174 protein-coding genes, 4 pseudogenes and 1 riboswitch (1 of these 179 running past the window's edge) are annotated in these 230,686 nt (G+C 72.8%); of the genes and pseudogenes, 103 read left to right on the top strand and 75 right to left on the bottom strand.

All coding sequences use genetic code 11. The annotated features are described in order from the left end of the window. Positions 1-65: 65 nt before the first annotated feature. Both OG552_RS15185 and OG552_RS15180 read right to left on the bottom strand, forming a co-directional pair. Complete coding sequence (locus OG552_RS15185) at positions 66-758, bottom strand: TetR/AcrR family transcriptional regulator (RefSeq protein ID WP_329133177.1); 693 nt, start codon at positions 756-758, stop codon at positions 66-68. 639 nt (positions 759-1,397) lie between these two features. Next, positions 1,398-4,448: a glycosyl hydrolase gene (locus tag OG552_RS15180; RefSeq protein WP_329133175.1), complete on the bottom strand. Its 3,051-nt coding sequence runs from the start codon at positions 4,446-4,448 to the stop codon at positions 1,398-1,400. 470 nt (positions 4,449-4,918) lie between these two features. On the opposite strand from OG552_RS15180, the gene OG552_RS15175 reads away from it, so the two are divergent. The 5 genes from OG552_RS15175 (at position 4,919) to OG552_RS15155 (ending at position 18,203) form a co-directional block, all read left to right on the top strand. After that, a complete protein-coding gene (locus tag OG552_RS15175; protein ID WP_329133172.1) occupies positions 4,919-6,964 on the top strand; it encodes a hypothetical protein in 2,046 nt (681 codons plus the stop codon). Positions 6,965-7,215: 251 nt separating this feature from the next. Then, positions 7,216-10,695, top strand: a complete 3,480-nt coding sequence (locus OG552_RS15170) for a phosphodiester glycosidase family protein (RefSeq protein ID WP_329133170.1) — start codon at positions 7,216-7,218, stop codon at positions 10,693-10,695. A 180-nt stretch (positions 10,696-10,875) separates the two neighbouring features. Next, positions 10,876-11,688, top strand: coding sequence for a spermidine synthase (locus tag OG552_RS15165; RefSeq protein WP_329133169.1), 813 nt, complete (start codon positions 10,876-10,878; stop codon positions 11,686-11,688). A 495-nt stretch (positions 11,689-12,183) separates the two neighbouring features. After that, on the top strand, positions 12,184-13,518 hold the full coding sequence (locus OG552_RS15160; RefSeq protein WP_329133167.1) for a hypothetical protein: 1,335 nt from the start codon (positions 12,184-12,186) through the stop codon (positions 13,516-13,518). Beyond that, positions 13,515-18,203 carry an FtsK/SpoIIIE domain-containing protein gene (locus OG552_RS15155; protein ID WP_329133165.1) on the top strand — a complete coding sequence of 1,563 codons (4,689 nt, stop codon included), beginning with the start codon at positions 13,515-13,517 and terminating at the stop codon, positions 18,201-18,203. Before OG552_RS15160 ends, OG552_RS15155 begins: the two co-directional genes overlap by 4 nt. Before the next feature lie 170 nt (positions 18,204-18,373). Here the strand turns inward: OG552_RS15155 and OG552_RS15150 are convergent, their stop codons facing one another. Both OG552_RS15150 and OG552_RS15145 read right to left on the bottom strand, forming a co-directional pair. Continuing rightward, complete coding sequence (locus OG552_RS15150) at positions 18,374-18,682, bottom strand: hypothetical protein (protein WP_329133163.1); 309 nt, start codon at positions 18,680-18,682, stop codon at positions 18,374-18,376. Between the two features lie 34 nt (positions 18,683-18,716). Beyond that, complete coding sequence (locus tag OG552_RS15145; RefSeq protein ID WP_329133160.1) at positions 18,717-19,589, bottom strand: hypothetical protein; 873 nt, start codon at positions 19,587-19,589, stop codon at positions 18,717-18,719. 190 nt (positions 19,590-19,779) lie between these two features. Between OG552_RS15145 and OG552_RS15140 the strand changes: the two genes are divergently transcribed. The 4 genes from OG552_RS15140 to OG552_RS15125 all read left to right on the top strand — a co-directional run bounded on the left by OG552_RS15140 (position 19,780) and on the right by OG552_RS15125 (position 42,440). After that, a complete protein-coding gene (locus OG552_RS15140) occupies positions 19,780-36,504 on the top strand; it encodes a scabin-related ADP-ribosyltransferase (RefSeq protein WP_329133159.1) in 16,725 nt (5,574 codons plus the stop codon). Next, positions 36,501-39,206, top strand: a complete 2,706-nt coding sequence (locus tag OG552_RS15135; protein WP_329133157.1) for a right-handed parallel beta-helix repeat-containing protein — start codon at positions 36,501-36,503, stop codon at positions 39,204-39,206. The genes OG552_RS15140 and OG552_RS15135 overlap by 4 nt, the downstream gene beginning before the upstream one ends. A 73-nt stretch (positions 39,207-39,279) precedes the next feature. Next, the gene (locus tag OG552_RS15130) at positions 39,280-40,323 is read left to right on the top strand and encodes an RICIN domain-containing protein (RefSeq protein WP_329133155.1); all 1,044 of its coding nucleotides are present in this window, start codon (positions 39,280-39,282) and stop codon (positions 40,321-40,323) included. A 287-nt stretch (positions 40,324-40,610) separates the two neighbouring features. Next, positions 40,611-42,440, top strand: a complete 1,830-nt coding sequence (locus OG552_RS15125) for a TIGR03767 family metallophosphoesterase (protein WP_329133153.1) — start codon at positions 40,611-40,613, stop codon at positions 42,438-42,440. A 172-nt stretch (positions 42,441-42,612) separates the two neighbouring features. Here the strand turns inward: OG552_RS15125 and ligD are convergent, their stop codons facing one another. Next, on the bottom strand, positions 42,613-43,626 hold the full coding sequence (gene ligD / locus OG552_RS15120; RefSeq protein WP_443071164.1) for a non-homologous end-joining DNA ligase: 1,014 nt from the start codon (positions 43,624-43,626) through the stop codon (positions 42,613-42,615). 233 nt (positions 43,627-43,859) lie between these two features. Next, a pseudogene (locus OG552_RS15115) lies at positions 43,860-44,483 on the bottom strand (DNA polymerase ligase N-terminal domain-containing protein); the annotation flags it as partial. Positions 44,484-44,792: 309 nt separating this feature from the next. Here OG552_RS15115 and OG552_RS15110 point away from each other — a divergent pair. From OG552_RS15110 to OG552_RS15100, 3 genes are all read left to right on the top strand, one after another. Further along, the gene (locus OG552_RS15110) at positions 44,793-46,169 is read left to right on the top strand and encodes an MFS transporter (protein WP_329133151.1); all 1,377 of its coding nucleotides are present in this window, start codon (positions 44,793-44,795) and stop codon (positions 46,167-46,169) included. Positions 46,170-46,220: 51 nt separating this feature from the next. Further along, the gene (locus OG552_RS15105; protein ID WP_329133149.1) at positions 46,221-46,865 is read left to right on the top strand and encodes a TetR/AcrR family transcriptional regulator; all 645 of its coding nucleotides are present in this window, start codon (positions 46,221-46,223) and stop codon (positions 46,863-46,865) included. Positions 46,866-47,044: 179 nt separating this feature from the next. After that, positions 47,045-47,503 carry an SPW repeat protein gene (locus OG552_RS15100; RefSeq protein WP_329133147.1) on the top strand — a complete coding sequence of 153 codons (459 nt, stop codon included), beginning with the start codon at positions 47,045-47,047 and terminating at the stop codon, positions 47,501-47,503. 226 nt (positions 47,504-47,729) lie between these two features. On the opposite strand, the gene OG552_RS15095 is transcribed toward OG552_RS15100, so the two are convergent. Both OG552_RS15095 and OG552_RS15090 read right to left on the bottom strand, forming a co-directional pair. Continuing rightward, positions 47,730-49,724, bottom strand: coding sequence for an MFS transporter (locus tag OG552_RS15095; RefSeq protein WP_443070939.1), 1,995 nt, complete (start codon positions 49,722-49,724; stop codon positions 47,730-47,732). Beyond that, a complete protein-coding gene (locus OG552_RS15090) occupies positions 49,717-50,403 on the bottom strand; it encodes a MarR family winged helix-turn-helix transcriptional regulator (RefSeq protein ID WP_329133145.1) in 687 nt (228 codons plus the stop codon). The genes OG552_RS15095 and OG552_RS15090 overlap by 8 nt, the downstream gene beginning before the upstream one ends. Before the next feature lie 49 nt (positions 50,404-50,452). Between OG552_RS15090 and OG552_RS15085 the strand changes: the two genes are divergently transcribed. From OG552_RS15085 to OG552_RS15065, 5 genes are all read left to right on the top strand, one after another. Then, positions 50,453-51,217, top strand: a complete 765-nt coding sequence (locus tag OG552_RS15085; RefSeq protein WP_329133143.1) for a dienelactone hydrolase family protein — start codon at positions 50,453-50,455, stop codon at positions 51,215-51,217. Positions 51,218-51,220: 3 nt separating this feature from the next. After that, positions 51,221-51,493: a DUF6295 family protein gene (locus tag OG552_RS15080; RefSeq protein WP_329133141.1), complete on the top strand. Its 273-nt coding sequence runs from the start codon at positions 51,221-51,223 to the stop codon at positions 51,491-51,493. A 607-nt stretch (positions 51,494-52,100) separates the two neighbouring features. After that, positions 52,101-52,451, top strand: coding sequence for a hypothetical protein (locus tag OG552_RS15075; RefSeq protein WP_329133139.1), 351 nt, complete (start codon positions 52,101-52,103; stop codon positions 52,449-52,451). A 146-nt stretch (positions 52,452-52,597) separates the two neighbouring features. Beyond that, positions 52,598-52,876, top strand: coding sequence for a Sec-independent protein translocase subunit TatA (gene tatA, locus OG552_RS15070; RefSeq protein WP_329133137.1), 279 nt, complete (start codon positions 52,598-52,600; stop codon positions 52,874-52,876). A 116-nt stretch (positions 52,877-52,992) separates the two neighbouring features. Continuing rightward, on the top strand, positions 52,993-54,099 hold the full coding sequence (locus OG552_RS15065) for a PucR family transcriptional regulator (RefSeq protein WP_443070938.1): 1,107 nt from the start codon (positions 52,993-52,995) through the stop codon (positions 54,097-54,099). A 25-nt stretch (positions 54,100-54,124) separates the two neighbouring features. Here the strand turns inward: OG552_RS15065 and OG552_RS15060 are convergent, their stop codons facing one another. Then, positions 54,125-54,736 (bottom strand): MarR family winged helix-turn-helix transcriptional regulator, encoded by a 612-nt coding sequence (locus tag OG552_RS15060; protein ID WP_329133133.1) that lies wholly within the window; start codon positions 54,734-54,736, stop codon positions 54,125-54,127. Positions 54,737-54,853: 117 nt separating this feature from the next. Between OG552_RS15060 and OG552_RS15055 the strand changes: the two genes are divergently transcribed. From OG552_RS15055 to OG552_RS15040, 4 genes are all read left to right on the top strand, one after another. Further along, a complete protein-coding gene (locus tag OG552_RS15055; protein WP_329133132.1) occupies positions 54,854-55,405 on the top strand; it encodes a YceI family protein in 552 nt (183 codons plus the stop codon). A gap of 312 nt (positions 55,406-55,717) precedes the next feature. Further along, positions 55,718-56,437 carry a hypothetical protein gene (locus OG552_RS15050; RefSeq protein ID WP_329133130.1) on the top strand — a complete coding sequence of 240 codons (720 nt, stop codon included), beginning with the start codon at positions 55,718-55,720 and terminating at the stop codon, positions 56,435-56,437. Between the two features lie 27 nt (positions 56,438-56,464). Continuing rightward, positions 56,465-58,501 (top strand): flotillin family protein, encoded by a 2,037-nt coding sequence (locus tag OG552_RS15045; protein WP_329133128.1) that lies wholly within the window; start codon positions 56,465-56,467, stop codon positions 58,499-58,501. Then, the gene (locus tag OG552_RS15040) at positions 58,498-63,288 is read left to right on the top strand and encodes a DNA repair ATPase (RefSeq protein WP_329133126.1); all 4,791 of its coding nucleotides are present in this window, start codon (positions 58,498-58,500) and stop codon (positions 63,286-63,288) included. Before OG552_RS15045 ends, OG552_RS15040 begins: the two co-directional genes overlap by 4 nt. Before the next feature lie 67 nt (positions 63,289-63,355). Here OG552_RS15040 and OG552_RS15035 read toward each other — a convergent pair whose 3' ends face one another. Further along, positions 63,356-64,045, bottom strand: a complete 690-nt coding sequence (locus tag OG552_RS15035) for a DedA family protein (protein ID WP_329133124.1) — start codon at positions 64,043-64,045, stop codon at positions 63,356-63,358. Positions 64,046-64,159: 114 nt separating this feature from the next. Between OG552_RS15035 and OG552_RS15030 the strand changes: the two genes are divergently transcribed. From OG552_RS15030 to OG552_RS15020, 3 genes are all read left to right on the top strand, one after another. Further along, positions 64,160-64,618 carry a BlaI/MecI/CopY family transcriptional regulator gene (locus tag OG552_RS15030; protein ID WP_329133123.1) on the top strand — a complete coding sequence of 153 codons (459 nt, stop codon included), beginning with the start codon at positions 64,160-64,162 and terminating at the stop codon, positions 64,616-64,618. A 220-nt stretch (positions 64,619-64,838) separates the two neighbouring features. Further along, a complete protein-coding gene (locus OG552_RS15025; RefSeq protein ID WP_329133121.1) occupies positions 64,839-65,756 on the top strand; it encodes a M56 family metallopeptidase in 918 nt (305 codons plus the stop codon). A gap of 263 nt (positions 65,757-66,019) precedes the next feature. Then, a complete protein-coding gene (locus OG552_RS15020; RefSeq protein WP_329133119.1) occupies positions 66,020-67,069 on the top strand; it encodes a DUF2786 domain-containing protein in 1,050 nt (349 codons plus the stop codon). A 16-nt stretch (positions 67,070-67,085) separates the two neighbouring features. Here the strand turns inward: OG552_RS15020 and OG552_RS15015 are convergent, their stop codons facing one another. The 7 genes and pseudogenes from OG552_RS15015 to OG552_RS14985 all read right to left on the bottom strand — a co-directional run bounded on the left by OG552_RS15015 (position 67,086) and on the right by OG552_RS14985 (position 74,304). Further along, positions 67,086-68,327: an APC family permease gene (locus tag OG552_RS15015; RefSeq protein ID WP_329133117.1), complete on the bottom strand. Its 1,242-nt coding sequence runs from the start codon at positions 68,325-68,327 to the stop codon at positions 67,086-67,088. A gap of 67 nt (positions 68,328-68,394) precedes the next feature. Continuing rightward, positions 68,395-69,489, bottom strand: a complete 1,095-nt coding sequence (locus OG552_RS15010) for a rod shape-determining protein (RefSeq protein WP_443070937.1) — start codon at positions 69,487-69,489, stop codon at positions 68,395-68,397. Further along, positions 69,489-70,031 carry a DUF7144 family membrane protein gene (locus OG552_RS15005; RefSeq protein WP_329133115.1) on the bottom strand — a complete coding sequence of 181 codons (543 nt, stop codon included), beginning with the start codon at positions 70,029-70,031 and terminating at the stop codon, positions 69,489-69,491. Before OG552_RS15005 ends, OG552_RS15010 begins: the two co-directional genes overlap by 1 nt. Before the next feature lie 241 nt (positions 70,032-70,272). Then, on the bottom strand, positions 70,273-70,488 hold the full coding sequence (locus tag OG552_RS15000) for a dodecin (RefSeq protein WP_329133113.1): 216 nt from the start codon (positions 70,486-70,488) through the stop codon (positions 70,273-70,275). Between the two features lie 38 nt (positions 70,489-70,526). Beyond that, positions 70,527-71,927, bottom strand: a complete 1,401-nt coding sequence (locus tag OG552_RS14995) for a glutamate decarboxylase (RefSeq protein WP_329133111.1) — start codon at positions 71,925-71,927, stop codon at positions 70,527-70,529. 135 nt (positions 71,928-72,062) lie between these two features. Next, positions 72,063-73,682: pseudogene (locus OG552_RS14990) on the bottom strand (threonine/serine ThrE exporter family protein); the annotation flags it as partial. Further along, positions 73,576-74,304, bottom strand: coding sequence for a DedA family protein (locus OG552_RS14985; RefSeq protein WP_329140834.1), 729 nt, complete (start codon positions 74,302-74,304; stop codon positions 73,576-73,578). The pseudogene OG552_RS14990 and the gene OG552_RS14985, both read right to left, overlap by 107 nt. A 262-nt stretch (positions 74,305-74,566) precedes the next feature. On the opposite strand from OG552_RS14985, the gene OG552_RS14980 reads away from it, so the two are divergent. Then, positions 74,567-75,967 carry an ABC transporter ATP-binding protein gene (locus OG552_RS14980; protein ID WP_329133108.1) on the top strand — a complete coding sequence of 467 codons (1,401 nt, stop codon included), beginning with the start codon at positions 74,567-74,569 and terminating at the stop codon, positions 75,965-75,967. A 195-nt stretch (positions 75,968-76,162) separates the two neighbouring features. On the opposite strand, the gene OG552_RS14975 is transcribed toward OG552_RS14980, so the two are convergent. Next, positions 76,163-76,657, bottom strand: coding sequence for an inorganic diphosphatase (locus tag OG552_RS14975; protein WP_329133106.1), 495 nt, complete (start codon positions 76,655-76,657; stop codon positions 76,163-76,165). Between the two features lie 87 nt (positions 76,658-76,744). Between OG552_RS14975 and dacB the strand changes: the two genes are divergently transcribed. The 14 genes from dacB (at position 76,745) to OG552_RS14905 (ending at position 90,873) form a co-directional block, all read left to right on the top strand. Beyond that, positions 76,745-78,196 carry a D-alanyl-D-alanine carboxypeptidase/D-alanyl-D-alanine endopeptidase gene (gene dacB, locus OG552_RS14970; RefSeq protein WP_329133104.1) on the top strand — a complete coding sequence of 484 codons (1,452 nt, stop codon included), beginning with the start codon at positions 76,745-76,747 and terminating at the stop codon, positions 78,194-78,196. A gap of 132 nt (positions 78,197-78,328) precedes the next feature. Further along, positions 78,329-79,489, top strand: coding sequence for a zinc-dependent metalloprotease (locus tag OG552_RS14965; RefSeq protein ID WP_329133103.1), 1,161 nt, complete (start codon positions 78,329-78,331; stop codon positions 79,487-79,489). Between the two features lie 369 nt (positions 79,490-79,858). Further along, positions 79,859-80,872 carry a tRNA lysidine(34) synthetase TilS gene (tilS, locus tag OG552_RS14960; RefSeq protein WP_329133101.1) on the top strand — a complete coding sequence of 338 codons (1,014 nt, stop codon included), beginning with the start codon at positions 79,859-79,861 and terminating at the stop codon, positions 80,870-80,872. Positions 80,873-80,900: 28 nt separating this feature from the next. Beyond that, positions 80,901-81,455 (top strand): hypoxanthine phosphoribosyltransferase, encoded by a 555-nt coding sequence (hpt, locus tag OG552_RS14955; RefSeq protein ID WP_329133099.1) that lies wholly within the window; start codon positions 80,901-80,903, stop codon positions 81,453-81,455. 232 nt (positions 81,456-81,687) lie between these two features. Beyond that, entirely contained in the window at positions 81,688-83,733 is a 2,046-nt protein-coding gene (ftsH, locus tag OG552_RS14950; RefSeq protein WP_329133097.1) for an ATP-dependent zinc metalloprotease FtsH, read from the top strand. A 128-nt stretch (positions 83,734-83,861) separates the two neighbouring features. Further along, positions 83,862-84,470, top strand: coding sequence for a GTP cyclohydrolase I FolE (gene folE, locus OG552_RS14945; protein ID WP_329133095.1), 609 nt, complete (start codon positions 83,862-83,864; stop codon positions 84,468-84,470). Between the two features lie 112 nt (positions 84,471-84,582). Next, the gene (locus OG552_RS14940) at positions 84,583-86,637 is read left to right on the top strand and encodes a phosphatidylglycerol lysyltransferase domain-containing protein (protein ID WP_329140832.1); all 2,055 of its coding nucleotides are present in this window, start codon (positions 84,583-84,585) and stop codon (positions 86,635-86,637) included. Positions 86,638-86,654: 17 nt separating this feature from the next. Continuing rightward, on the top strand, positions 86,655-87,527 hold the full coding sequence (gene folP, locus OG552_RS14935) for a dihydropteroate synthase (RefSeq protein ID WP_329133093.1): 873 nt from the start codon (positions 86,655-86,657) through the stop codon (positions 87,525-87,527). After that, positions 87,524-88,102 carry a nuclear transport factor 2 family protein gene (locus OG552_RS14930; RefSeq protein WP_329133090.1) on the top strand — a complete coding sequence of 193 codons (579 nt, stop codon included), beginning with the start codon at positions 87,524-87,526 and terminating at the stop codon, positions 88,100-88,102. Before folP ends, OG552_RS14930 begins: the two co-directional genes overlap by 4 nt. A 5-nt stretch (positions 88,103-88,107) precedes the next feature. Continuing rightward, the gene (folB, locus tag OG552_RS14925) at positions 88,108-88,467 is read left to right on the top strand and encodes a dihydroneopterin aldolase (RefSeq protein ID WP_329133088.1); all 360 of its coding nucleotides are present in this window, start codon (positions 88,108-88,110) and stop codon (positions 88,465-88,467) included. Next, positions 88,464-89,102 carry a 2-amino-4-hydroxy-6-hydroxymethyldihydropteridine diphosphokinase gene (gene folK / locus OG552_RS14920; protein WP_329133086.1) on the top strand — a complete coding sequence of 213 codons (639 nt, stop codon included), beginning with the start codon at positions 88,464-88,466 and terminating at the stop codon, positions 89,100-89,102. The genes folB and folK overlap by 4 nt, the downstream gene beginning before the upstream one ends. A 106-nt stretch (positions 89,103-89,208) precedes the next feature. Continuing rightward, positions 89,209-89,706, top strand: a complete 498-nt coding sequence (locus tag OG552_RS14915) for a DUF3180 domain-containing protein (RefSeq protein ID WP_329133084.1) — start codon at positions 89,209-89,211, stop codon at positions 89,704-89,706. Positions 89,707-89,935: 229 nt separating this feature from the next. Further along, a complete protein-coding gene (locus OG552_RS14910; protein WP_329133082.1) occupies positions 89,936-90,451 on the top strand; it encodes a cysteine dioxygenase in 516 nt (171 codons plus the stop codon). Beyond that, positions 90,451-90,873, top strand: a complete 423-nt coding sequence (locus OG552_RS14905) for a rhodanese-like domain-containing protein (protein ID WP_329133080.1) — start codon at positions 90,451-90,453, stop codon at positions 90,871-90,873. Before OG552_RS14910 ends, OG552_RS14905 begins: the two co-directional genes overlap by 1 nt. Positions 90,874-90,924: 51 nt before the next feature. On the opposite strand, the gene OG552_RS14900 is transcribed toward OG552_RS14905, so the two are convergent. After that, the gene (locus OG552_RS14900; RefSeq protein WP_329133078.1) at positions 90,925-92,088 is read right to left on the bottom strand and encodes an ABC transporter ATP-binding protein; all 1,164 of its coding nucleotides are present in this window, start codon (positions 92,086-92,088) and stop codon (positions 90,925-90,927) included. Positions 92,089-92,297: 209 nt separating this feature from the next. Here OG552_RS14900 and OG552_RS14895 point away from each other — a divergent pair, with 209 nt between their 5' ends. The 4 genes from OG552_RS14895 (at position 92,298) to OG552_RS14880 (ending at position 95,875) form a co-directional block, all read left to right on the top strand. After that, entirely contained in the window at positions 92,298-93,020 is a 723-nt protein-coding gene (locus OG552_RS14895) for an ABC transporter permease (RefSeq protein ID WP_329133076.1), read from the top strand. Further along, a complete protein-coding gene (locus OG552_RS14890; RefSeq protein ID WP_329133074.1) occupies positions 93,017-93,730 on the top strand; it encodes an ABC transporter permease in 714 nt (237 codons plus the stop codon). The genes OG552_RS14895 and OG552_RS14890 overlap by 4 nt, the downstream gene beginning before the upstream one ends. After that, on the top strand, positions 93,727-94,719 hold the full coding sequence (locus OG552_RS14885) for an ABC transporter substrate-binding protein (protein ID WP_329133072.1): 993 nt from the start codon (positions 93,727-93,729) through the stop codon (positions 94,717-94,719). The genes OG552_RS14890 and OG552_RS14885 overlap by 4 nt, the downstream gene beginning before the upstream one ends. A gap of 214 nt (positions 94,720-94,933) precedes the next feature. Beyond that, positions 94,934-95,875, top strand: coding sequence for a hypothetical protein (locus OG552_RS14880; RefSeq protein WP_329133070.1), 942 nt, complete (start codon positions 94,934-94,936; stop codon positions 95,873-95,875). Positions 95,876-96,038: 163 nt separating this feature from the next. On the opposite strand, the gene OG552_RS14875 is transcribed toward OG552_RS14880, so the two are convergent. After that, the gene (locus tag OG552_RS14875) at positions 96,039-97,181 is read right to left on the bottom strand and encodes an NADH-quinone oxidoreductase subunit D (RefSeq protein ID WP_329133068.1); all 1,143 of its coding nucleotides are present in this window, start codon (positions 97,179-97,181) and stop codon (positions 96,039-96,041) included. Between the two features lie 90 nt (positions 97,182-97,271). On the opposite strand from OG552_RS14875, the gene OG552_RS14870 reads away from it, so the two are divergent. Continuing rightward, positions 97,272-98,246 carry an NAD-dependent epimerase/dehydratase family protein gene (locus OG552_RS14870; protein WP_329133066.1) on the top strand — a complete coding sequence of 325 codons (975 nt, stop codon included), beginning with the start codon at positions 97,272-97,274 and terminating at the stop codon, positions 98,244-98,246. A gap of 189 nt (positions 98,247-98,435) precedes the next feature. Here the strand turns inward: OG552_RS14870 and OG552_RS14865 are convergent, their stop codons facing one another. Further along, positions 98,436-99,371, bottom strand: a complete 936-nt coding sequence (locus OG552_RS14865; protein ID WP_329140830.1) for an SAM-dependent methyltransferase — start codon at positions 99,369-99,371, stop codon at positions 98,436-98,438. Between the two features lie 175 nt (positions 99,372-99,546). Here OG552_RS14865 and OG552_RS14860 point away from each other — a divergent pair, with 175 nt between their 5' ends. Then, complete coding sequence (locus OG552_RS14860; RefSeq protein ID WP_329133064.1) at positions 99,547-100,521, top strand: carbohydrate-binding protein; 975 nt, start codon at positions 99,547-99,549, stop codon at positions 100,519-100,521. Positions 100,522-100,534: 13 nt separating this feature from the next. Here OG552_RS14860 and OG552_RS14855 read toward each other — a convergent pair whose 3' ends face one another. The 3 genes from OG552_RS14855 to OG552_RS14845 form a co-directional block, all read right to left on the bottom strand. After that, a complete protein-coding gene (locus tag OG552_RS14855; protein WP_329133062.1) occupies positions 100,535-101,473 on the bottom strand; it encodes a 1-phosphofructokinase family hexose kinase in 939 nt (312 codons plus the stop codon). Between the two features lie 212 nt (positions 101,474-101,685). Continuing rightward, positions 101,686-102,846, bottom strand: a complete 1,161-nt coding sequence (nagA, locus tag OG552_RS14850; RefSeq protein WP_329133059.1) for an N-acetylglucosamine-6-phosphate deacetylase — start codon at positions 102,844-102,846, stop codon at positions 101,686-101,688. After that, positions 102,846-103,778, bottom strand: a complete 933-nt coding sequence (locus tag OG552_RS14845) for an ROK family protein (protein WP_329133057.1) — start codon at positions 103,776-103,778, stop codon at positions 102,846-102,848. Before OG552_RS14845 ends, nagA begins: the two co-directional genes overlap by 1 nt. A gap of 277 nt (positions 103,779-104,055) precedes the next feature. Between OG552_RS14845 and OG552_RS14840 the strand changes: the two genes are divergently transcribed. The 3 genes from OG552_RS14840 (at position 104,056) to otsB (ending at position 106,605) form a co-directional block, all read left to right on the top strand. Continuing rightward, positions 104,056-105,294 carry an ABC transporter substrate-binding protein gene (locus OG552_RS14840; protein WP_329133055.1) on the top strand — a complete coding sequence of 413 codons (1,239 nt, stop codon included), beginning with the start codon at positions 104,056-104,058 and terminating at the stop codon, positions 105,292-105,294. 87 nt (positions 105,295-105,381) lie between these two features. After that, on the top strand, positions 105,382-105,624 hold the full coding sequence (locus OG552_RS14835; protein WP_329133054.1) for a DUF3263 domain-containing protein: 243 nt from the start codon (positions 105,382-105,384) through the stop codon (positions 105,622-105,624). A gap of 129 nt (positions 105,625-105,753) precedes the next feature. Further along, positions 105,754-106,605, top strand: a complete 852-nt coding sequence (otsB, locus tag OG552_RS14830; RefSeq protein WP_329133052.1) for a trehalose-phosphatase — start codon at positions 105,754-105,756, stop codon at positions 106,603-106,605. Positions 106,606-106,632: 27 nt separating this feature from the next. On the opposite strand, the gene OG552_RS14825 is transcribed toward otsB, so the two are convergent. Both OG552_RS14825 and OG552_RS14820 read right to left on the bottom strand, forming a co-directional pair. Further along, entirely contained in the window at positions 106,633-108,057 is a 1,425-nt protein-coding gene (locus OG552_RS14825) for an alpha,alpha-trehalose-phosphate synthase (UDP-forming) (RefSeq protein WP_329133050.1), read from the bottom strand. A 407-nt stretch (positions 108,058-108,464) separates the two neighbouring features. Next, positions 108,465-109,430 (bottom strand): glucosyl-3-phosphoglycerate synthase, encoded by a 966-nt coding sequence (locus OG552_RS14820; protein ID WP_329133048.1) that lies wholly within the window; start codon positions 109,428-109,430, stop codon positions 108,465-108,467. A 137-nt stretch (positions 109,431-109,567) separates the two neighbouring features. Further along, positions 109,568-109,697: riboswitch (SAM riboswitch) on the top strand. 17 nt (positions 109,698-109,714) lie between these two features. Between OG552_RS14820 and thrC the strand changes: the two genes are divergently transcribed. From thrC to OG552_RS14795, 5 genes are all read left to right on the top strand, one after another. Beyond that, the gene (gene thrC / locus OG552_RS14815) at positions 109,715-111,007 is read left to right on the top strand and encodes a threonine synthase (RefSeq protein WP_329133047.1); all 1,293 of its coding nucleotides are present in this window, start codon (positions 109,715-109,717) and stop codon (positions 111,005-111,007) included. Continuing rightward, on the top strand, positions 111,004-111,279 hold the full coding sequence (locus tag OG552_RS14810) for a MoaD/ThiS family protein (RefSeq protein ID WP_329133045.1): 276 nt from the start codon (positions 111,004-111,006) through the stop codon (positions 111,277-111,279). Before thrC ends, OG552_RS14810 begins: the two co-directional genes overlap by 4 nt. Positions 111,280-111,760: 481 nt before the next feature. Continuing rightward, on the top strand, positions 111,761-111,964 hold the full coding sequence (locus OG552_RS14805) for a cold-shock protein (protein ID WP_009339379.1): 204 nt from the start codon (positions 111,761-111,763) through the stop codon (positions 111,962-111,964). Between the two features lie 375 nt (positions 111,965-112,339). Beyond that, positions 112,340-113,965, top strand: coding sequence for a chaperonin GroEL (groL, locus tag OG552_RS14800; RefSeq protein ID WP_329133043.1), 1,626 nt, complete (start codon positions 112,340-112,342; stop codon positions 113,963-113,965). 154 nt (positions 113,966-114,119) lie between these two features. Continuing rightward, positions 114,120-114,950 carry a hypothetical protein gene (locus tag OG552_RS14795; protein ID WP_329133041.1) on the top strand — a complete coding sequence of 277 codons (831 nt, stop codon included), beginning with the start codon at positions 114,120-114,122 and terminating at the stop codon, positions 114,948-114,950. A gap of 123 nt (positions 114,951-115,073) precedes the next feature. On the opposite strand, the gene OG552_RS14790 is transcribed toward OG552_RS14795, so the two are convergent. From OG552_RS14790 to OG552_RS14780, 3 genes are all read right to left on the bottom strand, one after another. Beyond that, the gene (locus tag OG552_RS14790; RefSeq protein WP_329140828.1) at positions 115,074-116,231 is read right to left on the bottom strand and encodes a low temperature requirement protein A; all 1,158 of its coding nucleotides are present in this window, start codon (positions 116,229-116,231) and stop codon (positions 115,074-115,076) included. 163 nt (positions 116,232-116,394) lie between these two features. Next, a complete protein-coding gene (gene murQ, locus OG552_RS14785) occupies positions 116,395-117,324 on the bottom strand; it encodes an N-acetylmuramic acid 6-phosphate etherase (protein WP_329133039.1) in 930 nt (309 codons plus the stop codon). Positions 117,325-117,380: 56 nt separating this feature from the next. Next, positions 117,381-118,349, bottom strand: coding sequence for a MurR/RpiR family transcriptional regulator (locus OG552_RS14780; RefSeq protein ID WP_443070935.1), 969 nt, complete (start codon positions 118,347-118,349; stop codon positions 117,381-117,383). 123 nt (positions 118,350-118,472) lie between these two features. Here OG552_RS14780 and OG552_RS14775 point away from each other — a divergent pair, with 123 nt between their 5' ends. Together OG552_RS14775 and OG552_RS14770 are read left to right on the top strand one after the other, a co-directional pair. After that, entirely contained in the window at positions 118,473-118,835 is a 363-nt protein-coding gene (locus tag OG552_RS14775; RefSeq protein WP_329133037.1) for a hypothetical protein, read from the top strand. A 7-nt stretch (positions 118,836-118,842) separates the two neighbouring features. Then, on the top strand, positions 118,843-119,160 hold the full coding sequence (locus tag OG552_RS14770; protein ID WP_329133035.1) for a DUF4031 domain-containing protein: 318 nt from the start codon (positions 118,843-118,845) through the stop codon (positions 119,158-119,160). A 398-nt stretch (positions 119,161-119,558) separates the two neighbouring features. On the opposite strand, the gene OG552_RS14765 is transcribed toward OG552_RS14770, so the two are convergent. The 5 genes from OG552_RS14765 to OG552_RS14745 form a co-directional block, all read right to left on the bottom strand. Further along, entirely contained in the window at positions 119,559-119,924 is a 366-nt protein-coding gene (locus OG552_RS14765) for a DUF397 domain-containing protein (RefSeq protein WP_329133033.1), read from the bottom strand. Beyond that, positions 119,884-120,765: a helix-turn-helix domain-containing protein gene (locus tag OG552_RS14760; protein WP_329133031.1), complete on the bottom strand. Its 882-nt coding sequence runs from the start codon at positions 120,763-120,765 to the stop codon at positions 119,884-119,886. Before OG552_RS14760 ends, OG552_RS14765 begins: the two co-directional genes overlap by 41 nt. A gap of 97 nt (positions 120,766-120,862) precedes the next feature. Continuing rightward, positions 120,863-121,534: an HD domain-containing protein gene (locus tag OG552_RS14755; RefSeq protein ID WP_329133029.1), complete on the bottom strand. Its 672-nt coding sequence runs from the start codon at positions 121,532-121,534 to the stop codon at positions 120,863-120,865. 102 nt (positions 121,535-121,636) lie between these two features. After that, entirely contained in the window at positions 121,637-122,038 is a 402-nt protein-coding gene (locus tag OG552_RS14750; RefSeq protein ID WP_329133027.1) for a PIN domain-containing protein, read from the bottom strand. Further along, positions 122,023-122,277, bottom strand: coding sequence for a type II toxin-antitoxin system Phd/YefM family antitoxin (locus OG552_RS14745; RefSeq protein ID WP_329133025.1), 255 nt, complete (start codon positions 122,275-122,277; stop codon positions 122,023-122,025). Before OG552_RS14745 ends, OG552_RS14750 begins: the two co-directional genes overlap by 16 nt. Positions 122,278-122,466: 189 nt before the next feature. Here OG552_RS14745 and OG552_RS14740 point away from each other — a divergent pair, with 189 nt between their 5' ends. Then, entirely contained in the window at positions 122,467-123,522 is a 1,056-nt protein-coding gene (locus tag OG552_RS14740; protein ID WP_329133023.1) for a protein kinase family protein, read from the top strand. Positions 123,523-123,610: 88 nt separating this feature from the next. Next, positions 123,611-124,327 (top strand): copper homeostasis protein CutC, encoded by a 717-nt coding sequence (locus OG552_RS14735; RefSeq protein WP_329133021.1) that lies wholly within the window; start codon positions 123,611-123,613, stop codon positions 124,325-124,327. 24 nt (positions 124,328-124,351) lie between these two features. Here the strand turns inward: OG552_RS14735 and OG552_RS14730 are convergent, their stop codons facing one another. From OG552_RS14730 to OG552_RS14715, 4 genes are read right to left on the bottom strand one after another with little or no spacing between them, the layout of a single operon-like run. Next, a complete protein-coding gene (locus tag OG552_RS14730) occupies positions 124,352-125,983 on the bottom strand; it encodes a glycerol-3-phosphate dehydrogenase/oxidase (protein ID WP_329133019.1) in 1,632 nt (543 codons plus the stop codon). Further along, positions 125,980-127,479, bottom strand: coding sequence for an FGGY family carbohydrate kinase (locus tag OG552_RS14725; protein WP_329133017.1), 1,500 nt, complete (start codon positions 127,477-127,479; stop codon positions 125,980-125,982). Before OG552_RS14725 ends, OG552_RS14730 begins: the two co-directional genes overlap by 4 nt. Positions 127,480-127,539: 60 nt before the next feature. After that, positions 127,540-128,937, bottom strand: a complete 1,398-nt coding sequence (locus tag OG552_RS14720; RefSeq protein WP_329133015.1) for an FAD-binding oxidoreductase — start codon at positions 128,935-128,937, stop codon at positions 127,540-127,542. A 41-nt stretch (positions 128,938-128,978) separates the two neighbouring features. Continuing rightward, positions 128,979-129,887, bottom strand: a complete 909-nt coding sequence (locus OG552_RS14715) for a hypothetical protein (protein WP_329133013.1) — start codon at positions 129,885-129,887, stop codon at positions 128,979-128,981. Positions 129,888-130,067: 180 nt separating this feature from the next. Between OG552_RS14715 and OG552_RS14710 the strand changes: the two genes are divergently transcribed. Further along, complete coding sequence (locus OG552_RS14710) at positions 130,068-131,030, top strand: YhfZ family protein (protein ID WP_329133011.1); 963 nt, start codon at positions 130,068-130,070, stop codon at positions 131,028-131,030. Positions 131,031-131,185: 155 nt separating this feature from the next. Here the strand turns inward: OG552_RS14710 and OG552_RS14705 are convergent, their stop codons facing one another. After that, positions 131,186-133,309 carry a HelD family protein gene (locus OG552_RS14705; protein ID WP_443070934.1) on the bottom strand — a complete coding sequence of 708 codons (2,124 nt, stop codon included), beginning with the start codon at positions 133,307-133,309 and terminating at the stop codon, positions 131,186-131,188. A 358-nt stretch (positions 133,310-133,667) separates the two neighbouring features. Between OG552_RS14705 and OG552_RS14700 the strand changes: the two genes are divergently transcribed. Then, positions 133,668-133,841, top strand: a complete 174-nt coding sequence (locus OG552_RS14700) for a hypothetical protein (RefSeq protein ID WP_329133009.1) — start codon at positions 133,668-133,670, stop codon at positions 133,839-133,841. Positions 133,842-134,060: 219 nt separating this feature from the next. Here the strand turns inward: OG552_RS14700 and OG552_RS14695 are convergent, their stop codons facing one another. Beyond that, complete coding sequence (locus OG552_RS14695) at positions 134,061-135,290, bottom strand: LPXTG cell wall anchor domain-containing protein (protein ID WP_329133008.1); 1,230 nt, start codon at positions 135,288-135,290, stop codon at positions 134,061-134,063. A gap of 299 nt (positions 135,291-135,589) precedes the next feature. Between OG552_RS14695 and OG552_RS14690 the strand changes: the two genes are divergently transcribed. Further along, complete coding sequence (locus OG552_RS14690) at positions 135,590-137,242, top strand: DNA repair helicase XPB (protein ID WP_329133006.1); 1,653 nt, start codon at positions 135,590-135,592, stop codon at positions 137,240-137,242. A gap of 162 nt (positions 137,243-137,404) precedes the next feature. After that, on the top strand, positions 137,405-138,217 hold the full coding sequence (locus OG552_RS14685; protein ID WP_443070933.1) for a VanZ family protein: 813 nt from the start codon (positions 137,405-137,407) through the stop codon (positions 138,215-138,217). Between the two features lie 44 nt (positions 138,218-138,261). On the opposite strand, the gene OG552_RS14680 is transcribed toward OG552_RS14685, so the two are convergent. Further along, entirely contained in the window at positions 138,262-140,850 is a 2,589-nt protein-coding gene (locus tag OG552_RS14680) for a helicase C-terminal domain-containing protein (RefSeq protein WP_329133004.1), read from the bottom strand. A gap of 121 nt (positions 140,851-140,971) precedes the next feature. Here OG552_RS14680 and OG552_RS14675 point away from each other — a divergent pair, with 121 nt between their 5' ends. Both OG552_RS14675 and OG552_RS14670 read left to right on the top strand, forming a co-directional pair. Then, a complete protein-coding gene (locus tag OG552_RS14675) occupies positions 140,972-141,904 on the top strand; it encodes a hypothetical protein (protein ID WP_329133002.1) in 933 nt (310 codons plus the stop codon). A 604-nt stretch (positions 141,905-142,508) separates the two neighbouring features. Next, positions 142,509-143,135, top strand: coding sequence for an HAD family hydrolase (locus OG552_RS14670; RefSeq protein ID WP_329133000.1), 627 nt, complete (start codon positions 142,509-142,511; stop codon positions 143,133-143,135). Here OG552_RS14670 and OG552_RS14665 read toward each other — a convergent pair. After that, on the bottom strand, positions 143,114-143,386 hold the full coding sequence (locus OG552_RS14665; RefSeq protein ID WP_329132997.1) for a hypothetical protein: 273 nt from the start codon (positions 143,384-143,386) through the stop codon (positions 143,114-143,116). The two genes, OG552_RS14670 and OG552_RS14665, sit on opposite strands and share 22 nt — an antisense overlap. 376 nt (positions 143,387-143,762) lie before the next feature. Here OG552_RS14665 and OG552_RS14660 point away from each other — a divergent pair, with 376 nt between their 5' ends. Beyond that, the gene (locus OG552_RS14660) at positions 143,763-144,146 is read left to right on the top strand and encodes a cold-shock protein (protein ID WP_329132995.1); all 384 of its coding nucleotides are present in this window, start codon (positions 143,763-143,765) and stop codon (positions 144,144-144,146) included. Between the two features lie 197 nt (positions 144,147-144,343). Here OG552_RS14660 and OG552_RS14655 read toward each other — a convergent pair whose 3' ends face one another. From OG552_RS14655 to OG552_RS14640, 4 genes are all read right to left on the bottom strand, one after another. Beyond that, positions 144,344-145,213: a 1,4-dihydroxy-6-naphthoate synthase gene (locus tag OG552_RS14655; protein ID WP_329132993.1), complete on the bottom strand. Its 870-nt coding sequence runs from the start codon at positions 145,211-145,213 to the stop codon at positions 144,344-144,346. Continuing rightward, positions 145,206-145,919, bottom strand: a complete 714-nt coding sequence (locus OG552_RS14650) for a futalosine hydrolase (protein WP_329132991.1) — start codon at positions 145,917-145,919, stop codon at positions 145,206-145,208. Before OG552_RS14650 ends, OG552_RS14655 begins: the two co-directional genes overlap by 8 nt. Continuing rightward, complete coding sequence (locus tag OG552_RS14645) at positions 145,916-146,407, bottom strand: hypothetical protein (RefSeq protein WP_329132990.1); 492 nt, start codon at positions 146,405-146,407, stop codon at positions 145,916-145,918. Before OG552_RS14645 ends, OG552_RS14650 begins: the two co-directional genes overlap by 4 nt. A 132-nt stretch (positions 146,408-146,539) precedes the next feature. Beyond that, a complete protein-coding gene (locus tag OG552_RS14640; protein WP_443071163.1) occupies positions 146,540-147,934 on the bottom strand; it encodes an MFS transporter in 1,395 nt (464 codons plus the stop codon). 251 nt (positions 147,935-148,185) lie between these two features. Between OG552_RS14640 and OG552_RS14635 the strand changes: the two are divergent. The 3 genes and pseudogenes from OG552_RS14635 to OG552_RS14625 all read left to right on the top strand — a co-directional run. After that, positions 148,186-148,929 (top strand): annotated as a pseudogene (locus OG552_RS14635) (DUF3027 domain-containing protein); the annotation flags it as partial. A 166-nt stretch (positions 148,930-149,095) separates the two neighbouring features. Further along, a complete protein-coding gene (locus OG552_RS14630) occupies positions 149,096-152,281 on the top strand; it encodes a sacsin N-terminal ATP-binding-like domain-containing protein (RefSeq protein WP_329132984.1) in 3,186 nt (1,061 codons plus the stop codon). 105 nt (positions 152,282-152,386) lie between these two features. After that, positions 152,387-153,577 (top strand): UDP-N-acetylglucosamine--N-acetylmuramyl-(pentapeptide) pyrophosphoryl-undecaprenol N-acetylglucosamine transferase, encoded by a 1,191-nt coding sequence (locus OG552_RS14625; protein WP_329132982.1) that lies wholly within the window; start codon positions 152,387-152,389, stop codon positions 153,575-153,577. 27 nt (positions 153,578-153,604) lie between these two features. Here the strand turns inward: OG552_RS14625 and OG552_RS14620 are convergent, their stop codons facing one another. Together OG552_RS14620 and OG552_RS14615 are read right to left on the bottom strand one after the other, a co-directional pair. Next, positions 153,605-155,977: an HAD-IC family P-type ATPase gene (locus tag OG552_RS14620; protein WP_329132980.1), complete on the bottom strand. Its 2,373-nt coding sequence runs from the start codon at positions 155,975-155,977 to the stop codon at positions 153,605-153,607. 47 nt (positions 155,978-156,024) lie between these two features. After that, positions 156,025-156,375, bottom strand: a complete 351-nt coding sequence (locus OG552_RS14615; protein WP_329132978.1) for a DUF2530 domain-containing protein — start codon at positions 156,373-156,375, stop codon at positions 156,025-156,027. 213 nt (positions 156,376-156,588) lie between these two features. Here OG552_RS14615 and OG552_RS14610 point away from each other — a divergent pair, with 213 nt between their 5' ends. Beyond that, positions 156,589-157,998 (top strand): NCS2 family permease, encoded by a 1,410-nt coding sequence (locus OG552_RS14610; protein WP_329132976.1) that lies wholly within the window; start codon positions 156,589-156,591, stop codon positions 157,996-157,998. Here the strand turns inward: OG552_RS14610 and OG552_RS14605 are convergent. Further along, positions 157,968-158,261, bottom strand: coding sequence for a hypothetical protein (locus tag OG552_RS14605; RefSeq protein ID WP_329132973.1), 294 nt, complete (start codon positions 158,259-158,261; stop codon positions 157,968-157,970). The genes OG552_RS14610 and OG552_RS14605 overlap by 31 nt on opposite strands. Positions 158,262-158,379: 118 nt before the next feature. Between OG552_RS14605 and OG552_RS14600 the strand changes: the two genes are divergently transcribed. Both OG552_RS14600 and OG552_RS14595 read left to right on the top strand, forming a co-directional pair. Beyond that, positions 158,380-158,820 carry a MarR family winged helix-turn-helix transcriptional regulator gene (locus tag OG552_RS14600; protein ID WP_329132971.1) on the top strand — a complete coding sequence of 147 codons (441 nt, stop codon included), beginning with the start codon at positions 158,380-158,382 and terminating at the stop codon, positions 158,818-158,820. A gap of 164 nt (positions 158,821-158,984) precedes the next feature. Further along, positions 158,985-160,502 (top strand): MFS transporter, encoded by a 1,518-nt coding sequence (locus OG552_RS14595; protein WP_329132969.1) that lies wholly within the window; start codon positions 158,985-158,987, stop codon positions 160,500-160,502. Positions 160,503-160,725: 223 nt separating this feature from the next. Here OG552_RS14595 and OG552_RS14590 read toward each other — a convergent pair whose 3' ends face one another. Then, entirely contained in the window at positions 160,726-161,721 is a 996-nt protein-coding gene (locus OG552_RS14590; RefSeq protein WP_329132967.1) for an aldo/keto reductase, read from the bottom strand. 48 nt (positions 161,722-161,769) lie between these two features. After that, positions 161,770-162,450, bottom strand: coding sequence for a GDSL-type esterase/lipase family protein (locus OG552_RS14585; RefSeq protein ID WP_329132965.1), 681 nt, complete (start codon positions 162,448-162,450; stop codon positions 161,770-161,772). Between the two features lie 47 nt (positions 162,451-162,497). Here OG552_RS14585 and OG552_RS14580 point away from each other — a divergent pair, with 47 nt between their 5' ends. Further along, positions 162,498-163,544, top strand: coding sequence for a hypothetical protein (locus OG552_RS14580; RefSeq protein ID WP_329132963.1), 1,047 nt, complete (start codon positions 162,498-162,500; stop codon positions 163,542-163,544). Positions 163,545-163,669: 125 nt separating this feature from the next. Here OG552_RS14580 and serC read toward each other — a convergent pair whose 3' ends face one another. Both serC and OG552_RS14570 read right to left on the bottom strand, forming a co-directional pair. After that, entirely contained in the window at positions 163,670-164,788 is a 1,119-nt protein-coding gene (gene serC / locus OG552_RS14575; protein WP_329132961.1) for a phosphoserine transaminase, read from the bottom strand. A 119-nt stretch (positions 164,789-164,907) separates the two neighbouring features. Further along, positions 164,908-166,008, bottom strand: coding sequence for a citrate synthase 2 (locus OG552_RS14570; protein WP_329132960.1), 1,101 nt, complete (start codon positions 166,006-166,008; stop codon positions 164,908-164,910). Positions 166,009-166,286: 278 nt separating this feature from the next. Here OG552_RS14570 and pdxH point away from each other — a divergent pair, with 278 nt between their 5' ends. Then, positions 166,287-166,931, top strand: a complete 645-nt coding sequence (gene pdxH / locus OG552_RS14565) for a pyridoxamine 5'-phosphate oxidase (RefSeq protein WP_329140821.1) — start codon at positions 166,287-166,289, stop codon at positions 166,929-166,931. Between the two features lie 364 nt (positions 166,932-167,295). Further along, positions 167,296-168,669, top strand: coding sequence for a PAS domain-containing protein (locus tag OG552_RS14560; RefSeq protein ID WP_329132959.1), 1,374 nt, complete (start codon positions 167,296-167,298; stop codon positions 168,667-168,669). 147 nt (positions 168,670-168,816) lie between these two features. Here OG552_RS14560 and OG552_RS14555 read toward each other — a convergent pair whose 3' ends face one another. Further along, a complete protein-coding gene (locus tag OG552_RS14555; RefSeq protein WP_329132958.1) occupies positions 168,817-169,590 on the bottom strand; it encodes an SIS domain-containing protein in 774 nt (257 codons plus the stop codon). A 124-nt stretch (positions 169,591-169,714) separates the two neighbouring features. On the opposite strand from OG552_RS14555, the gene OG552_RS14550 reads away from it, so the two are divergent. Continuing rightward, positions 169,715-170,407, top strand: a complete 693-nt coding sequence (locus OG552_RS14550) for a metal-dependent transcriptional regulator (protein ID WP_329132956.1) — start codon at positions 169,715-169,717, stop codon at positions 170,405-170,407. 310 nt (positions 170,408-170,717) lie between these two features. Next, entirely contained in the window at positions 170,718-171,746 is a 1,029-nt protein-coding gene (locus tag OG552_RS14545) for an alpha/beta fold hydrolase (protein WP_329132954.1), read from the top strand. 94 nt (positions 171,747-171,840) lie between these two features. On the opposite strand, the gene OG552_RS14540 is transcribed toward OG552_RS14545, so the two are convergent. From OG552_RS14540 to OG552_RS14520, 5 genes are all read right to left on the bottom strand, one after another. Next, positions 171,841-172,554 (bottom strand): hypothetical protein, encoded by a 714-nt coding sequence (locus OG552_RS14540; RefSeq protein ID WP_329132953.1) that lies wholly within the window; start codon positions 172,552-172,554, stop codon positions 171,841-171,843. Between the two features lie 9 nt (positions 172,555-172,563). Beyond that, on the bottom strand, positions 172,564-173,448 hold the full coding sequence (locus tag OG552_RS14535) for a hypothetical protein (protein WP_329132951.1): 885 nt from the start codon (positions 173,446-173,448) through the stop codon (positions 172,564-172,566). Between the two features lie 14 nt (positions 173,449-173,462). Next, positions 173,463-174,803, bottom strand: a complete 1,341-nt coding sequence (locus OG552_RS14530) for a putative T7SS-secreted protein (RefSeq protein WP_329132949.1) — start codon at positions 174,801-174,803, stop codon at positions 173,463-173,465. Positions 174,804-174,808: 5 nt separating this feature from the next. Beyond that, positions 174,809-175,105, bottom strand: a complete 297-nt coding sequence (locus tag OG552_RS14525) for a hypothetical protein (RefSeq protein WP_329132947.1) — start codon at positions 175,103-175,105, stop codon at positions 174,809-174,811. 251 nt (positions 175,106-175,356) lie between these two features. Then, positions 175,357-179,895, bottom strand: a complete 4,539-nt coding sequence (locus OG552_RS14520; RefSeq protein ID WP_329132945.1) for an FtsK/SpoIIIE domain-containing protein — start codon at positions 179,893-179,895, stop codon at positions 175,357-175,359. Positions 179,896-180,397: 502 nt separating this feature from the next. Between OG552_RS14520 and OG552_RS14515 the strand changes: the two genes are divergently transcribed. The 14 genes from OG552_RS14515 to OG552_RS14450 all read left to right on the top strand — a co-directional run bounded on the left by OG552_RS14515 (position 180,398) and on the right by OG552_RS14450 (position 192,961). After that, a complete protein-coding gene (locus OG552_RS14515) occupies positions 180,398-181,099 on the top strand; it encodes a hypothetical protein (RefSeq protein WP_329132943.1) in 702 nt (233 codons plus the stop codon). A 15-nt stretch (positions 181,100-181,114) separates the two neighbouring features. Continuing rightward, positions 181,115-181,918 (top strand): hypothetical protein, encoded by an 804-nt coding sequence (locus tag OG552_RS14510; protein WP_329132941.1) that lies wholly within the window; start codon positions 181,115-181,117, stop codon positions 181,916-181,918. Beyond that, a complete protein-coding gene (locus OG552_RS14505) occupies positions 181,915-183,222 on the top strand; it encodes a CpaF family protein (protein ID WP_329132939.1) in 1,308 nt (435 codons plus the stop codon). The genes OG552_RS14510 and OG552_RS14505 overlap by 4 nt, the downstream gene beginning before the upstream one ends. Continuing rightward, positions 183,222-184,241, top strand: coding sequence for a type II secretion system F family protein (locus OG552_RS14500; protein ID WP_329132937.1), 1,020 nt, complete (start codon positions 183,222-183,224; stop codon positions 184,239-184,241). The genes OG552_RS14505 and OG552_RS14500 overlap by 1 nt, the downstream gene beginning before the upstream one ends. Continuing rightward, positions 184,238-185,146, top strand: a complete 909-nt coding sequence (locus OG552_RS14495; RefSeq protein ID WP_329132935.1) for a type II secretion system F family protein — start codon at positions 184,238-184,240, stop codon at positions 185,144-185,146. Before OG552_RS14500 ends, OG552_RS14495 begins: the two co-directional genes overlap by 4 nt. A gap of 73 nt (positions 185,147-185,219) precedes the next feature. After that, a complete protein-coding gene (locus OG552_RS14490) occupies positions 185,220-185,471 on the top strand; it encodes a hypothetical protein (RefSeq protein WP_329132933.1) in 252 nt (83 codons plus the stop codon). 10 nt (positions 185,472-185,481) lie between these two features. Next, complete coding sequence (locus OG552_RS14485; protein ID WP_443070932.1) at positions 185,482-186,036, top strand: TadE family protein; 555 nt, start codon at positions 185,482-185,484, stop codon at positions 186,034-186,036. Between the two features lie 4 nt (positions 186,037-186,040). Then, positions 186,041-186,472, top strand: a complete 432-nt coding sequence (locus OG552_RS14480) for a TadE family protein (protein WP_329132931.1) — start codon at positions 186,041-186,043, stop codon at positions 186,470-186,472. Beyond that, positions 186,469-186,954: a TadE/TadG family type IV pilus assembly protein gene (locus OG552_RS14475; protein ID WP_329132929.1), complete on the top strand. Its 486-nt coding sequence runs from the start codon at positions 186,469-186,471 to the stop codon at positions 186,952-186,954. Before OG552_RS14480 ends, OG552_RS14475 begins: the two co-directional genes overlap by 4 nt. A 143-nt stretch (positions 186,955-187,097) precedes the next feature. Beyond that, a complete protein-coding gene (locus OG552_RS14470) occupies positions 187,098-190,082 on the top strand; it encodes a BTAD domain-containing putative transcriptional regulator (protein ID WP_329132928.1) in 2,985 nt (994 codons plus the stop codon). Positions 190,083-190,253: 171 nt separating this feature from the next. After that, the gene (locus OG552_RS14465; protein ID WP_329132925.1) at positions 190,254-190,529 is read left to right on the top strand and encodes a hypothetical protein; all 276 of its coding nucleotides are present in this window, start codon (positions 190,254-190,256) and stop codon (positions 190,527-190,529) included. Next, entirely contained in the window at positions 190,526-191,815 is a 1,290-nt protein-coding gene (locus tag OG552_RS14460) for a hypothetical protein (RefSeq protein ID WP_329132923.1), read from the top strand. The genes OG552_RS14465 and OG552_RS14460 overlap by 4 nt, the downstream gene beginning before the upstream one ends. Before the next feature lie 124 nt (positions 191,816-191,939). Beyond that, positions 191,940-192,257 (top strand): hypothetical protein, encoded by a 318-nt coding sequence (locus OG552_RS14455; RefSeq protein WP_329132921.1) that lies wholly within the window; start codon positions 191,940-191,942, stop codon positions 192,255-192,257. After that, positions 192,254-192,961 carry a hypothetical protein gene (locus OG552_RS14450; protein WP_329132919.1) on the top strand — a complete coding sequence of 236 codons (708 nt, stop codon included), beginning with the start codon at positions 192,254-192,256 and terminating at the stop codon, positions 192,959-192,961. Before OG552_RS14455 ends, OG552_RS14450 begins: the two co-directional genes overlap by 4 nt. Here OG552_RS14450 and OG552_RS14445 read toward each other — a convergent pair. The 3 genes from OG552_RS14445 to OG552_RS14435 form a co-directional block, all read right to left on the bottom strand. Then, on the bottom strand, positions 192,900-194,570 hold the full coding sequence (locus OG552_RS14445) for a transporter (RefSeq protein ID WP_329132917.1): 1,671 nt from the start codon (positions 194,568-194,570) through the stop codon (positions 192,900-192,902). The two genes, OG552_RS14450 and OG552_RS14445, sit on opposite strands and share 62 nt — an antisense overlap. Further along, entirely contained in the window at positions 194,567-195,445 is an 879-nt protein-coding gene (locus OG552_RS14440; RefSeq protein ID WP_329132915.1) for an ABC transporter ATP-binding protein, read from the bottom strand. Before OG552_RS14440 ends, OG552_RS14445 begins: the two co-directional genes overlap by 4 nt. Positions 195,446-195,611: 166 nt before the next feature. Next, positions 195,612-196,268, bottom strand: a complete 657-nt coding sequence (locus OG552_RS14435; RefSeq protein WP_329132913.1) for a bifunctional DNA primase/polymerase — start codon at positions 196,266-196,268, stop codon at positions 195,612-195,614. Between the two features lie 236 nt (positions 196,269-196,504). Here OG552_RS14435 and OG552_RS14430 point away from each other — a divergent pair, with 236 nt between their 5' ends. Together OG552_RS14430 and OG552_RS14425 are read left to right on the top strand one after the other, a co-directional pair. Beyond that, complete coding sequence (locus tag OG552_RS14430; protein ID WP_329132911.1) at positions 196,505-197,884, top strand: transcriptional regulator; 1,380 nt, start codon at positions 196,505-196,507, stop codon at positions 197,882-197,884. A gap of 241 nt (positions 197,885-198,125) precedes the next feature. Continuing rightward, positions 198,126-199,604, top strand: coding sequence for a hypothetical protein (locus OG552_RS14425; protein ID WP_329132910.1), 1,479 nt, complete (start codon positions 198,126-198,128; stop codon positions 199,602-199,604). A gap of 104 nt (positions 199,605-199,708) precedes the next feature. On the opposite strand, the gene OG552_RS14420 is transcribed toward OG552_RS14425, so the two are convergent. Next, complete coding sequence (locus OG552_RS14420) at positions 199,709-200,842, bottom strand: ABC transporter substrate-binding protein (RefSeq protein WP_329132908.1); 1,134 nt, start codon at positions 200,840-200,842, stop codon at positions 199,709-199,711. A 286-nt stretch (positions 200,843-201,128) separates the two neighbouring features. Between OG552_RS14420 and OG552_RS14415 the strand changes: the two genes are divergently transcribed. Further along, entirely contained in the window at positions 201,129-201,578 is a 450-nt protein-coding gene (locus OG552_RS14415) for an SCO4402 family protein (protein WP_329132906.1), read from the top strand. Between the two features lie 23 nt (positions 201,579-201,601). Further along, positions 201,602-202,486: a formyltetrahydrofolate deformylase gene (gene purU / locus OG552_RS14410; protein ID WP_329132904.1), complete on the top strand. Its 885-nt coding sequence runs from the start codon at positions 201,602-201,604 to the stop codon at positions 202,484-202,486. Positions 202,487-202,557: 71 nt separating this feature from the next. Here the strand turns inward: purU and OG552_RS14405 are convergent, their stop codons facing one another. Continuing rightward, entirely contained in the window at positions 202,558-204,012 is a 1,455-nt protein-coding gene (locus OG552_RS14405; RefSeq protein ID WP_443070931.1) for a maleylpyruvate isomerase N-terminal domain-containing protein, read from the bottom strand. After that, the gene (locus tag OG552_RS14400) at positions 204,009-204,608 is read right to left on the bottom strand and encodes a sigma-70 family RNA polymerase sigma factor (RefSeq protein WP_329132899.1); all 600 of its coding nucleotides are present in this window, start codon (positions 204,606-204,608) and stop codon (positions 204,009-204,011) included. Before OG552_RS14400 ends, OG552_RS14405 begins: the two co-directional genes overlap by 4 nt. 280 nt (positions 204,609-204,888) lie before the next feature. On the opposite strand from OG552_RS14400, the gene OG552_RS14395 reads away from it, so the two are divergent. The 3 genes and pseudogenes from OG552_RS14395 (at position 204,889) to OG552_RS14385 (ending at position 206,275) form a co-directional block, all read left to right on the top strand. Further along, complete coding sequence (locus tag OG552_RS14395; protein WP_329140817.1) at positions 204,889-205,251, top strand: STAS domain-containing protein; 363 nt, start codon at positions 204,889-204,891, stop codon at positions 205,249-205,251. A gap of 53 nt (positions 205,252-205,304) precedes the next feature. Then, positions 205,305-205,487, top strand: a pseudogene (locus OG552_RS14390) (O-acetyl-ADP-ribose deacetylase); the annotation flags it as partial. 380 nt (positions 205,488-205,867) lie between these two features. Next, a complete protein-coding gene (locus OG552_RS14385) occupies positions 205,868-206,275 on the top strand; it encodes an ATP-binding protein (RefSeq protein ID WP_329132897.1) in 408 nt (135 codons plus the stop codon). 16 nt (positions 206,276-206,291) lie between these two features. Here OG552_RS14385 and OG552_RS14380 read toward each other — a convergent pair whose 3' ends face one another. Then, positions 206,292-207,329 (bottom strand): GlxA family transcriptional regulator, encoded by a 1,038-nt coding sequence (locus OG552_RS14380; protein WP_329132895.1) that lies wholly within the window; start codon positions 207,327-207,329, stop codon positions 206,292-206,294. A gap of 70 nt (positions 207,330-207,399) precedes the next feature. Here OG552_RS14380 and OG552_RS14375 point away from each other — a divergent pair, with 70 nt between their 5' ends. Next, positions 207,400-208,728, top strand: a complete 1,329-nt coding sequence (locus OG552_RS14375; RefSeq protein WP_329132893.1) for an MFS transporter — start codon at positions 207,400-207,402, stop codon at positions 208,726-208,728. Between the two features lie 91 nt (positions 208,729-208,819). Here OG552_RS14375 and OG552_RS14370 read toward each other — a convergent pair whose 3' ends face one another. From OG552_RS14370 to OG552_RS14360, 3 genes are all read right to left on the bottom strand, one after another. Next, complete coding sequence (locus OG552_RS14370; RefSeq protein ID WP_329132891.1) at positions 208,820-209,989, bottom strand: flavin-containing monooxygenase; 1,170 nt, start codon at positions 209,987-209,989, stop codon at positions 208,820-208,822. Positions 209,990-210,188: 199 nt separating this feature from the next. Further along, a complete protein-coding gene (locus OG552_RS14365) occupies positions 210,189-210,443 on the bottom strand; it encodes a hypothetical protein (protein WP_329132889.1) in 255 nt (84 codons plus the stop codon). Between the two features lie 237 nt (positions 210,444-210,680). Next, complete coding sequence (locus tag OG552_RS14360) at positions 210,681-211,328, bottom strand: TetR/AcrR family transcriptional regulator (RefSeq protein ID WP_329132887.1); 648 nt, start codon at positions 211,326-211,328, stop codon at positions 210,681-210,683. Between the two features lie 385 nt (positions 211,329-211,713). Between OG552_RS14360 and OG552_RS14355 the strand changes: the two genes are divergently transcribed. Both OG552_RS14355 and OG552_RS14350 read left to right on the top strand, forming a co-directional pair. Further along, positions 211,714-212,505, top strand: a complete 792-nt coding sequence (locus tag OG552_RS14355) for a VOC family protein (RefSeq protein ID WP_329132885.1) — start codon at positions 211,714-211,716, stop codon at positions 212,503-212,505. Positions 212,506-212,834: 329 nt separating this feature from the next. Next, the gene (locus OG552_RS14350) at positions 212,835-215,225 is read left to right on the top strand and encodes a serine/threonine-protein kinase (RefSeq protein WP_329132883.1); all 2,391 of its coding nucleotides are present in this window, start codon (positions 212,835-212,837) and stop codon (positions 215,223-215,225) included. 9 nt (positions 215,226-215,234) lie between these two features. Here the strand turns inward: OG552_RS14350 and OG552_RS14345 are convergent, their stop codons facing one another. The 3 genes from OG552_RS14345 to OG552_RS14335 form a co-directional block, all read right to left on the bottom strand. Further along, positions 215,235-215,981, bottom strand: coding sequence for a hypothetical protein (locus OG552_RS14345; protein ID WP_329132882.1), 747 nt, complete (start codon positions 215,979-215,981; stop codon positions 215,235-215,237). A 379-nt stretch (positions 215,982-216,360) separates the two neighbouring features. Then, positions 216,361-216,537: a hypothetical protein gene (locus OG552_RS14340; RefSeq protein WP_329132880.1), complete on the bottom strand. Its 177-nt coding sequence runs from the start codon at positions 216,535-216,537 to the stop codon at positions 216,361-216,363. A 187-nt stretch (positions 216,538-216,724) separates the two neighbouring features. After that, positions 216,725-219,670, bottom strand: coding sequence for an AfsR/SARP family transcriptional regulator (locus OG552_RS14335; RefSeq protein ID WP_329132877.1), 2,946 nt, complete (start codon positions 219,668-219,670; stop codon positions 216,725-216,727). A 532-nt stretch (positions 219,671-220,202) separates the two neighbouring features. Here OG552_RS14335 and OG552_RS14330 point away from each other — a divergent pair. Further along, on the top strand, positions 220,203-221,012 hold the full coding sequence (locus OG552_RS14330) for an AMP-binding protein (protein ID WP_329132875.1): 810 nt from the start codon (positions 220,203-220,205) through the stop codon (positions 221,010-221,012). Positions 221,013-221,194: 182 nt separating this feature from the next. On the opposite strand, the gene OG552_RS14325 is transcribed toward OG552_RS14330, so the two are convergent. Continuing rightward, entirely contained in the window at positions 221,195-222,616 is a 1,422-nt protein-coding gene (locus OG552_RS14325) for a CehA/McbA family metallohydrolase (RefSeq protein WP_329132873.1), read from the bottom strand. A 302-nt stretch (positions 222,617-222,918) separates the two neighbouring features. Between OG552_RS14325 and OG552_RS14320 the strand changes: the two genes are divergently transcribed. From OG552_RS14320 to OG552_RS14310, 3 genes are all read left to right on the top strand, one after another. Beyond that, positions 222,919-225,516, top strand: coding sequence for a bifunctional FO biosynthesis protein CofGH (locus OG552_RS14320; RefSeq protein ID WP_329132871.1), 2,598 nt, complete (start codon positions 222,919-222,921; stop codon positions 225,514-225,516). A 184-nt stretch (positions 225,517-225,700) separates the two neighbouring features. Then, positions 225,701-226,951 (top strand): phosphodiester glycosidase family protein, encoded by a 1,251-nt coding sequence (locus tag OG552_RS14315; protein WP_329132869.1) that lies wholly within the window; start codon positions 225,701-225,703, stop codon positions 226,949-226,951. Positions 226,952-227,298: 347 nt separating this feature from the next. Then, positions 227,299-228,402: an ADP-ribosylglycohydrolase family protein gene (locus OG552_RS14310; RefSeq protein WP_329132867.1), complete on the top strand. Its 1,104-nt coding sequence runs from the start codon at positions 227,299-227,301 to the stop codon at positions 228,400-228,402. Here the strand turns inward: OG552_RS14310 and OG552_RS14305 are convergent. Both OG552_RS14305 and OG552_RS14300 read right to left on the bottom strand, forming a co-directional pair. Further along, on the bottom strand, positions 228,387-230,000 hold the full coding sequence (locus OG552_RS14305; RefSeq protein ID WP_329132865.1) for a sodium:solute symporter family protein: 1,614 nt from the start codon (positions 229,998-230,000) through the stop codon (positions 228,387-228,389). The two genes, OG552_RS14310 and OG552_RS14305, sit on opposite strands and share 16 nt — an antisense overlap. Positions 230,001-230,433: 433 nt before the next feature. Next, on the bottom strand, positions 230,434-230,686 hold the 3' end of the coding sequence (locus OG552_RS14300) for an aminotransferase-like domain-containing protein (protein WP_329132863.1). The gene runs 938 nt beyond the window's last position; only the last 253 of its 1,191 coding nucleotides appear in the window; the start codon falls outside the window, past its right edge; it ends in the stop codon at positions 230,434-230,436.

Here is a 230,686-nt window from a genome sequence, read left to right as displayed (position 1 = left end):
CGAAGTCAGAATCGGGGACGGCGGGTTCGGATTTCTGCGGTCGGTTGCTGGGGCGGAGTCCGGGCCTACACGGTCGTCGTTGTGCCGGTGGGGCCGGTGCGTCCGGCAGGTCCAGTGGGGCCGGTACGTCCACTACGCCCACTACGTCCACTACGTATGGACGGGACGGGCGATTGGAGGCCGTCGAGGAAGAGCTGGAGGTGCCGGTGGGCGTCCGAGTCGCTGCCGGCGCAGTCGGTGCCGGGCAGCGGACGGGTGAGTTGTGACAGCCCGATCATCAGGTCGCGCACGGTGACGTCGTGACGGAGTTCACCTGCCCGCCGGGCGCGGTCCATCAGACGCTCGACGGCGTCCTCCAGGCGTGCACGCTGGGCGTTCAGGTCCGGGGCGTGCGGGTCGACGCCGCCGACGAGGGTGCCGCACAGGGCGCCGACCCGTTCGTCGGCGGCTGCGTGCGCGAAGCGGCACAGCGCCGTGAAGGGGGCGGTGGCCCGGGCGGCGGCGGCCTCCGCGTGGTCCGCGGTGCGGGTCATCACGGAGAGCAGCACGTCGTGGATGAGGGCGTGCCGGTCGGCGAAGTGGCGGTAGAGCGTGGCGTTCCCGATGCCCGCGCGGCGGGCGATTTCGTCGAACGGGGCGTCGGGGCCGAACTCCACGAATATTTCGAGCGCGGCGGCGACGATCCGTTCCCGGTTGCGCAGCGCGTCCGAACGGGTTCGGGGGCCGCGGCGTGCTCCGGTTTCAGCGACGGTTGTCACGACGGGCCTCCTTCCTTTTCCTTCTGCGGGAAATGCGGGGTTCATCTGCTGGACACAACCGGGGAGCGGGTCCCCGGTTCTCGGTCACGGTTTCAGGAACGGGGAATGGGTCCCCGGTTATTTCTGGTGGGGAATGTGACCTAGGCCATATCCCTGCGGGGCTCACCGGAAGAGGGCCGCCGAGCGCCCCTCCGAGCTCCGCCCGGACCCGGTTTTTCCGCGCGGCGCGCGCCTGCGGCGGCCGGGCAGCCCTGGGGGGTTCGATGCCGGGTGGCGGTGTGTGGGGGGTTGCTCGCGCAGTTCCCCGCGCCCCTTCGGGGCACGAGCTGCCCCTGGGGGGTGCGTGGCCGGGTGGCGGTGCGTGGGGGGTTGCTCGCGCAGTTCCTCGCGCCCCTGCGGGGCACGAACTGCCCCGGGCGGTTCGATCCCGGGTGGCGAACTCGTGGCCCCCTGCCACGGTGCGCCCCCTAGGGGCGCGAGGAACTGCGCGACAAGCCACGGTGCACCGTTGCCTGGCCACGGACCGGACAGGGCACCCTCCAGGGGCGCGAGGAACTGCGCGGCCGGCCGCGACGTAGCGGCACCCGGCGACGGACCGCCAGGGTCCAATCCCGCCCGCCCGGTGGGCACCCCGCAGGGTCAGGCGATCGGGGCCTCGCCGTACGGGAGGAGCCGGACCGGTCCCAGCAGCCCGTAGGGCTGACGCGTCGCGGTCCCGTAGACCGCCGGGTCGGCGACACGGAGCCGGTTGCCGAGAGTCGTCGCCACCTCCACCTCAATCGTGTTGGCGCCGCGCCGCAGCACGCCCGCGAGGTCGACGACCGGGTTGATCTGGTCGACCGGGTCGAGCCGGTGCCCGTTGACGGTGACGCGGCACGTGTCGTACACCGTGCCCAGCTCCAGGTACGCGCCGTACCCCCCGGTCCAGGGCCCGTCGAGGTGCACGGTGGTGCGGTACGTGCCGATGCCCGAGACGTCCGCGAGCTCCGGCACGGACGGCCACGGGGCAAGCGCGTCGAGGGTGAGCCGGTGGCGGACCACGGACGTCGCCGTGGCGGTCGCGCCCGGCTGCCAGTCCTCGACGTCCACCTCCCAGCCGTCGAGCGGCACCGGCTGCGGTATGCCGCGCAGCGTCGTGCGGGCCGCGCCGCCCCGGGAGAGCGCGGTGGTGTAGCGGCCGTCCGCGCCGGCCCGGACCACCAGCCGCCCGCCCGCGAACCGCGCCTCCCGCGCGTCGGTGGTGACCGCGTGCGGCCGGCCCCCGCTGCGGTCGCCGAAGAGACCGGGCGCGCCCACCGCCACGACCATCGTCTCGCCCGGCTGGAGCGCCACCCGGAAGGTCACAGAGCCGGCCCCCTCCGTATAGGTGCCGATCCGCTCGATGCGCCCGCTCCACAGGTCCAGCAGGTACGGCACGTCGCCGGCGCTCGTACGCGGCAGCGTCACCTCATGGTCGATCGCGGCCACCGGCGGCTTGACCGTCTCGGCGTGCTTGCCGTTGCAGAAGTAGTAGTAGTCGACGCCGTCCGCGTACCGGTGGGCGTTGAGGAGCGTGGAGGCGGCGCCGTACGAGACGTACGGCCGTACCCCCAGCTCCTCCAGCGCCACCGGGATGTCCGCGGCGTTCGCGACCACCCGTACCCGCGGCTGGGCCAGGAGTTCGGCCAGCACCGCGCGCAGCCGGTCGTTCCGGCCGCCGGGGTCGACACCGGGTACCGTCGGGGCGGACCAGTCGCCGAGGAAGACGATCGGCAGGCCGGCCCTGGTGTACGTCAGGAACCGCTCCGCGGTGGCGACCGACAGCGTGGTGTCCATGCCGTAGAAGCGGTCGCCCTCGACGAAGACCGCCTGGTACGCGGGCCCGTGCGCGGCCAGCTTCCCGCCGGTGACCTTAGCCGACGGCAGGCTCAGCAGCGGTTCGCTGATGAACGCGTGGTTCCAGCCGAGGGTGATGCCGGTCGCGGTGAACCAGGACGCGCCGAGGCCGGTGTCGACGTACCCCGACTGCCGGAAGACGGCGACGTCCACGCGGGGCCGGCCGGTCTGGAGCACCTGGTGGACCCGGGACAAGTAGCCCGAGATGTCGGTGATGTGACGCCACGTCGGCTGCCGCGGCCCCCAGGACTCCCCGTAGCCGATCCCGCCGTGGTACGGCGTGAAGGCCGCGTACCCGGGCCACTGGACGCCGGGCAGCGCCGCGTACGAGAACCCGTGGATCACCGTCTGGTTGACCCCCGCGGCGTACGCGCCGCCCATGGTCCGCAGGAACTTCTGCCAGGTGGTGCTGTACGCGCCGCCGGTGTACGCGCCCGACTCGCAGGACAGGATGGTGGTCCCGGCCATGTCCCGGCCGCCGGTCATGCTGCGGTAGTCGTCGAGGTTGTGGAAGCCGAGCGACTCGCCCTCGGGGATGTCGAGGACGGCGGCGGTGTACGTGGCGTCGGTCTGCAGACCGTACGGCTGCGCGCGCAGCTTGAGGCCGATGGAGTTGGCCCAGCGCTTCACGGCGGTGGCGTGGTGCTCGTTGTAGAGGTCGGAGAGCGTCTGCCAGAAGTCGTGCCGCGCCTGGCGGGTGAGCTTCGGGTCGTACGAGTAGACCTGGTTGCCACCGCTCTGCGCGAGGGCCGGCAGGTAGGGCAGCAGCGGGTAGCCGCGGCGGCGGGCGAACTCGGTCAGCAGCGCGGGAGTCCACAGCAGCGACTTGCTCTCCAGCTCGATGGAGTCCTCGAAGAGGGCACCGCCCGCCCGGCCGATGAGCCGCCGGACCGGCTTGGTCAGCAGGTCCGACTCCCAGAAGTCGGTGATCGCGCGGGTGCCGGCCGGGCTGAAGTGGTCGACCACGTAGGCGGCGGGCACGGTGTGCGGACCCGCCTCGGGGGTCTGGCCGACACCGCGCCGCCAGTGGGCGAAGAGCAGCCAATCGCCTTCGGCGGGCGCGGTCCAGCTGACCCGGGCGGTGGCGCCGGTGCCGGTGACCTGGCCGGTGAGGTCGGTGACGGAGTCCGCGGCGAGGCCGGTGACCTTGCCGGAGGTGTTGGCGGGGTCGAGCCGTACCGCCTGAACGGCGAGGAGTGTCTGCCGGGTGACGGTGCTCGCGGGGGCGGACCCGGGGGCCGGGACCACGCCGTCGTACGTGGCGCCGGCCGCCACCGGGGCGACGCCGTAGGCGAGTTCCTGGAGGGCGGCGGCGCTGTCCGGGGTGATGGTCGGTACGGCGGCGGGCCACGCGGGGCCGACCGTGATGTCGACGGTCAGGCCGCGCTTGTCCGCCTGGTCGAGGGCGGCTTCGACGCCGGCGAGCCAGGAGGGGCTGCCCCAGCCGTGGTGCGCGGTGTCCAGGACCGAGGGGTCGTCGACGCTGTGATGGACCGCGGCGATTTCCACGCCGCCGAAGCCGGCCGCGGCGATCTGGTCGATCTCCCGGCGCAGTTCGGCCGGCTCGACGAGGCCGTCCGGCCACCACCAGCGGAACTTCGGCTGGACGGCGCGGCCGGGCGCGGTGAACCAGCCGGCGCCGGGCGCCCGGGCGGGCCGCGGCGCGGTGCCGGCGGGCGCGGCGGCCTGCGCGGGCCCGGCCGGCTGACCCCACGTCAGCGCGGTGGCCGCACCCGTCACGGCCCCCGCCTGCAGCACCCGCCGCCGGCTGAACCGCCCCGGACCCGCACCGGCCGTGGTGTCCTCAACGCTCATGACGGCATGTCTCCCTCGCGGCTGCCCGACGCCTCAGTGAATCGATTTAACCCGCGTGGACGCTACGGTCGTTGCTCGCCGGACGTCAATGCCTTGATCGACCCGACTTTCCCCCTCGCGGCGCCCCATCGGCCCGCAGCGCGGATTGAAATCATTCAACCCGGCGCGAACCCCACGGATCACCGCGCCACGGCGGGCCCGGGGTCGTGCCCAACTGGCCCCGCGGCGAACGGCACCCCGCATGCGGGTGACCTCCGGGCGGGTCAGGGGTTCGGTGGGAGGCGGGGGCGGGCCGCCGCGATTGGTGCGGCGACGGGGGCAACCGTTTTTCCCTGTTGTTGGTCGAAAGTACGTGTCGAACGGTCGTCCGGGCCGCATATACTTCGGCGGCCGAAGTAATGGGGCCTCCGGGGGTGGCAGAGATCGGAGCGCCCGACGGCACGTCACTTCTGAACCCGTGGGGGGTTTGTTTGAAGACAACCACGCGCCGCAGCCTTGCGGCGCTCATCTCGGTCGCCTCGATGGCGACCGCGGCGCTCGCCGTCACCATGCCGAGCGCGGGGGCGATGACGATCACCGCCAAGGGCGGCGTGATCGGCCTGTCCGGCGGCTCCGGCTCGCACCTCTACACCACCAACGCGGACGGCACCGGGCTCACCTCGATCCCCTCCATCGCGGACAACGGCATCACCCCGGGCTGGGCACCTGACGGCTCCCGCGTGGTGGCCGGCTCGAACGAGCAGCTGGTGACCGGCCGTACGACCGGCGCCACCTCGCTCGTCACGCTGCCCGGTGCCAACGGCGGCGCCCCCGGCCCGGGCTTCACCGGCCCGGTCTACTGGTACAACGGCGCCTACGTCATCTCCGGCTCGGGCGGTCTGCTCTCCTACGGCCCGTCGGACGGCTCCTACGCCTCGGAGCCGCTGCTCACCGGCGCCCAGCGCCCGGCCGGCGTCTTCGACGACAACCCGACGACGAGCCCGACCGCCCAGGTCGCCTTCGACCGGGTCGCGGCCGGCGGCGGCACCCCGGACATCTGGACCTTCGACCCGGTGAAGAACACCGTGGTGAAGACGATCACCGACGGCTCCTCCCCGGTCTACTCCGCCGACGGCAGCCAGCTGGTCTTCGTCCGCGTGGTGGACGGCCACCGCCAGCTCTTCACGGCGAACGCCGACGGCAGCGGCGTCCAGCAGGTCACCACCGACGCCGCCGACCACCTGCACCCGACGTGGGACCCGGACGGCGGCCGGATCGCCTTCGACCTGGCCGGCGGGAACGGCACCACGGTGAAGCTGCTCACGCTCTCCGACGGTTCGGTGAGCACGGTCAGCACCACCGGCGCCAACCCGTCGTGGCAGCCGCTGCGGAAGAACACCTTCTCCCGGGTGTACAGCTCCGGATCGGCCACCCTCGACCAGGCCGCGTCGCACTGGACGTTCGACGCGGTGGGCCAGCCGCACGTACCGGGGCTGATCACCGCCCGGTCGGCGGTCCTGATCAACAAGGGCAACGGCACCTACTCCACGCCGGCGATCTCGCTCGCCGCCGAGAAGCAGGGCCCGGTCATCATGTCCTCGGTCAACTCGCTGGACTCCACGGCGTCGGCCGAGCTGAAGCGGACGCTGCCGAAGGGCGGCACCGTCTACGTCGTCGGCGGCACCAACATGATCAGCGCCGCCGAGGCCAACCAGGTGACGGCGCTGGGCTACAAGGTGCTCCGGCTGGAGGGCGCGGACCTCACGGAGGTGTCCGCGCGGGTCGCCAAGCAGATCTCCAGCGCCCCGCAGTGGGTCTTCCTCTCCGACGGCGGCGACTCACACGACCCGATGGCCGCCTCCGCTGCCGCGGGCTCGCTGGGCTACAAGGGCCAGGGTGTGCTGCTGCTCACCCGCGGGACGACGCCCACCAGTTCGGTGACAAGCTTCATCAACTCGCTCGACCCGAACAAGACCAATCTGGTGACGGTCGGTCACAACGCCGAAGTGGCGCTGCACAACATGCAGTTGACGAAGGACTGGTCCTACTGGGGCATCGACGGCGGCTCGACCGACAAGACGGCCGTCGACCTGGCGCGCTTCTGGTGGGCCGCTCCGTACGCCGCCACCGTCCAGGACACCTGGAACTGGCAGGGCGGGGCCGTCGGTTTCGCGGCGAACGCCACGTACGGCCCGGTGCTCTGGTCCACGGAGGCGCTGCTGACGCCCTCGACGAAGGACTACCTGACGCAGGAGTCGGCGAGCGTGCAGGAGGTCCAGATGTACGGGCCGAACGCCTGGTACACGCCGGCCATGCGGACGGACCTCGCCAACGCGGTCGCCATCGGCCCCTCGTGGGTCGACACCACCTGGGCGCTCAACGGCACCTGGCCGGCCCCGGCGGCCAAGGCCGCGCGCAACGCGGTCGTCGCCCCGTCGTTCTCCGCTCCCGCGGCGGCGCCGGACAGCGGCAAGGCGGCTCCCACGGTGATCCCCGGCAAGCACCCGCTGGCCGCACCGCGCCACACCACCGGCTGACCGCGACGGCCGGGCACCACGGTTGACGATCACGGTCGACCGGCACGTGCCGACAGCACAGCTGAGCAGTACGGCCGAGCAGTACGGCTGAGCAGTACGGCTGAGCAGTACGACGAAGGGCCCGACCGCCACCCGGTCGGGCCCTTCCCGTTCGATCCGTTCCTCTCCGCTCCATCCGGCCTTCACTGTGCTGGTGTCGAGTGGGGTCGTACCGATGATTGGTCGGCACGTAACCCTTGAGGAACCAGGCAATGACACTTCGCGGGAAGAGAACCGTACGCGCCGGGGTGCGGCGTACCGCCCTGGCCACGTCGCTGGCGCTCCTGCTGGCAGGCGGGGCCACCGGGGCCGCGTTCGCCACCGGCGGCGGCAACGGACCGGCCGGGCACGCCGGTCAGAGCGGGCACGGCGGCAACGCAGCGGCAGCGGGCCGCAGTTGGCTGCCGCCGACGCCGCAGAACTGGCCGCAGGTGGTGGACTACACCAGCACGCCGAGCACCACCGTGACCCGCGGCCTCCAGCACTACTCGGAGACGTACGACACGGTCGGCGGCCGGCAGCACACCCAGGTGCTGACCGCCGACCTCACCGACCCCAACCTGCGGGTGAGCGTCGTGGAGGCCGGCGACACCATCACTGATCCCGCCGGCGAGACGGTGTCGTCGATGGCGAACCGTACCCACGCGGTGGCCGGCGTCAACGGCGGCTACTTCGAGATCAACGCCAGCGGCCGGCCGCTCGGCGGCGTCGTCACGGACGGCCGGCTGCTGAAGAGCCCGCAGCCGGGCTTCGCCTCGCAGCTCGGCATCCGGCCGGACGGCACCATGGTGATGGGCCCGGAGACCTTCTCCGGCACGATCACCGACGGCGCCGCCACCCACCCGCTCACCTCGGTGAACACGGTGGACGACGTGGCGGCCGGCGGCGTCACCGAGGTGACCCCCGACCTCGGCACCACCACCGGCCTCACCGGCGGCACCCTGGTGCTCGGCCACACGGCACCCGGCGGCGCCTTCACAGTGGACAGCGTGCGGACCGGGGTGACCGCGGTGGACCGGCCGGCCCCGGACCAGCTCGGCCTGCTCGGCGGCGGCGCGGGCGGCCAGTGGCTCGCCGGCACCCTGCACACCGGCGACACCGTACGGCTCAGCGGCAAGCTCTCCCCGGACAGCGACCTCACCCAACTGGTCAGCGGCGTCACCACGCTGGTGAAGGACGGCAAGGTCTACCAGGACCCGACCGGCACCCCGCCCAGCGGCGCCAACCCGGAGACCGCGGTCGGCATCAGCAAGGACGGCAAGCACGCCACGGTGGTGACCATCGACGGGCACGGCGGCACCACCGCCGCCTTTGGCGTCACCCCCGAGCAGGCGGCCGGCTACATGGTCGCGCACGGCGCCTGGACCGCGATGCTCTTCGACGGCGGCGGCTCGACCACGATGGCCGTCCGCGCGCCCGGCGCGAGCCGGACGACCGTCGTCAACACACCTTCCGACCTGCCGGGCAACACCGAACGCCCGGTCGCCAACGGCATCTTCTTCTCGTCGGCCGCCACGGCACCCGGTACGGCGGCCAAGGTCGTCGTCAACGGCGGCGACGCCGTCACCACCGTCCCCGGCGGCTCCGTCCCGGTGCCCGCCTACGCCCTGGACCGCCTCGGGAACCCCGCGGCCGGCACCGTCAAGGTCCGGGTGGAGCCGTCCTCGCTGGCTGCGTACGCGAACGGCGAACTCACCCCGCGGCGTACCGGCACCGGCCGGATCGTCGCGAGCGACGGCCGGACCACCGGCTCGGTACGGCTGACCGTGGCCGGCACGCTCGCCACCCTGTCCGTCTCGCCCGACGCCCCCGACCTCGGCAACGGCGCGACCCAGCAGCTCACCCTGGCCGGCACCGTCAAGGGCGGCGCCGCGGCGCGGATCCCGGCCGAAGCGGCCACCTGGACGGTGGACCCGGCGGACCTGGGCACCGTCGACGCGCACGGCCTGTTCACCGCGGACTCCCAGCGCGGCGGTCTGGCGAAGGTCACCGCCGCGGTCGGCGGCGCCACCGCCACCGCGTCCATCGCGGTGGGCAGCGTCACCAAGACGATCGACCCGATGACCAGCACCGACGTCTGGCGGCTCAGCAACAACACCACCGGGCAGCCGGCCACGCTGGCCGCCGACCCGGGCGTCGTACCGCCGGGCTCCACCGAGACCGGGTCGCTGAGACTCGACTACACGATGCCCGCGGGCGCCGGCGTCAAGCAGCTGGTGCTCTCCTCCAGGACCGCGCTGAAGACGGTCAGCAGCGACGACGGCCAGAACCCCACCGGCATCGGCGTGTGGATCAAGGGCAACGGCACCGGCATCGAACTCGCCGAGTCCTACCTCGGGGTGGACGGCACCAAGACCACCCTGTATCCGACGTACGTCACCTGGAACGGCTGGCAGCTCGCGGTCGCCGAACTGCCCGCGGGGCTCCAATTCCCGCTGACCATCTCCTTCGTGGACTTCCTGGCGATCAGCCCCGCCACCACCACCGGCGGTTCGCTGAACGTCTCCGGCCTCCAGTCGCTCTACTCGCCGCGGCCGGTGAGCACTCCGGCGTACCGGGCGATCCCCGAGAACCCCTCGTGGCTGTCGTTCGAGGAGGACGCCAAGGACTTCAGCAAGAAGGGCAACACCGTCCTGACCGGTGACGACGCGCACCTGCTCGCCAGTGACCCGGGCTCGGTCAGCAGCAATGTGATGGACTCCATCGCCGGCCGGCTGCCCACCCTCAGCCCCCAAGCCCGCCCGGACACCGCCCAGTTCCTCGGGGACATGGCGGACGACGGCAAGCTGCCCGACCTGCAGTTCGCCAAGTCGACGATGGACGCGCTCGGCATCCCGGAACGGGACATCGTCGGCAACCACGAGATCACGCAAGGAGCCGACGGCGAGAACGGCAACTACAGCGAGACGTTCGGCGCCACCCACTACGCCTGGACCGAAGGCGCGGCGGAGGTGATCGTCACCGACAACTCGCACGGCAGCCTGCAGTCCTCCGACCCGTTCCAGAACCCGACGGGTGAGCAGTACCCGTGGCTGGTGCGGCAGTTGACGCAGAGCACCGCCAAGGACGTACTCGTCGTCACGCACATGCCGGCGTACGACCCGCACCCGGCGGCGAACAGCCAGTTCTCCGACCGCTGGGAGGCGCGGATGTACCTGCGGCTGGTGCAGAAGTACCAGCAGGCGCACCCCGGCACGCACGTCGTGATGCTCTACGGCCACGCCCGCGGCTTCTCCGAGCAGATCCTCGACCCCGAGGGCAGCAGTGTGAGTACGGCTCAGGGCGGCATCCCGCAGCTCACCTTCGCGGACCTGGGCATGCCGGCGTACGCGCCCGCCGACCAGGGCGGTTTCTACCACTACGGCCTGGTGCACATCGGGTCCGACGGCGGCCTGCAGTTCTCGGTGGAACCGGCGCTCGCCTCGATCGCCGTCACCGCCCCGGCGACCACCATTGCCAGGGGGCAGCAGGTGACGCTGACCGCGACCGGTACGCAGACCGCCGGGGACAATCTGGCGCCGCTGACCATGCCGGTCGCCGACCCGGCGTCGCACGTGTGGGCGTCGAGCGACACCCGGGTGGCGTCGGTCGACAAGGTCACCGGGAAGCTCACCGCGCACCGAGCCGGGACGGTCACGGTCTCGGTGACCAGCGGTGGGGTCACGGGCAGCGTGCGGGTGACCGTCCGGTAGGAGGTCCGGCGGGGCCGCCGGCGCCGTGCGTGTGCGGTGGCTGAGCGGTGGTTGCGTGCCGGCCGCCGTGGTGGTGCGGCGGGTGCGCCGCGGGGCGCCCGGGCTCCGGCTTGGGCGCCCTGTCCGTTACGCGATAGCTTGCCCCGCGGGTCGTCCCTGGCCCCGACGAAGGGCGGACGGATGAGCGCGCGGTTCCAGGAGATCGACTGGCGGCCCACCCCGATGGGGGAGATCAGCCTGCGGCGCCGGCGCGATCCGGAGTCGGGCGAGGACGTCTACGAGGTGAAGCTCGGCGAGGAGTTCCTGATGTCCAGCCGCTTCACGGCAGGCGAGGTCGCGCTGGCCCGGCTGGGGCTGGCGGAGGCCGGCGGGACGGGGGACGCCGGTGAGACTGGTGACACCGGTGAACTGGACGTCGTGGTGGGTGGGTTGGGCCTCGGCTACACCGCGAGGGCGGCGCTGGACGATCCGCGGGTCAGGTCGCTGATCGTGGTGGACGCGCTGGGTGAGGTGATCGACTGGCACCGGCGCGGGCTGGTGCCGCTGGGGGCGGGGCTCGCGGGGGATCCGCGGTGCCGGCTGGTCCAGGGGGACTTCTTCGTGATGGCGGGGGGTGCGGGCGGGGCCGCGGAGACCGGTGAGGGGGGTGAGGTCGGTGGTGAGGGTGACGGGCGTGGCGGGCGTGGCGGGTTCGATCCGGAGTCACCGGGGCGGCGGTTCCACGCGGTGCTGCTGGATGTCGACCACTCGCCCCGGCATGTGCTGCATCCGAGCCATGCGGGGCTCTACACGGCGGGGGGTCTGCGGGCGCTGGCCGCGCGGCTGCACCCTGGCGGGGTCTTCGCCCTGTGGTCCAATGACCCGCCGGACGAGGACTTCGCGGCGGTGCTCGCGGGGGTCTTCCCGCGCTCCCGGTCCCACGTCGTGACCTTCGACAACCCCTTGCAGGGGGGCACCGCGACGAACACGGTGTATGTGGCGACCCGGGGGTGACGGGCCCTCCGGGGGGTGCGGGGCGTTCGCCGCGGGGCTTGCGGTGGGTGGTGGGGTGCGGGTTGTGGTGGGCTGGTCGCGCAGCACCGGCCGCAGACTTCGTCCGGGGGCGCCCCCAGCGCCCCTGGTGGGCGACGACTTTCGGTGCGGTGCCGTGTGCTGTTCGCCGTGGGGCTTGCGGTGGGTGGTGGGGTGCGGGTCGTGGTGGGCTGGTCGCGCAGTTCCTCGCGCCCCTACGGGGCGGCCATCTTCGTTGCGATGCCGTGTGCCCCTGGGGGGCGGCCACTTTCGTTGCGGTGGGGGGCTCCCCCTGGGGGGCGTTTAGACTCGGGGGACGGCGGCGCGGGGGGTACGCGGTCGGGTGCCGGCGGTGGCATCGCACCCGCGGGGCGTGAGACGTTCGGGTGTTCGGTTGCCTTTTCAACCACACTGGTAACAGGCTTTGCCGACGGCCCGGCTCCGGCCGACCGACCCGCGACACATCGAGAGGTTCCCGTGCACTTCCATCAGGTGGGGCAGATGGGCCGGCTGATGCCGCTCGCCCAGCCGCACACCGCGCTCGCCGGCAAGTGGAACTCCGGCACGAACGCCCTGATCCTGGCGCTCGCCGAACTCCTGCTGCTGGTGCTGCTCCTGCTGCGCTGGCTGGTCCGCCGGCAGGGCGGCTGGCGCCGCTCCTGGCGCCGGCTGCGCCGGCAGGTGCGGCTGACCTGGGGGGCGTTCTCCGACCCGGTACGGGAGTTCCTCCGGTTCCGGGCCGAAGTGCGGCAGCTGACCCACCTGCTGGCCACCGCTGACGCGGTGAGCGTCGCCGGGGAGGCGCTGGACGACGTGGACGCCGCCGTCGCCGGGACCGCCGCCGACGAGGCGTTCGCCTTCGCCGCCCGCGTCGCCCGCTCCTCGCGCCGGACCTCCGGCGAGGTCGTGGTGCACCTGGCGGGCCGCCGGGTGCCGCCCGCGGCCACCCCGTGGACGGCCGACGGCGACGAGCGCCGCTGGTCGGCCCCCGCCGACGCCGTCGCGCCGCCCGACCCGGCGGAAACCGGCGCCGTCCCGCGGCTGCTGGTGCCGGTCGGCCTGTACGAGGAGGCCCTGGTGGTGCTCGACCTGATGCGCGGCCCCGGCATCCTGAGCACGTACGGGGACCGTACCGCGGGCCGGGCGTTCGTCCAGGCGGTCGCGGCCTATCTGGACCTGCCCGGCGGTACGGCCCGGGTGATCGTCGCCCGCGGGGTGCACCCCCGGCACGACGGGCCGGAACTCGACGCGCTGCTCGACTCCCTGGAGGGGACCGGGCCCACGGCCGGCGAACCGGTCGTCGTGGTGTGCGCGGCGCCCGACGCGCAGCAGTCCGCCCGGCTCTCCGAACTGGCCGCGGCCGGCCTGCTGCGGGCAGTGGTCGCGGGACCGGTGACCGGTCACCGCTGGGAGGTACGGGTCGACTCGCGCGGCCGGACCCAGACCCCCGGGCTCGGGCTCGGCACCGACGCGGCGCCGCTCGGCCCCGCGGTCGCCAGGACCGCCCGGCGCGGCGGCATCTCCCGCGGCAAGAGGGCCACCCCGGCCCCGCGCAGGACCGCGCCCGTACCGCCGCGGACCCCGCGGACCGCGGGACAGCCCGCCACCCCGTCCGCCGTGCCCCGGCCGGCGTCGCCGCGGGTCACCGCGCCGAGCGGGCCGCCGCCGCACCGGCAGCCCGCACCTGAACCGCCCGCCCCCGCAATCCGTGAACTGTTCGCGGAGCCGGAGATCACCGGGGTCTCGGCCGCGGACTCCCGCGAAGCCGCGTCGTACACCACCCCGCAAGAGGAAAGTCGGAACGGGTCGTGAAACTGCTCATCACCACCGTCGACGGCGACCGGCGGGAACGCCGTGACGTGCTCGTCAACGCCGCCGCCGGCACACCCGTCGGGCGGCTCGCTCCCCAACTGGTCGCCGCCCACCGGCAGGACGACCCGGAGCAGGCCGGCCTGCCGGACGGCGACACGGCGCTCTACCTCGGCGACCGGCTGCTCGACCCGGACGCCACGCTGGCGGCGGCCGGGATAAGGGACGGCAGCACCATCGGCATCGGGCAGCCGGTGCCCGCCCCCGGCACGGTCTACGGTCCTGAGCGGCACGAGATGCCGACGCCCGCCGAGCCCGGTTCGGCCCCCGTGGCCGAACTCCAGGTGATCGGCGGCCCGCAGGCCGGCCGGGTGCACCTGCTGGGGATGGGCACCCATCTGGTGGGCCCCGCGGCCGGCAGCTCCGTACGGCTGGCGGGCCTCGGTATGCCCGAGGACGGCCTGCGGCTCGCGGTCCGCCCCGACGGCACCGTGATCACGGTGCTGCCCGACGGCGACGCGCAGGTACGGCTGTCGCTGCCGGAGGCGCCGCCGCCCCGGCCGCGCGCCGACGTGGTGGCGCTGCCGCCGGAGCCGCCCAAGGACGCCAGGAACACCAAGGACGCCAAGGACGCCAAGGACACCGAGGACGGCGACGACACGGGGGAGGACGAGCCGGTGCGGCCCGAGCCGCTCCCCAAGGGCTGGACGCTCTGGCCGCTGGACGGTGAACTCGTCCTCGGCGAGCACCTGTTGCGGATCACCGCGCCCACCCTTGCGGACGCCGCCGTCGTACCGTCGCCCAAGGGCACCGGCCTGGACTTCAACCGCCCGCCGCGACTGCTGCCGCCGCTCCAGCCCGAGACGTTCCGGCTGCCCGGCCCGCCCGAGCCGCCGAAGCGCCGGCCCATCCCGTTCCTGGTGATGATCGCGCCGATGTTCCTCGGCTTCGCGATGGTCTACTTGTTCCACTCGTACCTGTATCTGACCTTCATGCTGCTCAGCCCGGTGATGGGCTTCGGCAACTGGCTCAGCGGACGGCGCGGCGGGCGCCGTGAGTTCCTGCGGGCGGTCGCCAACTACCGGCTGCGGCGTGCCTCGCTGGAGGCCGACGTGCGGGCGAAGGTGGACGCGGAACGCCGGGTGCGGGTCGCCACCGCCCCGGACCCGGCGGTGGTGAGCCTGATGGCCGTCGGCCCCGGCGCCCGGCTCTGGGAGCGCCGCCGCAGCGACCCCGACAACCTCATCCTGCGGATCGGCACCACCAAGCAGCAGTCGCTGCTCCAACTGGAGGACGCCTCCCGCGAGGAGAACCACCGCACCGCGTTCTGGCAGATCCCCGACATGCCGATCGGCCTGGACATCGCGGGCAGCCAGGTGGTCGGCATCGCCGGCGCCGAGGAGCCGGCGAGGGCGCTCGCCCGCTGGGCCGTCGCCCAGGCCGCGGTCCTGCACACCCCGCGCGACCTGCGGATCTGCGTGCTCACCGACCGCGCCGCCGCCGACTCCTGGGAGTGGGCCCGCTGGCTCCCGCACGCCAGGTCCGGACTGTCCTCGGCCTCCTCGGCACGGGAGAACGCACCGGTGATCCTGCTCGGCAACGACCCGGAGACGGTCGCCAACCGTGTCACCGAACTCATCAACGAGATCCGCACCCGCACCCTGGCCCGGCAGGCCACCATGCGCGGCGCCCTGTACAGCGAACCCGACCTGCTGGTGGTGCTGGACGGCGCCCGTGAACTGCGGGACGTGCCCGGCATGGTCCAGGTGCTCAAGGAGGGCCCGGCCCAGGGGATCTACCCGCTGTGCATCGACCGCGAGGAGCGGATGCTCCCCGAGGAGGCCAGCGCGGTCGTCTCCATCGCCAAGGACACCCTGACGCTGCGCCGCACCGGCCTGCCCGACGTCACCGGCATCCGGCCGGACTACGTGACCGCCCAGTGGGCCGAGCGGCTCGCCCGCGGCATAGCCCCGGTGCATGACGTCACCCCGGACACCACCGGCGGCCTGCCGGACCAGGTCTCGCTGCTCGACCTGCTGGACCTGGAACCGCCGGACGGCGAGGTGATCGCGGAACGCTGGCAGCGCCGCCCGGCGTCCACCTCGGTGCTGCTCGGCCAGGGCTTCGACCGGCCGACCGCGTTCGACCTCGTCAAGGACGGCCCGCACGCGCTGATCGCGGGCACCACCGGCTCCGGCAAGTCGGAGCTGCTGCAGACGTTCGTGGCGTCGCTGGCCGCGGTCAACCACCCGGACGAACTCACCTTCGTACTGGTCGACTACAAGGGCGGCAGCGCCTTCAAGGACTGTGTCCGGCTGCCGCACACCCTCGGCATGGTCACCGACCTGGACAGCCATCTCGTCCAGCGGGCGCTGGCGTCGCTGACCGCCGAACTCATCCGCCGTGAGCACATGCTGGCCACGGCCGGCGCCAAGGACCACCCCGAGTACCGGGCGTTGCGCCGCCGCGACCCCCAACTGCCGCCGATGCCGCGGTTGCTGCTGGTCATCGACGAGTTCGCCACGCTGGCCCGGGAGATCCCGGACTTCATCCCGGGGCTGGTCGGCATCGCCCAGCGCGGCCGTTCGCTCGGCCTGCACATGGTGCTGGCGACCCAGCGGCCCGCCGGTGTGGTCACCAACGACATCCGCGCCAACACCAACCTGCGGATCTCGCTGCGCGTGACCGACACCACCGACAGCACCGACGTGCTGGAGGTTCCGGACGCGGCCAGTATCTCCTCGGCCACCCCCGGCCGGGCGCTGGTGCGGCTGGGACACCGTTCGGCGATGGGCTTCCAGACCGCGTACGTCGGAGCGCCCCGCCCGCAGGCGGCGCCGGCCACCGGCGAGGAGGCGGCCGGCGACGGCGACGTCCCCGCGGCCGTGGACGAGTCGGTGCTGTGGGCCACCGCGCTGCCGTGGCAGCGGCTGGGCCGCGCCGTGCAGTCCCCGCTGGACGAGGAGGAGGAGTTCCCCGAACTGGCCGAGGACGAGGGGCCGACCGACCTGATGGCGCTGGTCGACTCCATCCAGGAGGCGGCCCGGCTGACCGGTCACGAACCGCAGCCGAGCCCCTGGCTGCCGCCGCTGCCGACCGCCCTCGACCTGTCGGAACTGCCCGCCCCGGCGGCGCCGTCCGGCGACGGACGGCTGGTGCCCGCCGCGTGGGCCCGCGAGGACCTGCCGGCCCTCCAGTCGCAGCCGCCGGTGATGATGGACCTGGACGCCTTCGGGCACCTGTACGTGCTCGGTATGCCGCGTTCCGGCCGGTCGCAGACGCTGCGCACCATCGCGTCGGCGCTGGCCCGCGCCAACTCCTGTGCGGATGTGCACTTCTACGCGGTGGACGCGGCCGGTGGCGCGCTCACCGCGCTCTCCGCCCTGCCGCACACGGGCGCGGTGGTGCCGCGCGCCGACATCGAGCGGCTCGGCCGGCTGCTCAACCGGCTCACCGCCGAACTCGTCAGCCGCCAGGAGCTGCTGGCCGGGAACTCGGCGGGCACCCTCACCGAACTGCGGGGCATGCTGCCGCCCGCGCGGCGGCCCGCCCACATCGTGCTGCTCATCGACGGCTGGGACACCCTGCAGGCCCTGGTCGGTGACATCGAGGACGGCCGGATGATCGCGCAGATCGCGATGCTGCTGCGGGAGGGCGCGGCGGCCGGCATCCATGTCATCGCCTCGTCGGAACGGGCCCTGATGGGCGGCCGGATCGCGGCGCTCAACGACAACAAGCTGATGCTGCGGATGAACGACGCCGGCGACTACGTCATGCACGGCATCGAGCGGCAGCGCATTCCGTCCGCGATGGCGGCCGGCCGCGGCTTCCGTACCGACAGCGGCTCCGAGATCCAGGTCGCGGTGCTGCCGGCCGGCCCGAGCGGGCAGGAACAGGCCGAAGCACTGCGGCGGATCGGTGCGGAGGCGGCCCGCCGGGACGAGGGCGTACCGGCGGCCGCGCGGCCGTTCCGGATCGAGACCCTGCCGTCCGCGGTCTCCTTCAAGGACGCGTACACCCGCACCGCGCCCGGCGACCGGCGGCCGATGATGGGCATGGTGGGCCTGGGCGGCGACGAAGTGGCCCCCGTGTGGGTGGACTTCTCCGGTGTGGCCTCGACCTATGTGGTCGCGGGGCCGCCCGGGTCCGGCCGCAGCACCGCGCTCGCCGCCCTGGCGGTCTCGCTGCTGCACGGCGGCACCGGGGTGGTGGCCCTCGCCCCCCGGGAGTCGCCGCTGCGCGGCCTCCAGGGCCGCAGGGGCGCCGCCCTGATCACCTCGCTCAGCCCGACCGAGCAGGACATCAACGCCGCGCTGGAGGCGGTCGGCGGGGGTCCCGCGGTGCTGCTGGTGGACGACGCGGACCTGCTGGCGATGACGCCGGCGGACAATCTGCTGCGGGACATCGCCACCTCGGGCCGGGACCGTTCCCTCGGGCTGGTGGTCGCCGGACCCGGTGAGGCGCTGGTCTCGCCGCTGAGCAGCTGGATCGGCCAGGTGCGGCGGTCCCGCAAGGGGCTGCTGCTCTCCCCGCAGACGATCGGGGAGGGCGACATCCTCGGGCTGCGGCTGCCGCACAACGTGATCCGGGTCAACCGGGTGCCGGGGCGCGGCTTCACCACGGACGCGGCCGGCGCGCTGCTCACGGTCCTGGTGCCGGAGACGGTGCCGTCACGGGACGCCGACTGACGCGAACTGACGCCGACTGACGCCGAACCGGCGCGAACTGACGCCGAACTGACGCCGAACCGGCGCCGACCGGCGCCGACAGACGCCGACAGACGCGGACTGCGTACGAACGGCCGAGGGTGCCTGCCGGAATCCCGGCAGGCACCCTCGGCCGTCACCCCGGTAGGGGCTCAGCTGCTCTGGTTGATCTGGTTCGCCATGGTGGTGTCCATGTCGTTGATCTGGGTCTTGATGTCGGTGAACTGCTTGGCGAAGTCACCGATCTTGGTGACGATCTGCTGCAGCTGAGTGGTGAACTGCTCGTACGCGTGCTGCATGGCCGGGCTGGTCTGCTGCAGGAACAGGCCGTCGTTCAGCAGGTTGTCGACCGAGTTCTTCAGCGTCAGCAGCTGCGGGTTGATGTTGTTCACCGCGTTGTTGAGCTGCGAGGAGACGGTGTCGATCTGCGAGTACTCGAGCTGCACGTTGTTGCTGGGCATGGGTATTCCTCAGATTTCCTGGTGATGTTGCTCACTAGTAGTCGCGGTGGCTTCCGCCACCGCCGCCTCCGCCGCCCCCGCCGCCGCCCCCGTGATCGGGGTTGTCGTGGTGCGGGGTGGTGTCGGTCCACGTCGGGTTGGGCCCGTTGACGCCGGTGCCGGTGTACGTCGTGGTGGTGGTCTTGCCGTCGGCGCCGGTGGAGACGTCCGTCTTCGTACCCGTGCCGTCGGGGTTGCCGGTGACGGTCTCGACGGTCTTGGAACCGTCGGGATGCTCGACCGTGGACGCGTAACTGCCGTTGTCCCCGAACGTGGTGTGCTCGTGGTACTGCATCCCGCCGCTGCCGTCGGTGACGACGGTGTCGTTCGAGGTGAGATTGCCGCTCGCGTCGTACACCGACGTGGTGTCGTGCCGGCTGCCGTCCGCCGCGGTGTAGCTGTACCCGGTCGGCTCGGTGCCCGGCGCCTCCGGCGGCTTGTCGGGATCGGCCAGCGGCACCTGCTTCTCGTACGGGTTCCCGTTGTCGTCGAAGCCGTGGACGGTGACGTACGTGTGGGAGAGCTTCTCCCAGTTCTCGTACGCGGACTTCTTCATCTCCCACATGCTGTGGGTGAAGCCCGCCGCCTGCTCGTTGCCGGTCGCGGCGTACCCCGCGTCCTGGTCGAACCACTGCTGGGCGACGCTGGTGTAGGTGCCGCTCAGCGACTCCAGCAGATCCCACGCGTGCTTGAAGGCCCCGCTCCACGCCGAGTAGTACATCTCGATCGCGAAGGAGGCGTCCGCGCCCACCTCGTCACGGCTGAAGTTGTGGTCGCCCGTCCGGGCGTCGGAGATCTTGTGCTTGAGGGTGTCGGTCTCCCTGCCCAGTTGATTCAGGAGCTCGTAGTCGATGACGATGTCGGCCACGCCGTGATCCTCCACTCACTGCACTGCGGTCCACTTCCCAGAACACGTACGGTGGCCGCCAACCGTTCAACACTTTACGTTTCCACCGCGTGAATCCTGCGAGTGACAATAATCTTTGATGTTCCAGTGAACCATTCTTGGCCTGGCAACGTGAACATCATGAGAGCTGGGCCAACTGCGGAGGAAACACATGGCACGCCCCGGCGACTGGAGCCCGCTGGGGCTGCACCGCGACCCGACCCCCGGCGACCCGGACGTCCTCCAGGGCATCCACGGTCAGATGGAGGAACTCGGGTCGCTCGCCCGCGAAGTGACCTCCGGCCTCAACCGGGTGCTGAACGAGTCGACGGACAGCTTCATCGGCAAGACCGCCGAAGCCGTGCGGAAGAAGATCGACGGCCACCTGAAGAGGTTCATCGACTCCGTCGGTGACTCCTTCGGCGTCTCCGCGCCCGCCACACTGGACTACCTCAACGCGGTCCGGGACGCCCAGGCCAAGGCCGACCAGGCGCTCGCCGCCGCCCAGGGCCTGTCGAAGGACGACCCGCAGCTGGAGACGCTCAAGAGCCAGGCGCACGACGCCCAGGAGGCGTACGACAACGCCGCCTCCGTCTACTGGAACAAGCTCTCCGACGCCTCCCACATGATCCAGCAGCCCATCAGCGGCTGGCAGTTGTTCCTCCAGGCGCTCGGCATCCTCGCCATCATCCTGGCGGTCCTCGGCGCGATCTTCGGCGGCTGGGTCGGGCTGATCGCGCTGGCCGTCAACGTGGCGCTGCTGATCAAGACGGCCGTGGAGTTCGCCGAGGGCAAGGCGAGCGTGCTGGACCTGGTGCTGGCCGTCATCGGTGTGCTCTTCCCCTCCACCAAGGGCCTCAACGTCGGCCAGCTCTCCAAGGGCCTGTTCAACACCCTCAAGAACCTGCCGAAGATGGCCGTGGGCGGCATCAACGACGCGGCCCGCGGCCTCAGTCACATCCTCACCAACCCCGGCAGCCTCGGGAACATCTTCCGCGGGGTGACCGCCCTGCCCGGTCTCGTCGGCCGCGGCCTGGTCGCCATCGGCAAGATCACCCTCAACGCGGGCCGCCTGGTGATCAGCGGGCTGAAGTCCGTCGGCGGCGTCATCCGCAACGACTTCTCCCTCGCCACCATCGGCGTCAAGGGCACGCTCGGCAAGATCGGCGTCTACGCGATCAGCTTCGGCAGCCGCTTCCTGGTCAGCGCGACCCTGCCGCTGGACTTCTTCGAACTGGGCATCGGCGCCCGGGCGGCGATCAAGATGGGCCTGGGCACCCGGCTCTCCACCCCCTGGGCACACCTCGCCCAGCCGGTGGTCGGCGGCGGCGCACATGTCGGGGCGCTCACCGCCGAGCACTTCAGCCTCCACCAGGCCGGCGGCAGCAGCACCGGATTCGGCGGCATCGCGGCGCTGCACGGGCTGAACAGCATGCCGAACTTCGGCGGCCTCGGCGGCGTCGGGGCGGTCCACCTCGGCGGCGGCATCACGCCGGCCTCGCTCGGCCACGCGGTGGGCAACCTCGGCTCAGGGGCGAGCGCGGTCGACCACCTGACCGCGCTGGACCACGCGACCGGCTTCGACCGTACGGCCAGCGGTCTGCTGGAACCCACCGCCACCCACTTCGGCGCGATGGACATGGGCGCCACGCACCTGGGCTCGACCCACGTCGGCACGGCGAGCACCGGGGTGGCCACCCCGCACCTGGGCGTCTCCAGCCTGCACACCGGCCGGATGGACGTGGCCGGCAGCGCCACCGGACTGCACACCGCGATCAGCGACAGCATGTCCGGCATCCGCAGCGCGGAGGGCCACGTCGCCGACTTCCACGCCCTCGGCCTGCCCGAGCTCAAGAGCATCGTGGACGGCGACGTCAGCATCGGCCGGATGACCCCCGACGGCGTCAGCCTCCACGTGGGCGCCCAGGCGGGCATGCCGACCACGCTGCACATGAACTACCGCACGATGTCCTTCACCAACGACGCGGGCCACCAGGTGGTGGTGGCGCCCGAGGTGCACAGCGCGGTCGAATCCGCCCAGGCCAGGGCCGCGGTCGGGGAAGCCGCGCCGACGCCGCCGCCGGCCGTCGCCCTCGACCACACCGCCACCTCCGCGACACCGCCGCCGGCCGCGGCTACCACCAGCCTCACCCCGCCGCCGGCCGCGGCCACCACCAGCCTCACCCCGCCGCCGGCCGCGGCGGCCACCACGGGCACCGCCACGCCGCCGGCCACGGCGGTCACCACGGGCAACGTCACGAACACCGCCACGGGCGCCGCCACGCCCGCGCCCGTACGGCCGCACGCGCTGGACGAGTCGGCGGGCGGCGGCCAGCTGGCCGAATCCACCGGTGTCCACGGCGTCACCGTCCAGGGCGACCACGCGGCGGTCTCGGCCGGCGACCAGCTCGACCAGGCCGGCACCCGGGCCGGCACCGGGGACACCGCCGGCGCGGTGAAGGCGCTGCGCGAGGACCCGGTCGCCTTCGCCGTGGCGCCCGGTCATGTGCCGCTCCGCCCCACGCCGCAGCCGCACCCCGGCGCCGCCGGCGACGTACGACCGCCCAGGAGCAGGTTCGAGGCCGTCACCGGGGGTGTCGGCGGGCGGATCGGCGCGCAGCGGCTCAGCGCCTGGAACAAGTACGAGGCCGCCACCGGTGAGGCCACCCGCACCGAAGCGCTCCTCAACGACCTCGGCGGCGGCCTGGACAAGCCCTCGGAGAACATCGAGCAGGCGGCCGCCAGGGTGGACGCACAGACCGCCGCGATCGGCGTCGACGCGGCCCGCCAGGACCTCGCCGCCCTCCACATGGACGTCGACGCGATCCGCGCCCGCCTCGACCGGCTCGCCGCCCCGGCCCCGCACGTGACCGGTGGCGAGGCCCGTTCCGGCGCGCTGGACAAGCTCTCCGCGCAGCTCCCCGGTCAGGAGGCCAGGAGCGCGGAGTGGCGCACCTTCCGCGACGAGCGCGACAGCGGGCTGCGGACGAAGCTCGACACCGAGGCCCGGTTCGAGCACCTGACGGGTGATCTCGCGGCCCACACCGACGAGGCCGCGGCGCGCTTCGTGCGGGAGGACCTCTTCGGCGGCCACTACCTGCGCGACGACCGGCACGGCGAGGGATTCGCCCCGCCCGACAAGTCCCCGCGGGAGCACGCCGAGGAGTCCTACCGGCAGCAGCTGCACGACGCCTACCAGGCCCTGGCCGACCACTCACCCCGCGGGATCGTCCCGTCCGACCAGTGGGCGGCGGTGCGCGGCGAGCTGCGCGAGCGGGCGGCACTGCACTTCCACTGGATCTCGGAGCGCGAACGCGCCCTGGACCACGTGGCGCGGGACGTCGAGAGCGCGGTCGCGGACTTCCGTGAGCGCGACCTGTTCGGCGGCCGGTACCTGCCGGCGGACGAGGACCGGGCCGCCCACCTGCCGGACGGCACGGGGGAGACGGACGGCAAGGCGCTCGCCGGCGAGGACGCCGACGGCATCGCCGCCTCGCTGCACGACATCCGCGAGGGCGCGGGCAGGGCGTACGCGGACGCCGTCGACACGGCGTTCCGCACCGAGATGCGGCACGTCGTGGACAGCGTGGTGGACCGCGCGCTCGGCGGCGGCCTGCGGGCCGTCCACCCCGCCGAGGCCGCGGGCGGCGGGGCGGCCACCGCGGCGCGCCGCGCCGTGGACGATCTGCGGGCCGGACTCGGCCACCGCATCGAGCAGCTGAGCGACCGCGAACGCTGGGTGCGGCACGCCGACGCCGCCCTGGAGCGAGAACTCGCCAAGGCCGACGACGACGTCAGCGGCTCGTTCTCCGACCGCTTCCTCAGCGAGGAGGCGGAGGACTGGGCACGCACCTCTCTGCACAACGACATCCGTGCCGCGCACGCCAAGGCGCACGACACCCCGGCCGGCGCCGAAGGCGCGGGCCGGCTCGCCGGGCAGAACTGGGAGAGCCACGTCCGCGCCGCCACCGGCGAGAAGGCGCTGGCCGCGCGGCTGGACTACGCGGAGTTCCGCAGCGTCCGGATGGCCGAGGGACGCCGTGCCTTCGACGAGGCACTGGCCGGCTTCGACAAGAGCCACGTCCTGACCGACCTGAGCGGGCATCAGCGCGAACGGCTCCTCAAGGAGTGGGACGAGGCGGTCGAGAAGGCCGCGGAGGGGCACTGGTTCGGCCATCTCGGACGCGAGGACTTCCGGGTCGCCGGTGGCGACGCCGCAGCCGGCGCCGGCCTGTCGTCCCGCTCGTGGAGCGAGTCGTTCGGCGACCTGCGGGCCACCCTCCCGGCCCGGTTCGAGCACGAGGCGGCCCTGGAGGAGGTGCTCACCAACTCCGCCCGGGACTTCCACGGCATCGTGGGCCACACCGACAGCGTGGAGAGCTTCCGCAACGCCGTCCGGCCGGAGACCCTCGACACGTTCGGCAAGGACTTCCGCACCCAGACCGTCGAGCGCTACGACAAGCTGTGGTCCGCGGTCGAGCACGACATCAAGGCCTGGCTGCGGCACGAGTCCCGGCACGGCGACGTCTTCCAGGAAACCCTGACCGCCCGCGACGCCGTACCCCTGCCCCGCCCCGCCCGCGCGGCGGATGCCCCCGCCCCCGCCCCCGCGGCCCCGGCTCCGGAGCGCGCGGCGCACGGCACGCACGGCACCACCGCGGAGACCCCCGCCCCGGCCGCCGGGCCGCGTCGCGCCGGCGAGGCGGGAACGGCCGGCCGGCCGCCGGAGCCCGGGCACGTCGAGGGACACGCCCCCGAACCTGCCTCCGCCGAGGCGCCGCAGGTCCACCTGCAGGACCAGGTCCAGCTGCCCGAGCGGGCCCGTCCCGCCCGCCCGGCGCCGCAGCCCGCGCCCACGGTGGCCGAGCACTCCGCCGCCCAGGCCCCGCACGCCGGGCACGTGGGCGAGGACGGCGTGCACGGCGGCCCGCAGGACGCGGCGCAGGAACAACTGCGCCGGGAGCGGGCCGAGCGGATCGGTGCCCGCCTGGTGGAGGCGCTGCGCAAGTACAGCGTGGACAAGCCGCCCTTCCAGGCCGGTCCCGCGTTCGACGCGCGCCGGGTCGCGTACGAGGACGGCTGGGAGACGACCGAGCTGCGGGTCCGTATCGCCTTCACCGGGGACACCGCCGCGGGCGACGCCGAACAGGTCATGACACAGGCCCAGGAAGGCGTCGCCCGGTGGTCCGGCGGCCAGGGCCCCGCCTCCTACGGCGGTCGCGTCCACATCGCCCTCCAGCAGGTGGCGCCCGGGCAGAACCCGCACCTGACGGTCGACCTGGCCGGCCGGGACACGGCCGCGGGCACGCACACATGGTGGAAGGACGCGGGCGCCGACCACTACGCGCGCCGCATCGGCCTGCACGTCGGGCTGTTCAGGGGCCCCGACCTGGAGGGGAAGAGCGTCGCCGCGGTCCCGGAGACGGACACCGGCACGGGCGTCGCGGACACCGGTGCGACCGTCGACGTGGTGACCGCCTTCGACCGGCAGCTCGTGCCGGTCGGCCGGCACGCCTTCGACACGTCGGCCGTCGCCCCGGTCACCGACCGCCCGTTCCAGGTGGTCCGGACGACGGGCCCGGACGGCGCGGCCCTCACCCAGGTGCATGTGGCCGTCGAACTGCCCGACCTGCGCTACCAGCCGAAGTCCGTCCAGCAGCAGGTGCGGACCCATGTGGGCGATACGGTCTCGACCGCGTTCGGCGACCTGGTCGCCCGCCTGGCGGGCGACGCGCACGCGACCGTCGCCGTCCGCTTCACCGCCCCCGGCCGGGACGCGGCGATCCGCGTCCTGCCCGACGCGACGGGCGCCCTGCGCCTGGAGCCCCCCACCCAGGGGACCCTCACCGGCCTCGCCCTCGCCCTGAACGACCCCGCCCCGATCCCGCACGCCCTGGACGCCCTGGACACGGTGCGGGCGTTGACCGGGACGGACGGCGCGCTCTCCGTGGCCGGGACGAGTGGCGCCCTGTCCGTGGCCGGGCTGGACGACGACGTCACGGTGGCCGGTACGGACGACGACCTCACCGTCGCGGATCCCGCGGACGACGTCACCCTCGTGGACGGCGCCGACGACATCACCCTCGTGGACGGCGCCGTGGACACCGTGGACACCCTTGTGAAGCCGGGCAAGCTCGCCGCCCCCGGGAAGACCGGCAGTGCGACGGACGCCATCCATGCCTGGCTCTCCGGTCTGCCGCGGGCCGGCACCGCGGATACGGACAAGGCCGGTCTGCTGGACCCGGAGCGTCTTTTCCCGACCGAACTGCAGGTCTTCCCGGTCGTCGCGGAGCAGGACCGGCGCCCGGCGGACATCGTGGCCGAAGCAGCCCGGGCCGTACGGGCCGACCTCCGCACGGACCTGCGGGACCGCCTCGGCCAGGACCCCTTCGGCGACCGGCGGCTGCCCGAGACGCCGGTCTTCCTGCGCCCCTCCGGCAGGCCCTACGACTTCGGCGCCCTGCGTTCGACCCAGCGCGCCGCCTTCTTCCGGCGGCTGGACCTGCGCAGGACGGATGTCCCCACCGCGGCGGCCATGGACCCGCGGAATCTGCCGGTGGAGCCCCGTACCGTCACCGCCGGCGCCTACAGCAGCCGTTCGTCCGGTCCCGGCCTCAAGAAGCAGAAGATCCCGCACCAGGTGCACAGCATCTGGTTCGGCGGTCCGCTCCACGACGACGGGGTCACCGGCTCACGGACGGACTTCCGGGCGAACATCACCGCGGGTGCGCAGGCGAACCCGGACTTCGACTTCGTCCTGTGGACCGACGTGAGCCGGGCGGACATCCAGGACGCCCGGGCAGCCGCCGGGCAGTCCGGCCTCACCGAGCACCAGCAGCAGATCCTCTCCATGCTGGAGTGGGCCGATGCCCACCCGAACATCCGGATCGTCAACATCGACGAGGTGTTCTCGCGGGACACACCGATGCTCATGGGCTCTGAGGTGCTCGGCGAGCGGGCCCGCGGCGGCAAGTCCTTCGCCGTGGCGAGTGACATCGCCCGGGTGGAGATCCTGGCGCGCTTCGGCGGCATCTACACCGACGGCGACAACCGCATCCACCGGCTCACGGACCTGGTACGCACGGTGGCGGCCCGGGATGACGGCTTCGCCCTGCTGCGGGCCGACCTGCCACGGCCCCAGGAGGACCTCCCCCAGGGGCTCCGCGGTCTGCTCGGCCGGCCCCCGGTCCGCGACAGCAGGCGCATGAACAACGCGGCCATCGTCTCGGTGGCCGGCAACAGGGCCGTCACCGGACTGCGGGAGATCCTGCGCGAGAACGTCGCCCTGCCGCTCGCTCCCCTGCTGCGGCGCGTCATGCTCGGTCTGCGCACGGTCGACGACGACACCATCGGCGCGGACGCGACCCGGTGGGAGCAGTTCAACGAGCCGGCCATCGAGATCGTGCACCGCACCGGCCCGAACGCGCGCACCTTCGACACCCTCGCCGAACGGCTCGGCCACACCGCCCGGCCCGCGAACGGCGGTCCCCCGGTCGCCGACCGGTTCCTGCTGGGCGCGGTCCCGCCCGAGGCCATCACCGTGGAGTCCCGGGGCAGTTGGAACGTGGCCTTCACGCCGAGCGACCTGCCGCAGGACCGGCTGGCCGCCACGCTGCGGCGCACCGTCGTCAACCTCCACGCCGAACTGCGCAACCGGCCGGGGATCCTGGCGTTGAAGACGATCGCCAAGGCGGCGGAGGACCTGCCGTCCGCCTACCGCGAGCCGTTCTGGCGGCAGGCGCTGGAACTCTTCCACGCGTCGCTCGGCGAGAACACCGGCCAGGTGCGTCTGATCGCCCGGCAGCGGGTCACGAACCTGCCGGTCTCCGCTCATGGCACGGCGGTCCGGCTCTTCCCGGACGCCGCCTTCAACGGCACGGTGCCCGTAAGTACCGCGCAGGTGCAGGCCCCGGCCGCGCAGAGCTTCACCGCGCCGCCGGGGGCCGTCGAGGGCACTTCCGCCGCGGAGGGGATCTCGGCGACGCTGACGCGGATGCACACCGCTTACGGCACGTATCTCTCCGACGGTGCGGCCGGTCTGCAGGCCGGGCGGCAGGGGGGCCAGACGTTCACCGGACCGGACGGGACGAACCAGGAGCTGGCCGAGTTCGGCCTCGGCGGGGTCAAGGACGCCGGCCGTGGCATCCGGCGGTTCTTCACGGACAAGTCAGGGCTGCGGCTCGGCGGTGCCCGCAACCAGGGCACCCTGGGCGTGCCCGGGGACCCGAACGCCCCCGGAACCGTGAAGGTGGACAGGATCGGCGGACGCGAGATCGCCCGGCTGAACGCCCACCGCGTCGGCGACGGCGCCGGCTCCGCCGTGCTCAGCCTGCACGACGACGCGGACTGGGCGCAGCGGCAGGGGAACTGGCGGGCGCTCTTCGCCGGCACCGCCGGCAGCACCGGCACTGCCGGCTCCTACGCGTCACGTGAGCCGGGCGCGCTGATGTCGGTGCGGAAGGACGCCCCGTGGGCCGGGCGTCCCGTCTACTACCTCACCAGCCACGGACAGTCCGACAAGGCGAAGATCTTCCTCGACTCGCAGGAGAAGAAGATCGTCGACGCCCAGGGAATGGCCGCGATCCTGCGGGCCGACCCCGTCTTCACCGCGCTGCGCGCACAGCATCAGGACCTGGAACTCGTCCTGGTCGTCTGCCGGTCAGGACAGACGGACGAGAGCATGGGCCAGGAGCTGGCCGACCGGCTGGGCATCACCGTCCACGCGCCCAATGGCACGGTGGCCCTGAACCACTCGAACGTGCACGGTTCCACCCTGCTCACCGTCTTCGCCGAGGAGACCGACCCCGGCGTCTACCGCACCTTCACCTCCCGTACGGCGGCATCGGCGCCCACCGTCGCGGTGCACGCGCCGCACGAGGAGACCGTGCCGGTGGTCTCCGTGACGGGCCCGGACACCGATACCGCCTCGCTGGTGACGGCCTCACCCGTGACAGCCCACCCGGTCTCCGCGCCGCCGCACCTCGCGGACATCCCCGAGGAGACGGAGGCGGTCGCCGCGGCCGGCACCGTCCCGGCCCCCACCGGCCTCGCCGGCACGGCCTCCGCCGAAGAGCCCTTCGGGGATGAGGATCTGGTCTTCGCGGCGTCCCTGCTGGACGAGAAGGGCGAGCCGCGGGCCGATCTGCTCGGGCAGGACGCGGCCCCGGCCGCCCTCGCCACCGCCCCCGGGACGCCGCCGGCCCCCGAGGTCACCGTGACCGCCCCCCGCGTCAAGCGCCGGCCGGCTCCCCTGACCCTCGGCACCGGCACCACGACGGCCGCCGCCGTCGCCGCACCCCCCGTCGCTGCCGCCCCCGTCGCTGTCGCCCCCGTCGCCGTCGCCGCCCAGGACTCGTCGATCGTCCGGAAATACGTCGTGGAGGTGCGGAAGGGGCAGGTCGAGCAGGCCACCGCGGCGGGCATCTTCCGCCGTGCGACGCCCATGCTGCTGTCGGACGACCCGAAGGTGGCGCAGGCGGCCGGCGTACCGGTCTCCGGTGCGGACGAACTGGTCACGCTGGTCCAGCGCGTGGTGCACGACACAGACCCGCAGCTGCGGGTCTCCGCGGACGGCACGCTTGCACTCAGCGGCGCCGGGGAGGTCCAGGAGGCGTTCGCCACCGCCGAGGCCGTGGCCAAGGCCGCGGAGGCGCTGCGCGCGGCCGGCAGCGGCGTGACGCTCGTTCTGGACACCGCCGTGCGGGTGCGGTTCACCCACGGCGGCCGGGAGCGTGTCCTGCACCCGGTCCGCCCGGAGTTCGCCGAGTCCGTGACCGACATCTGCCGCGACATCGCCCGGGACCTGATCGGCGGCATGCCCGACCACCTGGTGTTCCGGGGGCCGGACGGCACCACCGACCTCGGGCCCATGCGGGCCACCGACGGGCTGAAGGTCAGCGAACTGCACCGGCTCGCCGACGCCGTCACCCAGGTCGCCGACGGCAAGCGCCTGTCGGCGTACGTCCCGGACGTGAGCTGGGCCGTCACCAAGATCGCCAAGCGCGCTTCCGGACCGGTGCCGGTGACGCCGATGCCCGGCGTCACCTACGGCCAGTACGTGGGCAACGCGCCGCAGTTCGCCCCGCAGCGGCAGGTGCTGCACAGCACCGCCGGGAACGTGGGCATCAACGAGCACGCGTGGGCGAACGTCGGCGAGGCGTACCTGACCCAGTCGATCGGCACCCTCGACGCGGAGGGCCGGTTCACCCTGGCCAACCACGCCGACGCCTTCCACCCGGTGGAGAACCCGTACGGCTACCACTACGCCACCGTCGTGCTGCAGAGCGAGGACGGCACCTCGCAGGTGACGCTGGAGAACTACTCCCGGCAGGGCGTCACCGGCCGCATGCTGAAGGAGGCGGTGCGGCAGAACCTGGAGCGCTTCGGCGACCGGCTGCCTGACCTGCTGACCCGTTGTCAGGCCGACGCCGCGGCCAAGTCCGCCGCGGCGGACACGGCGAAGGCCGCCGCGCTCGCGGCGACCGGGAACGAGGTGGCGACGGCGAACGCCGCCGCTGCCGCCGCGACGACCGCGGCGGCGACCGCCAACGCCGCCGTCGCCGCCACCCAGGCGCTCATCGACCTGCGCGCCGCACGCGGCGCGGTCACCACGCTTGAGACCGCCGCCCAGGCCACGACCGGCACCGGAGGCGCGGCCGGCACCGTAAGCGTGGCCGGTACGGAAGCCGGCACCGCCGCGCTCGACGCCGCCGCGCTCGACGCCGCGAAGAAGGCCGCAGCGAACGCCGAGACGCTCGCCGAGCGCAGGCTGCGGGACCTCTCGGCCCGTCAGGGCCTCATCACGCCGACCAAGCTGTGGCACATGCGGTTCGTCGGCAAGGGCGGCCACCGGACCTTCCACGACCTGCTGGCCGGCCTGCGCGAGCAGGACGCACCCGGCATCGTGGTCAACCCGCTGACCGCCGTGGTCGTCGGCGGCCACGAGAACGTCGCCGTGCCCTCGCGGTGGGTCTCCTTCGAGCCCGGCGCGAAGGAGAGCCTCGCGGTCGACGAGCGCCGCAAGATCGACTACCTGGCCCAGCGGGTGGCCCGCGTCGGTCTGTGGAGCCACCGCAACGGTCTGCCGCTGCCGTCCGTCCGTATCTCGGCCGGTGCCAACGGCTCGCGGTACAAGAACCCGCTGCGCGAGCAGCAGGCCCGGCAGCAGGCCGAGGTCCGTCTGAACACCGTGATGGAGATCTTCCGCAGCGAGCTTGAGGAGAGCCTGGAGCTCCTGCAGAAGACGGTCACCGGTCCCCGGCTCGACGCCGACCGGTTCGTCGTCGCCGGCCACAACCGGGGCCGCGCCTTTCCCGAGGAGGGCGCCCGCCCGACGGCCGACTACCCGGCCGACGCGCTGCGCCGGCGCGTGCAGTTCGACGTCGAGATGCACCCGCCGGTGGACCGCCCGGCGCCCTCCCTCGCCCGGACCCAGCAGTACCTCGCGGCGGGCTCACCCCTGCTCGCCCAAACCCCGGGGCTCGGGCTCCCCGAGGTCCACAGCCCGGTCACCCCACGGTCCCGGCCGGGTTCCGCGCTGTACTCGCGCCCGAGTTCCGCCGTGTTCTCGCCCGTGCGTCCCTCGCCGAACTCCCTGCAGGTCCCGCCGACCCCGCTGACCGGGCGGGGGCGCCCGGCCTCGTGGGACGCCTCGCTGCTCAGCCCGCCCCCGGCCCGCGTCACCTTCGCCGAGCCGCCCCTGCGGGAGGACGGCCCCTCCACCACCCTGGGCGGCAGCGGCAGCAGCATCGTCGGCACCCGCGACATCAGCGCACTGCGCAACGAGGTCAACATCCAGCTCGGCAAGCTGGGCCGGTCCCTGACCGTGGACGACGCCACCGTCGCCGTGCACTACCTGGCGCTGGGCCCGCACGTCAACGGGCGTGACGACCGGGCGGTCGGCTACGAGATCGCCGGCCGGATCGCCAACAAGGACCGTCCGCTGCGGATGGAGGGCATGGCGCCGACGGCCGTGCCGGCGGCCCAGGAGCTGTCCACCCCGGGGGCGTCCACCAGCACGGCCCCGGGCGCCGGCTCCTCGCAGGTGACCGTGACGCCGCTCACCGGGCGCTCGCAGAGCCTGCTCAGGTCGCTGTCCGACACGGCGGCGGCCGGCAGCCGGGAGCGGACGTGGGACGGCCAGGAGGCGTTCGCGCAGATCCACGGCCCGAACGTGCTCGGTACGTGGAGTCTGCCGCCGACTCCCGGGTTCCTGACGCGGGCGCTGGAGCCGGGGCGGATTCCCGCCGCCGCGCTCGGCGCGTTCCTCCGGCGGATCGACCTCACGGCCCGCGACCTGCCCACGGCCTCGGACGTCGACCCGGCCCGTCTCCTGGTGGACGACACCCGGACCGGCCGCGCCACCGGTTCCGCCACCGCCACCAGCATCAGCACCGGCACCGGCCTCGCCACCGGTGAGCAGCCGGCGCAGGTGCCGCATGTCGCCCACCAGATCTGGTTCGGCCGCCCGCTGACCGCCGAGGGCGCCACCCGCACCGCGTTCCTTGACATCGTCGCGGCCAACCGGCGGACGAACTCCGCGTTCACCTCCGTGCTGTGGACGGACATCCCCCGGGCGGACTTCCAGCGCGTCCACCAGGCCAGGGACGCGGGCACCGCACCGAGCGGCCGGCTCGCCGAGGTGGGCAGGCTGCTCGACTGGGCGGTGGCCAACGACATCGTGCTGCTCGACTTCGACGAGGTCTTCTCCGACCGCCTCGTCGCAGCCCTGCCCCCGCACGCGGTCACCCTGGCTCACTTCGTAAGGGCCGAGCGGGCCCGCGGCACCGGCTTCGCGCTCGCCTCGGCCAGCGATGCCGCCCGCCTGCTGCTCCTGCACGTCCTGGGCGGCTTCTACTTCGACGTGGACGACGTCGTCCACCGCGGTCTCGTCCCGGTCGCACAGCAGGTGGCCGAGCACCGGGACGGGTTGGCGATGATCTGGACCGGGGAGGGGGTCGACATCTCCACCATGGGGGCCGTGGCCGGCGGCCGGGGCACGACTGCCTACCTCGCCCTCATGGCCGGGCACGTCACCATGCCCCTGCACGGTCTGCACCGGGAGCAGTTCGGCAAAAACATCGATCTGGACGCTTATCCGGTCGGCCCGAGGGAGGAGACGCTCCTGCGCACCGGCACCGCCCACAAGAAGCTGGGCACGGACCTCGGCTACACGGACCGGGAGACGGACGACGAGAAGATCACCCCGCTCATGCAACTCCTCCTCGTGGATCCGGAGTTCGTCAGCCACGGAGAGAGCCAGTCGTGGGCGGCGGCGCCCGTCGTCCGGCCCGACCAGGAGGCCGTCGTCGTGGAGGCCACCACCGCGGCCGTCGTCCACCTGCTGCGCGAACCCCGCAACCGCGAGGGCGTGGTCAACCTGCCGGCCCTGCACGTCCTGCTGGAAGGCATCGCCGACCCGGCGGCGCGGCTGGCGGCGTGGCAGGCCGCCGTCGCCTTCGTCGCCGGCCTGCCCGGCGAGGGCGAACGCATCCGCGCCTACTCACTGGTCGAGCCGAAGGGCACGGTGACCGATGTGCCCGCCGAGATGGTCCAGGTCTTCGCCGAGCGGTTCCCGCACGCCGAGGAACGCGTCGCTCTCGACGGTCTCGACGGTCTCGACGACTTCAGCTCGGACGAGGACTTCGACTTCGCGCCCGTGGGCGGCGCCGGCGACCTGGACGATTTCGGCTCGGACGACGGCCTGGACTTCGCGCCTGTCGGTGGCGCCGGCGACCTCGACGGTCTCGGCTCGGACGACGGCCTGGATTTCGCCCCCCACGCCGGCGCCGGCGGGTCCGCGGACCGGACAGCCGCTCCCCCCGCCCGCGACATGGGCTCGCTCCGCAACGAGGTCAACCTCCGGCTCCGTGACCTGAACTGGCCCGGCACGGTGGACCAGGCGACCGTGGATGGTCACTACCGGGCGATGCCCGCCCACCTCACCCGCCGCGACGAGCGCACCGTCGCCAACGAGATCGCCGGCCTCGTCGCCAACGAGGGCAACCGCCTCGGCGCGGACGGCGGTGCGCCCTTCACGGGTCTGCGCAACCTCTTCTCATCAACCCCGGCCCAGCCGCAGGCGTCCGCCGGCGCGGCGGCGGCTCCGCCCGTGCTGGCCGTCGGCGGCATCTCGTTCACCAATCTGTCCCAGCGGGACGCGGGTCTTGTCGAGAAGGGCCTGCGGCTCCTCACGCTGCTCGCCGGCCACCCCGGCATCGCGGCCTACCTGAACGGCCGTCCGGCCCGGATCGTCCTCGAACAGCGCACCGTCGACTCCCCGGCCGAGATCCGTGCCCACCCCGCGGGCCCGCAGATCAGTCTCGCGGCCTACTACTTCGAGTCGTACAGCCTCGGCCACGTCGCCGGCATGCTCGCCCACGAGTTCGGCGTCCACCCGCTGCCGGCCTCCGACCCCAAGGTGGTCGCGGAGGGCCGCCTCCTTGAGGGGGCGTCCCTGTCCGTCCCCGGCGTGCCGTCCAGGACCATGACGACCTCGGAGGCGATGCAGCACGACCACGTGCTGGCCGCCATCATCAACGGGCCTTACCACCCGGTCTACGAGCGGACCGTGATCCAGATGGCGTCCCTGCTCAAGGACGACGCCGAGGTCCACGGGGACGACGGCAACGTCACCGACGTGCTCGACTGCTATCTGATGGACGTCGCCTCCATCGCCGTCACCAATGACAAGCGCCTGCGCGGTCTGCCGGGCGCCCCCGGTTCCGCTCCGGTCCGCGCGGACATCGCCGCCTCCTACAACCACTACCGGGACCGTCTCCACGACCAGCTCCCGGCCAGGCTGCGCCCGCACCTGCCGGCGCCGAAGACGGCCGCGGCTGTCGCCCACGACTACGTGCTGCTCATGCGCCGCAGCCTCGCGGGCATCTTCGGCGCCCCCAGCATCGACCGCTCCTCGGCCGCCACCGGCCACGTGGCCGCGCCGGCCCGGCAGATCTCCGTGGACGGCACGTCCTTCCCGGTGGAGAGCGGGAACGGCTTCCAGTGGTTCAAGAGCCCTGACGGCGGCACCGTCTTCATCGCCGACGCCCTGGTCGCCGGCGGCGCGGTCCGGGCGGACATCGCCGCGCAGATCACCCGTGGTCTGAACGGCGGCCTCGCCGTGCACCGCGTGCTGCTGCCCGGGGACATCGGCCGGCCGGAGGATCTGCTGACCGCCGCGGAGGACGGTGTCCACGAGTCCGTACTGTCCCCGACCCGGGTGGAGTTCCTGGCGAGCCCGCTGCCGGACCGCACCGGCACTGGCACCGGCACCGGCCCGCTCGCCCTCCGCCGGCCGGCCGAGCAGCCCCGCGAGACCACGCTCATCGCCCGCGGTGTCGAGTTCCTGCCGCGCGCCGATCCCGCGCGCACCACCTTCATCCCCTTCGCCACCACGCCCGAGGACGCGGTGCGCCTGGCCGTCGCCATGAACGGCCCGCACCGGGATCTCTCCGCTGCCCACGAAGCCGTCGCCGTCGTCGGCACGGAGCACGACATCGCCTTCCTCGGCGACGGCATGCTCCAGATCCGCGGGCCGGTCGAGGTCGGCCTCACCCCCATCGCGCTGCCCGCCACCGTGCGGACCCACGAAGGCCCCACCCGGATGACGAACGAGCGCGGCTTCCACCACTTCCGCACGTCCGAGGGCGGCACCGTCCATCTGTCCAACACCCTGATCGAGGAAGGTGTGCTCGACGAGGGCGCCGCCGACCTGGTCCTGCGCTTCACCAGCGGCGGCATCGCCGTGCACCGGCCGTACACCGTGGACGACGCGGTGACGCCGCCGGAGAGGGTGACACTCCGTCCCCTGGGCGGGGCCCGGCAGCCGAACGCCTTTGACACCGACGGCACCGAGTTCCTGTTCTTCGCCACCACCCCTGAGCGTGCCCGCTCGCTGCCCGGGGCCGGGCCGGCGGGTGCCCGCACCCGCCTCGCCAGTGCCTTCGTGGGCCCCGACCGGGACATCGTGATCCTGAACGCCACCACCGTGCAGGTCCGCGGCGAGACCGGGATGGATCTCCAGCCCGAACCGCGGGCCGCCGCCCCGTCGTTCGCCGATGTCACCGGGCGGTACCCGCTGCCCCTCGCCGACACCCCGCGCTGGACCATGTGGGGCCACAACGGCGACACCCCCCAGGCGTCGTCCTACGCCGTCGAGTTCCCCTCCCTCGACCTGCGCGGCGTCTACCACCCCCCGGCCGCGGACCGCGGCATGGGCACCTGGCAGTGGTACGTGGGGGAGATCACCGCACAGTCGGTCCCGGTGGCGGCGACCCCGCTCACCCTGCGCTCGCCGAACTCCCTCGGCCCGGCCGTGTCCGCGGAGGCGCAGCCCCGGCCGCCGGCCATGGCGGAGGCAGCCGGTGCCGCGGTGGACGCCGCGCTCGACGCCGTCACCTGGAGCCAGGGCCTGCGGTGGCGTACCGGCGACGAGGACCTGTACGTCTTCGGCGCCGCCCGGCCCGACGGCCCCGGCGGTGTGTTCGCCGAGGGTCTGCGGCCGGCCGGCGGCCGGCTGGTCCATCCGGCGGTCCATGTGCGCGATGGCGGCGAGCAGGACAGCATGTGGGTCACCGCGTCCCGCCTGATCACCTGGCTGCGCGACCAGGTGCCCGCGGAGGCCGCCACCACCGTGGCCGTACCCGGCATGGCGGCCGGGTACGGTTGGCGCTACGACGTCGCGGCACCCGGAGGTGTGGACGTCAACGAGACGCTGGATCTCGCCGCCCCGCACCCGGAGCGCAGGGAAGTGCTCCTGCCGGGCGGTGTGGACGGCCGCCACATCCGTGGCGCCCAGCGTCTGGAGCGGGGCCGGTCGGTCGGCCCCTACCTGACCAACGCCGGGTTCGTCTCCGTACGGGGAGCCCTGGCCGCTACGAAGGGGACGGCAGGGTGACCGCCGTGATGCACCGTGTTCAGCCAGGCGTCCGCAGGGGTGCCTTCCGTACCATCGCCGACGCGGTACGGGCGGCGGCAGTTGGCGACGAGATCCGGATCGCGCCCGGCGACTACCAGGAGCGGCTGCTCATCGACCGGCCGCTGACCCTGGTCGCCGAGGAGGGCCCCGGCACCGTACGGATCTCCCCGACCGCCCCGGGCCTTGCCGCCCTGGAGATGACCGAGTCGGCGGTGCTCAGCGGCCTGACCGTGCTGGGCGCCGACCGCAGCCGCCCGGTGCTGCTGGTCACCGGGGGCACCACCGAACTCCAGGACTGCGCGGTCAGCGGCGGCCGGGTGGAGGTGGTCCGCGCCGCCTCGCTGCGGATGGACCGCAGCCTCGTCCAGGACGCCCTGCTGGCCGGGGTGCACGCCGACACCAGCGGGACGGTGTGGCTGATCGACGCGGTCATCGAGAACATCGAGGGCACCGGTGCGGTACTGGCCGGCGCGACCACGGCGCACCTGCTCACCACCACCGTGCGGTCCGTCGAGGGCTCCGGCATCCGGGTCCGCGGCGAGGCGCGGGCCGAGATCAGCCGCTGCGAGATCCTCGCGGCCGGCCGCAACGGTGTGCTGGTCGAGGAGCAGGCCGCCGTGACGCTGGACGACTGCCGGCTGCGTGACTCGGCCGCCGAAGCGGTGCGGGTGCTGGGCAGTTCGGCCCGGCCGGCGGCCGGCGGCGACCCGGAGGGCGCGGGCACCGGCGAGAGCGGCGGCGTGCTGATCACCGGCGCCGAGGTGTCCGGCGCCGGCGCGGCCGGGATCCTCGCCACCGGCACCTGCGACGTACGCGTCACCGACAGCCGGTTCCGGGGCTGCGCGGCGGCCGGCGCCGCCGCGGACGGCAACGCCGTGCTGGAGCTGACCGACTGCCGGATCATCCAGCCGCGGGCCTCCGGAGTCGTCGCCCGCGGCGCCGCCCGGGTCATCGTCTCCGGCAGCACCGTCGTCGGCGCGAACGGCAACGGCGTGCTGGCAGGCGAGCGCGCGGACGTGACGGTGACCGGCGGATCGCTGCGCGACTCCACCTTCAGCGCCGTGCACATCGGCGGTGACGCCGTCGTCCGGCTCACCGCCCTGCGGGTGGAGAGCACCCCGGAGCACGGCATCGGGGTCACCGAGCGCGGCCGGCTGACCCTGGAGGACTGCCGGACCGCCGACTGCGGCATGTCCGGGCTGCATCTGGACGGTTATGCGGCCGCCACCGCCGTCGGCCTGACGGTGCGCCGGGGGCGCAACGGCGTCACCGCGCAGTCCCTCGGTGAGGTACGGATCCGCGACGCCCGCGTCTACGACGTCGAGCGGGCCGGCCTGACCTGCGGCGCCGACGGCACCCCGGAGTTCGAGAACTGCCAGGTGGCGGGCGCCGGCACCGCGGGCGTCGTGGTCGCGGAGAAGGCGGCCCCCCGGCTGCGGAACTGCTCGGTCACCGGCACCGCGGGGTCCGGCATCGTTGTCGCCCGCGGCGGGGAGCCCCGCATCCAGGGCACCACCATCGGCGACACCGGCAAGAACGGCCTCTACGTCGGTGAGGGCGGCAAGGGCACCTACGAGGAGTGCGTGCTGTCCGGTACCGCCTTCCCCGCGGTCCATGTCGCCGCCGATGCCACCCCGGTGCTTCGGGACCTGCTGGTGCGCGACACCGAGGAGGACCTCAGCCTGGACGAGGGCGCGGCGCCCACCGTCGACAACTGCCGGGCACAGCGCGTCAAGTCCGCGGTGTGGCCGGCCCCCGGCGGCGCGGGTCCGGTGGCCAAGGCCGCGGTGCCGGGGCTGCCGGGAGCGGCGCCGGCCGCCCCCGGCCCCGCGGCCGCCACGGCGGAGAAGGAGAGGGCGCCGGTCACCGAGGAGAGCCTGGACGACCTGCTCGCGGAACTGGGCCGGCTGGTCGGCCTCCAGCGGGTCAAGCACGATGTGGCCTCGCTGGTGAAACTGATGCAGATGGTCCGCCGCCGCGAGGAGGCCGGGCTCGCCGCGCCGCCGCTCAGCCGCCACCTGGTCTTCGCCGGCAACCCCGGCACCGGCAAGACCACGGTGGCCCGGCTCTACGGCCGTATCCTGGCCGCCGTCGGGCTGCTGGAGCGCGGTCACCTGGTGGAGGCCGACCGCTCTTCGCTGGTCGGCGAGTACGTCGGCCACACCGGCCCGAAGACCCAGCGGATCTTCGAGGAGGCCATGGGCGGGGTGCTCTTCATCGACGAGGCGTACTCGCTGACGCCGGCGGCCGGCTCCAACGACTTCGGCCAGGAGGCGATCGCCACCCTGGTGAAGCTGATGGAGGACCACCGCGACTCGGTCGTGGTGATCGTGGCCGGGTACCCGGACGAGATGGAGCACTTCGTGGACTCCAACCCCGGCCTCGCCTCCCGGTTCAGCCGCACCCTGGTCTTCGAGGACTACGTCACCCCAGAACTGGTCAGCATCGTGGAGCACCAGGCGGGCCAGCACCAGTACCTGCTGACCGACTCCGCCCGCGAGGCGCTGACCGCCTACTTCGACGCGCTGCCGCGTGGTGAGCGGTTCGGCAACGGCCGCTCCGCCCGGCAGACCTTCCAGACCATGACCGAGCATCAGGCGTACCGGGTGGCCGAGATGGCCGACCCCGAGGAGACCGACCTGATCACCCTGCGGCCCCAGGACCTGCCCGACTGGCCCTGACCGCCGCGCCGTCACGACGCCCTGCCCGGCCGCCCCCGCTTCCCGGCGGCACCCGTCCCGAGAGAGACCGACCATGACCTCCCCGTCCCATCCCGACGGCCCCGAAGGCACGCCGCCCACGGCGTCCGACGAGCCGCTGCCGACTGGTCCTGCCGCCCCGGGCGAGCCGCTGCCGGCCGGCGCGGATGTCCCGGCCGCCCCGGCCGCTCCTGCCGCCCAGGACGCCGGCTACGACATCTCCCCGGCCGGCCACTCCTTCGCCGAGGGCTTCGCCAAGCAGCACTTCTTCTCCGGCGCGAAGTTCCTCAAGCCCGGCCGCCGGGTCGTTGTCGCGGTCGCCGCGGTGGTGGCCGTGGCGGCTGTGGGTGTCGGACTGACCGCGGCGGCGACCCAGTTCGGCGGCAAGAGCGACGGTACGGTGCAGGCCGCCGCCACCCGTACGCTCGGCACCACCGCGGCGACCACCGCGGGCGGCGCGAAGCCGGTGGCGGGCAAGCCCGGCCCTCCGCGCAAGGGCGCGCCTGAGAAGGCGCCGGACAAGGCACCGGGCAAGGGTGCCGTGAAGGGCGCCCCGCCGGCCGGCGTCCTGGCCGCCGTTCCGCCCGCCGCCCCTGCCGCCGGCACCGGGGCCAAACCCGGCACCGGCACCGGCAGCGGCTCGACCGCCCACCACCCCGCCGGCACCACCCCGCCGCCCGCCCCGCCCGCGGCCAAGCCCATCACCTTCACCGGCGGACTGGTGATGAACCTCGCGTCCAACCGCTGCCTGGCCACCGAGGCGGGACAGCGCACCGCCGGCACCCAGCTGGTGCTCGCCAACTGCGACCGGAGCGACCCCTCCCAGGGCTGGACCTTCCCCTCCGACGGCACCGCCCGCGACTTCGGCGGCACGATGTGCCTGGACATCTCCGGTGCCCCCGGCAACGGCGCGCCCGTCCGGCTCGCGAAGTGCTCGGGCGCCGGCACCCAGGCGTTCGTCCTCAAGAAGTCCTTCGACCTGGTGGAGGTCCAGCCCGACCTCTGCGTGGACGCCAAGGACAAGGGCACCGCGGCCAACACCGATCTGCAGATGTGGTCCTGCGCGGGCACGTCCAACCAGAAATGGAAGATGGCCTGACGGCTTGCTTCCCGCGAAAGGCCCGGGCCCGGATATCCGGCGGCCCGGGCCGCTTCGTTCCCCGGCAGGACGCCGGTCTTTTCCCGGTCGTTCCGCGGTAATCCGGAAGCGGCCCCGAGTATCCCCGCCGGTCATCCGGAACCCTCCCGGAGCTGCGTGGACAATTGATGGGCCGACCCTGTTCCGGCGTCGTTCACATCACCGCCATGGCGAGCCCCGAGCCTCGGAAAGAGAAATTCGGGTGACGCCACCGCGAGGTGAAGCGTCACGATACCGGAGGACCTTTCATGGCCGGGACGCGATCCCCCCTCAACCGCCGTCGATTCCTGCAGATTTCCGGTGCCGCCGTCGCCGCCACCGGCGTCGCGTGGCCGCTGGCGGCCGGTGCGGGCAGCAGCAGCGCCGCCGCCGGGCCCGCCACGTCAGGACCCGTGCCGCCGCCCCACCACCCGCCCGCGCCGCGCCCCACCGTGCGGCGGGCCCTGCCGTACGGGGTGACGACGCTCGACACCACCGCCCGGCTCGCCAAGGGCTCCGGCGGCTACCGGCGGATCGTCGCCGGGCCCGGCTGGCCGGCCCTGGTCCGCTCAGAACTGGCCGCGGGCGCCAAGGGACGGGCCGACCGGCGCACCCCGCTGGCCTGCTTCGTCCAGCTCACCGACCTGCACCTGGCCGATGTGCAGAATCCGCTGCGCACCGAGTTCCTGCGGGCCGGGTCACCGGGGTCCTGGCGTACCCAGGAAGCGCTGTCGGTGGCCGGCGCGGTCGCACTGGTGGAGCAGATCAACGCACTCGGCGCGGGCCCGTACAGCGGGCGGGTGCCGGCCTTCGTGATGTCCACCGGCGACAACGTCGACAACAACTCGGCGACCGAGCTGCACTGGTACCTCACCGCGATGAGCGGCGGGCTGATCACCCCCAACACCGGGGACCCCGCGTCGTACGAGGGTGTGCAGAACTCCGGGCTGCCGCTCTTCTGGCAGGCGGACGGCCCGCTGCGGGACATGGACAAGCAGCGCGGCTTCCCGCGGATCCCCGGTTTCCTGGACGCGGCGATCCGCCCGTTGCGCAGCCCCGGCCTCGACATCCCCTGGTACTCCACGCCCGGCAACCACGACGCCCTGCCCGGCGGTTGCCTCGCGCCCCAGGACGAGCAGCTGCGGGACATCGTCACCGGGTCGCGGAAGCTGTTCACCGTGCCGGACGCCGACGTAGCCGCGTACGCGAAGGTGCTCAAGAGCGGTGACGACCCCAAGAGCGGTGTGCTCAAGGACATCCTGACCCGGAACGCGGCCGGCGCGCGGCAGGTCACCCCCGACCCGGGGCGGCGGCTCTTCACGCCCCACGACTACCTGACCGCGCACCTCGACCCGGCGTACGCCGGCCACGGCCCGGCCGGGCACGGCTACTCCCAGGACAACCTCAACGACGACCGCCTCTACTACACCTTCCCGGTCGCCGAGGGCGTCGTCGGCATCAGCATCGACACCACGTACCGCAGCGGGCACTTCCAGGGCTCCGTCGGCAGCGAGCAACTCGGCTGGCTGGAGCGGACGCTGACCGCGCACAGCGCCCGGCACTACGACGCGGACGGCCGGGTGGTCCGCAACACCGCCGCCGACGACGCGCACATCCTCGTCTTCAGTCACCACCACAGCCCGAGCATGACCCGCCGCCCGGACGCCACCCACCCCGAGGAGCAGCGCCACGACGGCGGCGAACTCATCGAACTCCTCAGCCGTTTCCCCAACGTGGTGGCCTGGATCAACGGCCACAGCCACGTCAACGCGATCACGCCCCACCGGCACCGGACCCCGGCCCGGTCCTTCTGGGAGGTCAACACCGCGTCCCACGTGGACTATCCGCACCACGCGCGGCTGATCGAGCTGATGGACAACCACGACGGCACGCTCTCCCTCTTCACCACGCTCGTCGAGTCCTCCGCCCCCTACACCACCGACTTCGACGACCTCTCCTCGGTCGGACTGGCCGCGCTCTACCGCGAGTTGGCCTACAACGCCCCGGGCCTGCCGGCCGCCATGCACGACGGCGTCCGGGAGAGCTCCGCGGGCGCGCGGAAGGACCGCAACGTCGAACTCCTGGTCCACCGCGCCTGACCGGAGAATCAGCGGGCCGCCGCCGCGGCAGCGCTCGCCGTGGCGGCCACCGGAGCGGAGTTCGTCACCCGTTGCCCGGTCCAGCGGCCGCTCCACAGGACCCTTCGGCCTCCCGCGCCGGCCTTCCGTGTGGGGCGAGCGTAACCGGGTGGATCGCAGTGAAGGCGCGGGCTCAGGTGGGGCGTTCGCGGATGACTTCGGTGGGGGGTTTGTCGTCGCGCAGGCCCAGGAAGCGGGGGTGGCGGAGCATGCCGTCGCGGGTCCACTCGCTGAAACCGACCTGGGCGACCAGTTCCGGGGCGCACCAGTGGGCGTTGCGTTCGCGGACCGGGTCGGCGAACGGCGAGGTGGGACGGGACAGCGCGTCCATCCGCTCGCGCAGCGCCAGCAGGGTGCGCCGGTCGTACCCCGTGCCGACCTTCCCCGCGTACCGGAGCCGCCCCCCGGTGTCGTAGTAGCCGATGAGCAGCGCGCCGAAGCCGACCCGGCTGCCGGCCGGGTCGGTGAAGCCGCCGATCACGAACTCCTGCCCGGCCTCGCACTTCAGCTTCAGCCAGTCGGTGGAGCGCCGCTCCTGATAAGGCGCGTCGGCCCGCTTGGCGATCAGCCCCTCCCACCCCTTCGCGCACGCCTGACTCAGCAGCGGCTCGTCGGTGTGGTTGCGGTGGGGCGTGTAGCGCAGCGGGCCGTGGAAGGAGAGCGCGTCACGCAGCAGCGTCTTGCGGGTGCGCTGCGGCAGCCCCGTGGTGGCCCAGCCGCCGAGGCTCAGCAGATCGAAGACGTAGTAGTGGACGACGACGGGGCTCGCCCGTACCGCCCGCGGATCGGTGAGCCCCATCCGCTGCTGGAGCAGCGAGAAGTCGGTACGGCCCTCCCGCAGCGCCACGATCTCCCCGTCCACCACGAAGTCCCCGCACTCCTGCGCGGCCAGCGCCTCCGCCACTTCGGGGTAGGTACTGTCCATCACCCGGCCGGTCCGGGAGAGCAGCCGCGCGCCCGCGCCGTCACGGACCGCCAGTGCCCGTACCCCGTCCAGCTTGCGTTCGAAGATCCAGCGGTCGTCGAAGGTACGGCGGGAGCTGAGGGTGGCCAGCATGGGCCGGTCGACCGGGCCGGAACGGCCCTCGGGCGCGGGCCGGAGCCGGGCCCGCTGCGGCGCCGGCAGAGCGGCGAGGGCGGCGGGCAGCGCGGGGGCGTCCGGGGCCTCCGCCGGGGCGTCCGCGGAGGCTTGGGAGCGCGCGGCGCTCCGGCTCACCGTGCGCCCCTCCCGGCGGCCTTGCCTGCCGTCTTACCGGCCGTCTTCCGGGCGCCCTTCCCGCGGGCCCGGCCGGCGTCCCGACCAGCACCCCGGCCGGCGTCCTGACCCTCGCCGCCTCCGCCCGCGGCCCCACCCGCGGTTCTGCCCCCGCCCGCGGCCCCGTCCTCGCCTGCGGCCCCGTCCCCCCGCGCCGCCATCTGCCGCAGCGTCCGCCCGCTGCGTACCGACCGCGCCCGCCACGGGTCCGGCGTGCTCCGCCCCGGTGTCGCCCGCCGGTCCTTCTCCTTCACCAGCAGCCACGCCTCGCCCGTACCCCGGTTGTTGCGGATCCGGGTGAGCGCGTACCCGCCGTGCAGCTTCGCCCCGTCCAGCCAGAAGGACGCGTGGCCGTTGCGCAGCGCCTCCGCGAAGGGGATCTCGGCGCCGGAACGGTCCCTGCTGAGATTGCGGTAGCCGCCCTCGTCCCAGACGATCACCGTGCCGCCGCCGTACTCGCCCTGCCCGATGACGCCCTCGAAGTTCCGGTACTCCAGCGGGTGGTCCTCGGTGGGGACCGCCAGCCGCTTCTCGTCGGGGTCGGGGGAGGGGCCCTTCGGCACCGCCCAGGACTTCAGCGTGCCCTCCACCTCCAGCCGGAAGTCGAAGTGCAGCCGGCTCGCGTCATGGATCTGCACCACGTAGCCGGGTTCGGACCCCGGCCCGAAACCGCTCCCCGCGCTCGGCTCCGGTGTCCTGGAGAAGTCCCGCCTGCGCCGGTACTCGGCCAGCGCGTCCTTGGTGGCCACCGCGGCCTCCTCTCGGCCTTACGGCCTTTCAGTCACCGCACCCGACTCCCTGCGTATCTCCGGCGGACCGGCCCCGTAAACCGGGCACATCGGGACGATTGCCGCACCCCCGCAGCAGTAGACAGCTCCGTCTGAAGCCCAGCCCTCACCCACATCAAGTGGCTGCCACCACCTGCAGGAATGCCCCCCGTCTTGACGTGGTTAGACAGGTCTGTCTAATCTGGCGCACGGTTCCACGTCAGTCCGGTGCCCGCTCCCTGCCGATCAGCCCGCTCGCTCGGCACCACCCTCGGTGATCAGGAGTCACCCATGATCGACCGTCTCCGCTTCGGCCCCACCGCCTCGCTCACCCTGCTCGCCTCGATCGTCGTCACGCTGCTCGCCGCGTCCAGCGCGCCGACCCCGCTCTACGCGGTCTACCAGCAGGAATGGGGCTTCTCGCCGATCACGACCACCGTCGTCTTCGGTGTCTACGCGCTCGCCGTCCTGGCCGCGCTGCTGGTCTTCGGCCGGGTATCCGACCACATCGGCCGCCGTCCGGTGCTCTTCGCCGCACTGGCCGGCCAGGCCCTGGCGATGGTGGTCTTCGCCACCGCGGGCAGCGTCGACGCGCTGCTGGCTGCCCGGGTGATCCAGGGCGTCTCCACCGGCGCCGCGCTCGGCGCCATCGGGGCCGGGCTGCTCGACATCGACCGGGCCCGCGGCGCCCTCGCCAACTCCTTCGCCCCCGCCACCGGCACCGCCACCGGCGCGCTGATCTCCGGGTTCGTCGTGCAGTACCTGCCGGCGCCGACCCATCTCGTCTACTACCTGCTGCTCGGGCTCTTCGCGCTCCAGGCGGCCGGACTGCTCTTCCTTCGCGAGTCGGTGACCCGTAAGCCCGGCGCGCTGGCCGGCATGAGGCCCGAGATCGGGCTGCCGAAGTCGGCCCGCCGGCCGGTCGCCATCGCGGTCCCCGTGCTCTTCGCGGTGTGGGCGCTGGCCGGCTTCTACGGGGCGCTCGCCCCGGGGATCACCGCGGCCCTCGTCCACTCGCACGCGGTGGTCTACGGCGGCCTCGGCCTCTTCGTCCTCGCCGCCGCGGGCGCCGGTTCCGTCCTTCTGCTGCGCAACGCCCCGACCCGTACGGTCATGGCGCTCGGCGTGCTGGCACTGATCGCGGGCGTGGCGATCACCCTGGTCTCGATCGGCTCCGGCGCGGGCGGTACCGCCTCGGTGACCGGCTTCTTCGCCGGCACCGCGGTGGCCGGCTTCGGCTTCGGCGCCGGCTTCCAGGGCGGTATCCGACTGGTGATGCCGCTGGTCAGGCCGCATGAGCGGGCCGGCGTGCTGTCGCTGCTCTACGTGGTCTCGTACCTGGGCATGGGCGTGCCCGCCGTCATCGGCGGCGTGCTCGTGGTGCACGGCGGCGGCCTGCTGGACACCGCCCGGGAGTACGGCATCGCGGTGATCGTACTGGCGGCGGCGGCCCTGGCCGGACTGCTGCTCAGCGGACACCGCACCCCGCTGGCCACGTCGGTGAACGTGGTGGCGGCGGGTTCGGCCGCGGCCACCCCGCCGGTCGGGGCGGTCGGCACGGTCGGCGCGGTCGAGACGGTCGGGGCGGCCGAGACGGCACGGGAGCCGCTGACCGCCGGCGTACCGGCCGGTGCGGTCCGGCGACGTCCGGCCGGCGAGCGCCAATGACCAGCGCTAACATAGACAGACCTGTCTGACCTGCTGGTGGGGATGAGGGACATGGCGACAACCAGGACAACCACGACGGCCGGCACCACGGCCGCGAAGGCCAAGGCCGGCGCCGCGAAGGCGTCCGCCAGGGACCGGCTGCTCGACGCGGCGAACGAACTGTTCTACCGCGAGGGCGTGCACACCGTCGGCATCGACCGGATCATCGAGCACGCGGGCGTCGCCAAGGCATCCCTGTACAACACCTTCGGCAACAAAGAGGGCCTGGTCAGCGCCTATCTCGACGGCCGTCATCTGGTCGTCAGGGGGCGGGTCGAGCGGACCCTGACCCGGTTCCGCACCCCGCGCGAACGGCTGCTGAGCGTCTTCGACGCGGCCGGCGAGACGGTGACCGCCCCCGGCTTCAACGGCTGCGCCTTTGTCTCCGCCAGCGCCGAGTCCACCCGCGGCGGCGCCGTCGAGCTCGCCTCCGACCACCACCGCGGCTGGATGCGCGGCCTGCTCACCGAGCTGGCCGCGGAGGCCGGGGTCGCCGATCCCGAGGGCCTGGCACGGCAGTTGCACCTGCTCTACGACGGCGCGGTGCTCTCCGGCCGGATGGACCGGGACCCGTCGGCGGCCACCTCCGCGAAGGCCGCGGCGACCGTCCTGTTCGACGCCGCTGCGAAGACGGCGGGATCTCCCGCGGCGAGCTGATGGCCCCTCGGGTGGCCGTATCCGGCAGATGGGTTTTACGCTGAGTTTATGGATGCGTCAGCTCCGGGCCGGAGACCCGGAGCACATCCCGGGGCCCGGCGGAAGACCGGTGGCCTACCGGCTGGAAAGCAGCCGGAAAAAAACTGCACTTCCGAATAGGAACGAAGGAGGTGGCTTGAATGGCCACCCATTCGACCGAGACATCCCACATCGATACCCACCCCGACCTGGTATCCCTCCGGGACCGGTACGCGGCGATGTCGGACAAGCCATTCAACGGACTGCTCGAAGGTCTGTGCGTGCTGGCCGGCCTGTATCTCGCGATCTCGCCCTGGGTGGTGGGCTTCCAGAACTTCAGCCCCAGCCTGCGGGTGAGCAATCTGATCACCGGTATCGCACTCGCGGTACTCGGCATGGGCTTCGGTTCGGTCCTGGAGCGCACGCACGGCCTCGGCTGGGTCGCCACGGCGATCGGCGTGTGGACGATCATCGCCCCCTGGGTGGTTTCGGGTGATGCCGCGTTCTACAAGACGATCTGGAACAACTCGTTTGTAGGTGGTGCGGCGTGCCTGGTTGGCCTTGCCATCATGGGCATGGGCCTGATGGCTGGTCGTCGCAGGGCCCGTGGCCGCGCCTGACGAGCCGGCCCCGAACCTGACGCACCAGTAGACACACCCGAACACGGGCGGTCTTCCTCCGGGAAGGCCGCCCGTGCGCGCTGCCCGGCCGTACGGTCGCCGCCTGTGCGCGGTGCGGCTCCGGGTTCGTGCGCGCTGCCCGGCCGTACGGTCCGGCGCCGTCCGCCGTCCGCCGTCCGCTGCCCGCCGTCCGCCGTCCGCGGTCCGCCGCCCGTACGGTCCGGGCTCAGCGCTTGGCGGCCGACCGCTGCTTGTCGCGGCGCTCGGGCGCCGGGTCCAGCACCATCGGCTTGGGCGTGCCGCGCAGCGCCGAGGCGGTCGCGGCCAGCAGTGCCATCCCCGCGGCCGTCGCGAAGACGATCACCAGGCCGTGGTGGAAGGGCGACGAGATCAGGTGCGGGAAGAACTCCTTCCCGGTGAGCACCTCCCGGTTGTGCGCCGGCAGCCTCGCCAGCGTCCCCGACGGCTTGAGCAGCGTCTCGACCGGGTTGATCCCGAGGAACGCGGAGAACACCGTCGACACCGGCGGCAGCCCCGCCGTCTGGTGCGCCACCCCCGCCGGTACGCCCTGCGCCCGCAGCCCCGAGTCCAGCGCGCCCGGCAGCCGGTTGGCCAGGCCGATGATGAGCAGCGAGAAGAAGACACCGATGGAGAGCGAGGTCCCGGAGTTCTGGAAGGTGGACCGCATCCCGGACGCGGCTCCCCGGTGGGTGGCCGGCACGCTGCTCATGATCGCCGAGGTGTTCGGCGCGGAGAACATCCCCGACCCCATGCCGTTGAGCAGGATCAGCAGCGCGAACGCCCAGTAGGGGAAGTCGATCGGGAGCAGCAGCAGACCGACGAAGCTCACCCCGAAGAGCAGCAGCCCGCCGGTGGTGAACCAGCGCACCCCGAACCGGTCGGAGAGCGTCCCGGAGACCGGACCGGCCAGCAGGAACCCGGCGGTCAGCGGCAGCAGGAAGATACCCGCCCACAGCGGCGCGTCCGCGAAGTCGTACCCGTGCAGCGGCAGCCAGATCCCCTGCAGCCAGATGATCAGCATGAACTGCAGACCGCCGCGGGCGACCGACGCCAGCAGCGCGGCCGCGTTGCCCGCCGCGAAGTGCCGGTTGCGGAAGAGCCGCAGAGGGAACATCGGCTGCGGCACCTTCGTCTCGATCACCCCGAAGGCGAGCAGCAGCACCACGCCGCCGATCAGCCCGGCCAGCACCTTGGGGCTGGTCCAGCCCATGGTGTGGTCGCCGTAGGGCTGGATGCCGTAGGTGATGGAGATCAGGATCCCCGCGCAGCCGAGTGCGAAGGTGAGGTTGCCCCACCAGTCGATCCGGGCCGGCTGGCGGGCGGAGAGCTCCCGCAGCGAGCGGTACGCCCAGATGGTGCCGAAGATGCCGACCGGCACGTTCACCCAGAACACCGCCCGCCAGTCCCACGCGGAGAGCAGGCCGCCCAGCACCAGGCCGATGAACTGCCCGGAGAGCGCCGAGATCTGGTTGATGCCCAGGGCCATGCCGCGCTGCCGGGCCGGGAAGGCGTCGGTGAGGATGGCGGCCGAGTTCGCCATCAGCATGGCGCCGCCGAGCGCCTGCACGATCCGCCAGGCGATCAGCCACATCGCGCCCTTGCCGCCGTGCGCCGGGTCGAAGGAGAGCGCCACCGAGGCGAGCGTGAAGACGACGAAGCCGAGGTTGTAGATCTTCACCCGGCCGACGATGTCGCCCAGCCGGCCGAGGCTGACCACCAGCACCGCGGTGACCAGCATGTAGCCCATGATCATCCACAGCAGATAGCTGATGTTCCCCGGGCCGAAGGGGTCCAGGTGGATGCCGCGGAAGATGGCCGGCATCGAAATGATCACGATCGAGGAGTCGACCGAGGCCATGAACATGCCGAGGCTGGTGTTGGAGAGGGCGAGCCACTTGTAGCGGTCGTCCTTCGGCTCGCCCGGCAGGTCCCCGGCGCCCGGCCGGGCGCCGGAGGTCTTCGGGCCGCCCGGGGCTTGTGGGCCACCTTGAGCTTTCCGGCCGGCTTGGTCCTGCGGGTTGCTTCGGGCTTTGCGGGCGCCTGGGCCGGCCTGGTCCTGCGGGCCGCCCGGGGCCTGTGGGCCGCCTCGGGCTTTGCGGCTGCCGTGGCTGCCGTGGCCGTCTTGGCTGCCCGAGCCGCCCGAGCCGCCCTGGCCGTCGGAGCCGGCGCCGGACCGGGTGGACCCAGTGGCCTCAGACACGTCGGGTGATCCTCTCCAGCAGCGGCAGGGCGGCGGCCAGTTGCTCCTGTTCCGCCGGGGTGAGCTCCTCGGTGATCGCCACCGTCAGGCGGCGGGCCCGCTCGCGCCGGGCGCCGTGCAGGCCCTCCAGGCCGGCCGCGGTGAGCGAGACGACGATCCGGCGGCCGTCGTGCGGGTCCTGCTCGCGGGCGACCAGCCCCCGCTCCTGCAGTCGGGAGACGATCGTGCACATCGACTGCGGGCGGATGCCCTCGCCGGCGGCCAGTTCGGACGCGGTGGCCGGCCCTTCGCGGTCGAGGCGGACCAGCGCGGAGGTCTGGGAGAGGGTCAGTTCGCCGTCCGGCCGGAACTGGCGCAGCCGGCGGACGAGCGGGCCGAGCGCGGCGCGCAGGTCGCCTGCGGTGCGTTCGGCGAGGGTGCTCTCCGGGGTGGCGGCCGGGGCGGACTTCGGGGCGGTGGCGGGGGCGGTCTCCGGGCCGGGTGCCGGGTTGGCCTGTGGGTTGGCCTGCGGGCTGGTCTCCGGGCCGGGTGCCGGGTTGGCCTCCGGACCGGTCTCCGGGTTGGTCTCCGGGCCGGGCGGGGCGGGTGCCGGAGCCGCGGCGCCGGCGGGGTCCACCGGGGTCCCCGGGCCGGCGTTCGTGCCGATGTCACCGGCTGTTCGCACGCGGCTGGTTCTCATGATCTTCAGTATAAACTTAACAGTCCAGGCTTATGGTATAGCTGGCGGCATGAGTGAAACCTCTCCTGCCGCCACCGGCTCCCTGACCGCGACCACGATCACCATCGCCGGCGACGGCGACGACCGGATCGAGGCGTACCTGGCCTGCCCCGAGGGCGAGGCGACCCGCGGTGGCGTCGTCGTCATCCACCACATGCCCGGTTACGACCGCGGCAGCAAGGAGATCGCGCGCCGGTTCGCCGAACTCGGTTACGACGCGATCTGTCCCAACCTCTACTCCCGCGAGGCGCCCGGTGCGTCGCCCGACGACGCGGCGGCCGTGGCCCGCGCCAACGGCGGTGTGCCGGACGAGCGGCTGATCGGCGACGTGGCCGGCGCCGCCGCGTACCTGCGCGCGCTGCCCACCTCCAACGGCAAGGTGGGCGTGATCGGTTACTGCTCCGGCGGGCGCCAGTCGGTGCTCGCGGCGTGCAATGTCGACGTGGACGCGGCCGTGGACTGCTACGGCGCCTTCGTGACCGGTACGCCGGGGGCCGACTTCCCGCTGAAGATCACGAACCTGGTGGACCAGCTGCCGAACCTGCGCAGCCCGCTGCTCGGCCTCTTCGGCAAGGAGGACAAGTACCCGAGCCCGGAGCAGGTGGCCGAGCTGACGCAGATCCTCGCCGACGAGGGCAAGGACTTCGAGCCGCACAGTTACGAGGGCGCGGGCCACGCGTTCTTCGCGGTGGACCGCCCCAGCTACAACGTGGCCGCGGCCAACGACGGCTGGGAGAAGATCGCTGACTTCTACGGCCGCCACCTCGGGAGCTGACCCATGTGCACTTACCTCACCGTGAAGGACTCCGTCGACGGCAGCGCCAAGGGCCCCAACGGCTCGTGGTTCCACGTCACCGATGTCACCGTCTACTTCGACCACCCGGTCCACGCGATGGCCGCGCACACGCTGAACATCGACTTCACCGATCCCGCGAAGGGCCCCTCCGCCCGCGTGGCCCTCGAACTCACCGCCACCTCGGCCCGAGCGCTCGTAGCCGCCATCCAAGAGGCCCTCGCCGCCGTCCCCGAAGACCTCCTCACCTCCAACTAGCCCTCCCGGGGGATACCTCGGGAAGCCGGGTTCCCGTCCCCCCACCCCCGCCGCAACTCCGGTACCGCGGGACGCCGGCTCCCGGAGCCCCCGAACTCCCGCCACCGACGGCGTGACGCGAGACACGGGTTGCAGGCGGCGGAGTTGCGGACCCGGGGGCCTTGGGGGGCCGGGTTCCCGTCCCCCCACCCCCGCCGCAGCGGCGGGACGCGAGACGCCGGGTCCCGGCGGTCCCGAACTGCCGTCAGCCGTCGGTGGGCTGTGAACCCGGGGGGCTGCCGGGGGCCTTGGGGGGTCGGCGAGGCCCTGCGTCGCACCGCCGGCAGCTTCCAGGCGGACAGCCACCACCTGGTGGCCGACGGCCACCTCCGCGGCAGAAGGCTGCGCCGCCGTCGGACCGCCGTCGGACCGCCGCTGGACCGCCGCTGGACCGCCGCTGGACCGCCGCCGTCACCGCCGGCGTCGCGGTCTTCGCGCTGGCCGGCGCCGGCGGGGTGCTGGCGGCCGGCGCCGGCGGCAGCCGGGGCAGCGCGGTCGCCGCCCCGGCGAAGCACCCCACCGCCGAGCCGGCGTCCACCGCGAAGCCCACGCACGCGCCGACGCGGCCATGGCCAACGACTGCCCCGTCCACACCCCGGACGGCAGCACCTGCTCGCTGGAAAACCTCGCGGGCGGCCGGCTGATGATCCTGAAGACCTACGAGTACCCCGACCACCGGAACAGCCTGAAGGAGTGGTTTGCGACATTCGTCACGCCGAGCGGCGCCCAGATCGCCGTCGACGAGTACAACTCCGCCGCGGAGAAGGGCAAACCGGTCACCCGCACCGACCCGCCGCTGTCCGCCGCGCAGCTGAAGTCCCTGATCACCTCACCCAAGTGGCAGCACGTGCTGGACGGCCTCCAGCCCCCGGTGAAGTCCCCGAAGGACCTCTCCGCTGACCGGGTCGACGCCGGATGAGATCAAGTCCGGAAGCGGCAGGGTCTTCCCGTTCACGAGCTTTTTGCGCATGCTTTGAGTACCCGGTTGCCGTCGCAGGCGGCTTCCGGGTGACAATGCAGAGGTCGGCCTGTGACTGATCGGCCCTTTAAAGAAGCGAGGATCCCATGTTGCGAAACGGGCTGGAGCCGTGGCACCTGATCGTGGTGGCGATCGTCGTCATCGTGCTGTTCGGTTCCAAGAAGCTGCCGGAGGCCGCCCGCGGTCTCGGTAAGTCGATGCGCATTCTGAAGTCCGAGGCCAAGGCGATGAAGACCGACGAGACGCCCGCCGCCGGCGGCACTCCGGCGTCCTCCACGGTCCCGGCGCCGGAGGCGATCACCCCGAGCGACGTGGTGACCGTGTCCGAGGCCGCCCCGCAGCCCACGGCCACGACCGTCAAGTAATTCCCAAGAATCCCGCCGACCACGGCCGCCGCCGGGCGGATCCGGCAGTCTTGACAGGTTGAGCTCGCCCGGCCCGCCCGGGCGAGCTGCCGCAGGACACGGTTGGGGGGCCAGGGGTGGTGTCGGTGACGGGGGCGGCGGCCCATGCGGTGCCGCCGGAGTTCGTGGCCGGCTTCCCGGAGACCCTGGCGGAGATATCCAGCAGTTGCCGCGCACTCACCCGCACCGAGCGGGAGAGCCGGCGGGCGCTGGGCGAACAGGCAGCGGACGCCGGGTTCGGTCTGCGGGAGCTGACCGCGGAGCACCTGGCCGCGGCCCGCCGTGCCTGGCCGCACCTGCCCGGGGTGGCCGCCGCCCACGACACCGCCGAACTGCGCCGGGTCGGCAGCGCCGTCCTCGCCGCCCTGGAAGTGGGTATCGCCGCCCTCGCCGAGGGCCACGACCGGGCCCACCGGCACGCCGTGCACCGGGCCGCGGCCGAACGCCGGGCCTTTGTGGACGCGCTGCTCTACGGCCGCAGCGACCCCGGGCGGATCGCCGAGCAGGCCGAGCGGTACGGACTGCGGCTGGCCGACCGGCACCTGGTCGCGGTCTCCGTCGCCCCCGCGGGGGACTCCTACGACGCCTCGCATCCGCTGCTGCGGCGGGTGGAGCGCGAGCTGGCCGGGCGGTTCGGCGACCACGACGGGCTGATCGCCCCCAAGGACGGCCGGCTGGTGTGCATCACCCCCACCACGCAGCGCGCGGTGCTGGACGCCTTCGTCAAGCTCACTTCGTCGTACCGGGTGGCGGTCAGCCGTCCGCACAGCGGGGCGCCGGGCGTGGTCCGCTCCTACGAGGAAGCCCTCAGCGCCCTGGAGCTCGCGGACCGGATCGGCCTGACCGCCACGGTGCTCAATGCCGCCGATCTGATGGTCTTCCCGGTGCTGCTCCGCGACCGCGCCGCGATGGCCGACCTCATCCGCAGCGTCCTCGGCCCGCTCGCCCAGGCCCGCGGCGGCGCCGAGCCGCTGCTGGAGACCATCAGCGCTTATGCCGCCGCCGGCTATGTGAACGCCGAGGCGGCCCGCCGCCTCGACCTCAGCGTCCGCGCCCTGTCCTACCGGCTGGAGCGCATCACGGCGCTGACCGGGTTCGACCCGGACGACGCGTTGCAGCGCTACACCCTGGAGACCGCTGCCCTCGGTGCCCGCCTGATGGACTGGCCCGCCAGGCCGCTGTGACCGCGGGGGACGCCGGCGGCCGGGATCAGCGGGGACCGCCGTCCGCCACGGAGAGCGCCGGGGCGGCCCCCAGTGTGGAGGGGCACGTGTCCTCCCCGGTCTCGTCCCCGGCGTCCAGCCCCTCGTCCCCGGGGTCCGCCGAGGAGCAGGCCTGTTCGTCCTCGTCGCGGGCCCGGTCGCAGTCGCTGCGCAGCCCCGCGCTGATGGCCAGTCCGATCTCGCGGAGGGTCTCCAGCTGCTCGGGGGTGAGGACGTCGAAGAGCTTTTCCCGCACGGTGGTGACATGGCCGGGTGCGGCGGCGCTCAGTGCCGCGTAGCCCGCTTCGGTGAGCCGGCAGACCCAGCCGCGGCGGTCGCGGTCGGCGGGGCGGCGCTCGACCCAGCCGTTCTTCTCCAGCGCGTTGACCGCGTGCGACAGCCGGCTGCGCGACGACAGTGACGCTGCGGCCAGGTCGCTCATCCGCAGGCAGCGGCCCTCCGCCTCGGAGAGCCGTACCAGGATTTCGTAGTACGCCATGGGCATGCCGGACTCCCGGCGCAGCTGCCGGTCGATATGGGCGGCGAACTCGGTGCTCGCGCCCATGTACGCCCGCCAGATCTCCTGCTCCGCCTCCGTCAGCCACCGCACATCGTTCATGTGTCCAGCATACGGGTGGTTGAACTCTCAACACCCACTTGCTAGGGTTTTCGTGAAAGCTCAAACATCTCCACCGCGCCATCCCGTACTTCCTGGTCCCCTATAGGAGCCTCCGCAATGACCTCGCAGACCGAAGTGATCGACGGCTACGTCGCCGGTACCTGGACCATCGACGCCGTGCACTCCGACGTCTCCTTCTACGTCCGTCACCTGGGTGTCTCCAAGGTCCGCGGTCACTTCGCCACCTTCGAAGGCACCATCGTCACCGCCGAGGACCCGCTGGAGTCCACGGTCTCCGCGGTCATCAAGACCAGCTCGGTGAGCACCAACAACGAGATGCGGGACAACCACGTCCGCAGCGCCGACTTCCTGGACGTCGAGCAGTTCCCGGAGCTGACCTTCACCTCCACCGCGATCCGCCCGCAGACCTCCGAGCTCTTCGAGGTCGACGGCGACCTGAGCCTGCACGGCGTGACCAAGCCGGTCACCCTCAAGCTGGAGCTGAACGGCTTCGGCAAGGGCATGGACGGCAACGCGATCGCCGGCTTCTCCGCCGCGACCGAGATCAGCCGCACCGAGTTCGGCGTGACCGGCGGCGCCGCCGGTGCCGCGGTCAGCGACAAGATCCGTATCGCCCTTGAGGTCGAGGCCATCCAGGCCCAGGCCTGAGTCCCGCACCGGCCCGCTCCCGACGGCCGCCGCCCGCGCCCACCCGCGCGGACGGCGGCCGTCGGCGCGTCTGCGGTCATCTGCCGCCATCTGCCGCGATCCGCCCGTGCCTGTCGTCGGTCGAGCCGGCGCCGCAGGCCGGCGAGTACGGACTCGGGCCGGTGACGCGCGGAGCCGCCGCACGGTTGCGGCCGCATCCAGGACGTGCGGAAGCCGTCAAGACTGCCGGAATCCGGCAATGCCGAGCAGGCCCCCCTGCTGCCACGATCGCTGCGGCGGTCGAAGAGCCACACGGGGGGAGGCGCGCGGGGAATGGGGGAGTTCACCAGCGTCGTCCTCGGCTTTCCGACCGTCCTCTACGGCGGGGGACTGGTGGTCGTGATCGGCTACTGGGCCGGTGTGCTGATCGGGGTCGCCGACGCACACGGACCCGGCGCCGGCCACGGCCACCTGGCCGCCGCCCACCACGGGGGACCGCACGCCGGCCACGGCGAACCGCACACCGGCCGGCACGGTGAGCACGCCGGGCTGCTCGCCGCGGCCGGTCTGGACGGCGTACCCGTCCTCGTCGTGCTCTCGCTGCTCACCGCGCTCGGCTGGTTCCTGAGCCTGGCCGGCTCCGTGGCCCTGGACGGCGCCGGGCTCGGCGGCGGCCCGCGGACCGCGCTGGACGTCGCCCTCCTCGGCGCCGCCCTGCTCGGCGCCTGGCCGCTGACCTGGACGCTGGTACGGCCGCTCCGCCACCTCTTCCCCGCCGGCCGGCCGCCCTCCCGCACCGACTTCCTCGGGCTGGTCGGTGTGATCCGCACCGGGACCGTCACCGACCGCTTCGGCCAGGCCGAGGTCGCCGCGGCCGACGGCTCCACCGCGATCGTCCAGGTCCGCCGCTCCCCCCACGACGCGCACGACGCGCACGACGCGCACGACGCGCACGACGACCTCGCCGCGGGCCGCACCGCACTGCTCTACGCCTACGACGCCGAGGGCGAGTTCTTCTGGGCCGCCCCCTTCGACGCCCCCGACCCCACCTGACACACCCGCTTCGTCCGAGGACCCGCCATGGATGCCACCGCCATCGGGATCGGCGTACTCGTCGCCGTTCTCGCCCTCATCGCACTCGGAGTGCTCTTCACCGTCAGCCGGCTCTTCCGCAAGGTCGAGCAGGGCCAGGCGCTGATCGTCTCCAAGACCAGGCAGGTGGACGTCACCTTCACCGGCGCCGTCGTCCTGCCGGTCCTGCACAACGCCGAGCTGATGGACATCTCGGTGAAGACCATCGAGATCCAGCGCACCGGCCGCGAGGGCCTGATCTGCCAGGACAACATCCGCGCCGACATCCACCTCACCTTCTTCGTCCGGGTCAACAAGACCAAGGAGGACGTGGTCAAGGTCGCGCAGGCGATCGGCACCGAACGGGCCAGCCACCAGGAGACGTTGCAGGCACTGTTCAGCGCGAAGTTCTCCGAGGCGCTCAAGACGGTCGGCAAGCAACTGGACTTCGTCGACCTCTACACCCACCGGGAGAGCTTCCGGGACCGGATCATCCAGGTCATCGGCACCGACCTCAACGGTTACCACCTGGAGGACTGTGCGATCGACTTCCTGGAGCAGACCCCGCTCACCCAGCTCGACCCGGCCAACATCCTGGACGCGCAGGGCATCCGGAAGATCACCGAGCTGACCGCGATCGAGCACGTACGGACCAACGAGTCGCAGCGTACCGAGCAGAAGGAACTCACCCGGCAGAACGTCGAGGCCCGCGAGACCATCCTGGAGCTGGAACGCCGGCAGGCCGAGGCCGAGATCAAGCAGCGCCGGGAGGTCGAGACGCTGCGGGCCCGCGAGGAGGCTGCCACCTCCCGGGTCCAGGAGGAGGAACGGCTGGGCTCCCAGGGCGCGTTCCTCCACACCGAGGAGGCGCTGGGCGTCCAGCGGGAGAACCAGGCCCGTGAGATCGCGGTCGCCCAGAAGAACCGCGAACGCGTCATCGCGGTGGAGAGCGAACGCATCGAGAAGGACCGCGTGCTGGAGGTCATCGCCCGCGAGCGGGAGACCGAACTCGCCCGCATCTCCAAGGAGAAGGAGGTCGAGGGCGAGCGCCGCGAGGTCGCCGACGTGGTCCGCGAACGCATCGCGGTGGACCGTACGGTCGCGGAACAGGAGGAGTCGATCAAGCACTTGCGGCTCGTCCAGGAGGCCGAGCGCGAACGGCAGGCCCTGGTCATCACCGCCGAGGCCCAGGCCCAGGAGAAGCTGGTCAAGGACATCAAGGCGGCGGAGGCTGCGGAACAGGCCGCCCAGCACAAGGCCCGCGAGTCGCTGACGCTCGCCGAGGCCCGCAAGCGCACCTCCGAGATGGACGCCGAGGCGAAGATCCGGCTCGCCGAGGGCCTGCGGGCCGAAGCCGCGGCAGCGGGGCTCGCCGAGGTCGAAGTGCGCGAACGCGGCGCCGAGGCGATCAGCAAGGTGGGCGCCGCCGAGGCGGCGGCCACCGCGGCCCGGCTCGGCGCCGAGGCCGAGGGGGCGCGGCTGCTCGCGCTCGCCGCCGCCGAGGGGACCGCGGCGCAGGCCACCGCGGAGGCCGCGATGATCGGCGAGAAGCTGAAGGCGGAGGCCGCGGGACTCACCGAGAAGGCCGCCGCGATGGCCGCCCTGGACGACGCCTCTCGCGGCCACGAGGAGTACCGGCTGCGGCTCGCCGCGGAGAAGGACATCCGGCTGGCCGGACTCGACGCCCAGCGGCAGATCGCCGAGGCGCAGGCCACCGTGCTGGCCACCGGCCTGGAGAAGGCGGACATCAGCATCGTCGGCGGTGAGTCGGTCTTCTTCGACCGGCTGCTGAACGCGGTCAGCGCGGGCCGCACCGTCGACTCCTTCGTCGCCAGTTCCGAGACCGCCCAGGCCCTCGCGGCGCCCTGGCTGGACGGCTCCGGCCGCTTCACCGAGGACGCCACCCGCGTCCTGGCCGCGCTGGGCGCCAACAACAGCGCCGGCCTGGCCAGCCTGCTCTCCCGCCTCACCGGCCCCGACACCCAGCCCGTCCCGCCCGCGCAGCCGCCGCTCAGCGGCATGGCGAACGGACTCGTGACCACGTGACCGCCGAGCACGACACCCCGGCGCCGCCCGCCCCGGGCGGCGCCGGGGGTGAGCCGGAGGTACGAGTGGACGCGGACGTCTACGACGTACTGCGGGCCCGGCTGGGCGGCGCCGCCAGGGAGCTGGCGAAGCGGGCCGAGGCGCTGAACCGGGAGCGGCAGCGGGTCTTCGGGTCGGCGCAGCTGCGGCTCGACGGGACCGAACGGCTCCGTACCGAGCGGCCGTCGCTGCCCGCCGACGTGGCGCCGGTCGGCCCGTGGCTGCTCTTCGCCGCCAACCCGGCAGCGGTCACCGACGTCTCCGACGTCTTCCGGCTCCGGCCGGCGCCGGGAGGAGCCGCCGGCCTCCCGGAGCCGCACGGCCTGCTGGACGATCCCCAATTCGTCCGCGACTTCGGTGAGTTGTACCGCTACTACCGCGAGACCCGGGTGCTGCGGCTGCGCGTCGAGGAAGGCCGCCTGCTCGCCGTCTTCCGTACCGGCCCCGCGCCGGCGGACGTCCGGGCGCTCGGCTGGCGGGTCGGCCGGGACGGTGCCTGCTCCTACGAGGGCGCGCGCCGGGAGGCGGACCCGGCGCCGGGAGCCGGCGTCGTCACCTGGCTGCCGGTCGCCCGCGAGCACGTCGTCCCCGGGCGGCGGCCGCACATCGCGGTGACCGGCGCGGACGGCGGCACCGTACAACTGACCACCACCGGCGGGACGCTGCGCATCCGCACCGGCGAGACCGGTTACGAGGAGCCGGTCGAGGACGCGCTGCAGTCACTCGCCGACGCGCAGGCCGCGTACGCCGTCGCCGGACCGCTTGTGCTGCTGCGGGTGCGGCCCTACCACGAGGACACCGACCGCCACTTCGTGGTCAACACCCGTACCGGGCGGGTGGAGCGGATCGACGCGCTCGCACAGGTCTGCCTGCGGCTCCCCGACGAGCAGGGTGTGGTCTTCCCGGGCGGCTGCGCGCTCGCCGCCGGCGGCATCCGCACCTTCGACCTCGGTGTCGAAGTCCTCGGCGGCGGGCTGGAGTTCGAGCGGCTGGTGCGGTCGGCCAACGGTGAGGACGTGCTGTACGTCTTCCACGCCGCGGCCGGCGGGCGCCTGCTGCTGCCGTACAACCTGATCCGTGAGGAGGCAGGAGCCCCGATGCACGTCCAGGGCTGCGCGCTCTACGAGGACGGCACGCTGCTCGTCCTGCGCCCGGCGGACGGCGCGGAACCCGCCCGCGTGCACACCCTCCAGCGCTGGCGGAGCCCCTTCCTGGCCGACACCTGCGCCGCCGCCCAGCCGGTCGGCGACGGACCGCTGGAACGGATCGGCAACCCCGACCTGGTACGGGCGGTGGCCGACGCCCTGTCGGTGGCCCGCAGCGCGCTGGCGCCCGAGCCGGCGGCGGCCGTCCACGAGGCGCTGGTCGCCGCCGCGGAACGCGTGCTGGACCGCCACCACTGGCTCGCCGACCCCGGCACCGGGAACCTCGCCGGCCCGCTCACCGAGGTCCGCGACACCGGACGGCAGGTGCTCGCGGAGTACGCCCGGGTGCGGGACGCCACCGCCCGGGCGGCCGCCTCCGTCGAAGAAGCCGCACGGGCGGTCACCGCGCTGGGCCGGCGCATCCGCGGCGAGGCGTCCGACGACGACCCCGCCGACGCCTGGGTGGCCCGGCTCACCGAGCTGCGCCGCGCCCACGGCCGGCTGGTGACGCTGCGGGACGTGCGCCACGCGGACCAGGACCGACTCGACGCCCTGGAGGCCGAGCTGGCCCGGGAGACGGAGGCCGCGACCGCCCGGGCCGCCGCCTGCTTCGCCGACGAGCGCGCCTTCGACGGCTACCGGGCCCGGGTCGCCGCCACCGCCGCCGAGGCGGCCGAGATCACCACCTCCGCCGCCGCGGAGCCGCTGGCCGCCGCGCTGGACGAGCAGGCCGCCGGCCTCACCACCGTCACCGGCACCGCCGGCACCCTGCGGATCGCCGACGCCACCGTACGGACCCGGATCCTGGAACTGGCCGCGGACGTCCTGGGCTCGGTGAACCATGCCCGGGCCGTGCTCGACACCCGGCGGCGCGAGCTGTTCGGCGTCGAGTCCGCGGCCGAATTCGCCGCGGAGAGCGCCTTGTTGGCGCAGGACCTCACCGGGGTGCCGGCCGCGGCGGACTCACCGGAGCGGTGCGAGGAGGAACTGGCCCGGCTGCTCGTCCAGGTGGAGAACCTGACCACCCGGTTCGCCGGCGCACCGGAACGCGTCGCCGCGCTGGACGCCCGGCGCGAGGAGATCCACCACGTCCTCACCACCCGCAAGCAGGCGCTCGCCGACCAACGCGCCGAGCACGTCGAGCGGTTGACGGCGTCCGCGGCTCGCGTTCTTGACAGCGTCCGGCGCCGGGCCGCCGCCCTTGCCACCCCCGACGACGTCAACGCCTTCTTCGCCGCCGATCCCCTTGTCGCCGAACACCGCCGTCTGACCGGCGAGCTGGGCGCGCTCGGGCAGGCCGCACGCGCCGCGGAACTCACCGCGGCCCTCGCCGCCGCCCGCCAGGACGCCGACCGCACCCTGCGCGACCACCTCGACCTCTACGAGGCCGGCGGCACCGCCATCCGGCTGGGCGCCCACCGCTTCGCCGTCAACCCGCAGCCGCTCGGCCTCGCCCTCGTGCCCCACGGCGACGCGATGGCCTTCACGGTCACCGGCACGGACTACCTCCGCCCGGTGGCGGAGGCGGAGTTCGCCGCCACCCGGCCCTTCTGGTCCCGCCCGTTGATCTCCGAGTCGCCCGGCCTCTACCGGGCGGAGTACCTGGCGGGCTGCCTGCTGCTGGACGGCGCGGTGCGCGGGACCGTGGACGGCGCGGCGGAGGGAACGGCGAGCGCGACCGTGGACCGCGGGTCGCTGAGCGAGGTTGTGCGGGAGGCGATCGCGGCCCGCCCCGCCGAGGGGTACGAGCGCGGGGTGCACGACCGTGACGCCGTACGCATCCTTGCCGCGCTGGCCGAACTGGCCGCCGGGGCCGGGTTGTTGCGGCACCCCTCCGAGGTGCGGGCGGCGGCCCAGGTGTTCTGGACCTACGGCGCGGACCCGGCCGCCTGGGCCCTTTGGGGGACGCGGGCCCGCTCACTGGCCCGGGCGGCGGCCACGCTCGGGCAGGGCCACGCCGGGACCGCCGCGCTCGCCGCGGAGATCAGCGCGGCGGCCGAGACGTATCTGGACCGGGCCGGACTGCCCAGCGGCGGACCGGTCGGCGCCTACCTGGTGGCCGAACTCGCCGACGGGGAGACCGGCTTCGTCGTGGGGCCGGGCGCCGAGGCACTCCGGGAGGAGTTCACCGCGGCGCTCGGCGGCCCCGAAGGGGTGCCGTACAAGGAGTTCGCCGCCGATCTGGAGGCGCTGGGGGCGGACGTGGGCGCCCGGTGGCAACTGGCCGCGGCCTGGCTGGGCGGCTTCCCGGCCGACCCGGGCGACCGCGCCGAAGCCGTCGCCGGACTGGTCTGCGGCGCCCAACTCCTGCGCTACCGGCGGCCGGAGGCGCGGGTCGCCACGACCGTCGACGGGCTGCTCGGCGCCCACCCCCGCGTCACCGGCGGGCGGTTGCCGCTCCGGCTGGACGAACTCCTCGCCCGGGTCGGCCGCTTCCGCGACCACGACGTGCCCGCATACCGCGCCTACCAGCGGCAGCGCGCCGCCCTGGTGGCCGCGGAGAGCGACCGCCTGCGCCTGGCGGCCTACCGCCCGCGTCCGGTCGGCGGCTTTGTCCGCAACCGGCTGCTCGACGAGGTGTACCTGCCGCTGGTCGGCGACAGCCTCGCCAAGCAGTTCGGCGCCCCCGGGGGCCTGTTGATGCTGATGTCACCCCCGGGATACGGCAAGACCTCGCTGATGGAATACGTCGCCGCCCGCCTCGGCCTGGCCCTGGTCGGTGTCTCCGGCCCGGCGCTCGGCGGTTCGGTCACCTCGCTCGACCCGGACCGCGCCCCGGACGCCGCCGCCCGCCGCGAACTGGAGAAGATCGACCTCGCGCTCAGCCTCGGCTCCAATGTGCTGCTGCACCTGGACGACATCCAGCACACCTCCCCTGAACTGCTGCAGAAGTTCATCCCGCTCTGCGACGCCCAGCGCCGGATCGAGGGCGCCCGCGGCCCCTACGACCTGCGCGGCAAACGCTTCGCCGTCTGCATGTCCGGCAACCCGTACACCGAGTCGGGCCGGCTCTTCCGGGTCCCCGACATGCTCGCCGGCCGGGCCGACGTCTGGAACCTCGGCGACGTCCTCACCGGCCGCGAGGACCTCTTCGCCCTCAGCTATCTGGAGAACGCGCTCACCGCCAACGACACCCTCGCCCCGCTGGCGGGCCGGGACCGCGGCGACCTGGAACTCCTGATCCGGCTCGCCGAGGGTGATCCCACCGCCCGCCCGGACGACCTCCAACACCCCGTCCCGGCCGGGGACCGGACCCGCGTGCTCACCGTGCTGCGCCATCTGCTGCGCGCCCGCGGCACCCTGCTCGCCGTCAACGCCGCCTACATCGCCTCCGCCGCCCGGGCGGACGAGTCCAGGACCGGGCCGCCGTTCCTGCTCCAGGGGTCGTACCGGGACATGGCGCGGATCGCCGGCCGGATCACCCCGGCGATGAACCAGGCAGAGGCGGACGCGGTGGTCACCGACCACTACCGGGCACAGGCCCAGACGCTCGCTTCCGGCGCGGAGGCCGCGCTGCTCCAGCTGGCCGCCCTGCGCGGGACGCTGACCGCGGAGCAGGCCGCCCGCCGGGCGGAGGTCGACGCGCGGTATCCGCGGCGGTGACCGCCGCCCGGCCGTGGGGGCCGGCCGTGGGGGCCGACCGAAGCCCGACCGGGGGCAGCCGGGGCCCTCAGAGCCGCTCGGGCGCCGGCTCCCGCTCCGCCGGCTGCTCCGTGCCGGACCGTTCCTGCTTGCGGCCCCGCCACACCTCGACGGCCAGCGGCGCCAGCGACACCACGACGATCAGCGCCACGATCGGCAGCAGGTAGGTGTCCACGTGCGGGATCGACGAGCCGAGCGCGTATCCGCCGAGCACCAGGCCGACCGTCCACACCGCGCCGCCGATGACCTGCCAGAGCGCGAAGGTGCGGGCCGGCACGTTCAGCGCGCCGGCCAGCGGGTTGAGCACCGTGCGGACCACCGGGATGAAGCGGCCCAGTACGACGGCCTTGGCGTGGCCGTAACGCTCCAGCAGTTCCGCCGCCCGCTCCGCGCCCTGGTGCAGCTTGCGGTTGCGGCTCCTGGCCAGCAGCGCCGTTCCGCCCCTGCGTCCGATCAGGTAACCGGCCTGCGCCCCGAGCAGCGCGCCCGCCAGTGACGCGATCAGCACCTGCCACAGCGAGAGGTGCACTACGTCGGACGCGCCCGAGACGCTCAGCAGGCCCGCGGTGAAGAGCAGCGAGTCGCCGGGCAGGAAGAACCCGATCAGCAGACCGGTCTCGGCGAACATCACGACCGCGATGCCGATGGCGCCGAAGGAGGAGAGCAGGGAGGTCGCGTCCAGGACGTTCACGGCCTGGTCGAACATCGGAAGGGGCATGACGGTGAGGCCCTCTCATAATGGGTCCAGGGGCCGCGGCGAGGCTCCCTGCATGACTACAGTGGTGTAGTCGGTCTACAGAACTGTAGGCGACTGAGCGGGAAGGGGCGATCCATGCCGGACCTTACGGGGCCGGACGGCGGCGCGGGTCGCCGTCCGGCGGGCGAACTGGAGGCGAGCGTGCTCGCCGCTCTCTGGGCGGCCGGCGGCCGCGCGCTCACCCCGGCCGACGTCCAGCGCGACCTCGGCACCGATCTGGCGCGGACCACCGTGACCACCATCCTCGCCCGTCTGCACGAGAAGGGCACGGTCAGCCGCACCCGGTCCGGGCGCGGCTACGCCTATCTGCCGGTCCAGGACTCCCCGGGGCTCGCCGCCCGCCGGATGCGCACCGAACTCGACAAGTCCGCGTCGGACGACCGCGGTACGGTGCTGGCCCGCTTCGTCTCCGGCCTCGACCCGTCCGACGAGGCGGTGCTCCGCGAGCTGCTGCGCGAGGCGGATCCCCCCGAGGACGTCCCCCCACCCCCGCGCCCTGCCCCGTCCCCGCGCGGTACGGGGGAGGCGTCATGACCGCGGGCGTGCGGGTGCTTTTCGGGGGCGGGGGTCGGGTCGCGGGGGCTTGGATGGGTGGGGCGGGTGGCTTCGTCGGCCCGTCGCCGCGGGAGTTTTCCGGGGGCGGGGGTCGGGTCGCGGGGGCTTGGGTGGGCGGGGCGGGCTTTGTTGGCCCGTCGCTGGGAGTGCGGGAGTTTTCCGGGGGCGGGGCGGGCGTGCGGTGTGAGGGGGAGGCCGGGTGAACCTCATCGTCTGGGTGCCGCTGCTGTTGCCGCTGCCGGCCGCTCCCGCCGCCCGCAGGCTGGCCGAGGCGCTGCCGCCGCGGGCCGCCGCGTGGCTCCTCGCCGCCTCGGCGGGCGCGCTGGCCGCGTGCAGTACGGCGGCGCTGGCGCTGCTGGCCGGGGCGGGAGCGCTCCGGCTGCCGCCGGTCGCCGCGCTCGGCCACCTGGTCCTGCCGGTGGTCGGCGACCAGGTGACCGTACCGGCGGCCTGCGTGGCTGCCGGGCTGCTCGCGGTGGTCGTGGTCGCGCTGCTGCGCACCTTGCGGCGGCACGTCGTCGAACCGGCCAGGGCCCGGCGGGCCGCCGCGGCGACCGGTACGGCCGCGGGTGACCTGACGGTGCTGCCCGACGCGGTGGCGGACGCGTACGCGCTGCCCGGGCGGCCCGGGCGGATCGTGGTCACCAGCGGGATGCTGCGCGCGCTGGATCCGGCCGAGCGGGAGGCGCTGCTCGCGCATGAGCGGGCGCATCTCGCCGGTCGCCATCACCTTTTTCTGACCGCGCTGGCGGTGGCGTGCGCGTGCCATCCGGCGCTGCGGGTGCTGAGTTCGCCGCTCTCCTTCGCGTTGGAGCGCTGGGCCGACGAGAGCGCGGCGGCGGCGGTCGGTGACCGGCGGGTGGCGGCGCGGGCGATCGGGCGGGCGGCGCTGGCCGCGACGCGGCCGAGTGCGGCGGCGCTCTCGGCGACGGCGGGGCCGGTGCCGCGGCGGGTGGCGGCGCTTCTCACGCCGCCGCGGGTGGGGGTGCGGGCGCCGCGGGTGATTTCGGCGGTGCTTGTCTCTTGCGTTGCGCTTTCTGCGGGGTGTGCGGTGGAGGCGGCTCACCAGCTCCACGGGTCGATCGAAGTGGCCCAGGGAGAGTCCCTGCGGGGCTAACCCCCCACCCGGGGGGTGCGGTGCCGGGTGGGGGCGCGTTGTGGTTGCTCGCGCAGTTCCTCGCGCCCCTTTCGGGGCGCAGGTTCCTCTGCCCGAGCGGACACGAGCCCCGAAGGGGCGCGGGGAACTGCGCGACCAGCCATAGACGGGGCCGCACCCGGCAACGAACGAGCAGTCCCCCGGGCCGGGCCCGTTCGGCCGGGAGGGGGTTGCGCGTGGTGGAGGGCGGGGGGCCACGGGCCGGCCGGCGGGAGAATGGGTCCGTGGACGCATTCGACGCGGCGTACGGAAAGGCCCTCGCGGCAGGCGGCGCGGAGGCCGAGGTCGACACAGCCGCCTCCGTGCTCGCCGCCAGCGGCGACGCGTGGAGCGGGGTCGCCGGGGAAACCGCCCGGCGGGTTCTGCGGGAGTGCGCCGCCCGCGGCTGGGCCGAGCCGGACCTGCTGCGGATGGTGGACCGGGAGCTGACCGCCCGGCACCGCCGGGCCGCCACCGCACTCCCCGGCGGCGCCCGCGGCGCCCCCCGCACCGCCGACGACCTCGCCGCGTTCGCCACGCGCGAACGGCTCGACCGGTTCTCCGCCGCCGTCCTCGCCGTCGACGTGCTGTGCCTGTACGGGCGCCTGCCCCGGATCACCGCGCTCGCCGCGCCGCGGGACACCCCCCGCACGGACACGGAGAGCAAGGCGCTCGGGCGGATCCGCGCCCTGCTGGCCAAGGCGGAGTCCACCGGCTTCCCCGAGGAGGCCGAGGCGCTGTCCGCGAAGGCCCAGCACCTGATGGCCCGGCACAGCATCGACGAGGCACTGGTCGCCGGAGGATCGGCCGGCGGCCCCGGCGCCCGCCGGATCGGCGTGGACCGCCCCTACGAAGGCGCCAAGGCGCTGCTGCTGGACGCCGTCGCCGAGGCGAACCGCTGCCAGTCCGTCTGGTCCGCCGACTTCGGCTTCTCCACCGTCGTCGGCCACGCCACCGACCTCGACGCGGTCGAACTCCTCTACACCTCGCTGCTCGTCCAGGCCGACCGCGCCCTGCACCGCGGCGCCTCCCGCTCCCGCGACTTCCGCGAGTCCTTCCTGATCGCCTACGCCGCCCGGATCCGTGAACGCCTCACCGCCGCCGCGGCCGAGGAGACAGCCGGGTACGGCGCTCCCGGCCTGCTGCCCGTCCTCGCATCGCGGGACCTCGCGGTGCGGACCGAGACCAAGCGCCTCTTCCCCTCGACCACCACCTCCCGGCTCAAGGGCCGCGACCCCGAGGGCTGGCGGCACGGCCACTCCGCCGCGGACGAGGCCACCTTCCACCGCCCCTGACCGGGCGCCCGGCGCGTCACCCCCGGGGCCGCAGGTAAAGGGGCCGCAGGTAAAGCAGCGCCCCCGCGCCCACCACCCCCGCGCCTGCGGCCACCGCGGCCCACGGCAGGCTGACCGCGAGCACCGCGCAGCCGGCCAGGCCCAGCACCGGGACGGCCGGCGGGGGACGGCCCTCGGCCGGGGCCAGCCGCAGGGCGCTCGCGTTGGCGATGGCGTAGTAGAGCAGCACCCCGAAGGAGGAGAAACCGATGGCGCCCCTGAGGTCGGTGAGGAGCGTCAGGAGGAGGACGACCGCGCCGACCGCGAGTTCGGCGCGCACCGGGGTGCCGCGGTGCACGGCCGCCAGCGCGGCCGGGAAGTGCCGGTCCCGCGCCATCGCCAGCACCGTCCGGGAGACCCCGAGGACGAGGGCGAGCAGCGAGCCGAGGGCGGCGACCGCGGCGCCGCAGCGGACCACCGGCGCGAGGCCGGGAACGCCCGCGGCCCGTACCGCGTCGGCGACCGGCGCCGCAGAACCGGCCAGCCGGCCGGGACCCAGCACCACCAGCAGTGCGACCGCCACCGCCGCGTACACCGCGAGCGTGATGCCGAGGGCGAGGGGGATCGCCCGCGGGATGGTCCTGGCCGGCGACTTCACCTCCTCGCCGAGGGTGGCGATCCGGGCGTACCCGGCGAAGGCGAAGAAGAGCAGCCCGGCGGCCTGCAGCAGCCCGCGCCCGGAGACGTCGCCCCAGGTGAGCCGCCCGGCCGAGGCCCCCCGCGAGGACAGGCAGACGCTGACCGCCGCGACCAGCACCGCGAGTGTCACCGCGACGATCAGCCGGGTCAGCCAGGCCGCCTTGCGCACTCCGAGGCAGTTGACCGCGGTCAGCGCCACCACCGCGGCCGCCGCCACCGCCTGCCGCTCGTGCGGCCACACGTACTGCCCGACGGTGAGCGCCATCGCCGCGCAGGACGCGGTCTTGCCGGCCACGAAGCTCCACCCGGCGAGGTAGCCCCAGAAGGGGCCGAGCCGCTCGCGCCCGTAGACGTAGGTGCCGCCCGACTGAGGGTGGCGGGCGGCCAGCCGCGCCGAGGAGGTCGCGTTGCAGTAGGCCACCACCGCGGCGAGCGCCAGCGCGGCGAGCAGTCCGCTGCCCGCCGCCCGGGCCGCCGGGCCGAAGGCCGCGAAGACCCCCGCTCCCACCATCGCCCCGAGCCCGACGACCACCGCGTCGCCCACACCCAGCCGCCGTTCAAGACCCGCCTCGTTCGTCACGCGCGCATGATGCCAGCCGAAGATGACGGAAAGGCCCCGGCGGCGGGGCTTTTCCTGCGGGGTCGGGTTACCGCGTGGCCAGCGGGTCCATCGGCATCGGCCGTACCTTGCCCTCGATCATCGCGCCGAGGCCGCGTACGGCGACCGTGTCCGGGTTCGGCGCGATGTGCACCGGCATCCCGGTTGCCTGCCGCAGCATCAGGTCGAGTCCTGGCATCTTCGCGCTGCCGCCGGCCAGCATGATGCCGCGGTCGGCGAGGTCGGCCACCAGATCCGGCGGGCAGTGCCGCAGCACGGTGGTGATCGCGTCCAGCACCGAGGTGAGCGGGGTGCGCATGGCGTGCCGTACGCCCTCGGTCTCCACCAGCACCGAGCGCGCCAGGCCGCTGATGACGTCCCGGCCGTGCACCTCGGTGGTCTCGGTGCCGCCGGAGGCGGGGCCGCCGAGCATCTGGTGCAGCGGGCGGACCGACTGGCTGGGCAGCATCAGTTCGTGGCGGTTGCGCAGGTGTTCCACCACCGCCCGGTCGATGGCGTCGCCGCCGACGGGTACGGTCTCGGCGGACACGATCGACCCCAGTGACAGCACCGCGACCTGGGTGGTACCGGCGCCGCAGACCACCACCATGGTGGCCTCGGGGTTCTCCACCGGCAGTCCGCAGCCGACCGCGGCGGCGATCAGGGTGTCCACCATCTCGACCCGGCGCGCGCCGAGTCCGTAGAGCGTCTCGACGGCGGCCCGGCGGGCGATCGGCTCGCTGCCGTGCGGCAGGCAGATCGCCGCCCGCATCACCGGCATGCCGCGGAGCACCGACAGCCGCAGCCAGCGGCGGCCCAGCTTGTCGCCCAGCACGTGCCGCAGCATCCGCTGGGCCATGGCGATGTCGACCACCGCGCCGCCGGCCACCGGGCGGGCCACCCGGATGTGGGCGGGGGTGCGGCCTGCCATCATCTCGGCGCGGGCGCCGACCGCGATCAGCGCGCCGGTGCGCACGTCCACCGCCGCGACGCTCGGCTCGTCCACCACCAGGCCGCCGCCGCGCAGGTACACGCGGGTACGGGCGGCGCCGATGTCGACCGCCACCGAGCAGCGGCGCAGTTGGTCCAGGGTCGGGATCAGCGCGATGTCCCCGCTGTCCCCCAGGTTCGCCAGGCTCGTCATCACAGCGCACCACCGGCCGCTGTCCTGCGGTGCCCTGTACGGCCGTACGTGGCCAGGGACCAGATCACGAAGATGTCGATGGCGATCAGGATCACCGCCCAGACGGGCTGGTACGGCAGGAAGATGAAATTGGCGATCATGCTCAGACCGGCGATCAGGATGCCGGTCCAGCGGGCCCACTCGGCGCCGCGCAGCACCCCGTAGCCGACCAGGAACGCGATGACGCCGATGACGAGGTGGATCCAGCCCCAGGCGCGGGCGTTGAACTTGTACGTGTAGGAGCCGTGGGTGACGACGTAGACGACGTCCCGGGAGATGCCGGCGATGCCTTCCAGGATCGCCAGGATGCCGGCGATCAGCAGCAGCGTGCCGGCGAAGGCGGTGCCGCCCGCCGCCCAGGCGGTACGGGTCTCGTCGTGGTGCGGGTGCCGGCCGCCGGGCGGGGTGTGCGCGGGAGTGGGGCCCGTGGGGGTCGGCCCGGTCGGCCCCGGGGGCTTCGAACCGGGCGGCGGAGGTTGCGAAGGGGGGTCCTGCTGGCTCATGACGGGCTCCCGGGAAAGCGACGGCGTCCACACGCGGGCGGCCGGACGGCGGTGCGGACGCGTCCGGTGGAATGCCCACCATTACGACAAAAGGATTTGACGCATCGTCGGATCACGCGACCGGGCGTGACCCGTCCGGTCCAGCCCATCGGCCGAAGATCACCCGTCCGGCCCAGCGGTGGCGGGTCGGTGGGGCCGCGGCGGCGCCGGAGCGCCGCCGCGAGCGGGGGACCGCCGGAGGCTACTGGGTGTCCTCCAGCCGGAAGCCGACCTTCAGACCCACCTGGTAGTGGTCCACCTCGCCGTCCACGATGTGCCCGCGGACCTGGGTGATCTCGAACCAGTCCAGGCCGCGCAGGGTCTGCGCGGCCCGGTGGATGCCGTTGCGGACGGCGGCGTCGATGCCCTCCTGCGAGGTGCCGACGATCTCGGTGACCCGGTAGGTGTGCTCGGCCATGCTGGACTCCTCTTCGCGTGGGTGGAGGTGGGCGTAGTTCAGTGGTGGAAGGCGGTCGCCACGTTCTCCGGCCGGTTCAACGGATGGGTCTGGCGCCGCAGTTCGGGCAGCAGCCGGCCCAGGTCGTCCATCAGCAGATCGGCCAGGTCCTGGGAGAAGCCGTTGCGGCAGACGATCCGCAGCACCGCGAGGTCCTGCCGGTTGGCCGGATAGGTGTACGCCGGCACCAGCCAGCCGCGTTCGCGCAGCCGCCGGGAGACGTCGAAGACGTCGTACGCCGTCACGTCGTCGGTCGTGGTGAAGGCGAACACCGGCAGCTGGTCGCCCTTGCTGACCAGCCGGAAGTCGTCCAGCTCGGCCAGCCGCCGGGCGAGCGACATCGCCACGTCCCGGCCGTTCTGCTGCACCGCGCGGTAACCGTCGAAGCCGAGCCGCAGGAACGTGTAGTACTGCGCCACCACCTGAGCGCCGGGCCGGGAGAAGTTGAGCGCGAAGGTCGGCATGTCGCCGCCGAGGTAGTTGACCCGGAAGACCAGCTCCTCCGGCAGCGCCTCGGTGTCCCGCCACAGCGCCCAGCCGACCCCGGGGTAGACCAGACCGTACTTGTGGCCCGAGGTGTTGATCGACGCCACCCGCGGCAGCCGGAAGTCCCAGACCAGGTCCGGGTCGAGGAAGGGCGCGATCATGCCGCCGGAGGCCGCGTCGACGTGCACCGGGATGTGGTGGCCGGTCCGCTCCTCGTACGCGTCGAGCGCCGCGCAGATCTCGGCGACCGGTTCGTAGGACCCGTCGAAGGTGGAGCCGAGGATGGCCACCACCCCGATGGTGTTCTCGTCGCAGAGCGCCAGCGCGGACTCCGCGTCCAGGTGCAGCCGGTCCTCGGTCATGGGCGCCATCCGCGCTTCGACTTCCCAGAAGGCGCAGAACTTCTCCCAGCACACCTGCACGTTCGCGCCCATCACCAGGTTCGGCCGGGCGGTGGCCGGATAGGCCGGGGTGCGGTTGGCCCAGCGCCGCTTGAGCGCCATCCCGGCGAGCATGCACGCCTCGGAGGAGCCGGTGGTGGAGCAGCCGACGGTCGCGCTCGGGTCGGGGGCGTTCCACAGGTCGGCGAGGATGGACACGCAGCGCCGCTCCAGTTCCGCGGTCCGCGGGTACTCGTCCTTGTCGATCATGTTCTTGTCGACGCACTCCGCCATCAGGATGCCGGCCTGCGGTTCCATCCAGGTGGTGACGAAGGTGGCGAGGTTCAGCCGGGAGTTGCCGTCGAGCATCAGCTCGTCGTGCACCAGCTGATAGGCGGCGGACGGCGTCATGGGCCCGTCCGGGAGCCGGTGCTTCGGAGGCGCGGTGTTCATCCCGCCCACCGGGTCGGCGGCCCCGAAGAACGGGTTGACCGCGATCTCGCGCGGACTGCCGGAGCCTTTGTGCAGGGACATGCGGGTGCCTCCCGGCGGGGATCAGAACCGTACGGTGACCATACGGGCATATCGGGCGGCCCGCAGATCGTCGCCGGGGATCCTTCCCCGCGGCGGGGGGTTCTACGGGGGTTCCACGGTGGGCGGTTGCGGCGGTCAGAAACCGCGGGTGCGTTTGGCGGCCTTGCGGGGGCGGGCGGCGGGCAGCGTCTTGAGGGCCAGGCGGGCGATCTCGTTGCCGAGGTTGACGCCGATCGCGATGGCCATCGCCAGCGCGGCGGCCTTGGTGAGCTGGGTCAGCCCCTGGTCGCGGTGGTGCTGGGTGACCGCGAGCAGCCCGAAGTAGGTGGCGGAGCCCGGCAGCAGCGGGCCGATCGCCGCGGTGACGTACGGCAGCACCGACACATACCGGTAACGCGCCATCAGTTGGCCGAAGAGCCCGACCAGTCCGGCCGCGGCGGCGGTGGACGCCACCTGGTTGCCGCCCGCCTGCTGGTGCAGCACGCCGTAGACGGTCCAGGCCACCCCGCCGTTGAGGGTGGCCAGCAGCAGCACGCTCCGCTCGCACTGGAGCAGCACCGCGAACGCCAGGGTGAGGACCATCGCGGCGACCAACTGCACCCACGGGTGGTCGTACGCCCGCAGGGTCTGGTCCGGGTCGAGGTCGGCGCCGAGCGTCACTCCGACGTAGAGGATCAGCGTCACCCCGACGACGATCCCCACGATCAGATAGATCACCTCCAGCAGCCGGGCGGCGGCGGTGATGTAGAAGCCGGTCAGGCCGTCCTGGACGGCGGCGACCAGCGCCCGGCCGGGCAGCAGCGCGAAGAGCCCGCCGGTGATCACCGCGGAGGACTGCACCCCGGTCGCGCCCGGGATCCAGTGCCCGTAGCGGTCCACCACCACGCCCATCGCGGCGGCCGGCATCGCGGCCGCGGCGAACTGGTAGAACTCCGGCAGCCCGCGCCCGGCCAGCAGCCACGCCAGCCGGTCGCCGAGCATCGCGGCCAGCGCCGCCGCCACGAAGATGATCGGACTGCCGCCGACCAGGATGCTCGCCGCCCCCGCCAGCAGCCCGGCCGCGGCGGTCAGCGCCCAGCTGTCGTACGGGTGCCGGTTGCGGCGGATGCCGGCCAGCCGCCGGTACGCCTCCTCCAGCGTCACCTCGTGTGCGGTCACCGCCCCGACCAGCGCGAAGACCGCCGCCAGCCGGGTGTAGTCGGAGCCGCGCCTGCGCACCGTGCGGCTCATGGTCAGCGGCGGCTCGGTGAGCGAGGGCTGGTAGGAGATCCCCAGCAGGGTGAAGGTGACGGTGGGCTCCACCCGGCCCAGGCCGTACGCGTAGGCGACGCCGAACATCGCCGCCTCCACGTCCTCGGCGCCCTCGCCGCCGGCCAGCAGCAGCTCGCCGATCCGCAGCGTCAGGTCGAGCACCCGGGGCGCCGGCACGGTGTACCCGGACTCGCCGCGCTCCAGAGGAAGGTCGGGGGAGGGGCGCTCGGTCGCGGGCAGCCGGATCATCGCCCGCATCCGGTCCTGCCAGCGGGCGTCGTCGGGCGGCAGCACGACCTGCGGAATGCCCTCGGGAGGGGTGAACGCGCTGCCCGGCTCGCCGCCGGGCAGCGGCCCCGGCCCCGGTCCCTGGCCGGTACCCGTGCTGCTCAAAGCGTCAGCGCTTCTGTGCCCGGTGCCGCCCGCCCCGCGGCGTCGGCGCCAGCAGTTCGGCCGGCCCGTCGGCGGGGTCGGCCGCCGCCCGGGCGGTTGCCGCGGCCGGGGCCTTCTTCGCCTTGCCCCGCGAGCGCAGGTACTCGATGGCCAGCGGCACGACCGAGACCAGCACCACCAGGACCAGCATCGCCTCGATGTTGTCGCGGACGACCTGGATCTGCCCGAGCCAGTAGCCCAGCAGCGTCACCCCGGCGCCCCACATCGTGCCGCCGATGAGGTTGAAGGTGAGGAAGGTGCGGTAGTGCATCCGGCTGACGCCGGCCACGATCGGCGTGAAGGTCCGCACCACCGGTACGAAACAGGCCATCACGATCGCCTTCGGCCCGTGGTGCTCGAAGAACGCGTGCGCCTTCTCGATGTTCTCCATCTTGAACAGCCGGGACTCGGGCCGCCGGAAGAGCGAGGGGCCCACCTTGCGGCCGAAGAGATAGCCGACCTGCTCGCCCGCCACCGCCGCGACCGCGATCAGCGCCGCCACCACGGCCAGCGGCTGGTGCAGCGTGCCGGACGCGACGAGCAGCCCCGTCGTGAACAGCAGCGAGTCGCCCGGCAGGAAGAAACCGATCAGCAGTCCGGACTCGGCGAAGACGATCAGCAGCACGCCCCACAGACCGTATGTGTTGATCAGGTGGTCGGGGTCGAGCCAGCTCGGGCCGAGCGCGATGTTCATCACGGTCCAAAACTATCAATCCGGTGTTGATACAAGCGTTCCGCAACCGGCCGGTGGTGCACTACCTTCGCCGCAGCGTCACGCACGCACTACCGCAAGTTCCACAAGAGCAGCGGCATCACCAGCAAGCCGAGCAAGTCCGGCACATCATGCACGTCACGCACCATCGGCACCATCGGCAATGTCAGCACGCAAAGCAGCAGAAGTCACACTCCCCCCACGTGCCCCGTCACCGCGTCCGACCACCCTGGCGGCTCCCGTTATGACACGCGCCATCACCTTGCACGAAGTCTCCAAGTACTACCCGAAACAGCCGTCACCGGCCGTGGACAGGTTCTCGCTCGACATCGCGCCCGGCGAGTTCCTGGTGCTGCTCGGCCCCTCGGGCTGCGGCAAATCGACCGTGCTGCGGATGATCGCCGGGCTGGAGGACATCACCACCGGCGAGCTGCTGCTGGACGGGGAGTACTCCAACGACCTGGCCCCCGGCGACCGCAGGATGGCGATGGTCTTCCAGAACTTCGCCCTGTACCCGAGCATGACCAGCCGGGAGAACATCGGCTTCCCGCTGCGCTTCGAGATGCCCGGCGCGGAGCACGGCCCGCGGGTCGACGAGACCGCCCGCATCCTCGGCATCGAGGAGATCCTGGACCGCTACCCCGGGCAGCTCTCCGGCGGTGAGCGGCAGCGCGTCGCCATGGGCCGGGCGATCTCCCGCCACCCCTCGGTCTTCCTGATGGACGAGCCGCTCTCCAACCTGGACGCGAAGCTGCGGGCGCACCTGCGCGCCGAGATCGCCCGCCTCACCCACGGCATGGGCGTCACCACCGTCTACGTCACCCACGACCAGGCCGAGGCGATGTCGCTCGGCGACCGGGTGGCGATCATGCGCAGCGGCGTCCTGCAGCAGATCAGCAGCCCGCGGGAGGCGTACCACCTGCCGGAGAACGTCTTCGTCGCCGCCTTCGTCGGCACCCCGCGGATCAACCTGCTCCAGGCCACCGTGATCGCCCCGCTCACCGGCGGCATGTGGATCGACTTCGGCCGGCAGCGCCTCGGGCTGCCCGAGCCGCTCAGCTACGACCACCAGATGCTCCGCATCCAGCAGGGCCGCCGGATCATCGTGGGCCTGCGCTCGGAGGCGGTACGGATCGCGCAGCCCAGCCAGGCGCACGCCGGCGAGGTGGTGCTCAGCGGGATCGTCGAGCACGTCGAGTACCAGGGCCACGAGTGCCTGGTCCACCTCAACACCGGATCGCGGCCGGCGTTCGTACCGGAGCTGGAGGCGCCGCGGCCGGCCGGCGGGACCGGCACCCGGGCCGGCAACCGGCGGGCCGCCGCGGGCGGCAACGGCCTCGGCAAGCTGGCGCAGAAAGCGGCCAGGCGGCTCCAGGCGTCGGTGATGGAGCGCGACCGGACCCCCGGCGGCGTGCCGCCGAAGCCCGCGCAGCCGCCCGGCCGGACCCCGGTCGGCGTGATGGACCGCCCGGCGGGGCCGCCGGAGACCCAGACCGGCGACCTGGTGGTCCGCACCGGCCCGGACATCCGGGTCCGGCGCGGCGACCGGGTACCGCTGCTGGTGGACCTGGCGCACCTCTACGTCTTCAACCACGAGGGGCACCGGATCTGCCCGGCCCCGGCCCAGCAGCCGCTCCTGACCTGAGGCCGGGTCCTGCGTGGACGGCCGGGCGTGCGGAACCTGGCCATGCGGAGCCCGGCCATGCGGAGTCGGGCGTGCGGACTCGGGTGTGCGGAGTCGGGTGTGCGGAGCCGGGCACGCCGCCGGGCACGCCGCCGGGCAGCGAGAAGGGCGGCCGGGATGGACCCGGCCGCCCTGGGGGACACTCGACCCGGAGGGTCAGTGACCCGTGCCCTTTTCCTTCAGGCGGCGGAAGGACTCCTCGATCTCCGCCTCGGCCTCGGCGCGGCCGACCCAGTCCGCACCCTCGACGGACTTGCCGGGCTCCAGGTCCTTGTAGACCTCGAAGAAGTGCTGGATCTCCAGCCGGTCGAACTCGCTGACGTGGTGGATGTCGCGCAGGTGCTCGACCCGGGGGTCGGAGGCGGGCACGCACAGGACCTTGTCGTCGCCGCCGGCCTCGTCGGTCATACGGAACATGCCGATCGCGCGGCAGGTGATGAGGCAGCCGGGGAAGGTCGGCTCGTCCAGGATGACCAGCGCGTCCAGCGGGTCGCCGTCCTCGCCGAGGGTGTTCTCGACGAAGCCGTAGTCGGCCGGGTAGCTGGTCGAGGTGAAGAGCCGGCGGTCCAGGCGGATACGACCGGTCTCGTGGTCCACCTCGTACTTGTTCCGGGAACCCTTCGGGATCTCGATCGTGACGTCGAACTCCAAGGCCCTACTCCTCCATGATCAGCGCACAGTGCGGGTGATTAAGTGTCTCCCACGCAAGTGGGTGGTCGCGAAAGGGGCTGGTCGTCGGTGCCGCTCGGCAGGACGTGGCAGATCGTGGCGGGGTCGGCCGCGATAGGTCTGGCAGTGGCTGCCGGGGCGGTGGCCGCGGCCGGCCCGTGGGAGTCAGGCCAGCGTACGGCGGAACGGTCCTTCGCCGTCGCCCGGGACCGGCAGATGGACCTGGCGGCGCACCCGGTGCAGGCCGTGCGGCCGGTACCCCAGCCGCCCGCCGCCGCGCCCGTCCTCGTACCGGTCCCCTTTCCCGCCCCCACCCACGCGGCCGGCACCGGGACCGCCACCGCCCCCGCGGCCGGTAACGGTGCCGGGAACGCCGCCGGGGACACCCCCGGGAACGCCCCCACCCCCGCGCTGTCCGGCCGCCTCGACCCGCTGATGGCCGCGCCCGGCCTCGGCACCGTGCGGACCGGAGCGGTGGTGGACGTCGCCACCGGCCGCCTGCTCTACGACCACCGGGCCACCACCGTCTCCACCCCGGCCTCCACCACCAAGCTCGCCACCGCGGTGGCCGCGCTCGGCGCCCTCGGGCCCGACCACCGCCTCACCACCGATGTGGTCACCACCGCCTCCGGCCGGATCGTGCTGGTCGGCGGCGGCGACCCCACCCTGCAACTGGACGGCCTCGCCACCGACACCGCCAAGGCGCTCAAGGCCAGAGGCGAGACCACGGTGACCCTCGGGTACGACACCTCCTTCTTCGCCGCCCCCGCACTCCACCCGATCGGGCGCAACGACAACCTCGCCCCGGTCACCGCCCTGATGGTGCGCGAGGGCCGGCTCGACCGGAGCGGCAGCGGCCCTGCGCCCCGCGCGGAGGACCCGGCCGCGGCGGCCGCGGACAGCTTCGAGGCGCTGCTCGGCAAGCGCGGTATCACCGTGAAGGGTGAGCCGGCGCCGGGCAGGGGCGCCGGCGGTACGCAGCTGGCGGTCCACCAATCCGCGGCGCTCTCCGACCTGGTGGAGCAGATGCTCACCAACAGCGACAACGACCTCGCCGAGGCCCTGGCCCGGCAGGCCGCCCGCGCGGCCGGCCTGCCGGCGAACTTCGCCGGCGGCGCGAAGGCGATCCGGGCCGCCCTGGTCCGCTACGGTGTGCCGCTCGACGGCGCCGACTTCAACGACGGCAGCGGCCTGGACCACGCCGACCGGCTCGCCCCCGTCACCCTGGCCCGGATCCTCGCGCTGGCCGCCTCCCCGGCCCACCCGGAACTGCGCGCGATCGTCACCGGCCTGCCGGTGGCCGCCTTCACCGGCACCCTCAGCGCCCGCTTCCACGCCTCCCCGGGCGCCGGCGTCGTCCACGCCAAGACCGGCACCCTCACCGGCACCAACACCATCGCCGGCACCACCGTCACCGCCGGCGGCCGGCTGCTCACCTTCTCCTTCATGACGCAGGACGCCCCGGACGCCACCGCCGCCCAGACCGCGCTGGACGCCCTGGCCGCGGCGCTGACCCGGTAGCGGGGCCACCCGGGGCCACACCCGGGCCACGCGGGGCCGGCGGGGAGACCGGAACGCAGAAAAACGCCGATCCCGCGGCCCGATGACGTGGGTGGAACCCCCAAAGGGGGACCGGCAACGTACCGTGAAGGCATGACGAGCATCGGTGGAAGCGAGATGGTCGACTGGAACCTCGCCGTGGCGACCGCGACGCGGCTGACCCGGCCGGGTCCTGAGGTGAGCCGGGACGAGGCGCGGGCGATCGTGGCCGAGTTGCGGCGGTACGCACAGGAGTCGGAGGCCCACGTCCGCGAGTACACCCGGATGTTCGGGGACGCCGAGCCACCGCCGCACGGCACCCCTGTGCTGATCGTGGACCGCCCCGGCTGGGTACGGGCGAACGTGGCGGGCTTCCGCGAGGTGATGAAGCCGCTGCTCGGCAAGATGCAGGCCCGCCGGCCGGGCGGCGCCGGCGGCGCGGTGCTCGGCACCGTCGGCGGCAAGGTGACCGGCGTCGAGGTCGGGATGCTGCTGAGCTTTCTGTCCTCCCGGGTGCTGGGGCAGTACGAGACCTTCGCGCCGCCGACCCGGGAGCTGCCCGCGGGACCAGTGAAGCCCGGCCCCGGGGAGGCCAAGGCGGGCCGGCTGCTGCTGGTCGCGCCGAACATCGTGCACGTCGAGCGTGAACTCGACGTCGACCCGCACGACTTCCGGCTCTGGGTCTGCCTGCACGAGGAGACCCACCGCACCCAGTTCTCCGCCGTGCCGTGGCTGCGGGACCACATCGAGGGCGAGATCCAGTCGTTCCTCGGCGAGACCGAACTGGACCCCGGCACGCTGATCGAGCGGGTGCGGCAGGCCGTGCAGTCCTTCACCGGCGGGAACGCGGGCGGGGAGAAGGACGACTCGGCCGACGACGGGCGCAGCCTGGTTGACCTGGTGCAGACCCCGACCCAGCGGGAGATCCTCGGCCGGATGACGGCGGTGATGTCGCTGCTGGAGGGCCATGCGGACTACGTGATGGACGGCGTCGGACCCCAGGTCGTCCCGAGCGTCGCGGAGATCCGGGAGAAGTTCACCCAGCGCCGGGCCAGCGGCGCGGGCCGCCTGGACCAGGCGCTGCGCAAGCTGCTCGGGCTCGACGCGAAGATGCGGCAGTACCGGGACGGCGAGCGCTTCGTGCGCGCGGTGGTGGAGGAGGTCGGCATGGACGGCTTCAACCGGGTCTGGACCTCGCCGAACACCCTGCCCACCAAGGCGGAGATCGCCAAGCCCGGCGAGTGGATGGCGCGGGTGCACGGCCACAGCGAGTAACCTCCCGGCGATCACGGTCGGTGGCCGCCGCAGCCGCGAGCGGCCACCGAAGCCCCCGGTGCACCCGGCAAAACCCTGTAAACACCGGGAGCACCGCCAAGGACACGGGTGCGGACGCGCCGAAGCGGGATGGCCGCCGAACCGCTGCCGAATCGCCGCCGGACACGCTCCGTACTGGCACGGAAAGCGACTGTGTGACTACCGGTTCACCCGTCCGAGGGACCGTACGCGCGGGGTAGCGCGTGCGATGCTCGGGTAATGCCCGGTCTTCTGTCACCATCTGAATACCCTGCGTCACCCACCCTGCTTCCGTCGCTCCCCGTAGCGCTCCCCGAAGCACCCCACGACCTCCCCTGGAGGGAACCGGAGATGGGACCCCACCCCACGGTCGCGGCGATACGCCTGGCGGTCCGCCGCGTCCTGAACGACGTGCTCACCGCTGCCCGTGAAACGCCCGGCACCACCGACGCCACCGACCACCCGCCCCTCGTGCTCGCCGCGGTCAGCGGCGGAGCCGACTCGATGGCGCTCGCCGCCGCCCTCGCCTTCGAAGCCCCCCGACTCGGCGTACGCGCCGGCGCGGTCACCGTCGACCACGGCCTGCAGGCCGGTTCGGCCGGCCGCGCCGTCGAGGTCGCCGAACGGCTCCGCGCCCTCGGCCTCGACCCGGTCGACGCCGTCGGCGTGACCGTCGGCCGCCAGGGCGGCCCGGAGGCCGCCGCCCGTGACGCCCGTTACGCCGCGCTCGACGACACCGCGGAGCGCCGCGGCGCCGCCGCAGTGCTGCTCGGCCACACCCGCGACGACCAGGCGGAGACCGTGCTGCTGGGCCTTGCCCGCGGCTCCGGCACCCGCTCGCTGTCGGGCATGGCCCCGGTGAACGGCCGCTACCGCCGCCCCTTCCTGCTGCTCGACCGCGACACCGTACGGCAGGGCTGCCTCGCCCAGGGCATCTCCGTATGGGAGGACCCCCACAACCACGACCCCGCCTACACCCGCTCCCGGGTCCGGCACGAAGCGCTGCCCGTGCTGGAGAAGTCCCTCGGCAAGGGCGTCGTCGAAGCACTGGCCCGCACCGCCCAGCTCTCCCGGGACGACGCCGACGCGCTCGACCAGTGGGCCGCCGACGCCCAGGGGCAGGCGGCCGGCGCCGACGGCAGCCTGGACGTCCTGCGGCTGCGCACGCTGCCGCCTGCCGTGCGGCGGCGCGTGCTGCGCCGTACCGCCATCGCGGCCGGCTCCTCACCCGGCTTCCTCTTCGCCCGTCACATCGAGGAGGTCGACCGGCTGGTGACCGACTGGCACGGGCAGAAAGCCATCAACCTGCCGGGCGGCGTCGCCGCGCTGAGGGCGAATGGCAGACTGTTCTTCACGCCGTCGTAGAGCCGCATACCTGAGGACGTACCGCGCAGTGAACGAGAACGACATGGGCGCCGATCTGGAAAAGGTGCTCATCTCCAAGGCAGAGATCGACGCGAAGCTGATCGAGCTGGCCGCCGAGATCGACCGGGACTACGCGGGCAAGGACCTGCTGATCGTCGGAGTGCTCAAGGGCGCGGTCATGGTGATGGCCGACCTGGCCCGCGCCCTGTCCAGCAAGGTCACCATGGACTGGATGGCGGTGTCCTCCTACGGCGCCGGCACCAAGTCCTCCGGTGTCGTGCGCATCCTGAAAGACCTGGACACCGACATCGCCGGCCGGGACGTCCTGATCGTCGAGGACATCATCGACTCCGGCCTGACCCTCTCCTGGCTGATCAGCAACCTCGGATCGCGCGGACCCGCCTCCCTGGAGGTCTGCACCCTGCTGCGCAAGCCCGACGCGGCCAAGGTCGAGATCGAGGTGAAGTACACCGGCTTCGACATCCCCAACGAGTTCGTGGTGGGGTACGGCCTGGATTACGCCGAGAAGTACCGCAATCTGCCCTTCGTCGGCACCCTGGCGCCGCACGTGTACGGCGGCTGACGCCAGATGAGAGCCGTATGAGAACCGGCACACGGGGCAGCGGGAACCCCGACCGGTTTCCCGCCGTTGGAGCAGGGGAAAGCGGGATTGTTAACGGTCGGCGGCAACCTCGGGTGACAATGCTGGGGTACCGTCCGAAGGTCGGGTCAATACAACACCGGATGCACGCGTCGCCGAACGGCGCCGCTGCCTCACTGTGGCAGGAGGGACGGGGCGAAGTCGCCCCGCATGGATGGACGTGAAGCGCTATTTCCGTGGGCCAGTGATGTGGATCGTGCTGGCTGTCCTCGCCGTGGTCGTGCTGATGCAGGTCGTCGGGTCCGGCGGCGGCTACAAGACGGTGGACACCGGCGCGGTACTGCACGCGATCGACACCAATCAGGCCAAATCCGCCGAGCTGACGACCGGAGACGACAACTCCATCAAGGTCCAGCTCAAGAACGGCGTCAAGATCGAGGGCAGCAGCAAGGTCAGGGCCAGCTACATCGGCGACCAGGGCGCTGCCATCGCCGCCAATCTGCAGAACATCGTGGACGGCAAGGTCAAGGGCGTCCAGCTCCAGGACAAGTACACGGTCTCGCAGTCCAAGCAGAACGCCTTCGTCGGCATCCTGCTCTCGCTGCTGCCGTTCGTACTGATCGTGGTGGTCTTCCTCTTCCTGATGAACCAGATGCAAGGCGGCGGGTCCCGCGTCATGCAGTTCGGGAAGTCCAAGGCCAAGCTGATCACCAAGGACACGCCGAAGACCACGTTCTCCGACGTGGCCGGCTGCGACGAGGCGGTGGAGGAGCTCCAGGAGATCAAGGAGTTCCTGCAGGAACCCGCCAAGTTCCAGGCAGTCGGCGCCAAGATCCCCAAGGGTGTGCTGCTCTACGGCCGCCCCGGCACCGGCAAGACCCTGCTCGCGCGTGCTGTCGCGGGTGAGGCGGGCGTGCCGTTCTACTCGATCTCCGGTTCCGACTTCGTCGAGATGTTCGTCGGCGTCGGTGCCTCCCGGGTCCGTGACCTCTTCGAGCAGGCCAAGGCGAACGCCCCGGCGATCGTCTTCGTCGACGAGATCGACGCTGTCGGCCGGCACCGCGGTGCGGGCCTCGGCGGCGGTCACGACGAGCGCGAGCAGACGCTGAACCAGCTGCTCGTCGAGATGGACGGCTTCGACGTGAAGGGCGGCGTGATCCTGATCGCCGCCACCAACCGGCCGGACATTCTCGACCCGGCGCTGCTGCGCCCGGGCCGCTTCGACCGGCAGATCGCGGTCGACCCGCCGGACCTCCAGGGCCGCCTGGAGATCCTCACCGTGCACCAGAAGGGCAAGCCGGTCGCACCGGACGTCGACCTGATGGCCGTCGCCCGCCGCACCCCCGGTTTCACCGGCGCCGACCTGAGCAACGTGCTCAACGAGGCCGCGCTGCTGACCGCCCGGAGCAACAAGAAGGTCATCGACAACAACACGCTGGATGAGGCCATCGACCGCGTGGTGGCCGGTCCGCAGAAGCGCACCCGGATCATGTCGGACAAGGAGAAGAAGATCACCGCGTACCACGAGGGCGGACACGCCCTGGTCGCGGCGGCTTCCCCCAACTCCGACCCGGTGCACAAGGTGACCATCCTGTCCCGTGGCCGCGCCCTGGGTTACACCATGGTGCTGCCCGACGAGGACAAGTACTCCACCACGCGCAACGAGATGCTGGACCAGCTCGCCTACATGATGGGCGGCCGGGCCGCGGAGGAACTCGTCTTCCACGACCCGACCACCGGCGCCTCGAACGACATCGAGAAGGCCACCGCCACCGCCCGCGCCATGGTCACGCAGTACGGCATGACCGAGCGGCTGGGTGCGATCAAGTTCGGTTCGGAGAACTCCGAGCCGTTCCTGGGCCGTGAGATGGGTCACCAGCGCGACTACTCGGAAGAGGTCGCCGGGCTGGTCGACGAAGAGGTCAAGAAGCTCATCGAGACGGCGCACAACGAGGCGTGGGAGATCCTGGTCGAGAACCGGGATGTGCTCGACGCCCTCGTGATGGCCCTGCTGGAGCGGGAGACGCTGAACAAGGAGGAGATCGCCCAGATCTTCGCCCCGATCGTCAAGCGTCCGCCGCGTCCGGCCTGGACCGGCTCCGCCCGCCGCACCCCGTCCACCCGCCCGCCGGTGCTCTCGCCGCGCGAGCTGGCGCTGACCAACGGCTCGCAGCCCGCGATCGGCAACGGGAACGGCCCGGTCTCCACCAACAAGCCCACCGAGCCGGTGGACCTGCCGGAGGACCGTCCGGAGAGCTGAGCACCACCGTGACCGGGTGACACCGGAATGCGTACCGCGGCCCCAGGGTTCTAACCTTGGGGCCGCAGTCACGCCCGGCGGTGACCTGTGGCCGCGCTGACCAGCACGTATCAAGGAACGAGGCACCCATGACCGATCCCGTGACGCTCGACGGCGAAGGCGCCATCGGCGAGTTCGACGAGAAGCGGGTCGCGGCCGCGGTGCGGGAGCTGCTGATCGCGGTCGGCGAGGACCCGGACCGCGAGGGCCTGCGCGAGACCCCGGCCCGGGTGGCCCGCTCCTACCGGGAGATATTCAGCGGTCTGTGGCAGCAGCCCGAGGACGTGCTGACCACCACCTTCGACATCGGGCACGACGAGATGGTGCTGGTGAAGGACATCGAGGTGATGTCGTCCTGCGAGCACCACCTGGTGCCGTTCGTCGGTGTCGCCCACGTCGGCTACATCCCGTCCACCAGCGGGAAGATCACCGGCCTGTCCAAGCTGGCCCGGCTGGTCGACGTCTACGCCCGCCGCCCGCAGGTCCAGGAGCGGCTGACCACCCAGGTCGCCGACGCGCTGATGCGGATCCTGGAGCCGCGCGGGGTGATCGTGGTGGTGGAGTGCGAGCACATGTGCATGACCATGCGCGGGGTGCGCAAGCCCGGGGCGAAGACGATCACCTCGGCGGTGCGCGGCCAGCTGCTGCACCCGGCGACCCGGGCCGAGGCGATGAGCCTGATCATGGCCCGCGGCTGAGGCGGCGACCGGCCGGCGAAGGCTTGCCCACGGCAAAGGGAACCCTTGGGGTCGCGTTGACGTCCTAGAGTGCGGAAATCGCCGTCATCAGAGCAGAATGCGGGTCGTGCCCATGTCCGCTGACCGTACGCGCGACCGCGACCGTACCCGCGAAGACCGATCCGGTGACGACCGCTCCCGCGAAGACCGCTCCCGTGACGAGCGCCCTCGTGACGAGCGCTCCCGTGACGAGCGCTCCCGTGACGACGGCGCCAAGGAGGAGCGTTCGCGCGGCCTGCGCGGCCTGCCGCCGTCCTCCGCCGTCCCCAAGATCATCGGCACCGCCACCTCGGTGATCGGTCTGCTCGACGTGGTCTCCGCGGTCTTCCCGGCCTTCCGCACCGGCCGGATGCACCACATGGCGGCGGTCTTCCCCGGCACCGTCAGCTCACTGGCCGCCGCCACCTCGGTGGTCACCGGCATCCTGCTGCTGATGCTCGCGCACGGCCTCAAGCGCGGCAAGCAGCGTGCCTGGTGGGCCGCCGTCGCACTGCTCCCGGTGGGCGCCGCCACCCAGCTGATCTACCGGCACTCCCTCTTCGGCGTGCTGGTCTCCTTCGGGCTCATGGCGCTGCTGATCAAGCACCGCGCGCAGTTCACCGCGCTCTCCGACCCGCGCACCCGGTGGCGGGCGGCGGTCAACTTCGTCGCGCTGAGCGCCTTCGCCTTCGGTCTCGGCCTGGTCATCACCAGCGCCCACCCGGCGATGGAGAGCGGCAACCCCGGCTTCCTCGCCCGCTGCCGGCACGTGCTCTACGGCCTCTTCGGCTTCGAGGGCCCGGTGCACTACACCAGCGACCGGGTCGGCGACGTCGTCGGCTACTCGCTCGGCGGCCTGGGCCTGCTCATCGCCTGCTCGACGGTCTACCTGGTGCTGCGGCCGGCCCGCCCGGTGGCCGAGCTCAGCGCCGAGGACGAGGACCGGCTGCGCGCCCTGCTGGCCCGGCACGGCGCCCGCGACTCGCTCGGCCACTTCGCGCTGCGCCGCGACAAGTCGGTGGTCTTCTCGCCCAGCGGCAAGGCCGCGGTCTGCTACCGGGTGGTGTCCGGTGTGGCACTGGCCAGCGGCGACCCGATCGGCGACGTCGAGGCGTGGCCCGGCGCGATCGACGAGTTCATGGCGCTGGCCCGCGCCCACGCCTGGCTGCCCGCCGTGGTCGGCTGCAGCGAGACCGGCGGTGAGGTGTGGACCCGGGAGACCGCCCTGGACGCCCTGGAACTCGGCGACGAGGCCATCGTGGACACCGCCGCCTTCACCCTGCAGGGCCGCGCGATGCGGAACGTACGGCAGATGGTCAAGCGGATCGAGCGGGCCGGATACGTCTGCCGGGTGCGCCGGGTGCGGGAGCTCTCCGAGGCCGAGAAGCAGCGGGTACGGCTGGCCGCGGACGCCTGGCGCGGCACCGACACCGAACGCGGCTTCTCGATGGCGCTCGGCCGCTTCGGCGAGGACGCGGACGGGGACTGCGTGGTGGTCACCGCCCACAAGGAGCGCGAGGAGGGCGCCGCCCACCCCGAACTCGGCGACCTGCGGGCCGTCCTGCACTTCGTGCCCTGGGGCGCCGACGGCATGTCGCTCGAACTGATGCGCCGGGACCGCGCCGCCGACCCCGGGCTCAACGAGCTGCTGATCGTCGCCGCCCTCCAGCAGGCGCCCGGCCTCGGCGTGCGGCGGGTCTCGCTGAACTTCGCGATGTTCCGCTCCGCGCTGGCCCGCGGCGAGCGGATCGGCGCCGGGCCGGTGCTGCGCGGCTGGCGGGGCCTGCTGGTCTTCCTCTCCCGCTGGTTCCAGATCGAGTCGCTGTACAAGTTCAACGCGAAGTTCCAGCCGGAGTGGGTGCCCCGGTTCCTGGTCTTCCCCAACTCCCGCGACCTGCCCAGGATCGGCTTCGCGATCATGCAGGCCGAGGGCTTCGTCACCCTCTCGCTGCCGCTGCCGGCCGCCCTCCAGCGCTTCCTGCCGAGCCGGGCCGGGCGGCTGGGCCGCCCCCGGCCGTGCGGGTACGCCACGGGTGCGGCGGCAGCCGCTGGAACGGGTGCCGGGACGGGTGCCGGGAGCGGCACGGAGACCGGCGCCGGGACCGGCGCGCGCGCCTCGGACCCGCGCAAGGAGACCGCGGTCGTCTGACCCGTACGCTGGGCCCCATGGTTACGTCCATGAATACGGCACAGGCTCGGACCGGCCCGCGCGGGCTGCCGGAGTGGGACCGCTGCGCGGTCATGGGCGTGGTGAACGTCACCCCCGACTCCTTCTCCGACGGCGGACGGTTCTTCGACCCCGAACTCGCCGTCAAGCACGGCCTCGACCTGGTCGCGCAGGGCGCGGACCTGGTCGACGTCGGCGGTGAGTCCACCCGGCCCGGGGCCCGGCGGGTGGACGAGGCGGAGGAACTGCGCCGGGTCATCCCGGTGGTCCGCGAACTCGCCGCCACCGGCGTCCTGGTCAGCGTCGACACCATGCGGGCCACGGTCGCCGAGCAGGCGGTCGCGGCCGGCGCCCGGCTGGTCAACGACGTCAGCGGCGGCCTCGCCGACCCCGCGATGATCCCGGCGGTCGCCGCCACCGGGATGCCGTTCGTGGTCATGCACTGGCGCGGCCAGAGCATCGACATGAACAACCGGGCGGTCTACGACGACGTGCTCGGCGAAGTCGTCGCGGAACTGCGTGACGGCCTGGACCGGGCGGTGGCCGGCGGCATCGCGCCCGAGCGGATCGTGCTCGACCCGGGCCTGGGCTTCGCCAAGGGCGCCGAGCACGACCTGACCCTGCTGGCGCACCTCCCGCAACTGTCCGCGCTGGGCCGCCCGCTGCTGGTGGCCGCCTCCCGCAAGCGGTTCCTCGGCCGGATCCTGGCCGGGGCGGCCGGCGACCCGCCGCCGGCCAGGGAACGCGACGCGGCCACCGCCGCGGTGACCGCCATCGCCGCCCGGGAGGGCGCCTGGGCGGTCCGCGTGCACGAGGTGCACGCCAGCGCCGACGCGGTCCGGGTGGCGCGCGCCATCGAGGCCGCCGCGTGACGCCGCGCACCGCCGAGGCCCGCGCCGCCGAGCGCAGCAACCAGGCGTTCTACGACGCCGTGGAGACCTCCGACCTGGACGCGCTGGAGTCCGTGGTGCTGGACGGCCCGCTGGCCGAGTCGGTCACCGTGGTGCACCCCGGCTGGCCGGCGCTGCGCGGGCGCCGCGAGGTGATGCGCTCGTACGCGCTGATCATGGCGAACACCGAGTACATCCAGTTCTTCCTCACCGACGTCGAGGTGGCCGTCGACGGTGACACCGCGCTGGTCACCTGCACCGAGAACATCCTCACCGGCGGGCCCGCCGAGGAGGACGGCTCGGCGGGCAGCCTGGTCGGCGGCCTGGTCGTGGCCACGAACGTCTTCCGCCGCACCTCGGACGGCTGGCGGCTGTGGGTCCACCACGGCTCCCCGGTGCTCGCCGAGGACGATGACGACGACGAGTCCGAGAGTCCGGAGGACACCCCGGGCGGCCTCGACGGGCTGGACGGCCTGGACGGGCTGGACGGGCCCGGTGGTCTCGACGGCCTCGACGGACCCGGCGGACCCGGCGGCGGTACGGACACGGAGGAGTGAGTGAAGTGGACCGGGTGACACTGCGCGGACTGCGTATCCGCGGCAACCACGGGGTGTTCCAGCACGAGCGGGAGGACGGCCAGACCTTCGTCGTCGACCTGGCGCTGAGCCTGGACACCGCACCCGCGGCGGCCGGTGACGACCTCTCCCGGACCGTGCACTACGGTGTGCTGGCCGAACAGGTCGCAGCCGTCGTGGCGGGCGAACCGGTCAATCTCATCGAGACCCTCGCCCAGCGCATCGCGGACACATGCCTGGGGCATGAACTCGTCGAAGAGGTGGAGGTGACCGTGCACAAACCGGACGCCCCGATCACCGTGCCCTTCGACGACGTGACCGTGACCATCACCCGGAGGCGCCCGTGACCGCGGAGAACCCCGAGCCCTCTGGCTGGAACGACCACGACGGGCCCGCCGAGGACCCCACCGTGCAGCCGGTCCCCGCCTTCGTGGTGGCGCGGGTCGACGCCGCCGACAGCACGCTGAGCAACCCCAGGACCGCGGTGATCGCGCTCGGCGCCAACCTCGGCAACCGGCTGGAGACCCTGCAGGGCGCGGTCGACGCCCTGGAGGACACCCCGGGCGTACGGGTCAGGGCCGTCTCCCCGGTCTACGAGACCGACCCGTGGGGCGTGCCGGCCGGCAGCCAGCCCAGCTACTTCAACGCCGTGGTGCTGGTCCGCACCACTCTCCCGCCGGACTCGCTGCTGGAACGCGGCCACGCGATCGAGGAGGCGTTCCACCGGGTGCGCGGCGAGCGCTGGGCGGCGCGCACCATCGACGTGGACATCGTGGCGTACCAGGGCGTGCGCTCCGAGGACCCGGAACTCACCCTGCCGCACCCCCGGGCCCACGAACGGGCCTTCGTCCTCGTACCGTGGTACGACGTGGAGCCGGCCGCCGAGCTGCCCGGCCACGGCCCGATCGCGGAGCTGCTCGGCCCGCTCGGCGACACGGGGGTACGGCGCCGCACCGACGTGGAACTCCGGCTGCCCGAGTAAACGTTGGGCAGGAGGCGCCGGTGGTGAACGCCGGCACGGCGGAAGCACCGGTACGCGGCAGCGGCAATCGGCGAGGACGGGCACAGGACGTGGAGGCGGGCACTCGGTGAGGACGCTGCGGATCAGGACGCTGGTGGGGGTCTTCGCGGTCGCGTTGGTGCTCTCGTGGTCGGTGGCCCGGCTCTGGGACAGTGTGGGCACGCTGCCCGGGGTCCCGGTGGCCGCGCCGATCGTGCTGGCGCTGATCGCGGTCGCCCTCTTCGCGACCGCACTGTCGCTGCGCGCCCGCTTGCGCGCCCAGCGCGAACGGCGTCCGGGCGCCAAGGGCGTGGACCCGCTGGCCGCCGCCCGCTCGGTGGTCTTCGGCCAGGCCAGTGCGCTCGTCGCGGCCCTGGTGTCCGGGCTGTACGGCGGCACCGGCGTCTTCCTCGTGATGTACCGGCTCGACATGGACCCGCGCCGGCAGCAGGCGATCTACGCGGGCTTCGCGGTGCTCGCCGCCATCGCGGTGATCGCCGCCGCGATGTTCCTGGAACGGGTCTGCAAGCTGCCCGACGATGACGACACGCAGCACGTTGGTGCACAGCAGCACCACCGCAGGTGATCCGTCCCGCCCCGGCTTGACCGGTGGGGTGCTGCCATGGTTCAGTCCGTTACGTGAATGGCATCGGTCGGCGACTGCACCGGAGGGTCCATCTGGACCTGCTCCGGTACGCGGGCTGCGTCTGTACCGCCGCGCGCTGACGCGCGCCCTCGGTCCACCATTCACCTTCGCGCACGCTCCGGAGCTCATGCCCGTGCGGTGACGCGACCTCCTCACCGGGTGGCTCCCCTTGACGACCTCCACCGAACCCACGACTGCCCCGTCCGCCGCCGACCTGCTCGACTTCGCCCGCTCGGTGGCCGCCGACCCCGCGCTGGTCGGTGAACTCCCGCTCGACCCCGAAGGCCGCACCTGGATCCGTCTGGAGGGACCCGGCGGCTGCGAGGCGTGGCTGATCGGCTGGCCGCCCGGCGCGGAGACCGGCTGGCACGACCACGGCGGCTCGTACGGCGTCTTCGTCACCGCGGCGGGCGAACTCACCGAGCAGTCCCTGTCCGTACCGCTGCCCACCGAGGGCTGGCGGTCGCTGGAACTCGCCGAGGGCCTGGACCGGGTGCGCATCCTCCCCGAGGGCCAGGGCCGGGCGTTCGGCCGCAACCACGTGCACCAGGTGGAGAACCGCTCGGAGAGCAGCCACGCGGTCTCCGTGCACGCCTACTACCCGCCGCTGCCGCTGATCCGCCGCTACAGCCGCAAGGGCACTACGCTCCGCCTCGAACTGGTGGAACAGCCCGAGGAGTGGTGATGCCCGCCTCCATCGAGGAGCATCTGGCGGCAGTCCGCGAGGGGTACGTCCGGGTCACGCCGGCCGAGGCGGCCACCGCCGCGGCCGGCGGGGCCCTGCTCGTCGACATCCGCTACGGGGCGCTGCGCGACCGGGACGGCACCATCCCCGGGGCCGTCATCGTCGAGCGGAACGAACTCGAATGGCGCCTCGACCCGCGCAGCCCCCACCGCGTCCCCCAGGCGACCGGCCATGACCTCCAGGTCGTCGTCATCTGCAACGAGGGATACGCCTCCTCGCTGGCCGCCGCCTCCCTGCACACCCTGGGCCTGCACCGCGCCACCGACCTGGAGGGCGGCTTCCAGGCGTGGCGCGAGGCCGGACTCCCGGTGACCCCGCCGACCGGCGAACCCACGGTCCCCACCCCCCACATAGCCGGCTAGCGGGCAGGCGGCCGGGGGGACGGGGACGGCGGGGGACCGGGCGCGTGCGGGTCAGCCGATGGAGTCGATGGTCACCGTGGCCCGGGCCACTCCGGCGGAGTCCGCGTCGATGGACCGCCGCAGCGCCTCGTGCAGCCGGGCCGGGGTGAGCACCCCCACGAACCGCGCGCCGTCCAGGACCGCGATCCACCCCGCGTCGTAACTCAGCATCGCCGCGAACGCCTGCTTCAGCGACGCCCCGACCGGGACCCACGCCTCCATCCGCCGGGCGTACGCGCGCACCGTGCCGCCCTTGGCGGCGGGCAGTGCCTCCAGCGTCTCCAGCCGCACCCAGCCGTGGAGTTCCCCCGCCGGGTCGAGCACCACCGCCCACCGTGACCCCGAGGCCCGCAGCAGGGCGGCAGCCGCCTCCACCGGGTCGTCCAGCCGCACCTTCGGCGGCTGCTCCAGGTCGTCCGGCTCGATCGTGGTCACCGACAGCCGCTTCAGCCCGCGGTCGGAGCCGACGAACTCCGCCACATAGGGCGTCGCGGGAGCCCCCAGGACCGTCGCCGGGGTGTCGAACTGCTCGATGCGCCCGGTGCCGTAGACCGCCATCCGGTCACCGAGGCGTACCGCCTCCTCGATGTCGTGCGTGACGAAAAGCACGGTTTTCCTGACGCGTTCCTGCAGGTTGAGGAATTCCGTCTGGAGCCGTTCACGCACCACCGGGTCGACCGCTCCGAAGGGTTCGTCCATCAGCAATACCGGCGGATCCGCGGCGAGTGCCCGGGCCACTCCGACCCGCTGCTGCTGCCCGCCGGAGAGCTGATCCGGATAGCGGGAACCGAAGGTCTTCGGATCAAGGCCCACCAACTCCAGGAGTTCCGCCGCGCGTTCACGCGCGGCCGGCTTCTTCCAGCCGAGCAGCGCCGGCACCGTCGCGGTGTTCTCCAGGATCGTCTTGTGCGGGAAAAGCCCGACCTGCTGGATCACATAGCCGATCCGGCGCCGCAGCTTTACCGGTTCGATACCCGCTATGTCCTCGCCGTCGAGGAGAATCCGGCCCGATGTCGGCTCGATCAGCCGGTTCACCATCTTCATCGTGGTCGTTTTCCCGCAGCCGGACGGGCCGACCAGGGTGACCAGCTCACCGTCGTTGACCTCGAACGACAGGTCGTCCACCGCGGTGGTGCCGTCGGGGTAGCGCTTGCTGACGTTCTCGAATCGGATCATGAGTCCTCAACTGTTCGGACGGCCCGGTACACCACCGTACTCACCCCACTCACGTGTGTTCTCCCGCACACGCTCCAGCACTCTGCGGGTCGAATATGGCGGGAGTGTTGCGGCTGTATGGCGGGATCGGCCGATTGTCAGTCCCCGAGGATAGGCTCGCCTGAGATCGATCGGGCATGCCTGCGAATCTTCGGGGGAGGTGGACACACATGGCGGCGAAGAACTGTTTGGCGGCGAACGACTGGATCTGCGGGCAATATCTCCGTGACTACCGTCATGAACTCACCGACGCGACGGTCCAGCACATCTGGATCACCGCGGTCTCGGTGGCGATCGGCCTGCTCGTCGCCTTCCCGCTGGCGTTGCTCGCGCGCCGCTGGCGGCTGCTCTCCGGGCCCGTTCTGGCGATCACCACGATCCTTTACACCATTCCGTCCCTGGCGATGTTCTCGCTGCTGCTGCCGGTGTTCGGGATCTCCTCGTCACTGGTCGTGACGGGCCTGGTGCTCTATTCGCTGACCATCCTGATCCGGAACATCCTGGCGGGCCTGGCCGCCGTGCCCGACGACGTACGGGAGGCGGCCCGCGCGATGGGTTACGGACCGGTGCGGCTGCTCTTCGCGGTGGAACTGCCGCTCGCGCTGCCCGCGCTGATGGCGGGCTTGCGGATCGCCACCGTCTCCACCGTCGCGCTCACCACCGTCGGCGCGATCATCGACTACGGCGGCCTCGGCAATCTGCTGGTCTCCGGCATCTCCAGCAACTTCAAGGCGCAGGTGCTCGCCGCCTCCGTGCTCTGCGTGGTGATCGCGCTGATCGCCGACGCCCTGCTGCTCGGGGTGCAGTGGCTGCTCACGCCCTGGACGCACCGCCGCCGCAAGATCCGGCGGCCGGAAGCCGTGATCGAGGCGGAGAAGGTGGCCGCGGCGTGAACGCGATCAGCGGAGCCTGGGACTGGCTCACCACCGGCGCCAACTGGTCCGGCACCGACGGGGTGCTGCACCGGCTGGCCGAGCACCTCTTCTTCAGCGGCGCCTCGCTCGGCATCGCCCTGGTCCTCGGGCTGCCGGTGGCCATCGTGCTGGGCCACTACGGCAAGGGTGGCGCGCTGGCGGTCAACATCTCCAACGTGGGCCGGGCCATCCCCACCTTCGCCGTGCTGACCCTGCTGCTGATCGCGATCGGCTCCGGCAGCAACTGGCCGGTGATCGTGGCGCTGGTGCTTTTCGCCGTGCCGCCGCTGATCACCAACGCCTATGTCGGCATGCGCCAGGCCGACCGGGACGTGGTGGAGGCCGCCCGCGGGATGGGCATGACCGACCGCCAGCTGCTCTTCCGGATCGAACTGCCGCTGGCCTTCCCGCTCATCTGGACCGGCATCCGGTCCGCCGCCGTCCAGATCGTGGCCACCGCCACACTCGCCGCGATGGCGGGCTTCGGCGGCCTCGGCCGCATCATCACCGCCGGCTTCAACCGGCAGATCACCGCACAGGTGGTGGCGGGCGCGGTGCTGGTCGCCGCCCTCGCCCTGCTGGTGGAAGGGGTGTTCCTGGTCCTGCAGAAGCTGCTGGACCCCATGCGCCGGCGCAATCGGCCCGGCGCTACCGAACTGTCCGGAATGTCAGGAGTGCTGAATCCATGAACGGACGCGTGCGCGTCGCCGGTACGGCCGTGGCCGCCGCCCTGCTGCTCACGGGCGTGGCCGGGTGCGGAGGCGACAGCCTGGAGAAGAAGGGCTCCGGCGACTCCGCCTCGTCGGCAGCCGCCGCCCCGAGCGGTGGCGGCGGCAAGGGGAGCCTGGTGGTCGGCTCGGCCGGCTTCACCGAGAGCGCGGTGCTCGCCGAGCTCTACGCCAAGGTGCTCTCGGACGCCGGTTACCAAACCAAGGTGCAGACCCTGGCCAACCGCGAGCTCTACGAACCGGCCCTGGAGAAGGGCCAGATCGATGTGGTGCCCGAATACGCGGCCACCCTCGCGGAGTTCCTCAACACCAAGGCGAACGGCGCCACCGCGGCGGCCCAGAAGCCGGTCGCCTCCGGCGATGTGAAGGCCACCGTGGCCGCCCTGACCACGCTCGCCACCCCGCGCGGACTGAAGGTGCTGCCGGCCGGAGACGCGGTCGACCAGAACGCCTTCGCGGTCACCAAGGACTTCGCCGCCCAGCACCACCTGAAGACCCTTTCCGATCTCGGCGCGAGCGGTCTCAAGATCAAATTGGCGGCCGGCGACGAATGCCCCGACCGCCCCTTCTGCTCACCCGGTCTGAAGTCGAAGTACGGCATCGACATCACCGGAATCGACCCGAAGGGCGTCGGAACTCCGCAGTCCAAGCAGGCGGTCAAGGACGGCACCGACCAACTGGTGCTGACCACCACCACCGACGCCACGCTCGACCAGTACAACCTGGTGCTGCTCACCGACGACAAGCACCTGCAGAACGCGGACAACCTGCTGCCGGTGGTCAATGCCAAGGACGCCGGTGACCCGGCCGTGGCCGACGCGCTCAACAAGCTGACCGCGGTCCTCACCACGGCCGATCTCACCTCCCTCAACGAGAAGGTGGACGGCGAGCGGCAGAAGCCGGCCGACGTGGCCGCGGACTACCTGAAGTCGAAAGGACTGACCCAGTAGTGACCCGGTAGTGCCGGTAGTGACCCGGTAGCGACCGCCGGGTAACAAGCCGCGCGGGCCGCCGCGGAGGGCATTTCCCCGGACCGGTGCGAACGCAACCGGTCCCGGTGAACGCCCTTCCCGGCGGCCGTGCGGAATCGGCGGGGCAAAGCCCCGCGAAAATTCCGGCCCCCCGCTGCCCCACGAACCGGCCGCGCACGCTAAATTTCTGGCCATGCCCCGTGGACGTCACCGCCATTCGCAGCCGCTGCACCGGATACTGCCGCCGCTCACCGTGGCGGGCTGCGCGATTGCACTCGCCGCAGCCTCGCTCTTCGCCGGTGATACCACCGCGTTGCGCGTGATCACCGGCGTCACCGCGCTGTGCGCGTGCGCCGGCGCGGGCCTGTCCCGCAGCTGGGACCGGGCCGCGGGCCGCCGGGTCGCCGAACTGGAGACGCTCCGCGAACGGGACGAGTGGCGGGCCGACGAACGGGTCGCCGAACTGGAGACCGACCTGGAGGAGTCGCGCGAGCTGCGCGGCCGGCTGGAGAAGAAGCTCCGCTCCAAGCGGGGCGAACTCGCCCGGCTGCGGACCGAACACGCCGACCTGCTGCGGCGGTACGCGACCGCGGAGAGCGAGCGGGCCCGGGCGCTGGAGGCCCGCCGCCGGCTGCAGGTCAAGAGCGGCGGCAGTGGGCCGGCCCTCACCGCCGGCCCGTCGCCGATCGGCCCGGCGGCCTTCCTCAAGGCCCAGCAGGCGCTGCAGAACCTAGCCCGCAACGGCGCGCAGCAGCAGGCGCAGGCCACCGTCGAGGAGGCGCGGCGCCGGGACGTGGCGGCGGCCGACGAGCCGCAGGGCAAGCACGCGGCGGCCGAGGACGGCAACGTGCCGGTGACCTCGCCGGCCGGGCTGCCGGTCCGTGAGCACAAGCTGGTGCCCGCGGTGGCCGCCGCCGTACTCCCGTACGCCCAGCCGCGGTCCGGCGGAGTGCCGGCCCACCGGGCGATCGGCGGGTTCGACTTCTTCGGTACGCAGAAGCCCGGCGGGGCGGGTGAGCCGGAGGACGAGCACGCGCAGGCCTCCGACGAGCCGGCCGCGTCCGAGGTCATCGACCTCACGGCCCACGACGAGACGGAACAGCTCGACATGTCGGAGCTGCGCGCCCAGGCGTGACGGGCCGCCACCCGGTGGCAGGCGGCCGTCGCTGACCGGCGACGGCTTGCCGCCGCCCGGCCGCCCGGCTTGTCGCTGAGCGGCCGGAGGACGCTCGCCCGGCTCCGGGCGGCCTGCTCGGCGCTACTTGGCCCTGCTTGGCCTTACTTGGCGCTACTTGGCCCTATTTGTCGACGTCTCCCACCACGAAGAACATCGACCCCAGGATCGCCACCATGTCGGCGACCAGCTGGCCCGGCAGCAGTACGGCCAGCGCCTGGATGTTGTTGAAGGACGCCGAGCGGAGCTTGAGCCGGTAGGGCGTCTTCTCGCCCTTGGAGACCAGGTAGTAGCCGTTGAGGCCGAGCGGGTTCTCGGTCCACGCGTAGGTGTGGCCCTCCGGTGCCTTGAGCACCTTCGGCAGCCGCTGGTTGATCGGCCCCGGCGGCAGCCCGGCCAGCCGGTCCAGGCAGGCGTCCGCGAGGTCCAGCGCGTTGTGCGTCTGGCCGAGCAGCACCTCGAAGCGGGCCAGGCAGTCGCCCTCGGTCCTGGTCACCACCCGCAGGGTCTCCTGCAACTGCCCGTACGCCAGGTACGGCTCGTCGCGCCGCAGGTCGAAGTCGACGCCGCTGCCCCGGGCGATCGGGCCGCTCACCCCGTACGCGTGCACGTCCGCGCGGCTGAGCACGCCGACGTCGCGGGTGCGGGCGCGGAAGATCTCGTTGCCCAGCACCAGGTCGTCGAAGCGGTCCATCCGGGAACGGATCCCCGCCACCGCCTGCCGGGCCCGGCCGAGCCAGCCGGCCGGGAGGTCCTCCTTGAGGCCGCCGACCCGGTTGAACATGTAGTGCATACGGCCGCCGGAGATCTCCTCCATCACCCGCTGCAGCTCCTCGCGTTCGGTGAACGCGTAGAAGATCGGGGTGATCCCGCCGAGCTCCAGCGGGTACGAGCCGAGGAACATCAGGTGGTTCAGCACCCGGTTCAGCTCGGCGAGCAGGGTGCGGGTCCACACCGCGCGCTCCGGCACCTCCATGCCGAGCATCCGCTCGACGGCCATCACCACGCCCAGCTCGTTGGAGAACGCCGACAGCCAGTCGTGCCGGTTGGCGAGCATCACGATCTGCCGGTAGTCGCGGGCCTCGAAGAGCTTCTCCGCACCCCGGTGCATATAGCCGACGATCGGCTCGGCCTGCTGGATCCGCTCCCCGTCCAGCACCAGCCGCAGCCGCAGCACGCCGTGCGTCGAAGGGTGCTGCGGCCCGATGTTCAGCACCATGTCGGTGCTCTCGGCCGCCCCGCCCACCCCGATCGTGGTCTCCGTCATGCGCTCATCCTCTCAGGTCCGCTGCGGGCGGAATCCGCTGAGGGCGAGCAGGGGTTCCCGGTGGGCGGCGGGGCGGGCAGGGTGGCGCGTATGGAGATCCTGGTACTGGGCGGGACGGAGTTCGTCGGGCGGGCCGTGGTGGAGGAGGCGCTCGGGCGGGGGTGGGCGGTGACCGTCTTCAACCGGGGACGGCATCCGGCGCCGGCGGGGGTGACCGCGCTGGCCGGGGAGCGCGAGGGGGACCTGGCGGCGCTGGCGCGGGGGCGGTGGGACGCCGTGGTGGACACCTGGTCGGGGAAGCCCGGCGCGGTGCGGGCTGCCGCCCGCCTCCTGCGGGAGCGGGCCGGCGGCTACGGGTACGTCTCCAGCCGCTCGGTGTACGTCTATCCGTCGGCGGCCGGCTCCGGCGAGGACGCCCCCGTCGTCGAGGGCGGGGACGCCGACTACGCCGACTACGCCGCGGTCAAGCGCGGCGGCGAGCTGGCCGCGGTCGAGGCGTTCGGCGAGCGCGCGCTGCTGGTGCGGGCCGGGCTGATCCTCGGCCCGTACGAGAACGTCGGCCGGCTGCCCTGGTGGCTGAACCGGATCGCCCGGGGCGGTGACGTCCTCGCCCCCGGGCCAAGGGACCTTCCGCTGCAGTACGTGGACGCCCGCGACCTCGCGGTCTGGACGCTGGACGCGCTGGCCGGCGGGCTGGGCGGCCCGTACAACGTGATCAGCGCGTCCGGGCACACCACGATGGGCGAGCTGCTGGCCGAGTGCGTACGGGTCACCGGCTCGGACGCCCGGCTGCGCTGGACGGCGCCCGAGGTGATCGAGGCGGCCGGCATCGAGCCGTGGACGCAGCTGCCGGTCTGGCTGCCGCCGGGGGAGGACCACGACGCGATGCACCGCGGCGACGTCGGCAAGGCGTACCGTGCGGGCCTGCGGTGCCGCCCGGTCGCGGAGACCGTGCGGGACACCTGGACGTGGCTGCTCGGCATCGGCGGCCAGGCCCCGCAGCGCGCCGACCGCCCGCCGGTGGGGCTCGACCCCGATCTGGAACGCCGGGTACTGACCGGCTGACCCGCCGCGCCGCCGGGCGCTGGCCGGGCTGTTTCCGCACCGCCGGGCGCCGGCCGGCTGACCTGCCTCGCCCGCCGTAGCGCTGCCGGCGCCGCCGCCCTGCGGTGTTTCCGCACCGCCGGGGGCTGGCGGGCCCGACCCCGCCGGGGCCGGCGGAATTTTCGTGTACCCGCCGTGCCCCCGCCCCGCTCAGAGCAGGTGGGCGCACTCCGGAGACGCGGGGGTACTCAGCCAGAGGAAGTCGCCGAGGCCGCCGGGCGCGGTGAGCTCGGCGGCCTCCGTGGCGGCGGCCAGCGCCCGTACGTAACCGGCCGGATCGGTGGCCGCCAGGGACAGCGGCGGCCGGCTCCCGGTCACCCCGAGGGCCCGCAGGGCGTCCCGCTGGGTCGTCAGGGTGCCCCGGAGCGCGTCCATGGCCACGTGCGCGGTGAGGTCACAGGCACCGTCCGGCACCGGCGGCACCTGGCGGCCCTCCCGGTAGCCGGTCAGCGTGCCGTAGGGCGGGCGGGCCGCCCGCACATGCCCGTAGTCCACCGCCACCGCCAGCCCCGCGGCCAGCGTCCCCACCGCGTCCTCCCAGGCCCGGTCCCGTTCCAGCCCCACCTCCGCGCGGTCCCCGGCCGCCGCGAGCGGCCACCACCGCCGCAGCCACCGCGCCGCGGCCCCCGTCACCGGCTCCCCCAGCCGCTCCGCCCCGTCGGCCGGCCGTACGTCCACCTGCCGGGCCGTACCGGACGCGTCCCGTTCCACCACCGTCACGGGGACGTTGTCCAGCCATTCGTTGGCGAAGAGCAGGCCGCGCACCGCGGCCGGCGGCTTCCCGGTCCAGCTGATCCGCGGGTCCAGATCCGGGGGGCGGGGCGCGCGTTCCACCGCGTGCACGGTCAGCCTGGCCGCGACCGGCGCCGGAAGGCGGTCGAGCAGGGCCACGCCGAGTTCCCCGCGGCCCGCCGCCATGTCGACGAAGGCCAGGTCGGCGGGGTGCCCCAGGGCCGCGTCGACCCGGCACAGCAAGGCGGCGACGGCCTGGGCGAAGAGCGGGGAGGCGTGCACGGAGGTACGGAAGTGGTCGGCCGGCCGCTCACGGACGAAGAAACCGCCGGGACCGTACAGCGCCCTGTCCATCGCCTGTCGCCAGGGCAGCCACTCCTCGTCCACAGACTTAACCGTACGTGTCCCGCGAGGTGTGACCGGTCACAGGGAACCTTCCTGACCTGCTGGTGCGTCGAAGGTTTGAGCAGTGGCACATCTGGGGCCGGTAGGGTTTCGGCATCTGAAGTACGTAGGGAGTGGACACCTCATGACGGCCGGACACGACGGCACCCCGGAGAACGACGACCCGTTCGGGTATCTCTACCGGTCCGAGGGCATGGATCAGCCCGAGCCCGACCCGTCGCAGCCGCGGATGCCCCGCACCTCGTACAACAGCGTGCAGCGGGTCGGCGAGCGCCGTGCCCCGCAGCAGGCACCGCAGGGGCAGGGCGGCTACGGCTATCCGCCGCAGCAGGGCCAGGCGCCCGGTTACGGCTACCCGCAGCAGGACCAGCAGGGCTACGGCTACGACCAGGGCCAGCAGGCGCCGCAGTACGGCGCCCCGCAGCCGCCCTCGTACGAGCCGCCGTCCCCCGGCGGCCACCGCGGGGGCCAGGGCGGCCCGGACACCCCGAACCGCAAGGGGCTGCTGATCGGCGCGGTCGCGGTGGTCGCCGCCGTCGCCATCGGCATCGCCTTCGCGATGACCAACGGCTCCGGCGACGACAAGAAGCAGGACGCGGGCAAGGGCGCCGCCACCGCCCCGGTCACTTCCGCCGCGCCCAGCACCGAGCCGACGCCGTCCGCGACCCCGACGCCGTTCGACTCGAAGAAGGTCGACGCGTCATCGCTGGCGCTGACCGGCGGCGCGAAGCAGAGCACCCAGTGGCCCGGGTCGGCCGCCGGCACCTATGTGGACGGCATGGGGGCGCCGGGCGCCTCGGTGGCGTGGACGGTGACGGTGCCGGAGGACGGCAAGTACACGTTCTTCATCAACTACGGCAACGCCGGGAAGACCGCGGACCTCACCCTCGGCATCAACGGCAAGCCCCGCACCTCGCCGGTGGACCTGCCGAACTACAGCAACGCCACCGACTGGGCGAAGGCGTGGGACAACAACACCTACCAGTGGGTGGACCTGAACAAGGGCGCCAACGTTCTGACGCTCACCTGCATGCCGAACACCAACTGCGGGGTCAACCTCGACCAGGTGTGGCTGAAGCAGGGGCAGGTCAAGAAGTAGCCGCGCGGTCGGCTCAGCCGGCCGCCGGCACGACCTCCACCCGCTCCAGCGCCGCCGCGTAGGCCGCCGGGTCGAACTCCCCGGCGGCCGGGGCCAGCACCGTCGCCGCCGACAGGGCGACCGCCCGGGCCAGCCGGCCCGGCCACGGCAGTCCCTCGGCGAGCCCGGAGAGCAGGCCGGCCACCGCGGAGTCCCCGGCCCCGGTCGGGTTGCCGGAGAGCCTGCCGGGCGGCCTTGCCTGCCAGTCGCCTTCTTCGGTGACCGCCAGCATGCCGTCGGCGCCCAGCGAGGCCGCCACCGCCCGCGCCCCGCGCCGCCGGGCGTGCCGGGCCGCCCTGGCGGGTTCGGAGAAGCCGGTGAGGCCGGTCAGCTCGTCGGCGTTCGGCTTGATCAGGTCGGGCCGTGCGGCCAGGCCGCGCCGCAGCGGCTCCCCGCTGGTGTCCAGCACCACGAACACGCCGGCCGCGCGGGCCTCCCGTACCAGCTCGGCGTAGGCACCCACCGGCAGTCCCGGCGGCAGGCTGCCGCACAGCGCGACCGCGGTCGCCGCGGGGTCCGCCAGCAGTTCCCGGTAGACCCCGAGGAAGGCCGTCCACTCGGCAGGGGCGACGGTCGGGCCCGGCTCGTTGAACATCGTGGTGTCGCCGGTGGCCTCGTCGACCACGCCGACGGTGCGCCGGGTCGCGCCGGCGGTCGGCACCAGGGCGTCGGTGAGCAGTCCGGCGGGCGCGGCGGCGGCCAGCAGGCGGCGCAGTTCCGCACCGCAGGGGCCGCCGGCGAACCCGGTGACGACCGTGCGGTGCCCGAGCGCGGCCAGCACCCGGGCGACGTTGACGCCCTTGCCGCCGGGCCGTTCCTCGGTGGCGAGGACCCGGTGCGTGGTGTGCGGGCGCAGCGCGGCGACCCGGTAGGTCACATCGAGCGCGGTGTTCAGCGTGACGGTGATGATCACCCGTCGATGATGACAAACGGAGCGCCCCCCGCCCAGAGCCGGGTGGCCCTCACGGGCCCAGCACCGGGGGGCGCCTGAGCGCCCGTCACCCCGCCCGCAGGCCCCGGGCCTGCCCCCAGACCGCGGAAGGCCCCAACGGGGCCCCTGACGCCCGCTGGCCAGCCCGGCAGGTCGCCAACGGCCCCCAACGCCCGTCAGGGCCCCCGGGGGCGTCAGGAGGGGCGGAGGAGCCAGTCGCCCTTGCGCATGACGCCCACCACGTCGTAGGAGTCGTCCAGCACCACGAGGTCCGCGTCCTTGCCGGGCTCCAGCGTGCCGATCCGGTCGCCGAGGCCGAGCAGCCGCGCCGGGTTGGTGGAGATGGCCCGTACCGCGTCCGGCAGCGACAGCCCGTCCAGCGTCACCGCCCGCTTGAACGCGGTGTCCAGCGTCAGCGTCGACCCGGCGATCGAGCCGCCCTCGACCAGCCGGGCCACCCCGCCCAGCACCTCGACCTGCATCGGGCCGAGTTGGTACATGCCGTCGCCGAAGCCGGCCGCGTCCATCGCGTCGGTGATGAAGGCGACCCGTCCCGCGCCCGCGCTGCCGAAGGCGAGTTCGAGGACCGCCGGGTGCAGATGCGTGCCGTCGTTGACGAGTTCGACGGTGACCCGCTCGTCCTCCAGCAGCGCCGCGATCGGCCCCGGCTGCCGGTGCTGCAGCGGCGGCATCGCGTTGAAGAGGTGGGTCGCCACGGTCGCGCCCGCGTCGATCGCCTCACGGGTCTGGTCATAGTCCGCGTCGGTGTGCCCGATCGCGGCGATCACGCCGAGTTCCGCCAGCAGCCGTACCGACGCGATGCCACCGGGCAGTTCGGTGGCCAGCGTGACCATCCTCACCGCGCCGCGCCCGGCCTCGACCAGTTTGCGGATCTCCGCCGGGTCGGGGTGGCGCAGCAGGCCCTCGTCGTGGGCGCCCTTGCGGCACGGCGAGATGTACGGGCCCTCGTAGTGGATCCCCGCGAGGTCGCCCTGCTCGACGATCTCGGCGAGCAGGCCGGCCTGCCGGGCGAGCAGGCCGAGTTCGTTGGTGACCGTGGAGGCCACCAGCGTGGTGGTGCCGTGCTCGCGGTGGGTGCGGACCGCGGTGAGGATGTCCTCGGCGGTGCCGGAGCTGAAGGACGCGCCGCCGCCACCGTGATTGTGGATGTCCACGAAGCCGGGGACGATCGTGTACCCCTGCCCGGCGAGGTCCAGGGTGGTCTGCTCGGCCGCCTCGTTGGCGGCGATCGAGCCGCCGTCGACGGTGAGCCGGGCGTCCTCCACCACACCGGACGGCAGCACCACACGGGCACCAGCCAGCACCGTGCGCTGCGTTGTTGATACCGGGGCCATCAGGCGGTTACCTCCACGGAGATCAGATCCCAGGCGAGCAGGCCGGCGCCCAGGCATCCTGCGGTGTCCCCCAGCGCGGCGGGGACGAGAAGAGGGAGCTTCTGGAAGGTGATGCGCGCCTCGACGGCCGCCCGCAGCGGCCCGAAGAGGACGTCCCCCGCCTCGGCGAGCCCGCCGCCGATGATGAGCACCCGGGGGTCGAGCAGGGTGAGACCGGTGACCAGGCCGTCGGCGAGCGCGTCGATCGCCTCGCCCCACACGGCCAGGGCCTTCGGGTCGCCGGCCGCGACGGCACGCGCGCAGTCCGCCGCGTCCGCCGCCGGATCGCCGCACGCCGCCGCCCAGCTGCGGGCGACCGCGGCGGCCGACGCGTACGCCTCCAGGCAGCCGCGCTGACCGCAGCCGCACTCCCGGCCGCCGGGCCGGACCACGATGTGCCCGATCTCGCCCGCGTAGCCGTGCGCGCCCGCCTCGATCCGGCCGTCGATGCCGATGGCGCCGGCGATGCCGGTGCCCAGCGGGATGAACAGGAAGCGGTCGGCGCCGTTGCCCGCGCCGATCCGGCCCTCGGCGAGGCCGCCGGCCCGTACGTCGTGCCCCAGCGCCACCGGGACGCCGCCGAGCCGCTCGGAGAGCAACGCCCGCAGCGGGACGTCCTTCCAGTACAGATTGGCGGCGTAGACAGCGATCCCGTTGGCCTCGTCGACGATGCCGGGGACCGCCAGGCCGGCCGCGACGGCGGTTTCGCCGTGTGCCGCCAGGCCGTGGTCGCGCAGTTCTCCGGCGAAGTCGAGGATGGCGGTGACCACCGCGTCGGGTCCGCGTTCCCGGCCGGTGGGGCGGCGCGCCTCGTACAGCAGCGTGCCGTCCGCGGCGACCAGGGCGGCCTTCATCCCGGTGCCGCCCACATCGATGGCGATGACATGTCTCACGGGAACAGTCTCGCGGTTGACCCCGCAAAAGGTCTAGTCCACTCCGCTGTGAAGATCGACGCCACCCCGGACACCGCACCCGAACGGCCCCCAACCCCGGCCCGATGCGGAAGCGATATCACTCATGGTGTAGACCTTGGCTAAAGATGTGGGGAAGACTCGACGCTTCCGTAGGTGCTTCCGGTAGGCAGTACGCCAGGTACTTCAAAGGGCGGTAGGAACGGTGCAGCGGCGACTTCTCGGGCTGGCGGCAGTTGGCGTCACGTCCGTCATGGCAATGACCACACTGAGTGCGTGCGGCGGGAGCAACCCGCTGAGCGGGGACGTCACTTTGCACATGGTCGCCGCCGACTACGGTGACCCCAAGACGGGCAACAGCTCCAAGACGTACTGGGACGACCTGGTCAGCGACTTCGAGCAGAAGAACCCGCACATCAAGGTCCAGGTGGACGTCCTCAGCTGGAACGTCGTCGACGACACGGTCGCGAAGATGGTCAAGGAGGGCAAGGCCCCCGACATCGCGCAGATCGGCGCCTACGCCAACTACGCGGCGGCCGACCAGCTCTACAGCGCCGACGACCTCTTCACCATCAGCGAGCAGGCCGACTTCATCCCCTCGATGGTCACCGCGGGTTCGGTGAACCGGGTGCAGTACGGCATACCGTGGGTCTCCAGCTCCCGGATGTTCTTCTACAACAAGAAGCTCTTCAAGGACGCGGGCATCGAGAACCCGCCCACCACGTGGGCGGACATCGAGCAGGACGCCAAGAAGCTGAAGGCCAATGGGGTGCCGGCGCCCTACGGGCTGCCGCTCGGCCCCGAGGAGCCGCAGGCCGAGGCGCTGATGTGGATGCTCGGCGCGGACGGCGGCTACACCGACTCGGTCGGCAACTACACCTTCGACTCCACGTCCAACATCGAGGCCCTCACCTGGGTCAAGCAGCACCTGGTGGACCAGAAGCTGATCCAGGCGAAGGACCCGGCCACCACCAACCGCGCCGAGATCTTCACCGACTTCCTGGACGGCAAGGCCGGCATGGTGATGGGCCACCCGACGCTCTTCAGCCAGGCCAAGGCCGCGCACCTCGACGTCGGTGTGGTGCCGCTGCCCGGCGAGAGCGGCCCCAGCGTGAACACGCTCGGCGTCGCCGACTGGATGATGGCGTTCAAGCAGAACGGCAACAAGGACGCGGACGGCAAGTTCCTCCAGTACGTGTACCAGGACCAGAACTCGGTGAAGTTCCTCGACGAGTACGGTCTGCTGCCGGTGACCACCAGCACCTCGCAGGCGATGCGGACCAATCCCAAGGACAGGGACATGGTCAAGTTCCTCGACCTGCTGCCCGACGCGATCTTCTACCCGGTCGACAAGACCTCCTGGGCGCCGGTCAGTGACGAGGAGAAGAAGCTGATCGGATCGGCGATGCACACCGACCCGAAGACGGTGCTGTCGAAGCTCCAGATCGACGCGGAGACCGCCGACGCGGCGAGCGACAAGGCGAAGGCGTCGTCGTAGGCTCGTTGTCCCCCTCCTTCTTCCGGGTCCTTTCCGGGGGACCGGGGGAGGGGCGGGGCAGTGCGCGCTGGAGGGGCGGAGGTGCCGGTGGAGCCGTCGCAAGCCGCTGAGCTGTCAGTGCGGGACCGGGCGGTGCTGGACATCGCCGGCCGCACCTTCACCGGTCCCGGCCCCCGGGAGCGGGCGGTCCGCGAGCGCCTCGGCATCTCGCCGACCGCGTACTTCCAGCTGCTGAACGCGCTCCTGGACGACCCGCGGGCAGTGCGGTACGCCCCCGGCACGGTGAACCGGCTGCGCCGGGAGCGGGACCGGCTGCGCGACGAACGCTGAGGCCGCCCCGGCGGGGCGCCGGTGCCCCGGGGCCGGCCGGCCGCCGAGACCGCCCGGCCGGATACCGGCGGGGGTGTGTGCGTCCGTACGCCGGGCATGCGCCCGCCGTGCCCGGGTAGGGTCAGCCGCATGGCCTCCGCCGACATCCTCACGCCCCACACGCCCGAGGGAAAGGAAGGCCTCGCGGCACTGCTCGCGCGGCCCGAGCGCGCCGTGGTCGCCCTCGACTTCGACGGCACCCTGGCGCCGATCGTGCCCGACCCCGAGCAGGCCCGGGCGCACCCCGGCGCGGTGCCCGCGCTGGCCCGGCTCGCCCCGCACCTGGCTTCCGTCGTGGTCGTCACCGGCCGTCCGGCGGGCGTCGCGGTCCGCTACGGCGGCTTCGCGGGCGTACCGGGCCTCGACCACCTGGTGGTCCTCGGCCACTACGGCGCGGAGCGCTGGGACGCCCACACCAGCGACGTCCGCACCCCCGGCGCGCACCCCGGGGTCACCGCGGTCCGCGCCGAGCTCCCCGGGTTCCTCGACCGGATCGGCGCGTGGCAGGGCACCTGGATCGAGGACAAGGGCGGCCGGGCGGTCGCGGTGCACACCCGCAGGACCGAGGACCCGGACGCCGCCTTCGAGGCGCTGCGCGCGCCGCTCGCCGAACTGGCCGAACGGCACGGCCTGATGGTCGAACCGGGCCGCTACGTCCTCGAACTGCGTCCCCCCGGCGTGGACAAGGGCGTCGCGCTGGCCGCGTACCTCGGTGAGACGAACGCGGGCTCCGTCCTCTACGCCGGCGACGACCTCGGCGACATCGCGGCCTTCGACGCGGTGGGCGCCCTGCGCGAACGGGGTCTGCCCGGTCTCCTGGTGGCCGCCGCGGCCACCGGCGCGGAATCCCCGAAGGAACTCCTCACCCGCGCCGACCTCACCGTCCCGGGCCCCGAGGGCGTCGTCGCGGTCCTCAACGCCCTGGCCGACGCCCTGTCCTGACCTCCGCACCGAGCCCCCGCCGGGCGGTCAGCCGCGCAGGGCTTCGAGCTGGTCGAGGAACCACTTCGAGGGGGGGAGGGCGGTCGCGGCCTCCGCGAGGCGTTTGGTGCGGTCGGCGCGCTCCTCGGGTGCGAGGGTGAGCCCTTCCAGCAGCGCCGCGGCGGTGGCCCGGATGTCGTACGGGTTGACGGTGATCGCGTCGTCGGCGAGTTCGGCGAAGGCGCCCGCCTCGCGGGACAGGACCAGGGCGACGCCGTTGTCGGAGACGACCGGGACCTCCTTGGCGACCAGGTTCATGCCGTCGCGGATCGGGTTGACCAGGGCGACGTCGGCGAGGCGGTACGCGGCCAGCGAGCGCGGGAAGTCGTCGTCGACCTTCAGCAGCACCGGGGTCCAGCTCAGCGTGCCGAACTCCGCGTTGATCTCGGTGGCCACCCGGGAGACCTCGGCGGTGTAGTCGCGGTAGATCTCCAGGTCCTGCCGGGAGGGGTACGCGAAGGCGACATGGACGACGCGCTCCCGCCACTCGGGGTGCTCGGCCAGGAGCTGCCGGTACGCGAGGAGGCCGCGGACGATGTTCTTGGAGAGCTCGGTACGGTCCACCCGGACGATCAGCTTGCGGTCGGCGCCGGTCTCGGCGCGCAGCCCTTCCATCTGGGCGGCCACGTCGGGGCGCCCGGCCCGCTCCCGCAGAAAGTCCCCGTCGGCGCCCAGGCCGTGGACGCCGAGCCGGGTGGTACGGCCCCGCCAGGTCACTTCGAGGCCGTCGGGGGAGAGCGTGGCGCCCAGCACGGCGACGCAGGCCGCGGCGAAGGCGTCCGCCCAGCGGCGGGTCAGGAAGGCGGCCCGGTCGGCGCCGAGGATGCCGGCGAGCAGTTCCTCCGCGATGTCGTCCGGCAGCAGCCGGAAGTAGTCCGGCGGTGCCCAGGGGGTGTGTGAGAAGTGGCCGACCCGCAGGTCGGGGCGGCGGGCGCGGAGCATCGCCGGGACCAGGGAGAGGTGGTAGTCCTGCACGAGTACGGCGGCGCCCTCGGCGGCCTCCTCGGCCAGGGCGTCGGCGAAGGCGGCGTTGTAGGCGCGGTAGGCGTCCCACTGCGTGCGGAAGTCCTCGTCGAAGACCGGCTCCAGCGGGGTCTGGTAGAGCATGTGGTGCACGAACCACAGCACGGAGTTGGCGATGCCGTTGTAGGCGGCCTCGAAGACGGGTGGGTCGACCGCGATCATGCGGGAGCCGTCTTCGGCGACGCCGCGGCTCACGGCGGCCCGGTCGCCGTCGGACAGGGCCGCGCAGACCCATACGGCGCCCGCGTCCGGGCCGATCGCGCTGAGCCCCGATACGAGGCCGCCGCCGCCGCGTCTGCTGGTCAGCTCGCCGTTCTCGGTGAGGGTGTACGAGACGGGGCCGCGGTTGGAGGCGACCAGGATGGGGGCGGCGTGACGCGTTGCGACCATGCGGCGAGCCTAGCCAGGATGACCTTGCCTCAAACGTGACCCCGCCTGCGCCGTTGCCCTTCCGCCCGGCGGCAACCGGGTCGTCTGCGGCGCCATCGTCGCTGGTCGCGCAGTTCCTCGCGCCCCTTCGGGGCACGTCCTCCGCCGTCCTTCTTGGGGGCGCGGGGAACTGCGCGCTCAGCCGTCCACCGGCGGGTGGTCCGGATCCGGCCTTGGGGCTGGGCGTGCGGGTCGTCTGCGGCGCCGTCGTGGCTGGCTGCGCAGTTCCTCGCGCCCCTTCGGGGCACGTCCTCCGCCGTCCTTCTTGGGGGCGCGGGGAACTGCGCGCTCAGCCGTCGACCGGCGGGTGGTCCGGATCGGGCCGTGGGGGGCACGACGTCCGCCGCCCCCCGGAGGGGGGATCGGGGTCAGGCGGCCCGCAGGGCCACGTATTCGCGGATGGACCCCATCGGAGGTCGCTCTTCCGTGTCGACGGGGTGGGTGTGGGGGGTGAAGCCGTCGGGGGAGCGGGTGAACTGGGTGAGGCGGGGGCGGACCAGGGGGCCGCGGGAGAGGCGGAGCTGCGCCGTGCGGTAGATCGCCGCCGCCATCCGGCCCAGCGCCGCCGTGTCCTGATGCCGGTGGTGCCGTACGCCGACGTCCACCTGGGCGAGCGCGTCCAGGCCGACCAGGCCCAGCGCGTCGATCAGCATGCCCAGCTCCACCCCGTAGCCCACCGGGAACGGCAGCCGTTCCAGCAGCGAGCGCCGCGCCGCGTACTCCCCGCCCAGCGGCTGGACGAAGCCGGCCAGCCGCGGCCAGTGCAGGTTCAGCAGCGGGCGGGCGACCAGCTCGGTGACCCGGCCGCCGCCGGCCGGCAGCGTCTCGCCGCCGGTCTCCAGCGGACGCTCGTACATCGCCTTGACCAGCTGCACGGCCGGCTCGGTGAGCAGCGGGCCGACGATGCCGGAGACGAACCGTGAGTCGAATTCACGCAGGTCCGCGTCCACGAAGCAGACGATCTCGCCACGGGCCACCAGCAGCGACCGCCACAGCACGTCGCCCTTGCCGGGCACCGCCGGCAGCCGCGGCAGGATCGTGTCCCGCAGCACCACCCGCGCCCCGGCCGCCGCCGCGACCCGGGCCGTACCGTCGCGGGAACCCGAGTCGATCACGATCAGCTCGTCCACCAGCGGTGCCGCGGGCGCCATCAGGTCACGGCGGATCGCACCGACGATCCCGCCGACGGTGGCCTCCTCGTCGAGCGCCGGCAGCACCACGCTGACCGTGCCGCGGTCGCCCGCCGCCCGCTTCGCCGCGAGCAGCTGCTCCAGCGGCCGGTCGGCCGCCGACCACGACCGGCGGGCCAGCCAGCCCTCCACCTCATCGAGCACTGTGGGACCCCTTGTGATCCATCTCGCGGTGCGGACGACTCTCTCAACCGCTGCCTTTGTCGGTTACAGTCTTGAACAACGCGCAGGGTGACCGCATGCCGGGTGCCCGTGCCGACAACTGAACGACAAGTGAATAGCGCTCATCCAGAGGGGCAGAGGGAACGGCCCGTTGAAGCCCCGGCAACCCTCCCGCCGACCGCGAGGTCACACGGTGGGGAAGGTGCCAATTCCGTCTTGTGGCGACGTACGTCACAAGGAAGATGAGGAGAAAGGGCCTCGCCATCATGGCTGTGCAGACCATCGCCGCCTCCCACGACACCTCCAGCCCCGCCCCCTTCGGACCCGCCGCCGCGCTGTCCTGCCGGGAGTGCGGAGCCCGCTTCCCGCTGAGCCCGGTGTTCGCCTGCGAGGAGTGTTTCGGCCCCCTCGAAGTGGCCTACGACCTCCCGGTCGGCGACCCGGAGGGCCTGCGCCGGCGGATCGAGGCCGGCCCGACCAGCATCTGGCGGTACGCGCCGCTGCTGCCGGTGGCCGCCGATGTGGCGGAGCACCCCAATCTCAACCCCGGCTGGACGAAGCTCGTCAAGGCCGACAACCTCGCCCGTGAACTGGGCATCACCGGCGGCCTGTACGTCAAGGACGACTCCGGCAACCCGACGCACTCCTTCAAGGACCGCGTCGTCGCCATCGCCCTGGAAGCCGCCCGCACCTTCGGACTCACCACCCTGTCCTGCTCCTCCACCGGCAATCTGGCCGGTGCGGTGGGCGCCGCCGCGGCCCGCGCGGGCCTGCGCAGCTGCGTCTTCATCCCGCACGACCTGGAGGCCGGCAAGGTCGTCATGGCCGCGGTCTACGGCGGCCAACTGGTCGGTATCGAGGGCTCGTACGACGAGGTCAACCGCTTCTGCTCGGAGTTGATCGGCGACCCGATCGGCGAGGGCTGGGGCTTCGTCAATGTGAACCTCCGCCCCTACTACGGCGAGGGCTCCAAGACGCTCGCCTACGAGATCGCCGAGCAGCTCGGCTGGCGCCTGCCGGACAACCTGGTCATCCCGATCGCCTCCGGCTCCCAGCTCACCAAGATCGACAAGGGTCTGCAGGAGCTGATCAAGCTCGGCCTGGTCGAGGAGAAGCCGTACAAGATCTACGGCGCCCAGGCGGAGGGCTGTTCCCCGGTGTCCGCGGCCTACAAAGCCGGTGTCGACGTGGTGCGGCCGGTGAAGCCGGACACCATCGCCAAGTCGCTGGCGATCGGCAACCCGGCGGACGGCCCGTACGTCCTGGACATCACCCGCCGTACCGGCGGGGCGGTCGAGGATGTGAACGACGAGCAGGTGGTCGACGCGATCAAGCTGCTGGCGCGGACCGAGGGGATCTTCGGGGAGACGGCCGGCGGGGTGACCGTGGGTGTGCTGCAGAAGCTGATCGAGACCGGGCAGCTCGACCCGGCCGCCGAGACCGTCGTGCTCAACACCGGCGACGGCCTGAAGACCCTGGACGCGGTCGCGCCCACCACCGGACCGACCGCGATCATCCGCCCGACCCTTGCCGCGTTCCGAGAGGCTGGCCTCGCATGACTGCTTCTGTTCGAATCCCGACCATTCTCCGTACCTACACCGGCGGCCAGGCCGAGGTGCCGGCCGAGGGCGCGACGCTGGCCGAGGTCATCACGTCGCTGGAGAAGAATCACGCCGGTATTTCGGCGCGGGTTCTCGACGACGCGGGAAAGCTGCGGCGTTTCGTGAACGTTTATGTGAACGACGACGATGTGCGTTTCTCGTCGGGGCTGGAGACGGTGGTGCCGGACGGCGCGAGTGTCTCGATCATTCCCGCGGTGGCGGGTGGCTGAAACCGCGGACTGTCCGCTGTTGTTTTGATCCGCGGTTTTCCGTGGGTTCTGCGGCCCCGCTCACCCCTCGTGGTGGGCGGGGCTCTTCGCTGTCCGGGCCCGGCGGGGGCGGTGCGGGGCGGTAGTTGAAGGGCTGTACTGTTGCGGGGGGCAAGTGAGTCGCCAGTCCTGGGTGGTGCGGCGATTTATCGCCAAATTCACACGCGAATTCTCCCGGATCGCCCGATGTGTCCGGTCCGAGATGCCCCGCATTATCGTTTTTTCCTGGGTTATTTCCGATGAGTCAGACCCAGAATTCTCGTCCAATTGACCTGTTGCAGTGGGCATCCGGACAGATACATTCAGCCGCGGTCGACGCGTTCCGGCGCACGCCTCCCAGAGCTCCCTCCTGTCCACGGTAAGGGTCGCTCCGGTGGGTGAGGTCTGACCCGGGCCCGCGGAGTGCGGGGCCGCGATAGGGCCAGTAATAGGGGAGTTGGGAATGGCTCAGGGCACCGTCAAGTGGTTCAACGCGGAGAAGGGCTACGGCTTCATCGCGGTCGACGGTGGTGCGGATGTCTTCGTCCACTACAGCGCGATCCAGATGGACGGCTACCGCACCCTCGAAGAAGGCCAGCGAGTCGAGTTCGAGATCTCGCAGGGTCAGAAGGGGCCGCAGGCGGACATGGTCCGGCTGGCAGGCTGACATCCCGGCGCGTTCGACCATCGACGCGGCGTTTCTCTCAGGCCGAAGGGCCCGCACCGGCTCATGGTGCGGGCCCTTCGCGCGTCCGGTGCGGGCCCTTCGCGCGTCCGCGGGCGCCCGCCGCCCGCCGCCGGGTGCCCGGTCCTGACGCCGCTCGGGGGTGGGGGTCTGCTTGCACTCTCACGGTCGGAGTGCTAATCATTGGTTAGCACTCTCCTAGTGAGAGTGACAACTTGGACCGGGTCGGTGAGGCCCGCTCGGGCGCCGGGAAGGAACCGGCGGCCGGCTGGCCGTCCGTCGCGGGCGCCTACGCGGTCCGATCCACCGCCCCCTGCCTCGGTGGGGGAACCCCCAGTCCGCGGAGGACACTTCACAATGGCTAAGATCATCGCGTTCGACGAGGAGGCGCGGCGCGGACTCGAGCGCGGTATGAACCAGCTCGCCGACGCCGTCAAGGTCACCCTCGGCCCGAAGGGCCGGAACGTCGTCCTCGAAAAGAAGTGGGGCGCCCCCACGATCACCAACGATGGTGTCTCCATCGCCAAGGAGATCGAGCTCGAGGACCCGTACGAGAAGATCGGCGCCGAGCTGGTCAAGGAAGTCGCCAAGAAGACGGACGACGTCGCCGGCGACGGTACGACCACCGCGACCGTGCTCGCCCAGGCCCTGGTCCGGGAAGGCCTGCGCAACGTTGCCGCCGGCGCCAACCCGATGGCCCTCAAGCGCGGCATCGAGAAGGCCGTCGAGGCCGTCTCCGCCGCCCTGCTGGAGCAGGCCAAGGACGTGGAGACCAAGGAGCAGATCGCTTCCACCGCCTCCATCTCCGCCGCTGACACCCAGATCGGCGAGCTGATCGCCGAGGCCATGGACAAGGTCGGCAAGGAAGGCGTCATCACCGTCGAGGAGTCGCAGACCTTCGGTCTTGAGCTTGAGCTCACCGAGGGCATGCGCTTCGACAAGGGCTTCATCTCCGCCTACTTCGCCACCGACCTGGAGCGGATGGAGGCGACGCTCGACGACCCGTACATCCTGATCGTCAACTCCAAGATCTCCTCGGTGAAGGACCTCCTCCCGCTGCTGGAGAAGGTCATGCAGTCCGGCAAGCCGCTGCTGATCATCGCCGAGGACGTCGAGGGCGAGGCGCTCTCCACCCTGGTCGTCAACAAGATCCGCGGCACCTTCAAGTCCGTCGCCGTCAAGGCCCCGGGCTTCGGTGACCGCCGCAAGGCCATGCTCGGCGACATCGCCATCCTCACCGGCGGCACGGTCATCTCCGAGGAGGTCGGCCTGAAGCTGGAGAACGCGGGCCTCGACCTGCTCGGCCGCGCCCGTACCGTGGTCATCACCAAGGACGAGACCACGATCGTGGACGGCGCCGGTGACAGCGACCAGGTCGCCGGCCGGGTCAACCAGATCCGTGCCGAGATCGAGAACAGCGACTCCGACTACGACCGCGAGAAGCTCCAGGAGCGCCTCGCGAAGCTGGCCGGCGGCGTGGCCGTCATCAAGGCCGGCGCCGCGACCGAGGTCGAGCTGAAGGAGCGCAAGCACCGCATCGAGGACGCGGTGCGCAACGCCAAGGCCGCCGTCGAGGAGGGCATCGTCGCCGGTGGTGGCGTGGCCCTGCTGCAGGCGACCGCGGTCTTCGAGAAGCTGGAGCTCGAAGGCGACGAGGCGACCGGTGCCAACGCCGTCAAGCTCGCGCTGGAGGCCCCGCTGAAGCAGATCGCCGTCAACGGTGGTCTCGAAGGCGGCGTCATCGTCGAGAAGGTGCGGAACCTGCCCGTCGGCCACGGCCTCAACGCCGCGACCGGTGAGTACGTCGACATGATCGCCGAGGGCATCATCGACCCGGCGAAGGTCACCCGCTCCGCCCTGCAGAACGCGGCCTCCATCGCCGCGCTCTTCCTCACCACCGAGGCCGTCATCGCCGACAAGCCGGAGAAGGCCGCCCCGGCCGGCGCGCCGGGCGGTATGCCCGGCGGTGACATGGACTTCTGATCCCCCGGGATCAGCAGCCCTGAAGCCACCGAGCGGCGCCCCCTCCCGTCACGGGAGGGGGCGCCGCTCGTTGTGCCCGGCCCCGGCGCTTCGCCGCCCGGCTGTATGTCCGGACGGTAACGCGCGGGTGGCGGGCTGAGGTTAGGGTCTGGGCATGGGGACGTTGAGCGGTCCGCACGGGCGGCGGCCGGCTGAGGATGCGACGGTCATCCGGTCGGGACGGTTGCTGCTGGCGGCGAACGCGGTGGCCTGGTGGATCGTGGTCGTGCTCTTCGTGGGCGCGGCGGTGCTGTCGGGGCTGCTCGCGCACGGCATCGGGCGGGACGTTCTCGTCGGGGTCTTCTGTTTCCTGTCGTTCCTGACGCTCTTCATGCAGTTCGGGGCGTGGGTGGGGCGGCATGAGCGGTTCGTGCTCGACGCGGAGGGCTGGTGGTGGTTCCAGGAGATGGCGGAGGACGTCGTCTTCCTGCCCTGGGACTCCCTCGCCGCGGTGGCCATCTACTCCACCGGTGACGCGGCGGCGCACCCCACCGCCACCCTCGAACTCTTTCCGCGCGGCGCCATCGACCGCGACGACCGGCTGCTGTGGAAGCGGGTCCGCGACGCCGACCCGCCCGCGCCCGGCCTGCCCCGCCTGCGCTACCGCATCCCGCTCACCTACGCCATCGACCAGGCCGGCCCGATGGAGGAGGCGTGCCGCGAGCGGGTGCCGGCCGGCCTCTGGCTGGGCCGGATCTGGCAGCCCGACGATTACGTGGGCGCACCGGATCGCGCCGGGTACCGGCGCAGGAAGCGGAAACGCAAGCGCGTGCCGCTCTTCGTGGCCCCGGCGTCGGCCATCGCGGCACCGGAGGCCGCCGCCGGGTCCGCCGCCCAGGACGCTGCCGGGGCGGCAGCCCAGCACGCCGCTGGGTCCGCCGCCCAGGACACGGCTCCGGCGCCGGCGCCGGAGCCGAGCGACACCGTGGCGCCGCATTCCGACTGAGACGGGCTTCGGGGCGCGTGCCGGACGACCCTGCCCGGACCCGGCTCAGGTGCGGTGCCGGACGACTCCGGCTGGGATCTGCCCTCGGATCCGGGCGGCAGGCGTCCCTGCCGGGGTCCGGCCTCAGGCCCGGGCGCCGGCCATCGCCCGGCGGTGGCGGACGGTCAGATTGGCGGCGAGGGTGGCCGCGACGGCCAGGCCCATGCCCAGCACCGCGCCGCCCACGCCGATGCCCGGCACGCTGAAGGCCAGTGCCAGCACCACGGCCGCGCCGGCCACCACCAGCAGCCGGTGCCCGACCGCGCCGGTGCCGGTCATCTCGTGCAGGACGCCCAGCAGCAGCACGACGACCGCGACCGGTACGGCCACCGACAGCGCGGCGCCCCGGGGGGAGAGATCCCCGTGGTGCTCGGTGCTGTCCAGCGCGCTCTCCAGGCCCGCCCCGATCGCCGCGACGCAGGCGAAGACCAGGTAGTGGCCGTATCCCCAGCTCAGTGCGGCACGCAAGGTCGGCAGGGTGGCCTCGGAACCGGTGAAGTAGATCCACCAGAGGCTGAACACCAGCAGCAGCCCGCCGATGGCGATCAGCAGCAGCTCCGCGGACAGACCGCGCTCGGTCACCGCGGACTGCACGGCCGCCAGTGAGGCGAGGATGACCTCGCCCAGCACGATGAGGGTGAACAGGCCGTACCGCTCGGCGATGTGGCCCGGGTGCCAGCTGGTCGCCCGGCCCCGTTTCTCCGCCCAGGCCGGCACGGTCAGTTCGGCCGCCGCCAGCACCGCGAAGGTCGCGTACGCCCAGCCGCCCGGCACCCACAGCCGCGCGATCCACCCGGCCTGCACCAGTGCGATCCCGGCGGCGTACAGGAGTGCGGCGGTCCGGCCGTCGGGGTGTTCGCGTGCGGCCCGCAGCCATTGGGTGACCATCGCCACCCGCATGATCACATAGCCGATGACGACCACGGCGAAGTCGCCGTCGAAGGCCGCGTGCACCCCGGCGGCCAGGACGAGGGCGCCGCTCATCTGCAGCAGGGTCAGCAGCCGGTAGGGCACGTCGTCGGTGTCGTACGCGGAGGCGAACCAGGTGAAGTTCATCCACGCCCACCAGATGGCGAAGAAGACGGCGGCGTATCCGGCCAGCGCGGTGCGGGTGTGGCCTTCGGACAGGGCGTGGTGGAGTTCGGCGGCGGCCTGGGAGACCGCGACCACGAAGGTCAGGTCGAAGAGGAGTTCCAGCGGGGTGGAGGCCCGGTGCTCCTCGGCGGGGTCGCGGCCCCGCATCACCCGCCGCAGCGCGCCGCCCTGCTCGATCCCGGCGTCCTCGCCACTCACCGCGGGCCTCTCCTCTCCGTGGACTGCGATCCGTCCTTCATCATCACCCCCAGCGACGCCCCCCGGCACTGTGGAGGCCGCGGGGGCCGGTGTGGTGGGGGCGGGGGAGGCGTTAGGGGGTGGCGGTGGCCAGGGCCTGGCGGAGGTGGCCGTTGGTGGCGGCGAGCAGGCGGTTCGCAGTGGGGGCGTCGACCTTCGCCAGCAAGGTGAGGATCGCCGGCTTGACCTCGCCCTCCGTGGCGGTCAGGGCCGCCTCGATGGCCGCGTCACCCGCCCCGGTGGCGAGCGCCACGATCCGGCGGGAGCGCGCCCGCAGCTTCTCGTTGGAGGCACGGACGTCGACCATCAGATTCCCGTACGTCTTGCCGAGCCGGATCATCGTGATCGTCGAGAGCATGTTGAGCACGAGCTTCTGGGCGGTGCCGGACTTCAGCCGCGTGGAACCGACGACCAGTTCCGGTCCGACCACCACCTCGATGCCGTGGTCGGCCGCCGCGGCCAGCGGTGAGCGCGCGTTGCAGGCGAGCCCGACCGTCAACGCCCCGGCGGCGCGCGCGTATTCGACCGCGCCGAGCGCGTAAGGGGTGCGGCCGGACGCCGAGATGCCGACCACGCTGTCGTCGGCGGTGAGGTGCAGCGCCGCGAGGTCCGCCGCCGCGAACTCCTTGCTGTCCTCGGCCCCTTCGACGGAGGTGACCATCGCCTGCGGGCCGCCCGCGATCAGCCCCACGACCTCGCGCCCGGGGGTGGTGTTGAAGGTCGGCGGGCACTCGCTCGCGTCGAGCACGCCGAGCCGCCCTGCCGTGCCGGCACCCGCGTAGATCAACCGGCCGCCGCGCGCCATGCGTTCGGCGATGCCGTCGATCGCCGCCGCGATGGCCGGCAGCGCTCCGGCCACCGCGGCCGGCACGGTGCTGTCCTCGGCGTTCATGGTCCGGGCGATCTCCAGGGTGGAGAGCCGGTCGATCTCGGCGAGCTCGGGCCGGAACGCCTCGGTGGTCAGCGTCTCCAACTCGCGGCGCAGCTCGGTGTACTGGGTCATCAGCGGTTCGTTCATCCTTCTCGGTGCGGGTGGGGATGCTACAGCCGTGGCGGGGGCTAGGCGCGGCCCGCACGCGGGGTGTGGCGGTGCGCCAGTGCCTCGTACGACGCGGACAGCGCCGGTGCGGCCGCCTCGTACGTACGCTGCGCCACACCTATGAAGAGGCAGTCCACGACCAGGAGTTGCCCGGTCCTGCTGGACATCGCGGCCGGCCGCAGTTCGCTCTCCCGCGAGGTGGCGGTGGTGAGGACCACGTCGGCGTACTGCGTGACCGTACCGTCCGCGCGGCCGGTGATCGCGATGGTGGTCGCGCCGCCGTCGAACGCGGCGCGCAGCGGGTCCACGACGTCGTGCGTGCTGCCGGAGTGCGTGATCGCCAGGGCGACGTCGCCGGCCCGCAGCTGGACGGCGTTGGTGACCGCCAGGTGCGGGTCGGTGTGGGAGTGCGCGATCAGCCCTATCCGCAGCAGCTTCTGCGCGAGGTCCTGGCCGACCAGGCTGGAGGCGCCGACCCCGTAGACGTCGATCCGGCGGGCGCCGGAGAGCGCGGCGACGGCCGCTTCGAGCTGGGTCATGTCGAGCTGGGCGGCGGTGTCGGCGAGGGTCTGCTGCTCCTCGGCGGCGAGTTTGGTGACGACCTCGGCGAGCGGGTCGTCCACCGCGATGTCCGCGGTGACGGCGGGTGCGGCGCCGGCCGCCTGCTGGGCGGCCAGCGCGGCCAGGGCGAGGCGCAGGTCGCGGTAGCCGGGGTAGCCCAGCAGCCGGGCGGTACGGACGACGGTCGCCTCGCTCGTGCCGGTGCGTACGGCGAGCGCGGTGACGGTGAGGTGGGCGCAGCCGGCCGGGTCGCCCGCGACGGCTTCGGCGACCCGCTGCATGGAGCGGGTCATCGACGGGCCGAGCGTGCGGACCTTGGCGGCGAGGGCCCCCGGGCCGGGGGTCGTGACGGGTGTGTCGGACGCGCCGGGCACGCCGCGGAGGGCGCGGACGCTCGGGGAGAAAGTTTCCTTCACGCTGTAGGTCACCTTCTGAAAGGTATTTTCAGCAGCTGGGCGGCGTCAAGGGGGCGCGTGCGGGGGTGGGGGCCGTTCTCCCGGGGCGGAAGCCGGGGCGGTCCGTTTCGGCGGGGGCTTGCGACAATGGACCTCATGGAAGGCCAAGCCGACAACCGTACGATCGAGGCCGCGCTGCATGACGCACGCGCCCGCGTCCTCGCCGATCTCAGCGCGCGCGATGTGGCGGAGGCCGAGGTGGTGTCCGCGCTGGAGGAGGCGCTGAGCAAGCGGCGGTGGTGGGTGCGGCAGTGGCCGGACGGGGCGGAGTACGTCGCGGGGCTGCTGGCGCAGGACATCCAGGACGCGCTGCTGGAGACGCGTGGGCGGTGGCCGGTCTGCGCGGCGTGCGAGGAGCCGCACGCGCTGGCCGTCGACCCCGAGCTGGGCCCGGACCCGCACTGGGTCTGCGAGGCCCGCGGCGAGGCGGTAGCGCCCGTCGGGCAGCTGGGCGGGTGAGGCCGCGATGGCCGTCTACATCGACCCGCCGAGCTGGCCCGGCCACGGGCACCTGTGGTCGCACCTGGTCAGCGACACGTCCTACGACGAGCTGCACGCGTTCGCGGCGCGGCTCGGTGCGCCGCCCCGCGCGTTCGAGCGGGACCATTACGACATACCTGCGGTGCGGTACGCCGACGCGGTCAGGCTCGGGGCGGTGGAGGTCACCAGCAAGGAGTTGCTGCGCCGCTTGACCGAGGCGGGGTTGCGGCGTCGGAAGCCGCCCAAGAACGCGCTGCGGTTGGTCCATGACGTGCCGCTGCCGGACTTCGACGAAAACGGGTGACCCTGCGGTTGGGCTCACCGGGGGCGGGGTGCGAATTGCCCCGGGCGGTGCGTTGCCGGGTGCGGGTGCGTTGTGGCTGGTCGCGCAGTTCCTCCCCCAGACTTCGTCCGGGGGTGCCCCCAGCGCCCCTGGCGGGGTCCGGGTTGCCCCGGGCGGTCGGTTCGCCGGGTGGGGGTGGGTTGTGGCTGGTCGCGCAGTTCCTCGCGCCCCTACGGGGCGCCCCGTAGGGGCGCGAGGAACTGCGCGAGCAACCACCGTGCGCCAGCAGTCGGCGATGGGCCGGTCGGGGCAGCCCGGATGCCGTAGGGGCGCGAGGAACTGCGCGAGGAAGCACCGTGTGCCGGCAGTCGGCGATGGGCCGGCCGGGGCAGCCCGGATGCCGCAGGGGCGCGGGGAGGTCAGACGGTGGGGAACTCGCCGTTGGCGGCGGCGGTGACGAACGCCGTCCAGGCGGCCGGGGTGAAGGTGAGCGCGGGGCCGTGCGGGTCCTTGCTGTCGCGGACCGGGATGACGTCCGGGAGGTTGTCGGCGACCTCCACGCAGTCGCCACCGTCGCCGGCGCTGTACGTGCTCTTGCGCCAGTTGGCCGAGGTGAGGCTGTCGCTGGCCTCGATGCAGTTGCCGCCACTGCCGCCGCTGTAGCTGCTCTTGCGCCAACTCGAGTTCGTCAGGCTGTCGCTGGCCTCGATGCAGTTGCCGCCGTCGCCGCCACTGTGGCTGCTCTTACGCCACATCACCGCCGTCCGGCTGTACTTGAGTTCCATGCTCGTACTCCTCGGCTACCGCTTCGATGAGATTCAGGGAAGCTTCCGGCGACCGTGCCGCCGCTCCGAGGAGATCGTATGCCAGCGAATAGCGCTTGACGGCGGCCGGATCGTCGCTCAACCTGCCGCTGTCCATGCCCGAGAGGTAGGCCATCGGGGCGTCGTCCTCGAAGGACATGAGCCGCAACGCGCCTTCCATGCCAGCGTGTGACCCCGCGCTGAATGGCAGCACTTGAATGATGACCCGGTTGCGGCGGATCATCGCGGCGAGGTGGCGGAGTTGCTCGGTCATCGCCTCCGGGCCGCCCACCGGGCAGCGCAGCGTGGCTTCGTTCAGCACCGCCCAGTACATCGGCTTGTCCGCGTTGTCGAAGAGCCGGGCGCGGTCCACCCGGGCGTCGAGCCGCTTCTTGACCTCGGCGTGGTTCAGCACGGGGTCCCAGCCACGGATGACCGCCAGCGCGTACGCCTCGGTCTGCAGAAGACCGGGCACCACCAGCGGCTCCCACTCGCGGATACTCAACGCAAGCGTCTCCAACTCCGCGACGTCCGCGAAGTGTTCGGGGTACGGGGTGGCCCGGCCCGCCTCCAGGTTGCGCTGGAAGAAGCCGCCCGCGTCCAGGAGTTCGTCCAGGACCTCCGCGCAGCCGACCGGGAGGCGGCGGCTTCCTGACTCGAAGCGAGCGATGTGCGAGCGGCTGAGGAACAGCGCGGCTCCCAATTCCTCCTGGCTGAGCCCGGCCTGCTCACGCTTGAAGCGGAGTTCGGCGCCGTACATCGCGCGGGAGGACATGGTGGGGGTGGTCGGCTGCCTCTTGATCTTCGGGTTCCGGTTGGCCATTGCGGGCGCTCCTCTGCGTGCCGTGAAGTGAGCGTAAATCAGAGCCTTGACCGAGAGTAGTGGCTCTGGCGCGCACCGTGCGGGCGAACCGGGAAATCTATGCCTCCAGCAGATCCAGTTCGGTGCTGAGGTTGCGGCGGGCGACCTCTTCCCACTGGCGGTGGCCGTACTCCGTGCGGAAGAGGCGGGGCAGGGCGAGGAGTTGGCGGAGGATCGCGGCGCGGCCGGCCCGGAAGTCCTCGTCGGGGACGAAGCCGTACTCCTCGCGGACGGCGGCGGCGTACGCGGCGTAGGCGGCGGGGTCGCCGGCGAGGACCGCGAGGTCGGCGTCGCAGAGCACCTCGCCATTGCGGTCGTCGGGCGCGGGGTCGTGCGTGACGGTGAGGCGTACGAGCCGGGCGACCTCCTCGGTGGTGGCGGCGTCCAGGCCGGCTTCCGGCAGGGCGCGCTCGGCGAGGTGGGCGCTGCGTTCTTCGTTCTCGCTGCGGTCGGGGCGGTAGACCGCGTCGTGGAACCAGGCGGCCAGTGCGACGGAGTCCGGGTCGGCGGCGTGGGCGGTCAGCTCGGTGCTCCGGGTGAGCACGGCGACCAGGTGGTCAAGCGTGTGGTAGTGCCGCTGCGGTTCGGCCCACCGTTCGAGCAGATCCTGTCCGTACGGCGCGGGATCGGGGTCCTTGTCCGGGTCCTGCTGGCAGCGGCGTACCAGCTCACACCACTCGGCGAGCAGAGCGGCGTAGCGGGGGTGCGCGGCGGCGGGCGTCGTGGGCATGCGGGCTATTGTGCGGCACGTGACCCTCCGGGGTGCGCACCGGTGTTCCCACCTGCCCCATGTGTACGGTGCCCTGTCCCCCTTTGGGACGCGCGGCGCCCGCTACCCGCCGAGCTCCGCGATCCGCACGCCGGGAAGGTCCGCGAAGGCGGCCCGGCGGTCCCGCGTCACCACCGCGCGCGCGGTCGCCACCGCGGTGGCGGCGATCATCAGATCGTGAGCCCCCCGCGGCTTGCCTGCCCGGCGGACATGCGCCAGGAGACGGGCGTGCGTGCGGGCGGTGTCGAGGCCGTACTCCTCGACGGGCACCACGGCCAGGATCGCCGTGACGAAGTCCTCCCGGCCCTGGCGCCGCCGGGCGTCGGCCAATTCGACGCCCTGGAGCAACTCTGCGGCGGTCACGGCTGCGATGCACACATCGTCGTGCGGGGCGAAGGAGAGGGCTTTTCCGGCCGGTTCGATCCCGACCAGCACGCCGGTGTCGAGAATCAGGCGTCGGGCCACGTCGCACCCGGCTCGTCGGTGAGCAGTTCACGGCTCGCGGCCACGTCGGCGGCGAAGTCCTCATCGGGCGTGTACTCGGCCAGGATCCCGTTGAGCGCGGCGCCGTTTCCCACCGGTGCGGGACCGATCTGGGCGAGTCGGCGTCCCGCCCTGGTGATGACGATCGTCTCGCCATGTTCGGCGGCATCCAGGATGGCGGCGAAATTGCGTGACGCCTCAGTGGCGGTCATCAGTTTCATGGAATCAGAGTATCTGATTTCGGCGCCCGCCGGGTGATCACGCACCACGGCCCCCCGGCGGAGGCGCGGTGGGGCCGCCGGGGGTGGGGGAAACGGTCGGGTGGCGCCGGAGGGGTTCGTGGTCAGGGGGCGGGTCCGCTTGGATGGCGGGGAGCGGGGGACGCAGGGTCCGGCTCGGGAGGGGACTCGATGGACGTGACCGAGCCGCTGGGCGCCGCGCGCCTGTCCGCGTACGGGACGGTGAGTACGCGCCTCGCGCTGATCGGCGACCGCCGGCTCGGCGAGATGCTCGCCGCCGCGCCCGCGCTCGGCACCGGTATCGGCGGCAGGTCGGCGGAGCTGGAGATCGACGGGACGCGCGTCTTCGTGAAGCGGGTCCCGCTGACGGACATCGAGCTGCGGGCGGAGCACGCGCGCTCGACGGCCAATCTCTTCGGGCTGCCGATGTTCTACCAGTACGGCGTGGGGTCGGCCGGGTTCGGCGCGTGGCGCGAGCTGGCCACGCACATCATGACCACCGGGTGGGTGCTGACGAACGCGTACCCGGGCTTTCCGCTGCTGTACCACTGGCGGGTCCTGCCGGACGGTCCGCCCAGCGGGTTCACCGACCTGTTCGGGGGAGTGGACGGGGCGGTCGCGCACTGGGACGGGTCGCCGGCCGTCCGGCGGCGGCTGGAGGCGATCGGGCGGTCGTCGGCCAGTCTGGTGCTGTTCCTGGAACACGTGCCGCGGACGCTCGCCGCGTGGCTGAACGGCGCCGGTGACGCGGCTCTTGGGTGGGTGGAGGCAGCCCTGGCCCGGGGGACCGCGTTCATGAGTGCGCGCGGGCTGGTCCACTTCGACGCGCACTTCGCCAACCTGCTGACCGACGGGCGGCAACTCTACTTCGCGGACTTCGGCCTCGCGCTCAGCTCCGGCTTCGACCTCACGCCGGACGAGGCGGCTTTCCTGGCGGACCACCGCGCGTACGACCGGTCCTATGTGATGGCTCACCTGCTGCGGCACCACGTGCTGGACGGGGTGCGCGGTGAGGTCGAACGCGACGCGTTCCTGTGCGGGTGGAACGCCGGCCGCCGGCCCGACGGTGTGCCGGCCGAGGTCGCCGCGGTCATCGACCGGCACGCGCGGCACGTCGTCGTGCTGGACGACTTCCACCGGCGGCTGCTCGCCGAGAGCAAGCGCACTCCGTACCCCGCCGCCGATGTCCAGCGGGCGCTGGACCGGGCCTGTCCGGCGGCGTGCTGAGGCGCGGGCTTCGGCGGGGTGGGGGCGCGGCGGCTTGGTGCGGCACCGCCTCTCGCGCGCGAGTGACGCATGTGGCACCCTTGCTCATATGTCTAGACCAATCTTCGAGGTGATCGCCCTCGGCACGGATGACGCCGTCTCGGCCCAGGACGGTGGCGCCGACCGCCTCGAACTGGTCACCGACATGGCGGCGGACGGGCTGACGCCCAGCCGCGCCACGTTCGGGGCGATCCGGGCCGCCGTGGAGATCCCGCTGCGCGTCATGCTCAGGCTCTCCGACGGTTTCAGCGCGGGGGACGCGCGCGAGCTCGACGCGCTGTGCGAGGCGGCGCAGGGGCTGCGGGCGGAGGGCGCGGAGGAGTTCGTCCTCGGGTTCCTCGACGAGCGGGGGCGGGCCGATCTGGAGGCCGTGCACGCGCTGGTGGACGTGCTCGACGGCTGCCGGTGGACTTTTCACCGGGCGATTGACCGCGCGTCCGACCGTGACGCGCTGCGGCTTCAGCTCGCGGGGCTGCCCGGGCTCGACACGTATCTGACCGCCGGGTCCGCGCGGGGGGTCGGCGCGGGGATGGACGTGCTGTGCGCCGAGGCGGAGGCGGCTCGCGCCGGCGAACCCGGGTACGAGCCGCGGCTGCTCGTCGGCGGGGGGCTTCTTCTCGACCACGTGCCCCGGCTGCGTGCGGCCGGGCTCGACGCGTTCCACGTCGGCGGTGCGGTGCGCCGTGACGGCTGGGCGGGGTCGGTCGACGTCACGGCGGTCCGTGCGTGGCGTGACGCCCTCGACGCGCCGGTCGCCGTCGCCTGACCCCGGCCTCCGCCTCCGGCGGCCTCAGCTGGAGCGCGTGCCGCGGTTGCGTGCGACCCAGCGCCTGTACTCGTCCTGTTGCGTGCGGCGCTGCTGCGGCGGGTATCCGTACGCGTCGTCCAGGAGGTCGCTGACGTCGCCGATGGCGGCGGCGTCTCCGTCGTGGGCCCAGAAGAAGGACCCGGTTCTGCGGATCAGGACGTCGGACACGGTCATGGCCATGTCGTGGTGAATGGCGTGGCGGATCTCGGCCCGCGTCAGCTCACTGCCGTCGAGGGGCACGCCGTCCGCCGGGTTCCGGGCGGCCGTCCGGGCGAGCGCGGTGGCGTTGCCGCCGTAGCGGCGCAGCCAGCGCCGGCGGATCTCGGCCGCTACGGGCGCGGTGGCGACGGCCTGCCGGGCGCGGAAGATCTCGCCCGCGCCTCCGCCGGAGACCGCCGTCGCGCCGGTGGTGGAGGGCGGCACTCCGCGGACCGCATGGAGGTCGCGGAGCTGGGCGGCCACGATGTCGACGATCTGGGCCGCCATGAGACGCGCTGTGGTGAGTTTCCCGCCGGCGGCGGTGATCATGCCGTACGGCCCGGTGGTGAGGGTGTGTTCGCGGGACGCGGCGGAGTTCGGTGTGCCCGGCTCAGCGGCGATGAGCGGGCGCAGGCCCGCCCAGGAGGCGACGATGTGGCCGGCGTCGACCTGCGCCCCGGGCAGCGCGTGGTTCGCCGCCTGGAGGAGGTACGCGAAGTCCTCCTCGTCGGCGGCGACATCGTCGAGAGAGCCGTGGTAGGCGGTGTCGGTGGTCCCGACGTAGACGTGCCGGCCGTCGCCCGCCGGGGTCGGCCAGACGACACGGGAGTCGGCGGGAGAACGCAGGAAGACGGCGGTGTGCAGGGGGAAGTCCTCGGTGCGCAGCACGATGTGCACGCCTTTGGTGGGCCGCAGCGTCGGGTACTGCGGCGCCTGTTCCAGCCCCAGGACGCGGTCCACCCATGGACCCGCGGCGTTGACGACGGTCCTGGCCCGTACGGTGATGTGCTCGTCGGTGAGCCGGTCGGTGATCTCGGCGCCGGTGATCCGGCCGTGTTCGCGGATGAGGCCGGTGACTTCCCGGTGGTTGGCCAGCAGCGCCCCCGCCTGGGCGGCGGACTGGAGAACGTCGATGACGAGGCGGGCGTCGTCGGTGAGGGCGTCCTGGTAGAGGCCGGCGCCCTTGAGCCCGGTGGGGTTGAGGTGGGGTTCGCGCCGGAGGACGGCGTCGCGGCCGATCATGCGGTGCCGGCGCTTGAGGGGCGCGCGGGAGAAGGCGTCGTAGAAGGTGAGACCGAGGTTGAGCAGTGCCTTCCCCTCGGGATATCCGTCGTAGAGGAGGTACATGAACGGCTGGAGGTCGGCGAGGTGGGGGGCGACGCGCATCATGGTCTCGCGCTCGCGGACGGATTCGTGGACCATCCTGAACTGGTAGGTCTGCAGGTAGCGCAGGCCGCCGTGGATGAGTTTGGACGAGCGGCTGGAGGTGCCGGAGGCGAAGTCGTCGCGCTCGACGAGGACGACGGACAGTCCGCGCAGCGCCGCGTCCCGGGCGACGGACGCCCCGGTGATGCCGCCGCCGATGACGAGGAGGTCCGCCTCGGCGGGCAGGTCTGACGGTGAGAAGCGCTTCATGGCTGCTGGGTCCATCCTTTCGCGCGGGCGACGGCGCGTTGCCACTGCTGGTAGTTGGCGTCCCGGGACGTGTGGTCGAGGGACGGTGTGAAGACGGCGTCGTCACCACTGGCCTGGAAGCAGTCCTCGGGGGTGGCCCAGGTGCCGACCGCCAGGCCGGCCAGGTAAGCGGCGCCCGAGGCGGTCGCATCGACGTTCGCGGGCCGGTGGATGACGGCGTCGAGCATGTCCGCCTGGAACTGGAGGAGGAAGTCGTTGGCGGAGGCGCCGCCGTCGGCGCGCAGGGAGGTGATGGTGCGGCCGGACTCCTCGGACATGGTCTCGATGAAGTCCTTGATGGAGTAGACGATCCCTTCGAGCGCGGCGCGGGCGAGGTGGCCGCGGGTGGTGCCCGGGGAGATGCCGATGAGCAGGCCGCGGGCGCTGGAGTCCCAGGAGGGTGCGCCGAGTCCGGTGAGGGCCGGTACGAAGTAGACGCCGTTGTTGTCCCGCACGCTGCGGGCGAGTTCCTCGGTCTCGGCCGCGTGGCTGAGCAGTCCGGCCCCGTCGCGCAGCCACTGCACCGCGGAGCCGGTGACCGGGGCGTATCCCTCCAGGCCGTAGGTGGTGGTGTTGTCGCGGCGCCAGGCGATGATGCTGCTGAGCCCGTGCCGGGAGATCACCGGTTCGGTGCCGGTGTTGACGTCGAGAAAGGTGCCGGTGCCGTGGGTGGTCTTCGCGTCGCCGGGGTGGATGCAGCCCTGCCCGAACAGCGCCGCGGACTGGTCGGCGACCGCCGCGGTGATCGGTACCTCGGCCCCGACCGTGGCGGGGTCGGTCACGCCGATGAACCCGGAGTCGTCCACGACCTGGGGGAACAGGCTCATCGGCAGGCCCAGTGCCCCAAGCCAGTCGTGGTACCAGGAGCCGGCCGGCAGGTCGTAGGAGCCGGTGACGGCGGCGTTGGACGCGCTGATGGCGTGGACGGCGCCGCCGGTGAGGCGGTGGATGAGCCAGGAGTCCATGGTGCCGAAGGCGAGTTCGCCGGCTTCCGCCCGTCGTGCCAGGTCCTTGTCGTGCTCCAGCATCCAGCACAGTGACAGCGAGGAGTAGACCGGCGCCAGGGTCCAGCCCGTGCGGGCCTGCACCGCCGTACCCCACTCGGGCCGGAGGCGGTCCGCCATCGGGGCGGTCCGCAGGTCCTGCCAGACGATGGCCGGGGCGACCGCCCGGCCGGTGCCGCGGTCCCACAGCACGGTGGTGGCCCGCTGATTGGTGATGCCGAGACCGGCCAGCGCGGCGGGCGCGGTGTCGCTGTCGCGCAGCGCGTCGGCGATGCGGGCCGAGGTGAGCTGCCAGATCTCCTCGGGATCGTGTTCCACCCGGTCGGCCGCGGGGTGGTGCTGGGTGAACTCGCTGTAGGCGCGACCGCGCACCGCGCCGGTGCTGTCGAAGACCAGCGCGCGGGTTCCTGTGGTGCCTTCGTCGATGACCAGCAGACGGGAGACGTCACTCATCGTTGAGCTCCGGTTGGGTGCGGGCGCCGCTGTCTTGGCGGCGCCGGGAGACAGGGCGGGTCAGAGGCCGAGCTTGCCGGGGTTCAGCAGGGCGTCGGGGTCCAGGGCGTGCTTGAGCTTGCGCAGGACGAGGTGCGCCTGCCCCAGGGAGCGGCGCGCGTACGGGGAGCGGGCGAGACCTCCGCCGTGGTGGTGGGAGAGTTCGGCTCCGTGGTCGAGGCAGACGGTCATGGCGGTGGCCCAGATGTTCTCCAGGCGGGCGGTGGCGGCAGCGTCGTCGGGCGCCTGGCCGAGCAGGATGAGATACATCGAGGTGCCCTGTGGATACACGTGGGAGAAGTGGACGAGGACCTCGTCCGCGAGCGGTTCCAGGGCAGCCTTGAGCGCGTCGTACAGGCCGTGGATGTGGCGCCAGGTGTGGGCGACCTCGATGGTTTCGGCGAAGCCGCCCGGGGTGCCGAGGCGCTTTTCCACCGTGGAGAAGTCGAAGCGCCGTGCCATCCAGGCTGCGGCCGGCTCCGGGCCCAGCCCGGTGGCGCCGTGACGGGCCGCGAGGCCGGTCAGGACGTCCATCTCGGCAGCCGCCACGGACGGTGCTCCCTCGGTGCCGACGAACAGCACGGGGTGGTCGGCGGTGTCGTCGACCAGGACGTGACGGGCTTCGTCGGCGTCGTACAGGCGCAGCAGGAAGGGCCGCAGGTTCAGTGCCGCCTGTTCGCGCATGACCGCGAGCCCTGCCGCCACGTCGGGGAGGCGGAAGGTCTGCAGGTGCCTGCTCTCGGGGAGGGGGAAGATCTTGAACGTCACGCGGGTGACGACGCCGAGGGTGCCCTCGGAACCCAGGAACAGTTGTCGCAGGTCAGGGCCCATGGCGGCCCGGGGGGACGCGGTGAGGTCGATGGCCTCGCCGGTGGCCAGCACCACCCGGTAGCCGACGACCAGGTCCTCGACTCCGCCGTAGCGGGAGGAGAACTGCCCGGTCGCCAGGGTCGCCAGCCATCCGCCGACCGAGGAGCGGTAGAGGGACTGCGGGGAGAAGCGGGTGGACCATCCGGCCGCTTGGAGGGCGTCTTCCAGTTCGCCGCCGTTGTTGCCGGCCGGAACGGTCACCGTCATGTCGGTCTCGTCGATGACGTGCGGCCCGACCAGGCCGCTGACGTCCAGGACGATCCCGCCCCGGGTCGGCAGCGGCTGTCCGGTCACCGACGACCCCAGGGCACGCGTCGTCACCGGCACTCCGGCGCGGCCGGCGGCGAGCAGCACGGTCACCACGTCCTGTTCGGTGGCCGCTTTGACCACCGCCTGCGCGGTGTAGGGGTGCCTGCCCTGCAGATTCCACTTGGTGGCCACCGGCCAGGAGTCGTGGCTGGTCGCCGCGAGCGTCGCCGGGTCGGTGCTGATCGCGGCGGGACCCAGGTCCTTGGCGAGCTGCTCCAGCAGGGTCGAGATGTCGGACACGATGCTCCTTGTTACGAGAAGGTGGTAGACCGGCCGGCGGGTCAGGTGAGAACCGTGGCCAGGGTGAGACAGACGGGTGTCATGACGGCGATCGCCACCGCCGGCGGATCGATGTGGGTGTCCGCGTGTATGAGGAAGAGCCGTGAGACGCCCTCGCCGATCAGGGCCGTGGCCAGGCCCGCGACCGCGCCCACCCACACCGAGGAGAAGGCCAGGCCCGTCGCGGCGGCGACGGAGGTGACGTGGTGGGTGGCCGGCACGGAAACGGGCGTGGCCAGGAACACCAGGGACATCGCCGAGACCCCGAAGGCGAGGACCCCCGCTGCCACGCCCAGTGAGGGGTCGGCGCGTACGAGTTCGACCGCCGACCACGAAGCGAGGAAGCCGACCGCGAGCCCGAGCAGGCCGGCCATCAGCGGCTTCTCCTGCCAGGGCAGCCAGGCCGCAGTCGGTGTCGTGCGGAGGCGGTTGCGCAGTCCGGCGGCCTGCGAACTGCCGAACAGACCGGTCCGGCCGAACAGCAGGCGGGCCACGACCGCCGAGGCGACCACCGTGATGGCCGTGGTGTTGGTGTAGGTGACCATCCAGTGGCTGGCGTTCAGGGCGCTCTGGACGACCAGTCCGAATACCCCGAAGACGGCTCCCACCAGGAGGGTCACCGGGTCCGCGAGGGAGACCAGACCGGTGACGATGTCACGGCCGGAGCTGATCTTCCCCCTGCGCGCCGCGTAGGCCAGAGCGGCTACGGCACCGGCGAAGGCGACGTGCGGTCCGAACCACTCCCCGAGCGCGACATGCGTGAGGAACCAGGGGTTCCCTGCGCCGAGGGCGCCGCCCACCCCCACCAGGATCGCCAGCCCGCACAGCACGAATGCCGCCAAGGCCCCGACCGCGGCGGCGAACAGTCCACCGGCGGCGGCAGCGGCCACCGCTTCCAGAGTGAGATGCATTGCGGCTCCTGATGTGCGTCTTCCTTGACAGTACTCCGTATTTGGAGTACTCGGATTTTGGAGTGAATGTACGGAGGGTAGGACGCACTGTCAATCGCCGCGTGTAGCCTGATCTTCCGAAGGCCGGGAGCGGGGTGCCGGCAGGCTCGGGCCCGCCGGCCGGAAGACGGGAGGAGTCCGTTGCTCGAACAGGACCGGTCGCCGGCTCCACCGGCGGCGGCGCCCGCTCGCCGCCCCCTGGAACAGGCGCTCCAGGCGATCGTCGTGGACGCACTGGGGGCGGGCGTCGGCGCCACACTGCCCACCAACAGTCACTATCTGCGCGCGGTGGGGGCCAGCGCCGGGACGGTCCAGCGTGCGATCAAGGTGCTCGCGGAGCAAGGGGCGCTCACCACGACGTCGCGCGGTCACCTCGGGCGCACGATCGACTCCCTGCGACTCGGCCCCGCCTGGCACATCGCCGGGCTCTCCCCGCTGCGACTGCTGCTCCCGCCCAGCGGCCCCGCCGAGATCGACGTCCTCACCGAATCCCTCGCCGGGGAGCTCACCCGGCTGGGCGTGCCGCACACCGTCCATCACCGGCGCGGCGGCGCCCGCCGCCTGGACGCCGTCGCCATCGGCGCGTACGACCTCGCCATCGTCTCGGCAGGAGCCCTCGACGGGGCTGACGTGCCGTCCCTCGACGGGGCGCCGACCCTGCGGCTGCCGCCCGGGACGTACTACGCGCCCCGCCGGCTCGTCGTGGTCTCCCGCACCGGCGAGGCACCCGCAGGCCCCGGAATGCGCGTGGCCATCGACCACGACTCACCCGACCACACCCTGCTCACCAAGGCGGCCTTCCCGCCCGATCGCGGCTACACCTACGTCCAGCACACCTTCCCGGAGGTGCCGGCAGCGGTCCTGCGGCGCGAGGTCGACGCCGGCATCTGGCACCTCAGCCACACCGTCATCCCCCTCGACCTGGCGGGCCTGCAGTGCACCGCCATGGAGGACCTGGACGTCGGCGGGGCGTGGCGCGACCTGTCCGCCGCCGTCGTGATCGGGTGGCCGCAGCGCGGCGAACTCACCTCTGTTCTGGCCTCGATCCGGCTGCCCGAACTCGTCGAGGCTCAGCACCGGCGCCTCGCCGACGAAGCACCCTGACGAGGAGAGACAGCGCGCCCGCACCGCACCGCCGGACTGCCCGACACCTCCCGCGCCATCGCCGGCCCCGTCCCCGACCGCACGTCAGGGCAGGAACTCCCGGGCCCGCGTGGGAGACGTGCCCCCCCCGCGCCCCTGAGGGGGCGCCGTCGCCGCTAAGCCGCGAGGGCCTGGGGGAGAGGGGTCGCGTGGAGGACGGTGAGGCCGGAGACCGCTCGGGTCAGGGCAACGTAGAGGCGGCGGAGGCCGGTGCGCTCGTCGGGTTCGGCGGCGACGACGGCAGCCGGTTCGTCCAGGACCACGTAGTCGTATTCGAGCCCCTTCGCCAAGGAGGCCGGGACCAGCGTGAGACGGGCGGTCGCGGACGTCTCCTCACCGGGAGAGAGATGGTCGAGGCCCGCCGCGGCCAGCGCCGCCCCCAACTCCGGGATCCGGGTATCCGCCGCGATCAGCCCGACCGACCCCTCGAACCCCAGTGACGCGCGGCACGCGTCCACCACCGCCGCGTCCAGCCCGCCCGCCGGCACCGCACGTACCGCGAGCGCGCCCGCCGACTCCCGTACCGAGGTCGCGGGGGCGAGCCCCGGGGCGATGGCGGGAAGCAGCCGGGAGGCGTACGCGATCACCTCGCGCGGCACACGGAACCCCCGCGTCAGCTCCTCGACGCGTGCCTCCGGCTTGCCCAGGTGGGCGAGCGCCTCGGCCCAGGACGAGGTGGCCCACGGAGTCGTGCCCTGGGCGAGGTCGCCGAGGACCGTCGCGGAACCGGTCGAACAGCGCCGCCCCACCGCCCGGTACTGCATCGGCGAGAGGTCCTGCGCCTCGTCCAGCACCACATGGCCCAGCGACGACGTCCGCTGCACCAGGTCGTACGCCTCGTCCACCAGCACCGCGTCCGCCGCCGACCAGCGCGCTGACTTCAGCCCGCGGGCCGGCTTCTCCCACCGCACCGCCCGCTGCTCCTCCTCGGTCAGCAGCCCGTCCGCGCACGACGCCAGGAACTCCGGCTCGGAGAGCAGCCGCAGCACCACCTTCGCCGGATCGACCGGCGGCCAGCATGCCTTCACCGCGGCCTTCACCGCGGGGTTGCGGGCCACCGCGTCCTGCACCCGGTCGTCCGGCGCCTCCCCGGCCCGCTCCATCTGGACCAGCACCGCGTGCGCGATCCGCTGCGGAAGCGCGTCGTGCGCGGCGCCGTACCGGATGTCACGGGCGGCCAGCTCCCGGACGATCTCCTCCAGTTCGTACGCCGGCACCCGCCAGCGGCGCGACCCGCGGACCACCATCACCGGCTCGGTGGGCATCCGGATGCCGGCCCGGACCGCCCGGCGCAGCACCTGCGCCATCCGCACGTCGCCCTTGATCCGCGCCGCGGTCGCCCCGTCGGTGCCGCGCACCTCGACATGGGCCACCAGGTCGTCCACCGTCGCCTGCTTGACCTGCAGCTCGCCCAGCGCGGGCAGCACCTGCTCGATGTACCGCAGGAAGGACTTGTTCGGCCCGATCACCAGCGTGCCGGTCCTGGCCAGCCGCTCCCGGTGCGCGTACAGCAGATACGCCACCCGGTGCAGGCCGACCGCGGTCTTACCGGTGCCCGGCGCGCCCTGGACGCAGACCGAGCCGGTGATCCCGGCCCGGACGATCTCGTCCTGCTCCGGCTGGATGGTCGCCACGATGTCCCGCATCGGACCGACGCGCGGGCGCTCGATCTCGGTCTGCAGCAGCTTGCTGGTGGTGGCGTCCGACTCCGCCGGGTCGGAGAGGTGCTCGTCCTCGTAGGCGGTCAGTTCGCCGCCGGTGTAGCCGAAGCGGCGGCGCAGCGCCACGTCCAGCGGCTCGGTGCGCGACGCCCGGTAGAACGGCTGGGAGACCGGCGCCCGCCAGTCGATCACCATCGGGTCGCCGTCCGCGTCGTGCACATGGCGGCGCCCGATGTAGAAGCTCTCCCCTTCGGCGCCCTCGGCCAGCTCCACGCCCGGAGCGTGCAGGTAGTCGAGGCGGCCGAAGAAGAGCGGGGTGTCGGCGAGGTCGGCGAGCGCTTTGATCCTGACCTCGATCTCGCCGGCCAGGATCTTCGCGTTGACCCAGTTGCCGGTGACATCGGTGATGTCCAGCGCTTCCACGTCATGCCGCATGGCGCGCAGCGCGGCCCGCGCGGCGGCCAGATGGTCGCGCTCGCGGCGCAGCGGATCGTACGGGGAAGGGGAGGCGGAGGAAGGGGACGCGGAAGAAGCGGACGAAGGGGAAGAAGGGGACTCGGTGTGGGCGTGCGAGGGCACGGCGCTGCCTCCGGCTCGATGCGGTCGTCGGATGCCCCGGGGCGTGCGCGGGTGCGCGAAGACGTCCGCGGACGCACGCGAGGCGGTGACACGAGGGGCCGCCCGGTTTCCGTCCGGGCGGCGGCACTCCCCAGGGGACTCCGGGGGAGTCCGAGGGGAGGCGGCAAGACCGGAGATCCTACGCGCCCGGCCCGGCGGCCGCGAAACGGTTTTCCGGGCGAGGGGGCAGCGGCCCGGGTCAGGGTCGGACCCCGGGTGCGGCTCAGGGTGGGAGGTCCGCCCGCGGTCGGACCGAAAAGACGAGATCTACATCCCCGGTCCGACGTACTCCCGGTGCCCGATTGCCTACCGTTGAAGTATGGCTTCCATCGCAGTTCCCCCAGGTCTGACCGCCCATGGCGGCACCGCGCTCGGTGCCCGCCCCGACCACTCCCGGCACCTGCTCGGCAGCGCGCTGCGTGCGGTGCGCGTCTACGTCACCACCGCGATCGAGGTCACCGTCCTCGGCAACGACGGCAAGCGGGCCTGGTGACCGGCACCGCCCGCTGCGTACGTCTCACCGCACCTTTCACCCCTTGAGGTGAGTACGGCGACGGATGCCCGTGAGGTGCGACCTGCTGTCCCCCGGGGGTATGACGCTCACCGGCCGGCTGCCGCGCAGCGAAGGAAGCCGGCCGTATAGGGAGCGGCCGGCTTCCGTGCTACCCGCTGAGCCGGGCTCAGCGCTCAGTGCTCATCCGTGGTCCTCGCGTCAGGCGTGACGTCCACGGCGGCGGCTGATGAACATCAGTGCGCCACCGGTGGCGAGGACGCCCGCGGCGCCGATCGCCATCCACTCCGTGCCGTCGGAGCCGGTGTGCGGCAGCGTGGGGGGAGTGGTGGGCGGGTGGTGCGGCGGGTGGGTGGGAGGAGTGGTCGGGGGCGTGGTCGGGGGAGTCGTGGGCGGGTGCGTCGGGGGGTGGGTCGGAGGGTGCGTCGGCCGGTGGGTGGGGGGAGTGTGCGGGGGCTTGGTCGGAGGGGTGGTCGGCGGGCAGTCGGTGGTCTCCGGGGGCGAGGAGGGCGACGGCTGGGTGTAGCCGCCCGAGCTGCCGTAACCGGAGCTGTGGCCCTCGGACTGGCCCGGGTCGCCGTAGCCGTCGGCGCTGCCCGGGTCGCTGTGGCTGCCCGAGCCGTAACCGCCGTCCGTGCTCTCGTCCGTGCCCTCGTCCGGGTCGGAGCCATAGGAGTCGGAGCCGTAGGTGTCCGTGCTCTCGTCCGGGTCCGAGCCGTAAGAGTCAGAGTCCGAGCCGTAGGAATCCGAGCCGTAAGAGTCGGAGTCCGAGCCGTAGGAATCCGAGCCGTAGGAGTCCGAGTCGGAACCGTAGGTGTCGGGGTCGTCGTAGCCGTAGCCGTAGTCGGAGCCGTAGCCCTCGGACTCGTCCGTGCCGTACTCGCCGTCCGAGTCCTCGTCGGTGCCCGAGGAGCTCTGACTGCCGGCGGCGGAGGTGTCCGAGTCGCTCTGGCCGGTGGACGCTGAGGTGTCCGGGTCACTGTGACCAGACGCTGAGGTGTCCGCGTCGCTGTGACCGGACGACGCAGCGGATGAGGTGTCCGGGTCGCTGTGACCGGACGACGAGGTGCCCGGACCGTTGTGGCCGGTGCCGGCCGCCGTGCCCGGGCCATCGTGGCCGGGAGCGGCGGAGGCACCCGCGCTGCTGGGGGTCGTGGCGGCCGGGTCCGCCGGGTCGGTGACGGTCCAGTCGAAGTTGTCCGACGCTGAGTCGTCGTGGCTGACACCGTGGACGGTGCCGGCCCCGCTCTGCGCGAACGCGTTGGACGGCCCGTCGTTGGCGGGCGGAGTGGCGCCGGACGCGCTGCCGGGGAGCAACAGGCCGGCGGTGGCCATGACGGCCGCGCCGACGACTGCCGTGGACGCCGCGACGGCTTTGAGCGTCCTCCGCGGGCGCGGCTGGGCGGGAGGAGGCATCTGCTGGTGATCCATGGGGGAATAAAACATCAAATAGGACTCGTCATGACATATGCCACGGACCAGGACGCGGCAAGTTCGCACGGATGGCCACACCCGCGGGCCGTGGTTGGCCGCCGGGCGGGTGATCCTGGCCCCGCCACGGAGTGAAACCGCTGCCCGGAAGTGCCCTCTCCTGCCGGGCGGGGACGCCGTCCGGCACCGCGTGACCACGGCCACCCGGCCGTACCCGCCATCCGACGTACAATTCTCTGTTCCCCCTGAACGCTCCCCCGGTGTTCAGCCAACGCGCTCCCCGACCGCGGAGGTCCTGCGTGTCCTGTCTGATCGTCCAGAGCGACAAGACCCTCCTGCTGGAGGTCGACCACGAACAGGCCGACGCCTGCCGGCGGGCCATCGCACCCTTCGCCGAACTGGAGCGCGCTCCCGAGCACATCCACACCTACCGGCTGACCCCGCTCGGCCTGTGGAACGCCCGCGCCGCCGGCCACGACGCCGAGCAGGTGGTGGACGCGCTGGTGGAGTACTCGCGCTACCCGGTGCCGCACGCCCTGCTGGTCGACGTCGCCGAGACAATGGACCGCTACGGGCGGCTGCGGCTCAGCAAGGACCCCGCGCACGGGCTGGTGCTGACCACCACCGACCGGCCGGTGCTTGAGGAGGTCCTGCGCTCCAAGCGGATCCAGCCGCTGGTGGGCGCCCGGATCGACGAGGACACCGTCCTGGTGCACCCCTCCGAGCGCGGCCAGATCAAGCAGGTGCTGCTGAAGCTGGGCTGGCCGGCCGAGGACTTCGCCGGTTACGTGGACGGCGAGGCGCACACGATCGAGCTGGACGAGTCCGAGTGGAGCCTGCGGCCGTACCAGAAGCAGGCGGTGGAGAACTTCTGGCACGGCGGTTCCGGCGTGGTCGTGCTGCCCTGCGGCGCCGGCAAGACGCTGGTCGGCGCGGGCGCGATGGCGCAGGCCAAGGCGACCACGCTGATCCTGGTGACGAACACGGTCTCGGCCCGGCAGTGGAAGCACGAGCTGGTCAAGCGGACCTCACTCACCGAGGAGGAGATCGGCGAGTACAGCGGCACCCGCAAGGAGATCCGGCCGGTCACCATCGCCACCTACCAGGTCCTGACGACCAAGCGGAAGGGTGTCTACCCGCACCTGGAGCTCTTCGACTCCCGCGACTGGGGGCTGATCGTCTACGACGAGGTGCACCTGCTGCCCGCCCCGGTCTTCAAGTTCACCGCCGACCTGCAGGCGCGGCGCCGGCTCGGGCTGACCGCGACGCTGGTCCGCGAGGACGGCCGCGAGTCGGACGTCTTCTCGCTGATCGGCCCGAAGCGCTTCGACGCGCCGTGGAAGGAGATCGAGGCGCAGGGCTACATCGCGCCCGCCGACTGCGTCGAGGTCCGGGTCAACCTCACCGACTCCGAGCGGCTCGCCTACGCCACCGCGGAGCCGGAGGAGAAGTACCGCTACTGCGCCACCACCGCGACCAAGCGGAAGGTGACGGAGGCGCTGGTGGCCAAGCACGCGGGGCAGCAGACGCTGGTCATCGGGCAGTACATCGACCAGCTGGACGAGCTGGGCGAGCACCTGGGCGTGCCGGTGATCAAGGGCGAGACGTCCAACGCGCAGCGGGAGAAGCTCTTCGAGGCGTTCCGGCAGGGTGAGATCTCGGTGCTGGTGGTCTCCAAGGTCGCCAACTTCTCCATCGACCTGCCCGAGGCGACGGTCGCCATCCAGGTCTCCGGCACGTTCGGCTCCCGCCAGGAGGAGGCGCAGCGGCTCGGCCGGGTGCTGCGCCCGAAGGCGGACGGGCACGAGGCCCGTTTCTACTCGGTGGTCGCCCGCGACACCATCGACCAGGACTTCGCCGCCCACCGGCAGCGGTTTCTGGCCGAACAGGGCTACGCGTACCGGATCGTGGACGCGGACGACCTGCTGACCGGCGCGGGCGAGGACATCTGACCCGGGGTCACCGGGGGGTCATGGCCGGCGGCTGGAATCCGCCCCTCCGCCGCCGTATCGGCGCGTACGGCGGCCGGGGGCGGGTAGACGCCCGCTCACAGCACACCGGGTGCTGACGAGGGGGGTTTACGGTTCATGGCCGTCCGAGACACGCTGTTCCGCGTGACACCGAAGAGGGACGAGCCCAAGCCGCGCGCGCCCAGAAAAGACGCCGCCGCCACCACCGAGACCCGCGCGCCCCGGCGGATTCCGCGGATGCGGGCGTCGAAGACGACCGAGCCGAAGACGCGGGAGCCGAAGGCGGGGGCGCTCAAGGCGCGTGAGCCGAAGACACGCGAGCCGAAGACGCGTGAGCCGAAGACGGGCGGGACCAAGAAGCGGGCGCCCAAGACGCGCGGGGCGGCGGTGCGCACCCCGAAATCCCGTACGCCCGCCGCCTCTGCCGCCGCCGAGCCGCGCCGTCCGGTCCTCCAGCGCCGCTCGCTCGGCTCCACCCTGGCCCGGGCCGCCGTCATGGCCATCGCCATCGTCGGCATGGTCGCCTTCGCGGTGGCCCTCGCCAAGGTCACGCTGGTGCCGTCACCGGCCTCGGTGAACCTGATCCACACCAACCTCAAGCCGGGCGCCTCCATCCGCGCCTACCTCGATCAGCCCGAGACGCGCGACACCATCAAGCAGATCGGCGGCAACGTCCTGCTCGGCGTCCCCTTCGGCGTCCTGCTCCCGATGCTCTTCCCGCGGGCCCGCGGCCTCTTCCGGGTCCTGCTGATCACCGCGTTCGTCATGGTGCTGGTCGAGGCGACCCAGGGCGCCATCGTCGAGGGCCGCGCCTTCGACATCGACGACGTCATCCTCAACACCGCGGGCGCCCTGATCGGTTACCTCCTCCTCGGCCGCCGCCTCGGCCGCGCCCTCCACCCCCGCCGCACCCACTGGTGGCACCGCCTCGGCTTCGGCACCCCGCCCGAACAGTGACCGGTGACCCGTGACCGGTCCCGGCACGGCGCGGGCGGCGCGGGTCAGGCGGGGTCGTCGGCCAGTTCGGCGACGCCGGTGATGCGGTGGAGGGCGAAGGTGCGCATCTCGTCGGCGTTGTGGTCGTAGGCGGTCACATAGCCGCCTTCGACCCGGACCGGGGCGATGACGCGCTGGCTGGCGGCGCCCTCGGCGTTGACGTAGCCGATCCACAGGGAGCCGCCGGTGAGGGCGGCGGCCTGCATGGTGGCGAGGGTGTCGGCGGCCGGGGTACGGGGCAGGCCGCCCGGGGCGCCCGGCTCCGGGGGGCGGCGGACGGCGGTGGCGGCCCGGTCGCCGGCCCTGATCGCCTTGACGGCGGCGCCCAGCAGCCGGTCGGCCGGGGTGGGCGCGCCCTCGGCGACCGGTACGGGCGGGGTGCGCGGCGGGGTGCGGCGGGCGTCCGGGCGGGAGATCAGCACGTCGCCGTCGGCCGACTCGGCGGCCGGCGCGAGGCCCATCGCCCGCAGGCGGTCGAGCAGCGTGGTGGGTTCGGCCTGGGCGGCCAGCACGGTCGGGGCGAGCCGGCGCAGACCCAGCCCGGCGGCCCTGCGGTCGGCGAGGAGTTCGGCGAGCACGGAGTCGTCGTCGCACCGCAGATACGCCGAGGCCGCACCGACCCTGAGGGTCCCGTGCCGCCGGGCCACGTCGTCGATCAGATAGCTGAGCGGCTGCGGGACCGGGGTGCGCGAGTGCGTGGTCAGGAATTCCTGCAGTTCGGCCGCGGTACGGCCGGCGTCCAGGGCCCGGCGCACGGAGCCGGGGGTGAAGCGGTAGACGGTGGCGCCGCCCTTGGACTCGATGTCGGCGAGGACCCCGAGGGTCTCGGCGAGCGGGGCGATCAGCGGGCCGGGGGCCACCGCGGTGAGGTCGGCCTGCAGCAGCACGTGGTCCAGCGGCTCGGGCAGCAGCGGCGCGAGGGTGGCGGCGGCCCGTTCCGCACCGTCGGAGAGCAGCGCGCGGGCGTGGGCGGCGAGGCCGCCGCGGCCGGTGATCCCGAGGTTCTCCGCGTCGTTGAGCGTCCAGGTCAGCAGATCGGTGCGGAGGGTGTCGGTGCCGGCCCGCAGCGGCCGTTCCCAGCGCAGCCGGGCCAGCAGGGAGTCGCGGTCAGCGGCGGAGCCCGGCGGGAGCCCGGCCAGCAGCCGCAGCGTCCGGCCGCGGACCTGCGGCGCGAGCGAACGGTCCAGGTCGGGGCCGAGCGCGGACAGGGCGCGGTTCTTGGGGTCGCGGGTGCCGACCAGGCCGGGCGTACGGGTCGCGGTGAGCCAGGCGGCGGCGAGCGCGGTCCACTGGCGGGCGGCCGGGAGCTGGCGCCACTCGTCGGCGGCGGGGGTGGGGGCGTACGCCTCGTCCAGTTCGCCGTCGGTGGCGATCAGGCCGGTGACATAGGCGAGTTCGAGCCAGAAGGCGGCTTCGGGCTCGGTGAGGTCCAGGGCGGCGGCGGTGCGTTTCAGATCCCGGACGCTGATGCCGCCGGCCCGCAGCACGGCGGGGCCGCCGGTCTCCCACTCGGTGAGGAGTTCGGTGACGACACGGGTCGCGGTGAGCGCCTGGCCGGCCGCGGTGAGGTCGACGGTCCGCTCGGTGCGGGGGACGGCCGCCACGGGAGGCGGCGACGGCTGGGGGGTGCGGTGCGCCCGGCCGCCGCGCAGGGTCAGCGCCACCTCGCGGGGCAGGACGACGTTGTGCGGGCCGGAGGGCAGCAGGAGGCCGCGGGCCAGCAGCCACTGCACGGGTGTCCTGGCCTCGGCGGCCCGCACCGCGACGCTCGCGTCCCGTACCTCGCCGTACGGCGGACCCCACACCAGGCGCTCCAGCACCCCGCGGACCCCCTCTGGTGCCCCGTCGAGCAGCGCGCCCAGCGCGTCCGGGTCGGCGAACAGGGCGGCCAGCGCGTCCAGGGCGCTCACCGAGTCGTGCGTGCCGGGCAGCCCGGCGTCCGCCAGTACGTCCTGGAGGCGGCCGGGAGACATCCCCGCGGTGGTCTCCCGCACGGAGGGCCCGAGACCGGTGGCCGACACCACGCCCGCGGCCGGCGCCAGCACGTCCCGCGCCGTGCGTACCAGCCGCAACGCGTCCTCGGTCCCCCACACCACCCCGCACTCGCGCAGCCTCTCCACCGCCCCGGGCAGCGCCGCGACCACTTCCGCGACCACCTCCGGTGACGGGAGCGCGCCGCCGATCCCGCCTCCGGGCAGTGCGGCGGCGTTGCGCGCGGCCTGCGCGTCGGCGCCGGCGGCGCCGGCGGCTTCGGCCTGCTCGGCGGCTTTTCCGGCCTTCCGGCGGCCGGTGCCGGCGGCGGGGCGGCCCGTCATCAGGGTGCTCAGCGCGGTGTACGGCGTGGGGTCGGGGGCCACGGCCAGCGCCTCGGCCACCTGGCGGGTGAAGGTGTCGAGGTGGTCGAGGGTGCGCAGCACGGAGGTGCGGGTGGCGGCGCGGGTGGCGAGCTGGGTGAGGTCGGTGGGGACCGGGGAGAGGAGGTCCGGGCGGGCGCGCAGCAGGCGGGCCAGCGCCTCGTCGTCACGTGCGCGCAGGTCCTCCGCCAGGGTGCGCGGGGCGGAGGCAGCACCGCCGTCCCGGGCTTCACTCGTCATCCGTCCCACATTAGCCGCACCGCTCGAATATCCGAGCCCTCGCCTGGGACGGGGACAGCCGCGGCGGCGGCCGGGTACCGTCGGGGCAGGCCAACGCGGCGCGGAGGAAGGGGGCTTGGCGGTGGGCGTCGAGAGCGATCAGCTGGTGCTCGACTATCTGAGCCGGATCGGCGACCTCGCGCAGACGACGCTGCCCGCCGCCCAGCGGATGCAGCTGGTCGCACAGCTCCGCAAGGACATCGACCGCGAGCGCCGGGGCAGCGACAGCCCGGCCACCGTACGCCGCATCCTGGACCGGCTCGGGCCACCCGACGAGGTGGTCGAGGCGGCGGCGGGCACCGTGGCCGGCGGCCGGAGCCGGCCCACGATCCCCGAGCCCGCCGCGGAGCCGCCGCCCGGCTCCTACGGCCCGTACGCCAAGCCGCGGCCGAAGACCCAGCAGGACGGTGACACCGACTGGTGGCGGATGGGGCCCGGGGAGGCCGGCCCGATCCGGGCCGGGGACGAACTGGCGGGGTTGCCCGGGATGACCGGGGGCGTCTTCATCCCCTTCGACGACGAGGAGCTGGCCGAGGACGGGCCGCAGGTGACGCGGAAGCGGCTCGTTCCGGTGGCGGAGGAGGAGCCTGCCGCGGAAGCGGTGGCGGAGGGGCCCGCGGCCGGCCCGGGCGGACGCCGTCTGCTGCCCCGGCTCGGCGGCCTCCGCAGCGGCGGCAGGGGGTGGGGGAGCCCGGTCCTGCTGCTGGCCGCCGCGCTGCTCGTCGCCGGCGCCGTGATCGGCTCGCTCATCCCGATGGGACTCGGCTGGCTGATGGGCTACCTGTCCCGCCGCCTCACCCGCCGGCAGGCGAAGTTCGGCATCCTCGGCATTCCGGGTGCGGCGGCTGCCGGCCTGCTGGTGTGGCTCTGGGGGCGTGACGTCGGCAAGTGGAGTACGCCCATCGCCGAGGGTCACCTCGGCGATGCGATCCAGGACGCGCTTCCGGCCACCATCCGCATCGCGGCGGTTGGCTCCGCCCTCTACCTCCTCTGGCGCTCCCGCCGCCCCGCCTAGCCGGCGCCCTCCCCGGGGGCGCGGCTCCTCGGCGGTGCCCTACCAGGGGCGCGGGGAACTGCGCGCTCAGCCCGCGACGGGCTGTACGTCGTCACCGTCCGTCAGGGGCAGTCGCTGTCGTTTCCGGACCACCGGCGGGTGGCCGGTTGCTCGCGCAGTTCCCCGCGCCCCTTTGGGGCGGCGGTGCCCTGCCAGGGGCGCGAGGAACTGCGCGCTCAGCCACGATGGGGCTGTATGTCGTCACCGTCCGTCAGGGGCAGTCGCTGTCGTGTCCGGACCACCGGCCGGTGGTGGGTTGCTCGCGCAGTTCCTCGCGCCCCTTTGGGGCACAGGTCGCCCCGTCCTCCGGAAGGGTGCCCATCAGGGGCGCGGGGAACTGCGCGCTCAGCCGGCGACGGGCTGCACTCCGTCACCGTCCGTCAGGGGCAGTCGCTGTCGTTTCCGGGCCACCGGCCGGTGGCCGGTTGCTCGCGCAGTTCCTCGCGCCCCTTTGGGGCACAGGTCCTCCGGTGCCTTACCGGCCGCGATGGGGCCGCACCTCGTTGCAGGGCGTACCGCCACGCGGGAGGGCAACCACTTGACGGGGCAGGAGAGAATAGGTGGCGTGGACAACGACCCCGCCCGCCTCACCATCGGCTTCGACCTGGACATGACGCTGATCGACTCGCGGCCCGGCATCAAGGCCGTGTACGAGCAGCTGGCCGTGGAGACGGGCGTGTTCATCGACTCGGCGCTCGCGGTGACCCGGCTGGGGCCGCCGCTCGACGAGGAGCTGGCCAACTGGTTCCCGCCCGAGCGGATCGAAGCGGTCGGCGAGCGGTACCGCACGCTCTACCCGGACCACGCCATCGCCCCGACCCCCGCGATGCGCGGCGCCGTGGACGCGGTCGCGGCGGTCCGCGCGGCCGGCGGCCGGGCCGTGGTCGTCACCGCCAAGTTCGAGCCGAACGCGCGGCTGCACCTCAGCCACGTCGGAATCGACGCCGAGGTCCGCGGCTGGCTGTGGGCCGAGGCCAAGGCGGAGGCGCTGATCGAGTACGGCGCCTCGGTGTACGTCGGCGACCACATCGGGGACGTACGCGGCGCCCGGAAGGCCGGCGCGCTGTCGGTCGCGGTGGCCACCGGCCCGTGCGGCGCGGCCGAACTGCGCGCGGCGGGCGCCGACGTGGTGCTCGACGACCTGACGCAGTTCCCCGCCTGGTTCGCGGACTACCGCTCGGCAGCCGCCTGACCCGCCGGCTCGGCCGGTTCGAGACCCCGCCCCGCCTGCCGCTGGGCCAGCGCGGAACGCAGCAGCCCGCCCAGCGCGAGGGCCAGCCCCACCGCCATCAGCATCGAGACGAAGTACGCCGGGGTCGGCAGCCGCTTGGTGTCCAGCAGCAGCGGTGTGACGGTCGCCAGCGTGCCGGCCGCCCCCACCAGGAACACGATCGCGCCGATCCTGACCAGCAGGTCACCGGCGCCCATGGTTTGTCTGCTCACCGCACCAGGGTAGATCCGTGCCGTGCACACCACGGACCACGCCGGGACCCGGCACGGACACCGGTGACCGCGGGGGACCACCCGGGGGCGTCCGCCGGTGACCTCCCCGGAGTTCTGCTGAGCTTTTCGGTGCGCGGCTGAGGAAACGACAGAACCGCGTTGTCCGCCGGAGAATGGCATCGCACGGAAAGGCGCGCCCTGTTTGGCTCCGGCGGCCGATCCCGGGGAACTCCGCTTCCGGCGGACGGCAGGTCAGGGCGCCGGCGGGGGCCTCCCCGTACGGCGGGACCCCGTTGTTTCCAGGAGCCTTCAGGTGGGGATCGCACCCGGTAGGCTGTTGCGTCGGTTGCTACGGGTGCGGAAGAGGGTGTGTGCTTTGCCTACCGGCAAGGTCAAGTGGTTCAACAGCGAGAAGGGCTTCGGCTTTCTCTCCCGCGACGACGGCGGCGACGTCTTCGTGCACTCCTCGGTCCTGCCGGAAGGCGTGGCGGCCCTCAAGCCCGGCCAGCGTGTGGAATTCGGCGTCGTCGCAGGTCAGCGCGGAGATCAGGCGCTTTCGGTGACGCTGCTCGACCCGGCCCCCTCGGTCGCCGCGGCCCAGCGCCGCAAGCCCGACGAACTGCTCCCCATCGTGCAGGATCTGACCACGCTGCTGGAAGAGGTGGCACGTTCCCTGCAGCGCGGCAGGTATCCGGACAAGGCCCACGGCAGCAAGATTGCGTCGGTGCTGCGGGTGGTCGCCGACCAGTTGGACGTCTGACGCCGTTGCCCGCGGGCCGCGCCGGTTTTTAGCGGTGTTTTACCGGAAGGACTGCTTCCGGTAAAACACCGCCGCTGCATTTCCCACGGTTTCCGGTGCTTTCGGACGTCCGCCGGTGTTTTCCGGCCACCGGTTTCCTCCACAGGGCCCCTGTTTTCCGGCCGGCCGGCATTTGCGCCGGCCGGCCGGAAAACGGGTCAGAAAGCCAGCGCGTCCGGGGTGAGCGCGGGCACCAGGCCCTCGGCGGCGGCCCGGGTCAGCAGCCCCCTGACGGCCGCGTAGCCGTCCTCGCCGAGGTCGGCCGAGAAGTCGTTGACGTAGAGCCCGATGTGCTGGTCGGCGACCGCCGGGTCCATCTCCTGCGAGTGCGCCAGCACGTACTCCCGGGACACCGCCGGGTCGTCCCAGGCCATCCGTACCGAGGTCCGGGCCGCCTCGGCCAGCGCGTGCAGCCGCTCCTTGCCCAGCGACCGCCTGGCGATGATCGCGCCCAGCGGGATCGGCAGCCCGGTGGTGGCCTCCCAGTGCTCGCCCATGTCCGCGAGCTTGTGGAGGCCGTAGTTCTGGTAGGTGAACCGCGCCTCGTGGATCACCAGGCCGGCGTCCACCCGGCCGTCCCGTACCGCGGGCATGATCTCGTTGAACGGCAGCACCACGATCTCCCCGACGCCGCCGGGGACCTGGTCGGCCGCCCAGAGCCGGAAGAGCAGATACGCCGTGGAGCGCTCGCTCGGCACCGCGACCGTCCGGCCGGCCAGGTCGGTGCCCGGCTCCCGGGTCAGCACCAGCGGACCGCAGCCCCGGCCGAGCGCGCCGCCGCACGGCAGCAGCGCGTACTCGCCGAGCACCCACGGCAGCACCGCGTACGACACCTTGAGCACGTCGAACTCACCGCGCTCCGCCATGCCGTTGGTGATGTCGATGTCGGCGAAGGTCACGTCCAGCGGCGGTGCGTCCGGCACCAGGCCGTGTGCCCAGGCGTGGAAGACGAAGGTGTCGTTCGGACAGGGGGAGAACGCGATCCGCAGCGCGTCGGCGCCGGGGTCGGTGCGGGTGTCGTCAGCCATGTTCCTGCTCAACCTCCAGTACAGCCGGGAGCTTCCCGAAGTCCGCCAGCGCGGCGGGCAGCAGCGCGAACGCCGTGGTCAGCGCGGCCAGCGCAGGACCGATCCGCCAGGCGGCACGGTCGCGCGGACCGACCGCGTTGGAGACCGCGCGCAGTTCGAGTACGGGCAGACCGGCCGCGGTCGCGGCCTCCGCCACCCCGAAGCCCTCCATCGCCTCGGCCACCGCGCCCGGGTGACGCGCGCTCAGCTCGGCGGCGCGCTCCGCGGTGCCGGTCACCGTGGAGACGGTCAGCACCGGTCCGTGGACGGCCTTCAGGGCCCCGGCGAGAGCCGGTACGAGACCGGGCGGCGGCAGATGCCGTACGGTCCCGAAGCCCAGTTCGGTGACGCTGGCGAAGCCCTCCGGGGTCTGCGCCCCGAGGTCGGCGGCCACGATCTCGGTGGCGACGGCCACCGCGCCCAGCGGCGCGGCCGGCGCGAAGCCGCCGCCGATCCCCGCGGAGACCACCAGGCCGTAGGAGTCGCGGGCCAGCGCGGTCGCGGTGGCCGCGGCGGCGGCAGCGGGGCCGACCCCGCAGGCCAGCACCGTGGCGGCCCCGGCCGGCAGCCCGGCGGTCCGCAGTCCGGCCGCGACCGCGTCGCGCTCGGCGGCCACCGCGGTCACCACCAGCAGCCGGCCGCGGGGCAGGGGCGGCAGGCCGGTCACTGGCCCCGCAGCAGGGTGAACGAGATCACCCGGAAGGTCTCGTCACCGGTGGTGTTGCCGGACTCCACGATGTTCAAGGTCACCGACTTCTGCACCTGGCTCTGGCCGGTCTGCGGGTCGGAGACGGTGAAGAGCTGGGCGCTGTCCATCGACCAGTAGGTCTTGTCCTTGAGCAGTTCCGCACTGGCCAGCGTGGTGTCCTGGACGATCAGCCAGCCCTTCTTGCCGATCGAAGGGTCCACCCCGATCCGCACCTGGTCGCCCACCGGCACCGTGATGTGGTGGGTCGGCTTGGCCTGGAGGCACTGGATGAAGATCTCCTGGGGGAGCTTCTTGCCCTTGGCGTAGCACTTGCTGCTCGCCTCCGCCGTGACGGTCTTGGAGCCCACGGTCACCGTCGCCTGCGCGGTCGGCTTGTCACAGGCGGTGAGGGCGATCAGCCCCAGGGAGATGGCACCGATAGCGGTGGCAGCGCGGCGAATGCTCATGGAGGGCAGGCTACCGGGCGGTCGCCCGCCCTCCGCGCGGGGGTGCGCCGTGTCCACCGGCCGACCTGCGCACCGGGAGTTGACGGTGGCCCGCCGGGGGCCCGGCGGGCCGGCGCGCGGCCGGGACGGCCCTCAGGCGACCCGGGCCTGCGCGGAGTTGCCGCGGCGGGCCGCGCCCAGCAGGCCCCGTACCGAGATCGAGAACGCGATCAGCACCAGGCTCGCGGCCACCGCCATGCCCAGCGGGCCGTTGAGCGGCAGCAGGATGCCGATGCCGCCGCCGACCACCCAGGACAGCTGCAGCACCGTCTCGGAGCGGGCGAAGGCGGAGGTGCGTACGTCCTCGGGTACGTCCCGCTGGATCAGCGCGTCCAGCGACAGCTTCGCCAGCGCCTGCGAGATGCCCGCGACGGCCGCCACCGCCGCCACCGTGAAGAGCCCGAACCAGCCGGCCGCGACCGTGGCCGCGGAGAGCGCGATCACCAGCACCGTGGCGATGATGATCTCCGGGCCGCGGGCCTTGAGCCAGGCCCCCAGCGCGGTGCCCAGCGCGTTGCCCGCGCCCGCCGCCCCGACGACCACGCTCAGCGACAGGGCGGGGCTCAGGCCGCCCACCGGATGCTCGCGCAGCATGAACGCCAGGAACATCGTCAGGAAGCCGGAGAGCGCCCGCAGCCCCGAATTGCCCTGGAGCGCGTGCAGCACCGACGAGCCGACGCCGAGCAGCCCCGGTTTCTTCCCCGGGATGCCGGCCGGCTCCGGCGGTGCCTCCTCGTCGGCGGTGAGCCGGGCCTTGGCCTCGCCGCGGGCGGAGTCCACCTTGTGCGGCAGCGACATCGACAGCAGCGCACCGCACAGGAAGATCACGAAGGCGCCGTAGAGCGGCCACTGCGGCCCGATGAAGTGCAGCCCGGCACCGATCGGCGCGGCCACCGCGGTGGCCGCGAGCCCGGCCAGGGTGACCCGGGAGTTCGCCTTCACCAGCGTGGTGCGCCCCGGCAGCAGCCGTGGCACCACCGCGCTGCGCACCACGCCGTACGCCTTCGACGACACCAGCACGCCCAGCGCCGCCGGATAGAGCCCGAGCCCGGCCGACGACACGACCCCGGCCATCGTCCAGGCGAGCACCGCGCGCGCCATCATCGCGGTCGCCATTGCGGCCCGCCGGCCGTGCCCCAGCCGGTCGAGCAGCGGGCCCACCACCGGCGCGAGCACCGCGAACGGCGCCATCGTCACCAGCAGGTAGAGCGCCACCCGGCCGCGGGCCTCGCCGGTCGGCACCGAGAAGAACACGGTGCTGGCCAGCGCGACGGTCACGAGCATGTCGCCGGCCGAGTTCACCGCGTGCAGTTCGATCAGTTTCGACAGACCCGACTCGCCCGCGCCTCCCGCGCGTGTCGTACGCCGGATACGCCGGAGTACACCTCCGAAGACGCGCCCCGTGCCGTGCACGACAGCGCGCCCGCCCCTGCGTACGGGCCCTGGGCCCGCGGTCACGGTTCGTGCCACGACGCAATCCTGCCCCAATTGGATGTCCACGCACCCCCTCCTTTGCTGCCATGGTGCGCACAGGTAGCGTGCCATCGCGCAGAATGGTGACAACAGGTGCGCCCGGGGGACGCTCGGGCAGACCGGGGAAGCTGGCCGGGAAGCAGGGAACGAAGGCGTTGAAGCGGTCCACAGGTCCGCTCCGCCACCGTTCCCGGTACCGGGTCCGTCCCCCGCGGGCGCACACGTGAGACGGCGTAGAGAGAGAAACGATTTCTGTGAGTCCTGCGATGCGAAGCCGTACCCCCGATCGCCTGTGCGCCGAGGCGGTCGATGTCGCCCTGGCCGCGACGCTGGAGGTGACGGAGCCGGCGTCTGTCGGCGAGCACATCGGGGTGGTCGCAGAGGGTGACCGCGTGGTCACCCACCTCTTCGCCTGCAAAGAGCCCGCCTACCGGGGGTGGCACTGGGCCACCACCTTGACGCGGGCGTCGCGGTCCAAGCAGGTGACCGTCGGCGAGACGGTGCTGCTGCCGGGACCCGACTCGATCCTCGCGCCCGAGTGGGTGCCGTGGAGCGAGCGGCTGCGGCCCGGTGACATGGGCCCCGGCGACCTGCTGCCGACCGAGGCGGACGATCTGCGGCTCGAACCGGGATGGACCGGCGAGCCGGACCCCTCGGAGCCGGAGGAGGTCCCGCTGCCGTCGGTGGCGGAGATCGGTTCTGTCGCCTACGAGATCGGCATGGGCCGGCCGCGGGTGCTCTCCCGGTACGGGCTGCACGCCGCGGCCGACCGCTGGGAGGAGGAGTTCGGGCCGAAGACGGCGATGGCGCAGGCGGCGCCGGCCGCCTGCAACTCCTGCGCCTTCCTGCTGCCGCTCACCGGGTCGCTCAGCCAGGCGTTCGGGGTGTGCGCGAACGAGTTCTCACCGGCCGACGGGCATGTCGTCTCCCTCGGCTACGGCTGCGGCGGGCACTCCGAGGCCGCGGTCATGCCGAAGCCGGCGCCCCCTTCCCCGATGGTCCTCGACGACCTCCACGACACGGAGGAGTGACCCCGGCGGCAGCCGGCCGGCCGCCGCGCCGCCCAGGCGGGAACACCGGGCGGCAGCCCGGGGCGCGGGGGGCGGCGGGATCGCGGTAGCGTCACCGCTGGAAGGGCCCCCGAGGGGCTGACGACGGCGACGGAAGGGCCCGTAAGTGACCCGCGCAGGTGTTGTACGGACGGCCCCGGAAGGCCACCCGGACCCGTTCCGGACGGCAACCCTGCGCCAGGCGGTGCTCACCGCCTGGTCCACCTCCGCGGCCCGCTTCCGCGAGGACGCCAACGCCGAGGAGGACCTCGCCCTCGGCGGCTACCGCGACCGCCTGGCCGTCGAACTCGCCCAGAACGCCGCCGACGCCGCCACCCGCGCCGCGGTCCCCGGCCGGCTCCGCCTCACCCTGCACGAGGCCGAGGGCGACAACCCCGCCGTGCTCGCCGCCGCCAACACCGGCGCCCCGATAGACGCCGCCGCGGTGGAGTCCCTCTCCACGCTGCGCGCCTCAGCCAAGCGCGACGACGGCCCCGCGGCGGTCGGCCGCTTCGGCGTCGGCTTCGCCGCCGTCCTCGCGGTGACCGACGAACCCGCCGTGCTCAGCCGCACCGGCGGGGTGCGCTGGTCGCTCGCCGAGGCCCGCGACCTGACCGCGGAAGTGCCGGGCCTGGAGGACGAGTTGCGCCGCCGGGACGGCCATGTCCCGCTGCTGCGGCTGCCGTTCCCCGCGGAGGGAACCGCGCCCGAGCCGTACGACACCGTGGTCGTACTCCCGCTGCGCGACGGCGCCGCCGAGGATCTGACGAAGCGTCTGCTCGCCTCCATCGACGACGCGTTGCTCCTCGCGCTGCCCGGTCTCGCCGAGGTCGTCGTCGAAACCGCGGAAGGCAGCAGGACGTTGACCCGCCGTCAACTCGACGGCGGCGACGTCCTGATCGAGGACAGCGCCCGTACCGCCCCCACCCGCTGGCGGGTCGACTCTGCGGCGGGCGCGCTGACCCCCGATCTCCTCGCCGACCGCCCGGTGGAGGAACGGCTGCGCCCCGCCTGGTCGGTGACCTGGGCCGTCCCGGTGGACGACGAGGGCGCACCGGCGCAGCCCCGGACGGCGGCGGTCGTGCACGCCCCGACCCCCACCGACGAACCCCTCGGCCTGCCCGCGCTGCTGCTCGCCACCTTCCCGCTCGACCCGACCCGGCGGCACGCCGCCCTCGGGCCGCTCACCGACTTCCTGCTGGACCGGGCCGCGGAGGCGTACGTCCGGCTGCTGGCGGGCTGGCGGCCGGTCGGCACCGGGGTGGTCGACCTGGTCCCGGGCCCGCTCGGGAAGGGCGAGCTGGACGCCGAACTGCGCCGCCGTATCCTCGCCGAACTTCCCCGCACCGCCTTCCTGCCGCGCGCCGCCGAGGCCCCGGCCGAGCCCGGTCCCGCCACCGACTTCGAGGACTGGGACGGCGGCGGCCCACTGGCCGGCGACAACCAGGCGCTGCGCCCGGTCGAGGCCGAAGTGGTGGAGGGCGCCACCGCGGAAGCGGTCCGGGTGCTGGCCGAGGTGCTGCCGACCCTGGTCCCCTCGGCTCTCGAACGGCGGCCCGCGCTGCGTCAGTTGGGCGTCGCGCGGCTCACCCTCGCCGACGCGGTGGACCGCCTCGCGGGCACCGAGCGCCCCGCCGGGTGGTGGTGGCGGCTCTACGAAGCGCTCAAGGGCACCGACTCCGACGTCCTCAGCGGCCTGCCGGTGCCGCTCGCCGACGGCCGTACCGTGGTCGGTCCCCGCCAAGTGCTGCTCCCCATACGGGGCGAGGACGCGGTGAACCCGGTGCTGCTGGCCCGGCTCGGACTGCGCGTCGCCCACGCGGACGCCGCCCACCCGCTGCTGGAGAAGCTCGGCGCCGCCCCGGCCACCCCCCGGGCGGTCCTCACCACCCCGCAGGTCAGGGCCGCCGTCGCCGCCTCGCTGGACGACGACCGCGGCGCCTGGGACGACGAAGACGGCCTGGACGCCGACGAGTTGGCCGACACCGTGCTGGGCCTGGCCCGCGCGGCCGGGCTGGCGCCGGGCGACGAGCCGTGGCTGGCCGCACTGGCGTTGCCCGACGAGGACGGCGAACTCGCCCCGGCCGGCGAGCTGATCCTGCCCGGCAGCCCGCTGGAGGAGGTCCTGCGGGAGGGCGAACTCGCCGCGGTGGACGCCGCTTGGGCAGAGCGCTGGGGCGAACAGCCGCTCACCGCGGTCGGCGTGCTCGCCACCTTCGCCCTGGTCCGCGCCGCCGATGTGGTGCTCGACCCGGACGACCTCGAACCGCGCGACGGCGACTGGGCGGAACCCGACGACGTCGGCCTGCTCGACGCGGTCGACGTCTGGTGCGAGGACGTTCTCGACCAATTGCCGGAGACCGATGTGCCGCCGGTCGCCACCGAGATCCTCGGCGTCCGCGACCTCGACCTGGTCGACGACGACGCCTGGCCGCAGGCGCTCGCCCTGCTCTCCCGGCCCCCGCTGCGGGACGCCGTCACCGCCACCGTCCGCGTCCTGCTCCCGGACGGCACCACCGAGTCCGTACGCCCCTACACCGCCTGGTGGCTGCGGGACCACCCGGTGCTCGACGGGCGCCGCCCGGTGGGCCTGCGGGCGGCCGGCGGCGATCGGCTGCTCGCCGGGCTCTACGAGGAGGCCGAGACCGACGAGGGCGTCGACGAACAGGTGCTGCGGGCCCTCGGGGTACGCACCACCACCGCCGCGCTGCTCGCCGAACCCGGCGGCGCCGCCGAGCTGCTGGCCCGTCTCGCCGACCCGGACCACGAGGTCACCGCGGCCCAGCTCCACGGCCTCTACACCGCGCTGGCCGCCCTTGACCCCGACCAGGTCACCCTCCCGGACGACCTGCGGGCCGTCACCGACGGCGTCCCGGTCGTGGTGGACGCGGCGGAAGCGCTCGTCGCCGACGCCCCCGACCTCCTCCCGCTGGCGGCCGGCCTGCCGCTGCTCCCGGTCCCGCCGCGCCTGGCCGCCGACCTGGCCGAGCTCTTCCAGGTCCGCCGCCTCAGCGAGGCGGTCGAGGCGGCGGTCCTCTCGCAGGGCGAACCGCACGACGTCCTCCCCGCGGTCCACGACCTCCTGCCCGGCGCCCCCACCACCTACGTGGAGCACGAGGAACTGCTGCTGACCGGCGGCGTCGAGGTCGACTGGCGCTACGCCGACGGCACGCTGCACGCCTCCACCGTCGAGGGTGTCGCGGCTGGTCTTGCCTGGGCGGCGGGCCGCTGGGAGCGCCGCTTCGAACTCGCCGCACTGCTCGAAGACCCCACCCGTACAGACGAGTTGGCGCAGGCCCGCTGGTTCGACTGAGCGGGCGGGTGAGCCCGCTGTTCTCCGTTGTTCTCCGTGATGTCCCGCCTCCGGGCGCCGGCCGGAGGCCGGCGCCGTCGGATCAACAGCTCCTTGGGAAGCCTCATGAACACTGACACCGGCCGGGTCCCGGCCGACGCCCAGCGGCCCTTCCGGCTGATCGTGACCGGCGGCGGTACCGGCGGCCACACCTATCCCGCGCTCACCGCGGTCCGCACCCTGCAGGCCCGGCTCGCCGCCGCGGGCCGCGGCCTCGACGTCCTGTGGGTCGGCACCGCCGACAGCCTGGAGTCCCGGGTGGCGGCCGGTGAGGGGATCCGGTTCGCCGCGGTCGCCACCGGCAAGATCCGCCGCTCCAGCAATCCGCTGAAACTCGTCTCGCCGGCGAACGTGAAGGACATGGGCCGGGTCCCTCTCGGGGTCGCCCAGGCCCGCAAGCTCGTCTCCGGCTTCGAGCCCGACGTGGTGCTGGCCACCGGCGGCTATGTCGCCGTCCCGGTGGGAATGGCGGCCAGGATGTGCCGCCGGCCGCTGGTCGTCCACGAGCAGACGGTCCGGCTGGGCCTGGCCAACCGGTCGCTGGCCCGCAAGGCCACCTGCGTCGCGGTCTCGTCGGAGTCGACGCTGCCGCTGCTGCCCGAGCCGGCCCGCGCGACCGCGGTGGTCACCGGCAACCCGGTACGCCCCGAAGTGCTCACCGGCCAGGCCGACAAGGCGGTCCAGGCGCTGGGCCTGCAGCGTTTCGACCGCCGCCTGCCGACCGTCTACGTCACCGGCGGCGCCCAGGGCTCGCAGCAGATCAACCACCTGGTGCGCGACATCCTGCCGTGGCTGCTCACCTGCGCCAACGTCGTCCACCAGTGCGGTCCGGCGAACCTGCCGGAACTCCGGCAGCACACCGCGGCGCTTCCTCCCGAACTCGCCGCCCGCTACCTCCTCACCGGCTACGTCGGCCCCGAACTGCCGGACGTGCTCGCACTGGCCGACGTGGTGATCTCCCGCAGCGGCGCCGGCACCCTCGCGGAACTGACCGCGCTGGGCAAGGCCGCGGTCTTCGTCCCGCTCGCCACCAGCGCGGGCAACGAGCAGGCGCACAACGCCCGGCACCTCGCCGAGGCGGGGGCCGCGGTCGCGCTTCCGGCCGACCCCACGCCCGGCACCCTCCGCGACGCGGTCGCCCCGCTCCTCACCGACGCCGGCGTCCGCACCGCCATCGCCCAGCGGGCGCGCACCTACGGCCGCCCCGACGCCGCCGAGCGCCTGGTGGACGTCCTGCTGTCGGTGGCGGCCCGGTAGGGCGCCGCCGGAAGGGAAGCCGGCCCCTCACACGTCGCGGCGGCGGGCGAAGGCCCAGACACATTCCAGGGCGACCCCGCCGGCCGCGGCGATCCCCACCGCGGTCCAGGGGATCTGGGTGCCGACCAGCTTGAGGGCGAAGACGCGCTGCAGCCACGGCGTGACCAGCACGACGAGGAAGCCGCCGCACATCGCCAGCACGAGGCCGACGCGCCACCAGGTGTAGGGGCGGGCGACGATCGCCAGCACCCACACCTCCATCAGGAAGAGGGTGAGGGTCGCCGCACTGGTCTCGGCGTCGATCGCGCCCGCTCCGGTGTAGTGGTGGCGGGCCACCAGGTAAGCGACGAAGGCCGTGGTGCCGCAGATGAGGCCGGCCGGTGTGGCGTACCGCATCACCCGGCGGACGAAGTGCGGCCGGGCACGCTCCTTGTTGGGGGCCAGGGCCAGGAAGAAGGCCGGGACGCCGATGGTGAGGGTGGAGAGCAGCGTCAAGTGCCGTGGCAGGAAGGGGTACGGGATCTGCCAGCACACCACCAGCAGCGCGAGCAGCACCGAGAAGACCGTCTTGGTGAGGAAGAGCGTGGCGACCCGGGTGATGTTGCCGATCACCCGGCGGCCCTCGGCGACCACCGAAGGCAGCGTCGCGAAGCTGTTGTCGAGCAGCACGATCTGGGCGACCGCCCGGGTGGCCTCGGAGCCGGAGCCCATGGAGACGCCGATGTCCGCGTCCTTCAGGGCGAGTACGTCGTTGACGCCGTCACCGGTCATCGCGACGTTGTGGCCGCGTGACTGCAGCGCCCCGACCATCTCCCGCTTCTGCTGCGGGGTGACCCGGCCGAAGACCGAGCCCTCGTCGAGCACCGCCGCCATGGCGTCCTGATCGGCCGGCAACCGCCGTGCGTCCACCGGGTGTTCCGCGCCGGGCAGGCCGAGCTTGGCGGCGACCGCGCCGACCGACACCGCGTTGTCGCCGGAGATCACCTTGGCGTGCACGTCCTGCTCGGCGAAGTAGCGCAAGGTGTCGCCCGCGTCCGGCCGCAGCCGCTGCTCCAGGACGACCAGCGCGTACGGCGTCACCTCGGCGGCCACCTTGGCGTCGTCCAGGGCGCGTTCGCTGTGGCCGAGCAGCAGGACCCGCAGACCCTCGTCGTTGAGCCGGTCCACCTCGGCCAGCGCCGGGTGCCCGTCGGGGAGCAGGACGTCGGGCGCGCCCAGCAGCCAGGTGCGGGCGGCGGCACCGGGCTCGGTGAGCGAAGCGCCGCTGTACTTGCGGGCCGAGCTGAACGGGAGCGCCGCGCCCGCCTGCCACCCGTCCGCACCGGCCGGCGGATAGGCGTCGATGATCGCCTGCAGGCTGGCGTTGGGCCGCGGATCGGCGCCGCCGAGCGCGGCCAGTACCCGCGCCGCGTACTGCTCGTCGGCGCCGTCCAGCGCCCGCAGCCCGGTGACGTCCATGCCGCCCTCGGTGAGGGTGCCGGTCTTGTCCAGGCAGACCACGTCCACCCGGGCCAGCCCCTCGATCGCGGGCAGCTCCTGCACCAGGCACTGCTTGCGGCCCAGCCGGATCACACCGATCGCGAAAGCCACCGAGGTGAGCAGCACCAGACCCTCGGGCACCATCGGGGTGATGCCGCCGACGGTACGGCGCACCGCCTCGCGCCAGTCGCTCGACTCCACCGTGAACTGGCTGATGATCAGTCCCACCGAGGTCGGAATCATCATCCAGGTCACGTACTTGAGGATTTCGCTGATGCCGTTGCGCAGCTCGGAGTTGACCAGGGTGAACCGGGACGCCTCGTCGGCGAGCTGGGCCGCGTACGCCTCCCGGCCGACCTTGGTGGCGGTGAAGGCGCCGCCGCCGGCGACCACGAAACTGCCGGACATCACCGTGTCGCCGGGGTGCTTGAGCACCGGGTCGGCCTCGCCGGTGAGCAGCGACTCGTCGATCTCCAGGCTCTCCGCCTCGACTACCTCGCCGTCCACCACCACCTTGTCGCCCGGCCCCAGTTCGATCAGGTCACCGAGCACGATGGCGGAGGTGGAGATCTCCGCGGCGGTTCCGTCCCGGCGGACGGTCGGCTTGGACTCGCCGATCACCGCGAGGCTGTCCAGGGTCTTCTTGGCCCGCAGCTCCTGGATGATGCCGATCGCGGTGTTGGCGACGATGACGAAGCCGAAGAGACCGTCCTGGATCGGGCCGACCACCAGGATGATCAGGAAAAGCACGCCGATGATCGCGTTGAACCGGGTGAAGACGTTGGCGCGGACGATCTCGGTGGTGGACCGGGACGACCGCACGGGTACGTCGTTGACCTCACCGCGTTCCACCCGCCGGGCGACCTCGCCCGATGTGAGTCCCTGGTTCCTGGTGGCGGCGACCTCGGTGCGTTCCGTCATGGGACGACGTTACGTGGCGGATATCGCTTCCACCCAGAGAACGGGGGCTACTCCCCGGCCGAGCCGGGGTTCCCGGTGTCCCCGGCAGCGTTCCCGGCGCCGTCGGCGTTCCCGCCGTCCTGCGCCGCCCGGGCGGCCACGTGCCGGCGGATGGCGTCGCGCCGGGCCCGTACGTACAGCAGACCCAGCAGCCCGCAGGCGCCGCCGGCCAGGCAGGTCCAGATGAACCAGGTGTGCCCGTGGTCGGAGTACCAGCCGTAGAAGGGCAGTTGGACCAGGAAGAGCACGAACCAGACGATGACCCCGACCGTGATGGTCGCGACGTCGTTGGCCTCCAGCGGCTCGGGCGCCGGGCGCAAGGGGATCCGCTCTTTGGTGGTCCGCTGCTCGCTGCTCATGCGGACATCGTAGGCGGCAGGCTCGCGGGCCGGTGAGCGGCCGGGTGATCCGGGCCGCAGACCGCTGCCGGGGCCTGGGGTTTCCGGTGTCTACGCGCGGAGATAGCGTCTCGTTTCCTGTTTGTTCATACTGAAACCGGTCATCTGCTGACCGAAAATCATTCGTAAGATCATCCAAGCAGCGGCGTGACCGCACCACCTCGAAGGACCCGCATGCCCTCCTCGGCCCAGCCGCTGGACCGTTATTTCCGCATCTCCGAGCGCGGCTCCTCGATCCTCCGGGAGATCCGCGGCGGATTCGCCACCTTCTTCGCGATGGCCTACATCATCGTGCTGAACCCGATCATTCTCGGCTCGGCGACGGACAAATTCGGCCACCACCTCGACGGCGGCCAGCTGGTCACCGCGACCGTGATCACCGCCGCCCTGACCACCCTGCTGATGGGCGTCATCGGCAATGTGCCGGTCGCGCTGGCCGCCGGCCTCGGCGTGAACACCGTGGTCGCGCTCCAGCTCGCGCCGCGGATGAGCTGGCCGGACGCGATGGGCATGGTGGTGCTGGCCGGTCTCGCGATCATGCTTCTGGTCGCCACCGGTCTGCGGGAGCGGGTGATGAGCGCGGTGCCGCTCGGCCTGCGCAAGGGCATCGCGATCGGCATCGGCCTGTTCATCCTGCTGATCGGCCTGGTCGACTCCGGCTTCGTCAGCCGGATCCCGGACGCCGCCCACACCACGGTGCCGCTGCAGCTCGGCGGCAACGGCCACCTCACCGGCTGGCCGGTGCTGATCTTCGTCCTGGGCACCCTGCTGACCCTGGCGCTGATCATCCGCAAGGTGCCCGGCGCGATCCTCATCTCCATCGTGGCGATGACCGCGCTGGCGCTGATCGTGAACGCGGCCGGCGACATCCCGGCCGCGAGCTGGGGCCTGACCGTACCCACCTGGCCCGGCAACCCGGTGGCCACCCCGGACTTCGGGCTGATCGGCCACTTCAGCCTCTTCGGCGGCTTCCATCAGGTGGGGGTGCTCACCGGCATCCTCTTCGTCTTCACCGTGCTGCTCTCCTGCTTCTTCGACGCGATGGGCACGATCCTGGGCGTCAGCGACGAGGCCGGACTGCTGGACGAGAAGGGCGACCTGCCCGGCATGAGCCGGGTGCTGATGATCGACGGCATCGCGACCGCGGCCGGCGGCGCGACCTCCTCCTCGGCGAACACCTGCTTCGTGGAGTCCACGGCCGGCGTCGGCGAGGGCGCCAGGACCGGTCTGGCGAGCGTCGTCACCGGTCTGCTGTTCGTCCTGGCGCTCTTCCTCACCCCGCTGGCCACCATGGTCCCGGCGCAGGCGGCGACGCCCGCGCTGATCGCGGTCGGCTTCCTGATCCTGTCCGGATCGGTGCGGGAGATCGACTGGAGCGACTTCACCATCGCCATCCCGGCCTTCCTGACGATGGTGCTGATGCCGTTCACCTACTCGATCACCAACGGCATCGGCATCGGCTTCATCGCCTTCTGCGTACTGCGGGGCGCCGCCGGGCGGTGGCGGGACGTACCGGTGGCGCTCTACGCGGTGGGCGCGGTCTTCGCCTTCTACTACCTGATGCCGGCGCTCGGCCTGGTCTGAGGCTCCTGCGGCTCCTGCGGCTCCTGAGGAGCAGGAGCCGGCGTTGGCGTCAGCTCCGGCCCGGCCGCGCCGTCCTTGGCGGCGGGCACGCCGTAGAAGCGCTCGGTCTCCTCCACCGCGGCCTTGAAGCGCTCGTCGAAGTCGTCGCGGACGAGGGTGCGGATCACGTAGTCCTGGGTGCTCATCCCGCGCCTGGCGGCGTGGTCGCTGATCCGGTCCCACAGGTCTCCGTCCATGCGGAGGCTGAGCACTCTCGATGCCATGTGCCCACCGTCGCCGGAACGGGTGGTCCGGCGCCGTGCTTTCGGTAGCGAGATCACTCATATGAGTGACCGGTGACCGGGAACTCATTTTGCTTAGGCTAGGTAATGAGCTAACCTAATGAACGTGACCCAACTGTCCGAGGACGACCGCGCAGCCGTGAACGAGCTGCGTGGCGCCGTGATGCGGCTCTCGCGCCGGCTGCGCAGCCAGCGCGTCGACGAGTCGCTCAGTCCGACCGAGATGGCGGTGCTGGCGACCCTGGCACGCTGCGGGTCGGCGACCCCGGGGGAACTGGCCCGCAAGGAGCACGTCCAGCCCCCGTCGATGACCCGGATCGTGGCGATGCTGGAGGCCAAGGGACTGGTCCGCCGGGAGCCGCACCCCGACGACCGCCGCCAGGTCGTGGTGAGCCGTACCGACGCCGCCGCCGCGATCCTCGAAGAGAGCCGCATCCGGTGGAACGCCTGGCTGGCCCAGCTGGCCGAAGGGCTGGACGACGACGAGCTGGCCGTACTGCGGCAGGCCGCTCCGGTCCTCGACAAACTGGCACACCTGTGAAAGCCGGGGCACTCGTGAGAACCGGCGCACTTGTGAGAACCGACCCGACGGCGCACCGGAACCGCTCCGCCGCCCGGCGGGCCCACCCGGCCCGGGGAAGCCGGCGCGGCTGACGGAAGAGACAGCGAAGACAGAGAAGACCGAGTACGGGAGGCGAGTACCGATTGAGTTCGGCAGCCGGAACAGACACCGCAACCGAACCTGAGGAAGCAGGAGAGCCCGCCGGGAAGACGGGCACCTTCAGCGCACTCAAAGTCCGCAACTACCGGCTCTTCGCGACCGGGGCCGTGATCTCCAACACCGGCACCTGGATGTCGCGGATCGCCCAGGACTGGCTGGTGCTCAGCATCACCGGTTCGTCCTTCGCGGTGGGCATCACCACCGCGCTGCAGTTCCTGCCGATGCTGCTCTTCGGCCTCTACGGCGGCGTCATCGCCGACCGCTACCCCAAGCGGCAGATCCTGCTGGTCACCCAGGCCGCCCTCGGCATCCTCGGCCTCACCCTCGCCGGACTGACCCTCGGCGGAATCGTCCAGGTCTGGCAGGTCTACACGATCGCCTTCCTGCTCGGCATGGTCACCGTGGTCGACAACCCCACCCGGCAGACCTTCGTGGTGGAGATGGTCGGCCCGAAGGTCATGCGCAACGCGGTCTCGCTCAACGCCGCGAACTTCCAGGCGGCCCGGCTGGTCGGGCCGGCCGTCGCCGGTGTGCTGATCACCGCCGTCGGCAGCGGCTGGGCGTTCCTGATCAACGGTGTGTCCTTCATCGCCCCGCTGGCCGGCCTGCTGCTGATGCGCACCGCCGAACTGCACAAGATCGAGCGGGCGCCGCGCGGCGGCAAGGGCCAGCTGCGCGAGGGCCTGCGGTACGTGGCGGGCAAGCCCGAACTCATCTGGCCGATCGTGCTGGTGGGCTTCGTCGGCACCTTCGGCTTCAACTTCCCGATCTGGCTCTCCGCCTTCGCCAACAAGGTCTTCGACAGCGGCGCCGGCACGTACGGCCTGCTCAACACGCTGATGGCGGCCGGTTCGCTGCTCGGCGCGCTGCTCGCGGCCCGCCGCACCCGGACCCGGCTGCGGATGCTGGTGGCCGCCGCGATGCTCTTCGGCGTCCTGGAGGCGCTGGCCTCCATCGCGCCCGCCTACTGGCTCTTCGCGGTGCTGCTGGTGCCGATAGGCGTCTTCGGCCTGACCTTCAACACCACCGCCAACGCCACCGTGCAGCTGGCCACCGAGCCGGTGATGCGCGGCCGGGTGATGAGCCTCTACATGATGGTTTTCGTCGGCGGCACCCCGATCGGCGGTCCGGTCATGGGCTGGGTCACCGACACCTACGGGGCCCGGATCGGCTTCCTGTCCGGCGGCCTGATCGCCGCCGCGGCCGCCGCCGGGGTCGGCCTGGTGCTCGCCCGCGCCGGAGGCCTGCGGATCCGGGTGAACCTGCGGCGCGAACGCGGCCCGCTGGTGGCCTTCGTACCCAGGGACGGCTCCCCTGAGGCGCTGGACGAGGCCGAGGCGGAGGAGCGGGCGGTGGAGGAGACGCCCGGCGCCCCCGGCGACGACACCTCCGCCGGGCATCGCGGGGACGACACCTCCGCCGAGCCCCGTGGGGAGGACACCTCCGCCGGGCCCCGCGGGGACGACACCGGCCGGAGCAAGACCCTCGCCCCGGCCCGGTGAGGAGCAGGGGCCGCCGGGGCCGGGAGGCCCGGGCGGCGGGGCCGCGGCGGACGGCGGCTAACCTCGGAGGGTGGACCCCAAGACCCGAACCCGTGTGATGACCGCCGCCTTCGTCCTGATGCTCGTCGTGGTGGTCGTCGCCGCCGCGGTCCGCTGAACCGCGGCGGCGCCACCGTGACTCCGGGCTCTCCGGGCTCTCCGGGCTCTCCGGGTCACCCCCGCCTTACCAGGCGAAGGCTTCCGGGGACGGGCCAGGACCCGGGAAGATCTCGTCCAGCGCGCCGAGGAACTCCGCGGAGAGCTTGAGGTCGATCGCCCGCAGCGCCGAGTCGAGCTGGTCCTGGGTACGCGGGCCGACGATCGGGCCGGTCACCCCCGGCCGGGTCAGCAGCCACGCCAGGCCCACATCACCGGGGTTCAGGCCGTGCTTGTCGCACAGGTCCTCGTACGCCTGGATCTGGGCGCGCTGCTCCTCGGACTTGAGCGAGTCCGCGGACCGGCCGCTGGTGGACCGTGAGCCGCCGCCCTCGCGCTGCTTGCGCAGCGCGCCGCCCAGCAGACCGCCGTGCAGCGGCGACCAGGGGATCACCCCGAGGCCGTACGCCTGCGCCGCCGGGATCACCTCCATCTCGGCCCGCCGCTCGGCGAGGTTGTACAGGCACTGCTCGCTGACCAGCCCGAGCGAACCGCGCCGGGCCGCCGCCTCGTTGGCCTGCGCGATGTGCCAGCCGGCGAAGTTGCTCGACCCGGCGTAGAGGATCTTGCCCTGCTGGACCAGGACGTCGATGGCCTGCCAGATCTCCTCCCACGGGGTGGCCCGGTCCACGTGGTGGAACTGGTAGACGTCGATGTAGTCGGTGCCCAGCCGCTTCAGGCTCGCCTCGACGGCCCGGCGGATGTTCACCGCGGAGAGCTTGTCGTGGTTCGGCCACGGGTTGTCGTCCGCGCCCATGTAGCCGTTGACCTTGGTGGCCAGGACGGTCTTGTCCCGGCGGTCACCGCCCTTCGCGAACCAGGTGCCGATGATCTCCTCGGTGCGGCCCTTGTTCTCGCCCCAGCCGTAGACGTTGGCGGTGTCGAAGTAGTTGACCCCCGCGGCCAGCGCCGCGTCCATGATCGAGTGGCTGTCGGCCTCGTCGGTCTGCGGACCGAAGTTCATGGTGCCGAGCACCAGGCGGCTGACCTTGAGACCGGTACGTCCGAGCTGTGTGTACTCCATGGTCCTCAGCCAAGCTCTTCGAGTGCGCTCCAATCAAGGGGCCGTCCGTCAGGCGGGCGCGTACGGTTCGCCGAGACCCCACGCCTGGTGCATCGCGTCCGCGAAGGCCGCCGCCAGCTTGTGCTCGCCCGCCGGGTTCGGGTGCGTGCCGTCGTAGGTGTCGAGCTGTATGTCGTAGCCGGCCGGGCGGGAGGCCATCAGCAGCGGCGAGGACGGCGAGTCCTGTTCGGCGACCACCTTCGCGATCCGCTCGTTGAGTTCGGCGCACTGGCCGGCGAAGTCCGGGTCCAGTTCGGCGCGCGTGTTCGCGATCACCGGCAGCAGCACCATCCGGATCCGCGGCCGGGCGGCCCGCGCCTCGGCGATGAACCTGGCCACGTTCGCCGCGGTCTGCTCGGCGTCGGTGTAGAAGCCCAGGTCGATCAGGCCCAGCGAGACCAGCAGCACATCCGGGCGGTGCTCGCGGACCGCCTCGCCGATCAGCGGCACCATGTGCAGCCAGCCCTCGCCCCAACCCGCCAGATGGCGGCGCGCGTTCGCCGGGAACCCCGGATCGGCGTAGTCCGCGGAGACCGCGTCGCCGGCCGCGGCGTCGTACAGCGTGCTGCGCGGACCCACCACCGTGAACGGCTCCCCGAGGCCGCACAGGTGCTGCCACATGCGGTAGCGCCAGGTGTAGTCACCGGCGGAACCGATGGTCATCGAATCGCCGACGAAGAGGTAACGCATGCCGGGCATCATCCCCGACCGGCGGCCGACCAGGGACACTGGGGGGCATGCGCGCCCTTCGTCCGACCCTTCCCCTGGCCGCCGCTGCCGCCTTCGCTCTGGTGGGCACGGCCGCCTGGCCCGCCGCCGCCGACAGCGGGCCCTCGGTCGCCTTCCGGATCAGCGACCCGCGGATCACCGAGTCCAGCGGCCTGGCCGCCAGCCGCCTGCACCCGGGCGTGTACTGGACGCACAACGACAGCGACGACGGCCCGTACGTCTACGCCATCGACTCCGCCACCGGCAGGACGGTGGCCAGGGTCACCATGCGCGGCATCAAAGCCCGCGACGTGGAGGCGATCTCGCTCGGCCCGGACGGTGACCTCTACGTCGGCGACATCGGCGACAACCTCAACGGCAGCTGGCCGGAGGTGTGGATCTACCGCTTCCCCGAGCCCCGGCAGCTGACCGACCAGACTGTGGACGTCACCCGCTTCACCGTCCGCTACGACGCCGGTCCGCGCAACGCCGAGGCGCTGATGGTCCAGCCCAGGACCGGCCGGGTCTACATCGCCAGCAAGAACGAGGACGGCGGCCACCTCTACGAGGGCCCCGCGAAGCTCGACCCCGACGGCGTCAACACCTTCCGCAGCATCGCGGACGTGCCCTGGGTGACCGACGGCTCCTTCTCGCCCGACGGCAGCCGGCTGGTGCTGCGCGGCTACTTCTGGTCCACCGACTACCGCTGGACCGCCGACCGCCCGCAGCAGATCGGCGGCCTGGACGTACCCATGCAGCAGCAGGGCGAGTCCGTCACGTATACGACGGACGGCCGGTCGCTGATGTACGGCAGCGAGGGCTCGGACAGCGAGGTGTGGAAGGAACCGCTCAGCGGCAAGGACCTGCCCGACAGCGTGGCCGCTGCCGCGAAGGCGCCGGGCGGGGACCCGGCGGGCGCCACCGGGAGCCCTTCGGGCGGGGCGAGCACGTCCACCGACGGGACGTCACAGGGCAAGGGCGGCAAGGCGCTGGGGATCGGCCTGCTGGTCCTGATCGGCGCGGTGGGGGTGGGGACCCGGAACTACTTCCGGCGGCAGCGGCAGCGGCGCCGGTAACGCCCGGGCGTTCGGCGCTGTCGCGGCGCACGACGGCGGCGGCCCGCTCGATGGAGCGGGCCGCCGCCGACTTCCGGGTCAGGGGCGCGGAAGGTCCGTCCGCGCGGGCCCTGGGGGGCCGGGGTTCAGAGCCGGCCGATGACGTAGTCGATGCTCGCGGTGAGCGCCTCGACGTCCGCCGGGTCGACGGCCGGGAACATCGCCACCCGCAGCTGGTTGCGGCCCAGCTTGCGGTACGGCTCGGTGTCCACGATGCCGTTGGCCCGCAGCACCTTGGCGACCGCGGCGGCGTCCACGCCGTCCTCGAAGTCGATGGTGCCGACGACCTGCGAGCGCTGCGCCGGGTCGGCCACGAACGGGGTCGCGTACGACGCCTTCTCGGCCCAGCTGTACAGCCGCGAGGAGGAGTCGCCGGTGCGCTTGACCGCCCAGTCGAGGGCGCCCTGGCCGTTGATCCACTCCAGCTGCTCGTTGAGCAGGAAGAGGGTGGCAAGCGCCGGGGTGTTGTACGTCTGGTTCTTCGAGGAGTTGTCGATCGCGGTCGGCAGGTCGAAGAACGCCGGGATGTGCCGGCCGGACGCGGCGACGGTGGCAGCCCGCTCCAGCGCCGCCGGGGAGAACGCGGCCAGCCACAGGCCGCCGTCGGCCGCGAAGGACTTCTGCGGCGCGAAGTAGTAGACGTCGGTCTCGGTGATGTCGACCGGCAGGCCGCCCGCGCCCGAGGTGGCGTCCACCAGGACCAGCGCGTCCGCGTCGGCGCCCGCGACCCGGCGGATCGGCATCGCGACACCGGTGGAGGTCTCGTTGTGGGTGAACGCGTAGACGTCCACGCCCGGTTCCGCGACCGGCTCCGGGTGGGTGCCCGGGTCGGACTTCACGACCGTCGGGTCGGCCAGCCACGGGGCCAGCTCCGCGGCCTTGGCGAACTTCGAGGAGAACTCACCGAAGGAGAGGTGCTCGGACTTCGCGGTGATCAGGCCGTGCGTGGCGATGTCCCAGAAGGCGGTGGAGCCGCCGTTGCCGAGCACCACCTCGTAGCCGTCGGGGAGGGAGAAGAGCTGCCGGATGCCCTCACGGACCTGCCCGACGAGGTTCTTCACCGGCGCCTGGCGGTGGGAGGTACCGAGCAGGGACGTCCCGGTGGCGGCGAGCGCGTCGAGCGCCTGCGTCCGCACCTTGGAGGGGCCCGACCCGAACCGTCCGTCGGCGGGCTTGATGTCAGCGGGAATCTGAATGTCGGCCACGCTGGCAGCGTAGTGCGTAACGGGAGGGTTTCGGTGAGTGTCCCATCCGGTGAGACAGGGCTGTCGGGAGCATGGCGGCGGCCCACCCACGGGTGCTCGGGCGGGCCGCCGCCGCGGCGTCAGTGCGCGATGCCCTCGTACCCCTCGACGTCCTGCGGGCCGCGGGTGCCGGGGCCGACGTACCGCGCGGACGGCCGCACCAGCCGGCCGGTGCGCTTCTGCTCCAGGATGTGCGCCGACCAGCCGGCGGTCCGCGCACAGGTGAACATCGACGTGAACATGTGCGCCGGCACCTCCGCGAAGTCCAGCATGATCGCGGCCCAGAACTCCACGTTGGTGGCCAGCACCCGGTCCGGGCGGCGCGCGTGCAGCTCGGCGAGCGCGGCCTTCTCCAGCGCCTCGGCGACCTCGTACCGCGGTGCGCCCAGCTCGCGGGCGGTACGGCGCAGCACCCTGGCCCGCGGGTCCTCGGCGCGGTAGACGCGGTGGCCGAAGCCCATCAGCCGCTCGCCCTTGTCGAGCGTCTTCTTCACGTACCCCTCGGCGTCACCGGTCCGCTCGATCTCCTCGATCATGCCGAGGACCCGCGACGGCGCCCCGCCGTGCAGCGGTCCCGACATCGCGCCCACCGCGCCGGACAGCGCCGCGGCGACGTCCGCGCCGGTCGAGGCGATGACCCGGGCGGTGAAGGTCGAGGCGTTCATGCCGTGCTCGGCGGCCGAGGTCCAGTACGCGTCCACCGCGGCCACGTGCTTGGGGTCGGGCTCACCGCGCCAGCGGATCATGAACCGCTCGGTGATGGACTGCGCCTTGTCGATCTCCCGCTGCGGCACCATCGGATGCCCCTGCCCGCGGGCCGACTGGGCGACGTACGACAGCGCCATCACGGCCGCGCGGGCGAGGTTGTCCCTGGCCTCGTCCGCGTCGATGTCCAGCAGGGGTTTCAGCCCCCACACCGGCGCCAGCATGGCCAGCGCGGACTGCACGTCGACCCGGATGTCGCCGGAGTGGACCGGGATCGGGAACGGCTCGGCCGGCGGCAGCCCCGGGTTGAACCTGCCGTCCACCAGCAGGCCCCACACGTGCCCGAAGCCGACATGGCCGACCAGGTCCTCGATGTCGACCCCGCGGTAGCGGAGCGAACCCCCCTCCTTGTCCGGCTCGGCGATCTCCGTCTCGAACGCGACGACTCCTTCGAGTCCCGGTACGAAATCGGACATGAGGCGGCTCCTCTGATGAGCATCGGAATTCTCTGTGGGGTCCGCTGCGCAGGTTTTGCCGTGCACGACGTCTCCGACAGGCAATTCTCCCGGCTGACGGGCCGGACGGTCAGGGTGAGATGCCGCACATCCGCCGGCCGGGCCCGCGGCGGGCCGCCGTCCTGGAAGATGTCCGGGTGCGAGACGTACGAGGACCACGAGAGCCACGAGAGCCCCGCGAACCACGCGAGCCCCACGAGGGGCGCGACGAGGCGGTGCGCGCCGACGACCCGGCCGCGATGCGCAAGCAGTACCAGGCCGCGGGGCTCGACGAGAGCGAGCTGGCGGGCGACCCCTACGAGCAGTTCGCCCGCTGGTTCACCGACGCCGTGCAGGCGACCGGCGGCGGAGCGCTCACCGAACCCAACGCGATGGTGGTCTCCACGGTGGGGCCGGACGGCGTGCCCAGCTCCCGCACGGTGCTGCTCAAGGGCTATGACCAGCGCGGCTTCGTCTTCTTCACCAACTACGGCTCCCGCAAAGGCCGCGAACTCGCCGCCAACCCCCGGGTCTCGCTGCTCTTCCCCTGGCATCCGATCGCCCGCCAGGTGATCGTGGCCGGCCGCGCCGAGCGGGTGCCGGCGCAGGAGACGGCGGCGTACTTCCACAGCAGGCCGCACGGTTCGCAGATCGGCGCCTGGGCGAGCGAGCAGTCGAGCGTGGTCGCTTCACGGGCCGGACTTGAGGAGGAGTACGCGCGGCTCGCGGCCCGCTGGCCGGAGGGGACGCAGGTGCCGGTGCCGCCGGACTGGGGCGGCTTCCGGGTGGTGGCGGCGAGCGTGGAGTTCTGGCAGGGGCGGGAGAACCGGCTGCACGACCGGCTGCGGTACGTGGCCGGGGGAGCGGGCGGTGACCCGTGGTCGGTGGAGCGGCTCGCGCCGTGACTCGCGGTGATCTGCCCGGGGGCGTTCTCGGGGAAGGCATCGCTGCTCCGGGGCCTGCCGCCGTATGACGTGCCGCAGAACGCGAACGACCCGCGGGCTGCTCCCCGGAGCCAGGTGGCTCCGAGCACCGGCCGGACAAGTCCGACGAGCCCGCGGGTCGGGTGAACTGCGTGGGATTGGCGAGCAACCTGCACGCCGAGTGCGCGGAGCTAGCCCGCAGTCACCTCACGTGTCCGAGTGCAACTCATGCTTCAGACCACCTCCCTTCGTGTGTATCCCCACCGTAAGAAGTGATCGGCGGATCGACAACCGATTTAGGCAAATCTCGTGTGACGCAGCCCACACCGAGGTTGAATGTTGAGACGTGCAGCCATTTGATGCGCAACCCAAGGGTGATGAGCAGCTGCTGGCAGCGCTGCTGGACGGCATGGAGGCGGGCCTGTGCGCCTTCGACCGGGACGGAGTGATCACCCACTGGAACGCGGAGGCGGTCCGCATCCTGGGCTGGCCACCCGAGGAGGCGGTCGGCCGGCGCGGGTTCGGCGGCTGGGCGGCGCGGGCCGCGGACTCCCGGGGGATCGACGCCCGGCTGATGGCGGCGATGGACGCGCCGGGCCGCCAGGTGCACGAGTTCGCGCTGCTGACCAAGGACGGGCGGCGGGTGCTGATCAGGGCGCAGGCCGCGGCGGTGGCCGGGGCGGACGGGCGGCCGGCCGGCGTCTACTGCGCCTTCTCCGAGGTCCACGCCCAGATCGACCTGGAACGGTCGATCGCGCTGAGCGAGTCGCTCTTCGCCGACGCCTCCTGGGGCGTGATGCTGATCGACGCCGATCTGCGGCCCGCGCTGGCCAACCGGCGGGCGGCCGAACTGCTCCACTCCGGCCGCGACGCGCTCCTCGGCCGGCCCCTCGGTGACCTGCTCGACCAGGGCGTCGAGGAACTGGAGAACGCGCTCCAGCACGTACTCGCCGAGGGCGTCTCACCGTCCGGCACCGAGGTCTGGATCAGCCTGCGCGGCGACGAGACCGGGGCCCGCTACTGCTGGCGCAGCGGTTTCGTGCTGCTCGGCTCGCCGCTCGGCGAGGAGCCGGTGCCGCTGGGCGTGGGCTGGCTCTTCACCGACGTCACCGCGCAGCGGACGCTGGAGCAGCAGAGCGCCCGGATACGTTTCCGGTACCAGCAGCTGCACCGCGCCGACCGGGCCGCCGCCGAGTGCGAGAACCCGCTGGAGGGGGCGGTGCTGCACCTCGACTTCGCGCTCGCCGGGTTCGCCGACCACGCGCTGGTCGACCTCGCGGACCCGGCCGGCCGGCTGATCCGGATCATCACCACCCCGGAGGGCGAGGCGCCGCTGGTCCTCCCCGTCGCAGGCAACGCGATCCCGGTGGGTTACGAGCCCGGGCACCCGGTGCTCCAGGCCGTGGAGCGGCTCGGCACCGTACGGACCAGCTTCGGCACCCCGGAGGTCGCCGAGCAGGCGCCCCGCGGCCGGACCGACGTCTGGGCGGCGGGCCGCCGCTGGCCCGCGGGGACGGAACACGGGCTGGCCACGGTGCTGCGCAGCCGCGGCCGCACGGTGGGAGCGCTCACCTTCCTCCGGGGCTCGGGGCGCCGGCTCTTCGACCGGGCGGACGCGGCGTACGCAGAGGACGTCGCGGCGCGGGTGGCGATGGCGCTGGACCTGGCGGGGCTCAGCGGGACGGAACCGGCCGCACCGCTCCCGCGGGGGGAGCGGTGAGGTGACGGGGCGGGGGGCTGGTTTTGGGGCGGGCCGGGGCTGGTTCAGCGGCGGGGCCCGCGGCGGGCGTGCCGCGAGCGTGCGGGCCGCCGGGGGCCTGGTTCAGCGGCGTGCGGGCGGTCGGTCAGCGGCGGCCGGGGGCCTGGTTCAGCGGCGTGCGGAGTGGCGGAAGAAGATCCGGTCCCGGTGCTCCTCGAAGACCCGCGCGTTCCACTCGTGGCCGCCGTCCACATTGCCGGAGCGGATCATCGGCGGGGTGATCCCGCGCGCGGCCAGCCCGGTCGCGGCCGTGGCGACGACCGCCTGCATGAGCGCGCTGGTGACCACCGTGGACGCCGGCCCGAACGGCGCCGGTATCGCGTCGTCGGTCAGCTCCGCGTCCCCCACCGCGATCTTGGAGTCCAGCACGATGTCGCAGCTGTCCTTGAGATACGCCCCCGAGGCGTGCCGGGACCGGGTCCCCCCGGCGTACGCGACCGAGGTCACCCCGATGACCGTCACCCCCATCGCGCGGGCGCGCACCGCCATGTCGACCGGCAGCGTGTTGCGTCCGGAGAGCGAGATGACGAAGAGCACGTCGCCGGCGCGCACCGGACTGGTCTCCAGCACCGCCTCGGCGAGACCTTCGACCCTTTCCAGCGCGCTGCCCAAAGTGGCCGGCACCACGTCCACGCCGGTCGTGCCCGGCACCGGCAGCAAGCTGACCAGGGCCAGGCCGCCCGCCCGGTAGACCACGTCCTGGGCCGGCAGCGACGAGTGGCCCGCGCCGAAGGTGAACACCCTGCCACCTGCGGCGATGGCATCCACCATGGCAGTGGCCGCCGCCTTGATCGCGGCCCCCTCCTCGTCCCGCACCCGGCGCAGCAGGGTGATGGCGGCGTCGAAATAACGGTCCGAAAGGTCCTCGGCGGGCTCACTCATGCGGATCACCGTGGTGCCCGCGCGCTACCGGTGTCAAGGCGGAGAATCACGCGCCGGGGCCGGTTGTCGGCGGGATGCGTCAGAATTGACTCAGGGCCACGCACGAAGAAACACGAGGGGCGCGATGTCCGGACTGATCGACACGACGGAGATGTATCTCCGCACCATCCTGGAGCTGGAAGAGGAGGGTGTGGTCCCCATGCGTGCCCGGATCGCGGAGCGGCTCGATCAGAGCGGCCCGACGGTCTCCCAGACGGTGGCACGTATGGAACGCGACGGGCTGCTGCACGTCGCCGGGGACCGGCATCTGGAACTGACCGATGAGGGCCGCCGCACGGCGACCCGCGTGATGCGCAAGCACCGCATCGCCGAGTGTCTCCTGGTCGACGTGATCGGCCTGGAGTGGGAGCAGGTGCACGCCGAGGCGTGCCGCTGGGAACACGTGATGAGCGAGGCGGTGGAGCGGCGCGTGCTGGCGCTGCTGGAGCACCCCACCGAGTCGCCGTACGGCAACCCCATCCCGGGGCTGGAGGAGCTGGGCGAGTCCGGTGCGGCCGATCCCTTCCTGGAAGAGGGGATGGTCAGCCTCACCGAGCTGCAGCCCGGCACCACCGCGGCGAGCGTGGTGGTGCGCAGGATCGGCGAGCCGATCCAGACCGACGCGCAGGTGATGTACACACTGCGGCGGGCCGGTGTGCAGCCGGGCGCCGTGATCAGTGTGACGAGCGCGGCGGGCGGCGTCATGGTCGGCAGCGGCGGTGAGGCCGCCGAGCTCGACTCCGAGATCGCCTCGCATGTGTTCGTCGCCAAGAGGTGATCACTTCCGCTCCACGACGTTGTCCGATGTGCTGTCCGTAACGGCAGGGCCCCGGCGCCGATGACGGCGCCGGGGCCTTTCCCTCCCTGTGCCCCTCCCCGGAACTCCCCTCGGAGGACTCAGGACCCCGAGCTTCCCGAGTACCTCCCCGCGACCCGCTTCCCCTTCGCGCCGCGTCCCGATCAAGTCCTCCCCTCGGCTCCGGCGGCCAATCCTTGAGGGTTGTCACTCGAACGAGGGGTGTTGGCCGCGCTGCCCGCTTGTTCGAATAAAAGTTCGATAGCGTGGGCCGGGAAAGGAGGTGCGGCACATGATCCAGCGGTACGAGGTGAAGGGCGCGGGCGGGGTTCGCCTCGCGGCCTGGGATTATGCGGCTCGCGCCGACCGGCCGGGGCGTCCCGGGCGTCCGGGTGCGGCGGGCCCCGTCGGCCCGGTGGGCCCGGTCGGCCCGTTGGGTGCGGTGGGTTCGTTGGGTGCGGTGGGCATGCCGGTGCCGGCTTCCGGCGGTGCGGTGCGGGGTGCGGCGGCGGCTTCCGGGCCGGCCGGCGGGCGCCCGGGGGTGCTGATGCTGCACGGGCTGCTGGGCCGCGCCTCGCACTGGGCGCCGACCGCCCGGCGGCTCGCCCCCCGGTACCGCGCCCTCGCCCTGGACCAGCGCGGCCACGGAGGGAGCGACAAGCCCGAGGGGCCGTACACCCCGGACGCGTACGCCGCCGACGCCATCGCCGCGATCGAGCAGCTGGACCTGGCCCCGGTCACCCTCATCGGTCACTCGATGGGCGCGCTCACCGCCTGGCAGTGCGCCGCGCGGCGGCCCGATCTGGTCACCGCGGTGGTCCTCTGCGACATGCGGGCCGCGGCCCTCGGCGAGGCGGACCAGCGTGCCTGGGCGGACTGGCTGGCGAGCTGGCCGGTGCCCTTCGCCACTCTCGGGGACGTGCGGCGCTGGTTCGCCGCCGAGGACTCCCGGGCAGCCGATCCGCCGGACCCGGTCCGGGGCGACTTCTTCGCCGAGGTGATGGCCGAGCACCACGACGGCTGGCGCCCGCTGCACGCCACCGAGCATCTGCTGCGCTCCCGCGAGCCCTGGACGGGCGACGCGCACTGGGACGAACTGGCGCAGGTCACCTGCCCGGCCCTGGTGGTGCGGGGCCCGGACGGCGAACTCGGCCGCGCGGAGGCGCAGGAGATGGTCCGCGTCCTCCCGCGCGGGCGGTACGCGGAGATAGCGGACGCCGGACATCTCGTCCCCTGGGACCAGCCAGAAGCCTGGTACACCACGGTGGAGAACTTCCTCCATGAGGCGTCGGCCGAGCGCCAGAGCCCCTGTTCGGCCTGAGGCCCCCGGCGGGGCCCCGGCGGGGTAGCGGCGAGCCGGTCGGGCCGCCCCTGCCGTCGCGCGCAGCCGTCCTCGGGTGCCCGCCGTCAGCCCCTCAGCCCGCGGGTGTCCCGTCCGGCGTTGTGGTGGCGGCCCCGGCCGGCCCGGTGAAGCTGACCGACCGCAGGATGGCGACCATCATGTCGCTGAACTCGCCCCAGTAGTCGACAGCGGCCGTGTCGAGCGTGAAGACCGCGGTGAAGGGGCCGGTGGGAAAGGGGACGTAGACCTGTATCTGACCGGTCATCAGCGTGGTCTCCTCGCCCGAGGCCGTCAGCTCACCGTCGAAGGTGACCTCGGTCATCGATACGCAGGAGACGGCCGGGCCGCACGGCAGGTCGATCCACCGGGCGTCGTTGTTCTCGTCCCGGACCAGGATCTCCCGTATGCCGGTCGCGGCCACCTCCACCGACGGGTGGTCCGACTCCACGGCGGCCACGGTGAAGGAGCAGTGCCCGACTCCGCCGTCATCGATCCGGAAGAGCCCCATCGCGGCGTAGGCGAGCCCGTTCCCGCTCATCTGCTCGGCGACCGCCGCGTAGTACGGAGCCGCCGGCGTCCACAGCGCTTCGTCGCCGCCCGGATACAGCTCCCGTACGAACTGCGCGGCGCCCGCGGCCCGTTCCCCGGCCGTGGCGGCGAGCGGAAGCGCGTAGAAGCTGCCGGGTACGGAGAACCAGAGCGGGGGGACGCCGTCGACGCGGCCGACGCTGAACACCTGGGTGTCCGGCGCCGCTCCGGCTCTGGTGTCGGTCTCGGGGGTGGTCACCTGGGCCGCCTAGTAGTCGTCGGGGTCGAAGCCGTTGGCGCCGTCGGTACCGATGACCACCGACTGCGTCCGGTGGCCGTCGCGCGCACCCGGCTCCGGCACGCGCTGCTGGACCAGCACATTGCCGCTGGGCAGCCGCACCAGGGAGGGCGGCTCGTCGCAGCCGGGCCACCTGGCCAGCCAGGTGTCGAAGGCCTTGCGCTGCGCCGGGGGGAGTGCGTCCGGCGCCAGCAGGACCGGCGCCTCGGACAGATGCAGGCGGAGCCCGGCGCCCACATCCGAGAGGTCGACCCGGACCCAGGAGCCGTCGCGGAACCAGATCCGTACGTCCCTCTCGTCACGGCTGAACCTCATCCGCTCGGCCCGGTCGATGAGATCCCGGGTGAGGACGAGCAGTTCCTCCGGAGCGCTCTCCTTGCCCGGGCCCTCCTGCAGCAGGACGATCCGGCGATCGGTGATCACCAGGTGGGTGGTGTGGTCCTTCGCGCGCCGGGCCGGGTCGAGCTGCCACGGCATGGTCCGGGCGATCGTGCCGGGGGCGGCCCACATGACCGGGAAGTCGTCGACCTCGTTCGCCGGCTCGGCGGGCTGCCCCAGGGTCTTGGCGTCGATCCCCGACGGCGTGCCCGCGAGGGCCTCCAGGGCCGCGCCGATCAGCGCCGGCACCCCCGTCCGCAGGAAGCGCCCGGCCCGCCGGGTGCCCTGCTGGCCGGGGGTGTGCACGGTGTACTCCGGGCCCTGTGGCCAGCCGGGCAACTCGTGCTGGATGTCGTTGCGTTCGGTGTCCCGGAACCAGCGGGACCCGGAGACGGGTACGGCCGCCCCGGTCGCGTACGAGATCCGCACCCGGTGCAGCGCTGTTTCGCCGGGTTCGGCAGGCCAGTGCGTGGTCACGGCGTCATCAACCCTCAGTTCGCGGTCGCTGCTTGGTGGAAGCGGTCACCGGGGTGGATCGCCTCGCCGATGTGCTGGGGAATGGAGAAGATCTTAGGGGCGCCCTTGACCGTGGCGTCGATCCCTCTGCCGAGATTGGTCAGCGGATTGATGGCGACCTTGCCGAAGGTGATCGCCTTCAGTCCCTTGGTCCCGAGCAGTTGTCCGGCGTGGTAGGTGGTGTTGGAGAGGTTGGCCATCCGGCTGGCAAGCCCACTGCCCTCCTTGGTGATCAACTCGAACTCGCGGGTGCCGAAGAGCGCGATGTTCTTGAAACGGAGGCCGCCGCTGAGCCCTTCGAGACCCTTCTCGCCCATCGCGAAGATCTGCCGGCCCTCAACGGCTTTCGACACGAAGCCCGCCCCGAACTCGGCGAGTTTGGCGTCCCTCGCCGCGGTGCCGACGACCTTGATGCCCTTGCCGAACATGCCGATGCCGGGAATCACGCCCAGTGCGTCCAGGCCCAATTGCATCCAGCTGACATCCGCCCCGGCGAGCTTCGCCAGTGAATGGGCGCCCAGCGCGAGCGCGCCGGTGATGAGTGCGGCCGTGCCGAAGATCGCGCCCAGCGGCTCGAAGGGGATGGTGATGATGGCCAGCACCGCCAGGATGCCGGTGAGGTCACTGAGCAGGTCCCCGATCAGCTTGATCAGGTCGGCGTGGTCCTGCACCCATTTCACGGTGTCGTTCCAGGCGCCTTCCACGCCGTGGACGATCCGGCTGAAGAGGCCCGGCTTGTCGGGCGCGATGTCGCCGGCCTTGTCGAGGTCGTGGCTTATGGCGCCGGCCGCGCCGGTGTAACGGGTGTGGAGTTCGTCGGCGCGGTGGCGGACGCCCTGGAGTGCGTTGTCGGCGTCGGTGACGGCCTGCTGCTTCTTCTTGGCTTCGGCGGCGGCCTGGGGGTCCGGGTCCGGGGACGCCTCGGGCGCGGGGTGCGGGACGCTGGTGTCGGTGGGCAGTCCGGCGGCCGTCCTGGCGTGGTCCAGGGCGCCCTGTTTGGTGGCCGCTTCGCGTTCCAGCGCGTCCGCCTCGGCCTGGAAGCCGTGCAGTTGGTCGGCCCAGCGGGCCAGGGCGCCGGAGGCGCGGCCGAAGGAGTCGTGGGCCTTCCTGATCAGCGGGGTGACGTCACTGTCGATGTGGGCGATGAACGCCTTGGCCGCCTCGCCCTTCCAGTAGCCGCTGTCGATGCGGTCCAGTTCGTTCACCGTGGTGGTGAGTTCGCTGTGCAGATCGCCGAGCCGGCGGGCCAGCGCGCGGGTGCGCTCGACGTCGCCGGGCGTGGGGTCGAAACCGAGGTGCGGGAAGCTGCGGGTCATCGCCGTTACTTCTTGCCGTCGGTCTTCAGCGAGTTGGCCAGTTGCAGATCCGCGTCGGAGAAGGTCTTTCCTATCTGGTCGATCATCTTGACGGCGGTGTCGGCGTGCTGGCCTATCTGGCCTATGCCGTAGTGCCAGTCGTCGGCGAAGTCGTGCACGTCGTCAATGAGCTGGGGGGCGCCGACCGCCTCGCCATTGGTGTTGCCCATCGACCGGCTGACGCCGTCCATACGGTCCGCGATGGTGGAGAACGTCTTGCGCAAATCCCCCATGACGGTGCCATTGAGTTGCAGATCCCCCATGATGAAGTGGTCCTTTCCCGGCATTCCTCAAGGAATCGGCCGGTCGCTTCGAACTCGTTCGCCTACTCTATTGGCCATATCCGTACCGTCCCTTGGGATGACCGTCACGGACTGATCTCGGGCGGCCGGCTCTCGGGCGGCCGGTCCTCGGGCGGTCGGTCCTCGGGCGGTCGGTCCTCGGGCGGTCGGTCCTCGGGCGGCCGGCTCTCTGGCGGTCGGTTCTCGGACGACCGACGCTCGGATGGTCGGTTCTAGACGGTCAGCGGGACGGTCACCGTCTTCGGTTCACCGTCCCCGAGGTGCAGCAGGGCCCGGCCGGGGGTGACCTGGCCGCCGACGGTGCTGCGGCTGAGCCGGGTGCCGATCAACTCGCCGCTCATCGTCTGCTGCGGGGAGAGCAGCACACCGCGCCGGGCCTTCTTGGCGTCCACCTGCCAGCCGGAGAAGCCGGAGCAGATGTCCTCCTCGCCGCCGGCCAGCACCAGCGCCCGGCCGCTGTCGGTGCCCCGGGAGATGATCTCCCGCAGGACGTCCTTGGCGTCGCAGTCGCGCAGCAGTTCGGCGTCGTCCACCAGCACCACCACCGGAGCGCTGGCCGCCTCCTCCAGCGCCTTGGTCAGCTCGTCGGCGGATATGTCGCTGTCGGTGAAGACCCGCAACACCCCCTCGGCTCCGGCCAGTTCGCGCATCGGCGAGGGGCGGGGCGCGGCCACCACCAGCTTCACGCCCTGCTGCTGGTAACTGCGGGCGAGGGTGAGCAGCAGCGTGGACCGCCCCGACTTGCCGGGTCCGCCGATCACGAACGCGGGCAGGCCGTCGGACAGGTCAGGGCCGTAACCGGTGAGCTCGTCGCCGCCGACGCCGACCAGCGACCACAGCGGGTTCCGCGCCGCGTCGGTGTCCCGCATGTCCCAGGCGTCCGCGAAGGAGAGCCGTGAGGGCAGCACATCGACCCGGAACGGCCGCCGGGAGCGCGGCAGTCCGGCGTCCCGCTCGGTGGCCGCGGCCCCGATCGCGGTCAGCGCCGCGGCCTGCCCCTGGCCGGTGACCTCGCCCTCCAGCAGCGCGACCTGCAACTCGATCCCGGACTCCGAGCGGTACGCCCGGCCGGGCTGGATCTCGTCGGGCACCTTGCGCGGGTTGACCGAGATCAGCGCGAAGTCCGAGCGGTCCGCCAGCCGGAAGGCGATCTTGTCCTCGGTGAGGGTGGAGATCCGGCCGGCCATCAGGGTGCGGTCACCGGTGATGATCAGGTGGATGCCGACCGAGGCGCCCTCCCGCAGGAAGGTGAAGAGCTCATCGGTGAGCGCTCCGTGGTCCAGCTCACCGAGCGAGGGCGTCCAGCCCTCCCAGCGGTCCAGCAGGATCACGATGTGCGGCAGCCGCTCCTCCTCGGTGGCGACCGCCGCCCGCTGCTCGCCGATGTCCGCGAAACCGTCGGCCGCCAGCAGTTCCTGACGCCGGGTCATCTCCGCCTTGAGCCGGCCGATCAGCCGGATCGCCCGCTCCGACTGCGAACGCCCCACCACGGCGCCGCAGTGCGGCAGCTTCGTCAGGGCGTTCAGCGCGCCGTTGCCGCAGTCGATGCCGTAGAGGTGGACGTCGGCGGTGGAGTGCGTCCGCGCCAGGGAACCGGCGATGGTGCGCAGCAGTTGGGAACGCCCGGAGCGCGGTGCCCCCGCGGCCAGCAGGTGCCCGAAACTGTGGAAGTCGACGGCCAGCGGCCGGCGGGCCTGCAGCGCCGGCAGGTCCTCGATGCCGAACGGTGAGGCTGCCAGCGTGCCGGCCGCCACCGGCACCGGCAGCTCGTCGAGCCGCAGCGCGTCGGGGAGCGCGGGCAGCCACGGGCTGTGCTGGGCGGGGATCGCCATCCGCTCGTTCGCCGCGCGGATCGCCTCGACCAGCACCTTGAGGTCGGTGATCTCGTCCTCTTCGCCCTTCGCACCGGCCGGCCGCTGCGGGGCGGTGCGGCCCAGCTGCGCCCAGTCCACGACGCTCACCCATGGGGCCACCGAGACGTTCTCCACCGCGCCGGGGCGCCGCCCGCCGACCCGGCCGGACTGGAACGGCACCAGCGAGGTGGCGCCCAGCCGCACATAGGCACGGCCCGGGGTGGACTTGGAGATGTTGCCGGCGTCGGGGGCGTCGATGACGTCGGAGGACTCGCTGCCGTCGGTGACCCGCAGCGCTATCCGCAGGTTGGTGTTGGCGCGGATCTCCGGCGAGACGACCCCGCTGGGCCGCTGGGTGGCCAGGATCAGGTGGATGCCCAGGGAACGGCCCCGCTGGGCGATGTTCACCAGACCGGTGACGAAGTCCGGCAGGTCACGGACCATCGAGGCGAACTCGTCGATCACGATGAGCAGCCGCGGCATCGGCGTCAGCTGCGGCTGGCGCTTCAGCAGATCGGTGTAGTCCTCGATGTCCTTGGCGCCGGCCCCGGCCAGGATGTGCTCGCGCCGCTTCAGCTCGGCGCCCAGGGACTCCAGCGCCCGCTCCACCAGGTGGGCGTCGAGGTCGGTGACCATGCCGACGGTGTGCGGCAGTTGGACACAGTCCTTGAACGCGGAACCGCCCTTGTAGTCGACGAGGACGAAGGTCATCGCCTCCGGGGTGTTGGCCACCGCCAGCGAGGCCACGATGGTCTGCAGCAGTTCCGACTTTCCGGAACCGGTGGTGCCGGCGATCAGGCCGTGCGGCCCGTCCTTGCGGATGTCGATCGCGAACGGTCCGTCGAAGGACTCACCGACCACCGCCTGGGTGGAGATCGGACTCAGCCGCCAGCGGGCGGCGATCGCGTCCGCGGTGGGCGGTTCGAGTTCCAGCACGTCCAGCAGCCGGCTCGCCGACGGGATCGAGGAGTCCTCGGCGTCACCGCTGATGTCGCGGATGGGGGAGAGGCAGCGGGCCAGCCGGGCGCACCAGGCGGGCGAGACCAGATCGGGCCGCACCTTGCGGATGCGGGCCGCGCCGGCCTGCTCCACCCGCAGCCGGAAGGAGCCGTACGCGGGTTCCACCGCGGTGGCCTGGGCCTGCCGGGCGTCGGCATACCACGCGTTGTGGGAGGGGAAGCCGCCCTGCGGGAAACCGGCGCCGATCCGCTGCTCCGGCACCGAGGCGACCTGTGCGGCCTCGGCGGCGGCCTCGAACTCGGCGATCACCACGGCCTGGCACTCGCCGGGCAGGAACCGCTCCTCGGCGTCGAGGCAGATCATGAACATCCCCACGCCGGGGCCGTCGCGCAGCAGTTGGACCACGCCGGGCATCGCCCGCAGCCGCCGCGAGCCGTCCAGGACGACCACGATGTCCGCATCCTTGAAGAAAGCCGCCTGGTTGGCGGCGCTGCCCGCCTTCATCTTGGCCTTGAGCCGGCCGTCGAGGATCGTCCCCAACTCGGCGATGCGGGCCGCGACCGTCTCGGCGTCGGTGCCCATCAGCGCCGACGCGTTCTGACCCTCGGTCGGCCGGGCGTGCGGCAGCCACCGCACCCAGTCCCAGCTCTCGCGCCCCGACTGGTCGGTGAGCACGTAGAACTGCACGTCCATCGGGCTGCTCAGGGTGGCCGCCTGCGCCACTGCCCAACGGCCCATCGCCCGGGCGCCGTCGCCCGGCGCCGCGAATCCGATCACGCCGAGCCGGCGCAACTCGACCGCGACCGGGGCGTCGTCGATCTCCCAGGTCACCCTGCGGCGGTGCTCCTCCTGCTCCGGGTCGTCGAGCACCACTTCGGAGGGCAGCTTCGCGGTGCCGACCCGGATCAGCAGGTGGTCCGGGTCACCGCGCCGCCGCTCCCACAGCCTGGTGCGCGGGCCGGTCGCGGTGTTGAGCACGGTGGCCGGGTCGGGCGAGGCCGCCGCGCGGTCCTTCCGCTCGGCGTCCAGCGCGTTCTGAGCGTCCTTCTCGATGCCCTCTTTGCGGTCGCGGTACTCGGTGACCGTCTTCGCGTAGGACTTGCGGCCGTTCTTCTTGTCCATGAAGTAGTTGCCGACCATGACCACGGGGCTGACCACCGCCATGATCAGGTACATCATGCGGTGCATCATGAACGCCATGCTGACCGCCATGACCAGCGGCATGAGCGCCATCAGCCACGGCAGCGGCCGGGCGGTGGGCTCCTTCGGCCGGCTCGGCAGCCGGAAGAGCGTGGTCCGCTCCGGCGGGGAGAGCCGTGGCGGCCGGTTGTACTCGTACGTCGCGCCGTCCTCGCCCGGGTGCAGCGCCGCGTTCGGCGGGATATAGGGGCCGAGCTCCAGCAGGGTGTTGCCGAGGGAGAGCTGACCGCCCAGCGGCCACTGCTTGGTCTCGCCGCCGACTGTGACCTGGCAGGTGCCGCCCATCCCGACCGTCAGCACCGCGGCGCGGTCGGCGAGTTCGGAGTCGTCGATCCGCACCCGGGCCGCCGCTCCGCGCCCGATCTCCACCTTGCCGATACCGAGCCGGTGCACCGCGCCCGCGTCGGGGCCGCCCGCCACCCGCAACTCGACCACACCGGCCGGCTCGCCGGGAAGACACCCCGCCGGGTCGTACAGACTCACCACCGCGCCCTCGCGCAGCGGGGACTGGGCCATCGACCAGCCGGGATCCACCGCGTAACCGTCCACGTAGACCGCGGGCGCGCCGGGCGAGCGGGAGGCGCCGCCGGCGATCGAGATGATCTCCGCTCCACCCCCGCCGACTTTCCGTCCCAGCTCACGCGCGACATCCGCGACGGTCGACGCGGGATCGGCGTCGACCACGACATCGGCGCGGTCCCCGCCGAGCGGGTCGACCACGGTCAACGAAAGACGCACGGCAGCCTCATTCCCCCGGATTCGACTTGGTTCTTCAAGGAAGATAACCGCTGCGAGGCCCGCGTGGCATGACAGGTGCATTGCCTGTGGACAACCCGCAACGGTTTATCCACAGGCTGGAATCCGGGCTGGACACGGGACAGGTACGCAGTGGCAGAGTGGACTCAAGCCGGACCGAAGAGGGGTGGACAGAACGGGGGTTGCCCCGTGCGTGCCCGAGCGTGGGCATGTCACGGCGGCCGTTCCGTTTCGTTGCAAAGCTGTGAGTCTGTCGCCGTGGGATGCGCCTTGAGGCTATTTGTGAGGCGCTGATAGCGTGCGGTGACTTGACATCGGCTTGCGGGCAGTCGCCGGACGGGAGCGCGACTGCCTCTCCCCATGCAACCGATAGCGATCGACACGCCGGCTCGACGGGGGCAGTGACGTGAGGACCAGGGAACGATCCGCCACGGGCGGCGGCAGCGGCCGTCAGTCCGTTCCGGCGCCTTCACTCGGGGCGCCGATGGGCGGAGAGCGGCTGCCGTCGCCACCGCGGGAACGCAAACCCGCGCTCGCCGCGCTCGCCGTACTGCTCATCCTGGTGGGCGCGCTCGGCGCGACCTTGATGGTGATGCGCGCGGGGGACAAGGTCTCCGTCGTGGAGGTCGTCGCGCCGGTCGCGGCCGGGAACAAGATTCCCGAGGGGGCCCTGCGCGAAGTCATGGTCTCGGACGTCTCCGACGGCTCCACCAAGCTGAAGCTCATCAGGTGGGGGCAGCGCCGCGACCTCATCAACAACTACCGGGCCAAGACGAACATCTACGAGGGTTCGATCCTCACCGAGTCGATGATCACGCCGAAGGACGAGGTCCTCACGGCGGGCAAGTCGCTGGTCGGCATCTCCCTGAAAGAGGGGCAGTTCCCCAGCACCCTGGAGAACGGTGATGTCGTCGCCGCCTACCGCGTGGGCAATGACGCCGCCAACTCCCAGAGCGGCAGCTCCGGTTCGGGCAGCAGCGGCAGTGGGGACGCCGCCACGGGCTCGGACAACACCCTCATCGCCGGCCACCTGATCGTCCGGGATCTGACCGCTTCCTCCAACGGCCTCGGCGACGGCGGCATCTCCGTCACCGTCGTGGTCGACACCGCGGACGCCGGGAAGCTGGCGATCGCCGCATCGGCCAATGAAGTCTCGCTGGTCCTCGTTCCCCGCACCAGCGACTGAGCGAGCGAAGACGTCATGGCACTGATCTCCATCGCCGCTGACAAGGGCTCACCGGGCGTCACCACGGCCGCCGTCGCGCTGGCCGCCGTATGGCCGCGCCGCGTCCTGCTGGCCGAGACCGACCCGGCCGGCGGCGACCTGGTCTACCGTGCGCGCGCCGCGCACGGCGGGGCCCTCGACCCCAACTCCGGCATGCTGTCGCTCGCCGCGACGGCCCGACGCGGCCTGGCCGCAGAGCAGTTGTGGGACCACGCCCAGCCGCTGACCGGCGGACTCGACGTCCTGGTCGGCATCGGCAGCGCCGAACAGGCGGCCGGCCTGGCCGGACTGTGGCCCATGCTCGGCCAGGCATTCGCCACCCTCGACGAGTCGCCCAACGGCGCCGCCGACGTCATCGCCGACTGCGGCCGGATCGGCGCCGACTCGCCCACCGTCGAACTCTTCGCGCACTCCGCCCTGGTGCTGCTCGTCGCCCGCACCGAGCCGGAGCACCTGGCACGGGTACGGGACAGGGCCGGCGCGCTGTCCGCCAAACTGCACGGCTCACAGCGCGGCGCCGCCGCCGCGCTCGGGCACCCGCCGATCGGCATCCTGCTCATCGCCGACCCCGGCAACAGCGCCCGGATCGCCGGACAGGTCAACGACATGCTGGTGGCCTCGCAGATAGCCGCCCGTGTCGTCGGCACCCTCGCGCACGACCCGGCGGGGGCCGAGATGCTCGCCGGCCGGCGCCGCGGCCGGCTCGACAAGTCGCTGCTGATCCGCTCCGCCCGCCAGATCGCCGCCGATGTACCGCAGCGGTACGGGGTCTTCCGATGAGCGAGGTGGACCACCAGCTCGTCAAGCGCTTCCGGCAGGAGGCAGGCGACCGGATCTCCGAGCAGCGCCGGCTCGACCAGCTGTCGAACACCACGCCCATGTCCCCCGAGGACGAGCGGCAGTTCGCCCGGGCGATCATCGCCCAGATCCTGGAGGACTACGCCCGCGCCGAGATCACCGTCGGCCGTACCCCGCCCGACGCGCACGCCGAGGAGGCGTACGCGGCCGCCGTGCACGCCGCGCTCTTCGGCGTCGGCCGGCTCCAGCCGCTGCTCGACGACGACGAAGTCGAGAACATCGACATCAACGGCTGCGACCAGGTCTTCGTCGGCTACTCCGACGGCCGTGAACTCCAGGCGGACCCGGTCGCCGACACCGACGAGGAGCTCATCGAGCTGATCCAGGTCCTCGGCGCCTACTCCGGCCTGTCGTCCCGCCCCTTCGACACCGCCAACCCGCAGCTGGACCTCCGGCTGCCCGACGGCTCTCGGCTCTCCGCCGTCATGGACGTCACCCGCCGCCCCGCCCTGTCCATCCGCCGAGCCCGCCTCGGCAAGGTCTTCCTCGCCGACCTGGTGGGCAACTACACCGTCACACCCGAGCTCGGCTCCTTCCTGTCGGCTGCCGTGCTCGCCCGGAAGAACCTGATGATCGCCGGTGCCACCAACGCCGGCAAGACCACCCTGCTGCGGGCCATGGCCAATGTCATCCCCCCGCACGAGCGCCTGATCACCGTCGAACGGGCACTGGAACTCGGCCTCGACCAGTTCCCCGAAATCCACCCCAATGTGGTGGCGTTCGAGGAGCGGCTGCCCAACTCCGAAGGCCAGGGCGCCATTTCCATGGCCGAGCTGGTCCGCCGCTCGCTGCGCATGAACCCCTCGCGGGTCATCGTCGGTGAGGTGCTCGGCGACGAGATCGTCACCATGCTCAACGCCATGTCGCAGGGCAACGACGGCTCCCTGTCCACCATCCACGCCAACAGCTCGGCCGAGGTCTTCAACCGCATCTCCACCTACGCCCTCCAGGCGAAGGAACGGCTGCCGGTCGAGGCGTCCCAGATGCTGGTGGCCGGCGCCATCGACTTCGTCGTCTTCATCCAGCGACGCAACGACTACCAGCGCGGCGGCACCCTGCGCCGCGTCGTCACCTCCATCCGCGAGGTGAACGGCGTGGACGGCCGCGTTCTGTCCAGCGAGGTCTTCGCGGAAGGCCGGGACGGGGTGGCTCTGCCGCACGCCCCCATCTCCTGCCTCGACGAACTCCTCGCCCACGGCTACCAGCCCACGGGGGTGTGGCGGTAATGACCGGGATCTTCTCCGTCCAAGTGCTGTACGGCCTGCTCGCCGGGGTCGCGGTCGGTGGCGGCATCGCGCTGCTCATCGTCAGTATCCGCGGCTGGGCGCCCAAACCGCCCAAGCCGGGGCAGGGCGAGGACAAGGTGTCCGAGCTGGTGCGGTTCTTCACCCAGCGCGGCTCACTGGCCATCGTCGCCGGCCTCGCCGTCCTCGGCCTCACCCGCTGGGTGGTGCTCGGCGTCGCCTCCGCGATCCTGGTCTTCTCCTGGGACAAGCTCTTCGGCGGCGCAGCCGAGGAACGCGCCGCGATGAAGCGGGTCGAAGCCCTCGCCGGCTGGACCGAGTCCCTGCGCGACACCATCGCCGGCGCCGTCGGCCTGGAACAGGCCATACCGGCCTCCGCCCGGGCCGCCGCCCCCGCGCTGCGCCCCCATCTGGCCGCGCTGGTCGACCGGTTGCGCTCCCGCACCCCGCTGCCCGAGGCGCTCCAGCACCTCGCCGACGAGATCAACGACGCCTCGGCCGACATCATCATCGCCGCCCTCATCCTCAACGCCCGGCTGCGCGGCCCCGGTCTGCGCGAAGTGCTCGGCGCCCTGGCCAAGTCCGCCCGCGAAGAAGTGGACATGCGCCAGCGGGTCATGGCGCAGCGGGCAAGCACCCGGCGCAGCGTACAGATCGTCGTCGTGGTGTCGGTGCTCTTCGTCCTCGGCCTGGCGATCTTCAACCGCGGCTTCGTCAAGCCGTACGGAACGGCGATCGGCCAGGCCGTACTCACCTTGGTGTGCGCGCTCTTCGCGGCCGGCTTCTTCTGGCTGCGCAAGCTCTCCAAGATCGAGACGCCCGACCGCTTCCTGGTGCACTCCACCGAGTTGCTCTCCGAACGGCAGGGCCCGCCGGGCCAGTTCATCCCGGGCCACCCGGGCGCCCCGCAGCAGACCATTCCCGCGCACCACCCCGGAGCCCCGCAGCCGTACCCCGGCACGCCGGGCACCACCGCGGTACCGGGAGCGGGTGCCCGATGAACCACATCCTCTTCACCTGCCTGGTCGGCGCCGCCGTCGGCCTCGGTGTCTACGCCCTGATCCGCGCCCTGCTGCCGGTCCGCCGCAGCGCGGTCTCCACCGTGGCGCAGATCGACGCGCTCCGCGCGGCCGGCCCGGCCGGCGGACCGGCCGCCCCGGCCCCCACCGACCTCAGGGGCCGGATCGGCCGGCGCGTCGCCCAGTTCTACCTCCAGCAGGGCTGGGAGCAGCGGTCGCTCCGCGTCGACCTGGCGGTCCTCGACCGCAGTTGGGAGAGCTTCCTGGCCACGAAGATCATCCTCGGTGCGGCCGGCCTGATCCTCGGCCCGTTCCTCTTCGCACTGGTCTGGCAGCTCGGCCTCGGCAGCAACCCGGTCGTGCCGGTCTGGATGGCGCTGATCTTCGGCGGTGTCTTCTTCGTCCTGCCCGACGTCGAAGTCCGCCGCGACGCGGTGGACAAGCGCAAGGACCTGCGCCGCGTCATCGGCGCCTACCTGGACCTCGTCTCCATGAACCTGGCCGGCGGCCGCGGCCTGCCCGAGGCCCTGATGGCCGCCGCCGAGATCAGCGACGGCTGGGCCCTGCTGCGGATACGCAACTGCCTCGCCGACGCGCGTATCACCGGAACCAGCCAATGGGTGGCGCTCGGGCGGCTCGGCGAGGACCTTGGCATCGAGGAACTCCAGGACCTCTCCGTCACCCTCGGCCTGGTGGCCGACGACGGCGCCAAGGTCCGTGAGTCCCTCGCGTCCCGCGCCGAGACCATGCGGCACCGCGAACTCTCCGAGATCGAAGGAGCGGCCGGCGAGAAGTCCCAGTCGATGCTGGTTGCCCAACTCCTGCTCTGTGCGGGCTTCCTGGTCTTCCTGATCTTCCCAGCGGCGATGCGTGTGTTCCAGGTCTGAGCACCAGCGCAGACCACGCCGTCGATCACCACTGTCATCGAACGCCGAGCGCCGAGTCGAGAGGACTTGAACCATGAACCGTCCGTCCATCTTCAGCCATCCGGCTGTCGATTTCCTGCTCACCTACCTCAAAGCCAGGGTGGAACGCGTCCGTTCCGCCGATGACCTCTCCCGTGGCGCGTCCGCCGTGGAGTGGGTGATCATCTCCGCGGTGGTCGTCACCGTCGTCGGCGTGGTCGCCGTCATCATCAACGGCGCGCTCAAGGGCAAGGCCACGGACGTCGGCAACTGCATCTCGGGCACCACGGACAGCAAGACCTGCTGAGGCCGGAACCGTGACAGGACGACGAACCGACGCGCTGCACCACGCCCTGCGCCGCAGACTGGACGCCGCACACGGCGACAGCGGCGTGGGCGTGGGCGGTGTCGCGGAGACGGGGGCGACCGGAAGCGCGCGGGCGCGACCCGGTGGCGATCGGGGTATGACCTCGATCGAGTTCGTCTTCCTCACCCCCGTGCTCTTCTTCATGATCTTCGCCACGGTCCAGTTCGGGCTCTTCTTCTTCGCCGACCACGTGGCGCAGGCCGCCGCGCAGGCCGGCGCGCGCAAAGCCCGCGCCGAGGCCAACGCGGACCCCGGCGGCTGGGCCGGCAAGGCCACCAGCACCGCGGCCGACTACATCGACCAGCTCGGCCCCAACCTGCTGGACGGCCGCCACATCACCACCGTCGACGAGCGCCCGCTCACGGTCGGCGTACGGGTCACCGCCGACGTCCCCACCGTCTTCCCCGGCCTCCACTTCACGGTGGACGAGTCGTCCCGCGGCCCGGTGGAGTGCTTCGTCGCGGACAACGGCAACGCCCGCGCCACCTGCGAGGGGGGTGGCTGATCCGATGGACCTGCGCACAGCCGGCCGCCGCGGCGCCGGCGACCGGGGCATCTCCACCATCGAAGTGGTCGTGCTCGCCCCGCTGATCATCCTGTTCGTCCTGGTGCTGGTCGCGTTCGGCCAACTCGTGGACGGCCGCGGCGCGGTGGACAGCGCCGCCCGCGACTCCGCCCGCGCGGGCTCCATCCAGCGCAGCCAGAGCCAGGCGCTCACCCAGGCCACCGCCGCCGCCCAGGCGGACCTCGACGGCACCTGCGTCGACGGCACCCTCCAGGTGCACCAGACGAGCCCCGGCTTCGCGCCCGACACGATCTACACCATCGAGATCACCTGCGACATCCGCGGCCTCGGCTCCCTCGGCCTGAACATCAAGAAGACCCTCACCTCCACGGCGTCCTCGCCGATCGACCCCTTCCGCCGGGCGGTGGCCGGATGACGGCCGCCCGGGGTCCCTTCGAGGCGGTACGCCGCCGTCTGCGCGGACTCCCGCTGGCCGACCGCGGCTCCGGCGCCGCCGCCGTCATCATCTTCGCCATCGTCTTCATGGCCCTCGCCGCCTTCGTGGTCGACGGCGGCCTGTCGATCTCCAAACGGGAACGCGCCGCCGACATCGCCGAGCAAGCGGCCCGGTACGCCGCCCAGGACATCAACATCGAGCAGCTGCGCACCGCCCCCCCGGGCACCCCGCCGGTGATCAACACCGGGGACTGCGACGCCCGGGTCCAGGACTTCGCCCAGCAGTCCGGCCTCGACGCCGCCGACGTCGCCGCCTCGCACTGCACCCTGGCCGAACCCGACCGGGTGGAGGTGACCGTGCAGCTCACGTACCAGCCGATGCTGACCGGATTCTTCTACGACCACGACGTGGTGGTGCACGGTACGGCCGCCGCCGAGTCCGTCACCGGCCCCGGCGGCTGACGCCCGGGCCCCCATCCGACCCCATCCGGCCCCATCCGACCCCGGGCCGACCGGGAACCGCCCCCGCCCCGACGAGCCACTGACCAGCCCCTACAAGCCAGCAGCCAGTACAGAAGGCAGAAGAGGAAGAAGAGGAAGCAGCCATGGCACGCACCGCCGCCACGGGAACCAACCGCGCGCAGCACGGTGGAGCGGTCCCCGGGCCACCGCGCAGGCGCCGTACGCTCGGCGACCTGGTACGGGCTCTCGGCGCGTTCCTGGCGCTCGCCGTGCTGGTGGTCGGCGTGCCCGGCGCGCTGCTCTACTTCATCGGCTCGCCGTTCCCGCACCACTTCGACTCCGACCTGGTGCAGCAGCCGATCACCTCGGAGACTTTCGTCAACACGCTGGCCGTCGTGGTCTGGCTCGCCTGGGCGCAGTTCACCGCATGCGTACTGGTGGAGGCGAAGGCCGCCGTCTCCGGCGTCGGCATGCCGCACCGGGTGCCGGCCTCCGGTGCCAGCCAGTTGCTGGCCCGGCAGCTGATCGCGGCACTGCTGCTGGTCGGTGTCAGCACCGCGGGGCTGGTCCCCGGCCTGTCGCAGATCGGCCAGCACCACCCGGTGGAGAGCCAGGCCAGGCCCGGCGTCGCGGTCAGCGCCCAGCAGACCCCGGGGCAGCAGGTGCAGCGGACGGCCGTCGCCGTACCGCACCAGCAGACCGCCCACGCGGCCACCGGGCAGGCGCAGTCCGCCCAGAAGGCGACCAAGTTCTACCGGATCAACCCGCCCGAGGGCCGCCACCACGACTCCCTGTGGGAGATCTCCCAGCGCCACCTCGGCGACGGCCGCCGCTACAAGGAGATCTTCGAACTCAACAAGGACCGTGTGCAGCCGGACGGTTCACGGCTCTCGCAGGCCAGCCTGATCCGGCCCGGCTGGGTGCTGGAGATGCCCGCCGACGCGCACGGCGGCGAACTCGTGGAGATGCCGGTCGCCGCCCCGCACACCGCACCCGACATCCAGCGGTACGCCCAGCACGGCGGCGCCAAGGACACCGCCGCGGAAGGCGCGCACGCCACCGCCCAGACCGCCGCGCAGACCACCGCGCCGGCCCAGGGCGGCGCGCGGCAGGGCGGCACCGGCGGGCACGAGGCGGCGGCGGCCACCACCGCGAACGCCACGACGAGCACCGAGAGCGCCACGGACACCGGGGGCGCCCACCGGTCCACGGTCACCGCCGCCTTCTCCGCCGTGACCTCGCCCTCCCTCGGCTTCGGCCTCTCCGAAGCGCTCATCGGCTCTCCGCTGCTGGCCGCAGGACTGCTCGCCGCACTCGGCCGGCGGCGCCGTACCGCGCTGTGGCAGTCGGTCACCGCGGGCGGCCTGCGCACCCCGCGCACCCCCTCCGGCCCGCAGGCCGACGTCGCCGACGCCCTGCGCGTGGGCGCCGACCCGGACACCGTCGCCTTCCTCGACCGCGCCCTGCGCGCGCTGTCCGCCCGGCTCGACGGGGAGGGCCGCAAGCTCCCCACCGTGTACGCCGCCTGGCTCACCGCCGACGCCCTGCACCTCCAGCTCGCCTGGCCCGAGGGCACCCCTCCGGCGCCCTGGCAGCTCGGCCAGGACCAGACGTTCTGGCGCCTCGACCGGGACGACCTCACCGACGACACCGATGTGTCCGCCGCGGCCCCGTACCCCGGTCTGGTCGCCCTCGGCACCCTCGACGGGGCCCGGCTGCTGCTCAACCTCGAAGCGGTGCCCGGCATCGTGTCGCTGGCCGGCCCCGCCGCCGACCGCGAGGCCGTACTCGCCTCCGTGGCCTCGGAGCTGGCCACCAACGGCTGGTCGGACCGGATGACGGTCACCCTGGTCGGCTTCGCCGAGGACCTCACCGCGCTCGCGCCCGCCCGGGTACGGCACCTCGCCGATGTGCCCGAGGTGATCGAGACCATGACCGCGGAGACCGCCCAGCGCGCCGGCGCGCTGCGGACCGCCGGCCAGGACAGCGTCCTCACCGGCCGTACCGGCCGCGCCCAGCACACCCAGTGGGCCCCGCACCTGGTCCTGCTCGCCGCCGAGCCCACCGACGAGGAGGCCGAGCGCCTGGCCGAACTCGCCGCCGACGCGGGCCGGCTGGGCATCGGCTACCTGGTCGCCACCAGCCGCGGTGACCTGCCGGGCGCCGCCTGGGAGCTCGAAGTCACCTCCGCGGGCCGCCTGCTGGCCCCGCTGCTCGGCCTCGACCTGGAGGCCCAGCTGCTGCCCGCGGCCCAATACCAGGCCGTGCTGCGGCTGTTCGCCGACGCCGGCGGTGACCACGGCCCCGGTCCTGACGCGCCGCCCTTCCTCGTCGACCTCACCGACCAGGGCCGCCCCGGCGTCTACGCCAGGCTGCTCGGCCCGTTCGAGGTCATCGGCATCGACGCGCCCCCCGCAGAACGCAGCCGCCTCCTCCACGAAGCACTCGCCCTGCTCCTCCTCCACCGCGAAGGCGTCCACCCCCGGGTCCTCGCCTCCGCCCTGTGGCCGCGCGGTGTCACCGAGGACGTGCGCGACGCCCTGATCGAACGCCTCCGCGACTGGCTCGGCACCGACCCCGGCGGCGCCTCCCGCCTCACCTTCGACGACACCGGGCGGATCGTGCTGGCCACCTCCGTCGTCTCCGACTGGGACGTCCTGCAGACGCTCCACCACGAGGCCACCGAGGGCCGGGCGGCCGGCGATCCCATCGAGCGCCGCCGGCTGCTCACCGACGCCCTCTCGCTGGCCCGCGGCACGCTCCTCGCCGACCGCGAGCCCGGCCGTTACGGCTGGCTCGGTCACGAGATAGTCGACGCCCAGCACCCCGTCCTCGTCGCGGAGATCGCCCTCGCGCTCTGCGAACTCCACCTCGACGCGGGAAAGCCCAAGGCCGCGGTGGCCGCCATCGAGACCGGCCTCACGGTGTCGCCCAACGACGAACGCCTCTGGCTCGAACTCCTCCGCGCCACCAACGCCACCGGCGACCCGGCCCGGCTGAAGACGGCGGCCGACTCCCTCATCGCCCGCAGCCACGCCGTCAGCGGCCCCGGCCGCGGCCTCCCGCCCCGGGTGGAGGCCCTGCTCGACGAACTCCTCCCGGCCTGGCGGGGCGACATCGCCAACTGACCGGCGCCGGGCGCGGCTGATACCGGGCGGTCGGCGCCGCGCCGGGCACCCGGCTCGGACTACCCGATGGGCTGGCATATGCCGACGCGGCCGTAACCTCGGGGCGGATCCGGACCGTTGTGAGGTCGTGGCTGCAGAGAACGGAACACAGCAGGGCCAGGAGGTGCGGCGATGGCCGACCTTCAGGTGACGGACGAGGTACTGGCCGACGCGGAACGGCTGTTGAGCAGGCTGTACGGCGAGTTCCGTGAAGTCGCCGCGCACCGGGACGAGCTGCACGACGCCTGGGGATCGGGCGCGGTCGCCGGCGCGATGGGCGACTTCGTGGACAACTGGTCTTCCTACCGCCAGAAGCTGCTCACCCGGATCGAGTCGGTGGGCGGCCTCGTCGGTTCTGCCCGGGACACCTTCCGGCAGACCGACCAGCGTCTGGCGCGGGCGAGTTGAGCACCGTACGGACCGCGGCCGGGCAACGCGCCCGACCGCGCGACTGGCATCCCCTCGCGGACGGTGACCCGGTCCCCGGCGACCCCGGCGCGATCCTCGAAGAGGTCGAGCACCTCAAACACGTCGCCGCCATGCTCAGGACCGAGGCCAGTGACCTGCGGACGATCACCGGCGGCCGGGGCCTCAAGGGCCGTTACGCCGACGCCCTCCGCGACGGCGCACGCGAGCTGGAGGTACGGCTGCGGGAGACCGCCGAGCGCTACGAACGCGTCCAAGGTGAACTGACCCACTGGGCAGACGAGTTGGAGGGTTTCCAGACGGAAGCGGGCCGCATCCTGCTGATCGCGCGCGACGCGGCCCCCGAGGACACCACCGCCCAGCGCACCTCGCTGGCGAAGATCACCGCCCAACGCGACCACCGCGCCGCCCACTACGCCTCCCGGCTCCGCCACGAGATCGACGACACCATCAAGGACAGCTGGTGGGACCGGTGCAAGGACGCGATCGACTCCTGCCAGGGCGTGATCTCGTTCGTCGTGGACGTGATGAGCTGGGTCGCCACCGGTATCGCCATCGCGGCGATCACCATGACCCCGGCGGGCTGGGTGGCCGGCCTCGCCGTCTGGCTCACCTTCGGCGTCCTCGCCGGCCACCTCCTGCTCGCCTCGGCCGGTGACGGCTCCTGGGCCGACATCACCATGGACCTCTTCGGCCTCCTCACCATGCGGGTGGGCGCCGCCGCGCTCACCAGCCTGCGGAACGTCCGCGACGCCACGAAGCTCGCGGCCGAACTCGCCGCGCAGGAGCGGGCGGCCGAGGCGTCGGCTCGCGCGACCCGGGCGCTGCGCGATCGCGCCTCCGCGGTGGTCAACCGTCGCGGCGCCACCCGGGCGGAGCGGGCCATGGCCCGCCACAACCGCAACATCGCCCGCGCGGCCACCCGTCGCGCCGCGAACGCGGCCTTCGCGGCGGAGGCGGCCGTCCCCCTCCCCGAGGCGTCCCGCTGGGAGGCCGCGGTAGTGGGCGGCGAACGCGAGACGGCGAACCTCCACAAGGACGTTCTTCGTTTGCGGGCGGCATACCCCGACAGCCCGGAGGTCCAGCGAGCGAGCGTGGGCGCGGAGGGTCACAAACGTGTCTTTCAGGGCACGTGGATCGCGGCTACGGCGCTGGATGCCGCGGATAAGGGCGCAGGTAGCAGTGACCTCTTCCCATGGAAGACCTCCTACGGCCGCTACGGGGATGCCAAGAATCGATACGTGAGGGAGGTGGGCAGCCAATGGTGACCTTTGTCGTCGGGCTGCGCAGTCTGGAGCGCCAGCTGGGGGTCACGTGTTTCCGAGTGAGCTGACAGACGACCGCCTCATCGCACGCGGGGACAAGCTGATTCGGTGGGGGGCCTTTCTCCCTATGTTTGGCTTCGTCGTCATCGGTCTGACAGCCCGCCTGCTGACGCCGAGCAGGTCCACCTTCGTCACCGAGATGCTCGGCCTATCCGCCGTCGGGCAGGTGCTGGTTTGGCTCGGCATGAACGACATTCGCCGCCGCACGGGTTGGGACTCGGGCGTGATGTTCTATATCTGGTCCGGAGGAGTGCTGTCGACGATTGCGGCCGCCACCACCGCGATTCCCGCTGTCGTCCCAATCCCCCTCCTCGCCCCCCTCATCGCGACGTTCGCCCGTTGGCGGATGCGGCGGGCCGCGCGCAGCGCGGGGGTGCCCCGGTGACAACGACCCGCACTCCCACCACGTACAGCCTGCTGCTTCCGCCCGGGTGGGTGCGGGTTCCGCTGCGGCACGGGACACATGAAACGCTCGACGCGCAGGTGTTCCGGAGGGTCGAGCGGATTCCGGCGGACGTGCCGCGGGACAGGGCGATGGCGTACCGCCTGCACGTGCGGCGGCGGGTGGAGAAGCTGGCCGACGAGGCGCGGCGGGCCGGGGGGCTGGATCTGTACGTCCCCGTGGCCGCCCGCCGCGGCGGCACCCCGCTGGCCGCGTCCTTCGTCGTGGCGGAGGCCGAAGGGGCCGAAGAGGCCGGGGAGAGCGAGGGAACCGTGCGGGACGTCGCCGGGACGAAAGCCGTGCGGCGGGAGTACGTACGGGCACCCTCGCAAGAGCCGTACGACGCCCCCTCGCGGCACGTCGACTACGTCCTGCCCGTCCCCGGAGAGCGGGCCCACCCCCACTGGCTCACCGTGAGCTTCTCCACCGCGGGGGACGGGAACCCCGAGAGCGCCTTCACCCGCGCCGTGGTGGACCTCTTCGACGCGATGATGACCACCTTCCGCTGGGGCACTAACGGCACCAACGGCACCAACGGCGCCAACCGCACCAACCGCACCAACGCCCCGGCCCCACCGTGTGACCTCACGCCTTCCCGACCACCGCCAGTATCTCCGGCAACCGGTCCAGCAGCCTCGGCGCGGTGAACCGCAGCGCCGCCGCGCCGACCACCGCGCCGTACACCACCCCCACCGGCAGTACGGTCCAGAGCAGTTCGTGGTGGCCGGTCAGGTGCAGCGCGAGCGACAGCCCCAGCACCGGGAAGCAGAACACCGCCCCGCTCAGCGTGCCGCCGACCACGTTGAGCGCGACCAGCCCGCCCTGCCCTGGGGCGCCCGCCGTGAATCCGTTGCCCTGCGGGACGGCGTACGGGTAGCGGACGCTCGCGTAGGAGCCGGTGGCGGTGAGCGCGCCCAGGAAGGCGAAGGACAGGCCCAGCGTCTCGGGCAGCACGGCGGTCCTGCCGAGCAGCAGCGCGGCGCCCACGGTGACCACGGTCACGTAAGGCACCGCGATGGCCACCAGGGCCAGTGCCCGGCCGCGCAGCTCCAGCGCCGCGTCCCGGCGGGTGGATATCGTCGCCGCGACCGTCCAGAACGCCGAGCCGTCCATGCCGAACTGGTTGTACATCTGCATGCCGAGCAGCCCCGCCGCCCACAGGCACTGGTAGACGGTGCCGTGCTGCACCACCGCGACCAGCGGCAGCAGCAGCCCGACCGCGAGGCCCGTGGCCAGCCCCGCCCGGGACCGCGGTTCGCGCCACAGGTAGCGGAACTGGCGTTCCATCACGGTGCCGGTGCGGCCCGCGAGGAGCCGGTCAGGCAGCAGGGCCGCGGTCAGCCGGCTCGGCAGTCCGGCGCCGGCCGCACTGCCTTTGACCGTGTCCGGCGCCGCCTGGATGGTGGACGAGTCGGGGGACACCATCAGCCGGAAGAGGCTGCGGTACCACCAGCGCAGGATCAGCGCGAGGACGGCGACCCCGTAGAGGAGTTGGAGCGCGGCCAGTCCGTACGCGCCGCGGCTGGTGGACCGCACCGCGTCCACGGCGGATGCCGGGGGGATCCAGCGCAGTACCGCGGCCGCCGACGTGGCGCGGTGCAGCCCGCCGTTGGAGGAGAGCGAGCTGAGACCGAGGTTGACCAGCTGGGCGCCGACGGCCACGAACAGGCCGCTGAGCAGCGCCAGGTCGCGGCCTCTGCGGCTGGTCAGCAGCCGGGTGTTGGCGGCGGCCACCGCCCGGGAGAGCGCCACGCAGGTCACCAGCAGCAGGAGCACCGCCAGGACGGCGACGGCGGTCGCCGCGGAGCCGTGGGCGACCGCGACCACCGCGCCGGTCGACACCAGCAGGGTGAAGAGCGGACCGACGCCGATCAGTGACGACGTCAGCAGCGCGGTTATCAGCGGGCGGGGGCGCAGCGGGAGCATCGACAGCCGGGTCGGGTCGAGGGTGTCGTCACCGCCGAAGAAGAAGAGCGGCATCACCGCCCAGCCCAGGCCCAGCACGATGGTGAGGGTGAGCGCGGCGGCGGGCGCGTAGTGATTTCCGCGCAGCGCGATCATGCCGGCGCCGAGGCCGAGGGCGTAGAGCATCGCGAAGCTGACGCCGACCGCCCAGCCGATGGTGCGGCCGCGGGACTGGCGTAGTCCGTTGCGGAGCACCGCCAGCTTCAGCCGTACGAAGACCGGGGTGACCGAGGGCGACCGGGGAGCGGCGGGCCGCTGGCCGCCGAGTGCCTGCGTGCCGGAGGCGGTCACAGGGCACCGCCGCCGAGCCAGTCCAGGTCCTGTCCGCCGCGGCGGTCCGCGCCGACCAGGGAGAGGAAGGCGTCCTGGAGACTGGGCGCCGCACCGCGGACCTCGGCGAGCGGGCCGCGGGCCACGATCCGGCCGGCCGCCATCACCGCGACCCAGTCGCACAGGCTCTCCACCAGCTCCATCACGTGCGAAGAAAACACCACGGTGCCGCCGGTGGCCGTATAGCGCTCCAGCACCCCGCGGATGACCTGCGCGGACACCGGGTCGACGCCCTCGAACGGCTCGTCGAGGAAGAGGACTTCGGGGTTGTGGAGCAGCGCCGCGGCCAGGCCGATCTTCTTGCGCATCCCGGTGGAGTAGTCGACGACGAGCTTGTGCTGGGCGTCGGCGAGGTCCAGTACGTCGAGCAGCTGGGCGGCCCGCTTGTCGACCTCCTCGCCGGGCAGGCCGCGCAACCGGCCGGTGTAGGCGAGCAGTTCGCGCCCGGAGAGCCGCTCGAAGAGCCGCAGGCCCTCCGGCAGCACGCCGATCCGGGACTTCACCGCCACCGGGTCGGTCCACACGTCGTGGCCGGAGATCTGCACGGTGCCGTCGTCCGGCCGCAGCAGCCCGGTCACCATGGAGAGCGTGGTGGTCTTCCCCGCGCCGTTCGGCCCGACCAGACCGATGAAGCGGCCCGCGGGCAGTTCGAGGTGGATGCCGGCAACGGCCGCCTGCTCCCCGAACCGCTTCCACAGCCCGCGCACCAGCACCGCCGGGACCGGCCCCCGGCCGGCCGGAGCGGGGCCGGTCGCCGTCGTCCCGTAGGCGGGCAGGCTCGGGTACGACCGGGGGCCGCTGCCCTCGCCGTGCGTGGTCTCCTTCGGCTGCCCCATCGTGTGGCACCTCTCCCCGTAGCGCGCCCAGAGCTCTGCCCGCCGCCGGCCGGCGGCGGCGCGCACACCTCGTCCGTGGAGCCACCCTAGAGGGGACCACTGACAGTGACGACGGGTCGGGGCCGGTTTCCGGTCAGGCACCAGCTCACGCAGGGAGCGCGGCCGGTCACCGTGCGCGGGCGGTGACCGCCTCCTGACCGCACGCGTACACCAGGGGCCTCAGCAGTTCCGCCGCGTCGGGCAGCCAGCGGTTGAGCTCGTTCGGCTCGCGCAGCCACTGCGCCGAGCCTCCTGTCCCCATCCGGCTCGGCGGCGCGGTCACCCAGTCGCCCTGGCCGCGCACCACGAGGTCGAGCGACTCCGGCGGCCAGCCGAGCCCGCGCAGCAGCGCCGGCACCTTGGCGGCGGCGCCGGGCAGGACGAAGAAGGCCAGCCTGCGGGTCGGCATGGAGATCACCGGTCCGAGCGGCAGTTGCATCCGCTCCAGCCGGGCGAGCGCCAGCAGGCCGGCGCTCTCCGGCACGTCGATCGCGTCGAAGGTGCGGCCGGTGGGCAGCAGCACCGACGCGAGCGGACTGCGCTGCCACATCCCGCGTACCTGGGCCGGGTTGCCCGTCGCCTGGGTGACCCAGTCCGGCCGGGTCGGGTGGGCGCCGGCCGCCGGGCAGGAGGGCGCGGCGCACGAGCAGCGGGGTGCGCCCCCCGCTTCCCTGTCCAGCCATGAACCGGGCAGCACGTCCCAGTGCCGCTCCAGCGCGTATCGGACCGCCGTGTCGAGCAGTTGGCCGGCGAGCTGCCGCGGGGCTCCGATGGTGTGTTCCACGCGCTGCACAACTTCCGCCGTCACCAGGAGTTACGGGGTGCGGGCGGGGTGAACGCGCGGCTCACTGCGGGCGCACGGATGCACTGCCGGGGGCGCGTGCGGGCGGCGGCCCGCGATCCGGGTAGTCAACGGTGGGCCGGAAAACCGTCCGGCAAAGGTGAATTACCGCCACAACACGCGTATTTCGGCCTTCTGGTGGGAATTGACCTTCCTATGGGAACGACGAGGGGGGATCGATGGCGGCACGACCGTTAGTGGCGCGGCAGCCGAACGAAAGGCTGCAGTCTCTGATCCAGGAGGCCGGCTGCTCCAATGCCGGGCTGGCCCGCCGGGTCAACATGTGCGGGGCGGAACACGGCCTCGACCTGCGCTACGACAAGACGTCCGTGGCCCGGTGGCTGCGTGGCCAGCAGCCGCGCGGCCGGGCACCGGGCATCATCGCCGAGGCGCTGGGCCGCAAGCTCGGCCGGGCCGTGTCCATCGACGAGATCGGCATGGCCAACGGCAAGAATCTGGCCACCGGCATCGGCCTGCACTTCTCGCCGACGGTGCTCGGCGCCATCGAGCAGGTCTGCGAGCTGTGGCGCAGTGACGTGGGCCGCCGTGACTTCCTCACCGGCTCCACGGTCGCCGCCTCCGCTCTCGTCGAGCCCAGCCGCGACTGGCTGATCACCCGCCCCGACCAGGGCGTGGCCCGCAACGGCGGCGCCCGGGTGGGCAGATCGGACGTCGAGGCGGTCAACGCCACCACCCAGGCCCTCACCGACCTCGACCACCGCTTCGGCAGCGGCCACGTCCGGCCGGTGGTCGTGCACTACCTCAACAGCGTGGTCTCCGGGCTGCTCGGCGGCAGCTACCGCGAGTCCGTCGGCCGTGAACTCTTCTCGGCCGTCGCCCGGTTGACCGAACTCGCCGGCTACATGGCGGTCGACACCGGACAGCCAGGTCTGGCCCAGCGCTACTACATCCAGGCGCTGCGGCTCGCCCAGGCGGCAGGCGACCGCGGCTACGGCGGCTACATCCTCGCCGCCAGCATGAGCCACCTCGCCGCGTCCCTCGGCAACCCCCGGGAGATCGCCCAACTCGCCCGCGCCGCCCAGGAAGGCGCCCGCGGCCAGGTCACCGCCACCGCCGAGGCGATGTTCTACGCCGCCGAGGCGCGCGGCCACGCGCTGCTCGGCGACGCCCGCACCTTCTCCGCCGTGGCCGCCCTGGCCACCGACGCCATGGAACGCTCGCGGCCGGAGGAGGACCCGGCCTGGATCGCCCACTTCGACCACGCCTACCTCGCCGACGAACTCGCCCACTGCCACCGCGACCTGGGCGAGGCCGCGCCGGCCGCCCGGCGGGCCGAGGAGGCGCTCGCCGCCCACCCCGAGACGCGCTCCCGGCGCCGCGCGATCGACCTGCTGCTGCTGGCCGACGCCCAGGTCCAGCAGCGCGAGATCGAACTGGCCTGCCACACCGGCAGCCAGGCGGTCACCCTGCTCTCCGGGCTGCGCTCCAACCGCGGCACCGAGTATCTGGAGGACTTCCGCCGCCGCCTGGAGCCGTACGAAACCGAGCCCGCCGTACGCGAGTTCAGCGCTCAGCTGGTCGAACGCGAGGCGGCCTGACGGCGGATGGAGAGCGTCAGGTGCGGGGCCGCACCGAATCGTTACCGGACCGACACCGCATCACCGCACGGCCGTCAAAGCGCAGGGCAACCCCCGCGAGGCCGGGCCCCGCACGGAAAGCGACCACGCCCGCGCGGTGTGCTCCCGGACTCACTCCACCGGCCGCGTGGCCGCTCTTCCGGATAACCCGGTAGCGTTGGCCGACGGTTGCGACACGGGGCAGAGGCGGGAGTGGGCGGCGATGCACAGCAGCGGACGCGGCGAGGAATCGCCGGAAGCGTACCGGGGCGTCGTGCACCCCAGCGGGCAGAACGCCTACGGCGAGCAGGTGCAGCCCGCCGGCGGCAGCCCGTGGGGCAGCCCCCCTCCGGGGACGCCGGAGCCGGCCGACGCGACCCAGATGCTGCCGCCCTACCCGGCCGGGATGCCCGCGCCGGGCGGCGACCGCGGCGCACCGGCACCGGTCGCGGACGCCACCCAGATGCTGCCTCCGTACCCCGGCGGTGACCCGGCCCAGCCGCAGTATCCGGCCGGTCTCGGCCCGGTGCCGCCGCTGCCGCCCATACCGCCGCAGGCACCGCAGGCCCAGCACGAGCCCCAGCAGCACGGGCAGCAGCACGGCCAGCCGCCCGTACAGCCCGCCGAAGCCACCCAGGCGATGCCGCTGTCGATATTCCACGACGAACCGCAGGGCTACGAGCAGCAGCAGCCCCAGCAGGGTTACCAGCAGGGCGGGTACGACCAGCAGCAGTACGGCGGGCAGGGCCGGCAGGGCCAGCAGGGGTACGACCAGCAGTACGGCGGGCAGCAGGGGCAGTCCCAGTACGGCGGCGGCCAGGACTACGACGGCTACGACCAGGGGCAGAAGACCGGTCCGCAGCACGACAGCGACTACGACCACCTCTTCCGCACCGACGTGCCGAGCCCGCCCCCGATGCGGCAGCGCATCATCGCGCCGCCCTCCCAGCAGCAGGGCGCCCCGCAGTACGGCCAGAGCGGTCAGCCCCCGTACGGGCAGCAGCCGGGCCCGTACGAGCCCGGCTACGACGACGAAGGCGGCAGGGGCGGCGGCCGGATGTCGCCCAAGGTGCTCATAGGCATCGTGGTGGCCGGCTGCGTGGTGGCGGGACTGGTCGTCGGCGGCCTGATGAGCGGCGGCGGCAGGAGCGGCGACGCGAGCAACGCGGCCGCCAAGACCTCGGCCACCACCGACCCCAGCGCATCCGCGGGCTCCTCGGGCCCCGCGGCGAGCGGCGACGACGCGGCCGTCAAACAGCAGGCGCAGGCGCTCGACTCGCTCCTCAACACCAGTGGCACCAGCCGCAGCGCGGTGGTCAGCGCGGTCGCCTCCGTGAAGGGCTGCAAGGACCTCGACAGCGCCGCCGGTTCGCTGCGCTCCGCCGCCGGCCAGCGCACCGGCCTGGTGACCCAGCTCGGCACCCTCCAGGTGGACAAGCTGCCCGACCACGCCGCGCTCACCGACGCGCTGACCAAGGCATGGCAGGCGTCCGCCGCCGCCGACGGGCACTACGCGAACTGGGCCGACCAGGCCAAGCAGCACAAGATCTGCAAGGGCGGCCACGCCCGCAACACCTCGGAGACCGCCGAGGGCGACAAGGAGAGCGGCACCGCGACCGAGCAGAAGAAGCGCGCGGTCAAGCTCTGGAACAACATCGCCGAGAAGTACGGCCTCACCAAGCGCCAGTACACGCAGCTGTAGGCCCTCTCCCGGCTTCGCGGCAAGATCCCCGGCGGGATCCGGCGGGATTCCCCCTGCGGACCTGCTCCCGGGCCCTCAGGGGCCGCTCGCGGCGGCCGGCGGCCTCACTGGTCCGTGCTCGCCCGCAGGGTCGCCGTCAGGTCGATGAAACCGGGCTTGGCGGACACCAGCCGGCCCTTGTCGATCCGCTGGTACGTCACCTCGGTGTTGACCATCCGCGCGTGCTCGGGGACCGACTTCACGTCGGCGTCGGTCCAGCCGAGGTCCGGGGTGAGGCCGCCGGTCGACAGATGCGTGGTGCGGTCCATCGCCCGCTGCATGACCTCGGCGGTCACCTTGGTCCTGGGGTTCATCGCCCGCACCACCTTGGCGAAGACGTCATAGGCGATCCACGTCGTCTGCACCCCGGGGTCGGCCACGTCGATCCGGTCGTCACCGAAGGCGTACTTCGTGATCGCCGCCTTCATCTCGTCCCACTTGGGGTCCGAGGCCGGCGGGTACCAACTGGTGATGTACGCGTGCTCCAGCGGGCTCTCCGGGCCGCCGGTGGAGTCGATCACCGACTGCTGCACGCTCCCGATCACCGACGACAACTGCACCTTGGGCTGCGAACTCCCGGTCCGGCGCAAGGCGTCGAAGAAGGTGCTGGTGTGGTCACCCAGGACCGCGGAGACGCACGAGGAGTGCTTGTTGTTCTTCGCGACCGTCTGGGCGGCCACCGAGGTGTAGTCCGAGGAGTCGTCCGGGGTCGGTATGTCGCGGGCCGGGGTCAGGCCGCCGACCCGCAGCCCGGTGTCGAGGAAGATCGGGAACTGGTCGCCGGTGGTCGAGTCCGGCCTGACCAGTGTCACTTTCTTGCACAGGCCGGCCAGTTGCCGCCCGTTGCCCGCCAGCAGCGCCGGCAGCCCGCCGTTGACCGGATACGACATCAGGCTCTGGAACTCGTCCTCGGTGATGCCGTAACCCCCGATGTACGGGATGCCGCCGGCCTCCAGGGCGCTGGTGAAGGCCGACCCCGACTCGCTGTACGAGCCGACCACGGCGACCGCGCCGGCGTCGGCGGCCTGCTGGGCGCAGTCGGTGACCGCGACCGCGTCGTCGTGCTCGTTGCAGGTGAGGACCTTCAGCTTGCGGCCGTTCAGCCCGCCCTGGGCGTTGATGTACTTCTCGACCACCTGCGCCATGGCCGGCATGCCCGGCATGTTGGTGGCTTTGGTGTCGACCGGCGCCCACGTCATGACGACCAGAGGTCCCGGCGAGCCCCCCGCGCTCCCCGGGATCACCCCACAACCACTGAGCAGCGCGAATGCGGCCGTAGTCGCTATGGCGGCGATCCGAGCCTTGCGCACTCGCCAGTCAGTCATGTAACGGGAAGATTCCCCCATGGCGCCAACGCCCGGCTGATCCCGGGGGAATGAGCGGTCACTTTCAGGTGAATTACCGGTGTCGGTATTCGAATGCGTACGATCAGGAACCGTGCAAGGTTCGGAGAAGTCTTCCCGTCGCGCCCGCCCCTCGTCCACGATGGGGGGTATGCCACTCAACGACATGCCGTGGTGGCGCTGGCGCAGCAATGTGCGCTCCGCGTTGCACATGATCAGCGACCCGGTCTTCCAGCGTGATGTCTGGCAGGCCGGCCGTGAGGGGTACGGGGACGTCACCGACGCCGTGTACCGCCTCGTCGAGGACACCTGGCTGGACAACTGGTCCGCCGAGAAGTACGTCGGCACGATCTTCCGCGACTCCCAGGAGGCCGCGCTGGTCGATGTCGCCGTCCTGCGGGTGCTGAAGATCCTCCACCAGGTGGGCGCTGACGCGCCCGCCACCGCGTACCTGGAGCACCCCGCCTGGCCCGACGCCGTACAGGCGGCGCGCGAGGCGCACCTGCGGATGGCCGCGGCGGACGCCGAGGACCCGGATGTGCCGCCGCGGTCGCTGGAGGTGCTGGCGATCTACAACCGGACGGCGCCGTGAGGCACGCGCCTTAGGATGCGGGTGTGAGCGAACAGCAGCCGTTGCAGCCCGTCGAAGAGCCGTCGCAGTACGTGCTCACCCTGTCCTGCCCCGACAAGCAGGGCATCGTGCACGCGGTCTCCAGCTACCTCTTCATGACCGGCTGCAACATCGTCGACAGCCAGCAGTTCGGCGACCAGGGCACCGGCCTGTTCTTCATGCGGGTGCACTTCTCCGCCGACCCCGCGGTGACCGCCGACAGGCTGCGGGCCAGTTTCGCCGCGGTCGGCGGCGCGTACCACATGGACTGGGCGATCCACCCGTCCGCGGAACGCATGCGCATCGTCCTCATGGTCAGCAAGTTCGGGCACTGCCTCAACGACCTGCTCTTCCGCACCAGCATCGGCGCGCTGCCGGTGGAGATCGCCGGGGTCGTCTCCAACCACACCGACTTCCGCGAACTCGCCGGCTCCTACGGCGTGCCGTTCCACCACATCCCGGTCACCCGCGAGGGCAAGACGGACGCGGAGGCGCGGCTGCTGCAGCTCGTCGACGACAAGGGCGTCGAACTCGTCGTCCTGGCCCGCTACATGCAGGTGCTCTCGGACGACCTGTGCGGCAAGCTGTCGGGCCGGATCATCAACATCCACCACTCCTTCCTGCCGAGCTTCAAGGGCGCCAAGCCCTACCACCAGGCGCACGACCGCGGGGTGAAGCTGATCGGCGCGACCGCCCACTATGTGACGGCCGACCTCGACGAGGGGCCGATCATCGAGCAGGAGGTCGAGCGGGTCGGGCACGAGGTCACCCCCGAGCAGCTCGTCGCCGTCGGCCGCGATGTGGAGTGCCAGGCGCTGGCCCGGGCGGTGAAGTGGCACAGCGAGCACCGGGTGCTGCTCAACGGCCGCCGGACGGTTGTCTTCGCTTAGGCGCTTAGGCGCTTAGGCGCTTGGGCGCTTGGGCGCTGGGCGGCCCGGCGCCCTCGGGTGCTCGGGTCCGCTCACAGGCGCGACAGTGACGCGGTGGCGAAGAGGACGTCGCGGATGACGGCCCGGTCGCCCATCTGACCCACCGCGATCCGCTCCGGCTCTATGTGGCCGGCCGCCAGCTGGCAGAACTCCACGCTGTCCATGGCCACATGAGCGACCATCTCCTTCTCGGAGGCCGGCGCGCCGGGCGAGTCCAGCGGCAGATACCAGTCCCCGCCGCCGTCCCCCTCGATCTCCAGCCGCAGCGAACGCCCCGGCGAACCGGCGGGCGCCAGTCTCGACTTGGACGTGGTCAGCCCGGCCCGGCGCCGGTCGGCCAGTGCCGAGGGCAGCATCCGGGCGGCCAGGTCGATCATCCGGTTGAGGTTGCGCGGCGCGGGCGGGTCGTACGGGTAGTCCACCGCCTCGGCGATGTCCCACGCGTGCATCCAGCACTCGAAGGCCCGGTCCAGGAAGGCGTCCCGCAGCGGGAGCGTGAAGGGGCCGTACGCCACGTCGAGCCCGGCCGCCCCGCGCCCGGCGAAGGAGACGGTACGGACCAGGTTGTGGCTCTGCTCGCGCCACAGCGACCGCAAGGTGGCGCCGGGTACGTCCTGCTGGGCCGACCAGTACGCGGCCGTACGCTCCCACGGGTCGAGCGGCAGGTCTGCGGTGCTCGCCTTCCCGGTGCGGGTGGCGGTCCCCGGCTGCCCGCCGTCCGGCAGGGCCTCCGCGGCCGGCACCGGCAGGCCCATCGTGCGGCCCACCAGACTGTCCACCGCGGTCAGATGCGAGATGACCTCGCCCACGGTCATCCGGCGCCGCACAGTCGTGCCGTCGAACCACTGGAGCTCCACCGGTGCCTTCCAGTAGCTCCCGCCGAGGTCCCGCAGCAGCGCGTCCAGCCGGGCGGCCTCCGCGTCGTAGGGACCGGCCCACTCGGGCACCGGAATCCGCGCCGGGCGGCGGCCGAGACAGCCCTCCAGCACCCGGACCCGCAGCAGCGGGTCGAGGTCGAGCGAGTCCTCCTGGTGCAGCAGGCCCACCGCGTCGCGCAGCCGCAGTGCCTCGTCCGCGCAGGAGGCGCAGTCCGTCAGGTGCACCTCGACCGCGAGCGCCTCGTCGCGGGCGCAGGCGGACAGCGCCCAGGCACCGAGCAGCGACTTCAAGGTGGCGTGGTCGTACGGCTGGGGCTGGGGCTGGAGCCGGGGCTGCGGGGCGGGTCGCCGGGAACGGTCCGGCACGGGCGGCTGAGCCGGTTCAGGCGGAGTCGGAGTCGGAGCCGCAGTTGGAGGCGGGGGCGGTGCGGGAGCCGCGGCGGCTGCGGGCAGCTCGTCACCGCCCGGCTGCCGCGGCGGCTCAGAAGCCCGCGGACCGTATCCGGGCCCGTCCGGGGTGCCGTCCTGCGCGCGCTGGTGCGGCACCCGCGGCAGACCGTCGTCCCCGCCGCCCTGCCCGCCTCCGTCACGGAATGCCGGCCCGCTCACCGTGAACCCCGTTGTGAACCCCGTTGGCCGCGCGGATCGAAGGGCCGGTCGAAGGCCTGCTCGTGCTGCTCGGCCGGCTCCATCGCGGTCGACAGCAGTTGCAGGCCGAGCCGGAGCCGGCGGCGTGCCTCGTCCTCGCTCACCCCGAGGTCCGCGGCGGCGGCGCGGTAGTCCAGCCGTTCGCGGTAGGCCAGTTCGAGGGCGTCGCGCAGCGGCGTCGGCATCGATGTCACGATGAAGTCGGCCCTGGCCGCCGTGTTGGCCTCGCGTACCCGTGCCTCCACCTCGGACGGCGTGGACCGGCCGCGGTTCTCGGACTGCCGCAGTCGGTGCACGGCGTGCCGCTGGGTGAGGGAGGCGATCCACGACCGGAGCGAACCGTGCTTCGGCTCATAGGCGTCGGGGTTCTCCCAGATGTAGCCGAAGACCTCGCGGGTGACCTGGTCGGCCGCGTCGTCGTCGTCCAGCACCCGGTGGGCCAGGCTGTGCACGAGCGAGGCATAGCGGTCGTAGAGCTCGCCGAGCGCGGCTTCCTCGCCTCGCGCCAGCCGCTGTTGCATCTTGCGGTCCCAGCGCGGTGGTGCGGGTGTCGCCATCTCCCGGTCCCCTTGCCTCGCCCTACCGCTCAACCCCCACGGATGCGGCGTGTGTTCGGATCGTCCGACTGCACTCACCTTCGACGGTACCGGCCGGGTGCGACGGCGTACGCCGCTTTGCAGCAACCTGGCACCGACTGCGACCGGTTTCGACCGTCTGTTATCCGGGTGTGACCGGAACATTGCAGAGTTACGACTGGGAACGGGCATAGGGTCATATGACGCAGTGAGCGGTGCGGCAGTGGCAGTCGACGGCGGGGCGAGGTGGGTACCGGTGCTGGTGACCCAGGCCGAGCGGGACGGCTGGGTGGTGGTGACGGTCGCGGGCGAGATGGACCTGATCTCCTCACCGGCGGTCCGGCAGAAGGTGCACGAAGCGGTCGCGGACGGTCGTCGCAGTCTGGTCCTCGACCTCGCCGATGTGCGTTTCTGTGACTCCAGCGGGGTGGGCGTGCTGATCGGCGCGCGCCGTCTGATGCGCTCCTGCGCCGGCCGGCTGCGGGTGGTCCTCCCGGTGAGCGACGACGGTGAGGGCGCCCACGTCAACCGGGTCCTCGCCGCCCTCGGCGTCCGCCGGCTCTTCGAGGTCTTCCCCGACCTCCCCTCCGCCACGAACGACACCGCCCCCCCGATCTCCGCCTGACTCCCCGGTCGGACGCACCGCGGGCCGGCCACTGCGGCTCCGGGCTCCGTACCGGCCGGGCCATCGCGGCCACTGTTGCCTTTCCGGCGATGCCCACCGGGGCGTACCGCTGGCCGCTGGAGGACGGTGCGCGGCTCGCCGTCAAGGCGGTGCGGGAGGCGGACACCTCTGTCGCGGACGTGCGCTTCGTGCTCTTCGACGACAGGGCTTATGAGGTATTTGCCGGATTTGCCTAGACCCTCGGTTACCCCTGGGGCAAATGGTGCGTACGGGCCCCGTCGATTACGGAGCGTCCGCACGGTGTTGTGGCCGAGGTGTGACTTGTTACGCGGTGGAGTCGGGGTGGACCTCGGGTACGCTCCGTCGGGTGCGTGTGCATTCAGGGAATTCTCATCACGCCGCCCGGCCGTGCCGGGCGGGGGACGGCCCTGTGCGCACGGCTTCGCAGCAGAGGTGCCGCACAGTATGCGGCACACCCGCCCCCGCGCGTCGGAATATGCCTGAAGCGCTTGCTGGGGTGACTGCGGGTCGATCATGCTGTGTGAGGTCGAGGTCACGCACGGTGATCTTGGGTTGGCGTGAGGCGTCGTGTCCGCCGGTTCGGATGGTGTGAGCAGTGCAGGTGCTTCAGGTGCAGCTCGAAGTCGGCGTGGATCCCGCGGAGGTCGGGCGGGCCCGCCGATGGGCGAGGTCGCGGCTGGCGGGCTCCGGGATAGGAGCCGACGAGCCGGTGGCCGAGACGCTGATCCTGCTCATCTCGGAACTGGTCACCAACGCGGTCGTGCACACCGGCTGCCCGGCCGTCCTGCGCATGCTCTTCCCGGCCGCGCCCGCCGCCCCGGTACGGGTCGAGGTCGCCGACAACAGCGGCCTGCCGCCCTCCCCCCGCCGCGCCGAGCGTGACGAGACCGGGGGCCGCGGCCTGGAACTGGTGGACGGCCTCGCCGACCGCTGGGGCTGGCACCCCGAGGGCGCGGGCAAGCAGATCTGGTGCGAGGTCGACCGCGGCGCGGCCCTGGGCTGACCGGCCGCGTGGCCGGCTAGGCCGAGGTGCGGAACGTCCGGCGGTACGCCGACGGTGAGACGCCCAGCGCCACCTGAAGATGCTGCCGCAGCGAGGCGCCGGTGCCGAAACCCGCCTGGTGCGCGATCTGGTCCACGCTGAGACCGGTCGACTCCAGCAGCCGGCGGGCCAGCTCGATCCGCTGCTGGGTGAGCCACTGACCCGGGCTGAGCCCGACCTCCTCCCGGAACCGCCGGGTGAAGGTCCGTACGCTCATCGCCTCCCGCTCGGCCAGCTGCCGCAGCGTCAGCGGCTGGTCGAGGCGGTCCAGCGCCCAGGCGCGGGCCCGCTGGGTACTCACCAGCCGCGGCTCGGGCAGCGGCCGGCGGATGTACTGCGCCTGGCCGCCCTCGCGGTGCGGCGGCACCACGGTCCGCCGGGACACCGCGTTCGCCACCGCGGCGCCGAAGTCGCGCCGCACGATGTGCAGGCACAGGTCGATCCCGGCGGCCACGCCCGCCGAGGTCAGCACGTCGCCGTCGTCCACGTAGAGCACATCCGGGTCGACCCTGATCCGCGGGAAGAGCCGCTGGAAGTGGTCGGCGCTGGTCCAGTGGGTGGTCGCGGGCCGGCCGTCGAGCAGGCCGGCCGCGGCCAGCAGGAAGGACCCGGTGCAGATCGACACCACCCGCGCCCCCGGCCGGAACGCGGCGACCGCGGCGGCCAGCGGCGCGGGCAGCGACCCCTCGGTGTAGACCGGGCCCAGCTCGTACGAGGCGGGCACCACCACCGTGTCGGCCTCCGCCAGCGCCTCCGGGCCGTGCTCGACCACGATCGAGAAGTCGGCGTCGGTGCGCACCGCGCCCGGCCGCAGCCCGCAGGTGACCACCTCGTACAGCGGGCGGCCGTCGTCCGGGTGCACGGCCGCCCCGAAGATCCGCAGCGGGATGCCCAGTTCGAAGGGGATCACCCCGTCCAGGGTGAAGACGGCGATCCGGTGCCGCCCGGGGTGCCGGAAGACCGCGCCGGCGGCACGCCCGGCCACGGGATCCTCCTGATTCCTGGCCTGCTGCATGGCCCGATCCTTGCACACCATGGCCTCCGGGCCACTCGTCGCGGACCCCGGCGGCTCGGACACTGATCGGGTGACGCAGACATCTCAACCTCCCGCGCCCGCCACCGGCGACCTCCCCGCCGCACCTCACCACCGCCCCCGCCCGCGGGTCCACCGCGCCTGGGCGGTCGCCGCCGTCACCTTCGTGACCATCGTCGGCTCCGCGGCCTTCGCCTCGCTGCCCGGACTGCTGATCGACCCGCTGCACACCGAGTTCGGCTGGTCCCGCGCCATGATCGGCTTCGCGGTCTCGATCAACCTCGCCCTCTACGGGCTGACCGCTCCGTTCGCCGCCGCCCTGATGGACCGTTTCGGCATCCGGCGGGTCGTCGCCTGCGCCCTGCTCACCATCGCCCTCGGCTCAGGGCTGACCGTCCACATGACCCAGAGCTGGCAACTCGTGCTCTGCTGGGGCGTGCTGGTCGGCCTCGGCAGCGGCTCGATGGCGCTCGCCTTCGCCGCGACCGTCGCCAACCGCTGGTTCGTCGCCCGCCGCGGCCTGGTCACCGGCATCCTCACCGCGGGCGGCGCCGCGGGGCAGTTGGTGTTCCTGCCGCTGCTGTCGTGGATCACCGAGCACCACGGCTGGCGGCCCGCCGCCGAGACGGTCGCCTTCGCGGCGGTCGCGGTCGTGCCCTTCGTCTGGTTCCTGCTGCGCGACCACCCGGCGGACGTGGGCCTGGCGCCGTACGGGGCAACGGAGTTCGTCCCCAAGCCGCCGCCGGTCGACGGCGCCGCCGGCCGGGCGGTGCGCGCGCTGTCGGACGCCGCGCGTACCCGTACCTTCTGGCTGCTGGCCGGCACCTTCGCGATCTGCGGCGCGTCCACCAACGGCCTGGTGAAGACCCACTTCGTACCCGCCGCCCACGACCACGGGCTGCCGGTCACCACCGCGGCCTCGCTGCTCGCGGTGATCGGTGTGTTCGACATCGCGGGCACGGTGGCCTCGGGCTGGTTCACCGACCGCCTGTCGCCACGGCGGCTGCTCGCGATCTACTACGGGCTGCGTGGACTGTCGCTGATGTTCCTCCCCATGCTGCTCGGCGACAGCATCCACCCGCCGATGGTGCTGTTCATCGTCTTCTACGGACTGGACTGGGTGGCCACCGTGCCGCCGACCATCGCCCTGTGCCGTGAGCACTACGGCGAGAACAGCGCGATCGTCTTCGGCTGGGTGCTGGCGGCCCACCAGATCGGCGCCGCCCTGGTCGCCTACCTTGGCGGTGTCGCGCGGGACGCGCTCGGTTCGTACGACGTCGTCTGGTACTCCTCCGGTGCGTTGTGCGCGATCGCCGCGCTGATGTCCCTGGTCATCCGCCACCGGCCGGTCGCCGGGCCCGCGGTGGCGCTTGTGGGGTGAACGCCCGGCGGATCAACCGCTGTTCCGGCCGGCCGCCGATTCACCCGGTCGTGTGACCCGCAGACGCCCCCGGGCCACCACGCCCGCCGCCTCACCTGCGGCGCGCGGCGGCCCGCCCGATCTTCCGCGCGTCGATGGCCATTTCCCGGATCATCCCGCTGATCGGGTGGGTGAACCCGGTGAAGTAGAGCCCCGGCGCGCCCGGCGCCGTGCGGGGCCCGTGCACCAGCGGACGGCCGCGGCCGTCCAGCACGCCGAGGTGGCCGACGAGCGTCTCAAGACCGCGCCGGTAGCCGGTAGCGGCGATGACCGCCTCGGGCACGATCTCGGTGCCGTCGGCCAGACGCACCTTGTCCCCGTCCAACCGCTCGACGGCCGCGACCGGTTCGACCCGGCGGGAGCGCACGGCGGCGATCAGGCCGACGTCCTGCACCGGGATCGCCCCCTCGTGCACCCGCGCGTACAGACCGGTGGTGGGGCGGGGCAGGCCGAAGCCGGACAGATCGGGGACGCTCACCTTCGCCAGGTACGGCGCGATCCGGTCCACCACCGCGGTCGGCAGCCGGCGGCAGACGATGCCGCTGGCCTGCGCGGGCCAGCCCGCGGTGGAACGGCGCATGATGTGCGGCGGGGTCCGCACCGCAAGCCGCACCCGGGACGCGCCGCCCTCGGCCAGGTCCACCGCCAACTCCGCGCCGGTGTTGCCGACGCCGACCACCAGCACGTCCCGCCCCTGGTACGGGCCGGCGTTCCGGTACTCCGAAGCGTGCAGCAGCTCACCGGAGAAGGTGTCCCGTCCCGGCCAGTCGGGGATGTACGGCGTGTGGTTGTGGCCGGTCGCCACCACGACCACCGGGGAGGTCAGCACCCGGCCGCCGGTCGCGGGCAGTTCCCACCCGGAGTCCGATCTCTCGACCCGGGTCACTTCGATGCCGGTGGCGATGTCGAGGTCGTGGTGCTCGGCGTAGCGCTCCAGATACCGCACCACGTCGTCACGGCCGACCCAGCGCCCGTACGCACGGGGTATGGCCAGCCCCGGCAGCGACGAGAGCCGGCGGGTGGTGTGCAGACGCAGCCGGTCGTAGTGGTTGCGCCAGGACGTGCCGAGCTGTTCACCGCGCTCCAGCACCAGCGGTCGCAGTCCGCGCTGCCGCAGTGCCGCCGCCGCGGCCAGGCCGCCGGGGCCGGCGCCGATGACGATGGCGTCGGGTGCCGCGGCGCTCGCCGGGGCACCAGGGGCGGCGGAGGAGGGCTCGGGCATGCGGAACTCCTGGAACCTGGAATGTCGTACGAAGGAAAGGGTGGCGTATCGGAAGGTAACCCCGGATGCGTGGCGAGCAGTAGCCCACCGCGTCGCATATCGGTCGGCGGGCCACTTCTCGGGCGGGGAGGGCGGGGTGAGCGAGGTGGGCGGGGTGAGTGCCCGGCCGGGCCGCCCGGCCGCGCCGCCTGCCCGGCGGTCAGCGGCGCCGGCGCAGCAGTGCCACCGCGCTCAGCGACTGCGTGACGGAGACCAGCGACAGCACCACGTACAGCACCCGGCGCAGGGTGTCGGGGTGGGACCACCACTGCGCGCTCACCCAGACCGGGAGCAGCACGGCCCAGACCGTCGCGTAGGCGCGGAGCTGCGCCGTCGAGGAATCGGGCCCGGGGGAGAGGAACCGGGACAGCGTGCCGCGTGGCCGCTTGCCCGGAGTCCGGCTGCTGCTGGTCATGACGGACATGATGCCGGTCCGGGCCGGTCACGTCGCCTGCCGGGCACCGCAGTTCGGGCCCACGGGCCCACGGGGGCGGGAAGGCGAGGGTGTGGCGAATCAGCAATTCAGCGAACCGGCGCATCGCCGCAGCGGCGAACCGGCGTGCTGGTACGGCAGGACAGCGGGAAGCAGCGCCGGGGAGGGCAGCGGTGGACGGCAACCAGCGGGCGAGCGCCGCCGGTTCGCGCTCCCGCGCTACTTCGCCGGCTTCTTCCCGGTCACACCGAGGTGCACCAGGAGCGTCAGGCTCGGCTTCAGGTCGGCCTGCTTGACGCCGGTCCCGACGAAACCTTTCTGGTGGGCGGCGACCGCGGCCAGCATCTCGACCAGCGAGCCCGCCACGGCCGGCGCGCTGACCTCCTTGTCGACCCTGCCCTTGGCCTGGAGGTCCTTGACCGCGTCGGCGAGCGGACCGGTGATGGCGTTGAGGACGCGCAGCCGGATCCTGTTGAACCGCTTGTCGCCCTCGGCCGCGCCCAGGTCCACGACCCGCAGGATCGCGTCGTTGCGCCGCCAGAAGGAGAGGAAGCCGTCCACGAGGTCGGTGGCCGTCTGGGCGCCCGCCTTGCCGGTCCAGGAGCGGCCGGCGGTCAGTTCGGCCAGGCCGGCACCCTCCTTCGCCATCTCGTCGGCGAGCTCGAGGACGGCTCCCTCGACGTCGGGGAAGTACTGGTAGAACGTCGCGGGGGAAGTGCCCGCCATCCTGGCGACGTCGATCACCTTGACGTCGCGGTAGGGCGACGTGCCGAGCATCTCGCCGAGGCAGTCCAGCAGCTTCTGCCGAGTGGCCTGCCCGCGGCGGCCCGCCACGCGGCCGTCGACGGTGCGAACTTGTCCTGTCATGCCGTCAGTTTACCGGCGGGTGATCAGCGCGCGATTTGGCGGCGTGCAAACGGGGAGGCCCTGGTTCCACTTGATGAAGTAGCAGGTCAGTGCCGCCTTTGTGGGTGCGTCAACGGGGCCTGTGCGACCGATGTGCATGGGGTGAATGGGTGGTTTGCCCCCCTGCGGAGGCCCGCCGGCACCCTGCCGCCCGCCCGCCGCCGGACCCCGGAAGCGCACCCGTAAACGCACCCGGAAGCGCCCCTGGAACTCCGCCCGCGACCCGGTGCCGACGGCCGCCACAAGAATTGACCATACGTTCGAATAGAACCCGTGCGGTGACCAAGATCACTGACTACGGTGGCTGAAAAGCCGCCCGCGCTCGTCAGTGGAAAGGACCCCGACCATGTCCGGATTCAGCGAAGGCGCCCCCTGCTGGGCCGATGTCTCCCTGCCCGATCTGGCCGCCGGACAGCGCTTCTACGGCGAGCTGCTCGGCTGGACGTTCCAGGACCAGGGCGAGGAATTCGGCCATTACACGATCGCGCAGCGCGACGGCCGGGCCGCCGCGGCGCTGATGGGCCGGATGAACCCGGACCTCCCCGCCGCCTGGGGCCTCCACCTGGCCACGTCCGACGCCGGCAAGGCCGCCGCCCGGATCCGCGAGGCCGGCGGCCAGATCCTCTTCGGCCCGCACCAGGTCGGTGCGACCGGCGTCATGGTGGGTGCGATCGACCCCGGCGGTTCCTTCGTCGGCGTCTGGCAGCCCGGCACCCACCGCGGCTTCGGCATCGTCAACGAACCCGGCGGCTTCTGCTGGACCGAGAACATCACCCGCGAGCCGGCCGCGGTGGACGACTTCTACGAGAAGGCGTTCGGCTGCACCACCCAGCAGATCGGCGACGGCGAGCACTCCGACTACGCGGTCTACTCGCTGCCCGGCGTGCCCGGCCCGGTCTCCGGCCGGATAAAACGATCCGCCGACGAGCCCGCCGACGCCCCTTCCGGTTACCAGGTCTACTTCGCCGTCGAGGACTGCGACGCCGCCGCGGAGACCGTCGGCCGGCTCGGCGGCCAGGTCCACCGCGGGCCCCAGGACTCGCCGTTCGGCCGGACGGCGATCGTCAGCGACGACCAGGGCGTCGGTTTCGCGATCATCGACCTCTCCCGCACCGCCGGCGAACCGCCCGCCCTGTAACGCCGACCCGCAGTGCCGCCCCGCAGTGCCGCCTTCCTGGTCCCGTACGGCACCGGCCCGGCCGTCAACTTCCGCCACCGGCCCGGCGCATGGCACCTTCCGGCGGCCCGCGGCCCCGTCCCGCGCTCGGGAGCGGATGATAACGAGTTCGCTCTCCGGGCGTGTCGGAGCGGCCCCGGGTTCGCAACCGGGGCTCATCCCAGGAAGAATCAGGCCCGTACCCTGGCGCTGGAGCCGGTGACCGGTCACTCGCGTCTCAGCACACGGGGAACGCGGGCACAACGGGGCATGGCCGTAACAACGCGGGGTCACGGGGAGGTGGCAGGGCAGTGGTGGAGCAGCTGACGCAGCACGACCCGAGACGGATCGGCCCTTTCGAGGTACTCGCCCGGCTCGGGGCCGGCGGCATGGGGCTGGTCTATCTCGCCCGTTCGGCATCCGGCCGCCGCGTGGCGATCAAGACAGTGCGGGCCGAACTCGCCGAGGACCAGCTCTTCCGGGTCCGCTTCACGCGTGAGGTCGAGGCGGCCCGCGCCGTCTCCGGCTTCTACACCGCCGCCGTGGTGGACGCCGACCCGCGCGCCGCCGTGCCCTGGCTTGCCACCGCTTACGTTCCGGCCCCCTCCCTCGAAGAGATCATCAACGAGTCGGGGCCGATGCCCGCCCAGGCAGTCCGGTGGCTCGCGGCCGGCATCGCCGAAGCGCTGCAGTCCATCCACGCGGCGGGCCTGGTCCACCGGGACATGAAGCCGTCCAATGTGCTCGTCGTCGAGGACGGCCCCCGCGTCATCGACTTCGGCATCGCCTCCGGGGTCTCCAACACCCGGCTGACGATGACCAACGTCGCCGTCGGCACCCCCGCCTACATGTCGCCCGAGCAGGCCCGCGACTCGCGCAGCGTGCGCGGCGCCAGCGACATCTTCTCGCTCGGCTCCACCCTGGTCTTCGCCGCCACCGGCCACGCGCCCTTCCACGGCGCCAACCCGGTCGAGACGGTGTTCATGCTGCTCCGCGAGGGCCCCGACCTGGCCGGGCTGCCCGACGAGCTGCGCCCGCTGATCGAGTCCTGCATGCGGATGGAGGCCGAGCGCCGGCCCACCCCCGCCGACCTGCAGGCGCAACTCGCCCCGCACCTTTTCTCCTCCGGCGGGGACGACACCGGCACCGCCTCCGCCTGGCTGCCGCCCGGGGCCGTCGCGCTGATAGAGCAACGGCGCAGCGGGCGCCCCACCGTGCCGGCCGCCAGCCGCGGCGCCCACGCGGCGAGTCCGCAGCCCCCGGCCCCGCAGCTGCCCGGCCCGCAGGTCCCGGTCAATGTGCCGCCCCCGCCGCAGTCGCCGCCCCGCCCGGCGCACGCCCCCGCCCACGGCCGGGACAGCCGCCCGCAGGAAGCCGCCGTGCAGCTCGCCGGCTCCGCCCCGATCGGCCCCGGGCTGCGGATCTCCGCGGCCACCCGCCACAAGGCACCGGCCGGACCGGCTCCCGGCACCGAATGGGTCCGCCACAGAGCCGGCGCCGCCCAGCGCGCCGCGGAAACCGCGCCCGCCCCCGTCCCGGTCCCGTCCCAGGCGCCGCCCGCGGCACCCCCCGGGGAGTGGCGGCCCTGGCGCTTCCGGATGTCCAACGACGTGTGGGGCACTCCCGTCGTCGCCGACGGCCTGCTCTACGTCACCTCCTTCGAGGTCCACGCGCTCGATGTGGCCAGTGGGCGCCGCCAGTTCAAGACCCGGGACGTCGCCTGGACGATGGCGGTCTCCGGCGGCCGGATCCATGCCTCCGACGGCCCCAGCCTCTTCGCGCTCGACGCGGCCGACGGCAGCGAGCGGTGGCGCACCCCGATAGAGGGCTGGGTGTACGCGGTACGGGCCGACGCCGGCACGGTCGTCAGCGGCACCCGCGGCGGCGGCGTCCAGGCGTGGGACGCGCACCGCGGCGCCCTGCGCTGGGAGCGCGGCGGCGCGCAGACCGAGTTCGAGTCGACCGACTCCGGCCCCACCGTCATCGACCGGGCCGTCTACTACCAGGGCGGCGGCCACCTGCACGCGGTGGACGCGCTGACCGGCGCCGAGATGTGGACGTACCCGGTGGGCGAGCCCGGTGCGGCCGGTTCGGTGCCGACCCGCCCGGTGGTCGCGGACGGCGTCGCCTATCTGACCGCCGGCACCCGGGTCCTCGCGCTGGACGCCCGCAGCGGCACCGAACGCTGGCACTTCGACGCGCCCGCGGTGATGTTCGCGCCGCCCGCGTACGTCCCCGGGCCCGGGGTGTCCGGCGGCGGCATCTACGTCACCGACCACCTCGGCACGGTCTACGCGCTCGACCCCGCCGACGGCCGGGACCGCTGGCGGGTCGCCACCGAGCCGCGGCAGTCCGTGGAGCCGGTGGTGGTCGCGGCCGGCTCCGTACACCTGGGGGCGGGCAGCGCGCTGTACACCCTGGACGCGGTGAGCGGCACCCCGCGCTGGCGGTTCGCGGCGCAGGGCGAGGTGGTCGGATCGCCCGCGGTCGCCGCGGGACGGGTGCACTTCGGCTCGAAGGACCACTGCCTCTACACGGTGGACGCGCAGGGCGGCCAGTTGCGCTGGCGGCTGGAGACCGGCGGTGAGATCACCGGTTCACCGGTGGCCGCGGAGGGCGTGGTGTACGCGTGCTCCAAGGACCGCTGCGTGTACGCGCTCGACGCCGCGAAGGGCACCGGGGCGACCTCGCGCCGGGTCTGAGGACCGGCGTCACGACTTCTCGTAACTCTCCCGGGTCTCCGGCGGCGGCATGGGCGGCAGCGGCGGGTCGGGAAGGTACGGCGGCAGCGGGGGTACGGCGTCGCCCCGGAGGGTGGGGTCGGCGAGCCCGGGAGGTTCGCCGATGAGGGTGGGCGGCCCGTCGAAGGGCTCTTCGGCGTACGGTGCCTGGTCCGGGGACGGAGTCCTGCCCTCGTACGGTGCCCCGTCCGCGTACGCGGCCTCTTGCGTGTACGGTGCCTCGACTCCGTACGGCGTCCCGTCCCCGTACGGCGGCCCGCCGCCCGCGGGTGCCTGGTCCGGGTACGGCCCGGCCGGCCTCGCCGCCCGCTGCCCCGGCGTCAGATACGCGGCCGCGAAGAGCAGCAGCCCGCCCGCCACCGCCGACGCGACACCCGTGTCGAGCCCGTCGCCGCCCGCGGTGAGCGAGCCGGAGAACTGGGCCTGCCGCACCATCCACAGCACCGTGACCCCGAGCACCAGCGCCCCGGCCAGCGCCGGGATCATCCGCGACCGCATCAGCACACCCAGCAGCGCGAGCAGCGCGGCAAAGGCCATCGGCAGGAAGAGGGAGCCGAGCACGGCCGCGTCACGCGGTGTCACCCCGACGCCGGTGAAGAGGTCGTTGACCCTGATGTCGGCACCGCGCCGCCTGCCGTACCAGCGGAGGAAGGGGCTCCAGACGGCCACCGCGGCGCCGGCCAGCGCGAGCAGCGAGCCCAGGAAGGAGCGGACCATCGGGTGCCACCGCCTCGTATCGCTCGACCGGTCCCCGCCCGGCCGACGCTACGCCGGACCCCCGGGGCCTGCGAGGCGGGCGGCTCCGCCCGGGTGAGCGGGGGCGCCGGGCGGCGGCGCGCCCCGGCCCGCGAAAAAGCGGCCGGCCGCAGCGCCCCCTCCGCGCTGCGGCCGACCTGTCTGCGCCCGGCCGGTGGGCCCGTTCCCCTGAATCAGGCCCACCGGTTCCCCCCGGACACCCCCCATGGCGGACCCCCCGTCGGTCCTCCCCCTTTTCCCCCTTGTCCCCCCTCTTCCCCCTGTGTTCCCCCCGTGCTTTCCCCCGTGCTTTCCCCCGTGTGCCCCGCTCCCCAGCAGGGCGGCCAGGAGTTCTCGGTGCCTACTCGGCGTGCCAGTTGTCCGGCTGGACCTGGCCGGGCTTCTTGGGCGGCAGACCCTCGGACGGGGCCACCGGCTCGTCCTCGGCGTGCCAGTTGTCCGGGTCGTCCTTCGGCGGAACGGGCGGAACCGGCGGCAGAGGGTCGGTCGGGTCGGGCGGCGGAACCTCGGTGGTCATGGTGCTCTCCTGTGCCTAAGGGACATGCCTTACGTAGAGCCCGCCCGATGAACTCCCCCGTGCATCACCGGGCGGGCAGTCTGTGCAGTGATGGAATCGTGGCAGCCGTCGATAATCAACCGATAAACGCAAGAAATGAGTTGCTTCACCTGGTCTTTTGCGGTTGCCCTGCCGTTCTTCCGTCGCGTCAGCCCGTCAAGGACGGGGCGGACGCCGACGAGGCGTCACCGAGCAGCCGGCGCACTTCCTGCGCCTCCGGCGTGCCCAGGGCGGCGTACACGCCGAGCGCGTCGTGCCAGCACGCGTGCGCGCGCACGAGCTGTCCGAGCTGGGCCAGAGCCCGGCCGAGCACGGTCAGGACGTTCGCGGTGCGCCACTCGCCGCCGACCTCGCGGAGGATGACCAGCGCCTGCTCGGCATAGGACGCCGACTGCCGGTTGCGGCCGGCCACCAGGTGCGACTCGGCCAGCCGGTAGAGGGACATGCCCTCCCAGAACTGCTGCCGTGCGCTGCGGAAGATCTGCAGCGCCTCGGTCATGCTGGCGACGGCCTCGTCCGGACGCTCGGCGCGCTCCAGCACGATCGCCATGGCGTACAGGCCGTTGCCCAGGCGGAAGCCGGCGCCGAGTTCGCGGTAGATGTCCAGCGCCATCATGCCGGTGGTCACCGCCGCCTCGAAGTCACGCAGACTGACCTGCGCCCGCGACAGGTTGCTCAGCGCCGCCGCCTCGCCGTGCCGGTTGCCGTCGGCCCGGAAGGCGTCCAGCGCTGCGGTGGTGTATTGCGCGCACGCGTCGAACAGGCCGCCCTGGAGCGCGATGATGCCGCGCAGATTGGGGGCGTAACTGCACGTCACCGGGTCCTCCGCGGCCAGCCCGACGACCATGGCGCGCCGCGCCTCCTCGTCGGCGTCGGCGAATCGGCCCAGCATCCGCAGGAGTTGGGCCACCAGCACGCGGGCCCTGCCCTCCACCCGGACGTCCCCGCAGGCCTGCGCGGTGGCGACCACCGCCCGTGCGGCCTGCTCGTACTGCCGCGCGTACACGCCGGACTCCATCAGGTCCTGCGCGACCAGGAGCAGATCGGCCGCCCGCCGCATCGGGCCCTCGCAGCCGCCGTCCGCGGACTGCTGAACCGCCGCCAGCAGCCCCTGCGCCTCGGAGAACAGCCACTCCAGGGCGTCGTCACGGGCGCCGAAGGTCAGGCCGGGGTGCGCGGTGGGCGCCAGGTGGTCCAGGACGCGGTCGCCGGGGTTCTCCAACTCGTAGGCGCAGGACGCCGAGGCGAGGTAGAAGTCGAGCAGCCGGGAGAGCGCCTCGCAGCGAGCCTCGGCGCTCTCGTCGCGCTCGGCGCACTCACGGGCGTAGAGCCGCAGCAGGTCGTGGAAGCGGTAACGGGCGGGCGCGGCCGACTCGATGAGGCTGATGTCGACCAGTGCCTCCAGCAACTCCTCGGTCTCGTACGGGTCGAGGTCGAGGACGGCGGAAGCCGCGTCGAGCGAGATGTCAGGACCGTCGGGCAGCGACAGCAGCCGGAAGGCGCGCGCCTGCTGCGGGGACAGGTGCCCGTAGCCGAGGGCGAAGGTGGCCTTCACGCCGAGGTCGCCGGCCCGCAGTTCGTCCAGCCGGCGGCGCTGGTCGGCGAGCTTGTGGGCCAGTACGGAGACGGTCCAGGTGCGGCGGGCGGCCAGCCGGGCGGCGGCGATCCGGATCGCCAGCGGCAGGAAGCCGCAGGCGCCCACTACATCAAGGGCCGCCTGCCGTTCACCGCTGACCCGCTCCTCACCGACGATCTTGGTGAAGAGCTTCAGCGCCTCGGCGGGCGACATCACATCGAGGTCCACCAGATGCGCGCCGGCCAGGTCCACCATCCGCACCCGGCTGGTGACCAGCGCGGCGCAACCCGGCGTACCGGGCAGCAGATTGCGTACCTGAGCGGCGTCGTAGGCGTTGTCCAGCAGCGCCAGCACCCGGCGGCCGTCCAGCGTCGAGCGGTAGAGCGCTGCGCGTTCGGCGAGCGACTCGGGGATCTTCGGGTTGGGGACGCCCAGCGCGCGCAGGAACGCGCCCAGCACCGCCTCGGGTTCGGCCGGCCGCGGGTCGGTGCCCTGCAGATCGACGTACAACTGGCCGTCGGGGAAGTCCTCACGGGCCTGGTGCGCGACATGCACGGCCAGCGTGGTCTTGCCGACGCCGCCGATACCCGCCACCGCGGAGACCGCCATCACGCCGCTGCCCGTCGACGCCTCGGCGAGCTGCTGGCCCAGTTCCCTGACGAAGGCTTCGCGGCCGGTGAAGTCGGCGACGGTGGCGGGCAGTTGGGCGGGCCGGACCACCTCGGGGGCGTTGGCACCGGCGCCGGCGGGCGCGGCCAGGGCCGGGTCGGCCTCCAGGATGCGCTGGTGGAGTTCGGCGAGTTCGGCCGAGGGGTCGATGCCGAGTTCGTCGGCGAGCAGCCGGCGGGTGTCGGCGTAGACGCCGAGGGCCTCGGCCTGCCGGCCGCTGCGGTAGAGCGCGAGCATCAGCAGCGCGCGCAGCCGTTCGCGCAAGGGGTGTTCCGCGGACAGCGCGGTGAGTTCGGAGACCGCCTCGGCGTGCGCGCCCAGTTCCAGGTCGAGTTCGAGGCGGGTCTCGATCAGGCCGACGTGCCACTCGGCGAGCCGGTTGCGCTGCGTCTCCGCGTAAGGTCCCGGCAGCCCGGCCAGTGGCTCGCCGTGCCAGAACTCCAGGGCGGCGCCGAGCAGTTCACGGGCCCGGACCGGGTCGCCCGCGGCGCGCTCCCGTTCCGCCTCGGCGGCCAGCCGCTCCACCACCGCGCTGTCCAGCGCGTCGGTCGCCACCCGCAGCGCGTAGCCGCCGGAGTCGGTGATCAGGGTCGTCGGGCCGAGTGCCTTGCGCAGCCGGAAGGCGTACGAACGCAGCGCGGCGAGTGCGGTGTTGGGCGGGCTCTCGCCCCAGACGGCGTCCACGAGTTCCGGCGCGGTCGCCGTACGTCCGCCGCGCAGCAGCAGCGCGGCGAGCAGGGCCCGCTGCTGCGGGGCGCCGGTGGTGATCGGTTCGTCACCGCGCCAGGCACGGACCGGGCCGAGGACCGCGAACCGCAGGCCAGCGCCCGGCTCCGTCCTGGTTTCCATTTCAGCCCCCTGAATCGCCCGCGAGCGAGTTCCCCCGGGCCCGACTCTTCGCGCGTATATCTATCGTTCATCGCTGGACGGAACAGTTGTCCACATGGCACCCGGGGTCGGTGGTTTCGAGCCCCGCCCGTGCCAGTTTGCCGTGTCGGGCCGCTGAGGTCACCCCGGTCCGGGTGCTGATCCGGCCTCCCGGCAAAAGTTGGGCTGAATCAGAGGTTCCGTCTGTGCGTGTGCGGAGGTTGTGCTGTGTGGGGTCCGTTCGAGCCGGTGTGCGTTCTGCGACCGGGCGGGTGACGGGGACGTCATGTGCGCCTGGTGCGTGGAGAGTTCACCCGAAACATCCGGTTCGACCCTTTCGCTGGTCGGCGGCGGGAGAGGAGAACGGGAGCGGCCGGTTCGCACCCGGCAACTGCCCGGCGGTGCCCGTACGGTCCTGCCGGTCCGCACGGTGCCGACCGTACCCGCCTTTCCCGCCGGGAGACCCGTGCCGGCAGCGGCGGCTGCGTCTCCCGCGGGCTCCTGGGTGGCCGGCATGACCGGTGACGGCCCCGACAGTCCCGACAGCACCACCGGTGGCTCCGGTACCGGACGCGGTGGCGGCGGGGGAGCCGGCGGCGGCGGGACCGGCGGTACCCGCCCGCGCACCGGCGACATCGGCCGGCTGCCCGGTCCGCTGCTGCGCTACCGCGCGGAACGCCGCCCGCAGACCGTGCCCGCGCTGCCGTACCCGAGCGGCGCCCACACCGGCACGGCCGGCTGCAGCTTCGCCGAACTCGACCGGCGGGCCCGCGCCATCGCCGCCCGGCTCGGCACCCTGCTGCAGCCCGGCAGCCGCGTCATGCTCGCCTATCCCGAGGGCCCCGACCTGGCCGGCGCCTTCTACGGCTGCCTCTACGCCGGCATGGCCGCGATCCCGCTGGTGCTGCCGGCGCCCGGGGCCACCGGGGCGGTGGCCCGTGCGGTCGCCCGGTGCACGCCCGCCCTGGTGCTGACCGGCGCGGACAGCTGGACCCCGCTCGCGGTGGACCGGAGCCGCACCCAGGTCCTCGAAGCCGACGGCCGGCGGGTGGCCGGCGATCCCGTGTGGCGCCTCGCCCAGCACTGGCGTCCGGTCGGCGTCCTGCGCAGCGCCCCCGCCTACCACCGCTACCACGACGACGGTACGTCCGGCGGGCGGCTGGAACCGGCGATGGCGCACTCCGACCTCGCCGACGTGATGGGCGAACTCGCCCAGGCCGTACGGCTCGGCACCGACGAGGAGAACGTCGGCTGGATCGCGGCGGTGCACGGGGTGGAGGACGCGGTCTGGCGGATCCTGCTGCCGGTCCGGGTGACCCTCTGAGGCGCCTTCACCTTTCCCACCGGGGCCGGGCCCGGCATCAGGGGAGCCGGGGCCGCCCCGGCCCGGCCCGGCGGCGCTCCGGGCCGGGCGCCGAGCGCCGGTGACGGTGGACCGGAGGCCCGGGACCGGGAGGTGGTGGCCGGGCCCCCGGAGTCTGCGGGGGCGCTGTGTTCCGGGCGGGGCTACTTCCCGTGCCCCAGCCAGATCGGGTTGGTGATCGCCGCGGCCGGCCCGGGCAGCCAGGACGCGCCGCCGTCGGCGGCCGGGTGGCGCACCTCGGCCCGTACGTAGGACGCCAGCGACGCGGTGGTCACCCACTCCACGGTGCCCGACGCCGGCAGCGGCACCCCGAGCAGCTGCCCCTCGTCGGTGACCAGCCGCACCAGTGAGGCGGCCGGCACCCCGCTCACCTCCAGCCGTACGGTCACCGGCGCGTCCGCCGCCACCGGCAGCCGCTCGCCGATGCCGGCATGCTCGCCGTGCGGGCCCGAGGCCGAGAAGGCCAGCCGCACCTGCGCGGACTCCGCGATCCAGGAGGTGCCGGCCGTGATACCGGCCTGCAGCGAGCGCCGGTCGAGGCCGTCGGCCAGCACCACGGTCTGCGGCAGCCCCACCACGTCGGGATCGCGGTGGGCGTCGGAGTTGCCCATCGCCGGCACCCAGTGGCCGTCGCCGCGGCGGACCGCGGCGGTCAGCAGGTTGTCCCAGGTGAGCAGGGACGCCTCGTCGTCGGGCGTCCAGGGGCCGTTCCACACCTCGATGGCGTCGGCGTCGTCGTAGCCGAACTTCCACTGGCCGCCCAGGCTGATCCCGTACGGGTGCGCCGGTACGACGATCCCACCGGCCTGCCGGATCTGCCGGGTGAACCGGCCGAACGCGTCGTCGCGGGCCCGGTAGCGCCAGTCGATCCACTCGCCGGCGTCCAGGCCGATCGCCAGGTAGTGGCCGTTGCGGGTGGTGACCTCCTCACCCGTGAGGATCAGCAGATCATCGCCGGCCACCGGGCCCAGGTGCGCGTGCGCCGCAGCGGTGTTGTGGTCGCTGGAGTTGATGAAGTCCAGCCCGGCGGCGCGGGCAAGCGCCGCCAGCTGCTCCACGGTGCGCTCGCCGTCGGAGTGCACGGTGTGCAGATGGCAGTCGCCGCGGTACCAGGCGCGGCCCCGCCCGGGCGCGTGGGACGGCGGGTACCGCGGTACCAGGGGGGCGCCGCGGTCGCCGGAGGTCAGGGTGACGGTCACCGTGTAGTCCATGCCCTGGGGGGCGACGGTGTACGGCCCGAGGACCACCTGCCAGGTGCCCGCCTCGACCGGCCCGGCGAGGTACCCCGGCGTCGCCGCACTGGCGCTGATCGTGAAATCGGCCCGGGCACCGCCCGACCAGCCGCGGAAGCCGCGTCCGCCGACCTCCGCACCGCGCTGGTCGAAGATGCCGATGTCGCAGGCGTTCCCCACCGTCCCCGGGGGCACAGTAGGTTTGTCGTACGTGTACGACACCGCGATCTGCCGCACCCCGCGCGGCACTTCCACCGGCAGGTGGACGAAGTCGGCGGCGCCGGCCGGCAGGTGTCCGGTGACGACCTCGGTCCGTACGTCACGTCGGTCCATACGGTCACGCTCACTCTCCAGGGTGACGGGAGGGTGGCGGCTCCCGGTGCGGCGGGCCTCCGTCAGGGGACCGTTCGTCCCGCGCGGCCCAGGCGCACCGGTCGTATCACCCGTCGATCACACCTCATTCCTACCCATTACATCCCATCGCACATCCGATGATCCGTCCGTACGGTCGTACGACCCGGCGCGGGTATTCCTCATCCGGCCGGATCGGGCAGGTGATCTTTCCGACAGATCAGCGCGCTGACTGGTGCTCCGCGGAGCCGCTGATCACCGGCCGGGCAACTTATCCTCAAAGGATGAGTCTGCCGCCGTCCACCGCTGCCGCTCCCACCGCCAACGCCATGCGACGTGCCCTGCACCGGGCGCGGGAAGGTGTCGCGCTCGATGTGAACGAGGCCGCCGTGCTGCTGCAGGCGCGCGGTGATGATCTGACCGGACTCGCGGCGACCGCCGCGCGGGTGCGCGACGCCGGCCTCGAAGCCGCGGGCCGCCCCGGAGTCATCACATACTCCCGTAAGGTTTTCATCCCGCTCACCCGCCTGTGCCGCGACAAATGCCACTACTGCACCTTCGTCACCGTGCCCGGCAAGCTGCGCCGGGAGGGTCATGGGATGTTCCTGTCACCCGATGAGGTGCTCGACATCGCCCGGCGCGGTGCCGCGATGGGCTGCAAGGAAGCGCTCTTCACCCTCGGCGACCGCCCCGAGGACCGCTGGCCCGAAGCACGCGAGTGGCTCGACGCGCACGGTTACGACGACACCCTCGCGTACGTCCGCGCGATGTCCATCCGCGTACTGGAGGAGACCGGGCTGCTGCCCCACCTCAACCCCGGGGTGCTCGGCTGGACCGATCTGCAGCGCCTCAAGCCGGTCGCGCCGTCCATGGGCATGATGCTGGAGACCACCGCGACCCGCCTGTGGTCCGAGCCCGGCGGCCCGCACTACGGCTCGCCCGACAAGGAACCCGCCGTCCGGCTGCGGGTGCTCGAGGACGCAGGCCGCTCCAACGTCCCCTTCACCACCGGCATCCTGATCGGCATCGGCGAGACCTACGAGGAGCGCGCCGACGCCCTCTTCGCGATCCGGCGCACCGCCCGCGCCTACCACGGCATCCAGGAGGTGATCATCCAGAACTTCCGCGCCAAGCCGGACACCGCGATGCGCGGCATGCCGGACGCGGAACTGGAGGAACTGGCCGCGGCCATCGCGGTGGCCCGGATCGTGCTCGGCCCGTCGGCCCGTATCCAGGCCCCGCCGAACCTGGTGGACGGCGAGTACGGCCGCTTCATCGAAGCCGGCATCGACGACTGGGGCGGCGTCTCCCCGCTCACCCCCGACCACGTCAACCCCGAGCGCCCCTGGCCGCAGATCGACGACCTCGCGCAGCGCACCGCGGCCACCGGCTTCGCCCTGAAGGAACGCCTCACCATCTACCCGGAGTTCGTCCGGCGCGGCGAACCCTGGCTCGACCCGCGGCTGCTGCCGCACGTCCGCGCGCTGGCCGACCCCGCCACCGGTCTGGCCCGCGAGGACGCGGTGGTCCAGGGCCGCCCCTGGCAGGAACCCGAGGACAACTTCGCGGCCGGCGGCGGCCAGGGCCGTACCGACCTGCACCGCACCATCGACACCGAAGGCCGTACCGCCGACCGGCGCGACGACTTCGACGAGGTGTACGGCGACTGGGAGGCGCTGCGCGAGCAGGCCGCGCCCGGCATGGTCCCCGACCGGGTGGACGGCGACGTCAAGCAGGCCCTGTCGGTCGCCGCCGACGACCCCACCCGGCTCACCGACGCCGAAGCCCTCGCCCTGCTGCACGCCGACGGCCCCGCGCTCGACGCCCTGTGCCGGATCGCCGACGACCTGCGGCGGGACATGGTCGGCGACGAGGTGACGTACATCGTCACCCGCAACATCAACTTCACCAACGTCTGCTACACCGGCTGCCGTTTCTGCGCCTTCGCGCAGCGCCGCACCGACGCCGACGCCTACACCCTGTCGCTCTCCCAGGTCGCCGACCGCGCCGAGCAGGCGTGGGAACTCGGCGCCACCGAGGTCTGCATGCAGGGCGGCATCCACCCCGATCTGCCCGGCACCGCCTACTTCGACATCGCCAGGGCGGTCAAGGAGCGCGTGCCCGGCATGCACCTGCACGCCTTCTCCCCGATGGAAGTCGTCAACGGCGCCACCCGCACCGGGATGTCGATCCGCGACTGGCTCACCGCCGCCAAGGAAGCGGGCCTGGACTCCATCCCCGGCACCGCCGCGGAGATCCTGGACGACGAGGTGCGCTGGGTGCTGACCAAGGGCAAACTCCCCACCGCCACCTGGATCGAGGTCGTCAGCACCGCCCACGAGCTGGGCCTGCGCTCCTCGTCCACCATGATGTACGGCCACGTCGACCAGCCCCACCACTGGCTCGGCCACCTGCGGGTGCTCTCCCGCATCCAGCAGGAGACCGGCGGCTTCACCGAGTTCGTCACCCTGCCCTTCATCCACACCAACGCCCCCGTCTACCTGGCCGGTATCGCCCGCCCCGGCCCCACCGCCCGCGACAACCGCGCGGTCACCGCGATGGCCCGGCTGCTGCTCCACCCGCACATTCCCAACATCCAGACCAGCTGGGTCAAGCTCGGCACCGACGGCGCCGCGGACATGCTCCGCTCCGGCGCCAACGACCTCGGCGGCACGCTCATGGAGGAGACCATCTCCCGGATGGCGGGCTCCAGTTACGGCTCGTACCGCTCCATCCGCGACCTGGTCGCCATCGCCGAAGCGGCCGGCCGCCCGTCCCGCCAGCGCACCACCCTCTACGGCGAGGTCCCCGCCGAACGCCTCGCCGCGGGCCTCGCCTCCGACGGCCACCTCCCCGAACTCCTCCCCGTCCTCGGCGACTGACACCGCCCCGCCGGACCGTCACCTCCCCACCGGCCGCCCCCACCGGCCACCCCTCACCGGGCCGCCACCCCGGTGAATTACGCCCCCTGTCACGGCCCCGTCTCCCGCTGTTCCTTGGCGGGAGCCTGCCGTGGTGGTGAAGTCCTGCGTGGCAGAGTTGAGTTGCTACGCCCTTGGGGGAGACGTGACGGGGAGCAGCAGGAGCAGGGCGCGTACGGTCACCGCGGCAGCGGCAGCCGTCCTGGCCGTGGCCGGGACACTCGCCGGGGCCGGTGCGGCCACCGCCGACGACAGCGGGGTGCCGTACGACCACGTGGAGCACCTGGCCCGAGGCGTGACCTATGGGGAGTTCACGGTCACCGCCTCCCAAGGCACCGTGCACGGGCACGTCCTGACGGTGGATCTGCGCGCACCCGGCGTCCGCGCCGACCTGCTGACTCCGGGCGCGGTCGCGGCCCGCGGCGCCGTGTCACAACTCGCCGACGCCACGCACGCGGTGGGCGCTGTCAACGGCGACTTCTTCAACATCACCGAGGACCAGCACCCGGGCGTACCGCCCACCGGCTCGTCCGACGGGCCGGAGATCGCCTCGGGCCGGGCACTGAAGGCCGCGGTGCCGGACGCACAGCGGTTCGGGCCCGGCATGCCGCCGGGGGTGACCACCGAGGACGTCCTCGGGCTCGGCGCCGACAAGAAGGCCCGCCTGGACCGGCTCACCCTCAAGGGCGAGGTGAAGACCGCCCACGGCAGCTATCCGCTCGGCGGCTACAACCAGTACGCGCTCCCCGACAACGGCATCGGCGCCTACACCGCGGACTGGGGCACCCTCTCCCGCGAGCGCGCCGTCTGCGGGAGCGGCATCTCCCGCGCCGCCCCCTGCAGCACCGACACCTACGAAGTGGCCGTCCGTCACGGCCGCGTCGTCTCGACGGCCGGCGCCCCCGGCGAGGGCGCGATCCCGCCGGGCACCACCGTGCTGCTCGGCCGGGACGCCGGCGCCGACACCCTGCGCGACCACCTGCACCTCGGGGACCGGGTCCGGGCCGACGCGCGGCTGACCCCGGCCGCGACCCGGGTCCCGTACGTCTTCGCGGTCGGCGGCTTCCCGGTGCTCCGGGCTGGGCAGCCGCTGCCCGGGCTCGACGCGAAGACCGCGGCGACCAGGACCGCGGCCGGGTTCGGCGACCGCGGCCACACCCTCTACCTGCTCGCCCTGGATGGCAGCGCCGAGGCGAACGCGGGCCTGACCATCGCCGAACTCGCTGGCGTCATGCGGCAGATCGGCGCCGACAACGCGGTCAATCTGGACGGCGGCGGCTCCACCACGATGGTCACCCGCGCCACCGGAGAGCCGGCCGCGACTGTGCGCAACCACCCGTCGGGCGGCGCCGAGCGACCGGTCGCCAACGCGATCGGCATCCTCGCGGGCCGCTGAGGCCGCCTCGGATTGCTGTGCCCGCTTCGATCCGCTGAGGCTGCTCCGACCGCTGTGCCCGCTCCGACCCGCCGAGCCCGCTCCGGTCCGCGGGGCGTATGCAGGGGGCGCACAGGCGAACGCGCGCTCCCTCCGTACCCCTGCCGTACGCCTGTCCGCTCTCTGTGCGCTGGGAGAATCCCTCCCCATCTGCCTTTTCGTGACCGTTCGGGGCCGTTCACCTCCGTTCACCTCCGTTCGCGGACAACCCCGGCCTCCTCACCGCCGCCCCCTTCCCCTCCCAGTGCGGTCGGCTATCGTGCTGGCGCAGAACGGGTCTGACCGGGGGCTGATCGAAAGGGACCGCCTTGACCGCTGTCTGGGGACGTGCGCAGCAGCAGGACTTCCGCAGCCGGGTGCGGGGCTGCCTGCTCGGCGGCGCGATCGGCGACGCCCTCGGCGCGGGCGTGGAGTTCGAGTCGCTCGACGCGATCCAGCAGAGCCACGGGCCGGACGGCATCACCGACTACGTGCAGGCGTACGGCAGACGCGGCGCGGTCACCGACGACACGCAGATGACGCTCTTCACGGTCGAGGGGCTGATACGGGCCCAGGTGCGCCGCGACACCGGCGCCTGGCACCCGCCGACCGACGTCCACCGCGCCTACCGCCGCTGGGCCGCCACCCAGAGCGAGTGGGGCCCTGACGAGCGCCGCAAGGACACCGGCTGGCTGGCCCGCGAGGAGTGGCTGTACGCCCAGCGGGCCCCCGGCGGCGCCTGTCTGTCCGGCCTGTCCGACGACCGGATGGGCACCCTGGAGGAGCCGAAGAACCCCGGCTCCAAGGGCTGCGGTACCGTGATGCGCTCCGCGCCCTTCGGCCTGCTGGTCGGCTGGGAACCGCAACTCGTCTTCCAGCTCGCGGTGGAGTGCGCCGCCCAGACCCACGGCCACCCCACCGGCCAGCTCGCGGCCGGCGCCTTCGCCGTCATCGTGCACGGCCTGGCCCGCGGCGAGGCCCTGGACGGCTCGGTCCAGCACGCCCTGGCCCTGCTCGGCGCCCGCCCGGGCCACCAGGAGACCACTGACGCCCTGCAGAGCGCCCTGGGCGCGGTCCGGCAGGGACTTCCGTCCCCCCAGCGCATCGAGGCGCTGGGCGAGGGCTGGACCGCCGAGGAGGCACTGGCCATCGGCGTCTACTGCGCGCTGGTCGCCGAAGACGTACGGCACGGCCTGCTGCTGGCGGTCAACCACGGCGGCGACAGCGACTCCACCGGCTCCATCTGCGGCAACCTCCTCGGCGTCCAGCACGGCGAGACGGCGCTGCCCCCGGCCTGGATCGCCGAACTCGAAGGGCGCAGCACCATCCTGCAGCTCGCCGACGACTTCGCCATGGAGATGACCCAGGCCCCCGCCCTGCACGGCCCGTCCGGCGCGAGCCCCGCCTGGCTGGACCGCTACCCGGCGGCGTGACGGGTGCCGGGGCCGTCCTGGTGCTGCTCGGCCGCCGCTGAAGGCCGCGCCACCGGACCGGGCTCCTGCGCCGGCTCCGGCAGGGCGATCGCGGCGGAGCCCGGCGGGTCGGTGTTGACCTTGGCGATCAGCGCGTCGCGCTCCGGGGTGTCCTCCGGCTTGATCCAGCCGATGACGATGTAGAGGACCAGCGAGACCGCGAGCGGGGCCGCCACCTGGTACTGGAGCTTCACCCCGCCCTGGACCGCGTCGTTGACCGGGTAGTTGAGCAGGTAGAAGGCGAGCAGCCCCATCGCCCAGCTGGTGAGGGCCGCGGTGGGGCCCGACCTGCGGAAGGCCCGCATCAGGCCGAGCATGAAGGGGATCGCGATCGGGCCGACGAGTCCGGCCACCCACTTGATGACGACCGTGATGATGTCCTTGAAGGTCGGCGAGTTGACCTGGGTGGCGACCGCCATGGACAGCCCCAGGAAGGCCACGGTGGTGAAGCGGGCCGCGATCAGGCCGGCCCGGGCGGTCCAGGCGTGGGCGGTGCGGGAGAAGGCGGGGGCGATGTCCCGGGTGACGACCGCGGCGATGGCGTTGGCGTCGGAGGAGCACATCGCCATGGTGTGCGAGAAGAAGCCGACCACGACCAGCCCCAGCAGGCCGTGCGGCAGCAGGCGTTCGACCATCAGCCCGTAGGAGTCGGAGCCGTCGGGCTTGCGGGCGTGGACCAGCAGCGGCGAGATCCACATCGGGAAGAAGAGCACCAGCGGCCAGACGAACCACAGCGCCGACGACAGGACGGCCGAACGTGTCGCCTCCCGGGCTGACCTGGTGGCCATGTAGCGCTGGGCCTGGTTCCACATGCCGCCGTTGTACTCGAAGGTCTTGATGAAGAGGTACGCCAGCAGGAAGACCAGCGTGTACGGGCCCGCGGTCGGCTCGCCGTGGTGGCGCAGGGCGGGCTCGTCCCAGACGGTCCAGATGCCGCTGAACCCGCCGACCTTGCCGAGAGCGGCCACCAGCATGGCCAGGCCCGCGACCAACTGGATGACGAACTGGCCGAGTTCGGTGAGCGCGTCCGCCCACAGGCCGCCGACCGTGCAGTAGACCGCGGTGATCGCGCCGGTGATGACGATGCCCTGGGTGAGGGTGATCCCGGTGAAGACCGACAACAAGGTGGCGATGGCAGCCCACTTGGCGCCGACGTCCACGATCTTCAGCAGCACCCCGGACCAGGCGAGCGCCTGCTGGGTGGTGAGGTTGTAGCGGTCCTTGAGGTACTCCAGTGGTGAGGCGACGTGGAGTTGGGAGCGCATCCGGTTGAGCCGGGGCGCGAAGAGCCTGGCTCCGATGGCGATGCCGATCGCGATCGGGAAGGACCAGGTGACGTAGGACGTGATGCCGTACTGGTAGGCGATGCCCGCGTATCCGGTGAACATCACCGCGCTGTAGCCGGACATGTGGTGGGAGATGCCGGAGAGCCACCACGGCATCCGGCCGCCGGCCGTGAAGTAGTCGCCCACGTCGTCGACGCGTTTGTGCGACCAGAGGCCGATCGCCACCATCACGCCGAAGTACGCGATGAGCACAGCCCAGTCGAGACCGTTCATGTCCCCTCCAGGGGGTCAGCCGTGTGAACGTGGGGGCGCACTTCGCCGGGAGGTGCCACCGGTGTCCATGGGGGCAGTGCGTCCCCTGCGGGAGGGGGGACGTCGGGGGATTGAACCGCTGCCCGAAGGGGCCGGTCAAGAGCAGCGACGTTCACAAGTCTGAATAGAGATCATGACTCAGAACGATTTTGCGCTCTCTTTACTTAACTTGGCATTGTGATGACCCGTCCGGTCCGCCCACGATGAGCGGGCCCTTCGCCGGGCGGCAGGCAGGACGGACAGCGCGAACGGCCGCCCGGGACGCGGGAGTCCCGGACGGCCGTCGGAGAAGGAGGGTGCGGGGGATACGGGGATACAGGGAGTACGGGGATACAGGGATACAGGGATACGCAGACGCAGGGAAGCGGGGGCCGTGGGGCGGTGGGGCCGCGCGTCAGAAGACCTTGGCGAGCCGCGCCAGCCCCTCCGCGATCTCCGCCGGCGTGTGCGTCGTGAACGACATCCGCAGCGCCCCCGGTTCGGGCGCCGCGGCGAAGAAGGGCGCACCGGGCACATAGGCGACGTCGTACGTGATCGCGGTCCGCAGCAGCGCGGTGGCGTCGTGGCCCCCGGGCAGGCGGACCCAGACGAACATCCCGCCCTCGGGCCGGTTCCACGCGCTGCCGGGCGGAAGGGCGGCGGGCAGC

Origin of the sequence: Streptomyces sp. NBC_01476, assembly GCF_036227265.1 — a bacterium.
Classification (GTDB): domain Bacteria; phylum Actinomycetota; class Actinomycetes; order Streptomycetales; family Streptomycetaceae; genus Actinacidiphila.
Note: the sequence above shows the minus strand (reverse complement) of the source record. Positions and strands in the feature narration are given on the sequence as shown.

Excerpts from the sequence above, each read along its gene's own strand:
- OG552_RS14505 (WP_329132939.1), top strand. The coding sequence starts at position 181,915 with ATGAGCGAGGTGGACCACCAGCTCGTCAAGCGCTTCCGGCAGGAGGCA.
- OG552_RS14995 (WP_329133111.1), bottom strand. The coding sequence starts at position 71,927 with ATGTCCCTGCACAAAGGCTCCGGCAGTCCGCGCGAGATCGCGGTCAAC.
- pdxH (WP_329140821.1), top strand. The coding sequence starts at position 166,287 with ATGCGCAAGCAGTACCAGGCCGCGGGGCTCGACGAGAGCGAGCTGGCG.
- OG552_RS15050 (WP_329133130.1), top strand. The coding sequence starts at position 55,718 with ATGGGGGAGTTCACCAGCGTCGTCCTCGGCTTTCCGACCGTCCTCTAC.
- OG552_RS14555 (WP_329132958.1), bottom strand. The coding sequence starts at position 169,590 with ATGAGTGAGCCCGCCGAGGACCTTTCGGACCGTTATTTCGACGCCGCC.
- OG552_RS15150 (WP_329133163.1), bottom strand. The coding sequence starts at position 18,682 with ATGCCCAGCAACAACGTGCAGCTCGAGTACTCGCAGATCGACACCGTC.
- OG552_RS14740 (WP_329133023.1), top strand. The coding sequence starts at position 122,467 with ATGGACGTGACCGAGCCGCTGGGCGCCGCGCGCCTGTCCGCGTACGGG.
- OG552_RS14550 (WP_329132956.1), top strand. The coding sequence starts at position 169,715 with ATGTCCGGACTGATCGACACGACGGAGATGTATCTCCGCACCATCCTG.
- OG552_RS14900 (WP_329133078.1), bottom strand. The coding sequence starts at position 92,088 with ATGATCCGATTCGAGAACGTCAGCAAGCGCTACCCCGACGGCACCACC.
- OG552_RS14570 (WP_329132960.1), bottom strand. The coding sequence starts at position 166,008 with ATGTCCGATTTCGTACCGGGACTCGAAGGAGTCGTCGCGTTCGAGACG.
- OG552_RS15140 (WP_329133159.1), top strand. The coding sequence starts at position 19,780 with ATGGCACGCCCCGGCGACTGGAGCCCGCTGGGGCTGCACCGCGACCCG.
- OG552_RS14885 (WP_329133072.1), top strand. The coding sequence starts at position 93,727 with ATGAACGGACGCGTGCGCGTCGCCGGTACGGCCGTGGCCGCCGCCCTG.
- OG552_RS14495 (WP_329132935.1), top strand. The coding sequence starts at position 184,238 with ATGAACCACATCCTCTTCACCTGCCTGGTCGGCGCCGCCGTCGGCCTC.
- OG552_RS14760 (WP_329133031.1), bottom strand. The coding sequence starts at position 120,765 with ATGGCCAACCGGAACCCGAAGATCAAGAGGCAGCCGACCACCCCCACC.
- OG552_RS14545 (WP_329132954.1), top strand. The coding sequence starts at position 170,718 with ATGATCCAGCGGTACGAGGTGAAGGGCGCGGGCGGGGTTCGCCTCGCG.
- folP (WP_329133093.1), top strand. The coding sequence starts at position 86,655 with ATGGTTACGTCCATGAATACGGCACAGGCTCGGACCGGCCCGCGCGGG.
- OG552_RS14825 (WP_329133050.1), bottom strand. The coding sequence starts at position 108,057 with ATGGTCGCAACGCGTCACGCCGCCCCCATCCTGGTCGCCTCCAACCGC.
- groL (WP_329133043.1), top strand. The coding sequence starts at position 112,340 with ATGGCTAAGATCATCGCGTTCGACGAGGAGGCGCGGCGCGGACTCGAG.
- OG552_RS14880 (WP_329133070.1), top strand. The coding sequence starts at position 94,934 with ATGCCCCGTGGACGTCACCGCCATTCGCAGCCGCTGCACCGGATACTG.
- OG552_RS14680 (WP_329133004.1), bottom strand. The coding sequence starts at position 140,850 with ATGACGAGTGAAGCCCGGGACGGCGGTGCTGCCTCCGCCCCGCGCACC.
- OG552_RS14895 (WP_329133076.1), top strand. The coding sequence starts at position 92,298 with ATGGCGGCGAAGAACTGTTTGGCGGCGAACGACTGGATCTGCGGGCAA.
- OG552_RS14865 (WP_329140830.1), bottom strand. The coding sequence starts at position 99,371 with ATGGACAGGGCGCTGTACGGTCCCGGCGGTTTCTTCGTCCGTGAGCGG.
- OG552_RS14400 (WP_329132899.1), bottom strand. The coding sequence starts at position 204,608 with ATGGCGACACCCGCACCACCGCGCTGGGACCGCAAGATGCAACAGCGG.
- OG552_RS15130 (WP_329133155.1), top strand. The coding sequence starts at position 39,280 with ATGACCTCCCCGTCCCATCCCGACGGCCCCGAAGGCACGCCGCCCACG.
- OG552_RS14580 (WP_329132963.1), top strand. The coding sequence starts at position 162,498 with ATGCGCGCCCTTCGTCCGACCCTTCCCCTGGCCGCCGCTGCCGCCTTC.
- ftsH (WP_329133097.1), top strand. The coding sequence starts at position 81,688 with ATGGACGTGAAGCGCTATTTCCGTGGGCCAGTGATGTGGATCGTGCTG.
- OG552_RS14715 (WP_329133013.1), bottom strand. The coding sequence starts at position 129,887 with ATGCATCTCACTCTGGAAGCGGTGGCCGCTGCCGCCGCCGGTGGACTG.
- OG552_RS14805 (WP_009339379.1), top strand. The coding sequence starts at position 111,761 with ATGGCTCAGGGCACCGTCAAGTGGTTCAACGCGGAGAAGGGCTACGGC.
- OG552_RS14645 (WP_329132990.1), bottom strand. The coding sequence starts at position 146,407 with ATGAGCATTCGCCGCGCTGCCACCGCTATCGGTGCCATCTCCCTGGGG.
- OG552_RS15030 (WP_329133123.1), top strand. The coding sequence starts at position 64,160 with ATGCCGGACCTTACGGGGCCGGACGGCGGCGCGGGTCGCCGTCCGGCG.
- OG552_RS15060 (WP_329133133.1), bottom strand. The coding sequence starts at position 54,736 with ATGAACGATGTGCGGTGGCTGACGGAGGCGGAGCAGGAGATCTGGCGG.
- OG552_RS14420 (WP_329132908.1), bottom strand. The coding sequence starts at position 200,842 with ATGACGTGGGCGCCGGTCGACACCAAAGCCACCAACATGCCGGGCATG.
- OG552_RS14510 (WP_329132941.1), top strand. The coding sequence starts at position 181,115 with ATGGCACTGATCTCCATCGCCGCTGACAAGGGCTCACCGGGCGTCACC.
- OG552_RS14475 (WP_329132929.1), top strand. The coding sequence starts at position 186,469 with ATGACGGCCGCCCGGGGTCCCTTCGAGGCGGTACGCCGCCGTCTGCGC.
- OG552_RS14620 (WP_329132980.1), bottom strand. The coding sequence starts at position 155,977 with ATGACGGAACGCACCGAGGTCGCCGCCACCAGGAACCAGGGACTCACA.
- OG552_RS14360 (WP_329132887.1), bottom strand. The coding sequence starts at position 211,328 with ATGACAGGACAAGTTCGCACCGTCGACGGCCGCGTGGCGGGCCGCCGC.
- OG552_RS14795 (WP_329133041.1), top strand. The coding sequence starts at position 114,120 with ATGGGGACGTTGAGCGGTCCGCACGGGCGGCGGCCGGCTGAGGATGCG.
- OG552_RS15100 (WP_329133147.1), top strand. The coding sequence starts at position 47,045 with ATGGCCACCCATTCGACCGAGACATCCCACATCGATACCCACCCCGAC.
- OG552_RS14585 (WP_329132965.1), bottom strand. The coding sequence starts at position 162,450 with ATGCGTTACCTCTTCGTCGGCGATTCGATGACCATCGGTTCCGCCGGT.
- OG552_RS15005 (WP_329133115.1), bottom strand. The coding sequence starts at position 70,031 with ATGAGCCAGCAGGACCCCCCTTCGCAACCTCCGCCGCCCGGTTCGAAG.
- OG552_RS15165 (WP_329133169.1), top strand. The coding sequence starts at position 10,876 with ATGAGCGCGCGGTTCCAGGAGATCGACTGGCGGCCCACCCCGATGGGG.
- OG552_RS14345 (WP_329132882.1), bottom strand. The coding sequence starts at position 215,981 with ATGGTCCGCTCCTTCCTGGGCTCGCTGCTCGCGCTGGCCGGCGCCGCG.
- OG552_RS14860 (WP_329133064.1), top strand. The coding sequence starts at position 99,547 with ATGACGGCCGGACACGACGGCACCCCGGAGAACGACGACCCGTTCGGG.
- OG552_RS15180 (WP_329133175.1), bottom strand. The coding sequence starts at position 4,448 with ATGAGCGTTGAGGACACCACGGCCGGTGCGGGTCCGGGGCGGTTCAGC.
- OG552_RS15125 (WP_329133153.1), top strand. The coding sequence starts at position 40,611 with ATGGCCGGGACGCGATCCCCCCTCAACCGCCGTCGATTCCTGCAGATT.
- OG552_RS14525 (WP_329132947.1), bottom strand. The coding sequence starts at position 175,105 with ATGGGGGATCTGCAACTCAATGGCACCGTCATGGGGGATTTGCGCAAG.
- OG552_RS14840 (WP_329133055.1), top strand. The coding sequence starts at position 104,056 with ATGACCACACTGAGTGCGTGCGGCGGGAGCAACCCGCTGAGCGGGGAC.
- OG552_RS15010 (WP_443070937.1), bottom strand. The coding sequence starts at position 69,489 with ATGACGAGCCTGGCGAACCTGGGGGACAGCGGGGACATCGCGCTGATC.
- OG552_RS14605 (WP_329132973.1), bottom strand. The coding sequence starts at position 158,261 with ATGGCATCGAGAGTGCTCAGCCTCCGCATGGACGGAGACCTGTGGGAC.
- OG552_RS15105 (WP_329133149.1), top strand. The coding sequence starts at position 46,221 with ATGGCGACAACCAGGACAACCACGACGGCCGGCACCACGGCCGCGAAG.
- OG552_RS15055 (WP_329133132.1), top strand. The coding sequence starts at position 54,854 with ATGACCTCGCAGACCGAAGTGATCGACGGCTACGTCGCCGGTACCTGG.
- OG552_RS14725 (WP_329133017.1), bottom strand. The coding sequence starts at position 127,479 with ATGAGTGACGTCTCCCGTCTGCTGGTCATCGACGAAGGCACCACAGGA.
- OG552_RS14775 (WP_329133037.1), top strand. The coding sequence starts at position 118,473 with ATGGAAGGCCAAGCCGACAACCGTACGATCGAGGCCGCGCTGCATGAC.
- OG552_RS14615 (WP_329132978.1), bottom strand. The coding sequence starts at position 156,375 with ATGAGCAGCGAGCAGCGGACCACCAAAGAGCGGATCCCCTTGCGCCCG.
- OG552_RS14500 (WP_329132937.1), top strand. The coding sequence starts at position 183,222 with ATGACCGGGATCTTCTCCGTCCAAGTGCTGTACGGCCTGCTCGCCGGG.
- OG552_RS14305 (WP_329132865.1), bottom strand. The coding sequence starts at position 230,000 with ATGAACGGTCTCGACTGGGCTGTGCTCATCGCGTACTTCGGCGTGATG.
- folE (WP_329133095.1), top strand. The coding sequence starts at position 83,862 with ATGACCGATCCCGTGACGCTCGACGGCGAAGGCGCCATCGGCGAGTTC.
- OG552_RS14320 (WP_329132871.1), top strand. The coding sequence starts at position 222,919 with ATGAGTCTGCCGCCGTCCACCGCTGCCGCTCCCACCGCCAACGCCATG.
- OG552_RS14415 (WP_329132906.1), top strand. The coding sequence starts at position 201,129 with ATGGGGGGTATGCCACTCAACGACATGCCGTGGTGGCGCTGGCGCAGC.
- OG552_RS15035 (WP_329133124.1), bottom strand. The coding sequence starts at position 64,045 with ATGCCCCTTCCGATGTTCGACCAGGCCGTGAACGTCCTGGACGCGACC.
- OG552_RS14755 (WP_329133029.1), bottom strand. The coding sequence starts at position 121,534 with ATGCCCACGACGCCCGCCGCCGCGCACCCCCGCTACGCCGCTCTGCTC.
- OG552_RS15085 (WP_329133143.1), top strand. The coding sequence starts at position 50,453 with ATGAGTGAAACCTCTCCTGCCGCCACCGGCTCCCTGACCGCGACCACG.
- tilS (WP_329133101.1), top strand. The coding sequence starts at position 79,859 with ATGGGACCCCACCCCACGGTCGCGGCGATACGCCTGGCGGTCCGCCGC.
- OG552_RS14940 (WP_329140832.1), top strand. The coding sequence starts at position 84,583 with ATGTCCGCTGACCGTACGCGCGACCGCGACCGTACCCGCGAAGACCGA.
- OG552_RS14625 (WP_329132982.1), top strand. The coding sequence starts at position 152,387 with ATGAACACTGACACCGGCCGGGTCCCGGCCGACGCCCAGCGGCCCTTC.
- OG552_RS14810 (WP_329133045.1), top strand. The coding sequence starts at position 111,004 with ATGACTGCTTCTGTTCGAATCCCGACCATTCTCCGTACCTACACCGGC.
- OG552_RS14470 (WP_329132928.1), top strand. The coding sequence starts at position 187,098 with ATGGCACGCACCGCCGCCACGGGAACCAACCGCGCGCAGCACGGTGGA.
- OG552_RS15170 (WP_329133170.1), top strand. The coding sequence starts at position 7,216 with ATGACACTTCGCGGGAAGAGAACCGTACGCGCCGGGGTGCGGCGTACC.
- OG552_RS14980 (WP_329133108.1), top strand. The coding sequence starts at position 74,567 with ATGACACGCGCCATCACCTTGCACGAAGTCTCCAAGTACTACCCGAAA.
- otsB (WP_329133052.1), top strand. The coding sequence starts at position 105,754 with ATGGCCTCCGCCGACATCCTCACGCCCCACACGCCCGAGGGAAAGGAA.
- OG552_RS15090 (WP_329133145.1), bottom strand. The coding sequence starts at position 50,403 with ATGAGAACCAGCCGCGTGCGAACAGCCGGTGACATCGGCACGAACGCC.
- murQ (WP_329133039.1), bottom strand. The coding sequence starts at position 117,324 with ATGACCCAGTACACCGAGCTGCGCCGCGAGTTGGAGACGCTGACCACC.
- OG552_RS14985 (WP_329140834.1), bottom strand. The coding sequence starts at position 74,304 with ATGAACATCGCGCTCGGCCCGAGCTGGCTCGACCCCGACCACCTGATC.
- OG552_RS15075 (WP_329133139.1), top strand. The coding sequence starts at position 52,101 with ATGGCCAACGACTGCCCCGTCCACACCCCGGACGGCAGCACCTGCTCG.
- OG552_RS14770 (WP_329133035.1), top strand. The coding sequence starts at position 118,843 with ATGGCCGTCTACATCGACCCGCCGAGCTGGCCCGGCCACGGGCACCTG.
- OG552_RS14340 (WP_329132880.1), bottom strand. The coding sequence starts at position 216,537 with ATGACCACCGAGGTTCCGCCGCCCGACCCGACCGACCCTCTGCCGCCG.
- OG552_RS15000 (WP_329133113.1), bottom strand. The coding sequence starts at position 70,488 with ATGGCCGAGCACACCTACCGGGTCACCGAGATCGTCGGCACCTCGCAG.
- OG552_RS14870 (WP_329133066.1), top strand. The coding sequence starts at position 97,272 with ATGGAGATCCTGGTACTGGGCGGGACGGAGTTCGTCGGGCGGGCCGTG.
- tatA (WP_329133137.1), top strand. The coding sequence starts at position 52,598 with ATGTTGCGAAACGGGCTGGAGCCGTGGCACCTGATCGTGGTGGCGATC.
- OG552_RS14700 (WP_329133009.1), top strand. The coding sequence starts at position 133,668 with ATGGCTTCCATCGCAGTTCCCCCAGGTCTGACCGCCCATGGCGGCACC.
- OG552_RS14695 (WP_329133008.1), bottom strand. The coding sequence starts at position 135,290 with ATGGATCACCAGCAGATGCCTCCTCCCGCCCAGCCGCGCCCGCGGAGG.
- OG552_RS14455 (WP_329132921.1), top strand. The coding sequence starts at position 191,940 with ATGTTTGGCTTCGTCGTCATCGGTCTGACAGCCCGCCTGCTGACGCCG.
- OG552_RS14765 (WP_329133033.1), bottom strand. The coding sequence starts at position 119,924 with ATGGAACTCAAGTACAGCCGGACGGCGGTGATGTGGCGTAAGAGCAGC.
- OG552_RS14590 (WP_329132967.1), bottom strand. The coding sequence starts at position 161,721 with ATGGAGTACACACAGCTCGGACGTACCGGTCTCAAGGTCAGCCGCCTG.
- OG552_RS15045 (WP_329133128.1), top strand. The coding sequence starts at position 56,465 with ATGGATGCCACCGCCATCGGGATCGGCGTACTCGTCGCCGTTCTCGCC.
- OG552_RS15080 (WP_329133141.1), top strand. The coding sequence starts at position 51,221 with ATGTGCACTTACCTCACCGTGAAGGACTCCGTCGACGGCAGCGCCAAG.
- OG552_RS14655 (WP_329132993.1), bottom strand. The coding sequence starts at position 145,213 with ATGGCTGACGACACCCGCACCGACCCCGGCGCCGACGCGCTGCGGATC.
- OG552_RS14905 (WP_329133080.1), top strand. The coding sequence starts at position 90,451 with ATGCCCGCCTCCATCGAGGAGCATCTGGCGGCAGTCCGCGAGGGGTAC.
- OG552_RS14875 (WP_329133068.1), bottom strand. The coding sequence starts at position 97,181 with ATGACGGAGACCACGATCGGGGTGGGCGGGGCGGCCGAGAGCACCGAC.
- OG552_RS14370 (WP_329132891.1), bottom strand. The coding sequence starts at position 209,989 with ATGCCCGAGCCCTCCTCCGCCGCCCCTGGTGCCCCGGCGAGCGCCGCG.
- nagA (WP_329133059.1), bottom strand. The coding sequence starts at position 102,846 with ATGGCCCCGGTATCAACAACGCAGCGCACGGTGCTGGCTGGTGCCCGT.
- OG552_RS14440 (WP_329132915.1), bottom strand. The coding sequence starts at position 195,445 with ATGGGGCAGCCGAAGGAGACCACGCACGGCGAGGGCAGCGGCCCCCGG.
- OG552_RS14365 (WP_329132889.1), bottom strand. The coding sequence starts at position 210,443 with ATGACCAGCAGCAGCCGGACTCCGGGCAAGCGGCCACGCGGCACGCTG.
- OG552_RS15110 (WP_329133151.1), top strand. The coding sequence starts at position 44,793 with ATGATCGACCGTCTCCGCTTCGGCCCCACCGCCTCGCTCACCCTGCTC.
- OG552_RS14790 (WP_329140828.1), bottom strand. The coding sequence starts at position 116,231 with ATGCGGGGCCGCGACCCCGCCGAGGAGCACCGGGCCTCCACCCCGCTG.
- OG552_RS14730 (WP_329133019.1), bottom strand. The coding sequence starts at position 125,983 with ATGAAGCGCTTCTCACCGTCAGACCTGCCCGCCGAGGCGGACCTCCTC.
- OG552_RS14745 (WP_329133025.1), bottom strand. The coding sequence starts at position 122,277 with ATGAAACTGATGACCGCCACTGAGGCGTCACGCAATTTCGCCGCCATC.
- OG552_RS14490 (WP_329132933.1), top strand. The coding sequence starts at position 185,220 with ATGAACCGTCCGTCCATCTTCAGCCATCCGGCTGTCGATTTCCTGCTC.
- OG552_RS14425 (WP_329132910.1), top strand. The coding sequence starts at position 198,126 with ATGCACAGCAGCGGACGCGGCGAGGAATCGCCGGAAGCGTACCGGGGC.
- OG552_RS14335 (WP_329132877.1), bottom strand. The coding sequence starts at position 219,670 with ATGGAAACCAGGACGGAGCCGGGCGCTGGCCTGCGGTTCGCGGTCCTC.
- OG552_RS14380 (WP_329132895.1), bottom strand. The coding sequence starts at position 207,329 with ATGCAGCAGGCCAGGAATCAGGAGGATCCCGTGGCCGGGCGTGCCGCC.
- OG552_RS14465 (WP_329132925.1), top strand. The coding sequence starts at position 190,254 with ATGGCCGACCTTCAGGTGACGGACGAGGTACTGGCCGACGCGGAACGG.
- OG552_RS14965 (WP_329133103.1), top strand. The coding sequence starts at position 78,329 with ATGACGAGCATCGGTGGAAGCGAGATGGTCGACTGGAACCTCGCCGTG.
- OG552_RS14735 (WP_329133021.1), top strand. The coding sequence starts at position 123,611 with ATGTCTAGACCAATCTTCGAGGTGATCGCCCTCGGCACGGATGACGCC.
- OG552_RS14355 (WP_329132885.1), top strand. The coding sequence starts at position 211,714 with ATGTCCGGATTCAGCGAAGGCGCCCCCTGCTGGGCCGATGTCTCCCTG.
- OG552_RS14430 (WP_329132911.1), top strand. The coding sequence starts at position 196,505 with ATGGCGGCACGACCGTTAGTGGCGCGGCAGCCGAACGAAAGGCTGCAG.
- OG552_RS14325 (WP_329132873.1), bottom strand. The coding sequence starts at position 222,616 with ATGGACCGACGTGACGTACGGACCGAGGTCGTCACCGGACACCTGCCG.
- OG552_RS14330 (WP_329132875.1), top strand. The coding sequence starts at position 220,203 with ATGACCGGTGACGGCCCCGACAGTCCCGACAGCACCACCGGTGGCTCC.
- OG552_RS14530 (WP_329132949.1), bottom strand. The coding sequence starts at position 174,803 with ATGACCCGCAGCTTCCCGCACCTCGGTTTCGACCCCACGCCCGGCGAC.
- OG552_RS14600 (WP_329132971.1), top strand. The coding sequence starts at position 158,380 with ATGAACGTGACCCAACTGTCCGAGGACGACCGCGCAGCCGTGAACGAG.
- OG552_RS14480 (WP_329132931.1), top strand. The coding sequence starts at position 186,041 with ATGGACCTGCGCACAGCCGGCCGCCGCGGCGCCGGCGACCGGGGCATC.
- OG552_RS14515 (WP_329132943.1), top strand. The coding sequence starts at position 180,398 with ATGGGCGGAGAGCGGCTGCCGTCGCCACCGCGGGAACGCAAACCCGCG.
- OG552_RS14610 (WP_329132976.1), top strand. The coding sequence starts at position 156,589 with ATGCCCTCCTCGGCCCAGCCGCTGGACCGTTATTTCCGCATCTCCGAG.
- thrC (WP_329133047.1), top strand. The coding sequence starts at position 109,715 with ATGGCTGTGCAGACCATCGCCGCCTCCCACGACACCTCCAGCCCCGCC.